The 182,945-nt window shown below is 53.2% G+C and carries 186 protein-coding genes, 1 tRNA gene, 1 other RNA gene, 1 pseudogene and 1 riboswitch; of the genes and pseudogenes, 40 read left to right on the top strand and 149 right to left on the bottom strand.

Features of this window, described 5'->3' with window-relative positions:
* Window positions 1-150: 150 nt before the first annotated feature.
* Both KNP77_RS06110 and secA2 read right to left on the bottom strand, forming a co-directional pair.
* Complete coding sequence (locus KNP77_RS06110) at window positions 151-960, bottom strand: SLAP domain-containing protein (RefSeq protein WP_214889247.1); 810 nt, start codon at window positions 958-960, stop codon at window positions 151-153.
* A 1-nt stretch (window position 961) separates the two neighbouring features.
* Entirely contained in the window at window positions 962-3,325 is a 2,364-nt protein-coding gene (secA2, locus tag KNP77_RS06115; protein WP_214889249.1) for an accessory Sec system translocase SecA2, read from the bottom strand.
* A gap of 254 nt (window positions 3,326-3,579) precedes the next feature.
* Between secA2 and KNP77_RS06120 the strand changes: the two genes are divergently transcribed.
* Window positions 3,580-4,875 carry a Y-family DNA polymerase gene (locus KNP77_RS06120; RefSeq protein ID WP_214889252.1) on the top strand — a complete coding sequence of 432 codons (1,296 nt, stop codon included), beginning with the start codon at window positions 3,580-3,582 and terminating at the stop codon, window positions 4,873-4,875.
* Window positions 4,872-5,201, top strand: coding sequence for a YolD-like family protein (locus tag KNP77_RS06125; protein WP_070328717.1), 330 nt, complete (start codon window positions 4,872-4,874; stop codon window positions 5,199-5,201). Before KNP77_RS06120 ends, KNP77_RS06125 begins: the two co-directional genes overlap by 4 nt.
* On the opposite strand, the gene KNP77_RS06130 is transcribed toward KNP77_RS06125, so the two are convergent.
* A complete protein-coding gene (locus tag KNP77_RS06130) occupies window positions 5,198-6,754 on the bottom strand; it encodes a SulP family inorganic anion transporter (protein ID WP_214889255.1) in 1,557 nt (518 codons plus the stop codon). The two genes, KNP77_RS06125 and KNP77_RS06130, sit on opposite strands and share 4 nt — an antisense overlap.
* 219 nt (window positions 6,755-6,973) lie before the next feature.
* Between KNP77_RS06130 and KNP77_RS06135 the strand changes: the two genes are divergently transcribed.
* The gene (locus KNP77_RS06135) at window positions 6,974-7,627 is read left to right on the top strand and encodes a hypothetical protein (RefSeq protein WP_214889257.1); all 654 of its coding nucleotides are present in this window, start codon (window positions 6,974-6,976) and stop codon (window positions 7,625-7,627) included.
* A gap of 129 nt (window positions 7,628-7,756) precedes the next feature.
* Here KNP77_RS06135 and KNP77_RS06140 read toward each other — a convergent pair whose 3' ends face one another.
* Window positions 7,757-9,166, bottom strand: coding sequence for an NAD-dependent epimerase/dehydratase family protein (locus tag KNP77_RS06140; protein WP_214889260.1), 1,410 nt, complete (start codon window positions 9,164-9,166; stop codon window positions 7,757-7,759).
* A gap of 139 nt (window positions 9,167-9,305) precedes the next feature.
* Here KNP77_RS06140 and KNP77_RS06145 point away from each other — a divergent pair, with 139 nt between their 5' ends.
* A complete protein-coding gene (locus KNP77_RS06145) occupies window positions 9,306-9,494 on the top strand; it encodes a hypothetical protein (RefSeq protein WP_214889261.1) in 189 nt (62 codons plus the stop codon).
* An 83-nt stretch (window positions 9,495-9,577) separates the two neighbouring features.
* Here the strand turns inward: KNP77_RS06145 and KNP77_RS06150 are convergent, their stop codons facing one another.
* The 23 genes from KNP77_RS06150 to KNP77_RS06260 form a co-directional block, all read right to left on the bottom strand.
* A complete protein-coding gene (locus KNP77_RS06150; RefSeq protein WP_214889265.1) occupies window positions 9,578-10,639 on the bottom strand; it encodes a hypothetical protein in 1,062 nt (353 codons plus the stop codon).
* Between the two features lie 69 nt (window positions 10,640-10,708).
* Window positions 10,709-11,356 (bottom strand): hypothetical protein, encoded by a 648-nt coding sequence (locus KNP77_RS06155; RefSeq protein WP_131463975.1) that lies wholly within the window; start codon window positions 11,354-11,356, stop codon window positions 10,709-10,711.
* A 28-nt stretch (window positions 11,357-11,384) separates the two neighbouring features.
* Entirely contained in the window at window positions 11,385-11,855 is a 471-nt protein-coding gene (locus tag KNP77_RS06160; protein WP_161566999.1) for a GNAT family N-acetyltransferase, read from the bottom strand.
* A 197-nt stretch (window positions 11,856-12,052) separates the two neighbouring features.
* The gene (locus KNP77_RS06165) at window positions 12,053-13,012 is read right to left on the bottom strand and encodes an HNH endonuclease signature motif containing protein (RefSeq protein ID WP_131463979.1); all 960 of its coding nucleotides are present in this window, start codon (window positions 13,010-13,012) and stop codon (window positions 12,053-12,055) included.
* Window positions 13,013-13,083: 71 nt separating this feature from the next.
* A complete protein-coding gene (locus tag KNP77_RS06170; protein ID WP_214889269.1) occupies window positions 13,084-13,692 on the bottom strand; it encodes a hypothetical protein in 609 nt (202 codons plus the stop codon).
* 203 nt (window positions 13,693-13,895) lie between these two features.
* On the bottom strand, window positions 13,896-14,051 hold the full coding sequence (locus KNP77_RS06175; RefSeq protein ID WP_214889272.1) for an alcohol dehydrogenase: 156 nt from the start codon (window positions 14,049-14,051) through the stop codon (window positions 13,896-13,898).
* A gap of 115 nt (window positions 14,052-14,166) precedes the next feature.
* Window positions 14,167-14,522: a transfer-messenger RNA gene (gene ssrA / locus KNP77_RS06180) on the bottom strand.
* A gap of 49 nt (window positions 14,523-14,571) precedes the next feature.
* Complete coding sequence (smpB, locus tag KNP77_RS06185) at window positions 14,572-15,042, bottom strand: SsrA-binding protein SmpB (protein WP_070328710.1); 471 nt, start codon at window positions 15,040-15,042, stop codon at window positions 14,572-14,574.
* 48 nt (window positions 15,043-15,090) lie between these two features.
* A complete protein-coding gene (gene rnr, locus KNP77_RS06190; protein WP_214889275.1) occupies window positions 15,091-17,505 on the bottom strand; it encodes a ribonuclease R in 2,415 nt (804 codons plus the stop codon).
* Window positions 17,506-17,521: 16 nt separating this feature from the next.
* On the bottom strand, window positions 17,522-18,262 hold the full coding sequence (locus KNP77_RS06195; RefSeq protein ID WP_070328793.1) for an alpha/beta hydrolase: 741 nt from the start codon (window positions 18,260-18,262) through the stop codon (window positions 17,522-17,524).
* A 102-nt stretch (window positions 18,263-18,364) separates the two neighbouring features.
* Window positions 18,365-18,589 carry a preprotein translocase subunit SecG gene (gene secG, locus KNP77_RS06200; RefSeq protein WP_012726902.1) on the bottom strand — a complete coding sequence of 75 codons (225 nt, stop codon included), beginning with the start codon at window positions 18,587-18,589 and terminating at the stop codon, window positions 18,365-18,367.
* 73 nt (window positions 18,590-18,662) lie between these two features.
* Window positions 18,663-19,550 carry a YitT family protein gene (locus KNP77_RS06205; protein WP_167615727.1) on the bottom strand — a complete coding sequence of 296 codons (888 nt, stop codon included), beginning with the start codon at window positions 19,548-19,550 and terminating at the stop codon, window positions 18,663-18,665.
* Between the two features lie 55 nt (window positions 19,551-19,605).
* The gene (locus tag KNP77_RS06210; protein WP_214889278.1) at window positions 19,606-20,943 is read right to left on the bottom strand and encodes a glycosyltransferase; all 1,338 of its coding nucleotides are present in this window, start codon (window positions 20,941-20,943) and stop codon (window positions 19,606-19,608) included.
* The gene (locus KNP77_RS06215; protein WP_236633718.1) at window positions 20,940-22,148 is read right to left on the bottom strand and encodes a glycosyltransferase family 4 protein; all 1,209 of its coding nucleotides are present in this window, start codon (window positions 22,146-22,148) and stop codon (window positions 20,940-20,942) included. The genes KNP77_RS06210 and KNP77_RS06215 overlap by 4 nt, the downstream gene beginning before the upstream one ends.
* Before the next feature lie 21 nt (window positions 22,149-22,169).
* Entirely contained in the window at window positions 22,170-23,051 is an 882-nt protein-coding gene (gene galU / locus KNP77_RS06220) for a UTP--glucose-1-phosphate uridylyltransferase GalU (RefSeq protein ID WP_070328706.1), read from the bottom strand.
* A gap of 603 nt (window positions 23,052-23,654) precedes the next feature.
* A complete protein-coding gene (gene eno, locus KNP77_RS06225; protein WP_131455853.1) occupies window positions 23,655-24,947 on the bottom strand; it encodes a phosphopyruvate hydratase in 1,293 nt (430 codons plus the stop codon).
* Window positions 24,948-24,980: 33 nt separating this feature from the next.
* Window positions 24,981-26,519 (bottom strand): 2,3-bisphosphoglycerate-independent phosphoglycerate mutase, encoded by a 1,539-nt coding sequence (gene gpmI / locus KNP77_RS06230; protein ID WP_131490018.1) that lies wholly within the window; start codon window positions 26,517-26,519, stop codon window positions 24,981-24,983.
* Window positions 26,520-27,272 carry a triose-phosphate isomerase gene (gene tpiA, locus KNP77_RS06235; RefSeq protein WP_070328703.1) on the bottom strand — a complete coding sequence of 251 codons (753 nt, stop codon included), beginning with the start codon at window positions 27,270-27,272 and terminating at the stop codon, window positions 26,520-26,522.
* Between the two features lie 18 nt (window positions 27,273-27,290).
* Entirely contained in the window at window positions 27,291-28,475 is a 1,185-nt protein-coding gene (locus tag KNP77_RS06240; RefSeq protein ID WP_070328702.1) for a phosphoglycerate kinase, read from the bottom strand.
* Window positions 28,476-28,573: 98 nt separating this feature from the next.
* Window positions 28,574-29,581 (bottom strand): type I glyceraldehyde-3-phosphate dehydrogenase, encoded by a 1,008-nt coding sequence (gene gap / locus KNP77_RS06245; protein ID WP_214889281.1) that lies wholly within the window; start codon window positions 29,579-29,581, stop codon window positions 28,574-28,576.
* A gap of 60 nt (window positions 29,582-29,641) precedes the next feature.
* Window positions 29,642-30,667, bottom strand: coding sequence for a sugar-binding transcriptional regulator (locus KNP77_RS06250; protein ID WP_201738329.1), 1,026 nt, complete (start codon window positions 30,665-30,667; stop codon window positions 29,642-29,644).
* 112 nt (window positions 30,668-30,779) lie between these two features.
* Window positions 30,780-31,037 carry a glutaredoxin family protein gene (locus KNP77_RS06255; protein ID WP_214889284.1) on the bottom strand — a complete coding sequence of 86 codons (258 nt, stop codon included), beginning with the start codon at window positions 31,035-31,037 and terminating at the stop codon, window positions 30,780-30,782.
* A 1-nt stretch (window position 31,038) separates the two neighbouring features.
* Window positions 31,039-32,178, bottom strand: coding sequence for an RNA polymerase factor sigma-54 (locus KNP77_RS06260; RefSeq protein ID WP_214889287.1), 1,140 nt, complete (start codon window positions 32,176-32,178; stop codon window positions 31,039-31,041).
* A gap of 124 nt (window positions 32,179-32,302) precedes the next feature.
* On the opposite strand from KNP77_RS06260, the gene KNP77_RS06265 reads away from it, so the two are divergent.
* Window positions 32,303-32,375, top strand: a tRNA-Arg gene (locus KNP77_RS06265).
* A gap of 114 nt (window positions 32,376-32,489) precedes the next feature.
* Entirely contained in the window at window positions 32,490-33,104 is a 615-nt protein-coding gene (gene clpP, locus KNP77_RS06270) for an ATP-dependent Clp endopeptidase proteolytic subunit ClpP (protein ID WP_255417547.1), read from the top strand.
* Between the two features lie 40 nt (window positions 33,105-33,144).
* Here clpP and KNP77_RS06275 read toward each other — a convergent pair whose 3' ends face one another.
* From KNP77_RS06275 to hprK, 13 genes are all read right to left on the bottom strand, one after another.
* A complete protein-coding gene (locus KNP77_RS06275) occupies window positions 33,145-33,840 on the bottom strand; it encodes a MerR family transcriptional regulator (RefSeq protein ID WP_131463993.1) in 696 nt (231 codons plus the stop codon).
* A gap of 57 nt (window positions 33,841-33,897) precedes the next feature.
* Window positions 33,898-34,338 (bottom strand): hypothetical protein, encoded by a 441-nt coding sequence (locus tag KNP77_RS06280; protein WP_131463995.1) that lies wholly within the window; start codon window positions 34,336-34,338, stop codon window positions 33,898-33,900.
* 60 nt (window positions 34,339-34,398) lie between these two features.
* Window positions 34,399-34,923 (bottom strand): DUF2179 domain-containing protein, encoded by a 525-nt coding sequence (locus tag KNP77_RS06285; RefSeq protein ID WP_236633352.1) that lies wholly within the window; start codon window positions 34,921-34,923, stop codon window positions 34,399-34,401.
* A 93-nt stretch (window positions 34,924-35,016) separates the two neighbouring features.
* Window positions 35,017-35,253, bottom strand: coding sequence for a hypothetical protein (locus KNP77_RS06290; RefSeq protein WP_016508644.1), 237 nt, complete (start codon window positions 35,251-35,253; stop codon window positions 35,017-35,019).
* Window positions 35,254-35,339: 86 nt separating this feature from the next.
* Window positions 35,340-36,293, bottom strand: a complete 954-nt coding sequence (gene whiA, locus KNP77_RS06295) for a DNA-binding protein WhiA (RefSeq protein WP_131455835.1) — start codon at window positions 36,291-36,293, stop codon at window positions 35,340-35,342.
* Between the two features lie 25 nt (window positions 36,294-36,318).
* Window positions 36,319-37,314, bottom strand: coding sequence for a gluconeogenesis factor YvcK family protein (locus tag KNP77_RS06300; RefSeq protein ID WP_131455833.1), 996 nt, complete (start codon window positions 37,312-37,314; stop codon window positions 36,319-36,321).
* 1 nt (window position 37,315) lies between these two features.
* A complete protein-coding gene (gene rapZ, locus KNP77_RS06305; protein ID WP_214889291.1) occupies window positions 37,316-38,188 on the bottom strand; it encodes an RNase adapter RapZ in 873 nt (290 codons plus the stop codon).
* 124 nt (window positions 38,189-38,312) lie between these two features.
* Window positions 38,313-39,266, bottom strand: coding sequence for a thioredoxin-disulfide reductase (gene trxB, locus KNP77_RS06310; RefSeq protein WP_070328693.1), 954 nt, complete (start codon window positions 39,264-39,266; stop codon window positions 38,313-38,315).
* A gap of 68 nt (window positions 39,267-39,334) precedes the next feature.
* Window positions 39,335-40,807, bottom strand: a complete 1,473-nt coding sequence (locus tag KNP77_RS06315; RefSeq protein WP_251138962.1) for a tetratricopeptide repeat protein — start codon at window positions 40,805-40,807, stop codon at window positions 39,335-39,337.
* Between the two features lie 296 nt (window positions 40,808-41,103).
* Complete coding sequence (locus KNP77_RS06320) at window positions 41,104-41,586, bottom strand: acyltransferase (protein ID WP_131443170.1); 483 nt, start codon at window positions 41,584-41,586, stop codon at window positions 41,104-41,106.
* Window positions 41,579-42,229 (bottom strand): pyrophosphatase PpaX, encoded by a 651-nt coding sequence (ppaX, locus tag KNP77_RS06325; protein ID WP_214889294.1) that lies wholly within the window; start codon window positions 42,227-42,229, stop codon window positions 41,579-41,581. Before ppaX ends, KNP77_RS06320 begins: the two co-directional genes overlap by 8 nt.
* Window positions 42,229-43,050, bottom strand: a complete 822-nt coding sequence (gene lgt / locus KNP77_RS06330) for a prolipoprotein diacylglyceryl transferase (RefSeq protein ID WP_070328688.1) — start codon at window positions 43,048-43,050, stop codon at window positions 42,229-42,231. The genes ppaX and lgt overlap by 1 nt, the downstream gene beginning before the upstream one ends.
* Window positions 43,047-43,985: an HPr(Ser) kinase/phosphatase gene (hprK, locus tag KNP77_RS06335; protein WP_070328687.1), complete on the bottom strand. Its 939-nt coding sequence runs from the start codon at window positions 43,983-43,985 to the stop codon at window positions 43,047-43,049. The genes lgt and hprK overlap by 4 nt, the downstream gene beginning before the upstream one ends.
* A gap of 156 nt (window positions 43,986-44,141) precedes the next feature.
* Here hprK and KNP77_RS06340 point away from each other — a divergent pair, with 156 nt between their 5' ends.
* A complete protein-coding gene (locus KNP77_RS06340) occupies window positions 44,142-44,498 on the top strand; it encodes a hypothetical protein (protein ID WP_070328686.1) in 357 nt (118 codons plus the stop codon).
* Window positions 44,499-44,591: 93 nt separating this feature from the next.
* Here KNP77_RS06340 and KNP77_RS06345 read toward each other — a convergent pair whose 3' ends face one another.
* From KNP77_RS06345 to uvrB, 3 genes are all read right to left on the bottom strand, one after another.
* The gene (locus KNP77_RS06345) at window positions 44,592-45,770 is read right to left on the bottom strand and encodes a DUF4097 family beta strand repeat-containing protein (protein WP_214889296.1); all 1,179 of its coding nucleotides are present in this window, start codon (window positions 45,768-45,770) and stop codon (window positions 44,592-44,594) included.
* A gap of 64 nt (window positions 45,771-45,834) precedes the next feature.
* On the bottom strand, window positions 45,835-48,708 hold the full coding sequence (gene uvrA / locus KNP77_RS06350) for an excinuclease ABC subunit UvrA (protein WP_214889298.1): 2,874 nt from the start codon (window positions 48,706-48,708) through the stop codon (window positions 45,835-45,837).
* Window positions 48,709-50,685 carry an excinuclease ABC subunit UvrB gene (uvrB, locus tag KNP77_RS06355; protein ID WP_251138963.1) on the bottom strand — a complete coding sequence of 659 codons (1,977 nt, stop codon included), beginning with the start codon at window positions 50,683-50,685 and terminating at the stop codon, window positions 48,709-48,711.
* Window positions 50,686-50,828: 143 nt separating this feature from the next.
* Here uvrB and KNP77_RS06360 point away from each other — a divergent pair, with 143 nt between their 5' ends.
* The 3 genes from KNP77_RS06360 to glpK all read left to right on the top strand — a co-directional run bounded on the left by KNP77_RS06360 (window position 50,829) and on the right by glpK (window position 54,041).
* Window positions 50,829-51,686 carry a sulfite exporter TauE/SafE family protein gene (locus KNP77_RS06360; protein ID WP_214889300.1) on the top strand — a complete coding sequence of 286 codons (858 nt, stop codon included), beginning with the start codon at window positions 50,829-50,831 and terminating at the stop codon, window positions 51,684-51,686.
* Window positions 51,687-51,785: 99 nt separating this feature from the next.
* Window positions 51,786-52,493, top strand: coding sequence for an MIP/aquaporin family protein (locus KNP77_RS06365; RefSeq protein ID WP_214889302.1), 708 nt, complete (start codon window positions 51,786-51,788; stop codon window positions 52,491-52,493).
* Window positions 52,494-52,523: 30 nt separating this feature from the next.
* Window positions 52,524-54,041 (top strand): glycerol kinase GlpK, encoded by a 1,518-nt coding sequence (gene glpK, locus KNP77_RS06370; protein ID WP_214889304.1) that lies wholly within the window; start codon window positions 52,524-52,526, stop codon window positions 54,039-54,041.
* Between the two features lie 37 nt (window positions 54,042-54,078).
* Here glpK and KNP77_RS06375 read toward each other — a convergent pair whose 3' ends face one another.
* The 12 genes and pseudogenes from KNP77_RS06375 to cspD all read right to left on the bottom strand — a co-directional run bounded on the left by KNP77_RS06375 (window position 54,079) and on the right by cspD (window position 68,045).
* Window positions 54,079-55,215: a PDZ domain-containing protein gene (locus KNP77_RS06375; protein ID WP_214889306.1), complete on the bottom strand. Its 1,137-nt coding sequence runs from the start codon at window positions 55,213-55,215 to the stop codon at window positions 54,079-54,081.
* Between the two features lie 40 nt (window positions 55,216-55,255).
* Complete coding sequence (locus KNP77_RS06380; RefSeq protein ID WP_214889309.1) at window positions 55,256-56,659, bottom strand: S41 family peptidase; 1,404 nt, start codon at window positions 56,657-56,659, stop codon at window positions 55,256-55,258.
* Window positions 56,660-56,757: 98 nt separating this feature from the next.
* Window positions 56,758-58,110, bottom strand: coding sequence for a murein hydrolase activator EnvC family protein (locus KNP77_RS06385; RefSeq protein ID WP_214889312.1), 1,353 nt, complete (start codon window positions 58,108-58,110; stop codon window positions 56,758-56,760).
* A 25-nt stretch (window positions 58,111-58,135) separates the two neighbouring features.
* The gene (gene ftsX, locus KNP77_RS06390) at window positions 58,136-59,038 is read right to left on the bottom strand and encodes a permease-like cell division protein FtsX (protein ID WP_131464015.1); all 903 of its coding nucleotides are present in this window, start codon (window positions 59,036-59,038) and stop codon (window positions 58,136-58,138) included.
* Window positions 59,028-59,714: a cell division ATP-binding protein FtsE gene (gene ftsE, locus KNP77_RS06395; protein ID WP_071397982.1), complete on the bottom strand. Its 687-nt coding sequence runs from the start codon at window positions 59,712-59,714 to the stop codon at window positions 59,028-59,030. Before ftsE ends, ftsX begins: the two co-directional genes overlap by 11 nt.
* Before the next feature lie 337 nt (window positions 59,715-60,051).
* Window positions 60,052-61,676: pseudogene (locus tag KNP77_RS06400) on the bottom strand (BCCT family transporter).
* Window positions 61,677-61,780: 104 nt separating this feature from the next.
* The gene (gene cccB, locus KNP77_RS06405; RefSeq protein WP_214889315.1) at window positions 61,781-62,116 is read right to left on the bottom strand and encodes a cytochrome c551; all 336 of its coding nucleotides are present in this window, start codon (window positions 62,114-62,116) and stop codon (window positions 61,781-61,783) included.
* Between the two features lie 107 nt (window positions 62,117-62,223).
* Window positions 62,224-63,081, bottom strand: a complete 858-nt coding sequence (locus KNP77_RS06410) for a YitT family protein (RefSeq protein WP_214889318.1) — start codon at window positions 63,079-63,081, stop codon at window positions 62,224-62,226.
* 61 nt (window positions 63,082-63,142) lie between these two features.
* On the bottom strand, window positions 63,143-64,243 hold the full coding sequence (prfB, locus tag KNP77_RS06415) for a peptide chain release factor 2 (protein WP_214889321.1): 1,101 nt from the start codon (window positions 64,241-64,243) through the stop codon (window positions 63,143-63,145).
* A gap of 54 nt (window positions 64,244-64,297) precedes the next feature.
* The gene (gene secA, locus KNP77_RS06420) at window positions 64,298-66,820 is read right to left on the bottom strand and encodes a preprotein translocase subunit SecA (RefSeq protein ID WP_214889324.1); all 2,523 of its coding nucleotides are present in this window, start codon (window positions 66,818-66,820) and stop codon (window positions 64,298-64,300) included.
* Window positions 66,821-66,961: 141 nt separating this feature from the next.
* Window positions 66,962-67,522 carry a ribosome hibernation-promoting factor, HPF/YfiA family gene (gene hpf, locus KNP77_RS06425; protein ID WP_016508657.1) on the bottom strand — a complete coding sequence of 187 codons (561 nt, stop codon included), beginning with the start codon at window positions 67,520-67,522 and terminating at the stop codon, window positions 66,962-66,964.
* 325 nt (window positions 67,523-67,847) lie between these two features.
* Window positions 67,848-68,045 carry a cold-shock protein CspD gene (gene cspD, locus KNP77_RS06430; RefSeq protein WP_035386012.1) on the bottom strand — a complete coding sequence of 66 codons (198 nt, stop codon included), beginning with the start codon at window positions 68,043-68,045 and terminating at the stop codon, window positions 67,848-67,850.
* Between the two features lie 261 nt (window positions 68,046-68,306).
* Here cspD and KNP77_RS06435 point away from each other — a divergent pair, with 261 nt between their 5' ends.
* The 8 genes from KNP77_RS06435 to KNP77_RS06470 all read left to right on the top strand — a co-directional run bounded on the left by KNP77_RS06435 (window position 68,307) and on the right by KNP77_RS06470 (window position 73,820).
* Window positions 68,307-68,813: a competence protein ComK gene (locus KNP77_RS06435; protein ID WP_236633350.1), complete on the top strand. Its 507-nt coding sequence runs from the start codon at window positions 68,307-68,309 to the stop codon at window positions 68,811-68,813.
* A gap of 91 nt (window positions 68,814-68,904) precedes the next feature.
* A complete protein-coding gene (locus tag KNP77_RS06440) occupies window positions 68,905-70,620 on the top strand; it encodes a hypothetical protein (RefSeq protein ID WP_251138964.1) in 1,716 nt (571 codons plus the stop codon).
* A 9-nt stretch (window positions 70,621-70,629) separates the two neighbouring features.
* On the top strand, window positions 70,630-70,920 hold the full coding sequence (locus KNP77_RS06445) for an EscU/YscU/HrcU family type III secretion system export apparatus switch protein (protein ID WP_071397988.1): 291 nt from the start codon (window positions 70,630-70,632) through the stop codon (window positions 70,918-70,920).
* The gene (locus KNP77_RS06450; protein WP_214889330.1) at window positions 70,917-71,294 is read left to right on the top strand and encodes a flagellar export chaperone FliS; all 378 of its coding nucleotides are present in this window, start codon (window positions 70,917-70,919) and stop codon (window positions 71,292-71,294) included. Before KNP77_RS06445 ends, KNP77_RS06450 begins: the two co-directional genes overlap by 4 nt.
* Complete coding sequence (locus KNP77_RS06455) at window positions 71,281-72,105, top strand: flagellin N-terminal helical domain-containing protein (RefSeq protein WP_214889335.1); 825 nt, start codon at window positions 71,281-71,283, stop codon at window positions 72,103-72,105. Before KNP77_RS06450 ends, KNP77_RS06455 begins: the two co-directional genes overlap by 14 nt.
* Before the next feature lie 22 nt (window positions 72,106-72,127).
* Complete coding sequence (locus KNP77_RS06460) at window positions 72,128-72,571, top strand: YaaR family protein (protein ID WP_016508634.1); 444 nt, start codon at window positions 72,128-72,130, stop codon at window positions 72,569-72,571.
* Between the two features lie 8 nt (window positions 72,572-72,579).
* On the top strand, window positions 72,580-73,245 hold the full coding sequence (locus tag KNP77_RS06465; protein ID WP_214889337.1) for a DUF2225 domain-containing protein: 666 nt from the start codon (window positions 72,580-72,582) through the stop codon (window positions 73,243-73,245).
* A gap of 74 nt (window positions 73,246-73,319) precedes the next feature.
* Entirely contained in the window at window positions 73,320-73,820 is a 501-nt protein-coding gene (locus KNP77_RS06470; protein WP_214889340.1) for a DUF1572 family protein, read from the top strand.
* A 31-nt stretch (window positions 73,821-73,851) separates the two neighbouring features.
* Here KNP77_RS06470 and KNP77_RS06475 read toward each other — a convergent pair whose 3' ends face one another.
* From KNP77_RS06475 to KNP77_RS06485, 3 genes are all read right to left on the bottom strand, one after another.
* Window positions 73,852-74,496, bottom strand: coding sequence for a DUF4352 domain-containing protein (locus KNP77_RS06475; protein WP_251138965.1), 645 nt, complete (start codon window positions 74,494-74,496; stop codon window positions 73,852-73,854).
* A gap of 161 nt (window positions 74,497-74,657) precedes the next feature.
* Window positions 74,658-75,299: a DUF4352 domain-containing protein gene (locus KNP77_RS06480; protein ID WP_214889343.1), complete on the bottom strand. Its 642-nt coding sequence runs from the start codon at window positions 75,297-75,299 to the stop codon at window positions 74,658-74,660.
* A gap of 152 nt (window positions 75,300-75,451) precedes the next feature.
* Window positions 75,452-75,634 carry a hypothetical protein gene (locus tag KNP77_RS06485; RefSeq protein ID WP_131464039.1) on the bottom strand — a complete coding sequence of 61 codons (183 nt, stop codon included), beginning with the start codon at window positions 75,632-75,634 and terminating at the stop codon, window positions 75,452-75,454.
* Between the two features lie 158 nt (window positions 75,635-75,792).
* Here KNP77_RS06485 and KNP77_RS06490 point away from each other — a divergent pair, with 158 nt between their 5' ends.
* On the top strand, window positions 75,793-76,176 hold the full coding sequence (locus KNP77_RS06490) for a DUF3021 family protein (protein ID WP_214889345.1): 384 nt from the start codon (window positions 75,793-75,795) through the stop codon (window positions 76,174-76,176).
* 34 nt (window positions 76,177-76,210) lie between these two features.
* On the opposite strand, the gene KNP77_RS06495 is transcribed toward KNP77_RS06490, so the two are convergent.
* Genes KNP77_RS06495 through KNP77_RS06515 form a run of 5 tightly spaced genes read right to left on the bottom strand, consistent with a single transcriptional unit; the run spans window position 76,211 to window position 79,307 of the window.
* The gene (locus tag KNP77_RS06495) at window positions 76,211-76,564 is read right to left on the bottom strand and encodes a flagellar protein FliT (RefSeq protein ID WP_070328660.1); all 354 of its coding nucleotides are present in this window, start codon (window positions 76,562-76,564) and stop codon (window positions 76,211-76,213) included.
* The gene (fliS, locus tag KNP77_RS06500) at window positions 76,561-76,935 is read right to left on the bottom strand and encodes a flagellar export chaperone FliS (RefSeq protein WP_214889347.1); all 375 of its coding nucleotides are present in this window, start codon (window positions 76,933-76,935) and stop codon (window positions 76,561-76,563) included. The genes KNP77_RS06495 and fliS overlap by 4 nt, the downstream gene beginning before the upstream one ends.
* Window positions 76,936-76,949: 14 nt before the next feature.
* On the bottom strand, window positions 76,950-78,656 hold the full coding sequence (gene fliD / locus KNP77_RS06505; protein WP_214889349.1) for a flagellar filament capping protein FliD: 1,707 nt from the start codon (window positions 78,654-78,656) through the stop codon (window positions 76,950-76,952).
* A 12-nt stretch (window positions 78,657-78,668) separates the two neighbouring features.
* Window positions 78,669-79,025: a flagellar protein FlaG gene (locus KNP77_RS06510; protein ID WP_131464045.1), complete on the bottom strand. Its 357-nt coding sequence runs from the start codon at window positions 79,023-79,025 to the stop codon at window positions 78,669-78,671.
* 54 nt (window positions 79,026-79,079) lie between these two features.
* Window positions 79,080-79,307, bottom strand: coding sequence for a hypothetical protein (locus KNP77_RS06515; protein WP_131469846.1), 228 nt, complete (start codon window positions 79,305-79,307; stop codon window positions 79,080-79,082).
* A gap of 139 nt (window positions 79,308-79,446) precedes the next feature.
* Here KNP77_RS06515 and KNP77_RS06520 point away from each other — a divergent pair, with 139 nt between their 5' ends.
* Window positions 79,447-80,283 (top strand): endonuclease, encoded by an 837-nt coding sequence (locus KNP77_RS06520; protein WP_214889350.1) that lies wholly within the window; start codon window positions 79,447-79,449, stop codon window positions 80,281-80,283.
* A 439-nt stretch (window positions 80,284-80,722) separates the two neighbouring features.
* Here KNP77_RS06520 and KNP77_RS16060 read toward each other — a convergent pair whose 3' ends face one another.
* The 13 genes from KNP77_RS16060 to KNP77_RS06585 form a co-directional block, all read right to left on the bottom strand.
* Window positions 80,723-82,369 (bottom strand): flagellin N-terminal helical domain-containing protein, encoded by a 1,647-nt coding sequence (locus KNP77_RS16060; protein WP_285801009.1) that lies wholly within the window; start codon window positions 82,367-82,369, stop codon window positions 80,723-80,725.
* A gap of 114 nt (window positions 82,370-82,483) precedes the next feature.
* Window positions 82,484-83,422, bottom strand: a complete 939-nt coding sequence (gene arcC / locus KNP77_RS06530; RefSeq protein ID WP_214889352.1) for a carbamate kinase — start codon at window positions 83,420-83,422, stop codon at window positions 82,484-82,486.
* Window positions 83,415-84,818, bottom strand: coding sequence for a YlbE family protein (locus KNP77_RS06535; RefSeq protein WP_214889355.1), 1,404 nt, complete (start codon window positions 84,816-84,818; stop codon window positions 83,415-83,417). Before KNP77_RS06535 ends, arcC begins: the two co-directional genes overlap by 8 nt.
* Window positions 84,811-86,364: an acyl-CoA synthetase FdrA gene (fdrA, locus tag KNP77_RS06540; protein WP_214889367.1), complete on the bottom strand. Its 1,554-nt coding sequence runs from the start codon at window positions 86,362-86,364 to the stop codon at window positions 84,811-84,813. Before fdrA ends, KNP77_RS06535 begins: the two co-directional genes overlap by 8 nt.
* A complete protein-coding gene (locus KNP77_RS06545) occupies window positions 86,324-87,178 on the bottom strand; it encodes an oxamate carbamoyltransferase subunit AllH family protein (RefSeq protein ID WP_214889370.1) in 855 nt (284 codons plus the stop codon). The genes fdrA and KNP77_RS06545 overlap by 41 nt, the downstream gene beginning before the upstream one ends.
* The gene (locus KNP77_RS06550) at window positions 87,178-88,722 is read right to left on the bottom strand and encodes a SulP family inorganic anion transporter (protein ID WP_214889373.1); all 1,545 of its coding nucleotides are present in this window, start codon (window positions 88,720-88,722) and stop codon (window positions 87,178-87,180) included. Before KNP77_RS06550 ends, KNP77_RS06545 begins: the two co-directional genes overlap by 1 nt.
* Window positions 88,715-89,410, bottom strand: a complete 696-nt coding sequence (locus KNP77_RS06555) for a cysteine hydrolase family protein (protein ID WP_251138966.1) — start codon at window positions 89,408-89,410, stop codon at window positions 88,715-88,717. Before KNP77_RS06555 ends, KNP77_RS06550 begins: the two co-directional genes overlap by 8 nt.
* Entirely contained in the window at window positions 89,376-90,938 is a 1,563-nt protein-coding gene (locus KNP77_RS06560) for a xanthine permease (RefSeq protein ID WP_201739980.1), read from the bottom strand. The genes KNP77_RS06555 and KNP77_RS06560 overlap by 35 nt, the downstream gene beginning before the upstream one ends.
* A 249-nt stretch (window positions 90,939-91,187) precedes the next feature.
* Complete coding sequence (locus KNP77_RS06565; RefSeq protein ID WP_214889377.1) at window positions 91,188-92,726, bottom strand: PucR family transcriptional regulator; 1,539 nt, start codon at window positions 92,724-92,726, stop codon at window positions 91,188-91,190.
* 62 nt (window positions 92,727-92,788) lie between these two features.
* Window positions 92,789-94,078 (bottom strand): methyl-accepting chemotaxis protein, encoded by a 1,290-nt coding sequence (locus tag KNP77_RS06570; protein ID WP_214889379.1) that lies wholly within the window; start codon window positions 94,076-94,078, stop codon window positions 92,789-92,791.
* Between the two features lie 122 nt (window positions 94,079-94,200).
* On the bottom strand, window positions 94,201-94,524 hold the full coding sequence (locus KNP77_RS06575; protein ID WP_251138968.1) for a hypothetical protein: 324 nt from the start codon (window positions 94,522-94,524) through the stop codon (window positions 94,201-94,203).
* A 10-nt stretch (window positions 94,525-94,534) separates the two neighbouring features.
* Window positions 94,535-95,362, bottom strand: a complete 828-nt coding sequence (locus tag KNP77_RS06580; RefSeq protein ID WP_214889384.1) for a GNAT family N-acetyltransferase — start codon at window positions 95,360-95,362, stop codon at window positions 94,535-94,537.
* A 58-nt stretch (window positions 95,363-95,420) separates the two neighbouring features.
* The gene (locus tag KNP77_RS06585) at window positions 95,421-95,906 is read right to left on the bottom strand and encodes a hypothetical protein (RefSeq protein ID WP_251138969.1); all 486 of its coding nucleotides are present in this window, start codon (window positions 95,904-95,906) and stop codon (window positions 95,421-95,423) included.
* A gap of 158 nt (window positions 95,907-96,064) precedes the next feature.
* Between KNP77_RS06585 and KNP77_RS06590 the strand changes: the two genes are divergently transcribed.
* A complete protein-coding gene (locus tag KNP77_RS06590) occupies window positions 96,065-96,559 on the top strand; it encodes a hypothetical protein (protein WP_016509305.1) in 495 nt (164 codons plus the stop codon).
* Between the two features lie 33 nt (window positions 96,560-96,592).
* On the opposite strand, the gene KNP77_RS06595 is transcribed toward KNP77_RS06590, so the two are convergent.
* Entirely contained in the window at window positions 96,593-96,889 is a 297-nt protein-coding gene (locus KNP77_RS06595) for a putative quinol monooxygenase (protein WP_214889388.1), read from the bottom strand.
* Between the two features lie 120 nt (window positions 96,890-97,009).
* Between KNP77_RS06595 and KNP77_RS06600 the strand changes: the two genes are divergently transcribed.
* Window positions 97,010-97,924: a YitT family protein gene (locus KNP77_RS06600; RefSeq protein ID WP_035386207.1), complete on the top strand. Its 915-nt coding sequence runs from the start codon at window positions 97,010-97,012 to the stop codon at window positions 97,922-97,924.
* Window positions 97,925-97,954: 30 nt separating this feature from the next.
* On the opposite strand, the gene KNP77_RS06605 is transcribed toward KNP77_RS06600, so the two are convergent.
* From KNP77_RS06605 to KNP77_RS06655, 11 genes are all read right to left on the bottom strand, one after another.
* Complete coding sequence (locus tag KNP77_RS06605; RefSeq protein WP_251138970.1) at window positions 97,955-99,013, bottom strand: GGDEF domain-containing protein; 1,059 nt, start codon at window positions 99,011-99,013, stop codon at window positions 97,955-97,957.
* Window positions 99,014-99,112: 99 nt separating this feature from the next.
* A complete protein-coding gene (gene csrA, locus KNP77_RS06610; RefSeq protein WP_016509303.1) occupies window positions 99,113-99,340 on the bottom strand; it encodes a carbon storage regulator CsrA in 228 nt (75 codons plus the stop codon).
* Window positions 99,340-99,777, bottom strand: a complete 438-nt coding sequence (gene fliW, locus KNP77_RS06615; RefSeq protein ID WP_131456634.1) for a flagellar assembly protein FliW — start codon at window positions 99,775-99,777, stop codon at window positions 99,340-99,342. Before fliW ends, csrA begins: the two co-directional genes overlap by 1 nt.
* 15 nt (window positions 99,778-99,792) lie before the next feature.
* Window positions 99,793-100,368 carry a DUF6470 family protein gene (locus KNP77_RS06620; protein WP_214889390.1) on the bottom strand — a complete coding sequence of 192 codons (576 nt, stop codon included), beginning with the start codon at window positions 100,366-100,368 and terminating at the stop codon, window positions 99,793-99,795.
* Window positions 100,369-100,374: 6 nt separating this feature from the next.
* Entirely contained in the window at window positions 100,375-101,325 is a 951-nt protein-coding gene (gene flgL, locus KNP77_RS06625; protein WP_070328645.1) for a flagellar hook-associated protein FlgL, read from the bottom strand.
* Between the two features lie 6 nt (window positions 101,326-101,331).
* Window positions 101,332-102,834 carry a flagellar hook-associated protein FlgK gene (flgK, locus tag KNP77_RS06630; protein ID WP_214889393.1) on the bottom strand — a complete coding sequence of 501 codons (1,503 nt, stop codon included), beginning with the start codon at window positions 102,832-102,834 and terminating at the stop codon, window positions 101,332-101,334.
* Between the two features lie 12 nt (window positions 102,835-102,846).
* Window positions 102,847-103,203, bottom strand: coding sequence for a flagellar export chaperone FlgN (flgN, locus tag KNP77_RS06635; protein ID WP_214889398.1), 357 nt, complete (start codon window positions 103,201-103,203; stop codon window positions 102,847-102,849).
* 110 nt (window positions 103,204-103,313) lie between these two features.
* Entirely contained in the window at window positions 103,314-103,565 is a 252-nt protein-coding gene (locus KNP77_RS06640; RefSeq protein WP_016509310.1) for a flagellar biosynthesis anti-sigma factor FlgM, read from the bottom strand.
* A 24-nt stretch (window positions 103,566-103,589) separates the two neighbouring features.
* Window positions 103,590-103,934 (bottom strand): flagellar protein, encoded by a 345-nt coding sequence (locus KNP77_RS06645; RefSeq protein WP_070328642.1) that lies wholly within the window; start codon window positions 103,932-103,934, stop codon window positions 103,590-103,592.
* Window positions 103,935-103,992: 58 nt separating this feature from the next.
* Window positions 103,993-104,661: a ComFC family protein gene (locus KNP77_RS06650; protein WP_214889401.1), complete on the bottom strand. Its 669-nt coding sequence runs from the start codon at window positions 104,659-104,661 to the stop codon at window positions 103,993-103,995.
* Window positions 104,658-105,812, bottom strand: coding sequence for a DEAD/DEAH box helicase family protein (locus KNP77_RS06655; protein WP_214889411.1), 1,155 nt, complete (start codon window positions 105,810-105,812; stop codon window positions 104,658-104,660). Before KNP77_RS06655 ends, KNP77_RS06650 begins: the two co-directional genes overlap by 4 nt.
* 182 nt (window positions 105,813-105,994) lie before the next feature.
* Here KNP77_RS06655 and KNP77_RS06660 point away from each other — a divergent pair, with 182 nt between their 5' ends.
* Complete coding sequence (locus KNP77_RS06660; protein WP_214889413.1) at window positions 105,995-106,432, top strand: hypothetical protein; 438 nt, start codon at window positions 105,995-105,997, stop codon at window positions 106,430-106,432.
* Here the strand turns inward: KNP77_RS06660 and treC are convergent.
* From treC to KNP77_RS16130, 6 genes are all read right to left on the bottom strand, one after another.
* Window positions 106,414-108,051: an alpha,alpha-phosphotrehalase gene (gene treC / locus KNP77_RS06665; protein ID WP_214889415.1), complete on the bottom strand. Its 1,638-nt coding sequence runs from the start codon at window positions 108,049-108,051 to the stop codon at window positions 106,414-106,416. The two genes, KNP77_RS06660 and treC, sit on opposite strands and share 19 nt — an antisense overlap.
* A gap of 84 nt (window positions 108,052-108,135) precedes the next feature.
* On the bottom strand, window positions 108,136-109,584 hold the full coding sequence (gene treP, locus KNP77_RS06670) for a PTS system trehalose-specific EIIBC component (RefSeq protein WP_214889426.1): 1,449 nt from the start codon (window positions 109,582-109,584) through the stop codon (window positions 108,136-108,138).
* A gap of 204 nt (window positions 109,585-109,788) precedes the next feature.
* Window positions 109,789-110,532, bottom strand: coding sequence for a trehalose operon repressor (treR, locus tag KNP77_RS06675; protein WP_131464096.1), 744 nt, complete (start codon window positions 110,530-110,532; stop codon window positions 109,789-109,791).
* A gap of 15 nt (window positions 110,533-110,547) precedes the next feature.
* A complete protein-coding gene (locus tag KNP77_RS06680; RefSeq protein ID WP_214889430.1) occupies window positions 110,548-111,396 on the bottom strand; it encodes a DegV family protein in 849 nt (282 codons plus the stop codon).
* Between the two features lie 95 nt (window positions 111,397-111,491).
* The gene (locus KNP77_RS06685; protein ID WP_131438756.1) at window positions 111,492-112,187 is read right to left on the bottom strand and encodes a response regulator transcription factor; all 696 of its coding nucleotides are present in this window, start codon (window positions 112,185-112,187) and stop codon (window positions 111,492-111,494) included.
* A 22-nt stretch (window positions 112,188-112,209) separates the two neighbouring features.
* Window positions 112,210-113,334: a sensor histidine kinase gene (locus KNP77_RS16130; RefSeq protein WP_174545515.1), complete on the bottom strand. Its 1,125-nt coding sequence runs from the start codon at window positions 113,332-113,334 to the stop codon at window positions 112,210-112,212.
* Between the two features lie 174 nt (window positions 113,335-113,508).
* On the opposite strand from KNP77_RS16130, the gene KNP77_RS06695 reads away from it, so the two are divergent.
* Together KNP77_RS06695 and KNP77_RS06700 are read left to right on the top strand one after the other, a co-directional pair.
* Window positions 113,509-114,150 carry a YigZ family protein gene (locus tag KNP77_RS06695; protein WP_214889442.1) on the top strand — a complete coding sequence of 214 codons (642 nt, stop codon included), beginning with the start codon at window positions 113,509-113,511 and terminating at the stop codon, window positions 114,148-114,150.
* A 41-nt stretch (window positions 114,151-114,191) separates the two neighbouring features.
* Window positions 114,192-115,193, top strand: coding sequence for an LCP family protein (locus KNP77_RS06700; protein ID WP_214889444.1), 1,002 nt, complete (start codon window positions 114,192-114,194; stop codon window positions 115,191-115,193).
* Between the two features lie 57 nt (window positions 115,194-115,250).
* On the opposite strand, the gene KNP77_RS06705 is transcribed toward KNP77_RS06700, so the two are convergent.
* The 6 genes from KNP77_RS06705 to KNP77_RS06730 all read right to left on the bottom strand — a co-directional run bounded on the left by KNP77_RS06705 (window position 115,251) and on the right by KNP77_RS06730 (window position 119,970).
* A complete protein-coding gene (locus tag KNP77_RS06705; protein WP_131456606.1) occupies window positions 115,251-116,303 on the bottom strand; it encodes a glycosyltransferase family 4 protein in 1,053 nt (350 codons plus the stop codon).
* Window positions 116,304-116,415: 112 nt separating this feature from the next.
* Window positions 116,416-116,829, bottom strand: a complete 414-nt coding sequence (locus tag KNP77_RS06710; RefSeq protein ID WP_214889447.1) for a Rok-like winged helix domain-containing protein — start codon at window positions 116,827-116,829, stop codon at window positions 116,416-116,418.
* Window positions 116,830-117,051: 222 nt separating this feature from the next.
* Window positions 117,052-117,717: a beta-phosphoglucomutase gene (pgmB, locus tag KNP77_RS06715; RefSeq protein ID WP_016509311.1), complete on the bottom strand. Its 666-nt coding sequence runs from the start codon at window positions 117,715-117,717 to the stop codon at window positions 117,052-117,054.
* A gap of 202 nt (window positions 117,718-117,919) precedes the next feature.
* Window positions 117,920-118,237, bottom strand: a complete 318-nt coding sequence (locus KNP77_RS06720) for an Asp23/Gls24 family envelope stress response protein (RefSeq protein WP_236633343.1) — start codon at window positions 118,235-118,237, stop codon at window positions 117,920-117,922.
* 90 nt (window positions 118,238-118,327) lie between these two features.
* On the bottom strand, window positions 118,328-119,383 hold the full coding sequence (locus KNP77_RS06725) for an acyltransferase family protein (protein ID WP_214889450.1): 1,056 nt from the start codon (window positions 119,381-119,383) through the stop codon (window positions 118,328-118,330).
* Between the two features lie 35 nt (window positions 119,384-119,418).
* A complete protein-coding gene (locus KNP77_RS06730) occupies window positions 119,419-119,970 on the bottom strand; it encodes a hypothetical protein (RefSeq protein ID WP_131507489.1) in 552 nt (183 codons plus the stop codon).
* Between the two features lie 250 nt (window positions 119,971-120,220).
* Here KNP77_RS06730 and KNP77_RS06735 point away from each other — a divergent pair, with 250 nt between their 5' ends.
* Window positions 120,221-120,709: a restriction endonuclease subunit S domain-containing protein gene (locus KNP77_RS06735; protein ID WP_131507491.1), complete on the top strand. Its 489-nt coding sequence runs from the start codon at window positions 120,221-120,223 to the stop codon at window positions 120,707-120,709.
* A gap of 5 nt (window positions 120,710-120,714) precedes the next feature.
* On the opposite strand, the gene KNP77_RS06740 is transcribed toward KNP77_RS06735, so the two are convergent.
* Window positions 120,715-121,314 carry an alpha/beta hydrolase gene (locus KNP77_RS06740; RefSeq protein ID WP_070328624.1) on the bottom strand — a complete coding sequence of 200 codons (600 nt, stop codon included), beginning with the start codon at window positions 121,312-121,314 and terminating at the stop codon, window positions 120,715-120,717.
* Window positions 121,311-122,255: a VOC family protein gene (locus KNP77_RS06745; RefSeq protein ID WP_214889453.1), complete on the bottom strand. Its 945-nt coding sequence runs from the start codon at window positions 122,253-122,255 to the stop codon at window positions 121,311-121,313. Before KNP77_RS06745 ends, KNP77_RS06740 begins: the two co-directional genes overlap by 4 nt.
* 119 nt (window positions 122,256-122,374) lie before the next feature.
* On the opposite strand from KNP77_RS06745, the gene KNP77_RS06750 reads away from it, so the two are divergent.
* The 3 genes from KNP77_RS06750 (at window position 122,375) to KNP77_RS06760 (ending at window position 124,937) form a co-directional block, all read left to right on the top strand.
* A complete protein-coding gene (locus KNP77_RS06750; RefSeq protein ID WP_214889458.1) occupies window positions 122,375-123,265 on the top strand; it encodes an ABC transporter ATP-binding protein in 891 nt (296 codons plus the stop codon).
* Complete coding sequence (locus KNP77_RS06755; RefSeq protein WP_214889462.1) at window positions 123,255-124,448, top strand: ABC transporter permease; 1,194 nt, start codon at window positions 123,255-123,257, stop codon at window positions 124,446-124,448. The genes KNP77_RS06750 and KNP77_RS06755 overlap by 11 nt, the downstream gene beginning before the upstream one ends.
* Window positions 124,449-124,511: 63 nt before the next feature.
* A complete protein-coding gene (locus tag KNP77_RS06760) occupies window positions 124,512-124,937 on the top strand; it encodes a hypothetical protein (RefSeq protein ID WP_070328620.1) in 426 nt (141 codons plus the stop codon).
* Window positions 124,938-124,980: 43 nt separating this feature from the next.
* On the opposite strand, the gene KNP77_RS06765 is transcribed toward KNP77_RS06760, so the two are convergent.
* Window positions 124,981-125,580 carry a helix-turn-helix domain-containing protein gene (locus tag KNP77_RS06765; protein WP_016509316.1) on the bottom strand — a complete coding sequence of 200 codons (600 nt, stop codon included), beginning with the start codon at window positions 125,578-125,580 and terminating at the stop codon, window positions 124,981-124,983.
* A gap of 89 nt (window positions 125,581-125,669) precedes the next feature.
* Entirely contained in the window at window positions 125,670-126,170 is a 501-nt protein-coding gene (locus tag KNP77_RS06770) for a PTS sugar transporter subunit IIA (protein ID WP_070328619.1), read from the bottom strand.
* A gap of 206 nt (window positions 126,171-126,376) precedes the next feature.
* Here KNP77_RS06770 and KNP77_RS06775 point away from each other — a divergent pair, with 206 nt between their 5' ends.
* Window positions 126,377-128,071 carry a M3 family oligoendopeptidase gene (locus tag KNP77_RS06775; protein WP_214889465.1) on the top strand — a complete coding sequence of 565 codons (1,695 nt, stop codon included), beginning with the start codon at window positions 126,377-126,379 and terminating at the stop codon, window positions 128,069-128,071.
* A 44-nt stretch (window positions 128,072-128,115) separates the two neighbouring features.
* On the opposite strand, the gene KNP77_RS06780 is transcribed toward KNP77_RS06775, so the two are convergent.
* The 12 genes from KNP77_RS06780 to KNP77_RS06835 all read right to left on the bottom strand — a co-directional run bounded on the left by KNP77_RS06780 (window position 128,116) and on the right by KNP77_RS06835 (window position 136,807).
* Window positions 128,116-129,006: an aldo/keto reductase gene (locus KNP77_RS06780; protein ID WP_131464108.1), complete on the bottom strand. Its 891-nt coding sequence runs from the start codon at window positions 129,004-129,006 to the stop codon at window positions 128,116-128,118.
* On the bottom strand, window positions 129,003-129,506 hold the full coding sequence (locus KNP77_RS06785; RefSeq protein WP_070328616.1) for a cupin domain-containing protein: 504 nt from the start codon (window positions 129,504-129,506) through the stop codon (window positions 129,003-129,005). Before KNP77_RS06785 ends, KNP77_RS06780 begins: the two co-directional genes overlap by 4 nt.
* Window positions 129,507-129,605: 99 nt before the next feature.
* Window positions 129,606-130,034 carry a CBS domain-containing protein gene (locus KNP77_RS06790; RefSeq protein WP_016510664.1) on the bottom strand — a complete coding sequence of 143 codons (429 nt, stop codon included), beginning with the start codon at window positions 130,032-130,034 and terminating at the stop codon, window positions 129,606-129,608.
* A gap of 272 nt (window positions 130,035-130,306) precedes the next feature.
* Window positions 130,307-131,107: an alpha/beta fold hydrolase gene (locus KNP77_RS06795; RefSeq protein WP_070328615.1), complete on the bottom strand. Its 801-nt coding sequence runs from the start codon at window positions 131,105-131,107 to the stop codon at window positions 130,307-130,309.
* 91 nt (window positions 131,108-131,198) lie between these two features.
* The gene (locus KNP77_RS06800; RefSeq protein WP_214889467.1) at window positions 131,199-132,311 is read right to left on the bottom strand and encodes a M14 family metallopeptidase; all 1,113 of its coding nucleotides are present in this window, start codon (window positions 132,309-132,311) and stop codon (window positions 131,199-131,201) included.
* Window positions 132,312-132,393: 82 nt separating this feature from the next.
* On the bottom strand, window positions 132,394-132,795 hold the full coding sequence (locus KNP77_RS06805) for a hypothetical protein (protein WP_070328613.1): 402 nt from the start codon (window positions 132,793-132,795) through the stop codon (window positions 132,394-132,396).
* 112 nt (window positions 132,796-132,907) lie between these two features.
* A complete protein-coding gene (locus KNP77_RS06810; protein ID WP_070328611.1) occupies window positions 132,908-133,378 on the bottom strand; it encodes a flavodoxin family protein in 471 nt (156 codons plus the stop codon).
* Between the two features lie 135 nt (window positions 133,379-133,513).
* Entirely contained in the window at window positions 133,514-133,933 is a 420-nt protein-coding gene (locus KNP77_RS06815; protein WP_214889469.1) for a hypothetical protein, read from the bottom strand.
* The gene (locus KNP77_RS06820; protein WP_214889480.1) at window positions 133,930-134,580 is read right to left on the bottom strand and encodes an SIMPL domain-containing protein; all 651 of its coding nucleotides are present in this window, start codon (window positions 134,578-134,580) and stop codon (window positions 133,930-133,932) included. Before KNP77_RS06820 ends, KNP77_RS06815 begins: the two co-directional genes overlap by 4 nt.
* 35 nt (window positions 134,581-134,615) lie before the next feature.
* Entirely contained in the window at window positions 134,616-135,506 is an 891-nt protein-coding gene (locus tag KNP77_RS16135; RefSeq protein ID WP_214889482.1) for a GNAT family N-acetyltransferase, read from the bottom strand.
* A 293-nt stretch (window positions 135,507-135,799) separates the two neighbouring features.
* Window positions 135,800-136,015: a hypothetical protein gene (locus KNP77_RS06830; RefSeq protein ID WP_214889485.1), complete on the bottom strand. Its 216-nt coding sequence runs from the start codon at window positions 136,013-136,015 to the stop codon at window positions 135,800-135,802.
* Between the two features lie 24 nt (window positions 136,016-136,039).
* Entirely contained in the window at window positions 136,040-136,807 is a 768-nt protein-coding gene (locus KNP77_RS06835) for a hypothetical protein (RefSeq protein ID WP_214889488.1), read from the bottom strand.
* A gap of 398 nt (window positions 136,808-137,205) precedes the next feature.
* On the opposite strand from KNP77_RS06835, the gene KNP77_RS06840 reads away from it, so the two are divergent.
* Window positions 137,206-140,703, top strand: coding sequence for a tetratricopeptide repeat protein (locus tag KNP77_RS06840; protein ID WP_214889491.1), 3,498 nt, complete (start codon window positions 137,206-137,208; stop codon window positions 140,701-140,703).
* Between the two features lie 510 nt (window positions 140,704-141,213).
* Here KNP77_RS06840 and KNP77_RS06845 read toward each other — a convergent pair.
* The 10 genes from KNP77_RS06845 to KNP77_RS06890 all read right to left on the bottom strand — a co-directional run bounded on the left by KNP77_RS06845 (window position 141,214) and on the right by KNP77_RS06890 (window position 149,496).
* The gene (locus KNP77_RS06845; protein WP_214889494.1) at window positions 141,214-141,450 is read right to left on the bottom strand and encodes a hypothetical protein; all 237 of its coding nucleotides are present in this window, start codon (window positions 141,448-141,450) and stop codon (window positions 141,214-141,216) included.
* Window positions 141,451-141,458: 8 nt separating this feature from the next.
* Window positions 141,459-141,617 (bottom strand): hypothetical protein, encoded by a 159-nt coding sequence (locus KNP77_RS06850; RefSeq protein ID WP_214889497.1) that lies wholly within the window; start codon window positions 141,615-141,617, stop codon window positions 141,459-141,461.
* 221 nt (window positions 141,618-141,838) lie between these two features.
* Window positions 141,839-144,406 carry an ABC transporter permease gene (locus KNP77_RS06855; protein WP_214889500.1) on the bottom strand — a complete coding sequence of 856 codons (2,568 nt, stop codon included), beginning with the start codon at window positions 144,404-144,406 and terminating at the stop codon, window positions 141,839-141,841.
* Window positions 144,403-145,086, bottom strand: coding sequence for an ABC transporter ATP-binding protein (locus KNP77_RS06860; RefSeq protein ID WP_214889503.1), 684 nt, complete (start codon window positions 145,084-145,086; stop codon window positions 144,403-144,405). The genes KNP77_RS06855 and KNP77_RS06860 overlap by 4 nt, the downstream gene beginning before the upstream one ends.
* Window positions 145,087-145,179: 93 nt before the next feature.
* A complete protein-coding gene (locus KNP77_RS06865; protein ID WP_214889506.1) occupies window positions 145,180-146,181 on the bottom strand; it encodes a sensor histidine kinase in 1,002 nt (333 codons plus the stop codon).
* Between the two features lies 1 nt (window position 146,182).
* Entirely contained in the window at window positions 146,183-146,863 is a 681-nt protein-coding gene (locus KNP77_RS06870) for a response regulator transcription factor (protein WP_214889510.1), read from the bottom strand.
* A gap of 97 nt (window positions 146,864-146,960) precedes the next feature.
* On the bottom strand, window positions 146,961-147,452 hold the full coding sequence (locus KNP77_RS06875; protein WP_214889514.1) for a hypothetical protein: 492 nt from the start codon (window positions 147,450-147,452) through the stop codon (window positions 146,961-146,963).
* Window positions 147,453-147,484: 32 nt separating this feature from the next.
* Entirely contained in the window at window positions 147,485-147,655 is a 171-nt protein-coding gene (locus KNP77_RS06880) for a hypothetical protein (protein WP_214889516.1), read from the bottom strand.
* 133 nt (window positions 147,656-147,788) lie between these two features.
* Window positions 147,789-148,796, bottom strand: a complete 1,008-nt coding sequence (locus tag KNP77_RS06885; RefSeq protein ID WP_214889519.1) for a tRNA dihydrouridine synthase — start codon at window positions 148,794-148,796, stop codon at window positions 147,789-147,791.
* 97 nt (window positions 148,797-148,893) lie between these two features.
* Window positions 148,894-149,496: a TetR/AcrR family transcriptional regulator gene (locus tag KNP77_RS06890; RefSeq protein WP_214889523.1), complete on the bottom strand. Its 603-nt coding sequence runs from the start codon at window positions 149,494-149,496 to the stop codon at window positions 148,894-148,896.
* Between the two features lie 219 nt (window positions 149,497-149,715).
* Here KNP77_RS06890 and KNP77_RS06895 point away from each other — a divergent pair, with 219 nt between their 5' ends.
* From KNP77_RS06895 to KNP77_RS06905, 3 genes are all read left to right on the top strand, one after another.
* Complete coding sequence (locus tag KNP77_RS06895) at window positions 149,716-150,675, top strand: DUF5692 family protein (RefSeq protein ID WP_214889525.1); 960 nt, start codon at window positions 149,716-149,718, stop codon at window positions 150,673-150,675.
* Between the two features lie 146 nt (window positions 150,676-150,821).
* Entirely contained in the window at window positions 150,822-151,010 is a 189-nt protein-coding gene (locus tag KNP77_RS16075) for an antitoxin VbhA family protein (protein ID WP_035386432.1), read from the top strand.
* Complete coding sequence (locus tag KNP77_RS06905) at window positions 151,010-151,729, top strand: Fic/DOC family protein (RefSeq protein ID WP_070328602.1); 720 nt, start codon at window positions 151,010-151,012, stop codon at window positions 151,727-151,729. The genes KNP77_RS16075 and KNP77_RS06905 overlap by 1 nt, the downstream gene beginning before the upstream one ends.
* 103 nt (window positions 151,730-151,832) lie before the next feature.
* Here the strand turns inward: KNP77_RS06905 and KNP77_RS06910 are convergent, their stop codons facing one another.
* The 7 genes from KNP77_RS06910 to gatC all read right to left on the bottom strand — a co-directional run bounded on the left by KNP77_RS06910 (window position 151,833) and on the right by gatC (window position 158,740).
* A complete protein-coding gene (locus KNP77_RS06910) occupies window positions 151,833-152,309 on the bottom strand; it encodes a DM13 domain-containing protein (protein ID WP_251138971.1) in 477 nt (158 codons plus the stop codon).
* A gap of 115 nt (window positions 152,310-152,424) precedes the next feature.
* Window positions 152,425-152,961: a GNAT family N-acetyltransferase gene (locus tag KNP77_RS06915; RefSeq protein WP_035386431.1), complete on the bottom strand. Its 537-nt coding sequence runs from the start codon at window positions 152,959-152,961 to the stop codon at window positions 152,425-152,427.
* Window positions 152,962-153,032: 71 nt separating this feature from the next.
* The gene (gene rlmD / locus KNP77_RS06920; RefSeq protein WP_214889541.1) at window positions 153,033-154,394 is read right to left on the bottom strand and encodes a 23S rRNA (uracil(1939)-C(5))-methyltransferase RlmD; all 1,362 of its coding nucleotides are present in this window, start codon (window positions 154,392-154,394) and stop codon (window positions 153,033-153,035) included.
* Window positions 154,395-154,489: 95 nt separating this feature from the next.
* Window positions 154,490-155,491 (bottom strand): diacylglycerol kinase, encoded by a 1,002-nt coding sequence (locus KNP77_RS06925; protein ID WP_131464130.1) that lies wholly within the window; start codon window positions 155,489-155,491, stop codon window positions 154,490-154,492.
* A gap of 62 nt (window positions 155,492-155,553) precedes the next feature.
* Entirely contained in the window at window positions 155,554-156,984 is a 1,431-nt protein-coding gene (gatB, locus tag KNP77_RS06930; RefSeq protein WP_070328598.1) for an Asp-tRNA(Asn)/Glu-tRNA(Gln) amidotransferase subunit GatB, read from the bottom strand.
* Between the two features lie 11 nt (window positions 156,985-156,995).
* The gene (gene gatA / locus KNP77_RS06935; RefSeq protein WP_214889556.1) at window positions 156,996-158,438 is read right to left on the bottom strand and encodes an Asp-tRNA(Asn)/Glu-tRNA(Gln) amidotransferase subunit GatA; all 1,443 of its coding nucleotides are present in this window, start codon (window positions 158,436-158,438) and stop codon (window positions 156,996-156,998) included.
* An 11-nt stretch (window positions 158,439-158,449) separates the two neighbouring features.
* Window positions 158,450-158,740: an Asp-tRNA(Asn)/Glu-tRNA(Gln) amidotransferase subunit GatC gene (gene gatC / locus KNP77_RS06940; RefSeq protein ID WP_016509877.1), complete on the bottom strand. Its 291-nt coding sequence runs from the start codon at window positions 158,738-158,740 to the stop codon at window positions 158,450-158,452.
* A gap of 215 nt (window positions 158,741-158,955) precedes the next feature.
* Between gatC and KNP77_RS06945 the strand changes: the two genes are divergently transcribed.
* On the top strand, window positions 158,956-160,659 hold the full coding sequence (locus tag KNP77_RS06945) for a methyl-accepting chemotaxis protein (RefSeq protein WP_214889559.1): 1,704 nt from the start codon (window positions 158,956-158,958) through the stop codon (window positions 160,657-160,659).
* A 36-nt stretch (window positions 160,660-160,695) separates the two neighbouring features.
* Here KNP77_RS06945 and KNP77_RS06950 read toward each other — a convergent pair whose 3' ends face one another.
* The 3 genes from KNP77_RS06950 to KNP77_RS06960 form a co-directional block, all read right to left on the bottom strand.
* Entirely contained in the window at window positions 160,696-162,072 is a 1,377-nt protein-coding gene (locus tag KNP77_RS06950) for an alanine/glycine:cation symporter family protein (protein ID WP_214889561.1), read from the bottom strand.
* A 240-nt stretch (window positions 162,073-162,312) separates the two neighbouring features.
* Entirely contained in the window at window positions 162,313-162,750 is a 438-nt protein-coding gene (bcp, locus tag KNP77_RS06955; protein WP_070328593.1) for a thioredoxin-dependent thiol peroxidase, read from the bottom strand.
* 12 nt (window positions 162,751-162,762) lie between these two features.
* The gene (locus tag KNP77_RS06960; RefSeq protein WP_214889563.1) at window positions 162,763-163,566 is read right to left on the bottom strand and encodes a hypothetical protein; all 804 of its coding nucleotides are present in this window, start codon (window positions 163,564-163,566) and stop codon (window positions 162,763-162,765) included.
* Between the two features lie 170 nt (window positions 163,567-163,736).
* On the opposite strand from KNP77_RS06960, the gene pruA reads away from it, so the two are divergent.
* Window positions 163,737-165,281 carry an L-glutamate gamma-semialdehyde dehydrogenase gene (gene pruA / locus KNP77_RS06965; RefSeq protein ID WP_214889565.1) on the top strand — a complete coding sequence of 515 codons (1,545 nt, stop codon included), beginning with the start codon at window positions 163,737-163,739 and terminating at the stop codon, window positions 165,279-165,281.
* Window positions 165,282-165,332: 51 nt separating this feature from the next.
* On the opposite strand, the gene KNP77_RS06970 is transcribed toward pruA, so the two are convergent.
* The 6 genes from KNP77_RS06970 to KNP77_RS06995 all read right to left on the bottom strand — a co-directional run bounded on the left by KNP77_RS06970 (window position 165,333) and on the right by KNP77_RS06995 (window position 170,824).
* Window positions 165,333-166,148, bottom strand: a complete 816-nt coding sequence (locus KNP77_RS06970) for a ZIP family metal transporter (protein ID WP_214889567.1) — start codon at window positions 166,146-166,148, stop codon at window positions 165,333-165,335.
* Window positions 166,149-166,276: 128 nt separating this feature from the next.
* Entirely contained in the window at window positions 166,277-166,741 is a 465-nt protein-coding gene (gene ribH, locus KNP77_RS06975) for a 6,7-dimethyl-8-ribityllumazine synthase (protein ID WP_070328590.1), read from the bottom strand.
* Entirely contained in the window at window positions 166,741-167,922 is a 1,182-nt protein-coding gene (ribB, locus tag KNP77_RS06980; protein WP_214889569.1) for a 3,4-dihydroxy-2-butanone-4-phosphate synthase, read from the bottom strand. Before ribB ends, ribH begins: the two co-directional genes overlap by 1 nt.
* Entirely contained in the window at window positions 167,922-168,563 is a 642-nt protein-coding gene (gene ribE, locus KNP77_RS06985; RefSeq protein WP_214889571.1) for a riboflavin synthase, read from the bottom strand. Before ribE ends, ribB begins: the two co-directional genes overlap by 1 nt.
* Window positions 168,544-169,626, bottom strand: coding sequence for a bifunctional diaminohydroxyphosphoribosylaminopyrimidine deaminase/5-amino-6-(5-phosphoribosylamino)uracil reductase RibD (gene ribD, locus KNP77_RS06990; protein ID WP_214889574.1), 1,083 nt, complete (start codon window positions 169,624-169,626; stop codon window positions 168,544-168,546). Before ribD ends, ribE begins: the two co-directional genes overlap by 20 nt.
* 150 nt (window positions 169,627-169,776) lie before the next feature.
* Window positions 169,777-169,919, bottom strand: a riboswitch (FMN riboswitch).
* A 92-nt stretch (window positions 169,920-170,011) separates the two neighbouring features.
* Complete coding sequence (locus KNP77_RS06995; protein ID WP_214889577.1) at window positions 170,012-170,824, bottom strand: undecaprenyl-diphosphate phosphatase; 813 nt, start codon at window positions 170,822-170,824, stop codon at window positions 170,012-170,014.
* A 450-nt stretch (window positions 170,825-171,274) separates the two neighbouring features.
* Between KNP77_RS06995 and KNP77_RS07000 the strand changes: the two genes are divergently transcribed.
* Entirely contained in the window at window positions 171,275-171,916 is a 642-nt protein-coding gene (locus KNP77_RS07000) for a homing endonuclease associated repeat-containing protein (RefSeq protein ID WP_070328585.1), read from the top strand.
* A gap of 44 nt (window positions 171,917-171,960) precedes the next feature.
* On the opposite strand, the gene KNP77_RS07005 is transcribed toward KNP77_RS07000, so the two are convergent.
* Both KNP77_RS07005 and KNP77_RS07010 read right to left on the bottom strand, forming a co-directional pair.
* Window positions 171,961-173,643: a GGDEF domain-containing protein gene (locus tag KNP77_RS07005; RefSeq protein ID WP_214889592.1), complete on the bottom strand. Its 1,683-nt coding sequence runs from the start codon at window positions 173,641-173,643 to the stop codon at window positions 171,961-171,963.
* Between the two features lie 120 nt (window positions 173,644-173,763).
* Window positions 173,764-174,594: a DegV family protein gene (locus tag KNP77_RS07010; protein WP_070328583.1), complete on the bottom strand. Its 831-nt coding sequence runs from the start codon at window positions 174,592-174,594 to the stop codon at window positions 173,764-173,766.
* Between the two features lie 177 nt (window positions 174,595-174,771).
* Here KNP77_RS07010 and KNP77_RS07015 point away from each other — a divergent pair, with 177 nt between their 5' ends.
* The 3 genes from KNP77_RS07015 to KNP77_RS07025 all read left to right on the top strand — a co-directional run bounded on the left by KNP77_RS07015 (window position 174,772) and on the right by KNP77_RS07025 (window position 178,618).
* Window positions 174,772-175,470: an ABC transporter ATP-binding protein gene (locus KNP77_RS07015; RefSeq protein WP_070328582.1), complete on the top strand. Its 699-nt coding sequence runs from the start codon at window positions 174,772-174,774 to the stop codon at window positions 175,468-175,470.
* A 12-nt stretch (window positions 175,471-175,482) separates the two neighbouring features.
* Window positions 175,483-177,807, top strand: coding sequence for an ABC transporter permease (locus KNP77_RS07020; RefSeq protein ID WP_214889593.1), 2,325 nt, complete (start codon window positions 175,483-175,485; stop codon window positions 177,805-177,807).
* A gap of 85 nt (window positions 177,808-177,892) precedes the next feature.
* Window positions 177,893-178,618 (top strand): DUF4261 domain-containing protein, encoded by a 726-nt coding sequence (locus KNP77_RS07025; protein WP_236633341.1) that lies wholly within the window; start codon window positions 177,893-177,895, stop codon window positions 178,616-178,618.
* Between the two features lie 309 nt (window positions 178,619-178,927).
* On the opposite strand, the gene KNP77_RS07030 is transcribed toward KNP77_RS07025, so the two are convergent.
* From KNP77_RS07030 to KNP77_RS07050, 5 genes are all read right to left on the bottom strand, one after another.
* Window positions 178,928-179,833, bottom strand: coding sequence for a DUF5996 family protein (locus KNP77_RS07030; RefSeq protein ID WP_214889595.1), 906 nt, complete (start codon window positions 179,831-179,833; stop codon window positions 178,928-178,930).
* Between the two features lie 106 nt (window positions 179,834-179,939).
* Window positions 179,940-180,263 carry a thioredoxin family protein gene (locus KNP77_RS07035; protein ID WP_131438813.1) on the bottom strand — a complete coding sequence of 108 codons (324 nt, stop codon included), beginning with the start codon at window positions 180,261-180,263 and terminating at the stop codon, window positions 179,940-179,942.
* A 19-nt stretch (window positions 180,264-180,282) separates the two neighbouring features.
* Window positions 180,283-181,134, bottom strand: a complete 852-nt coding sequence (locus KNP77_RS07040) for a DegV family protein (RefSeq protein WP_070328565.1) — start codon at window positions 181,132-181,134, stop codon at window positions 180,283-180,285.
* A gap of 114 nt (window positions 181,135-181,248) precedes the next feature.
* A complete protein-coding gene (locus KNP77_RS07045; protein ID WP_236633340.1) occupies window positions 181,249-181,665 on the bottom strand; it encodes an RDD family protein in 417 nt (138 codons plus the stop codon).
* A gap of 19 nt (window positions 181,666-181,684) precedes the next feature.
* Window positions 181,685-182,761, bottom strand: coding sequence for a nitric oxide synthase oxygenase (locus tag KNP77_RS07050; protein ID WP_214889597.1), 1,077 nt, complete (start codon window positions 182,759-182,761; stop codon window positions 181,685-181,687).
* Window positions 182,762-182,945: the final 184 nt, after the last annotated feature.

The following is a 182,945-nucleotide window of genomic DNA, read 5'->3' on the forward strand; positions in this document are numbered from 1 at the left end:
AAGATGATTTTACTCATGATTGTTTCTCCCGTCTGAATGAATAGGTTCATTATAGCGATTCGTACGCACACGAAAAACCCCGAGTGAGGCACTTTTTCAAGTGTCCATCATTCGGGGTTCAGTTCAGTTTTAGAGAACCTGGGCTTTTCCTTATTGTTTGATGCGGACCGTGAACGGACCGTCCGCGGTGACGTCTGCGAAGACGACCGAGACCGGATAGGCATGTTTGCCTTGGACCGGCTCACTTAAGCGAATCGTCGTGTTCGCGATCGCCTCGTCCCCGCTCACGAGTTCGAGCGGTAACTGTTCGACGTTCAGTTCATGCTCGTAGCCGTTACGGAGAAGCAATGTCGCCGTGACGTTCGTCTCACTTGTTTCGACCGAGACGAGCATCAAATTGAACTCATTCTCGCCGACGGGCGGTGTCGACACGTTCGTGCGACGGAGCTGTTGCCACGCCGTGTTCGAAAATTGTTCGACTTCCTCATCTAGAAGCATCTGTAACGGATCGATCGGATTCATTTGGAAGACGAGTCGCATCGACGTCAGTTCTTCCGCTTCAAACTCGCCGAACAGTTCATCTGCAAAAAAGTCCAAATAGACCGGTTTGCTCGTCCACGGCTCGAAGCTCGGAAGGTCGACGCGGCTCAATACTTTCCGCCCGAGCGGAACGTTGTCTTTGTTCAAGAGGAGAACCGGCAATTCATTGACTTCGAACGAGCTCGGGAGCGTGTTCCGGAACAAGGCGACGAGCGACAATCCGCCCATCAAGTTTTCAGCGTGCAACAGTTCGATCGACAGTTGATTGTCGAGAAGTGCTGGTAGCCGCTTCGCATGATAGCGGAACATATACTCGTCTTCTTTTGGAATCCCCATGTCGCTATCGATCACGAGCGTCAATTGACGGCCTGTCTCGGTCTTCCCTGTATCGATCTGTTTACGTTTACGAAACCCTAACATATTACTCCTCCTCCAATTGCGTGACGAAATAGCGGTCGAGCTGACATACTTCCGTCGTCACTTCACGGGCAATATTGACATACGTCTGTTCGAAGATTTCAAATCCTTCTTTACCGAACTGACGACTCGGGTCTTCCTGCCCATAACTGCGGAGTCCGATGCCTTCTTTTAATCCGCTCATCGTCGTGAGGTGGTCCGTCCATTTTCCGTCCAACGCCCGTAACAGTGATTCTTTGACGAACGTCACGACTTCCTCGGCTTGAAGACGGGCCTCGGCCGTTTTGACGATGTCGTCGATCCACGGCGCAAGCTCTGCCTTCAATTCCAACGAGTCGGCGATCTCATCTGACCAGACCGGCTCGCGTGTCGTCAAGTAGACGAGGTCTGTCTTCAACTCGTCGAGCGGCCACTCTTCTGGGACGAGCTCGTCCGAGACGTGCATGTCGATACTGTTCGCTAAAGCGAGATGCATCATGCCGAGCACGTTGTTCGTGATTGCCGCAGCGTCGGCGTTGACCGCCTGATCGCGGATCGTGTAGATGATTTTCCGTTGTTCGTTCAAGACGTCGTCGAGCTTGAACAAGTAGTCCCGAATCGAGACGCCGAGTCCTTCGATCGTCGTCTGGGCGTACTCGATGACGTCAGCCGCGTCTTTTGCGGACACTTCGCCACGTTCGTCCGGCTTCAGTTTCTTCTCGATCCGCTCCAGTTTTTGGATCGCGTAACGTTTGACGATCTCATCTTCGAGCGAGACGAAGAACTGCGTCGCACCGGGATCGCCTTGACGTCCTGAACGGCCACGGAGCTGGTTGTCGACACGTTGCGACTCATGGCGTTCCGTCCCGATGACGAACAAGCCGCCCACTTCTTTCGATTTCGCGTCAAGCATGATATCGGTCCCGCGACCGGCCATGTTCGTCGCGATTGTCACTTTGCCGAAGCGTCCGGCGTCAGCGATGATGTCCGCTTCTTGCGTGACCGTCTTCGCGTTCAACACCTCATGCTGAATCCGCTGTTTCGACAAGTGCTTACTGATGGCCTCGGACTGGGCGATCGACGTCGTGCCGATCAACACCGGGCGTCCCATCTCATGCAGCTCGACGACTTTGTCGGTCACGGCCGCATACTTTTGGTCGACCGTCATGAAGATACGGTCCGGGTGGTCTTCGCGCAAACGCGGCCGGTTCGTCGGCACTTGGACGACGTCCATGTTGTACGTCTTCAAAAACTCTTGGCGAGACGTCTGGGCCGTCCCGGTCATACCGCCGATGAGCGGATACATCCGGAAATAATGCTGAATCGTGATCTCGGCCGTCGTCTTGTTCTCCTCGGTGATCGTGACGCCTTCTTTTGCCTCGAGCGCCTGATGGAGCCCTTCCGACAGACTGCGTCCTTCCATGATCCGTCCCGTGAACAAGTCGATGAGCTCGATCTTGTCTTCTTTGACGATATAGTCGACGTCTAGTTCGAACAAGACGTTCGCCCGGAGCGCTTGGACGAGGTAGTGATAGAGCACTTGATGCTCGGCGCTGAACAAGTTATCGACCGCGAACATGTCTTCGATTTTCAAGATCCCGGAGTCAGTGAGCGCCGTCGATTTCGATTCGAGGTCGACTTCGTAGTCCGCCTCGTCGAGCTCGGTGACGACACGTTGCGCCAACTCCTTCAAGCGGATGTGCGAGCGGTCTTTTTGGGCGATGATGAGCGGCGTCTTCGCCTCGTCGATCAAGATGCTGTCGACTTCATCGATGATGGCGAAGTGGAACGGGCGCTGGACGCGCTCTTCCGGTGACCCGACCAAGTGATCGCGCAAGTAGTCGAACCCGAACTCGGTCCCGACGCCGTATGTAATGTCGGCCTGGTAAGCAGCGTGCTTGTCGCTCTGTTCCATCTCAGGAACGTTCAACCCGACCGAGAGACCAAGAAAATCGTGGATCTGCCCGATTTGGTTCGCGTCACGCGTCGCGAGATATTCGTTGACGGTGATGACGTGGACGCCTTTGCCTTCGAGTGCTATGACGTAACTCGGGAGCGCGGCGACGAGCGTTTTCCCTTCTCCGGTCGGCATCTCGGAAATGTTCCCTTCGAGGAGGGCGAACCCGCCGATGAGCTGGACGTCATAGTGACGCATGCCTAAGACACGCACCGCCGCCTCACGGACGAGGGCGAACGCTTCTTCGGCGACATCATCGACTTTGGCGCCGTCGATGATTTTTGCTTTCAATGTTTCGGTATATGTGCGCATCTCGTCGTCCGAGAGCGCCTGCATCGTTGTCTCTAATTGGTTGATCCGGTCGACGCGTCGCTGATAGCCTTTCAAGCGTCGGCTCTGGTCATTCGTCAATTGCTTTACAAACTGAATCACGTTGTAGCCTCCATTTAGTTCACAGTCATTGTCAAATCCATACCCGTCTATTATAGCGAAATTTTGCTCATTTCGGAGACTTTTTTACGAAAACTTCCTAAAAGATGGTTTTTAAATTGTGAAATTCCTATAAAAATTGGGTAAATTTCAAAATATATTTACAAGTTTATTTTCATTTTTCTATTTGAGACGGTTTGAGACCGTGATACGATAAGAAAAACAGAACATTTGTTCGTAAAAAAGGAGATGGGATCATGCGCCGGCGGATCTTCTGTGTCGACAGCGTCTCATTTTATGCCAGCTGCGAGTGCGCGGCCCGTAACTTGAACCCGTACAAGACGAAGCTCGTCGTCTTATCGAACTTACAGGACAGCGGCGCCCTCGTCCTCGCCGCGACCCCCCCGCTGAAACGGCTCGGCATCAAGACCGGCTCCCGGCGCTTTCACATCGACCGCCTGCCTTGGCATGAACGACGGCACGTCCTCTACGCCGAGGCCCGGATGAGCCACTACTTGAACGTATCGGTGCAAATCGTCCACATCCTGCACCAGTTCGCACCGCCTGAGGCGATCCGCGTCTACTCGGTCGATGAGACGCTCGTCGACTTGACGGGGACGGAGCGCTTGTTCGGGAACGATGACCACGTCGCCCGCCTCATCCGCTCGACCGTCTTCCGCTACACCGGCGTCCCGGTCACAATCGGGATCGGACCGAACAACGTCCTCGCCAAACTCGTCCTCGACTTGCATGGCAAAACGACCGGTGTCGCCAGTTGTGCCCTCCACGACGTCGAACGATTGATCCATCCGGCCCCGATCGAGAAGATGTGGGGCGTCGGTGCGAAGATGGCGGTCCATCTCCATCGGCTCGGCATCGACACGATCGGCGACCTGGCCCGTTATCCGCTCGACGTGTTGCACGATAAGTTCGGTGTCATCGGCGCCGAGCTGTGGCACCACGCCTGGGGCATCGACGAGTCGCCGACGATCCTGCCAACGAATTCGTTGTTCGGGGCGAAACGCCAACGGCCCCGGACGATTGGCCACGGCATCACGCTCATGAAAGACTATACGACGGAAAGTTCGATCCGACTCGTCTTGCAGGCGATCGCCGTCGAGGTCGGGATGCGGACGCGGCAGTCCGGACTCGTCGGCGGCAGCATCCATCTCGGTGTTCGCTACACTCGGACGAGCGAGCGGCGCGGCTTCAGCAAACAAAAAAAGCTCGCCCGCTTCACAGCGGACGAGCTTGAGTTTTTGCCGGTCCTGTTCCAACTGTTTCTTGAGGCGTGGGACGAGACCGAGGCGGTCCGTTACGTCTCGGTCGCCCTCGGCAAGCTCGAGCCCCGGAGCGGCCACGTCCAGCTGTCGTTGTTCGAGGACGAATGGGCCCGGGCCCGTCGGTTCGACTTTTTAGACCTCGTCGATCAATTGAACGTCCGCTTCGGCCGCGGCACGATCCGTCCGGCCTCGAGTCTACTGAAAGACAGTCCGCTCCGCACGCGGCAACGCCTGATCGGCGGACATAAACAAGGAGGTGAACCGTCATGAGCCAGACCCGCTACAAAGACCGCGGTGAATTGAAGTGGATCCCGTTTCTCATGCCCGAACACGTGGCGCTGCTCAAAAAATATTACGCCCACGTCCAAAAGATCGAGCTGCCCGACATCGACGAGCAACTCCTTTATCTGTGGCAGACCGAGCTCGAACGGGCCATCCGGGAAGGCGACCAAGTCGAACTGACGTTGTTCGAGGATGGTCTCGCCCGCTCCGTGCGTGGCTACGTCCATGCCATCTATTACGCCGAACGCGAAGTCGAACTGTTCGACACGGACGTGCGCCGCATCCCGTTCAGCCACATCCTGTCGGTCCGTTAAGACGCGTCAATCGCGTCTTGCGTCGTCTCGAACGTCACAATCCCGTCGAGGACGCCATAGTGATCGAGCGTCTGCCGCACGGGTTCTGATAAGTGGGCGAAAACGACACGTCGATCCGCCGCTTTCAGTTCCCGGACGACCCGGCGGACTTCTTCGACCGCCGTCACATCGATGACCGGACAGCGATGGAAGTTGAAGATGAACACGTCGGGCTCATTATGGATCTGTTGCAGGACGTGCTCGAACATCTCGATCGCCCCAAAGAAGAGCGGCCCTTCGACGCTGAAGACGACTTGGCCGTCGCGCGTCACGTAACGTTCCGTCTGTTCGCGGACGTCGATCGTATCGGCCATCCGTTTCGCGAACAAGGCGAGCGCACAGATGACCCCGACCTCGACGGCGACGACGAGGTCGACGAAGACGGTCAGGCCGAGTGTGACGAGCAAGACGAGTGACTCGGCCGACCGATGCTTGAGCATCTCAAAGACGTGGTGCCGCTCCGACATGTTCCAAGCGACGCGCATCAAGATCGGCGCGAGTGCGGCGAGCGGGACGTAGCTCGCGAGTGGCGCCAAGACGAGTACGGCGAGAAGCACCGTCAACCCGTGGATGACACCGGAGCGACGGCTGACGGCTCCGGCTTGGATGTTCGTCGCCGTCCGGGCGATCGCACCTGTCGCCGGGATGCCGCCGAAGAACGGGACGACGACGTTGGCGAGCCCTTGCCCGAACAGTTCCTTGTCCGGGTTCATCTTCGTGCCGGCCATGCCGTCCGCGACCGCACCTGACAACAGCGATTCGAGCGCCCCGAGGAAGGCGATGGCGAACGCCGATGGGAGCAGCGTCGCGATCAAATCGAGGTCGATCGTGAGCCAGTTGAAGTCAGGCAGTCCGCTCGGGATGCCACCGTAGGCGCTACCGATCGTCGCGACTTCGCCAGAGATGACGAGGCTGACGAACGTCGGCACGAGCATCGCCATCAAGAGGAGCGGCAATTTTACGGGCAGTTTCGGCACGAGCCAGAGCGTCAGAAAACCGATGGCGGCAATGAAAACGGGCCAAAGACTCGCCTTCGGCAATGACGTCACGAGCTGAAGGAAGTTCTCATGGAAGTGCGGCTCCTTCTCGAACGTGATGCCGAACAGTTCATCGAGCTGGTCGACGAAGATGACGACGGCGATCCCCGCTGTAAAGCCGATTGTGACGGCGCGCGGCATGAAGCGGATGAGCCGGCCGACGCGGAGCACACTCATAAGGAACAGCAAGATCCCGGCGAGAAATGTCGTCACGAGCAGCCCTTCGTAGCCATGCGCCAGCATGACGCCCGAGACGATCGGGATGAAAGCGCCGGTCGGTCCGGCGATTTGGAACGTCGAGCCCCCGAACAGGCTGACGAGGATGCCGGCGATGATGGCCGTATAGAGTCCATACACCGGTCCGACGCCCGAGGCGATCGCGAACGCCATCGCGAGCGGAACGGCGACGACCCCGACGGTGATCCCTGCCGAGATGTCTTTTTGCCACGCCTCGCGCTTACTTATTAAATTTTCCATCTTACATTCCTTCTTTCCATTAGTTCGAAAACAAGTTCAGTGTACGCCTGTCACCACTTCTTGTAAACGTCACAGAAGAAACGTTTACATAATCGACAAACCAAAAAGATATAATAGTCTCACTTTTGATCAAACCGTATAGAACTGCACTGAGATACAATGATAAAAAGACGGTTCGGTCATTTAGCCAGTAATATTAGTTAAGAGAGGGATCTGCCTATGGAAGACCAGTTAAATATCCTAAAAGACCTTTCAAAATACCGTTCTCCAAGTGAAATGGACAGTTACTTCAACGAAATAATTGCAACTCTAAAACGTGATCGGCTGGCTTTAAAAGTCTCTAGGTTACGTAAAGGCTGGTTTAAAGAGTTTCAAGAAGAGTTTGTTCCAGCGTACGTGTTTTCACTTTCTCCTTATTTTCCGAAAGATGCGAAAGTCAAAATCATTATAGGTAATCAAAATTACGATTTCGTAGTTTTAAACCCTGACGGTGCAGAGGAAAAGTACGAAGTAAGTTCTTATATAGATGGAGAACAAGAGGTGGCAATCGCTAAAGCCTTAAATAAAGATGGGGTTTGGAGTTCACGCTTAAGAAGTTATGAGCATTTAGAAGAGAAAACTGCAACTTACATGGAGAAAACGAAGAATAATATTAAAAAGAAATCCATGAAAGATTATACAGACATTTCTTTAATTTTCAGTGTGACTACTTTTCAGTTCGCACCTGTATTAAATACTAGACCAGAGTTCTCAATCGAGAACTTGGTTAATTTCATACAGGCGACCCCGTTTAGAGCAAAACATATTTATTTGATTGTCGAAGACGGTAAAGATAGCCATACAGTGGGTTCGAAAATCATTAAAGTAAAATAAGCACTTATGATGGTTTGAACCAAGAAAAAATCGAGTCGACTTTATACTCTGTTCTCTTATACCTAATTCTTCTGAGGAAAGTTCGAAGAAACAAAAAGACGTATCCATCACGTGATGGACACGTCTTCGTTAATTCGTCGGTGCTTCGACGACTTGATCACCCTCGTCCGCCTCTTCCCCAAGCAAACGGACGTGGCGGCCGAATAGCCACATGACGACGAGGTGGGCTTTCGCCTGCGTCTTCGTATAGAACCACCACGGCATGGCCGGCACGAACTCGTGGATGGCGATAAGCCCCTCGTTCGAGTCCGGGAGCCGTCTAAACTCGAGGCGGCCGGTTTTATCGTCCTCGGTCAGCTTCGCGAACAGTCCTCCGTCGATCTCGAATGATGCCATGTCGTCTGTCGCCGCATCTTCAAGCGACAGATGGAGTGCGACGAGTGATGGGCGCAAAAGCGCGATCTCCCAATCATCCTGTTCTTTCGTCGTCTGGATGAGCGGATACGCGACCCGCCCGAGCCATTCGAAATATTCGTCGGCCATCCAGGCAGCCGATTTATCGTCCGGCAGACCGAAGCGTTGAATCGAACGGACCGTATACTGTTGCGGCGCTTTTTTCTTCTTGCCGGCCGACTTCTGCTTCTCTTCTTCCTCGAGCGCGTACTCGACCGCTTCCTTGAACGGGATCTCGCCTTGTTTGACACCGGTCGTATCTTTCGCGACCATGGCGTGATCCATGCTCTCGACGAGCGGATAGACGGTGTCTTTCGGCTCACCGGTGACAGCCATGACCCAAAGCCGTGACAGCTTGATCGTCGGGAACGGGAAGTCGATCATGACGCGACGCTTGCCCATGACGTCAGCCGTATCTTCGATCATCTTTCGATACGTCATCACTTCCGGACCGCCGATGTCGATATGATGGTCGTACAGCGACTCGGCCCCGACGACCGAGATGAGCGCTTGGACCGCTTCACGCAGGTCGATCGGATGCGTCTCCGTCTTCGTCCAGTTCGGGAGGACCATGACCGGGAGTCGTTTGACGAGTTTCGCGAGAATCGGAAACGACGACCCTTCCGGACCGATGATGAGTCCGGCCCGGATCGTCGTCACCGGAACGCCTTGGCCACCGAGGATGCGTTCGACTTCAAGGCGGCTCTTCAAGTGCCGTGACAACGTCTTCGACTCTTTTGGAATGATGCCGCTCAAATAGACGATCTGCTCGATATCGTTCGCGCTCACTGCCCGGGCGAAGTTATCAGCGATGAGCGCGTCCATATCCTCAAACGTCGCCTGCGTTAGCCCACCGTCCGGGATCATCGAGTGGACGAGGAACATGGCGTAGTCCGCCCCTTCGCACGCCTCGCGCGTCTGCTCATATGAGAACAAGTCGCACGACCGCCACGTGATATGGGCCTCGTCTTCCTTGTTCTTCGTCGAGCGGGACAAGGCGATAATGTCGTACTCTTCTTTTAAATGTTCCATCACGTTCGAGCCGATATAGCCGCTCGCCCCCGCGATGACGATGGTTTTCCGCATAGTGGTCACTCTCCCCTTCATTTGCACATAGAGGTTATGTACCCGTCTTGGACTGAGATTAAATCAGTCGCGAACCCTACAGTGTGCATTGGAAAATTTATGTAAACTAGAATCAATTACAGGAAGAGGAGGAATGGTTATGGGATTTTGGTATTTCTTGATGCTGTTGATTGGTGGCTGGCTCGTAATTCGTGCCCTATTCAAAAAGAACACGAACGGCCTCCTGCGGATTGGCACACTTGTCGTCGGTGGTCTGTTGATCGCACTCGGATTGTTCATGTTTCAAGATGGAAGTGCTGAAATCGTAGCTGATTTACTAAACTTGTAACCACGGATCGCATGCGAGGTAGTAAATCTACGTATTAAACTTTTAACATGAACCTTTATGCCATCGGCCCAAGGTTCATGTTTTTATTTTATTTGAGACGCAGCAAACCGTTTCAGCTCCTCGCATAATACAAATAAGCGAGCTTCAATTGCTTGCCTGTCCCCGTAACGAATGATGTCTTCGGGGGTTATATCTTTTAAGAGTAACTGATGGTGAACAAAAGCTGTTTCAAGCAGCTGGAGTAATTGCTCGCCTCTCACCTCACGGATCACTGCTTTATTCCCTTCACTGTACCCGGCAAGAAACCCTTCAGCCATTCCTTTTAATTGTTGCTCACATAAATCGAACCGATGCTTTTTATATCGCTCTGTCTGCGAAAGAACAAGAAAGAATGTCTCATACAGGTTCATAAAATTACCCGCCATTCCTCTTGGAGCATATAAACTCGGATAGGGATCGATCAAACAGACCTGGTCGTCCCGCAACAAAATGTTTTCTGGAGAAGCGTCTTGATTGACGAGACTTATATTCACGACTTGCTGATTTCGTAGCTCCGTCGCTGCTATTAAAGCTTGTGGGACTTTTTCATCCTGAAACTGTGGATATACAGTACATAACGTCTCATAATCCGCTATATGTTCCGCACTTTCTTCTTGGATGAAGGCGTGGAGTTCCCCCTCTAACACACCGTGCAACCCTTTTTCTTCTGTCCACGTCAAGTAACCCATTCCGCTGATTTCTTGAGAAACTTGATCTGTCTTCCGGTAAATTCCCCCTATTTGTTTACCAATCTGCAGTACTTGTTCCTTTGTCATCGTATGCAAGTCAATCTGATCTCCCCCATACGACTCTAACGTATAGGTGAGATCAGCTGATACATAGAACTCGTAAAAGTCTGGTGCGGCTCCGTTTACTGCTTGATTGACAGACTGGTAGTACAATTTCGTAGCGGCGTATTCTGCGGTTAGTTCCTCTTCGTTAAACGAGATAGACTTTCCGTAGGCAATGTCTTTTGGGATGCGCAAGACAAGCTCGCGATTCTCTTTCACTACTTTCCACGCATCATGCCATGCCCCTGAACCGAGAAAGGCTGGATCACTTACATCGGCATGCTGGAGCACCCGTTTTAACCTTGCTTTATTCATATTTACACCCGATTTCCTGAATGCTTTATCTTCGATATCTCTGAGTCCTATTCTGAACCGAAGTCCTATTTAAAATTCTTTATTCCATCCATAGTTTTCTTCCAACAGCTCGCCATTTTCCGCAATATAGTCTACCATCACATACCCATGCTGTAGTTTATCTTCAGTTTTTAAATACGATATAAAATCATTAAATAGGGCTTCATCATCATCTTGTTTTTTTCTACGGAGTGTAATTCCAATCGTAGGTACAGCGTCATGTTCTTTATAGCTCCCTGGATTAGACGGTTCAAGACCTAGCTTGTTACCTATCTCTTCGTCATAAAGAGCGAAAACATCAGTAGTGTCCCCAAAATTCTGTTTTACGTAAGGTGTGATTTCTTTCTCTAATTCATCTGCCCATTTATCAGCAGCATACGTATCTATCATTTGTCTTGTCGTCTCATCATAATAAACAAAGAATCTCGTTTGATTTCTTTTATCTACAACTTCGGCTGCATAGTCGAAATTAAAATTACCCATGTTATCAAAATACACATCATATATTTCAAACTGATCATCGAAATGTTCTTCTAAATAGATTTCTGCTTGCTGTTTCACTTTTTCTTCTTCATCCTTGTCTGGCTTCATGGATTGAACAAACGAGAATGCAAGGACAGAAATTCCTAGCACAATTACCCCGACAATAATCAATGTCACTTTTAAAAATTTTCCCATGTAGATTCCCCCTGATAGAACGCCTAATCTACAGCTTTTTGTCCATCGCAATCGACGAAACCGAATAACCCATCTTTTTGTATAACTCACACGCGTGTTCATTAGATCCAAACACACTGAGTCCGACTGAATGTGCACCTAAATCTTTCACTACACTGTCTTCTACCATTTTTAGTGTGGCTGTACCGTATCCATTTTTTCGATGAGATTCGTTTATGTAAATGTGGTAGATGAAAGCTTTATTGGTCTCTTTTTGAAAACTGTACCAGATCACTCCCACTCTCTCATTTTCTTCGTGACAGAAAACATGAAATACATACTGTCCTTCGGTTGCTTGTTTTTCTGGAAATAAATTCGTTATCAGTTCACGAGAATCGTCCATCGCTTTTTCTAACGGAATCATAAAATTTTTCGCGAAATCTGAACCATAGTCAGGTATTAAAAACTCTAAATAAGTATCAAACTCTGATTCGTTCATTTGTTGAAAACTAATCGTCATCACATAACCTCCATGAATTAAAAAGTTAAATCCATCCATTTTTATAATTTACTTATTATACCATATTTAACTTTTATCTTTTAGCAGAAAGTCATCCTTGAACGACTGTACTGTCTCCCTTCACCATAACGAAGCGATCACACGTGGAAGTATAACGAAAGACAAGTCGAATCTCATTAATCAAGATTCGACTTGTCTCATGTCTTAGGTACCCAGTTGGCTTCAAACCCATTTTGCACAGCATAGTCGTACAGGTGAATCAATTTCGCCTCTTTATACGTGTTCATCTGCTCGGACACTCGCAACTCCTGATTGCGTTCCACAAGCGTATAAAGATAATCAATCTTCGCCATTCGATTGTTCTTGCTCGTATTACAAGTCGGACAAGCGAGGACAAAATTCCATAAGACATCATTCTGTATATACGACCACGGAATAAAGTGATCAACATGAATCTGTTTGAGCGGCTTCATACAATAAAAACAGATGGCGTGACCGTGACTCAGTAAAATCTGTTTAAACTCGTCGAGCGATTGCCGGGCCGAGACGAACTCGATTTTACTCAAAATCTGCTCCATCGCTTCTCGTGTATTGTATTTTTCTAAGAAGACAGCGAGTTGATAGTTCGTGACGTTCATCAATACCCGCTTGTACTTTTCGAAAAAGACGATATAGCTCGGCACAAGTTTGACCCACTCTTCTTTTCGATTGAACGAATAAATGGTCCCATCGAACGAAGCATAGAACGAGCCGTACACGTATTTCTTATAGAACCGATTCACGTTCCGAGTCAATTGTTGTTGCTGCTCATCCGGCAGGCGGTCAAAGTTCCAAGTGTACGGAATCTCATGCGTCGCTTGAAATGTGAGCATCGTTTTCTCTACCGAGCTCAATTTCCCAATTTGATTCACTTGTCGCAACCCGTTCGTCACAATCAAATTCCAATACATCTTCGTCACGTGTTTCGAGATTTGCTGGAACGTCAGTACACCCGAATCATTCAATTCGGTCGTACATTCGAGCAGCGCCTTCATGAGCATATGCTTGTATGTCGTCGTATGTGTCGCGTTCATTAAAAACTGTTGCGTGAAGCGCCACAAATCCGTTTCTGTTAAGTACTCACTTTTCGCTTCAGCGACTTCTAAATTCCAGCCCAATGACCTCACCCCCACTCATTCGTTACATCATCGATTATAACGAATGAGGAACAAGAGCGGATCAAGGTAAATCAAACAGGAGCCGAAAAATCTTTTTTGATTTGTTCTATATCGATATTTGTTTTTTCATGAATATAACGGACTAACGTATCATACTGTTCGACAGTATTTAGCTTTTTAAATTTCTCAACATCTCCTTCAAAGTCTTTAAAGTACTCGCTTTGATATTCAGGATTGTTAAAGAACTTTAGATATTCCATATAATCTTTCACGGTCATCTGGCTCACGATTTGAGAGAGAACTGCATCCCACTCTTTTATCCGACTCTCATGAATCTGTTTTTTGATGACGATGTCCTGCGCCTTCTCAAATTTAATTTGTTGAATGCATTGCTCCACTTCTAACTTATATTGGAACAACTCGTCTCGATTTCGAGTATCTACTGTAGGGATTACCTCTGTTAAATAATATTGATATCTCTTCTTTCGAGGATGCATGATTTTGTCTTTTGCTTTTTTAGGATTTGATTCTTTATTCGTACGCTTTCTAAGTTGTTCCGTTACACCAAGTGCACCAAATGCTCCAACAATTTCATTTTTATGAACAAGTGCAAACTTCCCTACTGCCGGACCATACTTTTTGACTCCGTTCATAATTAATTCCGTAGATTTTTTTGACATGAGGATTCCTCCTATGATGGTTATGTATATTCTCGTGACGATTTTTTAAAACGGCTCATAGTTTATATTCAACAAAGCAATATTCAATCCTTTTATCCCGTTCAAAAACCCAAATAATGGTGTCGTCCATTCAAGTTGTCCATTCACAAAGAAAGGATTATTGAGCAAACACTCAATAATCCTTTCGCAATAATGCTTTCTTATCATTCACCAGATGGTTTTTTATCTGTTTGCTTCTGCAAATATGCTTCTCGAATCTGATTAAGCTTCTCTTTTTTATTCGAAACAGCTGGTTTTTTACCGTCTTGATACTTGGCAGCAGCCACTTTACTTTTATGATCTAATTGATATTTTCCCATTCTTTTCACCTGCTTTAATTTAATAGCTCCATTAAAATCAAAGACCTTCTAATCTCAATGAAATTAGAAGGTCTTCATTAAAAATCATTGATTGCAGTCAATGTAGACTGCTAAAAAATGGAGACGGCGGGAGTCGAACCCGCGTCCGAAGGCATCGTAACGCATGCTTCTACGTGTGTAGTTTATCTATTGGATCTCAATGTGACACTGCCGATAAACAGGCGTTGTCGCATCCAGTCTGATTCATCTCTTCTTCGCGCCCTCAGACGGCGAGGTTGAAGCGTAGCTTGCTTAGTTTGAGACCCTGATAATCATCCACACAAGCGATGGATGTCAGGATCCGCAGGGCACTTAGGCTGCTGCGAGTTGTGTGTTAGTTTTGCCAGTTATAGGCGTTTGCGTTTTAACGAGGCCGACCCCTCGACACGCCACATACGACCGACCTACCCCCGTCGAATCCATAACGTCCCCGAGGTGGTAATTGGTACTATCACTACTATACCACAATCAGGTCTCGCTGTCAGTATTTTTGCCGGTCCCGGAGTGCCCGGTCGACGTCACGCTTCGCGTCTTTCTTCTTCAAGTCATCGCGCTTGTCATACTTCTTCTTCCCGCGCCCGATGCCGAGGAGACATTTAGCGAAGCCGTTCTTGAGATACACTTTGAGCGGGATGATCGTATACCCGTCCCGGCCTTGTGCGCCGATGAGCTGGTTGATTTGTTTTTTATGCAACAATAGCTTTCGGATACGGAGCGGCTCGTGATTGAACCGGTTCCCTTGCTCGAACGGGCTGATATGACAGTTGTGAAGCGTTGCCTCGCCACCGTCAAAGCGGACATACGCGTCGGCGATGTTGATCTTCGACTGGCGCACCGATTTAATCTCGGTCCCGGTCAACACCATGCCGGCTTCAATCGTATCTTCGATCGCATAATCGAAGGACGCTTTTCGGTTTTGCGCGAGCGCGTTCGAATCTTTCTTCTTGGCCATATTACTCAGTCCTTTATATCAAATTACGGAAGGGGTCTCCCCCTCCCGTCAGCGACGTTTCTTCGCTCCGCGTTTCGCGTCGCCTGTTCGTTTTTGACCGTCTTGTTTCTTCAGATCGAGCGCCGAACGTCCTTGTGACGATTTCGGCTTCTCGCCTGGCTTACTCGGCTTGCTCGCTTGGCCCGGTTTTCCCGGTTGTCCAGGCTTGCCTGGCTTACCGCGTTTCGGACGTTTGTCGTCACGCCCGCGTCCACCGCGCTTATCGTCTTTCTTCGGACGACCTTCCGTCGCTTTGATCGTCGTCGGTTGACGACGACGTGTCTGTTCCCGTTTCGGCATGCCGACGACCGTGAAGTCGATCGTGCGCTCGTCTAGGTTGACGGCGTCGACTTTGACCCGGACCGAGTCACCGATCCGGAACTGACGTTTCGTCCGCTCACCGAGCAACATGAGCTGTGACTCGTCGAAGTGGTAGTAGTCATCCATCGTTTGAAGACGGACGAGCCCTTCGATCGTGTTCGGGAGCTCGATGAACATCCCGAAGTTCGTGATGCCGCTGACGACACCGTCGAACTCTTCACCGAGACGTGACTCCATGTACTCGGCTTTCTTGAGCGCTTGCGTCTCCCGTTCAGCGTCGACCGAGCGACGTTCGCGTCTCGACGTCTGTTCAGCGATTGAGCTGAGACGTTCCTCGTACTTGGCGATCGTCTTGTCCGACAAGTCCTGGTTGAAGGCGTACGTCCGCATGAGACGGTGGACGATCAAGTCAGGGTAACGACGGATCGGCGACGTGAAGTGCGTATAGAAGTCGGTCGCAAGACCGAAGTGGCCGAGCGAGACATCGTCATACTTCGCTTGTTGCATCGAGCGCAACATGATCGTGCTGATAACAGGCTCTTCCGGCTGCCCTTCGATCGCTTTCAAGATCTTCTGAAGCGTCTTCGGTTCGACTTTTTGACCTTTGAAGCGTTCGATATGCACGCCAAAGTTGGCGACGAAGTCGAAGAAGAAATCGAGCTTGTCTGATTTCGGGTTATCGTGCACACGATAGATGAACGGGACGTCCATCTTGTGGAAGTGTTCGGCGACCGTCTCGTTGGCCGCGAGCATGAACTCCTCGATCAACTTCTCGGCGACCGAGCGTGGGCGCAAGACGATATCGGCTGCTTTCCCTTCCGTATCGACGATGACTTTCGCCTCGGCGAAGTCGAAGTTGATGGCACCGCGCGAGTTGCGGCGCGAACGGAGCACTTCGGCGAGTTCGGCCATGAGGTCGAATTCACCGATGTACGGCTCGTAGCGCGCGAGCGTCTCCTCGTCGTCACGTTCGATGATCTCACGGACGCTCGTATACGTCATCCGCTCCGTCGTCTTGATGACACTCGGGAACAGCTCATGGCTGACGACTTTCCCGTTTTGCGGCGAGATCTCCATGACACAGCTGAGCGTCAGGCGGTTGACGTGCGGGTTGAGCGAACAGATCCCGTTCGACAAGCGGTACGGCAACATCGGGATGACGCGGTCGACGAGATACACACTCGTCCCGCGCTCGAACGCCTCGACGTCGAGCGGTGAGCCTTCCTTGACGTAGTGCGACACGTCGGCGATGTGGACACCGAGTTCATAGTTGCCGTTGTTCAGTTTCTTGACGTGGACGGCATCGTCCAAGTCTTTGGCGTCTTCGCCGTCGATCGTGAAAATCGTCTCGTTACGCAGGTCGACACGGCCGATGAAGTCTTTCTCGTCCGCCTCTTCCGGCACAGCGTTCGCCTGGTCGATGACGTCTTCCGGGAACTCCGTCGGGATGCCGTGCTTGTAGACGATCGACAAGATGTCGACGCCAGGGTCGTTCTTATGTCCGATGATACGGACGACGTCACACGCTCCGGCGAAACGTCCATCCGGATACTTCGTGATGCGGACGACGACTTTGTGTCCTTCGACGGCACCGAGCGATTTATCTGTGTTGACGATCGGCCAGAAGTTGATGCGTTTGTCGTCCGGTTCAATGAAGGCGAACTGGTCGAGGCGACCGCTCGGGAGCGTGTACGTCCCGACGAATTCAGATAGGCCGCGCTTCAAGACTTTGAGCAACACGCCTTCCGTCTTGCCGCGGTTGTCCTCGCGTTTTTTGACGAGGATCGTATCGCCGTGATAGACGTCTTTCAATTGATCCGGTGGCAAGAACACGTCTTCTGTCTCGCCTTCGACCGACAAGAAGCCGAAGCCGCGTTGGTGGATCGAGATGATCCCGGCCGCTTGGCCGAGCACGGCGAGCGTGCCGTAACGGTTCGTCCGCGTCCGGCCGATCAAGCCTTCCGCTTCAAGTTCGTTCAAAGTGCGGATGAGCTCTTTAAAGGCATCCGTCGACTCGAGCGCAAGACGCTCGGTCAATTGGTCTACAGTCAGCGCTTTGTCGCTTGCCTGGATGATTTCTAGTAGTTGGTCACGTAAATTCAACGTGACACCTCCTTTTTCACACTGACCAGTCTAACGTTTCGAGAAAATCGAGCACGTCCTGGTGCAGTTTCTCTTTTTCTTTGTCGAGGGTGATCACGTGTCCCGAATGCTCGTACATGAGCAGTTCTTTTTGGAACGCGTTGATCGCCTCGTAGATCTCGTGTGCAGATTGAGGATCGACCATGCGGTCTTTCGCTCCTTGGATGACGAGCGCCGGTACGAAGATATCTTCGAGCCGAGACGTCGTCTCCTCGACGAACGCACGTAAATCGGTGAGTGTCGGCATCGGTTTGAAGTCCGCCATCTCCCGTTCGATTTGTTCGGTCGATTTGTCTTCCCTTGATTTATATTCTCGGGCGTACGCCTGGACTCCTTTATACAATCGGTCCTCGGCATCGATTTCAGTCGGTGCGCACATCGGCACGACACCTTTGACACTCGCTTCTGAAGCGAGACGGAGCGACATGACGCCGCCGAGCGATAGGCCACAGACGACGATTTCGTCGTAGCCTTTGTCTTTCAACGCTTGGTAGGCGTCTTGGACGTCTTGCCACCAGTCGTTCGGTCCAAATTCGAGCAACTCTTCTGGTGGGACGCCATGTCCCCGGTACTGGGGTCCCATGCACGTGTAGCCTTCTTTTTGTAGGAAACGACCGAGCATGCGGACGTCCGCGCTCGATCCTGTAAAGCCATGTAACATTAACACGGCACGTGGTCCGCCTTCGAAGAAGAACGGTTTCGGTGCACTCACTTTCATCGTCCAAGTCAACTCCTCATACATTCCATTATTCCCAAAAAATAATGCAAAAAAACAAAAGCTGACCGCCTCACGTAAAAACCGAGAACGATCAGCCTTTCATCATAGTGATGCGACTAGTAATCCTAAAATGAAAAACAATGTGCCTAGTACAGCTGCAGTTCGGTTCAAAACAGCGTCAAAGCCGCGTGCTTTCTGGCGGCCGAACAACTGCTCCGCGCCACCTGCAATCGCCCCAAGACCTTGCGACCGACCTGACATGAGCAGTACGACGACAATCAATAAAACAGCCACAACGAGCAGGCTGATTGTAGCGATCGTTTGCATAATAGTCAGTTCCTCCTTCTTTTTACACGCCTCTTATTATATAGAAGTTGTGATGAAAACGCCAGCTTTCAAATTATCGGGACGGGTAGCTGAACCCTTCCCCGATCACTTCTTTCACTTGGTGGATGACGACGAACGCACGCGGGTCGGTCACTTCGACGATTTTCTTGAGCGGACCGACTTGGCGCTTATCGACGATCATGTACAACATGTTCTTATCTTGCTTCGAATAATGGCCGTGACCGTGGATGATCGTCGCTGAGCGGCCGAGCGTCTCCGTCAAGACGGCGGCGAGCTCTTCGTGCTTGTCGCTGATGATCGTGACGGCTTTCCGGATGTTCAACCCTTCGGCGACGAGGTCGATGACCCACGAGCCGATGATGATGGCGATGAGCGTATAAAGCACGACTTGTTCCCCGAGGAAAAAGCCCGACGCCCCGACGACGATGACGTCGATGATGAACATCGAGACGGCGACGCTCATGTGGAGATAGCGTTCCATGAGCCGGGCGATGATGACCCCGCCCCCGGTCGTTCCGCCGACGCGGAGCACCATGCCGATGCCGACACCGATCAAGATCCCGGCATAAATCGCCGCGAGCAGTTTATCCTCGGCCGGGCTGCCCCAGTTATGGGTCAAGCTGAGGAAGAACGACGTCGCGACGACGGCGACGACCGAATAGACCATCGTCCGGCGGTCGAGCAACTTATAGCCGACGATAAACAACAGGCCGTTCCCGATGATCGACGTGATACCGAGGTCCCAACCGAACAAGTAGTACAAGATGATCGTGACCCCGAGCAGGCCGCCTTCCGAGAAGGCGTTCGGGACGGTGAAGTAGTTGACCCCGAAGGCGAGGATGAACGACCCGGCGATGATCCAGGCGATGTCCTTCAATGAGATCGATTGGAGTTTTTGCCAAACTTGTTGACGCAAAAGATGTTGTTGCTGACGTTTCATAAAAAATCCCCTTTCCATTTTGCATATAAAAAAGACCGCGGCAAAAGCCGCAGTCTTAACGTTGTACTGGCTTTGGCGCACCGTCTTTCATAATCGGCAACTTGCGGTCTGCGACGTTTTCGTAGACGTTCAAGAGTGCCTCTTTTTCCAAATCCCAGTTATATTTCTCACGCGCCGTCTTCGTGTTCTCTTTGACACGGGCGTAAAGTTCTTGATCTTCGAGCAGGCGGTTGACGCCTGCCGCAATCGATTGTGGATCGTGTGAGTCGACGACGACGCCGACGTCGTTGCCGGCGACGACACGTTCGATCTCAGGGAAGTCACACGACACGACCGGCACTTCGGCCATCAAGTATTCGAACAACTTGTTCGATGACGCCGAGTAGTGATTGAAGCAGACGTTGTTCAACACTTGGAAACCGAGATATGCGTTCATCGTGTAGTACGGTAACGCCTCGACCGGTACTTTATCAATTATCTTGACGCGGTCACTGACGCCTTCGTCCTCGATCATCTGTTTGATGACCGGCTTCAGTTTCCCATCGCCGATCATGACGAGCGTGCCTTCTTTAAAGTCTTTCGCTGCCAAGACGAGTTGTTCGAGACCGCGTCCCGCTTGGACGCCGCCTTGATAGAGCAATATCTTCTCGTCTTTTGGCAAATCGAGCAAGGCGTGCAAGTCTTTCCGGAGCGAGAAGTCGAGCGGACGGTAGAACGGATAGTTATGGAGCACGTACGGATAGAAACCGTACAACTCTTCGTTGTGCGCCGCACGCGTATGGTTCTCGACCATCATCGAATCGACGTATGGCAACAACCAGCCCTCAAGGTTACTTTGGATGTAGCCGTAACCGGTCCGGTCGGTCTGGACCTCATGCGAGTCGTAGACGATCTTGCCTTTATTGACGAGTTTGCCGGCGATCAACGCCTGCGGGAGCGTGTTCAAGTCGTTCGCGTGATAGAAGTCGTACGACTTCTTCGTCGAGGCGAACACCATCTCGAGCATCGCGCTCGCGTTGACGATGTTTTTACGGACCGGCGGGAGCAAAATCGCACCCGCTGCCGCGCCGAGACCGAGCATCGTCAGTGGCGCGAGGATGACTAATCCCGCCCCGACGAGTCCAGCCCCGAGTTGGCGCGTCTTCTTCTCCGACACCCACGTCCGGACTGATTTCAACGCCTTCATCCCGTTGACGAGAATCGACGGTTGACGTTTCACACGGATGACGCGGAAACCTTCTGGGCGCATCTCTTCGGCCGGAAGCTCTTTGTTTTTAGGGTCTTGCAAGGCGATCAAATCGACCTCGTACCCCGCCTCGGCGAGCGCCGAGCATTCGCGAAGGACACGGGCGTCATTCGTAAAGTGGTTCCAAACAAACATACATACCTTCATCGTTGTTCCTCCATCAATAACTTTTCGATCACGTCGTCGAGGACGTGTATATTGTTTTCCCAGCACAGGTTGTCTTTCACGTAACGGATGCCGTTCGCCCCGAACTTGTCGCGCAGATCCGGGCGATCGAGCAATGTCCGGAGTGACTGTTCAATCTCGTCGATGTCACGCTTCCGTGACACGTAGCCGACTTCCGCCGCTTCGATGACATTCGCCGCATGGCCTGACACCGCAGCGACGATCGGTTTGCCGACCGCCATATAATCGATTAGTTTACCCGGGATGACCGTGTCGAACACGTCTTGGTCGATCAGGCTGACGAACGCGACGTCGGCATTTTTGATCGCTTGGAACGCCTCCGTCCGTGGCATCGCCTCGAGGAAGAGGAAGTTCTTGAATCCGCGGGCTTTAATCGTTGCTTTCAATTCGTTCTTCCGATAACCGTAACCGATCAGCTTGAAGTGGACGCGTGGCTCGTCGCGGAACCGCTCCGCAAGTTCAAGCAACAGCGACACGTCTTGGGCGAGCCCCATGTTGCCGGCGTATAAAATCTCCATCCGGTCGTCTTCGGGAACGGTCCGCTCCAAGTTTCGCTCGCTCACACGGATCGAGTTCGGCATATAGTGGATCATGCCGTTGTCGACGCCACGCTGGCGCAAATAGCTACGGAAGCCTTCCGAGTTGATGATGATCGCATCGGCCGACTTGTAGAGCCGCTTCTCGAACCAAAACGCGGGCGTGAGCATCCAGTCGTACTTGAACACACCGACACCTTTGACCGACTCCGGCCACAGGTCACGGACGTCAAGTACGAACGGGACGCCATGTTTTCGCTTCGCATACACCCCGACGAACGCCATAAAAAAAGACGGGGTCGTCGCGAAGACGACATCCGGTTTCGTATCGAGTGCTCTGACGGCGGCGACACCTTTGATCATCTGTTCGAGGAACAAGGCGAGCCGGCTCAACATGTTCGACGTATGCTTGCGCTGTTTCGTGATCAACCGCTTGATGAACGGTTGGTTGTTCAGCTCCGTGTCGTTCCAGAACCGGTCATCTTTATACAAGTTGAAGTTCGGATACGACGGGGCGGCCGTGATGACCTCGACCTCGTAGCCGCGTTCTTTCATGAGATGCGTAATATTTTGCATCCGGTTGCCGGCGCTGCCGATCTCCGGATAATAGTTTTGACACACCATTAACATTGTTTTCAAAAATAACACACCTTACTGTTGTTCGAGTTCGTCCACGAACCGTTTCAAGAGCTTATGGACGTTGGTTTTTAAATCTGGGTCGCATAACGCATAGGCAATCGTCGCCTCGATAAAGCCGATCGGTTCCCCGACGTCAAAGCGACGTCCGTCAAATTCGTAGGCGAACACCGTCTGCGCCTCGTTCAAGCGCGCGATGGCGTCCGTCAATTGAATCTCGCCCCCGGTACCGATTTCTTGGGCCGATAACGCCTCAAAGACGTCAGGCGTCAAAATGTAGCGGCCGAGGATGGCGAGGTTCGAGGGCGCTTCCCCGGCGGGCGGTTTCTCAACGAACGTCCGCACCGGGATGAGCTTCCCTTCGACGGCAAGCGGGTCAATTATACCATATCGATTCGTCATTTCATACGGGACACGCTGAACCCCGATGATCGAGCGTTCATGTATCTCGTACTGCTCGATGAGCTGGCGTGTCGCCGGCACTTCCGCCTCGATAATATCATCGCCCAAAAGGACGGCGAACGGTTCGTCGCCGATGAACTTGCGGGCACACCAAATCGCATGGCCGAGTCCTTTCGGCTCCTGTTGGCGTATGTAGTGGATGTTGGCGAGGTTCGACGAGTGGCGGACCGACTCGAGCAGCTCCGTCTTCCCTTTCGACTCGAGGTTCTGTTCGAGCTCGATGGCGCGGTCAAAATGGTCCTCGATGGCACGTTTGTTCTTCCCGGTCACGATGATGATGTCCTCGATCCCTGAGGCGACCGCCTCCTCGACGATGAACTGGATCGTCGGCTTGTTGACGATCGGGAGCATCTCTTTTGGCATCGCCTTCGTCGCCGGCAAGAAGCGGGTGCCGAGCCCGGCGGCTGGGATGATGGCTTTGCGTACACGTTTCATGAACGTATCTCCTTTTTTCATTATGTAGATGATTATACCCAAAAATTCGACTTTCACGCACGTAAAAAACGGCCGTGACATGCGTCACGACCATTTCCGATCGTCCATATACTTATACAGGAACCACCCGCCGACACCGAGCGCAATGAGAAGAAGGAGAAAGCCGCTGATCATCATGACGAACGCCTCCTTTTACCTACACTAGTCTATTCCCGGAAATGCGAAGGGATATGCGCTCCGTCTTGGCGGCACCGATGCTTTCTGCAGGCAATCCACGGAGCCTCCTCGCGCTTACGCGCTTGCGGGGTCTCCGCGCGATTGCTTTCCTGCAAGAGTCACGGTGCCGCTCGGACGGTGTCACTTGGAACATAGATTCGTCTCGTTGTCACTCGCATCCAACGCTTAAATAACCGGTCCGAGTTGACGTCAACGGAATCAGACGGTGGGCGACTCCTTGGGGAGAGTGATGCAAGGATGACCCCGTAAAGCGCGAAGGCGCTGCGGAGGCATCCGCATCACCCCAGGAAAGCGTCCCACCGTCGGATGAAGTGTCGACAACAAAAAACAGGCCCGCCATAAGGCGGACCTGAAACAATCAATCAATTATTTTTTGAGGTTGTAGAACGACTTGATGCCGTCGTATTTCGCTACATCGCCGAGCATGTCTTCGATGCGGAGAAGTTGGTTGTACTTCGCGATACGGTCTGTACGCGAGAGTGAACCTGTTTTGATTTGACCAGCGTTTGTCGCAACTGCGATATCAGCGATTGTCGCATCTTCTGTTTCACCAGAACGGTGCGAGATAACTGCTGTGTAGCCAGCTTTTTTAGCCATTTCGATCGCGTCGAATGTTTCTGTGAGCGTACCGATTTGGTTAACTTTGATGAGGATCGAGTTCGAGATGCCTTTTTCGATACCTTCAGCAAGTTTCTCAGTGTTCGTTACGAAGAGGTCATCCCCAACGAGCTGAACTTTGTGACCGATTTTATCAGTGAGCAATTTGAAGCCGTCCCAGTCGTTTTCGTCGCAACCGTCTTCGATTGAGATGATTGGGTACTTGTCAACGAGCTCAGCGTAGAAGTCTACGAGCTCAGCAGTTGTCATTGACTTGCCTTCGCCAGCGAGTTCGTACTTGCCAGTCGACTTGTCGTAGAACTCAGACGATGCAACGTCCATTGCGAGGTAGATGTCTTCGCCAGCTTTGTAACCAGCTTTTTCGATCGCTTCAAGGATAACTGTGATCGCTTCTTCGTTCGACTTAAGGTTTGGTGCGAAACCACCTTCGTCACCGACAGCTGTGTTAAGACCCATACCAGAAAGAACTGATTTGAGAGCGTGGAATACTTCTGCACCCATGCGGAGCGCTTCGCGGAACGTTGGCGCACCTACAGGCATGATCATGAACTCTTGGAAGTCAACGTTGTTGTCAGCGTGCGAACCACCGTTGATGATGTTCATCATTGGAGTTGGAAGCGTCTTCGCGTTGAATCCACCGAGGTACGTGTAAAGTGGAAGGCCGAGCTCGTCTGCTGCTGCGTGTGCTGCTGCCATTGAGACACCGAGGATCGCGTTTGCGCCGAGTTTACCTTTGTTTTTCGTACCGTCGAGCTCGATCATTTTCGCATCGAGTGCGTTTTGGTCGAAGACATCGTAGCCGATGAGTTCAGGTGCGATTGTGTCGTTTACGTTAGCAACGGCTTTGAGTACGCCTTTACCAAGGTAACGTGACTTGTCGCCATCGCGAAGCTCTACTGCTTCGTGCTCACCAGTTGATGCGCCTGATGGGACGAGGGCACGACCGAAGCCGCCGTCTTCTGTGAATACTTCTACTTCGATTGTTGGGTTACCGCGTGAATCCAAAATTTCGCGTGCGTAAATTTCTGTGATCATTGACATAAAAATCGCTCCTTTTTGTTTGGAAAATGTAGTTTACTTCTTAACGATTGACGTACCGGTCATTTCAGCCGGTTGCTCTCCTCCGAGGAGGTGTAAGAGCGTCGGCGCGAGGTCGCAAAGCGAACCTTTCATAACTGGTTTCAGTTCAACGCCTGGCTTCGTGACGATACACGGTACAGGTTCTGTCGTATGGGCCGTCATCGGTGAGCCGTCCGGGTTCGTGACAAGGTCAGCGTTCCCGTGGTCCGCCGTGATGATCGCCGCGCCGCCTTTGGCGAGTAGTGCGTCCACTACTTTACCGAGGCATTCGTCGACGACTTCGACCGCTTTTTTCGTCGGTTCAAGCATACCGGAATGGCCGACCATGTCCGGGTTCGCGTAGTTGATGATGTACGCGTCGTACGTGTCTGATTCGATTCGCTCGAGAAGACCTTCTGTGAGCTCGTATGCGCTCATTTCCGGTTTCAAGTCGTACGTCGCTACTTTCGGCGACGGGACGAGGAAGCGATCTTCACCTTCGAACGGTGTTTCTTGTTGTCCGTTCAAGAAGAACGTGACGTGCGGGTATTTCTCAGTTTCCGCGGCGCGGAGCTGTTTGTACCCTTGCGCGGCGAGCGTTTCGCCGAGCGTGTTTTTCAAATCTTCCGGCGGGAAGACGATATCCGTATCGATCTCATCCGAGAATTTCGTCATCGAGACGAGCAAGACGTTCTCCGGATGCGCGCTCGAGAGCTCGAACCCTTTGAAGCCTGTCTTCTCTTTGAACACTTTCGCGAGTTCGATCGCCCGGTCCGGACGGAAGTTGAAGAACATGATTGCGTCGTTGTCTTTGATCGTCGCGACCGGTTGACCGTCTTTCTCGATGACCGTCGGCAAGACGAACTCATCTGTCAAACCGTCTGCGTACGACTTGTTGAGCACGTCGACCGCATTCGTTCCGACTTCGCCTTTTGCGTTGACGAGGACGTCGTAAACTTTTACGACGCGTTCCCAGCGGTTGTCGCGGTCCATGGCATAGTAACGTCCAGACACACTAGCGACTTGACCGACACCGAGTTCAGCGAGCTTCGCTTCCGTCTGTTCGAGGAAGCTTGCACCTGATTTCGGATCACAGTCACGGCCGTCCGTGAAAGCGTGAATGAATACTTTTTCAATGCCGTGGAGTTTCGCGAACTCGACGATGGCGAACATGTGCTGGATGTGGGAATGGATCCCACCGTCTGAGACGAGCCCCATGATGTGGAGGCTTGAATCATACTTCTTCACATGTCCCGCCAAATGGTTCATCGCTTGACGGTCGAAGAGCGACCGGTCTTTGATGGAGTTGTTGACGCGTGAAAGTGACTGATAGACGACCCGGCCGGCACCGATGTTCAAGTGACCGACTTCCGAGTTGCCCATCTGACCTTCCGGGAGACCGACGTACTCACCTTGCGCGTTTAACAGCGTGTGTGGATACGTCTCCCAGTAACGGTCGAAGTTCGGTTTGTTCGCCGCAGCGACCGCATTACCGAACGTTTCGTTCCGCATACCGAAACCATCTAAGATGATAAGGGCGACAGGTCTTGCCATTTAAATCGCCTCCAACAACTTGAGGAACGAAGCAGCTTCGAGTGAAGCACCGCCGACGAGTGCGCCGTCGATGTCTTCTTGAGCCATATACTCCTTGATGTTCTCAGGTTTGACTGAACCGCCGTATTGGATGCGAACCGCAGCCGCCACGTCTTCACCGTAAAGGCCTTTTACAACGTCGCGAACGTATTTGCATGAGCTTTGCGCGTCTGCTTCGTCCGCTGATTTGCCAGTACCGATTGCCCAAACTGGCTCGTACGCGATGACGAGTTGTTTGACTTGGTCAGCTGAAAGATCGGCGAGGCCACCTTCGACTTGCGTCTTGATGACTTCTTCGAACTTGCCGCCTTCGCGCTCGTCAAGTGTTTCACCGACACAAACGATTGGCGTAAGACCGTGTTCGAACGCTTTTTTCGTTTTGCTGTTGATGAACGCATCTGACTCGCCGAAGTATTCACGGCGCTCTGAGTGTCCAAGGATGACGTAAGTGACGCCGAGGTTGGCGATCATCGCCGGGCTCGTTTCACCTGTGTATGCCCCGCTGTCTTTGTCGTACATGTTTTGCGCACTAAGCTTTAAGTTCGATCCTTTAGCCGCTTCTACCATTGGGGCTAAGAATACTGCTGGTGCACCAATCGCCGCGTCAACTTTGTCCGTTGACGGGATATTGTTTTTAACTTCCTCTACGAAAGCGACCGCTTCCGAGAGTGTTTTATTCATTTTCCAGTTACCTGCAATAATCGGTTTACGCATCGATAATCCTCCTCAGTTTTACTTGTCGTTCAACGCTTCGACGCCTGGAAGTTTCTTGCCTTCCATGAATTCGAGTGAAGCGCCGCCACCAGTTGAGATGTGACTCATCTTGTCAGCAAGGCCGAACTTGGCTGCTGCCGCGGCTGAGTCGCCACCACCGATGATTGAATACGCGTCGCTGTCTGCGAGTGCTTGAGCGACACCTTTCGTTCCGTTAGCGTATTTATCGAGTTCGAATACGCCCATCGGTCCGTTCCAAACGACAAGTTTCGATTCGCGAATCGCTTCCGCGTAAATTTCGACCGTCTTCGGTCCGATGTCGAGACCCATGTGATCCGCAGGGATCGAGTCGATATCGACTGGTCCGACGTAAGTTTCTTCGCCGAATTCTTTCGCAATCACAGCGTCGACTGGCAACAAGAACTTCACGCCTTTGTCTTCTGCTTTTTTCATGAACTCACGAGCGAGGTCGAGCTTGTCTTCTTCAAGAAGTGACGTTCCGACTTCGTTCCCGAGTGCTTTCGAGAACGTGTACGAGAGTCCGCCACCGATGATGAGCGTGTCAACGATGTCGAGAAGGTGGTCGATGACCCCGATCTTGTCAGCAACTTTCGAACCGCCGATGATAGCCGTGAACGGGCGATCCGGGTTCGAGAGCGCTTTGCCGAGCACTTCAAGTTCTTTCTCCATCAATAAACCAGCAACCGCCGTGTCGACGTTTTGCGCGATCCCTTCCGTCGAGGCATGGGCACGGTGAGCCGCACCGAACGCGTCGTTGACGAAGACGTCAGCGAGCGCCGCAAAGCCTTTAGCGAGTTCTGGATCATTTTTCGTTTCACCAGGGTAGAAACGGACGTTTTCGAGAACGACGACGTCACCTTCACCAAGTTTTGAAACGGCTTCTTCTGCAACTGGACCGTACGCTTCTTCAGCGAGCGGGACGTCTTTGCCGAGTAGTTCACCTAGACGTTTTGCAACCGGTGCGAGCGAGTATTTTTCGTTCTTCTCGCCGCCTGGACGGCCGAGGTGGCTCGCCAAAATGACTTTCGCGCCGCCGTCGATCAAATGCTTGATCGTCGGAATAGCTGCTTGGATCCGCGTCTCGTCTTGAATGACGCCATCTTTAGTTGGAACGTTGAAGTCAACGCGGCAAAAGACGCGCTTCCCTTTTACATCGATGTCACGAATAGACTTTTTGTTCATAAACTTCGCCTCCATATGTCGTGCGTTTAAATTTCATAAATAGAGCGGAGAACAATCTCTTGTTTCCGCTCCTATTTGGTTCTATTTAGTTCACGAACTTACTTCGCGATTTCAGCAAAGTGCTTGAGTGTGCGAACCAATTGTGCAGTGTATGACATTTCGTTGTCGTACCAAGAAACTGTTTTAACGAGTTGCTTGTCGCCGACTGTCATGACTTTCGTTTGTGTCGCATCGAAGAGTGAACCGTAAGTGATTCCGACGATGTCAGAAGATACGATTTCGTCTTCAGTGTAACCGAATGACTCGTTCGAAGCTTGTTTCATTGCTGCGTTGATTTCGTCAACAGAAACTTTTTTGTCAAGGACTGTTACGAGCTCAGTCAATGAACCAGTTGCGACTGGTACACGTTGTGCTGAACCGTCAAGTTTACCTTTGAGTGCTGGAAGAACAAGACCGATCGCTTTAGCCGCACCAGTTGTGTTCGGTACGATGTTCACTGCTGCCGCACGTGCACGACGGAAGTCGCCTTTAGGGTGTGGAGCGTCGAGCGTGTTTTGGTCGCCAGTGTAAGCGTGGATCGTCGTCATGAGGCCTTCAACGATACCGTATTTGTCGTTAAGAACTTGTGCCATTGGCGCCAAGCAGTTCGTTGTACATGAAGCACAAGATACGACTGTTTCTGAACCGTCAAGAATGTCGTGGTTAACGTTGTAAACGACTGTCTTCATGTCGCCTGTACCTGGTGCCGAGATGACAACTTTTTTCGCGCCAGCTTTTAAGTGAAGCTCCGCTTTTTCTTTGTCTGTGAAGAATCCAGTACATTCGAGGACGATGTCAACACCGAGCTCGCCCCATGGAAGTTCTTCTGGGTTACGGTTAGCAAGTGTAACGACTTTCTCGCCGTTTACGAGGAAGTGACCGTCGTGTACTTCAACTTCTCCGTCGAAACGACCTTGTGTCGTGTCATATTTGAGAAGGTGAGCAAGCATCTTCGTGTCAGTCAAGTCGTTGATTGCAACAACCTCGACGCCTTCACTCTTCAAGATCTCGCGGAATGCCAAGCGACCAATACGTCCAAAACCGTTAATACCAACTTTTACTGTCATAATTAATTTCCTCCTTATGGTAGAAGCTTATTTATTGAAGAGCCAACGGGGGTCAACTCTTTAATAACGAGTTAATAATTCTGTGGCCGCACCTTCGTCTGTGACGAGGATGATGTTCGGCCTATGTTTCGCATATGCGGCAATCGCTTGTGCCTTCGACTTTCCTCCGGCGACGGCGATGACGGTGTCCATGTCGTCGAGCTCCTCTAATTGGATGCCGACCGTCTTGACCCGATGAACGATTTCACCTTCTGCGTTGAAATAATATCCGAACGCTTCGGCGACGGCTTCGTGCCGTTCGATCATCCGCAAATGCTCCGGTGTGGCGTGACGACGTTTTGCCATCGTTTCGGCCTCACCAATTCCATGTACCACTATTCGAGCCGCTCTAATCATTTCCAGCACATTTTTTATGCTTGGTTCCTCCACCATCCGTTCAAACGTCTTTTGTGAAACCTCGTCTGGAATGTGGAGTAAATGATAGTCGGCGTGGGCCCGGTCCGCCATTCGAGAACAGACGGTGTTCGCCTGTAACTCGAGCGTTTCGCCGAGTCCGCCGCGTGCCGGCACGAAATGCATCGGTCGTTCTTTTTTATCGGGCGACATCATTGCCGCAACCGATGCCATCGTCGTCCCGCCTGTGACCGCGATGATATTGTCGTCAGGTGCCAGTCGCGCTTTTAGTTGCGTGACGGCGGCCCGACCGATATCTCGCTGGACCCAGAACGTCTCGTCCGAATCTCCCGGTACGATGACGACTTGGCGAACGCCTAGTTTTTGCTCGAGAACTCGTGCGATTTGTGAAATCCCTAGGATTTCTCCCATGACCTCGTGCAAGTCTCTGAGAACGTTTCGGCCCGATTCTGTAAGTGAGATCCCTTGGGTCGCGACTGTGAGAAGACCTTGGTCTTTCAAAAAGTCGACTTCTCGTCTTAAGATTCGTTCCGTCAGCCCGAGGCTTGTGGCCAACGTCCGGCGGCCGATTGGCTGCATGAGCCGGACATAATGTAAGATGTCATAACGATGTCGGAGCGTGTCGAGCAGGTCAGGGACGATTTGCTTCTGAACTTGAATCAGTTGCTGGATCATGCTCATTCCCCCTCGACTTAAAGTGTGGACAAAATTTGTCCCACTTTTATTTTTACGTCCCACCGCTACGAGTTCATCTTACCAATCACCTTACCGTCTGGCAACCCCTTCAAACGTTTTTTTTCGATGTAAGCGTATACTTAACAAATTCTTCAACTTTCTCGTCATCGTATCGCCCTTGACTGATAAGGATTCCTTCATGTAGAACGACGGGAATCTCAAATAAATATTTTTCTTCAAGCAACGCGTCGCCCGTGATGTCGATTTGCTCGAGCTCGAACGGATAATCTTCCTGTAGCCATTCGAGCATGACGAGCGCCTCCTCACAAAGCGAGCAGTTCTCCCGGCGATATAACGTCAGTACCATGTCATGTCTCCCCTTTCCATAACTGTCGTTCCCGCTCCCGCGAATTGCCAAAACCTAGCGCCTCGCGATAATTCGCGACCGTTCGCCGCGTCACGGTGTAACCGATCCGGGCCAGCTCCTCGGTGAGCGCCTGGTCGCTCAAAGGCGCCGTCTCTTGTTGGATCAGCTCGGCGAGCGCCCGTTTAATCATGAACGGGGCTTGGCCGTGGTATGTGGCGCGGACGAAGAAGTGACGCCACTCCATCACGCCGCCCGCGGTCTTGGCGTACTTGCCTTGAATCGCGCGGCCGACCGTCGACTCATGCTTGCCGATCTCGATGGCGACTTCTTTTCGTGTGAGCGGATGCAGGACGAGTTGGCCGCGGAGCCAGTCCGCCTGGCGTCGCTCGATGACGGCCCACACAGAGCGGAGCGTCTCTGCGCGCATCGCGAGCGTCTCTTGCCACCACTTCGCCTCCCGGTCCGAACCGACGTCTAAGGCAATCATCGGGCTGAACCACGTCGTGATGAGTTCCCCGTCTTGAACGACGACCTCGAGTTCGGGCAGAATATGCTCGGTTTCTTCATATAATATCGGTGTCCTCGGGAGCGTGGCAACGATTCGGCTGATTCGCTCGTATTCTTCGGTCGTCATCCCGAGCTTGTCCGCTATATGCTCGACCTTTGCGTCAAGCGCCTCGAACACGTCGAGCACGTGTGGATCGTCATGCTCGATCGCGTGACGGTATTGGCAGTCATGTTCTGAAGTCGCACCGATCCCGGTCGGCTCTAAAAATAACAGTGCGCGCCGGGCCAGATCGACGTCCGCCATCTCGACACCGAATCGCTTTGCGAGGACGGCATCGGTCTCCGGCAGTAGCCCGCGATGGTCGAGCGTCATGACGAGTTGCTTTTGAAGCTGCTTTTGGGCCTCGGTCCCGCTTCCTTCGTCAATCTGTTCAAATAGCCGTGCTTCAAAACCGCCCGCCGCGTCCGCAATCCATTCGACCGTACCGCCCGTTGTGACGTGCGTGTTTCGTTTAGCCAACCGGGCGAGCTGCCACTCGAGCGCGACCCGGTCCGCCTCAAGAACCGGCAGACGCCGGACCATGTCTTGTGTCAGCTGAAGCTTCTGAAGTTGACGCTGTTCTTGCCGTTGCATCGGTCACACCCCTCTCACTTCTAATTGTAACGAATGGTCGCCAAACGCGCTTGCAAAAAAAGACATAACAACAGGATTGCTTTTTCAAAAAAACAATTGTATAATAAATCGTGTCAGAGAACATGCACCCGTAGCTCAGGGGATAGAGCACTGGTTTCCGGTGCCAGGTGTCGGGAGTTCAAATCTCTCCGGGTGTATCAAATCAAGAGGTCAGGCAGATGCCTGGCCTCTTTTGTCGTTTATAATTGGGCGAACGGTGGAATATGTGAGAAACAAAGACTATCGTTTGACCAACATTGACTATAGCGGTTATGATAGGTTTACACGATACATACAAGGAGGCAAATTCAATGTTAATTCCAACAGTTATCGAACAAACAGGTCGCGGGGAACGCGCGTACGACATTTACTCACGCTTGCTTAAAGACCGGATCATCCTTCTCGGAAGCGCGATCGACGACAACGTCGCCAACTCGATCGTCGCCCAGCTTCTTTTCCTTGCAGCTGAGGACCCAGATAAGGACATCTCACTCTACATCAACAGCCCGGGTGGCTCGATCACTTCCGGAATGGCGATTTACGACACGATGAACTTCATCAAGCCGAACGTATCGACAATCTGTATCGGAATGGCCGCATCGATGGGTGCCTTCTTGCTCCAAGCCGGTGAAAAAGGTAAACGCTTCGCGCTTCCAAACGCGGAGATCATGATTCACCAACCGCTCGGCGGAACACAAGGTCAAGCGTCGGACATTAAAATCCACGCCGAACGGATCATCAAGATGCGTGAGAAGTTGAACCAAATCATGTCCGACAACACAGGACAGCCGCTTGAAGTCATCGAGCGCGACACAGAGCGCGACTACTTCATGTCAGCTGATGAGGCGAGCAACTACGGTCTCATCGATAAAGTCATGACACGTTAAACCACAGGCGCCTTTCCCAGCTTCGGGAAAGGCGCTTTTTTTATTGGGTCGGTAACCAAATCTCAATCAAATCATCGGCCCCATCTTGCCCATGGATATAGCGCTCAAAATCGACTGCATCACGCAACGTCACATCCGGCAAAGCCAAAAGTTGATCGTACGTCGATGGAATGGCCGGGATCCCCCCTTCGACCGTTGCGACCAGGTAACGTCCTGCCGACAATTCGACTTGTCGGGCACCCTTCCCATGTACGGGTTCGGTCATGCCGGCCAGATAAGCTTCTTCTTTCGGCAAACAGACACCATACGATTCGTTTGTCGTCAGCTCTGGATTTAGTTTTTCCCATACGACCGAGATTGCTGTGAGTTCGGATACGTACCCGTTCACAACTTTAGGTTGCTCCCACGTCTCATAGCGAACATTCATTTGATTCCCTCCTGTTTGCATCCATTCGATTTGTTGCTCGATTTGTCGCAACGCCTCGATTTCACGTTGGACTTCATCAAGCCTGCCTTCAAGTAACTCGCTCACACTTCCTGCGGTCTGAATCTGTTCGAGCGAAATGCCTATTTGCCGCAATAACTTGATTTCGTTCAAGCGTCTTATTTCTTCTATTCCGTATAACCGATACTGATTGTCTAAACGAGTCGGCTGGACGAGCCCTTTCGCTTCATACCACTTTATCGCTTTAATTGACAACCCCGTTAGATGGACAACTTTTCCGATTTGAATCATTGGCGTTCCCCCTTCTCGTTTATGTTAAAGCCGTCCGTAACGGACAGGTCAACTCTTTTATTCCTCGACCTTGACGCCGAACACGTAACGGCTGTCGCCTTGTGCCCAGTCCCCGCCCGTCTCGAACAAATAGACGCCCGGTTCATCGGGAACGACTTGCTCGGACGGGACGAGTTCCCCGTCGACAATCTGATTGAATGAAAAGTTCGAAGGCTCGGCGTGGAACGTCACGTCGATTTCAGCACCTGGTTTGACCGGGACGAGCTGCAGGTCGTCCGCTCCCGGTAACCCGTGGTCTTCACATACCCCTTGTCCCTGATCGGACCAACAAAACGTCGACTGTCTCACTTCGGCGGTCACTGAACCGACCCGGACCGTCGGCAGTGGCGGGCGTAGCGACGATTCTGTTTTCCAAAAGGACATCGCGAGCAATCCTCCCCCGACTACCAGTAACCCGATCACCAACACCCATCGCCCTTTTCGCTTCAACGCACTCATCTCCTTTCCCTGTCTATTCCCCACTCCACAAAAAAGGACCCACTTTCGTGAGTCTTCCGTTCATTTCGGGCGTCGTAGCCCTTTCAACATATATCCACCTTTGAAATCGACCGGGTCGAACGCGACGAGGAACGCCTTCGGTTCATACTCCTCGACCAGTCGGCGCAATTCTTTCATCCGCGTCCGAGCCGCCAAGACATCAAGACGATAACGCGTTCCATCACGGCCTTGGCCTTGATAGTGCGTCACACCATATCCGCTGTCGCGCATCTTTTGAATGAGCTCAGCCGGAAACTCTTGCGTGTGGACTTGGATCATGTTGTAGCCGATCGCAAGTTTCCGCTCGACGAAACCGCCGAGAAGAATACCGAGCCCGAACCCGACCGCATACACGATCATCCCGAGCGTCGTCAAATCTTGAAAGACGATACCGAGCGCAAAGATATAGATGAGCGTCTCGAGCGTCCCGAACATGGCCGCAATCACCGTTTTCCCTTTGACGAGCATGATCGTCCGAAGCGTGAGCACCGGTACAAATAGTAATTGTAATAATAAAATGAGCAAGAGTTGGCTCGCTTGTCCCATAGGATCGACCTCCATTCCAATTCAGTAACTCCACTATTCCAAATTTCCGTGACGGATGCAACCAAAAAAGGCTGACCGCGGTCAGCCCTTTTCTCATTTGCTTAAATTATCAACGCTCGTGAGCAGTTCATAGTCTTTACGGATAACTTGGTAAATCGCGTTCGTATCGCCCGACAACATCTCTTCAGCACGCAACTGGTTGAGGAAGAGGCTTGTCGCGAATGTCACGAGCGCACTTTTCGGAATCCCGATTTCTTTGGCCCGGTCCGTGATGACCCGGTCTAGCTCAGCGTCAATCGTGAGCGAGAGTCTTTTTTTTGCATTCGACATAATGTTGAAGCTCCTTTAGTTTACATTTCAAATTCCTATACACAATTGCTAATTATATAGGAAGAATGCTTTTGGCGCAACCGGTGTCAGGATGACCCGATTTCTTCGCCGCTGCGAACTTTCTCCGCAATCTGGTCGATTTTGCGAAGCCGGTGGTTGATGCCCGACTTCGAGATCGGTCCCGTCTCGAGCATCTCCCCGAGTTCTTGGAGCGACACGTCTTGATGGGTGACCCGAAGCTCGGCGATCTCGCGGAGCTTGACCGGTAAAATTTCAAGCCCGACCGTCCGTTCGAGATACTTGATATTCTCGACTTGCCGGAGCGCCGCCCCGACCGTCTTGTTCAAGTTCGCCGTCTCACAGTTGACGAGCCGATTGACCGAGTTGCGCATGTCTTTGATGATGCGGGCGTCCTCAAAATCGAGCATACCGCGCGTCGCCCCGATCAGTTTAAGGAAGTCGGAGATCTTCTCGCTCTCTTTGATGTAGAGGATATGCCCTTTTTTCCGCTCGAGCGTCTTTGCGTTCAAGCCGAAGCGGTTGGCGAGGTCACGGAGCGCCTGGTTATGGTTCTCATACAGACTGTACACCTCTAGATGATACGACGACGTCTTCGGATGGTTGATCGATCCCCCGGCGAGGAACGCACCACGCAAGTAAGCGCGGGCCAGGTTCTGGTTGCGCGTCATATCCGAGTTGAGTGTCCGAATCATCTCATAGTTCTCCCCGAGGATCTCTAGGTCACGGAGCATCGTCTCAGCACGTTGCGAGACACGGACGATGTAGACGTTGTTCTTCTTCAACCGCATTTTCTTCCGGACGAACAGATCCAAGTGATGGTCGTACAGACGTTTCATGAGGGAGTAGATGCGGCGCGCGATCGCGGCGTTCTCGGTCGAGACGTCAAGCGTCATCCCCCGTCCTAAAGCGAGCGAGATGACACCGTTCATGCGGACGAGCGCGGACAGTTCCGCTTTCGCCTCGGCATCGGTGACGTCGAGTTGCGTCAGTTCTTTTTTCACTTCTGAGGCAAAGCTCATCTCGGTCCCCTCCTTTCCATTCCTGCTATTTCAGTTCAAGCTCCTGGTACGAGCGTGGTTTCTTGATCCGCAGCACGCGTTGCATGACGAGCCCGGCAATCGCGTCCGAATCGTGACGGATATAGTCACGGTTATAGTCGACGATGTCCCCGGCGAGCACGTTCGTGCCATAGTTGCGGAGTTTCTTCCGATCGAACCGGACTTCTTCCGATCCGTCTTCGAGGTAGCGCTCTAAATAAATATCTTCAATCGGTTCGTTGTTGACGACGATCGTATCGACCGTCGACTTCCCGAGGTACGCCTCGACCGACTTCAAATGCCGCATCGCGTCGTAGCCTTGCGTCTCACCCGGTTGCGTCATGACGTTACAAATATAGACGATCGGGACGCCGGCCCGGACGATGGCGTCGCGCACTTCCGGGATCAACAAGTTCGGAATGATGCTCGTATACAGGCTTCCCGGACCAAGGACGATCACATCCGCCTGTTCAATCGCCTCGACGACACCCGGTGCTGCTTTGATGCCTTCTTCTAGCAAGAATAGGCGCTTGATCGCTTTTCCGACGAGCGGGATCTTTGATTCGCCTTTGACGATCGTCCCGTCCTCAAATTCAGCGGCGAGCGTCATGAGCGTCTCCGTGACAGGCAAGACCTTCCCTTGGGCGTTCAACAGCTGCGACAGCACGTCGATCGCCTTGACGAACGACCCTTCACAAATATGTGTCGCCGCCGTCAACATCAAGTTGCCGAGCGAATGACCCTCGAGCCCGTAGCCACTATCGAACCGATACTGTAAGATGCGGTCCATGAGCGGCTCGACTTCAGACAACGCCAAGATGACGTTACGGATATCCCCGGGCGGGAGCATATGGAACTCGTCGCGGAGCCGTCCCGAGCTGCCGCCGTCATCCCCGACCGTGACAATCGCCGTGATCGCGAGCGGATAATGCTTGAGACCACGGACGAGCGTCGATAGCCCTGTCCCGCCACCGATGGCGACAACTTTTCTCTCGCGTCTCATCTTACTTCTCCTTCGTCGCGTGGACGAGGTCGCGATGGACGGTCTTGACGTTGTAGCGTTCGGCGAAATGGGCCGATACTTTTTCAGCGAACGTGATCGAGCGGTGTTTCCCGCCCGTGCAACCGAAAGCGACGACGACTTGCGCTTTCCCTTCCCGCTTGTATTGCGGCAACAGGAACTCGAGCATATCGATCACTTTTTTATAAAACGACCGCGCCTCAGGATGCGACATGACGTAATTTTGAACTTCTTCCGTCTGCCCAGTGAGCGGCCGTAGTTCCGGGATGTAAAACGGGTTCGTGATGAAGCGGACATCGAACAGTAAATCGATGTCGAGCGGTACGCCGTGCTTAAAGCCGAACGACATGAAGTTGACGGTGAACGGGATCCGCTCCTCGTTGAACTGGAGCAAAATCCGGTCTTTGAGCATTTGTGGCTTCAAGTCGCTCGTATCGTAGAGCGTGTGGGCCCGGTCACGGAACCCTTCGAGCAGCGAGCGCTCCATCTTGATGCCGACGAGCGGTGCGTCTTCCGGGGCGAGCGGATGCGACCGGCGCGTCTCTTTATAACGACGGACGAGCACGTCGTCCCGTGTGTCGAGATAGAGCAGATGCGGGTGCACGTTCTTTTGTTCGAGATCATCGATGACGATGAACAAGCTATCGATGAAGTCCGGCGTGCGCGTGTCGATCGCGACCGCGATCTTCGGACGGACCGAACTGATGACATCGATCAGCTGCGGCAACAGTACTGGCGGCAAGTTATCGACGCAAAAATAGCCGAGGTCCTCAAAGCTATTCATTGCGACCGATTTCCCGGCCCCGCTCATCCCGCTGATGATGATCAATTCTTCTAATCCTTTAAAGTCTTCCATGTCGCTGACGCCCCCTTAAATTTGACAACCGAGCCGTGTGTTCGGCTCTCTTTTATCCTCAGTATAACGAACGCCCGAAAAAAAGAGAAGGGATTGCGGTTGCCCGCAATCCCTTCTGCCTTGGTCACGCGTTTTGTTCTTGTAATTTCTCGAGGAGACCCTCGATGAAATGTTGCGCGTTTTGAGCGGCGATCGATCCGTCGTTCGTCGCTGTGACGACTTGACGGAGCGTCTTGTCGCGAACGTCTCCGGCGGCGAAGATCCCAGGGATCGTCGTCTCCATCGCTTCGTTCGTGACGATATAGCCTTGCTCGTTCAAGATGCCGAGGTCTTTGACGAATCCAGTGATCGGGTTCATCCCGATGTAGATGAATACGCCATCAATCTCATGCTCCGACTCCGTGCCGTCGATCGTGCTGACGAGACGGGCCCCGCCGACTTTACCGTCTGCTTCCACGATCTCTTTCAACGTATGGTTCCAGATGAAGTCGACTTTCGGGTTGTCGAACGCACGTTTTTGCAGGATCTTCTGCGCCCGTAGCTCATCGCGACGGTGGACGATCGTCACTTTGTCCGCGAAGCGCGTCAAGAACACGCCTTCTTCGACAGCAGAGTCGCCGCCGCCGATGACGAACAAGTTTTTCCCTTTAAAGAACGCACCGTCACAGACTGCACAGTAGGATACACCGCGACCGCCGAGCTCTTCTTCACCCGGTACGCCGATTTTTTTATACTGCGCCCCTGAAGCAAGGATGATGGCGCGTGCCTTGTAGTCACGGTTGTGGGCGTGGACGACTTTATATTCGGTTTCGTCCGAGATGCTTTGGACATCGCCATACGCGTACTCCGCACCGAACGCTTTCGAGTGGTCAAACATTTTTTGAGATAGGTCTGGACCGAGAATGCTGTCGTAACCTGGATAGTTTTCGATATCTTCCGTGTTCGCCATCTGCCCACCTGGGATACCTCGTTCAATCATAAGTGTCGACAAATTAGCACGCGACGCGTAAAGTGCCGCCGTCATTCCGGCTGGGCCGGCCCCGATGATAATGACGTCATAGATTTTTTCTTCTGTCATAGTGATTCCACCTCTGCATGAAATTGATTGACTTCAGTATAAGAAACCTAGGGAGGTATCGTCTATCTTTATGCTTGCTCGAGTGTCCGCTTGAACGCTTTGATCGTCCCGGTGAGCGTGTCGACCGAGACGTCGAACGTATCGGCGCATTCCTCAAGCAGGAGTGATTCGCGTTTCGCGTAAAACATCCAGACGAGCGCCGCGGCCGATGCCGTGACGTCTTCGAACGTTTCTCCCGCTAGCAGCAGTCGCGAGAAGCGCTCATAGAAATCGCCGTCGAGGCTCATCTGTTCTGCTTCCGTCACTTCTGTTTCGGCAAGGACGAGGGCGGCGTATCCTCGTTCGATCCGGGCGTCGCCCGTGAACGGAGAACCGCAAATTTCAGCGCGACACTTTTCGGCGAACGAGATCACCGTCTCGTTATCGGTCAATCCGTTCGTCAAGGCGAGCGCCTCGAACGCTTCGTCATCGGCGAGCTTGGAGATGATCCGAATGATCTCGATGCGGGCCGTGTCTTCCTCTTGGCGCAGACCTTGGACGAGCGCCGAGCGGAACTCGAGGTTGTCGCGGATATCGAACGGATTTTTCTCTTCAAACTGTTTCAACTCGTCACTGTTCAAATAGGTAGCCGCTTCTTCAGAACGTCCTGTCTTGTAGGCGGATACGCTGAGCCAATGCCCGAACAGTGAGTCGCCACGGAAGCCACGTTCTTTCAATAGACGCAGTTCTTCGTAGGCATGGTCGTACTGGCCGACGAGAGCTAGCGTCGTAGCGAGCTTGTAGCGCAATTCAAATTGGATCGGACGGACGCGTGTGAGCGGGACCGACAGTTGCTGCGCTGCTTCCGACTGTCCGGCCTCATGTAATAGAAGAATCGTGTTCAAGATCGCATGCAAGTTGCCCGGATTTTGGTCGAGGACGTACTCGAGCGTCTCGAACGCCGATTCGTCGTTGCCGAGGTAAAAGTGGACGATGGCCAAATTGTTGAACGCCGGCCAAAACGACGGATATTGATCGATCAAGCGCTCGAGCGTCGACTTGGCGGCGAAGAGCCGACCTTTGTCGATGTGTTGCTGCGCCTCGGTGTGCCACGTGATCAACTCGTCCTCTTCTTCGTCCTCGAGCTCTTGTTCAAGCTCGATCAGTTCGAGAAGGGATTGGACCGATTCCGCGTAACGACCGTGCGCTTCCTGTTCAAGATAGCGGCTCGCATACGTGGCCGCTTCTTCGTACTGTGAGATATAGGCGCAGTTGCTCGCGAGGTGATAAAGTGCCTCTGTCGCCGTTTGGTCGAGTTCTAATACCCGTTTCCACACATCGTTGGCGTGGTAGACCTCCCCTACTTCGAATAACAGTTCAGCGTACTGTTTGTGGTAATCGACGCGATGGACTGCCGCAGCAGTTGCTTCAGCCATGAAAAAAGTCGCTTCATCTAGGCGACCTTCTCGTAACGCTCGACGACCTCTATAGTAGTGGAGCTCCGCAGCAAGCGGAGATTCTGGTTCGGGTAGCGTCATTAGTGCTTCATAGTTCGCTTCCATATTCTAAATCCTCCACATCGTCTCTAGTATCTTTTTTTAGTTGCAGGATTAAGAATACCGCACTCAATCCATGAGGGCAACCGAAAAAGTTTAAAAAAATCGGGACTATATTCCTTCTATAATGAATATATTTTACTAGGTCTGACAATTGTTTTTCGACAAAAATATACATAACGGCTCACCTCGCGACACGACACAAAAAAACGGCATCACCTTCAAATAAAGTGATACCGCTCAAGTATTTTTCACACGAAGACCAATCGAACAGCTTGAAATGATTTCGCACTAAATTGTGTCTATTTCGTGTCGATGGTTTGCAATTTGGCGCCGACGACGCGTTCGCCGGGCAAGACGTCGCGATGTACGACGGCTCCGGCTCCGACGACCGCCTTGTCCCCGATCGTGATGCCCGGCAAGATCGTCACGTTCGCCCCGATCAAGACGTCGTCACCGATCCGGACGTCACCGATCCGATACTCGTCGACGAGGTATTCGTGACAAAGGATCGTCGTGTTGAAGCCGATGACCGTGTTGCGTCCGATCGTGATCCGCTCCGGGAACATGACGTCAGGCGTCACCATGAGGGCGAGGGCGCTATACTCCCCGATCTTCATCCCGAGGAAGTTCCGGTACAGCCAACGCTTCGCCTTGACGGACGGGAAGTAACGCCCGACGAGGACGACCGTTGTATTTTTGAAGACGCGCAAGAAGCGGATCGTCCGATACATCTGCCAGAGCGGGTTGGGCCCGTCCAGATGATACCGTTCCGTCTTACGCATTGACCGTGACCTCGTCGAGCCACGTCTCGAAGTGCTCCATCGACTCGATGATGACGTCAGGCTCGAGCGTCTCTAAGAACGCCTGGCCCTTCAAGGCCCAACCGACGGCGACCGTCTTCGTGCCGGCGTTTTTGCCGCTGAAGATGTCCGTATCGTTGTCCCCGACCATGACGGCCCGCTCCGGTGTCGAACCGAGCGCGCGCAGCGCCTGCTCGACCGGCTCGGCGTGCGGTTTCTCGTTTTCGACGTCGTCAGCCGTGACGACGACGCCAAACAAGTGGTCGATGTTGAACAAGCGAAGTCCGTGTTCGACGACCGGCCGGCCTTTCGATGTGACGATGCCCATCTTATAGCCTTTGGCGTGCAGACGATGCAGTCCTTCGATCACGCCAGGATATTCGGCGACGAGCGCGTCGTGCATGGCGATGTTGAAGCTGCGATAGAACGCCTGCATCTCTTTCCATTCCGATTCATTGAGCGCTTTGAACGACTTCTCGAGCGTCGGTCCGATGAACGGGAAAATATCTTCGTCCCGATACGTCTCGTTCGGGAAGTAATACCCGAGCGTATGCCGAAAACTCGCAAGGATGAGCGGGTTCGTGTCGAGCAACGTACCGTCTAAATCAAATAAAATCGTATCCATCAATCAAACAGTCCTTTCTCAGAAGGGTCATCGTACCGCTTCGCTTTCCGGCGCAACACCATCATGACGATCCCGAACACGATCATCGCGATCGAGACGAGCTGTGCCGTCCGTAGATCACCGGCCATGAGGCTGTCCGTACGGAGTCCCTCGATATAGAAGCGACCGATCGAGTACCAGACGAGGTACGACAAGAAGATATAGCCGCGCGGCGGATTACCGACCATGCGCCAAACGACGAGCAAGATGACGCCGAGGATGTTCCAGACGCTCTCGAACAAGAACGTCGGCAAGTAGTACGCCCCGTCGATATACATCTGGTTGACGATCCAGTCCGGTAACAACAACGTCTCTTTCAAAAACCGGCTCGTCGTCTCAGACCCGTGCGCCTCTTGGTTCATGAAGTTGCCCCACCGCCCGATCGCTTGACCGAGCAAGAGCGACGGCGCGAGGATGTCGGTCACTTTCCAGAACGACATCGATTTACGCATCGAGTAGATGATGACGACGAGCAAGGCGCCGAAGATGGCCCCGTGAATCGCGATCCCGCCTTGGCGGATATCGATGATCTGCCCGAGGTTTTGGCTGTAATAATCCCATTGGAACACGACATAGTAAATCCGGGCGAAGACGATACTGATCGGGATCGCCCAGATGATGACGTCGACGACCCGCTCCGAATCATAATTAAGTCGCTTCGCCTCGAACAAGGCGAGGACGAGACCGAGCATCGCTCCGAAGGCGATGATCATGCCGTACCAATAGATCGGGAGCGATCCGATCTCGAACGCTACGCGGTCAAACGTCGGCTCCACCATCATTCCATGTCACCTTCGTTATCGTGGATCGCGTTGGCGAGTCGTTCGGCGAACTCTTCCGCCGTGTTGATGCCCATGTTTTGCAGGCGATAGTTCATCGCCGCGACTTCGACGATGACGGCCAAGTTACGTCCCGGACGGACCGGAATCGTGAGTAGCGGCACTTCACTGTCGATGATCTTCATCGTGTTATGGTCGAGCCCAACGCGGTCATACACTTTGCCGGCGTCCCAGTTCTCGAGGTTGATGATCAAGCTGATCTTTTTGTGCGAACGGACGGCGCCCGCTCCGAACAACGTCATCACGTCGATGATGCCGATCCCGCGAATCTCGAGCAAGTGGCGGATCAGCTTTGGTGCCGACCCGACTAGCAGCTGGTCGCCCGTCTGCCGGATCTCGACCGAGTCGTCGGCTACGAGACGGTGGCCCCGCTTGACGAGCTCGAGCGCGGTCTCGGATTTACCGACGCCGCTCTGTCCTTTGATGAGGACGCCGACACCGTAAATGTCGACGAGGACGCCGTGCATCGCCGTCATCGGTGCGAGTTCCATCTCGAGGAAGTTCGTGATCTGTGACTCGATCGACGTCGTCACCGCGTTTGTACGCATGAGCGGAACGTTCGCCGCCTCGGCCTCTTCCTCGATCTCGATTGGGATGTCGAAGCCGCGCGTGATGAGAATGCCCGGTGTCGACTCCGTGCAAAGAATTTTGGCACGCTCGCGGCGGCTTTCTTCAGACAGGCTCGCGTAAAACGTGAGCTCCGTCTTGCCGAGCACTTGAAGACGGTTCTTCGCATAGTGTGTATAGTAGCCGGCGAGGACGAGTCCTGGTCGACTGAGGTCCGGTGTGGCGACAGGACGGTGAAGCCCTTCTTCCCCGGAAATGACTTGAAGCTTGAAGCGCTCAACGAGTTGAGCCGTGCGTACGATATTTTGCATAAGTATCTGCCCCTTTCACGCTCATTATTGTATCATAGCTCCTTAGCAGAAGCGTTAATGAAAAGTGAGGCAGAACTTGTCAATTCAAAAGGAATGAAACTAATTTGTGGCAATTGCGTAGAACGGGTATAGAAGTTTATAAGGAGGTGAAACAAAATGGACGCACTCTTTTGGATTGCCATCGTCTTTATTTTCATCGTCGGGATCGCGGCGCTCGTCTATCTGATCAAGTCACTCATCGACATGTGGCGCGAATATGCGACGACGAAGAACGAGACGGTGCTCTTGTTGTTCATCCTGAACATCGTCGGTGTCTTCTTGTCTGGCTCGTTACTTTCGATGATCGTCGCCATCATCTTCTACTGGAACCGCTCGAAAAAAATGCGGAACCTCGGGATCTTCCTACTCATCGCTGGACCGATTCTGTTTATCCTCTTTATCATCGGCTCGTTCACGTTGTATGACGCCCCGATGATGGAATGGGAACAGTTCGAGAACGAAATGAATTTATGACGTGACAAAGCCCGGAGGCAATCGCCTTCGGGCTTCTTATGATTCACGCTGTACAAAAAGAACCCCGAAGGCGCTCGCCTTCGGGGTTGATCGTCATTGTTGATGGAACGGGTTGTTCAAGTCGGCCGGGTTGACCGGGTCGACCGGATCATTCGGTTCCGTCGGTTCGTGCTTGTCTTCTTCGAGGAACGTCGACGGCGTGTGGAGTGAACCGTGCTCGAGGTCGATCGTACCCGTACGTGTACCGGCTTCGACTTCGATGCGCGGCGTCTGGCCACGGCCTGATAAGAATTCGAGACGACGCTGGGCGACGTCTTTACGGTCGCGGACGATCTCGAGGTCGTCCAAGTCGCAGTGGAGACCACCGAAGTTCGTCTCGAGGTCACCTTCGACTTCGACGCCGTGCGGCAAGACGAGTCGGATGTTCCCGGCGAGCGAAGCGAGTTCGAACTTGGCCGGACGCGCCGTCGCGAGTTCGGCGCGGATGTTGCCGTTGCCGGTCTTGAGCGAGGCCTTGTCATACTTCCCGTTCACGATGACAGAACCGTTACCGGTCCGGACGTGGACGAGCTCAGACTCGGTCGCTTCGACCTCGACCGTACCGTTGCCCGTGTTGACGAGGATTTCTGAAGCGTGCACCTCGTGAAGCACGACGCGGCCGTTCGCCGTCTGGACGCGGAAGCTCTCGACGTCGATCCCGTCGGCACGGACTTCACCGTTCAACGTTTGGACGTTCAAGTGGTCGAAATGATGATGCGGGACGTACAGTTCGACGTGGGCCCGGACGAGCTTGTCACGAAGTGAGATGACGAGACGGTCGCCGATGACCGAATGTTTGACGGCCGACTGGAGCTGTTCGAGCGCTTTGTCCGCGTCTTGCTGACGGAGCGGACGACCGGTGACGATCAGTTCACACTCATCGTTGTCCGACGAGACGATCGTCGCCGAGGCGTTGAACAAGTCGAGCAGGATATCTTTCCCGGTGAACGGGAACGATTTCGAGTACGTCACTTCCGGTCCGAAGTTCGAGCTGAACGAGAAGTCGCTGTCGCGAAGCTTCGTCACGAGTCCATCGACCGCTGACGTCAGTTTCGTCGTGAGCGATTCGACCGAGTAGGCATCGACCTTCTCCGTCTCTTGATGCTCTTCAAGCGCTTGGATACGCTCCGGCTCCAACTTCTCGAGCCGTTCGAGTTGGGTCATCCCTTCCTCGATCGTCAGTTTGCCATCTTTCACTTGCTGGAGAATCAGTTCACGCATTTCTTGTTTCACGTTCGTTTCCCCCTTCGATTTGGTTACACGTCAATCATGTTCCCGTTTCTAAACATTTCTATACTTATTTCTTTTTTCCTGCTTTCGGTTTGGCCCGGGCCGCATCGCGTTCGAGCACCGGTTTCAAATACTTGCCGGTGTACGACGCCGTGACTTCGGCGACTTCTTCCGGCGTCCCGGTCGCGACGATCATACCGCCGCCGTCCCCGCCTTCCGGTCCGAGGTCGATCAAGTAGTCGGCCGATTTGATGACGTCTAAGTTATGCTCGATGACGAGCACCGTGTCCCCGTTCTCGACGAGGCGCTGCAATACGATTAACAACCGGGCGATATCGTCGACGTGAAGACCGGTCGTCGGCTCGTCCAAGATGTAGATCGTCTTGCCGGTCGAACGTTTGTGCAGCTCAGACGCGAGCTTGACGCGTTGCGCTTCCCCGCCCGACAGTTCGGTCGCCGGTTGTCCGAGCTTCATGTAGCCGAGGCCGACGTCAGAAATCGTCTGGATCTTCCGCTTGATTTTCGGAATCTTGTCAAAGAAGTCGAGCCCTTCCTCGATCGTCATGTCGAGCACGTCGGCGATCGTCTTCCCTTTATACTTCACTTCGAGCGTCTCCCGGTTGTAGCGTTTGCCGTGACAGATCTCACACGGGACATAAACGTCTGGAAGGAAGTGCATCTCGATCTTGATGATCCCGTCCCCGCGGCACGCCTCACAGCGTCCGCCTTTGACGTTGAAACTGAAGCGGCCTTTCTTGTAACCGCGCATCTTCGCCTCGTTCGTCGACGCGAACACGTCACGGATGTCATCGAACACACCCGTATACGTCGCCGGGTTCGACCGCGGCGTCCGTCCGATCGGCGACTGGTCGATATCGATGACTTTATCGATCTGGTCAAGCCCTTCGATCGTCTTATGCTTCCCTGGCTTCGCTTTGGCGCGGTTAATATGGTGCGCGAGCGACTTGTACAGGATCTCGTTGATGAGCGTCGACTTCCCGGAGCCGGAGACACCGGTGACGGCGATGAACATACCGAGCGGGATCGATACGTCGACCTCTTTCAAGTTGTTCTCTGCTGCTTTGACGATCCTGATGAAACGCTCGTCCGGCACTTTGCGCTCGGCCGGCAGCGGGATGAACCGTTTCCCGGACAAGTATTGCCCGGTGAGCGACTTTCGGTTCTTCATAATCTGTTTCGGTGTGCCGGCGGCGATGACTTCTCCGCCGTGCTCTCCGGCGCCAGGTCCGATGTCGATCAAGTAGTCGGCCGCCATCATCGTGTCCTCGTCATGCTCGACGACGATGAGCGTATTGCCGATGTCGCGCATCTGTTTGAGCGTCGCGATCAAGCGGTCGTTGTCACGCTGGTGCAACCCGATCGACGGCTCGTCCAAGACGTACAAGACGCCGGTCAGCCGCGACCCGATCTGCGTGGCTAGACGGATCCGCTGCGCTTCCCCGCCCGATAACGTCCCGGCCGCCCGCGACAACGTCAAGTAGTCGAGACCGACGTTGTTCAGGAAGCTGAGCCGTTCTTTGATTTCTTGCAAGATGAGCCGGGCGATGGCGATATCTTTTTCGCTCAGTTCGTCCATGAGCGAATCGAACAAGGCGAGCGCATGCTCGACCGAAAGTGTCGTCACTTCCCCGATGTGGCGGTCGGTGATCTTGACGGCGAGCGTCTCTTCTTTCAACCGATAGCCGTCACACGTCGGGCAGGCGTGTGTCGCCATATACGTCTCCATCTGTTCCCGGATGTAATCCGACGTCGTCTCTTTATAGCGGCGCTCGATGTTGCGGAGCACCCCTTCAAAAAAGATCGTGTTCGTCCGGACTTGGCCGAAATCGTTCTCGTAGCGGAACAAGAACGATTCTTCTTCCGTCCCGTGCAAGACGAGGTCTTGGTCACGTTTTGACAGCCGTTCGAACGGTACGTCCATATCGATGTCGAAATGCTGGCACATCGAGGCGAGCAGTTGCGGATAATATTGCGAGCTCGTCGGCTGCCATGCGACGACCGCGCCTTCTTTCAACGTCTTCGCCGGGTCTGGGATGACGAGTTCCGGGTCGACGTCTAGTTTCGTACCGAGACCGTCACACGTCGGGCAGGCCCCGAACGGTGAGTTGAACGAGAACATGCGCGGCTCGAGCTCACCGATCGAGAAGCCACAGATCGGGCAGGCGTGGTGCTCGCTAAACAACAGCTCGGTCCCGTCCATCTTGTCGATGATGGCGCGGCCGTCCGCGAGGCGGAGTGCCGTCTCGAGTGAATCAGCGAGGCGGCCTTCGACGTCAGCACGGACGACGAGCCGGTCGACGACGACCTCGATCGAATGTTTCTTGTTCTTGTCGAGCTCGATGTCATCGGTCAGTTCGACCGTCTCCCCGTTGACGCGGACACGGACGAACCCTTCTTTTTTGAGCGAGTCGAACACTTTGACGTGCGTGCCTTTCCGTCCCGACACGATCGGCGCCAAGATTTGCAGGCGCGTCTTCTCCGGGAGCTCCATCACTTGGTCGACCATCTGTGAGATCGTCTGGCTTGAGATCTCGATGCCGTGGCGTGGGCAGACCGGTTTCCCGATGCGGGCGAACAAGAGTCGTAAGTAGTCATAGATCTCCGTCACCGTCCCGACGGTCGAGCGCGGGTTACGGCTCGTCGTCTTCTGGTCGATCGAGATGGCCGGGCTCAACCCTTCGATCGTATCGACGTCCGGCTTGTCCATCTGTCCGAGGAACTGACGGGCGTATGCCGACAGGCTCTCGACGTAACGGCGCTGCCCTTCGGCGTAGATCGTATCGAATGCGAGCGATGACTTCCCTGATCCCGACAGACCCGTCAAGACGACGAGCTGGTCACGGGGGATATCGATATCAATGTTTTTCAAGTTGTTGACGCGCGCCCCTTTGATGACGATCGCATTTTTCTTTTCAGCCATTTAATTCCCTACCTTCAACTCCAAGATTAAGTCACGCAATTCGGCCGCCCGCTCGAACTGAAGATCGCGGGCCGCTTGTTTCATTTCTTCTTCTAGTTTGCCGATTGCCGCCTCGCGCTCGTCTTGATTCATCGAGCTGAGCGACTCGAGCACTTCTTCTTCGGCAGCGACGGTCGCGCGGATGACACCGCGCACTTCTTTGCGGATCGTCTGCGGCGTGACGCCGTGCTCTTCATTGTATTCTTGCTGGATCGTCCGACGGCGGTCGGTCTCCCCGATCGCCCGTTTCATTGAATCGGTCATCTTGTCGGCGAACAGGATGACGTGGCCGTTCGAGTTACGCGCTGCCCGTCCGATCGTCTGGATGAGTGACCGGTCAGAACGAAGGAACCCTTCCTTGTCGGCGTCGAGGATCGTGACGAGACTCACTTCCGGGATATCGAGCCCTTCTCGCAGCAAGTTGATCCCGACGAGGACGTCGTATTTACCGAGTCGCAAGTCTCGGATGATCTCGATCCGTTCGAGCGTCTTGATCTCGGAGTGCATATAGTTGACCTTGATGCCCGCTTCACGGAGATAGTCCGACAAGTCTTCGGCCATCTTCTTCGTGAGCGTCGTCACGAGGACGCGTTCGTCCTGTTTGATGCGGTCGCGGATCTGGTCCATCAAGTAGTCGATCTGTCCTTTGATCGGGTGGATCTCGATCGTCGGGTCGAGTAGTCCCGTCGGCCGGATGATCTGCTCGATCATGTTTGGTGTATGCTCGAGCTCGTACGGGCCCGGTGTCGCCGAGATGAAAATCGCTTGCGACAACTTCTTCTCGAACTCCTCGAACTTGAGTGGACGGTTATCCTTGGCTGAAGGCAGACGAAAGCCGTGGTCGACGAGCATTTGTTTACGCGCCTGGTCGCCGTTGAACATCCCGCGGACTTGCGGTAGCGTCACGTGTGACTCGTCGGCGATGAGCAAGAAGTCTTTCGGGAAGTAGTCGATGAGCGTGTACGGCGTCGCCCCTTCCTCCGTCAAGTTCAGATGGCGTGAATAGTTCTCGATGCCTGAACAGTAGCCCATCTCGCGCATCATCTCGAGGTCGTAGTTCGTCCGCTGCTCGAGACGTTGCGCTTCGAGCAATTTGCCTTCTTCGCGGAACTTCTCAAGCTGTTGCTCGAGCTCGGCCTCGATGTTGATGATCGCCTTCTGCAGCTTCTCGTCGCGGGTGACGAAGTGGGATGCCGGGAAGATCGAGACGTGTTCACGGTCGGCGATGATCTCGCCGGTGAGCGGGTTCATCTCGCGGATGCGGTCGATCTCGTCACCGAAAAATTCGACGCGCAAGCACTGCTCGTCGCGTGACGCCGGGAAGATCTCGACGACGTCGCCGCGGACACGGAAGCGCCCGCGCTGGAAATCGATGTCGTTCCGTTCATATTGGATGTCGATCAGTTTGCGGAGCATCTGGTCGCGCCCCATCTCTTTGCCGACGCGGAGGCTCAAGACGAGACTGTTGTATTCTTCCGGGTTACCGAGACCGTATATACACGATACGGATGCGACGATGATGACGTCATCCCGCTCGAACAAGGACGACGTCGCCGAGTGACGGAGCTTGTCGATCTCGTCGTTGATCGAGGCGTCTTTCTCGATGAACGTGTCGGTCGACGGCACGTACGCCTCCGGTTGATAGTAGTCATAGTAACTGACGAAATATTCGACGGCGTTGTTCGGGAAAAACTCTTTGAACTCGGAATAGAGCTGGCCGGCGAGCGTCTTGTTGTGGGCTAAGACGAGCGTCGGCTTCTTCACTTCCTGGATGACGTTCGACACGGTGAACGTCTTCCCGGTACCGGTCGCACCGAGCAGCGTCTGGTAACGGTCGCCGCGATTGACGCCTTCGATGAGTTGGCGGATCGCCTCCGGCTGGTCGCCGGCCGGACTGTATTCCGAATGTAATTCGAACGGAAGCTTGATCTTGTCCATGTATATTCCTCGCTTTCTGTCCCTTGCATATTGACTTGATTATAGCACATACACGAACAAATATTCGCTTCTGAGACGCTTCCCAAACCGCTCCCCGATTCGCTATAGTAAGGTGGAATCTAAACAGAAATGGGTGGGTCGTCATGTGGTCACTTCTCTTTATCCCGCTCGGCGCGGTCGTCGGCGCCTTGTCCGGTTTCTTCGGTATCGGGGGCGGTGTCATCATCGTCCCGGTGCTCTTGTTCAACGGATATTCGGCGGCCGAGGCGGTCGCGACGTCACTTTTGTTCGTCGTCGGGACGAGCCTGGCCGGGGCGAAGAAGCACTCGTCGCTCGGCAACGTGGCTTGGTCGACCGGCCTCACGGTCGGTCTGGCCGGCGCCATTACCGCGCAGCTGTCGAGCCGGCTCGTGCTCTCGATCTCCGGGACGTATGATTGGTTGCTGAATGTGTTCTATTTGCTTATCCTTTCTTATTTTGCCGTTACGCTTCTAAAGAAAACATCGAAGCCGCCGAAACGGAAAAAATCCGGATTGGCCGCAAGTTTCTTCATCGGAGCGATCGCCGGACTCTTGTCGGCGCTCCTCGGCATCGGCGGCGGTTTTATCATCGTCCCGCTACTCGTGAGTTGGCTCGGGTTTTCGACGCACCGCGCCGTCGGGACGAGCCTTGCCGCCGTCCTGTTCATCTCGCTCGGCGGGCTCATCGGTTACTTGCCGTCGCTGTCGCTCGATTACGTTGCCCCGCTCGCCTTGGTGACGGGTGCTTTCATCGGTGCCCCATTCGGCGCAGCGCTCACGAATCGTTATCGGGACCACGAGATTTCAAGACGGCTCGCTTGGCTCTACTTGGCTGTCATCGCCTCGATCGTGCTCGACCTCGGGGCGACATGGTGGACACCGTTGTCTTATGCGAGCTTGAGTATCCTTGCTGTCTTTCTCGTCGGCATCAGCATCGATTTTTCCAAACGATTTTCCAGTCCGAACCACTTTTCTCGTTGAGAAGTGGTTTTTTTCAATATCTTGGTTTCGAAGCGCTTTCATTTAGGGGATATAGAAAAGTGGTAAGCCAAATCTAATATGGAAGGAAGGGAGTATCACATGTCAGCATTTGTCAGCGAAATTATCGGTACGATGCTACTCATCTTACTCGGTAACGGTGTCGTCGCCGGCGTCGTCCTCCGCCACTCGAAAGCCGAGAACGGCGGCTGGATCGTCATCACGTTCGGTTGGGGCTTTGGCGTTATGGTCGGGGTGTACGCTGCAGGTATTTACGGAGGCGCGCACATCAACCCGGCCGTCACGATCGGACTCGCCACGAGCGGGGCATTCCCTTGGGAAGATGTGCCACTGTACATCCTTGCCCAGTTCATCGGGGCGTTCATTGGGGCATGTCTCGTGTACGTGCACTACAAACCGCACTACGACGTGACCGAAGACCAGGGCGCGAAGCTTGCGACGTTCTCGACCATACCAGCGATCCGGAACCTCCCGTTCAACTTGATCTCGGAGATCATCGGGACGTTCGTCCTCGTCTTCGCTATACTCTCGTTCGGCGCCAACTCGTTCGCCGACGGATTGACCCCGCTCATCGTCGCGCTCCTTGTCGTCTCGATCGGTCTCTCGCTCGGTGGCACGACCGGTTATGCGATCAACCCGGCCCGTGACCTCGGACCGCGGATCGCGCATGCGATACTCCCGATCAAAAATAAAGGGACGTCCGACTGGTCCTATTCATGGGTCCCAGTCGTCGGCCCGATCATCGGCGCCGTCATCGCCGCGCTGCTCTATGGTATCCTCGTCCCATAATCACCCTAACTTCTAAGGAGGCACATTCATATGGACAAAGAAAAACGGTATATTTTAGCAATCGACCAAGGTACGACCAGTTCACGGGTCATCATCTTCGACCACGACGGCAAGATCGTCACGACCGCTCAGCGCGAGTTCAAGCAGTACTTCCCGAAACCAGGCTGGGTCGAGCATAACGCCAACGAGATCTGGGGTTCGGTCCTCGCCGTCATGGCCGAGGCGTTCGGTTCGGCCGACATCGACCCGAAAGAGATCGCGGCCATCGGCATCACGAACCAACGGGAGACGACGGTCGTTTGGGAGAAGTCGACCGGCAGACCTGTCTACAACGCCGTCGTCTGGCAATCGCGTCAGACAGCCGGCATCTGTGACGAATTGAAAGAAGCGGGCCATGCGGACTTGTTCCGCGACAAAACCGGCCTCTTGATCGACGCTTATTTCTCGGGAACGAAAGTGAAATGGATCCTCGACAACGTCGAAGGCGCCCGTGAGAAAGCGGAAGCCGGGGAATTGTTGTTCGGAACAATCGACACATGGCTCATCTGGAAGCTCTCGGGCGGTCACGCGCACGTCACCGACTACTCGAACGCGTCGCGGACGCTCATGTACAACATCTACGAGCAGAAGTGGGACGATGAGTTGCTCGACATCCTCACCGTGCCGAAGTCGATGCTGCCTGAAGTCAAGCCATCGAGTGAAGTATACGCCCACACGATCCCGTACCACTTCTTCGGATTCGAAGTCCCGATCGCCGGCGCGGCCGGTGACCAACAGGCCGCCTTGTTCGGCCAAGCCTGCTTCGAGTCAGGCGAAGGGAAGAACACATACGGAACGGGTTGCTTCATGCTTATGAACACGGGAGAAGAAGCCGTCAAGTCGGACCACGGTCTGTTGACGACGATCGCCTGGGGCTATAACGGAAAAGTCGAGTACGCGCTCGAAGGATCGATCTTTGTCGCCGGATCGGCCATCCAGTGGCTCCGTGACGGGATGCGTATGCTCAAGTCGGCGAAAGATACGGAACAGTATGCGAACCGTGTCGACACGACCGACGGGGTCTACGTCGTCCCGGCCTTCGTCGGACTCGGTGCCCCGTATTGGGACTCGGACGTCCGCGGCGCCATCTTCGGGCTCACCCGTGGTACGGAAAAAGAACACTTCGTCCGGGCGACGCTCGAGTCGCTCGCCTATCAGACACGCGACGTCTTGACGGCGATGGAGCAAGATTCCGGCATCGCATTGAAGACGCTCCGCGTCGACGGTGGTGCGGTCAACAACGACTTCCTCATGCAGTTCCAAGCGGACATCTTGAACGTACCGGTCGAACGTCCGGAAGTGAGTGAGACGACGGCGCTCGGCGCCGCCTATCTCGCCGGACTCGCCGTCGGGTTCTGGAAAGACCAGAACGAGATCAAGCAGCAATGGAAACTCGATCATCAGTTCGAACCGAACATGGACGAAGCGCATCGTGAAGCGCTCTACAAAGGCTGGCAACACGCCGTCGAAGCGACGATGGGCTTCAAACCATCAAAACTTGAAGTATAAGCATACGAAAAGGAGCATCCGCGACGGATGCTCCTTTTTATAATTTCCGTAAGCGCAAGCGCGGGCTCATCGGTTCCCCGACGAACAAGATCCCGAGCTCGTGCGGGTCGGCCTCATACATCGCCCGTTGCACGAAGCGGATATCCCCGTTCAAGTTGAGCACTTCGAGCTTGATGTACGGCTTATGAAGTTGAAGCGCCTCATAAAAGCTACTCCCTCCGGTGATGACCGTACCGTTCACTTTGTAGATCGACTCACCTGGTATGAGTTGCATCGTCTCCCCCGGCGAACCCGGAAGCGTATCGATGATGACCGCCCCGCGGTTCCCGTTCAAGAAGACCGGTGTCGTGCCGCGGTTCTCCCGTTTGATGAGCTGCAAGGCAAGCTCGTACAAGACGAACAGACCGATCAACACATAAGCGACGTAAGGGACGTCTAGGACGTACGACCCGGCGAACAAGCCGAGCGCGACCACCGCGAGCAAACCGCGATACAGGCTCAAGCGGCCGAGCAGCGTTCCCGGCAGTGCCCCGGTCGACAGCAGGCTGACCCCGATCGGGATCGGCAAGATGACCGGCACCGAGAAGTCGAGCCCGAACGACGGCGGTAAAAAGACGACGAGCGGAAAGAACCAAACCCGCTTGACGACGTGTCCGCCGATGAACTGGCCACGCTTCGACAAGATGAGCGTCGGTGACGTCTCTTTGATCCCGTTCCAACGTAGGAGGATCGCTTCGGCGAGCGTGACGATGCCGAACACGAGCGCATACACCGGCCACTCGACGTCGGCGAGCCGGTCGACCCAATTCGTGAGCCCGGCTAGCGGGACAACGTCGCGCAGACCGATGACCACGAGCATGATCAGGAACGGAAACGCCGGACTCATGAAGCGCGGGTGCATCGTCAAGACGATCAGGGCGTAGAGGACGGTGAACGTGACGACCCACTCAAAGTTGACCGTCGTCTCGAGCAAGACGGTCGCTACAGTTCCGAGGACCGCGAGCAACAGACTCGGCCACACAAAGTGGCGCCAATCTGACTTCGGCGAGCGTCGGCGCGACCGGAACATGCTTCGCTCCCGTTTAACGCGCGTCATGGATATGTAAGCGAGGGCGACGAAAGTCGCCCAGAGCAGCGGACTACCTAACAAGGTCAACAAAGCGGTAAAACTCATTCGTAGAACGTCCACACTTGTCCAATCCTTTCCCTAATCCTTATTTTGCGGCTTCTTCAAGTGCCCGGTTCAACTGGGCATCGTTCGCCTCGTCTTGGATGACTTCAAGCAACCGTGACTCGAGCGCGGACGCCGTCGCTTCATTGACGACCCCGTCCTCCGCCAAGTTGTTGTCAGCTTGGAAGTCCGAGACCGCCTGTGCCATCGTGTCACCGAAGTAACCCGCCTGACCGCCCGGCTCATAACCGATCCCGGTCAACACCGTATGCAGGTTCGACACCGTCTCGCCGTAGTCCCCGACTTTGAGCGCATCCTCTTCCGCGAGGATGCGGTTGACCCCGAAGTAATCCGGTTGATCGACCTCAACGTCAGGCTCGATACCCGTCTCGTTGACCCAATTGCCATCCGGTGTGAGCCACTTGCTCGTCGTCAGCTTCAAGTTGCTACCGTCTTCCAAGTCGAACGCCGTCTGGACGACGCCTTTCCCGAACGTCGCATTGCCGACAATCGTCGCACCGGCGCCTTCCTTGAGCGCACCGGCCAAAATCTCGGACGCAGAGGCCGAGCCTTCGTTCGTCAAGACGAACAGCTTGTACGGCTTCGCCTCACGGGCGCGTCCGTTTTGGGCCTCGCGTTCCCCGTCGGCGTTCTCGATTTGAACGACCGGCTTATCCGTCGGGACGAACCCTTCGGTCATCGCGATGACGGCCGGCAAGAGACCACCCGGGTTGCCCCGGACGTCGATGATCAAGCTATCGATATTTTGGCTCTCGAGCGTCTCGAGCTGCTCTAAAAACTCATCGGCCGTCGGCTCTGAGAACTGGGTCACTTCGAGATAGCCGATCTTTTTGCCGTTCTGCTCTTTCACTTCCGAGTAGACCGTCTCGATCGGGATCGTATCCCTTGTGATCTCATAATCGGCCTCTTGTCCGCCGCGACGGATCGTCAGCGTGACAACAGTTCCCTTTTCGCCACGGATGAGCTGGACCGCCTCTTCGACAGCCATCCCTTCGATCGACTCACCGTCGACCGCTGTGATGATATCCCCTGGGCGAAGACCTGCCGCTTCAGCTGGTGCGCCTTTGATCGGAGCGACGATCAAGATGTCTTCTCCTTTCTTCTCCAAAGTCGCGCCGATTCCTTCAAAGCTCGACTCGATCGAGTCGGTGAACTGTGACGTTTCTTCCGCGTCGAGGAAGTCAGAGTACGGGTCATCGAGCGCTGCCGTCATGCCGTCAAGGGCGCCGGTCAACAAATCTTCTTCCGAGATGTCCTTTAGCGAGTGCGTCTCGATCAAGCTGCGGACTTGTTCGACCTTGTCCCAACCTTCTGCTTTCGGTTGGATCGGTAACCTCGTATCGGTGAACGCCATCGTCGCCAGGCCTGCACCGGCCCCTGCCACGAACGTCGCGCCGGCGAGTAGTCCTGCGGTTGTGTTTTTCACGGGTAAGTCCCTCATTTCTTTTTGTCGGTCTTTCATCCAGTATAGCAAAAACTTCAGAAAAACGGACGCGTTCCACATATTTGGGACGCGTCCGTCTGTCAGTAGCCGATATAAGGGCCCGGGTCGACCGCATTTGGTTGCCCGGGTGCCCATTCCCCACGGTGGAGCTCGAAGTGGAGATGCGGTCCCGTCGACCAGCCCGTGTTGCCGAGCGTACCGACCGTCTGGCCCGCCCCGATCGACTGGCCGGCCGCTACCGTGATCGAATCTAAATGACCGTAAACGGTCGTCCAGACTTGCCCGCTCACGACGTGCGAGACGAAGACGACGTTGCCGTAACCGGTCGCTTCAGCCGCCTTGATAACGATGCCTGGGGCGGCCGAGACGATCGGTGTGCCGGTCGCGTTGACGATATCGATGCCGCGGTGTGATTCCGGTGCCCCGGTGAGCGGGTTCTCACGCGGTCCGAACCGGCTCGACACGTAACCCGACACCGGGCGCAAGAACGTACTGACCGGAGCCGTGACGGTTTTCGGTTCCGCTGCTGGCGGTGCCTGTGGTGTCACGGTTTCTTGATTCGCTTCGGCTCGTTCGGTGGCTTCGGCTCGTGCCGCTGCTTCGGCCCGTGCTCGCGCTTCTGCGGCGGCTTTTGCCTCGGCCTCTTGTTTCGCGCGGGCCTCGGCTTCCGCTTGTTCCCGTTCAGCCGTCGCGATCGCGTCGAGCTGACTGGCGATGATGCGGCGCTGTTCGTTCATGAGCGCCTGTTCTTCGTCACGGGTCATCTGTTCGAGCTCGAGCAGTTCGACCTGCTCGTTCAGTTCCGAGAGGAGCGCATGTTTCTCTGTGGCCGCTTGATCGAGCGCTTGTTTCGTGACGACGAGCTCGCGCTCTTTTTGTTTGACGAACGACAGCTGTGTCCGTTGCGTCGCCTCGAGTGTCTCGAGGCGCTCGACTTCATGCATATAGCTATGTATGAGGTCCCGGTCTTGCTCCGCGATCGTCTGTGCGGTCATGAGCCGCGTCACGAAATCCCCGAACGAGCGGGATTCGAATACGACTTGGAGATAAGACCGGTCCTCATGGATTTGAAGCACACGAAGACGCTCACTAAGGAGCGCCTTCTGGCCTTCAAGATACTGCCCTTGGGCAGCGAGTTGTTGGCGGGTCGCCTCGAGCTCTGAGCGCGCCGCGTCCGCTTCGACTTGCTGGACGGCGATCTGTTCACTTAAGCCCTCGAGACGTTCATTGACGGCGCGGATCTCGGTTGAGACCGCGTCGCGCTGTGCCTCGGTGACTTCGAGCTCGGCGTCCGTCTCGACTTGCGCTTTTTTAGACTGCTCCAATTGATTGGATAGACGATCTTGTCGTTCTTTCAACGTCTCTTTCTCCGTCGCCATGACCGGCGCGGCGAGCAGCGTCAAACTTAATCCAAGCGCAAGCGAACGTTTCATCCGCCAATTCCTCCCCATATTTAAATTAAACTTTTAAGAATCGACCGAGCGATGTCGTCGATCCCCAGATCCCGATGAACGCACCGAGCGCAAGCAAGACGAGCGAGACTTGCGTCGTGAGTACCGATGGATCGATCAATTTAAATATATCACTATTCAGTTGATCTAGCGATGGTTGTAAAGCACCATATGCGACGTCATACCCGAAATAAATGACCGCGATCGGGATGAGCGCGCCGAGCACACCGAGCAGAAGCCCCTCGATGAAGAACGGCCAGCGGATAAAGCTGTTTTTCGCTCCGACGAGACGCATGATCTCGATTTCGCGACGGCGTGAGAAGATCGTCATCTTGATCGTGTTCGAGATGAGGAACATCGCCATGAGCGTGAGTCCGACGATCAACACGAGTCCACCGATGCGGATCCCGTTGAAGAAGGCGAACATCTTATCGATATAGTCCTGACCGTACGTGACCTTATCGACGTTTTCAAGTGACTGGACCGCGTCCGCGACCGTCTCCGTGTTGAGCGGGTCTGCCGCTTTGACGATATAGCGGTCATGGAGCGGGTTGTCTTTCTCGACCGTACCGTACGCGTTGGCGTCTTCCCCGAGCTGGTTGCGGAAGTTTTCGAGTTCATCCTCTTTCGAGCTGAACGTCACCGAGGCGACGCCCGGGATTTGTTCTAAGTTCTCGCCTAGTTTCTCGACGTTCGCTTCCTCCGCCGTCCGTGTGACGAACACTTGGATCTCGACGTCGTTCTCGACGTTTTCTGAGATCTCGTTGACGTTGAACATGACGAGGGCGAAGACGCCGACGAGTAACAAGGTGATGGTGACGGCACTGATGGCCGCAAACGACATCCAACCGTTGCGAAGCGTCCCTTTGAACCCTTCGCGTAAATGGCGTAGCCCACTTTTAAATATCATAGCCATATGCTCCTTTCTCTTCATCGCGGACGACTTTGCCGTTTTCGATCGCGATGACGCGATGACGGATCTTATCGACGATGTCACGGTTATGTGTCGCCATGACGATCGTCGCCCCGCGGCGATGGATCTCTTGGAATACTTCCATGATGCCCCATGCCGTATCCGGGTCTAAGTTACCGGTCGGCTCGTCGGCGATGATGAGCTTCGGCTTGTTGACGATGGCGCGGGCGATCGAGACACGTTGCTGTTCGCCACCTGACAGTTCGTCCGGATAGTTACGTGCCTTATGTTTCAATCCGACGAGGTTCAAGACGTCCATGACTTGCTTACGCATCGTATTCGTGTCGGCCTGAACGACTTCAAGTGCGAACGCGACGTTCTCATACACTGTTAATGAAGGGAGCAGCTTATAATCTTGGAAGATGACGCCGAGCTGGCGGCGTAGTTTCGGGACGTGGCGGTTTTTTAATTTCCCGACGTCGATCCCGTCGATCAACAGTTGACCGTTCGACGGCTTCTCCTCCCGATAAATCATTTTCATGAACGTCGATTTCCCGGCGCCGGATGGTCCGACGACGTATAAAAATTCGCCGTCTTCGATCTTCAAATCGAGGTCGTCGACTGCGACGACACCGTTTGGATATACTTTACTAACTTTTTGCATCGAGATCATAACGTATTCCCTACCCTTTTTATAAATTTTTCATGCATCTATGACGAGTGTGTGATTGTTTAGTAAGTGAATATTTTCGCCTAGCCTCAGTTCTACACGATAACTAGTGATTCTGTCAAGGCACCGTCCAAGTTTCTGAGCGGGCCAAGGTTTATCCGGTTCAGTAGTAGGAGCGCCTACAATTATAACAACCAGAATTTTAAATAACCATTACAGGATTGTTTCAGTTCGATTGAGTTCGGTGTGAAATTGTTGAACTGAACGTCCGTTTCACGTCGCGGTCACATTTGGTGAAACTCACATTCAAATAGGCACTCGCCGGGGCGAGTGCCTATGTTCAATCGTTCCGTTTATCGGTCGGACGCTTTTTCAACGCGTCGAACGGTGAACGTTTCCGTTTCCGGTATTTGATGTGGATCGTCGGTGACTCATACTCTTCCGACGCCCGGATGTCTTTGCTTGAGACGCGCATGAACGACCAGGCGAGGAGCACCATGATGAAGATGAGCGGGAATCCGCCGACGATGCTCGCCGTCTGCAACGTGTCAAGCCCACCGAGGAACATGAGCGTCAGCGGCATGATACAGAGAGCGAACGCCCAAAACAGGCGGTTCCAGACGAGCGGCTCTTCTTCGACATGCTTTTGCGTGACCGATGCCAAGATGTAGGAAGACGAGTCGAACGTCGTCGCGAGGAAGATGATCGCGAGGAGCGTGAACACGGCGACGACGACTTTACCGAACGGCAGCTGGCCGATAATGGCGATGATCGTTGCCGGCGGTCCGTACATGTCCATATACGAGATGACGTCGAACGCACCGGTCAAGTGGAGGTAGAGCCCGTAATTGCCGAGTATCCCAAAGAACAGGATACAGCCGAACGTCCCGTACACCATCGTCCCGATGACCATCCCGCGGATCGTGCGCCCCCGCGAGATCCGGGCGACGAACAGGCCGACGAACGGTGCGTAAACGAGCCACCACGCCCAGTAGAACACCGTCCACGATTCCGGGAAGCCCGTCTCTTCGAAGCCACCGAGGTTGCCGAACGGCTCCATCCACGTCGCCATCAAGAAGAAGTTGTCGAGCATCGTGCCGACCCCGTTGAACGTCGTCTCCAAGATGAACCGGGTCGGACCGAAGGCGAAGACGAACGTCAGGATAATGATGGCGAGCCAAATGTTCAAATCACTCAGCACTTTGATGCCCCGTTTCAAGCCGACGTACGAGCTGATGGCGAAGATGACGGTACAGATGAGCATGATGACCGCCTGCATGCCGAGCGTGACCGGGATGCCGGTGATCTCGTTCACCCCTTCGGCGATCATCGGTGTCCCGAGTGCGAGCGTCGTGCCGGCCCCGCCGAGAAGACCGAAGATGAACAAGATGTCGATGACTTTACCGACCGGTCCGTCCGCCCATTTGCCGATGACGGGCCGGGCCGGACCGCCTCGCTCACTTTCAACACCGATTTGCGGCGTACATAATAGAAGTAAGCGATCGGCAACGCCGGTAGCGTATAGATCGCCCAAGCGATCGGCCCCCAGTGGAACATGCCGTAGGCGGTCGCCCATTGGATCGCCTCGGTCGACTCCGGTGTGACATCGAACGGCGGTCCTTGATAGTAGTACACCCATTCGATGACCGACCAATACAAAATACTTGAGCCGATCCCGGCGGCGAACAACATCGCCGCCCAAGAGAACGTGCTGAACTCGGGTTCCTCATCTTCAGCGCCTAACTTGACGTGCCCATTTTCACTGAAAGCGACGAAGATCAAAAATCCGAACGCGCCGAGCCCCATCGCTAAATACAACATGCCAAAGTTCGTCGTCATGAACGTGTTGGCGGCGCCGACCCATGCCTTCCCCGTCTCCGGGAAAAAGACGAGCGGCAACGTCACCGTCAGCAACAGGACGAACGCACCGATGAACGTCGGCCAATCAATCAGTTTTGTCTTCACATCATATCCACTCCGTTTCAATGTCTTTATCGTTCCTTACCAAAATTCGATCAATCCAAAACGCGGAATGCAAAAAAACCACGGTTATCCCGTGGTCCTGATGATCACTTCTTCTCGGCGAGCCAAGCTGCGACCGCTGTGATTTCTTCGTCCTTCTCAATCACGTTCGCTGGCATCGCGCCTTGTCCGTTTCGAATAATGTTCTCGATGTCTTCAGCCGAGAGGCGTGCACCGACGTCCGTCAATGCCGGACCGCTCATGCCTTCCAAGTTCGCGCCGTGGCAGGCCGCACAGTTCTGTGCGTATACCGCTTCCGCGTCGACTGAAGCCGTGTTCGAGCCCGTATCTCCATTGCTTGTCGTTTCTTCTTCATCGCCGCCGCCGCACGCACCGAGCGTGAGCATGGCGCCGAGGCCGATGGCCATCATCCACTTCTTCATATAGGGTTCCCCTCCTAAGTTGTAGAAATTGCCTACATTATCCATTATAACCGTTTTGACAAGCCCTTTAACCTAATCTCACGAAAAGTACACAAAGATTCCACATCTCACGGGACGTTGCTATACCGTTTGTCCGAGGTGAAACCTTGGCCCATCACCTCGTGCGCCTCGCTGAAGATGAGGAACGCGTCGGGGTCGATGCGGCGGATCAGGTCTTTCAACCGACTCACCTCGTTCTGACGGACGACGACGAGCAACATCGGGCGGTCGAGACGCGAATAGGCGCCGATCGCCTGGATCTCGGTCGCGCCCCGGTCGAGCTCGTCGAAGACGGCGCGCGTGATGACGTCACGCTTGTCCGAGATGACATACGCCATCTTGTCTTGCGTGAAGCCGAGCTGCACGAAGTCGATCATCTTGATCGTGATGTACAAGGCGATCAGCGCGTACAGTCCCGTCGTGAACGAGAACGTGACGGCTGCGACGATCACGACGGTACCGTCGAGGATGGCGATACAGAGATAGAGCGGGATGTGGGTGAACTTATGTAGGATCTGGGCGAGTAAGTCCATCCCACCGGTCGAGGCCCGGCCGCGGAAGATGAGCCCGAGGCCGATCCCGACACCGACGCCGCCGAACACAGCCGCGAGCAACGTATCCTCGACCGCCGCGCCCGCACCGATCGCTTCATAAAACAAGATCACACCTGGTAAGAAGATCGAGCCGACGAGCGATTTGACGCCGAAGCCGAGCCCGAGGATCATCCAGCCGACGAGGAGGAGCAACACGTTCGAGACGAGCTGGAACGCCCCCGGCGAGATGCCGAACAGCTCGTACGTGATGATCGAGATCCCACTGACGCCGCCCGAGGCGATGTTGTTCGGGAACAGGAACAGACTGAACGCCGAGGCGACGAACACGGAACCGGTCAATAAGTAAATATAGTCTTTGACGATTTGCTTCATTAAAGAAATTCTCCTCTACATACAACGTGGCCCAAAGACGGACGTCTTTGAGCCACATGCATCACATATTTGTCTTACGGAGGTAAGCGTCGATGAAGCCCATGATGTCTCCATCCATGACGCCGCTCGTGTTCCCGACTTCGTAACTCGTGCGGTGGTCTTTGACCATCGCATACGGGTGGAAGACGTATGAACGGATCTGGCTGCCCCAGCCGATGTCTGTCTTCTCACCGCGGATCTCGTCGAGCTTGCGTTGCTGCTCATCGAGTTCGCGCTGGTACAGTTTCGCCTTGAGCATCTTCATCGCCGCTTCACGGTTCTTGATCTGTGAACGCTCGGCCTGACATGCGACGACGACACCCGTCGGCACGTGCGTGATCCGGACGGCCGAGTCGGTCGTGTTGATGTGCTGACCGCCGGCGCCCGACGCGCGGTACGTGTCGATGCGGAGGTCTTCGGTCTTCACGTCGATCTCGATATCGTCATTGAATTCCGGCATGACGTCGCACGAGACGAACGACGTATGACGGCGGCCCGACGAGTCGAACGGCGAGATCCGGACCAAGCGGTGGATCCCTTTCTCCGCTTTCAAGTAGCCGTAGGCGTTATGCCCGACGATGCGGAGCGTGACCGACTTGACGCCGGCCTCCTCGCCCGCGAGATAGTCGACCGTCTCGACTTTCCAACCTTGTTTGTCCGCGAAACGCTGATACATGCGGAGGAGCATCGAGGCCCAGTCTTGCGACTCGGTACCGCCCGCACCCGGATGCAGCTCGAGGATGGCGTTGTTCGTGTCATACGGTCCGTTCAAGAGGATCTCGAGTTCGAATGCGTCGAAGTCGGCCTTGAGCGCCATGACCATCTCTGAGAGATCACCTTGCATCTCGACGTCAGGTTCTTCCTTGATGAGTTCGAGCGTGACTTCGCCGTCCTCGTGACCGTCCGCGAGCTCTTGATACTTGTCGACCATCGCTTTGAGCGCGTTCGACTCGTCGATGACTTTTTGTGCCTTCTCTTGGCTGTCCCAGAAGTCCGGGTACGTCATCTCGTTTTCGAGCTCGGCGATGCGCGCCTGTTTCTCTGATAAGTTAAGCGATTGTCTGTAATTTTCGAGGCGTTTTGCCATCGCCTCGAGTTCGTTCCGAATATCTGAAATTTCCATAGTGAGATTCACCTTTCCGTAGGAAAGAGGCGAGCAGGCTCGCCTCTTTAAAAATTAAGCTTGTTGTTTGCCGTGACAGTTTTTAAACTTCTTGCCTGAACCACACCAGCACGGGTCGTTGCGCCCGAGGCGTTGGTCTTCTGAACGGCGGACCGGTTTTTTCTTCACCGGCGCGTCGTCCTTGCCAGACACCGCCACTTCCTCCTCGACGACTTTCTCGCGTCGGAGGTTGTCGCCGACTTCGGCACGGAGCACGAAGCCGGTCACTTCTTCCGAGATGGCCGCGTTCATCGCGTCAAACATGCTGACGCCTTCCGCCTGATACTCACGGAGCGGGTCGTTCTGTCCGTAAGCACGCAAGTGGATGCCTTGACGAAGCTGGTCCATATGGTCGATGTGCGCCATCCAGTGTGAATCGACGGCACGGAGCACGATGATCTTCTCGAACTCGTTGAACCGGTCCGGTGGTGCGAGTTGACGTTTCGCCTCGTACTGGGCGTTCGTCCGTTCAAGCAACAGTTCCGTGATCTCCTCACGTTCTTTGCCGTAGAAGTCTTTCCCGGCGACCGCGTTCTCGAGGGCGAGCGTCTGGTTGGCCCAGTGCGCCAGCTCGTCGATGTTCCATTCTTCCGGCACGAGTTCGAGCGGCGTGTATTGCGCGACGCCCATCTCGACCGTCTCACGGATCATCGAGCGGACGATATCGGTGACCGATTCGTTCTCGAGGATGCTGGCCCGGTCTTTATACATGACTTTCCGTTGGTCGGCCATGACGTTGTCGTAACCGAGCAACTGTTTACGGGCATCATAGTTATTGCCTTCGACACGTTTTTGGGCCGACTCGACCGCTTTCGAGACCATGCGGCTCTCGATCGGTTGCGTGTCGTCCATGCCGAGGCGCTCCATCATGCTCTGGAGGCTGTCGGTCCCGAAGCGGCGCATGAGCTCATCTTCGAGTGACAAGTAGAACTGCGATTTACCCGGGTCGCCTTGACGCCCGGCCCGACCGCGGAGCTGGTTGTCGATCCGGCGCGACTCGTGGCGCTCGGTACCGACGATGTAAAGACCGCCGAGCCCGATGACACCTTCGCCGAGCTTGATGTCGGTTCCGCGTCCGGCCATGTTCGTCGCGATCGTGACCGAACCTTTTTGTCCGGCGTTCTCGACGATTTCGGCTTCACGGGCGTGGTTTTTCGCGTTCAAGACTTCGTGCTTGATTTTCTTCTTCGTGAGCAGCTTGCTCAAATACTCAGACGTCTCGACCGCGACCGTACCGACGAGGACCGGTTGTCCGGTCGCGTGCGCCGAAGCGATCTCTTCGACGACGGCTTTGAACTTGCCTTCCATCGACTTGAAGATGAGGTCGGAACCGTCTTCACGGACGATCGGTTTGTTCGTCGGGATCGTGACGACTTGCATGTTGTAGATGTTACGGAACTCTTCTTCCTCCGTCTTCGCCGTACCGGTCATCCCGGCCAGCTTCTCATACATCCGGAAGTAGTTTTGGTACGTGATCGTCGCGAGCGTCATCGATTCCCGTTGAATCTCGACGCCTTCTTTCGCCTCGATCGCCTGGTGCAGACCTTCCGAGTAGCGGCGTCCGTCCATGACCCGACCTGTGAACTGGTCGATGATCATGACTTGGCCGTCGCGGATCATATAGTCGACGTCATGATGCATGACGGCGTTCGCACGCAATGCGAGCCCGACGTGGTGGTTGACCGAGACGTGCTCGATCGCGAACAAGTTGTCGATGCCAAAGAACTTCTCGGCGAGGTCGACCCCTTTGTCCGTGAGTAACACCGACTTCGTCTTCACATCGACCGTGTAGTCGTCTTCGAGCTTGAGCGTCCGGACGAACGCGTCGGCACGTGTGTACAATTCAGTTGATTTTTGGGCCGACCCTGAGATGATGAGCGGGGTCCGCGCCTCATCGACGAGGATCGAGTCGACTTCATCGACGATCGTGTAGTAGAGCTCACGCTGAACACGGTCTTCCTTATAAAGGACCATGTTGTCACGCAAATAATCGAACCCGAGTTCATTGTTTGTCGAGTACGTGATGTCACAGTTGTACGCCGCCTGCTTCTCGACGCGGTCCATGTTCGAGACGTTCAGTCCGACCGAGAGGCCGAGCGCGAAGTAGAGCGGTTCCATGAGTTCTTTGTCACGTTTCGCCAAATATTCGTTGACCGTCACGACGTGTACGCCACGGCCAGTCAGGGCGTTCAAGTAAACCGGGAGCGTCGCGACGAGCGTCTTCCCTTCACCGGTCTTCATCTCGGCGATGTCGCCGTTATGGAGCACGTAGCCCCCGATGAGCTGGACGCGGTAGTGACGCATGCCGAGCACGCGTTCTGACGCCTCGCGACAGACCGCGAACGCTTCCGGAAGGATATCGTCAAGCGTTTCCCCTTTATCCAGACGCTCACGGAATTCGACAGACTTCGCCTGAAGTGCTTCGTCAGACAACGCCTTGACCGGCTCAGCGAATGACTCGACTAAGTCGGCCGCTTTTTCTGCTTTTTTCAATACTCGTTTCTGTGGAGCAAATAAATCTTTCAAAAAGTTCGCCATACGTTTTATCTCCTCTGCACTCAGTCAAAAATGCATGTTTTTTCCCTAATGTACAGTTTAACCGAAGTGACCCACGCTTTCAAGGAAAGGCAAAACGAAACGGCCCTCCAAGTCGGAGGGCCGTGTGAATTCAAAGTTAGATTATTCAGGTTCGATCAAGCCGTATTTACCGTCTTTCCGACGATAGACGACGTTCGTGTTCCCGGTCTCCGCGTCTGAGAAGACGAAGAAACTGTGACCGAGCATGTCCATTTGAAGGATCGCTTCTTCCGTGTCCATCGGCTTGAGCGTGAACCGCTTCGTCCGCACGAGTTCGAGTTCTGCCTCGTCCTCGTCGTAAGCAGGAATGTCTTCAGAACCTTCGAGTGATTTGAAATACTCGCCGATCCCGCCTTCTTTGGCGCGTCCTTTACGGTTGAGCTTTGTTTTGTGTTTACGGATTTGACGTTCCAATTTGTCGACGACGAGGTCGATTGCCGCGTACATATCGAGGTTGGTTTCCTCAGCGCGAAGCAATAAGTTCGTCATCGGGATCGTCACTTCTACTTTTTGCTTTTCGTTGTACACTTTCAAGTTGACGTAAGCCGTCTGTGCATCCGTAGGAGTTGTGAAATACCGAGTCAACTTCTCCAGCTTTTTCTCGACATAGTCTTTGATGGCTGGTGTGACTTCAATGTTTTCGCCGCGAATGTTATAAATCATCTTAACTCCTCCTTAAAATAACCGCTTGAACCAATGATTCGTCATTTTGGACCGAATCTCCTGCCTCATCGCTTAAAAAGATCTTAAAAAGAAAGCGGAAGCGGGTGGCTCATATATAGTATACCCCGTATTCAGTTTATTTGAAAACGTTATCATCAGAAAATAATGACAATTTTGTTCCGATGCTCACGCCTGCAATCGAATCGGTTGTATAAAAAGAAGTTACCCGTTATCGCCGTTTTTAAACTCGTTTTCTTAAGAGAAAAATACTATGTAAACAAAACAAAAAACCGACTTCACGAGGAAGCCGGTTCACGGTTTGAAATTATAATTTTACAACGTTAGCCGCTTGTGGGCCGCGTTCGCCATCTACGATTTCAAACTCAACTTCTTGACCTTCGTCAAGAGCTTTGTAGCCGTCAGTTTGGATTGCTGAGAAGTGTACGAAAACGTCTTTGCCGCCTTCTACCTCGATGAAACCAAAACCTTTTTCTGAGTTAAACCATTTTACTTTACCTACCATGTGCAAATCCATTCCTTTCACCATTGAAGAATACAGAGGCTTTCCCTCTAATTGCTATATTACCACCTTATCGGTCACGATACAAACATTTTCTGCTTTTTTGTAAATGAATCGTCTTTTGGCTTACATTGGAATTATATTTCCCTACTTTTCATATTGGCTTATTGAATTTACATTTTTTGTGATATATCATGGAAGGGATGATTTAGGTTTGTGCTTTTTTTGAATATCGGCCGATCCTGAAAATCTAATACGAGGAGGATGGTGCAGCGTATGCGCCCCTACTATTCCGAGGAAAAATATCGCATCACGAAGCGAACCGTGGCGATCTTGCCTTGCTTTGACATGATGAAGCAATCGCGGATCATTCTCGAGGACGGCAGCGAGATTTCGACCCCGCTCCGGCCGTACCAGTTGCTGCAGCTCTCTTGCCGCCAGTACAACAGCTCGATCGAGGAACGGATCTTCGTCGCCAAACGCGTCGCCGGGGTCAAAGGCAAAGTGCCGGTCGTCATCGAACCGACGACGGGACTCGTCTTCTTCCCGACGAAATCGCCGAAACGTGAAGATTGCGAATGGTACGCCTGGTCCCACATTCGGGACATCGTGACTGTCGAGGGTGCCCCGAACGGCGTGATCGTCACGAAAGACGGTCACCGCATCCAGACGAACGCGACCGCGTACGTCTTAAAAAACCAGATCAAAGCGACCGGCGAATTGGTCGCCCGGTTCCAACAACTGAACATGAGCCCTGCGCTCGAATCTTGACCTGCCTTCCGTCGTTTGACGGGAGGTTTTTTATGGGGATTTTGCTTCACTTTTTGAAAAAGAGGTCGATATATTGGTCGAGGTGACAACAATGCAAATCCAAGCGCAACTCGCTACAACCGTAGCCGCGAAAGCGGGTGTCCAGATGAACCGCGTCTATAAAGCTGAAATCGTCAAGCAGACCGGTCCTGACACGGCCATCGTCAAGGTCGGCGGCGAACAAGTCGAGGTCACGTTCAAAGACGGGCTGCCGAAGACGAACCCGTTCCAACTAACGCTCGTCGAAGAGGACGGGGTGTTGCTCGGGACCGTCGTCGTCAAACCGGAAACGGAGACGGCGGACGCACCGGCGCCAGGGACAAAACCCGACACGAAAGTCGATACGAAAATCCAAGCGTTGCTCGCATCGCTCCCGCCTGAAGTGCGGAGCGCCGTCAGCCGCTTGATCCAATCGGGACGCCTGCCTATGAACGAGGACACGGTCCGCTTGCTCGAGACCGTCTTCAAAGGCGACATGCGCGACGCCGTCTTATTCTTGCGCACGATGGAAGCGCCCGTCGTCAAACCCGACGTCGCCAAAGACATCGCGGTCGCTTCACTAGATGAAGCGAAACGTCAACTGAAGGTGCCGCCACCGGACGCGCCGTACCCGCAAAAAGAGCGTTACGTCGAACTCGTGAACTTGTCGCGACCGGCCACAGAACGCGTCACACCGACACCGGAGACGGTCGACCGGCTGATCAAAGAACTCCCGGCCGCACCACCCGCCCGTCCCGAACCGAAGGAAGCCTTGCCACCCGTCAATGGACGTCAAGTCATGGTCAAGGAAGTGACGACGCATCTCGCTGCCGTGACGAACACGTTCCGCTCAGAACAGGCGACCGTGACGAAACAGCTCGGACAAGTCGCGGCGCTCGTCGAATCGAAGCCGCATTTGGCCCGCCCTGCCTTAGAGACGGTCGGGACGCGTCTGACGCAACTCATCCAAAAGACGGACGCCCTGTTACATACCGACGCTCGGCAAGAGAAAGCGCTCGTCGCGATGACGGCGAAGCTCGACGTCGCCTTGTCACTGTTGTCGACGAAGCCTGCCGAGAGTGCCGCCCTCATTAAAGACGTGCGCACGGCGTTGAACGAGTTCCGTTACGTGCCGAATCAGGTCCGCGTCGAATACATCCCGCATGGCGCCACTCGTGCCGGTGAGGTCCACGTGACACCGCTCCGCCTTGACGCCAACCTGTCAGGCCGCCACGTCCAAGAGACGGCGCAGCGCGTCCAGACCGCTTCACAACAGGCGCAAGCGCAAACGTCACAAGCCGTTCAGGCATCGGCCTTGTCGGTTCGTTCCGAAGCGGCGTCACCGGAAGCGGCACGCCTCGCCTCGTTCTTCCAAGTCCAACAGACGATCAACCGGCTCGACGGCGGGCAGCTCCATCAGCTCCTGCTCGCCCTGCCGGCGAAGGTCCAGGAGATCGACACCGGCATCCACGTCCACATCCAAAACCGGGAAGCCGGCGACGTCGTCGATTGGGAGAACAGTGTCCTCTACATCCGGCTCGAGACACCTCGCTTAGGCGAGATCGGCGTGAAAGTCGAAGCACTCGACCGCAACCTCCGGCTCACGCTCGAACATGATGACCCGACGGTCGAACGGATCGCGCGACCGCTGCTCGGAAAGATCGAGACGACGCTCGAAGCGATCGGCTACCGGAGCGTGACGACCCAGTTCCGCCCGCTGACGAAAGCCGAGAAAGTCGAAGTCGAACCAGAGCGCACGCAGACGACCGGCTATGACTTTAGAATCTAGGAGGCCCTTATGTATCAACGCATGGATTTGACGAAACGTAAGACGGCCGCCGTCGTCCGTTATGACGAGACGACCGACCGGGCCCCGATCATCGTCGCGCGCGGCACAGGTGCCGTCGCCGACAAGATTTTGGAAGAGGCACGCTCGCGCGGTGTGGCCATCGAGCACGACCATTCGCTCCTCGGCCACCTGCTCGACCTTGACCTCGGCGATGCCATCCCACCGGAACTATATGACGTCATGGCCGAAGTGTTGCTTTTAATAGAAGAACTTGACTCGATCAAAGGAGAACAATCATGAATTCGAACCGATTATATGAAATGAGCCCGGAGGAGCTGACGCAAGCGATGCTCCACGCGCTCACCTACCATTACGAGACCGCGCTGACCGCGACGATTGCCGAGCGCAACCGTCATCTGCGCCAAGCGCGCGAACTGCTCGCCAAACTGTACCAAGGACTTCATGACAGCGGCGGCATCATCTCGGCCCAGCTCGAGGAATTGTACTTGTACATGGCGAAAGGCAGCCTCGAGGCGCTGATCGAACAAGATATGGATAAGATCAAAGAGCTCCATGCGCTCGCGACCGATTTAGAGACGACGTGGGACGAGGCGGTTTTGAACGCTCAGCTCCAACCCGCACACGTAGGAGGAAACCGTTATGAAAATTACTAATAACATTCAAGCGTTGAAAGCCTATACGTCACTGTCACTCAACCAGACGACGATGAAGAAGACGATGGACCGCCTCTCGAGCGGCGTCCGCATCAACAAGGCGTCGGACGACGCGGCCGGCCTCGCCATCTCCGAGAAGATGCGGATGCGCCTCGACTCGTTGTCGATGGCCGAGCGCAACACGCTCGACGGCATCTCGCTCACGCAGACGCTCGAAGGCGGCATGAACGAGACGCACTCGCTCCTGCAGCGCATGCGCGAACTGTCGGTCCAAGCGGCGAACGGGACGTTGAGCCCGGACGATACGAAAGCGATCCAAGAAGAGATCAACGCGCTCACAGAAGAAGTGAGCCGGATCGCCGAGACGACCGAGTTCAACTCGAAGAAGATCATGAACGGTGACTATGTCGCCGGGAACGAGACACTCTTCTTCCAACTCGGGGCCGGCAGCGGTGAAGGCGTGCTCTTGAACGTCGCCGACATGCGCGCGGAAGCGCTCGGCATCGACGGGCTCGACGTCACGACGCAAACTGGTGCAAACGACGCCATCGCCAAGTTTGATAAGGCGATCAACGACGTCTCGCTCGAACGCTCGAAGCTCGGTGCCATTCAAAACCGGTTAGAAGCGAACGTCGGTGTCGTCACGATCGGTTCAGAGAACTTGACCGCGTCTGAGTCACGCATCCGCGACGCCGACATGGCCCGCGAGATGATGGACTTCGCCCGCCTCAACATCTTGAACCAGTCCGGCATGGCGATGATCGCCCAGTCGAACGCGTTGCCGCAAGGCGTGTTACAATTATTGAACTAACTTACAGAAAGGACGAGGCCTGATGGACATTCGTCGAATTATGGAGACCCAGTCGCTTCACGGAGCGGGCAAAGCCAAGCGGCCTGACGCGGAACCAGGCGTCTCGTTCCAGAACGTGATCGGACAAAAACGCGAGGACCGCGAATACGAGCGCTTCCAGCGCCAGATCGCGGCCATCCATGATCAAGGTGAGCTTCTCGCCGAGAGCCAGACGGTCGAGTCGCTCACCGAATATAAACGATTGATCAAAGACTTTATGAAAGACGCCGTTGACGCGGCGCTCAGCCTCGAAGACAAACGCGGGTTCAACCGCCGGGGCCGAGCCAAGATCTATAAGATCGTCGAGCAGGTCGACCAGAAACTGCTCGCACTGACGGACCAGGTCATCTCAGGAGAAGCGTCACGTCTGTCGCTCCTCGACCAAGTCGGTGAGATCCGCGGACTTCTCGTCAACGTCTACGTATGAGGTGACGTATGGCTGAACATTTGTTTTCGAAGAAAGTGAAATGCCCGTACTGCTTGAAAGAAAGTGTGACACCGCGCATCTTATCGCGCCATATCCGGCCGCAAGAAGTCGCGAAGGACGGCTACACGACATACGACGGTGAGAACCCGTACTTGTATGAGCCAGCCGTCTGCAGCCATTGCCACCTCGTCTTCCACGACTCGTTCGATAAAGTCCGCAAAAACAACCGTGAGGCGCTCGAGACGAACTATTTGTCACGGATCAACCCGGAGACGCTCCAAGGCGACCGCACGCCCGAGCACGTCATCCAACTGTACAAGTTCGCCGTCATGACGGCGCAGCTGAGCGGACAGAAGCCGTCCGTCGTCGCCATGCTCGGGATGCGGCTCGTCTGGGTGAATCGCTTGATCGAGAACGAGACGGCCGAGAAGGAATGGATGCAGCGGACGCTCGACAAGTACAACGAGGTGCAGGAAGTGTATACCGACCAGATTCGGACCGGCCTGCCGTACGATCAGCTCATGTTGCGGATCGCCGACTTGTCGGCCGCCCTCGGATTGTATGAGGACGCCCGACGTTGGTACGGGATTTTGCTCGGCAGTAAGGAAGTCTCAGAACGGATCCGGACGCAGGCCCGTGATCATTGGGAAGAGTTTCGGACCGAGCACGCCTAGACGGACAGGACATCCTGTTCGTCTTTTCTTGATTTCGGGTATGGGAGAAAGACACTACACAAGGGGGAAATGACATGTTTGAACAACGATACGTGACAGAAGTACGCAGCATCTTCCAAGAACAGAAACAGCTCGCAGAAAGCGCGCTCAATCAAGTGAGCGACGACGATTTGCATCGCGTGCTCGCACCGGACACGCTCTCGCTCGCCGTCATCGTGCAACATATCTCGAACAATATGTTATCACGTTGGACCGACTTCTTGACGACGGACGGGGAGAAACCGGACCGGAACCGTGACGCCGAGTTCGAGGACCAACAGTTGTCCCGCACCGAGCTCATGGCGACGTGGGACGAGCGTTGGCAGCTGCTCGACGACGTCTTGGCGAGCCTGACTCCTGAAGACCTTGGCAAGGCCGTCTTCATTCGCGGTGAAGAGAAGAGCGTCATCTGGGCGATTGAGAAGCAAGTGTCGCACTACAGCTATCACGTCGGTCAAATCGTCTACTTGGCAAAGGTTTTCGCCGGAGAGAACTGGAACGTGTTGACGATTCCGCTCCCGCATCAACGTAAATAAGAAAAAGCGCATCGCCATGATGCGCTTTTTCTTATTTGGTGACATCGATTGTGTATTCATATCGGTCTTCGGCGATAGTGCTGAAGCTGTCGTCGTAAGGTCCTTCAACAACGAAACGGACCTCTGTCAATTCTTCAGGCATTGATTCAACATGGAACAGTACTCCACCTTCCTTTTTTACTTTTCCTAGAAACTCTCCACCCACGTCTTCCGAAATAATGATGTCCGCGTCGACTTGTTCTCCTGTGTTCGTGACAAGTCTAGCTTGGTTCGGATGAAAACTGACGGTCTCGTCGCTCGTATTTTCAACAATGACATTGAACGAAACGATAGTCACTTCTTCTTGCTCATCAAATAAAAACCGATAATCAGAGGCGACTTCAAGTCGAACTGTTTGAACTTTGTCGATTTGAAAAATAATCGGACCTATCGTTTCTTCTATTCCAAGTTCTCGATTTTTCATATAAATTTGACTTCGTCCAATCTCATCTTCCTGCACTTCAAATTCTTCTTCGTGAACCACTTCAGAGTCGGGCGTCACTTCTTCTTCGCTGTCTGTCGAAGGAGCATTTTCGTTTTGAGTGGTTGGTTCGGCAGGAGTTGGCAAAGTCTCGCCGTCCCCGCATCCGACTAGAAACATAAGGAGAATGGCAAAAATAAATCCATACGATTTCAACCCAATCCTCTCCTTTACATCTAAACTTTTCCAACTTATATAAAACTTATTCCCCATTATTATGAATGTCATTCGAAGAGGCGACTGAATAAATTGAAAAATATTCTCTCACAGCACTGCTACATAAAAAGGTCGCACCAGTCTTCTAGTGCGACCATTCATCATTTCTCAACGTTGATCGTATACTCGTAACGATCTTCTCCGATTGAATTATAATCGACGTCGAACGGTCCATCGACGACAAGTTTCAATTCGGTCAACTCTTCCGGCAGCGCCTTGACGAAGAAGAGGATGTTTCCTTCTTTTTTCACTTTGCCGAGGAACTCGCCACCGACGTCATCCGAGAACCACATGTCGGCCGTCACTTGCTCCCCTGTGTTCGTGACGAGCGTCGCTTGGTTCGGATGGAAACTGACTGTATCGTCGACCGTGTTTTCAACGATGGCGTTGACGGCGACGACCGTCACTTCTTCTTGGCCGTCGAACGAATCACGATACGCTTCTGCGACTTGGAGCCGTGACGTCTGCACTTTATCGATGGTAAACGTCAGTGAAGCGATCGTCTCTTGAATGTCGAGCGCTTTGTTCTTCATGTAGATCGTGTTCGTCCCGAGCTCGCTGTCTTGGACTTCCGTCTCCTCTTTCGTTTCCACTTCTTCTTGTGGAGCGGTGTCTGTTGCTTCTTCCGCTACCGCGACTTCTTCCGTATCGGTTGCTGTCGTTTTCAATTCGTCCGCCTCCCCGCAGCCAACGAGTAGCGCGAGTGGTAAGGCAAATAGGAATCCGTATCGTTTCATGTTCATTCAAAATCTCTCCTTTTAAGTTGACGAGTGGTGGTTGATACAACGAGCATAACGGATTCATCCACCTGACCTTGTCAATAAAAAGTGATAGGTCTATACCCCTAGAAAATAAAAAACAAGGCTCACAATTGAGCCTTGTTCGGTCTTGACATTTATCCGCGAGCTTTTAAGTCTTCTTCTTCATAAGGGTCGGGGTTATCTTCGATTGGTGCGTCGTCCTCGACGTACGCCTCAAGTTTCGGGTCCCGTTCCACGTATTCATCGTACGCCCCTTCTGGACCGTAGACGAAGTAACGACGATCTTTCACGTTAGGTTTTACCTTTTTCTCACTCATCTCGTTTCCCTCCTCTTTCCAGAACAGAAGCAACGGGTATAGTGGTATTTACCCGATATTACAACAAAACAGACGTGTTTGCATCCTCGTCATTCGTTGAAACGTTTATGCGACTTTTTCTGTATAAAGAGAAACAATAAAACGAAGGGGCTGGACGTATGTTATTCAAAATAGTATTGAGTCGAGGCAGTGTACTGCTTGCAGGCTTTCTCACCCTTGTCCTATGGCAGAACTTGAACGGTGACGACAGTGCGGCTCGCAGTTTTCTATTTTATGGGGTCATCGCCTTTTTCCTCGGACTGACGAGTGTCATCTACCAAATCCAAGATTGGCGCTTCTCGAAACAGATTCTCGCCCATTATGGTGCGATGCATGTGACCGTATTACCGACTGTCTTGTTGAGCGGCTTCTATCCGTCGAACTCACTTCAAGATTTATTTCACGTCTACATACAGTTTAATTTGATAGGGCTTATCTTATTTGCCGCCACGTTCTTCATCTCAAAATTGCTAAGGTACCGAAAGCCAGCCAAAATAGACTAAACACAAAACGAGCTTGGGGATGCCCCAAGCTCGTTTATGTCTGTTGGTCAAATAGTCCAGAGAAGTTCGAGTCGACGTCTTCGTACGGGTCGACGTACGATTTGACTGTCTTCCGTTCTTGCCGCGTCGTCCCGAGCGTCATCCCGAGCCGTTGATGCTCGGCTTCGATCAAGCGGGCAATCTTTTGACTGTCGTCGACGAGCTGACGGATGACCGTCTGATCGGCCGCTTCTAAGTCGGGGCCGTGCGCCGACAGCAGCTGTTCGCGGTCGTCGAGCAGTTCATGGATCTGGTCCATCCACGTGTCATACGTCGGCTCTTCTGGCACTTGCGCCAGCAAGTCTTTCAGCCGTTGCGTTTTGAGAATGATCTCATCAATCGGTCTCATCCTTGTTTTGCGAGTTTCATCGCTTCCTTCCACGTATCGCGGAGTTCGGTCGTGAAGTCGAGCACCTCATCGAGGATGGTCGTGTCGTTCTTAACGTTCGCATCGACGAGACGGCGCCACAAGTACTCGTAGAGTGAGTCCAAGTTCGCCGAGATGGCGATGTCTTTATTGAGCGTCAGACGTAGCTCTTGGAAGATGGCTTGCGTCTTTTGGATGTTCGTGTTCTTCAAGTCAGGATTTCCTTGCTCGAGCGCGAGCTTGGCGAGACGCGTGAACTTGAGCGCCCCGTCATACAGCATGAGCGTGAGTTCCTGTGGGTTCGCGGTCGTGACCGCGTTGTTTTGATATACTGCGTATGGGTTGGCTACCATTTAAATTCCTCCTCTTAAGCGCCTCCGCCTAGAAACTGTTGCAGTGATGCCGCTTGCGAGTTTGCTTGGTTCATTGCTGTCTCCATCGCTGTGAAGCGACGGTAGTAGGCATTCTCTTTACTGATTAGTAAGTCGTTCAATCGTTCAATACGTGTGTCGATTTGAGCCATTTCCCGGCCCATAGCATATGTCGGAGCTCCAGCACCATCAGCTCCAGCGATACGAGTGATGGTCGCTCGTGAACTCACAGCGGCGTCACGAATTTGTGGAAGTAGTCCGTTCGTTTCGTTCGTGAACAATTGATACACTTGCTCAGGATCTTTTTCGATGGCAGCTTTGAGCTTCTCTTCGTTCAACTCAATCTTTCCACCGTTCGTGAAGTCGGACCCAGTGGCAAGACCGATTTGGAACAACTGCTTCATCGTATCGTCATTCGATGAAGACGACGTACTAGACCACTTACTACGCATTGTATCCATCGCACCGCGGACAATTGTATCACCGCGTAGCATTCCACTCATTGCTTTCTCTTCCCATTTCTTGATTTCGTCTTCCGACAGTTCATCACGCTGCGCTTTCGTGAGCGGTGCAAAATCACGGAATTTATCCTCTTTAACCTTTTTATTCATTAAATCAATTGTCTCGTTATATTTATCGACGAAACCTTTAATATTGTCGAATATTTTTTGTGTGTCAGTTGCAGCGGAGAGAGTAACTGGTCCAGCAGTCGGATTATCTGGTGTCGGAAATCTTGATTTCAGCGTGAGTGTCATATTGTCGATAGTGACAGTGTTTGAAGCTCGTTCCACATCGATTCCGTTCACTTTGAACTGAGCATTTTGACCAATCGGATTTGTCGAGCCTACCGAGAATGCTGTTTTAAAGCTCGAATCGAAGTCAATTGTCGCATTTGCACCAGTTTCTTTTGTAGAAAGCGAGATTTTACCAGTCGACGATTCAAAGAATGCCGATAATCCTGTATCTTTCTCATTCAACTTACTCATCAATTCTTGTAAAGTTGCATCCGCACTCAGCTCAATTTTCTTGTAAGTGCCTGTCTCGGTCGATTTATATTGAATCTCGAAACCTGTTCCTGAGGTATACTCAGCAGCAACTCCTTTAGGAATAACCCCACCTGGATACATTGTCATATTCGTAGCCGTTAATTTTCCAGTTGTCGCATCATAAGTAAAATCAGCTTTATTTAATGGAGCTCCTGCAGAATCTTTAAATGTCATTGTCGCAAAATCCAAATCTTTCGGTAGCGTCAGTTCAGTTCCAGCTGTCTCTTGAATGACACGTTTTTGACCAGAAACAAACCCATTCATATCTGAAAGTTTTGTTGCACTTGTCAATTTTGCGCCATTCCGATCCGTCGCGTCTAAAATTGTCGTTGCTGACGTCGCAAGTTGTGTCACCGAGTCAATGCGAATAGCACTATTCCCGCTCGATGGTCCTGCTACGACCGATACGCGTGACTCATCAGATGAGCTAGATGTCTTCGCATAGAAGTTTCTGCTGAACGTTAAGTCAACCGCACTGTTACGAAGTGTCATAAGCGAGCGGTTAATCTCACGGTATGCGTCGCGTTTCCACTCAGTCGTCTGTTTTTTTTGTTCGAGCTTGTCGACCGGTGCCCGTTCGACTTGCATCAATTGTTTAATAATTGTATCTGTATCAATTCCACTGGCGAGTCCGCCAAATCGGATTGGTGATGTCATAGTTAGCCTCCTTTAGACACGTTCATCGAATAAATGATTAAACTCCATGAACGCCGCGAAGAAGTCGAGTGACTTCTTGCTTGGAATCTCGCGGATGACTTCGTTGTTCGTATCCACGATTTGAATATAATAATCGTTCAATTTTTCATGTTTCATAAACTTTAAGCCAGTACGTTGTTGTTCTAAAACTTGATTCGCCTTCTCGACGGCCGCCTCTAACTTGGTGACGTGTTGGGGGGTCGGTAAAATAACGATGCCTTCGTCGGCGAGACGAGCATGGTTCGCTTCGACGAACACGTTTTTCGTTTGTTCGTACGGCAGTACAGAAGATGGTAGGTGAAGCCGGACTTCAGAGATGGTCGGGTTCATAAGCTTCTGCTCCTCTTATAATTGTTCTCATGGACTATATCGGTTCATTCACCATCAGTTTGCAGTATTTTGCTGAAATGGCTCCTGCTTTTCACGTTCTAAATAGACCAGGTGTGCTTGTAGTTCCTGAAATTGCTCATTCAATTGTAGTCGTCTCTTATCCTCACATTGTGTCGCCTCAATCGCGATTGAACGCATCGTCCGTAAGACGTCCTCAACTTCCGTCAATCGTTCTTGTTCAATCTGAATTGCATGTAGTTGCTTCTGTAATTCGTTAATCATCTGTACACCTTCTCTCAGTGTATGTATCGACTTGTCAATCAAAAAGTTGATTCAAGCTAGTCCATTATTGAAACCGGTCCGCTGTTCAAAACGGGAATAAATAAACTGAAGCTACTATTTCGTAAAGGAGAGAAAAGCGATGGACTGGGACGGACTTTCTGAGGAGCAAGTCGCTATATTAGTCGCTAGTATTTTAGGGGACGGAGAAATCACAAAATGCTACGTGTATGATCGACGCGTGAATAATAGCTACCGCGAACATTTCAGCATGGGACAACTAAGCTACCGAGAGTGGAAGCAACGAAAGCTTCCAGATTTATTGTATTTACGCGGCAACAACCTTGTGTCACGTTCGATTCCACTCATGACGAGACTGTTTCCATTATTCTATCCAAACAATAAAAAACTGATTCCGTTCGAATTGCTCGAAGACATTCGTCACCCTTCATTTCTGCTTACGCTCTATCTTGATGACGGTTCCCTACTATTGAGCAAACGGTTCAACAATAACAAAAAAGAAATTCAATTCACACCACACATCGCCTTGTACTTACAAGCGTTCTCTAAAGAACAGTTAGAGCGATTGGCAGTTTTCTTATTTGAACGATTTAACATCAACGTCCGGACGTCAGGTACGCCAAGCGGGACAGGCTATTATCTTAAAACAACTAAAGTCACAGATACATTTCAAATTCTTGATGTGTTGAAACCTTATCTGACTGAGTTGCCAGACTTTGCTTATAAATTGGATTGGGAGACGCGCCTTGCTTCAGACATCGCTCAACACAAAACCTCACATCCCGATTATACAGTTCGGGTGTCAATCCCAGCCCGTCCGTATTCAAATGAAGAAATCGCTTCGTTGATTGAATGGAAACATCAAGGAGTCACAGACCGTGAGATTGCCCGACGCTTAAATCGAACCTATTGGTCGGTCGTCTATAAATGGCAAGACGTGAAAAACCGTGAAGCATAAGCTCCACGGTTTTTAGTATAACTTTTAAATAGTCAATTGCTATATTAACGGAGCAATTGAAGTACAGCTTGCGGCTGTTGGTTTGCTTGCAGATACCCATATCTTTCAATATGGTCCAGACTATATCTTCACCCTTTTACAATACTAATATAAGAACATAAATTATTGTAAAATAGGGGCTGGGCACTTCCCTCGCCGTTTACGAGGTACGGATCTCATAACCATGGACCATAAGTCGTTAGGTCGTTCATCCTAGTCGTTGAACCTTCATCACAGTTTCCTGACAGATGCTTGGCTGCTGATTGTCCAATCCCTTCCTTTTTTCAAAACGTTCACGCTCACCGTTTCCAGTCACGTTGTCGTAAGGAGGGCTCTAAGGAGTCCCAGCAATTCACCCAGTTGTACTCTTATCCGTTACCAGATAAGACGCCCGTAAATCTTACCGAAGAAGTTGAAGGACTGCTTCTGGTTGAGATTTCGATTGAGCCATCATTGCTTGCGCAGCTTGGTTGAGGATGTTGTTCTTCGTGAAGTTCATCATCTCTTTCGCCATGTCTACGTCACGGATACGTGATTCAGCTGCTTGAAGGTTTTCAGCCGAAGTGCTTAAGTTGTTGATTGTGTGTTCAAGGCGGTTTTGAACAGCTCCTAATTTAGAACGTTCAGAAGATACTTTTTCAATTGCATCATTAATGGTTTTTACCGCTTCACTCGCTTTATCTTGTTTTGATACATTGATACCAGCATCTGCTACAGCGCCTTTAGTAAGTTCATTATTAACAAATTCTGCAGCCTTCGCTTCAGTTTGTACAACTGAAATAGTACCAGCCACAGAAGATGCTGCTGTAGTGGCAGAACCTGGAGTAGCGTTTGTCGTTAAGTCCCCACCAGAGAAATTGACTGTGATTCCTTTGTACCCAGCTCCTGAGAAAGTAGCTTTCGTTGCATCAGATTGAACCTTAACAGTTTCTGTTGTAGTTCCATTTGTGATTGCGATGGATACTGTGTCTTTTGCACCACTTCCAATAGCCGCAGAACCATTTCCAGTTGTTAAACCATTATCTCCAGTAGCAACAAACACCTGTGAGCCACCGGTGGCTGTATTTAATGCTCCCTGAATAGCAGCTGCTGTTTTACTATCGTCAAAAACATTGACGCTAATAGTACGTGCTGTATTATCGATTGTGGCACTAGCTGAACCACTTGCCCCACCATGGTTAATAGTTACTGTGTAACCATTGTAGGCATCTGTATTTTCTGCAGTTGTAATAGTTGTTCCAGAAATTGCAGTTGTTGTTCCTACAACTCCACGATCAGCCACTTCTACAGTTGCTGAAATTGTAAGGTTTGACTTATCAATCACACTTGTACCAACGTCTGCTTTATCAAATTCGATACTGCTAATTTTCGTGGCGTTAGCAAGATTTCCAGTTGTTAAATCTCTAGCTACACCTAATGAAGAAGCATCCATTGCTTTAATTGACAATGAAATATTTTGCCCGTTATTTGCACCAATGTGGAATTTCAAATCACCTTTTCCTTCAGATGTGATTCCGCCATTTAATAGACTTTGCTGGTTAAACTCTGTATTGTTTGCGATTCTTGTTATTTCTTGAGCTAATTGGTCAACTTCTTTTTGAATTTCAGTACGATCTGTATCATTATTCGTATCGTTTGAAGACTGAACCGCTAACTCACGCATCCGTTGTAAAATATCATGAGTTTCATTCAATGCACCTTCAGCTGTTTGAATCAATGAAATGCCGTCTTGTGAGTTACGTGTCGCTTGGTCTAAACCGCGAATCTGTCCGCGCATTTTTTCAGAAATCGCAAGACCAGCTGCGTCATCGCCAGCACGGTTGATACGAAGACCTGAAGATAATTTTTCCATCGCTTTACCAGTTTGAGTCGTGTTGAACGACATGTTACGGTGTGCGTTCATTGCGTTCATGTTATTGTTAATAATCATTTTAATTTCCCTCCATAGGTTTGAGTTTTTCCGCTCTTCCAAATCCATTTGTCCGAGCATACAAGGTTTAGGCCGGCCCTCGCCTTGTATTAGTTGGCAACGTTTTTGCGTTTCCATACTCTATATCGGAGTCATCTCGATTCTGTTTAGTCTTTTCAAAAAAAAGTTACACGTTTTGATTATTATTTTTAAATTAAACAGAAAAGCGACCCATCTCTGGGCCGCTCCTCCTCACTTCACAGCTGTTCTAGCTTCATCCACAAACTTTGTCCCCGTCTTCCCATGAATCGCCTCACCCGCTCGCTCGAGCGACGTGATGATCGCTTCGCGTCCGAAACGAGATGTCACGAAAGCGAGTGCCGCTTCCACTTTCGGTAACATGCTGCCCTCTGGGAACTGTCCGTCCTCGATATACATTTGGGCTTCCGCCACCGATATCCGGTCCAACCCACGCTGCGTCGGCTTCCCAAAGTCGACGGCGACTTGATCGACGGCCGTCAGGATGAATAAGATGTCGACGTCGAGCTCGCGTGCGAGCAGCTCGCTCACCCGGTCTTTATCGATGACCGCATCGACCCCGACGAGTCGTCCCTCTTGTTCAATGACGGGAATGCCACCTCCACCGCCAGCGATGACGATATGACCAGCCGTAACGAGCGTCCGAATCACTTCGATTTCCACAACCTCCATCGGTTCAGGCGATGGGATGACGCGTCGGTACCCACGTCCAGCATCCTCGACAAAGACCATTCCTCGTTTCTCAAACCGACCTGCTTCATCTTTCGAATAAAACTGCCCGATCGGCTTCGTTGGATTGGAGAAAGCGGGATCATCTGCGGCGACGACGGTCTGCGTCACAATCGAGGCGACCGCTTTGTCGATATTTCGCTGACGCAACTCTTCGCGAAGCGCTTGCTGCAAATGATATCCGATATACCCTTGGCTCATCGCCACGGCTTCCGCCATCGGGACGTCAGGAAGCTGGTCGGCTTCGTCGAACGCCTGATGGATCATTCCGACTTGAGGACCGTTCCCGTGCGCGACGATGACCCCGTGCCCCGCTTCAATTAAATCGACGATCGAGCGCGCCGCTTCCCGGACCAGTTCGAGCTGCTCGGCCGGGTTGTTACCGAGCGCGTTCCCACCTAATGCAATCAGTACGTTAGACATGGCTGACCTCCTCTGAATAGGCTTTCAACGCTTTTATGAAACAATCGAGCGGCGGATGGACGATGCCGGCCCCGACTTGACCGATTCCAGCCTCACGGTGTGCCATCCCCGTATTGATGACCGGGAGGACTCCCGTCTCGATGACTTTTCGAACGTCGATCCCGAGCGGTGTGCCACGGAAATCGAGTGTCGGGATCGAGTACGTGTTGTTCTCGTCCTCTGTGATCGTATACATCGACCGCGAATAATCGAGCGCGTCCTCGACGGCCCCGCCGACGAACTGGACGATGGCCGGTGCCCCGCCCATGGCAAACCCGCCAATCCCGAGCGTCTCGGTGATTGCACTGTCGCCAAGGTCCGGTGCCGCATCTTCGACTGTATAACCTGGGAACAGCAGTCCTTCGACATAGTTCGCCTTTGCCGTGAACCAACCGTCAAGCCCGCTCACACGAATGCCGAAATCAACGCCGTTCCGGGCCATCGCCGTGACAATCGTCGATCCTTTGATGCCGTGCCCGGTCTCAAGCGACGCCTTGGCTGCCGGCATCGACAAGTTGAGGAAATAATGCTCGTTCTTTTGAATGAACGCGAGCGCTTGTTTCCGGACGTCGTCCGTCATGTCCGCTGCAAGGAATGCCGGTAACATGTCCCGTAAGAACAAGCTCGTCGCCGCCTTGTTGCGGTTATGGCACTCGTCTCCCATATGGAGCGCTTGGGCGATCAAGGCACGAAGATCGACCGCTCCCGAGACATCGAGCGCTTTTTGCAACGCTGGCATATATACTTTCTCGATCCAGCGCAATCGCTCGAGCACATCATTCGAGAACGCCCCGAAGCGGAGCACTTTACCAAGCCCTTCGTTGACCGTGCAGTAGGCCCGGTTGCCATCGGTAACATTTTCAATGATGTGAACCGGCATCGACGGCGAGATAACCCCGGCCATCGGTCCAACGGCGTCATGCTCGTGACACGGCGCGAATTCTATGTCACCAGACGCCGCGAGTTCGCGTGCCTCGGCTTCTGTCGTCGCTAGACCTTCATATAAGAGGGCCCCGATGACCGCACCTTGCATCGGTCCGCACATATCACGCCATTCGACGGGCGGCCCGGCGTGCAAGATGAGACGCGCGTGCATCCCTGGGATCTCATAGCGGGCATGATTGATGCCGACGAGCATCGGATGCGCCGCTTTGATCTTCGCGACGGCCTCGGCGTTCTTTTCTTCTGTCTCGCTTGTGTTCAGTTGATCGAGGACGGCAAGCAGCGACATGTCCCCACCGGCAGGCGGTGACCAGTCATATTGAACGACATCCGTCCCTTGACGATCGATGTCTTTTGAGAACGTAGACGCACCGATATTAATTGCGTGTAACGTTGAATCAAACAAGTTAGCCATGGATTTCCACTCCTTTTTTGACAATGGTACAAGCGATTTCGACCGCCTCAGCGTTACTTCGAGCGACGTACGCGCCAATCTGTTCAAGACGGTGCTTCTGATCGGCATACCCTTGTTTATCTGTCTCCGTGCCGCAAATATACGTCACAATCGGTAGGATGCGTCCGTCACGTTTCGCGATGTCCTGTGCTGCTTTCAACGTTTCAAGCGTCTCGCCGACCGGATCGTCGTGTGATCCATAACCGAGCTCGAAATCGAGCAAGAGTACCCCACACGTCGGATCAGCCGCCTCTTGTAAGATACGACCGTTCCGGAGCGCCGGTTCAATCATCGGGTGAGGCTTACCGACCGTGAACGCGTCGTCCCCGAGGTCGACGAGCGTATGGCCCGCGCTCATGAAGATGTCTGGCATTTTTTCTTCTGTCCGTTTCGCGACGTTACTCGTGAGCGGGCTGACCCGGTACCGTAAAATCGACAGCGCCTCGGCCGTGAGTGTCCCTCCACAGAACAGACCGCGAATGAACCGCTCTGTCCCTTGTGTCCGGTGTACGACACGGCTCCATGTCAATGCCTCGTCTGAGACGAGCTCCACTTCAAGATTCGAGTCATACGTCCGGGCTGCGGCGAGCGCCGCCTCGAACAACGTCGTCGTGAACGTCACATGTTTTGGCAGATCAGCGGGCGCTTTCCCGTCGAGGAGACAGAGCACGACCGGTTTCGTCGCACGAGCGACCCGCTCAAGAATCATCTGTTCGACTTCTGGCGCAGGTGGTTTCGAAATGACGACGAGCACGTCCGTCGACTCGTCCGCGAGCAATGCGTCGATACCTTGCCGCATCATGATGCCACCAATCGCACTCGACAAGTCACGTCCCCCCGTCCCGATTGCTTGCGACACACCATAACCGAGACGGTCGACTTGGACCATCACTTCTTGGAGTCCCGTGCCAGAGGCAGCAACCATCCCGATGCCGCCCCGCTTCACGTCATTGGCGAAACAGAGTCCGGTTCCGTTGATCATCGCCGTGCCACAGTCCGGTCCCATGACGAACAGCCCTTTTTCCGCGGCGTATGTCTTCAAGTCACGCTCGTCTTCGACCGAGACGTTGTCACTGAACAACATGACGTGGAGCCCTTGTTCGAGCGCCCGTCGCGTTTCACGTGCTGCGAACTCACCGGGTACCGAGATGACCGCGAGGTTCGCGTCCGGACTCATGTCGAGCGCCGCGCCGAAAGTCGTCACACTCGTTTTCCCGTTTCGTTTCGTCGCTGTCTTTTTAGCACCAAGCGCCTCGTCGACTTCTGCGAGGATCGATGGCAGAACGTCCGCCTCAGCCCGGCACGCGATGATCAAGTCGGCGTCCGTCGCCGTGCTCGCCTCTTCTGTCATGAGTCCAACGTTTTCAAGCAATTCTTTGTTCATCGGGGTCGCCATCGAAACGATGACTTCCTCGACCCCGTCTTGCTTCTTCAATTTACCTGCGAGTGACATGAGCGTCACCGAATCATGATATGTTCTCTTCTTTATGATCGTTTGATGATCCAAGTTTCCCACTCCTTTGTTCGATGAGTGCGGCGTGGACGCCCGATAAAAAATCGGTACCTGACGTGGAGCCGATTTCAAGTACACGTTTTGCCGCTTCCTGCATGGCTGTATCTGTCAATTGTTCAAAAAAAGCGAGCACTGCTTCGTTCGTCCGTCCATGATAGGCGTGACGCAACATTTGGTAACTGACACGCGTCGTCTTATCACGACTCTCAAGCAGCGCGCCCCATCCAAGTTCAGGTACTCTCCCGAGTATCTGGTCTCCGAGTATTTTACCGCTCACGAAATCGTCACCTGCGGGCGTGAGGCCAGGCCCGAGCCCAATCAATCGTTCGAGACGGCCTTCCTGCATAACCTGATCGATGAATCGTTCTTCCGCGTTCCAGTGGCCGGTCGCCGTACCCTCCATCATTTTCTGATAAGGACGGAGCATTCCGCCTGCTCTCCCATACGTCACGAGAAACGTGTAGAGTCTATCGATTGAGGCATCGTCGAACTCGCAAGTCTTGACGAGAAGGTTGACAGGTGTCGCCTCAAGCGACACCTGTATTCCGTTCTCAAAGGCGAGGACTTCTCCAAAGGTGACCCGGTTGCCGATATCAGGTGCGACAGTTCGAAAATCAATCATCTGATTCAGTTGAATCATGTCTGGCGCGAGTGGACGCCGTGGCGTAGAGATGGCAATCAAGCGATCGCCCTCGAACAACTCGATGTTCAACACGTTTTGAAAGACACTGTGTACATAGCCGACTTGACCGTTCAACTGAACGATATCAAGCGCTTCATCTCGACGACCCCCCTCGAGCCGCAACATTATGACACCTTCTCTTGCTCTACAACTTGGTCCTCACTAGCCCGATAGTAACTGAGTCCGACGAGACCCGCTGCTGCGACGAGGTAGCCGATGGTCACATCCATCCCGACGCCAATCCCAATTTCAGCACTATGGATGATGCCGAAGAAGGAAAGGAGTGCGGCAATCCCTGCGTAGACCGCGGCGAGGCGGAACTTCTTATCGATGATATAGATGACGATCGTCGCGAGGAGCATCGATACCAAAATGTCTGCTGAGCCGAGCGTCCGCCATCCGAGATAAGGGATGCCGTTCGCGGCGAGTGTCGCATAGCCGACTTCTTGAGCCGATGTGCCGATGGCGCCGAGCGTATTGTTGATTTGGGTGATAATATAGCTGGCGATGAACGGCATGAGTGCGATAATGAGCGCCGGGATGTGCCGTTTCTCCGTCTCCCCGAACGCTTGTGCCCCGATGACCATCGCGATGTAAACGAGAATCGGTAGCAATGCGACGAGCGGAATGACAGACAAGACGAGCGGGAGCAATCCGAGGAAGGCGAGGATCATGACTCCGACCCCGGTCGCGAGCGAATACCCGACGCGTGCCCCGGCTTTTTTCCAGCCTGGATGTCCGATGTAGATGATCATCGGGTAGACGCTTCCGAGTACGGCGCCGACGAGTGTGAGCAACCCTGGAACGAGCATCGTTACGGTCGTCGGATAATGGTCCCCGTCCGCCGAGGCACTTTCGATATTGTCTAGGCTCTCTAGGAAGTCATAAATCGCGAGCGGGATCGCAGCCGGCAAGAACGGTGCGAGCAAGGCGAATCCTTCTGCGAGCAAATCAAATCCGAAAATGGACGGGAATGCGACCGAGAACCCGGCTGCGGCTGTGCGGACCTCATTGAAGTCCATGTATCCGGTCGCCCAAGCGAGCACCATCCCGACCGCGATCGCCATGAGACCAGCCGGCATATTTCCCGGGAGCCGCTTGTGGGCGAGCCATCCGGCGAGGACGATGACGAGTGTCAACAGACCGATGTAAGGTGTCGTGTACACTTGGCCGAGCGGGTTCATCGCGATGTAGGTGAGCGCGATCCCCGCGAGCGACGCAAGCATCGCCGAGCGCGGAATATACTTTTGAATGAACGGTCCGATGAACGCACCGAGTGTCATGATGAGTCCTTGGACGATATTCCAGGCGACCCCGACCGCCCAGGCGATCATCCAGTCATTCGTTTGAACGTAGACCGGCAACATGACGGCGAAGGCGACGACAAAATAGTGTGGGACACTGATCCCGTATGGCATCGCCGTGACGTTGTCACGGCCTTCCCGTTGCGATAGGCGACGAGCCTGGATAGCGAGGATGATCCCACCGAGACCGACCGCGACAGCCGTCGCCGGTACGATTTTTCCGTAGACGATATCGCCCGGCATGTTGATGGCGAACACGAGTAACCCGATCGCCGCCAACAAGTTCGTGAGCACGTTACTGAATAAACCGAAGAAGCCGTTCAAATCCCCTTTCACGAACCATGGGGTGACGTGTCGGTCATTCATGGTCTTCTCCTCCGATCGCGTTCAAGAATTCACTAGACGGTGCCGTCCAGCCGAAGATGCCCCCTTGTTGGTGAATCATCCGAATCGAGTCCTCGTGGTCTTTCGGGTCAAACGCTGCCGAACAGTCTTCAAGCAACAGACACTCGTAACCCCGGTCGTTCGCTTCCCGGATGGTCGTCTGTACACACACATGCGTCGTCACACCCCCGACGAGGAGATGGGTGATCCCTTTTTGCTTCAACACGTCGTCAAGTTCTGTATTGTAGAAAGCACCTTTTCCGGGTTTGTCGATGATCGTCTCTCCATCTAGTGGTTTCAACTCATCGACGATATCATGCCCGTATTCGCCGCGGACGAGGATACGTCCCATCGGACCTTCATCACCGATGCCAGCGCCTTGCTTTTTCCCGCGATTCAATTTGCTTGGCGGGCAGTCCGACAAGTCCGGCACATGTCCTTCACGCGTATGGATGACGGTCATGCCGGCGGCACGTGCCGCCTCGAGGACACGCTTCGTCTGTGGAATGATCGATTGGGTGAGGGTGATATCGTTTCCGAGTTTTTCACCGAATCCACCCGGTGCACAAAAATCGCGTTGCATATCAATCAAGACGAGTGCCGTCGACTCAGAGCGGAACGTAAATTCATAGGGTTTAGCTTGCATGATCATTTCGGTTGTCGTATTCATTGTTAAGTCCTCCTAGTTGATGGGTTGATTTATTTTTTCCGACGATGTAAAACAGCACTCCGATGATGACATAACTGAGGGCCATTCCGTTGTTGACAGCGAAGCCGACCGTTTCCTCATGGATGATCCCGAAGAAGGCAAGGATTGCCGCGATGAGGCTCGTGAATGCAGCCTTCGCGAAATCTCGGTCGATGATAAAGACGAGGATACTTGCCCACAGCACGCTGACAAGAATCGCACCCGCACCGAGTGCCGCCATTCCTTCATAGTTGAGACCAGCCGCGAGAATCGAAGCGTAACCGACGGTCGACGCATCTGTTCCGGCCGCATTCAACGACGTATTGACGATGTTGTGCCCCCAGTTCGCCACCCAAGGAATGATGGCCAAAATGATGGCCGGGGCGTAGCGTGGGCTCGTCTCCTGGAACGCCTGGGCACCGATGATAAGACCGATATAGATTAGGATCGGTAAAATCGCGACGACTGGGATGATGGCGTATAACACGGAAACGATGCCAAACCAGGTCAAGACGAGCATCGTCACACCAGTCATCCACGAATAGCCAAGCCGTGCCCCCGCTTCTTTCCATCCGGCGTGGCCGATATAAACCGCAATCGGAAACGGGCTTCCAAACGAGCTCGCAACGAGTGTCGACGTGGCGTCGAACACGAGTGCTTGCCGCGTCGGGTATTTGTCACCAGCGACTTCCGCGCTCTCAAGATTATCGATCGTTTCCATGAAGTTATAGATACCAAGCGGCACAGCCGAGGCGAGAAACGGAAGGGCGACCGACCATCCATCGAGAAGACGCGTGAGCGAAAAGGTCGGTGCCGACAAATTGACCGCTGCGAGCGACTCGCTCACCTCGCGCACATCCATCACCCCGCTCACCCAACCAATCAACGTACCGACAACGATGGCGACGAGTCCGACCGGAAGGCGGAACGGCATCTTCACTTTCCCGAACCAACCGAGCAGGATGATGCTAAGTGACACGAGTCCGATATACGGTACATCCCACGTATCCATCGCGGGTGCCATCGCGATAAAGGTGAGCGACACCCCGGTCAGTGTCCCGAGCATCGCAGGACGAGGTAGCCATTCCCGAATCTTCGGGCCAATCAGCGAACCACTCATTGCGATCAGGCCGTTAACGAAGCACCAGACGAGACCGGTCGTCCAGGCGAGGTACGGGTCTTGTGTCTTCCAGTACACGGGACCCATGATCAAAAAGACGATCAAGAACATGTGCGGGACGCTGACGCCGGTCGGTAGCGCTGTGACATCCGTCCGCTGTTCCGCCTTGGCCAGACGAACGGCCATATACGTATAAAATAGACTGCTGACAAAAATGGACAATCCGACAGCGGGCAATATTTTACCGTATACGAGGGCGACCGGCAGACCGATGGCAAGATGAAGCAACCCCGCCATCACGAGTAGATTTGTTAAATTGTTGGTGAATAGGCCGAAGTATCCGTCCACATCTCCCCTTGTCCAATATTTGATACGAAATGGTGAGTCCATAGGCATGACCTCATTTCTTAATGATGACTGCAAATTCGCGAATTATTGGTACACCCTTAAAGTAACACCGACGCTTTTATCAATCATTGTCAACAAAACACGAATGAAACGCTTTCATTTTATCAACTATTGATAATAGCCTTTGAAATGGCTCAACCATGCTTGTTTACCTACTTACCACTTGATTGCTGTCACACATTGTACAAACAAAAAGACGAATCGTCGCCATGAAATGGCCAACCATTCGTCTCAAAGACGGCTTTTCAGCAAGTGATGGGCTTGATAGGCCACATAATACTCGCTCATTTTTTCCCCGTCGTTTAATTCCAACCCTAAATCTTTCAACCGCTCGATACGGTAACGCAACGTATTGTAGTGTATGAATAAGTGTTGGGATGCTTTTTGAACGTTCATTTGGCATCTAATCAGCATAAGCAACGTCCGCAACAACTCTTCTTCACCTAAAATCGGACCGATCCGACTCTCCACAAATTCTTGAAGCGACGTCTCATCCTGGAGCTCGAACAGAATCGAGTAGACGCCGAGCGCATCATAGGATTGCACAGGCTCGGTATCGATCGAACGCATAATTCGTAACGCTTGACGCAATCGCTCATACTCGTTCGCTACGTCTCGTAAATGGTCGACCATTCGCGAATAGGTGATGATCACATCGTACCCTGCTCGTTCAGCTTGGTCGTAAATGTAGTTCCCGATTTCTGCAAGCGATTTTTTCTCCGGTTTGTTTAAGAAACAAATCAAACTGTCCTCATAATAAATCACTTTATGTACGAAATCTCGCTCGGCAAACCGTCCTGATAACCAGCGTTCGAACCGCTCAATCGTTTCATTTTCCGAGAATGCGAGCGAAGATTTTCGCTCGACGGCAATCATACCGAGAGGCAACGTCAATTCCCAATTGAATGTATTGGCGCGTCGGATGACTTCCTCTTCGCTCCGGAACCTTCCGTTTAAAATATCTCGTAAAAAAGCATCTAAATAATTACGTTCTTGCTGAACGATGGCACGTTCTCGTTGAAAATCGAGTGCGAGTAAAATCGACGCCTGCTCCATCGCGACGTGAATATTCGAATTTCGCTTTTCTGCGACATCTAAAGCAATCAATTCCCCGAGCTGTTCCTCACCGACCCGAATCGGTTGCCGGATGACTTCGTCGAGACCGAATGTCCGGTTCCCTAACGTCATCGTGGTCTCATCCCGTTCGAACGGTTCATCTGAAACCGAATGGGCGAGCAGTTCCCCATATCCCGAAAATAAAAAAACAGGCATTTGAATCATACCGGACAATACGGTGACAAACGTATTGATATGGGCCCCGTTCAGTAGTAATCGCATCAGCTGTTGATGAATCTCATCTCGAAACTTCAGAATCGAGTTCTGTTTTTCTAACAAGACTTCGAGGACGGCGTTGCTCAATTCAGACAAATTCGCATCTTCCGTCAGCACGATGAGCGGAAAGTCGTTCCGGTCGGCCGCCTCAATCATGACTTCCGGGATTTCCGTGACGTATCGGCCAACTTTCACCGCAAGACCAGCCAGTCCTTTTTCAGCCAATCGCGGAACTAGTTGTTGCATCGCCACTTCGTTACCCGCAATCGGATAAAACGTAGTCAGCAATAAATTCCCTTTTGAGACGTATGGCAAAATATCAGGCACTTCCATGAATGAGACGTTGTTCACGCCCCGGTTCATCCCGTTTCGACCGGCGATGACGGTCGCCCCAGCATACGCCGGGAGTGACAGGACTGCTTCCACATCAATTTTCACGAGACATCCCTCCACCTGTAGTGTAGCAAAAAAGCGCATGCATTTCGCATACGCTTTAAGAATTACGCTTCCGTCTTCATTTGCTCCGTCTCGTTCTGCAAACTCTCCGCGACACGGACAAGTTCCGTCATCGCACCGTTCACTTCGCCGAGGCTCGCCGCCTGTTGGCTCGCCGCCGACGTGACTTCCGTCGCGTAGCGTGACGCTTCTTCAACCATCCCGACGATACCAGCCGAGTTCGTCACGACCGAATCGATCTGTCCACGTGACTCATCCAACAGTGCATCGACCGAATGGACGTGGCTGTACACTTCGTTCGCCGAACTGTGGATTGTCGCGAACGCACCGCCCGCTTTCTCGACGAGCCCGACACCCGTCTCGACTTCTGCTTTCACGTTCGCCATCGATGACGACGTGTCGCCAACCAAACGTTTGACGTCGACAATCAAATCTGTGATTTCTTGCGTCGAGTTCGCCGTCTGTTCAGCGAGCTTTTTGACTTCCGCTGCGACGACCGCGAAACCGCGTCCGTGCTCACCGGCCCGCGCTGCTTCAATCGATGCGTTCAAGGCAAGCAAGTTCGTCTGCGCCGAGATGTCGCTGATGACGTCTGTGATGCGTGAGATCTCACCTGTCTTCTCCGTCAATTGACTATTGAGTGTCGACGACTGTTCGACTTTCCCAGCGATCGCATGCATCGCGTCGACCGACGACGAGGCCAAACCTTTCCCGCTCTCGGCTTCTTGCTGCATCTCGCTCGCCGATTCGAGCGCCGAGCCCATCTCTTTACGGATGTTCTCCATCGTCCGGGCGACGGCACCGAGCAGGTCCATCGAGCTGTATGTCGCGTTGACATTGTCTTCAAGCATCTTGTTCAAGGCGTTCATCGCCGAGCGGATGCTTTCGCCGGCCGTGTTGCCTTCTTGGACCGCTGCCGCAATCTCTTGCGCGGAACCCGTCAATTGGTCCGCCGTATAGCGCATGTTCGTCCCTTGTTCCCGCAAGTGTTCGACCATGTTGTCCATCGACAGAAGCAGACGTCCCATCTCCGAGCGGTCGCTCGTCGTCTCGCTCGCGAACACGACCGTCAAGTCGCCGTTGCCGACCTCGACCGCCTTGTCTGACGCTAACTCGATCGCTTTAAGCGGGCGACGGGCGATCAAGTAAATGACGACCCCACCTAGTACTGAAATGAGCAGGGCCACAGCTGTCCCGACGAGCATGACCTGACCTTTAGCTAGTTCGAGCTCAGTTAATTGAAGCGTGATGAACCCGACCGCTCCGCCTGTAATGAAGGACGTAACCAAAATCCAGGCAAGCAGTTGAGTCGTAAAGTTTTTAAATACTTTCACTATGAGTTCCTCCTCTGTGCAATTCATCACCTTCTATATCGTCCACTTGGAAGCTTTTGTATAGCGTTTCCACTTGAATTTTTGGTCAATGAAAAAAACGCCCTCGACTTCGAGAGCGTCCGTTAAAACCGGTCGTTTTCTTTTGTCACACGTGCCCGTTCACGGGTCGTCGTGAGCGCATCGATCGCAAGAGCGATCGCCGCCACCCAGTGCAACATCATGCCAACGAACGGGATAAAGCCGAGCACCGACGCCGTGATCCCAACAATCGGGCCGAACGAGACTTTGTTCAGCCGCGATACCGACAGGATCAACACGACGATGTGAAACACGAGCATGAATCCGAGCGGTGAATAACCCATACTGATGATGAACAGCCCACCGAGCACCGGGATGCCGAGCAATGCCTCGAACGCGGCACCTAACCATTTCAAATTGCGAACCATCGTCTCCACCTCACAGTTCTAATAAGTAAAACTCATAGCCGCCGTTCTCCGCGAATCCGGCCCGCTTGTAGATCTCGAGCGCGGCCTTGTTTTCGGTCTCGACGTCGAGTTCTAGCTTCGTGCGTCCCATTCGGAACAGTTGTTGGACCATCTGCTTCAACATCTTCGTGCCGTAGCCCTGACCTTGATCACTCGCCCGCACACCGAACGCGTGGATGCTCGCGGCATCGTCACCTGACAATAGCGCGCGGATGACACCGACGGGACGGCCTTCGACCTCACCGATGTATGTCACCCGGTCCGGCGTGTCGATTTGGCTGTAGATGTTCTCGGTCACGTCGACCGGGTCACCGAACGCCTCACTGAGCGTCTCGATGATGACAGGGCGGTCGGCGTCGGTCGCCTCACGGAGCGACACTTCGTTCGGTTTCAAGAACAGCTCGGCCTTCTTCAAGACGAGGTTGTACTCCGAGAACTGATACGCCGCTTGAATGTGGTCGACGACCGCCTTACCCGACTTCGACTTGCGGTCGATGACGAACGTGAACGCCTCGCAACCGTTCTCTTTCGCGTCGCGTTTCGCTGCATCTAGGAGCGCCGTGAAGACGCCTTGCTTGCGGTAGTCCGGATGGACGAGCGCGTTGACCTCATACTCGTTCGGGAGATACGGGAACAACATCAAATAACCGATCAACTGTTCACCGTCATAGACGGCGTAGTCGTTCTGTCCGACCGCGACGTGACCGATTTTCACGTCGATCGCGTCATGCGCGTTGACCGCTCCTTCGAGCGCTGTTACATGTTCTGCCTGTCTTGCTTCTTCTACTGTCCAATTCATACGAATCACCTCAACTGTATTGTAGCATAATCGAAAAAGCCCGCCGAAGCGGGCTGACTCATAACGTGCGGAACTCGAGCTCCGGGAGCGTCTCGAGCAGCTCCGCGATCTCGTCCGTATGTGCCTCGGCACCTGGGACGGCCTCGGTCGGCTCGACCCAGAAGAACGTCTTGTCGCTCGCGCCGAGATAGTTGCCGTAACCGATTTCGGTCGCGAACGCCTCTTCTGAGAGTTCACGGTCGATCAAGTCAAGGTGGAACAACAGTTGGTCGTCCCCCTCCTCGACATTATAGTAGAGGTCGAACGTGCCGTAGCTATTTTTATCGCCGACATCGACGACGTCTTGTGCTTTCTCGATATAGACGTCACCGCGCTCGATCGCCTCGGCGATCTTCGACGGGAGAATGATCTCGTAGCCGAGGTCGCGGTCACGGATCGTCTGTGACGTATCATCGGTCCGTCCGCGTGACGAGACGACGCCGACCGTTGCGACGAGGGCACCTGTCACGCCGAGCGCGACGGCCCATTTTACTGTTTTATTCATGTTGAACTCACTCCTCTTTGATGACTGCCATGAGACGATTATCGCACAAAACATCACCAAATCATTAAATATTCTGAAAAAACTTTTTAGGATGCGTTGACGCCCGTCCGCCAATCCCATACGATAAAGATATCGTATTACAGAAAAGAGGAACTGACATGTCAAACGAATCCCAATTGTCGCGCGCACAGCTCGACGCGCTCTTGAAAAACGTCTTCGCCCTGCAAATCCCGGTCATCGAAAAGTTCATGACGGATCTGTTTAAAAAATACGTCTCGACGGCGTCCACGTTCAAGCAAGACATGGACACGATGAAAGCGAGCGAGTGGCACCAACAATTCTTCGGTCAGAAGGCGATGCCGCACTTGTTCATCGAGAACCTCGGCTTCGGCGCCTCGTTCCGTCACCAGGAACAAGAAAAAGTCGTCAAGATCCCGGACAACATGACGGTCGTCAAACCAGACTCGGACAACCAGATCGAAGAGATTCTCCAAAACCTCGACAAGACGCTCGCGTCGATGGAAGTCAAAAACAAAGGACTCGTCAAAAAGTTCTATAAAGAGACGCTCGAACTCATCTGTCAGCTCGGCAGCCGTACCGGCATGATGGACGAGTTTTATGAGCAGGTCAAAGGCAGTTTGACGAAATCTTGATAAAACATCCACGTCCGCGGACGTGGATGTTTTTCAATGCCCGCCTCTAGGCTCGAACACGGCCAAGCGCTCGACTTTGGCCAAGACCGATCGCGCCCGCTCGATCAGCGTCTTCGTCGTCTCAAGCGAGAGCGACTGCTGATGGGCGTCTACACTTTCCCACACCTCGTAGACGAGAATCGAGTCGTCATCGAGTGAGACGTTCACCCGGTACATAGCGCACGTTGACTCCTGTTTCATCGCCTCGGCCGCCTCGAGCAAGATCGCGAGCAACGTGTCGCGCTCACCCGGGACGGCGGTCAACTTGCCGAACAATCCATATGGACGCATACAATCTCTCCTTCCTGAATCTCGACTTGTTCCACAATTTGTGTCAGATTTCCTGCCTCGACCGTAAAATCCGCTGTGAGGTTTGCTATACTAAAACAAAAAGGAAAGGGGCGATACGCGATGCAGCGTCCACCGATGCCTTCCCCGACCCCGGAGGAAGTGCTCCGCTTAAAGCGGGAACATAATCCAATCAAACCGACCGAGCTCTTCGCGAAAGCGCTGCTCCTCTTGATCGGCTCCTTCATTTTCGCCATCGGGCTCGAGGCGTTCCTCGTCCCGAACCAGATTATCGACGGCGGCATCGTCGGCGTCTCGATCATTGTCTCTTATCTGACCGAAACAAAAATCGCCATCTGGCTCGTCCTGTTCAACTTGCCGTTCATTTACTTCGGCTACCGTCAGATCGGGAAGACGTTCGCCGTCGTCACGCTCGTCGCCATCTTACTCATGTCGGGCTTCACGATCCTGTTTCACTCGATCGAACCGTTCACGGACGATCTGCTCCTCTCGACCGTGTTCGGTGGTTTCTTGCTCGGCGCCGGGATCGGGCTCGTCATTCGGGCCGGCGGTTCGCTCGACGGGACCGAGATTTTGGCCGTGTCGTTCACGGACCGGCTCCCGTTCTCCGTCGGCGAGATCGTCATGTTCTTCAACATCTTCATCCTTGGCACGGCCGGCTTCGTCTTCAGTTGGGACCGGGCCATGTACTCGCTCATCACTTATTTCGTCGCCTTCAAGACGATCGACATCGTGTTAGAAGGGATCGACCAATCGAAATCGGCATGGATTATCACGACCGAACCAGATGAGATCGGTCAGGCGATCATGGACCGGCTCGGCCGCGGCGTGACGTACCTTCACGGCGAAGGGGCGTACACGGGCGACGGCAAGAAAGTCATCTTCACCGTCATCAGCCGCTTAGAGGAGACGAAACTGAAAGACATCCTCGACGACTATGACGAGAAGGCGTTCCTCGCCATCGGCAACATTTACGACGTCCGGGGCGGACAGTTCAAAAAGAAAAATATCCACTAAAAAGGTCGGCCTCAGGGCCGACCTTTCGCGTTATCCTAATCGTGCCTGATCGCGTCCGCTCATCTTCGCCGCATAAAGCGCCGCATCGGCCCGCTCGAACACAAGCATGCTCGGTTCGGCGTCGGCGACCGACGCCCCGATCGAGATCGTCATCGGGATCGTTTCCCCTTCGAACGTGAACGGTGTCTCACGGACGACATCGACGACCGCGTCGGCAAGCGCCACGACGGCCTCTCCTGAACCTTCGACGACCATCAAAAATTCTTCACCGCCGTACCGACCGACAAATCCCCCGTCCGGGCAGTTCAGGCGTAACGTCTCACCGATTTGACGCAACGCCTCGTCGCCGGCACGATGGCCATATGTATCGTTCAATTGCTTGAAATGGTCGACATCGATGACGAAGAGTGCCCACGGCCGACCCGACAGTTCCACCTCGCTCAACCGTTCGAGCGTCATGTAGCGGTTCGGGAGTCCCGTCAACTCGTCGACCGTCGCCCGATGGGTATGCAGACGGAACATCCAAAGGTGGGTCTCCAACTTCTTGGCACCCCAGTAGCACATCCAAGCCCCGAGCGATGTCATCAGGAAATACGGGATGAACACGTCGATAAACGTATCGAGCGAGACGTTGCCGACGACGCGGACGAGGACGAGCGCCATGCCGATCGCGATGTACACCGCGAACGAATGACCTCGGCGCACCGATTGGCGACCGAGCCCGACGGCAATCACCCAAAAAATGCCGATCATGACGAAGGCGTTCATGATGATCATACTGAATCCCTCTGTCATCAACCTGGCCGCGACAGATGTGATGATGGCGACGGTCACCCCGACCGGACCGGCGAATGCCGCCGCGAGTGCGAACGGGATGATCCGCAGGTCGATTTTGGCACCGTCGACTATGATTGAGTTGATCGTCAGCAACACAGCGATCAGTCCGTTCGACAGTCCGAACCCGATGCGGATGGCGAGCGGTGACGACACTTGAATCGGCAAAACGTCACGCATCACATAAAACGTCAACGAAATGAGCAAATAGATGATGCTGATATTGATGAAAAAAATATTTACAACCTGACCCAATCGACCCAATCCTTTCCCAATTCTTCCTGTCTATCCTATCGTACCCGTGCGACACGTGTCAGCCTATCTAAAAATTCAGCCAGCCAAAAAGTCGAAAGCTCATGCTTCCGACTTGTTTTTAAGCATTTGTTTCATCAAATTGGCACTATCGCGGGCCGATTCATTCTCGGTTTGCATCTGGACATACACCTCGTGGCGATGGATGTCGATGTGACGCGGGGCGTCGATGCCGAGCTTGACTTGGTCGCCTTCGATGGCGAGCACGGTGAGCGTCACATCGTCGCCGATATGGATCGCCTCACCTTGTTTTCGTTTCAATACGAGCATCAGCGCACCTCTGCTTTCTGGCCGCCGAGCGGGTAGCGGGCCGAGTAGGCATCGTCTAAGATGACTTGCTTGCCACGGCGCTCTTTCGTCTCGATGACGATCGGTGCCTTCAAGTTGAGCGTCGAGGCGTCGAACGGTTCGCGAAGCGTGACGATGGCGTATACCGAGACGTGCTCGGCCTCACCGATCGCGAGCTGCTCCTTGGCACCGTCCGTCAGTTCGAACGCATAATCCGCCTTATGCCAAAACGGGTTCGTCACGACGAACGCACAAGCCGCATCTTCGATCGACTGCAACGACCAGAACGGGAGGTCGTCCCCGTACGGGATGAGGACGAACGTCTTCGAGTCCGGAAAACCGGGCACCTCGCTGACGAACGAAATCGTCTCTTCATCATTCACTTCAATCTTGCCAAAATAATCTGTCTCAATGAACATGGTTTGTCCTCACTTTCAACGCGTCTCATCATACATGCCACCGATTGGCCACATCTCGAGCGACGCCTCTTGGCGAAGCGAGATGTCCGTCGTCCATGGTGTGAACGAAATCTCGGCCGGGGTAAGCGATACATCTATTTGTGCCGGCGTCAGGTTCCATTCGATTTTGACATCCGCCGGCGTATACGTCAACTTGACGCGGTCGATCGACTTCGGCATATAGCCCATGTCGACGATCGGGTACGGGTCGTTCACTTTGCTCGCAGCGATGCTCGGGATCGGGTTACCGTTCTCGATCCGCATGAGTTGATCGCCTTCTTGTGCCGTCTGGCTCGTCGCCTCGCGCACACCTTGTTCGCCGAGCTGGCCGAAGTAGCGGCCGAGTTCGAGCGCGCTTTTCAAATTGCTCTCACTGCGTGCGACCGATGAGTCGACTTCGAGCGTGCCTTGTCTCGTCTGTTGCGTCATCTCGACCTTGCCTTGCGTCATCGACACGTCGGCCCGCCCTTGTCTCATCTCGAGCACGGGGCGGTTCGACGTCATCTGGATCGCGGCCTGTGTCTGCCGCATCTCAAGTCTCGCCAGGTTCATCCGCGCTTACCGGAGGAAGTCGAGGAGCGTCGGTTGGATGATGCGGGCCCCGGCTGAGAGTGCGGCCCGGTGTACCGTCTCATGTGACTTGAGCTCCATGATGACTTTCTCGATATCGATATCTTCATTGTTCGACATGATCGTCTTGGCGATGATCTCGTGGTCTTGCAGACGATTATCGACGAGTTCGAGCCGGTTGGCGCGAGCCCCGAGTTCGGCCCGCTCCGTAATCAAGCTTTGACCGAGCGTGTCGAGCGTCGCCAGTTCGGCTGATAATTCGGCCCCGCCTGTCGTCGCTGCGCCAAGCAAGCCACTTAACTTTTGAAGTCCCTCAAACAGCTTTTGTCCAAAGACTGTCTCCGGTTGCATGTTCACTTGCATCTTGATCCCTTTCGAGACTTCGAACTCGATTTTGCCGCTCGGGTCAGGATCACCCGGTATTTCGTTTGCTGTATAAATTTCAGCAATCGTGACCGGATTTAAAGGATCGTTCTTTAAATAGCCCTTTAACTTGTCCATATCGATAAGCGGCTGATCCGTCTTCGTCCCGTTATAAATATACTTCTCGCCGGCTTTCGAGTTCGCGAGCGAACCGATATGTTCGACGAGTTGGTCGATCTCACTCTTGATGATCTCGCGTTGTGACGACTCGTACGTGTCGTTCGCCGCTTGCGTCGTCAGTTCACGGATCCGTTTGACGGCTTCCGTCACTTCGTTCAACGTCGAGTCGGTCAAGTCCATCCAGCTCGTTGCCTCGCTGACGTTACGGCGGAACTGATCGACTTCGCGCACTTCGGTCCGGTAACGGATGCCTTGCATCGCGACGACCGGGTCCTCGGACGCTTTTTGGATCCGTTTCCCGCTGATCAGTTGTTCTTGGACGCGGGCGAGCGTGTTATAGCTGCTCGATAAATGTTTTAAGTTCGTCTGTGTGAGCATCGTCTGTGTGACACGCATTACTCATTACCTCCCTACGACACCCATGCCGTTAATGATTTTGTCGAGCATCTCGTCGACCGCCGTGATGTTCCGTGCCGCCGCATTATAGGCGTGCTGATACTGGATCATCATCGTCATCTCTTCGTCGAGCGAGACCGCGCTCACCGATTGACGGCGTTGGTCCGAGCTCGCCATGAGCGCGAACGTGCTCTTGGCGAGGCTTCCGCTCTGGCTCGCCGAGACGGCCATGTTGCCGATGACGTTTTGATAATACTTCCCGATCGACGAATTGGTCGTGACCGAGCCTCCCGTAAACGCCAACGCTTGGTTTTTCAAGTCGGCAAGCGCCAACGCCCCGCTGCCGTCGCCGATGTTGCCGTCTTTTGAAGCGGCGATCAAATCGAGGTTCTTCATAATGTCATCGCCGACGGTTATATCCGCCGCACTCGTCACGTTCACAAAGAATTGATCTGTGCCGGCGACACCTGTCGCATCGATATTGCCACTATGTGCGGTGTTGAAGGCAGTCGCGAATTGATTGGCCATCTCATCCAAATCTTTCAGCATGACGGTAAATGCCCCGTCAATCCCTTCGCTCGCACCCTCACCATACATTTCGACGAGTGCTTTCAACTTCCCGTTCGGAATCTCGGCGTGGGTGAGCGGCGTGACTGCGCCTGCCGCATCCGTCAATTCGAGGCCGTCAAATTTCCCGACCCCTCCTCCGATGGCGTCAACGAGTGTCACGTTGTTCGGTGCGGCTTTCGTTCCGAGGTTGACGACAATATCGATCCGCCCCTCGGCCATCCGCTGCGAGTTACCGCGCGTCTCGCCGTTCAAGTAGTCGACCGGTTTGCGCTCGAACTCGACGTATTGCGCGAGCTCGTCCATGTAGCGGTCACGTGCGTCATACAGTTCGTTTGGGAGCGCGCCGAGCGGTTCCGCGTCCCCGATTTGGCGGTTGACGTCGCTGATCTTCGTCAACAGGTCGTTCACTTTCTTGATGACGACGTCGGCTTCTGACTTCAAATCGTCTTGGACTTTCGTGAGCGAGGACGACATATAGTTGAACGTCTCGGCGAGCGTCATCGCCCGTTGACGAACGACGCTGCGGGCGCCGGTGTCGTCCGGGTTGACCGACAAATCTTGGAGCGATCCCCAGAACAAGTCGAGCGATTTGGCGAGACCATTCTCAGAAGGTTCGTTGATGATATCTTCCATCCGGCCGAACGCCGCTTCTTTCGTCGCGTAAAACGAGTTTTTGACCGTCTCGTCACGGTACTGTTGGTCGATCATCAAGTCACGGATGCGGGCGAGCGTCTCCCCGCGTACGCCCGTCCCGAACTGTCCGGCCTTCGTCCCGCCGAAGTTGACACTCAGCTGTTCGGTCATGCCAATTGACAGTCGTTGACGCGAGTAGCCCGGGTTCGAGGCGTTGGCGACGTTGTTCCCCGTCGCCTGCAGCGCCCACTGGTGCGTCGTCAAACTGCGTCGCGCCGTCTCTAATCCCATAAATGTTGAGCCCATGAATGTTCCTCCTTATACGTCACGGCTGAACGAGCGTGTCTCGAACGCCTGTTGCCCGTATGTGAAATCGTCTGCTTCTGGCATGAGCATGTCCAAATGCCAATTGATATACCGGAGCGACTGTTCGAGCAACGTCGCGTTCAGTTCATTCTGTCGCTTCAGTTCGAACAGCACCGGTCGTAGCGCTTCCTTCTCTTCATCGTCCAAAACGAGCAAACCTTGAAGTCGTTCCGTCTCTTTTTGTCCGATTTGTCGGACAATCGTCGCTTCTTCTTTGACGAGCGCGCTGAAAGCGGGCATATCGCCTTTGATGAGTTGTTGTTCTTTTGCGTAAGCGAGTTCGAGTAAACGTGTATGTAATGTGAGCATAATGGTCTCCTTTTTCCAAAAAAAGAGCCGACTAAAAAGGGATTCCCTTGTCTAGTCAGCTTCCGTGCCGTGTTATAAGTGCGAAGGCCTCAAGCGGACCTCGCTTCCATTCATCCTTGTAGAAAGCGTTTGGCGATGTCGCGCGCGTCCCGTGTATACGTCCCTGCGTTGATCTCCGCCTTCAAGGCGCTGATCTTCTCAAGACGGTCCGGATTTTTCACCGGTTCTTCAAACCGGGCGCGGGCTTCAGCCGATATCGATATTCGGTCCGTTTGGCGTGTTAGCTCGGGCTTCGTCTCGGCTAGCGTTTTCTTCTCGTAAGTGTTCGGTAAATGTACCCACTTTGCAGAATCGATGCGCATGCGTGTCCCCCCTCTTCTAAGTTGTTAGTCCAAACGATAAGCGCGAGCGCTCGTCTTGTTTACACTTGCTTGTAAACCTTGTAGTTCTTGCTGCATCTCCGCCTGACAAGCCGAACAAACTTTTCCTGCGTTCGTCGCCTTGCCGCAGCGCACACAAGCGATGCTCATTGCTGGGTTGTCCTTGATGATCAAGCGTCCTTCATGGATATATCGCGTGATATCAAGTTCGGAGACACCTGTCGCTTCGACTAAGGCCCCGATCGTTGTCTGTTTGTTGGCTGGTTCCCGAATGAAGTCCCGAACTTTCAAGAAGTTTTGGAAATCGACTTCACTGCATGACGGACAGTACGGCGAGCGGCTTTGTTTCATAAACAAACGCCCACACATCTGACAAGTTGCTGCTTCCAATGTCATTCACCTCTGCCTTTTATATCGGACGCATTTTTGATTTGTTTAGCGCCCGGAACAGGCAAACCGCAGAAACTTCTGCATAGCCGGCTTTCTTCAATGTGTACGCTGCTTGGTGGAGCGTCGTGCCGGTCGTATAGACGTCGTCGACGAGCACGATTTTCCCATATGTAGTCGCAGCTTGTACAGCAAACGGGTTTGGACGGTGCCGCCTTTCTCCTTTCCCAAATTCACGCTGACTTGAAACCTCTTCTTTTTGAAGGAGTTGTTTTGTCGGTCCGATCAATCGGGCGAGCACGTCTGCCTGGTTGAAGCGACGCGTCAAAAGCCGCTCCTCCCCGAGCGGGATCGGCACGTAGATGGCACCCGGTTCGCGCGTCCGTTTGAGCACGTCTGACACGTGACCGACGAGCGCGACGTCCCCGCCGAACTTGAAGCGATGGAGCCAAGTCGCACCGGCCTCGTCGTAGGCGTAGAGACAACGGACCGTCAAATCGAGACCGAGCGCGAGCCAGCGGATGCAGTCCGGACACGTCTTCCCGTCTGGGCTAGGGTGACCGCAGCGTGGACAGCCCGCTTCGAGCGGGGTCAACATCGCTTCACAGTCCGGACAGACCCAGTCGCGTTTCAATAGCGTCGCCGGACTCCACGGCACCGTCATCGGTTGGTGGCAGACGAGGCAGTTCATCGCCGATTCGCCTCCTCGATCGCGCGGATGGTCTGGTCTTGCCGGAACGTCCGCTCGGTATAGAACAAGACGACGTCCCCGGTCGGCGCGTCAGGCTTACGTCCGGCCCGGCCCGCCATCTGGATGAGGGCGCGCGTCGAGAACAGACGATGTTCACTATCGAGAATGGCGATCTGGACGCCGCGGACGGTCATGCCGCGCTCCCAAATCGACGTCGCGAGCACGATGCCGTTCGTTTCTTCTAGCCAGACGAGCGTATCCGTCCGCGCATCAGTGTCGGCCGAGACAGCCCGGTAGTCGAGCCCGGCCGTCTCAAGCAGTTTTCCATAACGGACAAGGTCCGGTTTCGTCGGGACGAACAACAGGCGCGGCGCCTCATGGCTCCGGCAAAAGTCGAGAATGGCTGACTCGGTCTGTTTGACGAGCCGCGGCATCGGCAAGTCGTGGTCGTGGTAGCGGCGCGACAAGTGGGTGGTTGGAAACTGACGTTGCCACAGCGTCGGTGTCGCCGTGACGAACAAGAAGACACCTTTCCCGGCACGATAGAGCGTCCACCAGAGCGAGAAGTCGAAGGCGAACGGGAACGCGTCCGACTCGTCGACGAGGACATAATCGAACACGTCGCGCAAATTCACAAGAAGCGGGGCCGTCGCGACGGTGATCATCCCGATCGATTCCTTGTCCCCGCCCCCGTAGCGCCTTGTGATCGGGACGGTGAAGCTTGCCTCGAGCCGGTCTGCCCACTCGATGGCGACGTCACGCCGTGGCGAGACGACGAGAACGCGCTTCCCTTCATTGACGATGCGGGCAATGACCGGGAACGCCATCTCGGTCTTGCCGGCGCCGCAGACGGCGTGGACGAGACCGGTCTTCCGTTTCTCCCACCACGTGAGCAGTTGCTCGCTGACACGCTGTTGCGCGTCTGCGAGCTCGAACGGCATGACGAGTTCAGTCGGTTCGACCGGCGTCGTGACGTCGATCTCTGCTAAAAAGTCACAGCGGCATACCCGCCCGAGGTGCAAGCAATTGCGGCAGTACTGACAGGCGCCGTGATGACAGGTGAACGTGCGGATATCGGTGCTCAGACAGCGCTGACAGACGCCGAAGCGAATGGCGCGTTGCCCGTGTGGATGGATGACAAGTTGTCCCATGAAATCAGTCCTTTTTCTCTGACGCTAGCATATAACCGTTAAATCCACATGTCATGCTCGTTGATGGAACAGGAACGGTTAATGCTAATACATCAAGTCATATCATGCGACAGACGGAGGTGAAAAATAAAGTTACCGACTATACTACGAGTAGACCATTAATTGGAAATGAGGAGGATTTCATGTTTAAACGACCTATCCATAACGTACTAACCGGCTTAGGAATGATTGCTGTGTTTTGCCTCGGTTGGTGGATTTGGTATGTGTTGAACGGTAGCGACGCGGCCGAGCAACGAGCCGTCCGAGCAGCCGAAACCTATGTCGATATGACGTATCCCGAGCTGGAACTTAACGTGATTGGTGTGACATACTTATCTCTGTACGATGCGAAATATTACGTGTTGTACGCGTCCCCGTCCCATGTCGACACTGAATTGTGGGTGCGCGTCACTCGAGCGGGGGAAGTCGTGGACGACAATTTCGGAGATGCCGCGAGCGCCTCGTCGGACGTTTCCCTGTCATTGGACCGACGTGATGCCTTACCATGTAATCAGAAAAACTCGTCAGACGAAGTCGTCTGGCGAGTTTTTCTGATTATGCTTTATGCGTTACGTTTATAGAACATGATCGCCTCGTACGCCCGGAGCGACAACGTCGTTCCGTCGAGCTGCGGCACGTCGTAGTTGTGGCTGACGACGTCGGCGCATGTGAACCGTTCCGGGATCTCATACGTCGTCTCCGGCCCATAGAAGTTGGCGACGACGAGTACTTCTTCTTCGTCCGTCTTCCGCGTGTACGCCCAGACGTCTAGGTCCTGTTTCGTCAACAGCGTATAGTCCCCGTCCGTCAACACGTCGAGCTCTTTGCGGAGCGAGATCAAGTTCTTGTAGTGGTAGAACACCGAATCCGGGTCGTCGAGCGCCGTCTCGACGTTCACTTCCGTGTAGTTCGGCGCCACGTTGATCCACGGTGTACCGCTCGTGAAACCGGCGTGCGGCATCGCGTCCCACTGCATCGGTGTCCGTGAGTTGTCGCGTGACTTCTGTTTGATGGCGGCCATCATGTCCTCGTGCGACACGCCCTCGTCGCGCTTCAACTTGTAGATGTTGAGCGTCTCGATGTCGCGGTACTCGTCGAGCGAGTCAAACCCCGGGTTCGTCATGCCGATCTCTTCGCCTTGATAGATGTACGGTGTCCCTTGTAGGCCGTGGAGCACGGTCGCGAGCATCTTGGCGCTCTCGACGCGGTGGTCGGTGTCGTTGCCGAAGCGGCTGACGACGCGCGGCTGGTCGTGGTTGCACCAGAAGATGGCGTTCCAGCCCTTGCCGTGCATCCCTTCCTGCCACGTCGACATGATGTCTTTCAACTGCACGAAATCGAACGGTGCGGCGACGAACTTCTCGCCGTTCGGGTAATCGACTTTCAAGTGGTGGAAGCTGAACGTCATGCTGAGCTCACGCTCGTCCGGGCTCGAGTAGCGGACGCAATGGTCGAGCGTCGTCGACGACATTTCGCCGACCGTGATGACGTCATGCCCCTCGAACACTTCGCGGTTCATCTCTTTCAAGAACTCATGGATGCGCGGCCCGTCCGTATAAAACTTGCGGCCGTCCGACTCGTCCTCCGGGAAGTCCTGTTGCTTCGAGATCAAGTTGATGACGTCGAGGCGGAACCCTTTGATGCCTTTCTCGCGCCAGAACCGCATCATCTCGTAGACGTCCTCGCGCATCTGTTCGTTCTCCCAGTTCAAGTCGGCCTGCGTCTCGTCGAACAAGTGGAGGAAGTACTGGCCGCTCTTGTCGTCATACTTCCAGGCGTTGCCCCCGAACTTCGACTCCCAGTTCGTCGGTTCGTCGCGCCAAATGTAATAGTCCCGGTACCGTTCGTCGCCGGCGAGCGATTTTTGGAACCACTCATGCTCGGTCGACGAGTGGTTGACGACGATGTCCATCATCAGTCCGATCCCGCGCGCCTCGGCCTCACGGACGAGCTCGTCAAGGTCTTCCATCGTCCCGTACGACGGGTCGATCGCGTAATAGTCGCTCACGTCGTACCCGTTATCGTTTTGCGGCGACTTGTACACCGGTGTCATCCAAATATATTCGATGCCGAGATCGGCCAGATAATCGAGTTTCGACGTCACTCCTTTGATCGAGCCGGTGGCGTTGCCTTCCGGGCTGTAAAAGCTTTTTGGATAGATTTGATAGACGACTGATTTGCGCCAGTTTGTTTGTGTCATGAACGACAGCTCCTTTTGTAAGAGTTTTCATTTTGATAGGAAAAGGGGAAGAACCTCCGTCCCTCCCCTTGATGAATCCTCATATTATGCGACTTTGTCTACTTTCAGCTCGCCTTTTTTCATGTAGCGTTTCGACAAGGCGAACGTGAGCACGAACGGGACGACGATCGCGATGATCATCCCGACGATGAAGAGCAAGATCTTGTCCGTGAAGATCGACAAGAAGCCAGGGAGTCCCCCGACGCCGATGCCGATGGCCTGGACGTCGTTCAGCGTGATGAAGACGGCGGCAATCGCCGACCCGATCATCGCCGAGTAGAACGGGAACTTGTTCGGCAAGTTCACCCCGAACATGGCCGGCTCAGTGATCCCGAAGTAAGCCGAGATCGCTGACGTCGACGCCATACTCTTTTGTTTGGCGTTGTGCTTGTAGACGAAGAACATAGCGAACGCCGCCGAACCTTGGGCGATGTTCGACAGAGCGAGCATCGGCCAGATGAACGTGCCGCCCGTCTCCGCGATGAGTTGCAAGTCAATCGCGATGAACAAGTGGTGCATCCCCGTGACGACAAGCGGTGCATAGAACAAACCGAACAATAGCGCACCGACAATCGGTACCGCTTCGAACACGTTGACGAGGCTCGTCGCGATGACGTTACCGATTCCACGTGTGACCGGTCCGACGATCGCAAGGGCGAGGAAACCTGTGACGACGATTGTCGTGATCGGCACGACGAGTAGCTGAATCGCGTTCGGAACATGTTTTTTCAAGAACATTTCAATATGGCTCAAAATGAAGGCCGCGGCCAAAATCGGCAAGATTTGACCTTGATAGCCGACTTTCTCGATTTCGAACAGCCCGAGGATGTCGAACGTCGGGATATCGCCTTCAAGCGCCGCTTGCCCGTAACCCCATGCGTTCAACAAGTCCGGGTGGACGAGCAGTAGACCCATGACGATACCGAGCACTTCGCTGCCGCCGAAACGCTTCGTTGCCGACCAACCGACGAGGGCCGGCAGGAAGACGAACGCCGTGTTCGCCATCATGTTGATGAGGTCCCATAAACCTTGCAAGTTCGGATACGCCTCGATGAGCGTCGCGTCGTCGACGAACAGTCCTTCCGACGCGAGCAAGTTGTTGATCCCCATCAAGAGACCGGCGACGATGATGGCCGGGATGATCGGCATGAACACGTCCGAGAACACTTTGACGAGTTTTTGGAGCGGGTTCATCTTCTTGCCGCCTGACGATTTGACTTCAGCGACCGTTGCCGCCTCGAGCCCGGCGAGTTTGATGAACTCGGCGTAGACGCGCTCGACGTCACCGGCACCGATGACGACTTGGTACACGCCCGAGTTCTCGAACGCCCCTTTGACGAGATCGGCTTCTTTTACTTTTGCCTCATTGACGAGCGACTGGTCTTTCAGTGAGAGACGGAGTCGCGTGACACAGTGCGCCGCTTTATCGACGTTATCCTTGCCTCCGATGGCTTCTAGGATATCCGCGGCGATTTGACGATAATCTGCCTTCATAAGATAGGCCTCCTTTGTGTGAAAGCGTTTGTTGAGAACGGTTACATATGATTACAAACAAAGTTTAACTTATATAGACGAGTTCTGTCAACAACTTATCTATATAAGTTTATCGTGACGAATGTGTGACAAGCGTTCACTAATTTTGTTCCCTCTCCTCTCGATTCAAAACGACAAAAAAGACCCCTTCTTGAAGAAGGAGCCTTATCGACGCGCCACATCGCTGAACTGAAACTTGTCGAGCCGGTGACGGGACTCGGTATATTCGAACTGTCGCCCCTCGTACAAAAACGTGTCGTTCGTGATGACGATGACATATTCATAATCGTGAAGATCGAGGCGTGACCGGTCAAGCTCGGTCACGTCCTCGGCCGCGATTTTCCGCTTCGCGTAGCTGATCTGTTGCCCGAGCTCGCGCTCGACGTATTGATAGATCGAGTGCTCGGCAATCTGTTTTGTCAGACCGGGGACGAGGTCTTTGACGAAATAGTTCACGTCTAAAATGACGTTCTCCCCGTCGAAGTTGCGGACCCGTTCGATCCGGTAGACGAGCGTGGCGGGCTCAAGACCCATCCGCTCGGCGAGCCAACTCGGTGCCTCGATCTCCTCGAACGAAGCGACGCTCGTCTCGATCGAACGGCCGAGCATACTGGCGTATATTTCCGAGAAGCTGACGATACCGTTGAACTGGAACTCGATCTGGTCGCGGCGCAGCACGAACACGCCTTTACCATGATGTTTGCGGACGTAGCCGTGCTCTTGGAGCAGATCGAGTGCCTTACGGACCGTGCCTCGGCTCGCCTCGTATTCATGCATGAGTTCTGTCTCTGACGGCAGTTTCGACTCTGCCTCGTACTCACCCGTTTTCATCCGCTCGGCGAGCCGTTCATAGATTTGACGATACTTGGCCACAAGCCCACTCCTTTCTTCATCGAAAAAGACGACCATGCGGCCGTCTTCTGTTTATCGTTCGCGGTGATACCACGTGATGCCGATCGCGCCAGGTCCAAGGTGTGTCCCGATGACCGGTCCGAAATGACCGCCCGTGACTTGCGCTTGCGGAAACTTCTGTTTCATCGAGGCGATCTCTTCGGCCTGACGTTCCGGGCAGTTGGCGTGGATAATGCCGATGCAATATCCCGCGCCGTCACCGACGATCGATTGGTCCATCATCTCTTCGATGCGACGGACCGCCTTCTTGTACGTCCGGATCTTCTCGAACGGGACGATCTGTCTATCCTGAAAATGAAGGACCGGCTTGATCTGCAGGAACGAGCCGACGAGCGCTTGCGCCGCGCTGAGCCGTCCGCCCCGTTGGAGGTGGTCGAGGTCATCGACGACGAAATAAGCACGGATCCGTTCACGCGTCTTCTCGAGATGCTGCATGATTTCCTCGGCCGAGGCACCATTGTCACGCATATGGACGGCCTCTTCGACGAGAAATGCCTGAGGCATGCACGAGATTTCAGAGTCGAACGCGTGCACGTTGACATCGACCATGTTGTTCAAGGCGATCATCGATTGATACGTACCGCTGATCCCGCTCGAGAGCGTGATAGCGATGACGTCGGTCACTTCAGCCGGAAGGCTGTCGATCAGTTCGACCGTCTCCCCGATGATCGGTTGCGATGTCGTCGGCAAATTCCCCGCCTCGATCCGTTCATAGAACGCCTCCGTCGTGATATCGACGGCCTCACGGAACGATTCTCTGCCAAAAATCACGCTTAGCGGTGCGACGTGGACGTCGTGTCGCTCACAAAATCCGGCCGGCAAATAGGCGGTACTGTCGGTCAAAATCGCTATGTTTCCCATACTATATCCTCACTTTACATCGTTTCGTTTTTCCAATTGAATTAAGATTCCATTCCATATTGTAGCACAAAAGCGATGTATTGCATCGGTCTAGGTCAAATCTCGACCCACCCGCGGCGGATCGCATCGACGACGGCTTGCGTCCGGTCGTTTACTTCCATTTTGCGCAGGACCGACGAGACGTGGTTCTTGACCGTCTTCTCACTGATGAACAGCATGTCGCTAATATCGCGGTTCGAGCGGCCATCGGCGAGCAAGTGGAGCACCTCGACCTCACGGCGCGACAGCAACCGATAGACGGGATCGTCCGTCCGGTTCACGACGTTCCGTTCGGCTTGTTCTCCTTTGAACTGGAGCAGGCGCCGGTAATCCTTCAACACGTTCGTCGTCACTTTCGGATGCAAGTACGCCCCGTCTTTCGCGACCGAACGAACGGCCGAGATGAGTTCGCTTGAAGCTACTTCTTTCAACAAGAAACCTGATGCTCCCGCTTCAAGCGCATGTGTTATGTAAGATTCGTCATCATGGATCGACAGGATGAGGACGCGCGTGTCCGACGATGCCGCGGTCAACTGTTTCGTCGCCTCGATCCCGTTCAAGTCCGGCATGTTGATGTCGAGGATCATGATTTCCGGTTTCTCCTCTTTGGCGATGCGAATCGCATCAGCACCCGTCCGCCCTTCAGCGATGACGGTGAACTCGTCTTCTAAATCAAAGATCCGCTTCAAGCCCTCTCGAAACAGCTCATGGTCATCGACGATTGCGATGCGGATTGTATTTGTCATTTCCATCGTACACTCCCCTTTATCTGTATTACAAAATCGGGATCGACATGCGGACGACCGTCCCTTTGCCGATTTCCGAATCAATGTTGATACTGCCGTTCACAAGCTCGATCCGTTCGCGCATACCAACGATACCGAACGACTCTTGCCCGATCATACTCGGCACGAAGCCGACCCCGTGATCGCGCACATGAATGTGAATCACGTCTAGCGCTTGCTCGACGTTGACGATGATTTCCGTCGTCTTCGAATGCTTGATCGCATTTTGGACCGCCTCTTGGACGAGCCGGAAGACGTTGATCTCGAGTTTTTCCGAGAGACGTGTCCGGTTGCCGCGATAGTTGAGCCGCGTCTTGATCGCCGTGTACTCTTCCGTCTGATGTAAATAACGCTCGAGCGTCGGCAAGAAGCCAAGGTCGTCAAGCGACATCGGCCGCAGGTCGTAAATCAAGCGTCGTACGTCGACGAGCGCCCCGCGAATCAGCCGTTTCAGCTCGTGCAGTTCGGCGAACGCCTCGTCCTTGCCTCTTCGGTCGAACGTCTTCTCGATCAAGTCGGCCCGAATCAAAATATGGGCAAGCGATTGCGCGGGGCCGTCATGCATTTCCCGGGCCAGGTGGCGCCGCTCACGCTCAGCCGCCTCGAAGACGCTGATTGCCATCTCTTGCTTCTTCATCATGTCCGAATACTCTTGCTGCAGGTCGTCGCGTAAAAAGTTGAGGACGACCGAGACGCGGCTGACTAACCGGTCCGCCCGCTCCATCGTATCCTGAAGGACGAGCAACCGCCGCTCGAGGTCGTTTCGGCGCTGCTGGCTCACCATCTCCTCTTTTTGGATGAGGAACCGCTCGAGCTGCATCTGGTTGGCGAGTTCATACGCCTCGCGAATCTCTTGCTCACTATGTATATGGAACTTCTTACTCACTTGAACGAGTTTATTCTTCGCCGCTTTCACTAATAGATCGAGGCGCTCGGACTCTTTAATGTGAAACTCGATCTTTTGCGTCAATTCTTTTAGCTCCGTTTGGATCGACGAATACTCATTAGCTGAATTTTCAGTTATACGGACGATCTCCTCTTTACTCTCCGTCACCGTATCAATCATATTTGTTATGATATGCTCTAATGCTGTACGATCGGTAATATGATTCACGATGCCATCCCCTAATAGTTCGGTAGTAAGTCCTCATTTATTTCTATTATCGACTGCATAAGCGTTCGTTTCCAGTAAGAATCAGAGGCTATCTTCACAATTCGCCACTTAATCTACAGACGCCTACTCGATTTCAAAAAAAATACATGAAAATAGAAAGGAGAATTTTCAGAAATGTCTACTGAACAAAATTATACTATAAAACAAGACGGAGAATACGAGGTCGTCATACAAAAATCAAAATTTATCGCTCACTTTAAACGCGTCACGACCGAAGCGGAAGCCCAGACGTTCATCCAAAAGATCAAAAAAGCGCATTGGAGCGCCAATCATAATTGTTCAGCCTACATCATCGGAGCCCGGAACGAATTCCAAAAAGCGAACGATGACGGCGAGCCGAGCGGGACGGCCGGCCTGCCGATGCTCGAAGTGCTCCGTAAACGCAATTTGAAAGACACGGTCGTCGTCGTCACCCGCTACTTCGGCGGCATCAAGCTCGGCGGCGGCGGACTCATCCGTGCCTACGGCGGGACGGTGAGCGAAGGGCTCGATGCGGTCGGGATCGTCGAACGGTTGCCGATGCAACGTCTCACGCTCGCGGTCGACTACGGATGGATCGGGAAAGTCGAGAACGAGCTCCGCCAGTCCGCTTATTTGCTTGACGAGATTGTCTATGCCGACACCGTCACGTTCCACATCTCGGTACCGGTCGAAGCGACCGAGGAAGCGCTCGCCTGGCTCGTCGATTTGACGAACGGTCAAGGCCGACTCGAGACCCAGGACGTCCGTATCATCGAACGTGATTTTGTGCGCTAGGTCCCGTATACTAAAAGAAATGACTGAAATGAGGAGACGACATGGAACAAGACTCCCGCAAGAAACGCTCCGTGTGGAAAATCGGTCTGCTCGTGCTTGGCCTCGTCCTGCTGATTGGCGGTTCGGCCTTCGGCTACTTCGTTTTCAAGGCGAACGAGACGGCAGAGACCACGAACAGCGAACTGACGCGTGGCGACAAATCGGAACGTCGCGACGACACGATCGATTTGACGAAAAATCACTTCTCCGTCCTGCTCGCCGGCGTCGATGGCGGTGCCTCGCTCGAAGAGGGACGGACCGACTCACTGATGGTGGCGACGTTCAACAAGGAATCTCGCCAAGTGACGCTCGTCAGTATCCCCCGCGACGCGTACGTCGATATCGTCACGGAGGACGGCGAGTTCAAGGACAAGATCAACCATGCGTATGCGTACGGCGGCATCGACACGACGATCACCACGGTCGAGACGCTGTTTGACATCCCGATCGATTATTACGCGACGATCAACTTTGACGGCATCGAAGACCTCGTCGACGCGGTCGGCGGCGTCGAAGTCGACGTATTGATCCCGATCTCAGGACGCGCCACCGGCAACGTCGAGCTCGAACCGGGCGTCCAGATGCTAGACGGCAAGGAAGCACTCGCCTATGCCCGCATGCGGAAAGACGACCCTGAAGGCGACATCGGCCGGGCCAAGCGCCAACAACAAGTGCTCGAGGCCATCATCAACGAGGCGACGACGATCAATTCGTTCACGAAGCTCAACCGGATCATGACTGCGGTCGGCAATAATATCCGAACGAACATGTCGCTCTCCGAGGCGTCCCAGCTCCAGCCGTATACGAAATCGCTCCGCTCGTTCAACCAAGAGACGCTAGAAGGCGGCGACTTGACGATCGGCGGCGTCTACTATTATGAGTTGGACCAGGCGGATTTGAACGATAAGCGGGCACTGTTGAAAACAGAGCTCGGTCTTCCGGTGACGGCCGAAGACAGTGAACCTGACTCAAGCGACGGTTTTAGCGAGACGACGACGTACTGACCTAAAAAAACGACCAAGGACATGGCGTCCTTGGTCATTTCTATGTGTATATCCAAGTCACGTCTTCGCCCGGCCGAGCAGGCGGCGTGATGTCTGGATGATCGGTTTGTAGTTCGGGTGGATCAACTCCGTCGACTCGACGATCAGTTCGATGACGATCAAGACGATGACGAACGTGATGACGGCACCGACCATCGTCGTCTTCGCGAACAGAATCGAGGCGATCCCGAAGAAGAACGTCATCCCGTACATGAGAAGCACCGCTTGGCGCGTCGTGAACCCCATATCGATCAACTGGTGGTGCATGTGTGACTTGTCAGGCGACATCGGCGGGCGCCCTTGGACGAGCCGGCGGACGATCGCGAAGATCGTGTCCGAAATCGGCAGTCCGAGCAAGAGGACCGGCACGACGAGCGAGAACAGTGTCACGTTCTTGAAGCCGATCAGCGAGAATACGGCGAGCATGTAGCCGAGGAAGAGCGCACCCGTGTCCCCCATGAATATCTTCGCCGGGTAGAAGTTGTGGACGAGGAACCCGAGCGTGCTCGCGAGCAGCAAGAGCGCCATCATCGTCAAATAGACGTTCCCTTGAATGATGGCTAGGAGCGCGATCGTCCCGAGCGCGATGCTCGAGACCCCGGCGGCGAGACCGTCGAGGCCGTCGATCAAGTTGATCGCATTCGTGATCCCGATCAACCAGAGACACGTCACCGGGATGCTCCAAGCGCCGAGATAGAGCTGTTGGTCGAACGGCAAGTTGATGAGTTCGATCCGCATCCCGGCGTTCAAGACGACGACCGTCGCGATCATCTGCCCCATCAACTTGATGCGGGCGTTCAACTGGAACCGATCGTCGATCAGGCCGGTCAAGATGATGATGACCGCTCCGATCAAGATGGCCTCGTTATAACGACTCGTCGGCAACAACAAGGCGTAGCCGATCAGGAAGGCGATGAAGATGGCGAGGCCGCCGATTCGCGGCATCGTCCGTAAATGTACTTTTCGGGCGTTCGGGTGATCGACCGCTCCGATCAGAAAAGCGAACCGGCGAACGAGCGGCGTGATCAAGATGGCCATCACAAAACTGACCAACATGGCAATCCATAACATGGCCAACGTTCCTCTCTCAAAAAAATAGACTCTGGCGAATTATAGCATATTTCCCGTCACCAAAATCGTATCAGAAATGTTACAGCAAAAAACCGACGAACGTTCTCGTCGGTCAAGCGTGTGCTGGTTCAGTCGTGACTTCTTCAGCTGATGCATATGTATATAGTCCGCGCCCGACTTTCTTGATTTCCGGATTGACCGATTCGATCTTGACCATTAATTGGTAGATGTTGCTAATATGATGACGGTAGCGAAGCTCGAGCTCCATCTGGATGTCACGCACACTCATCGTCTTCCGTTCTTTCAAAAGGTCTGTGACCTGATGGACGTAAACCTCGAGCGGATAACGTTGATTGACGCGACGCGGACGCAGCCGCTTTGATGGATCTGTCGACAGCTCTTCTTCCCGTTTGTCCCGGCTCAGTTCAGAAATTAAGTATTCGGCCCGGCGCTGTAATTGACGATACGACTCCTCGATCTCCATCAGTTCGCGATAGATATGTTCGTTGATGTTCGTAGATTCCATACACAATTCCCCTTCTACATCCAATTGAACTTCTCGATTACCTATTTTAAATCAAGATTTTCTAATTATTACTTGTTATCTTCTAAAAGTGTAACGGAGGTGTAATGTGTTTGTCATCTGTTTTTGGGCGTTTTGGACTTTTTAGGACTTTTGGACCAAAAAAAAAAAAAGATGACGACTGTTCGGGGCAGTCGTCATCTCACGGAAGATGAACGTAGTCTGTTACGCGCCGACGCGTTCGAGGATGCGTCGGAGCGAGAGTTCATCGGTCGAAGCGACGATGAGGTCTGCATGACCAAGCATCGACTCTTCCCCGACGGCGACAGCAAACATGTTTGCCGCTTTGATTGCAGTCACGCCTGCGGCTGCGTCTTCAACGCCGATGGCATGTTCGGGTTTCACGCCAAGGGCAGAGGCAGCCTTCAAAAACACTTCGGGATGTGGTTTTGAGTCGGCGACAGTTGCTGCATCGACAATGTGATCGAAGTAATGGCGGACACCAAGTGCGTCAACGACCGCGAATGCGTTCTTTGAAGCAGATGCCATTCCGATTTTGAGACCGGCCTCTTTAATTTCATCGAGAAATGAAACGATGCCAGGAAGCAAATCGGCCGAAGAGATGTGCTGAATGAGTTCAACGTAGTGCTCGTTCTTCTTCTGGGCGAGTTCCGCCTTTTCATCCGGTGTGAAATCGTCCTGTCTTCCGCCGAGCGCAAGGATGCGTTCGAGCGAGTCAGTCCGGCTCACCCCTTTGAGCGTCTCATTGAACTCGCGGTCAAATGGAATGTCGAGCTCTTCTCCGAGTTGTTTCCAAGCGAGGTAATGGTACTCCGCGGTGTCAGTGATGACACCGTCCAAATCAAAAATGACTGCTTCAATCGTCGACATACATGCTTTCCGCCTTTCCTTCAAATGTTTGTGTCCTCAGACTACATTTAGGGAACTTGACAAGTACCCGTTGCACGATTGGTCAATGATGCAAACGGTTGCACTTGTTCGATTTCTATTATATCGGATAACGCCTCATCTATGCAACCGCTTTCGCAGAAAAATTAAAAAATAGGAAGAGCGTTTCGCTCCTCCTACCATTTTACAATTGAATGCCGACGACTTTCACGTTCACCGCTAGCGGTGTCATCGCGAGCATCGTGTCCATGTCTTGGGTGATGCGCTCTTGGACGGCCGTCACCGTCTTGACGATTGATTGACCGTAAGCGATGTAGAGCGACAAGTTGATGATGACGCCTTCCGACGACTCATCGACTTTGACGTGCTTCATGAGCGCACGTTCTGAGAGTTTCGTGTCTTCTTGTGTGAACGACACGTGTTTCGTTTCTTTGACGACGACCGCGGCGATCATCTCGACGACGTGGCGTGAGACGTTGACGTCTCCTTCTGTACTGTTCATTCCATTTTCATATGGCATGCTGTCACTTCCTTAGCTCTAGTTTCGGTTCCCATCTAAAGTGTAGCGGAAAACCGCCGTTTAGAAAAGGGTTTACGATTTTGGGTCTTTCACGTCCTGCGCGCGGCGGACGTCGATCTCGACGAGCGGCCTCAACATCCGGAGGGCCGGCGGGCTGATGATGAGCAGGACGATGAGGCAGGCGACACCGAACAAGACGAGCAACTGTTGCCATGACGTCGGCATGAATCCGACCGGCACGAACGCCTTCCAGGCGACGATTAAAAACACATGGACCAAGTAGACGTATAGACTATACTTCCCCGCCCGCGTGAACACGGGCAACTCACGCCCCGGCACGATGAGCGCGAAGCTGACGGCCATGAGCGTCGACACCGTATAGACGATCAAGAAAGCGAACGGGCCGCTCCAAATCGCCTCCGGCACCGCCGTCTCGTAAGCGAATCGGAATTTGAACAAGTTGCCGACGTGGTAGAACGTGTCTTCTTTTTGGAAGCTCATCGAGGCGAGCAGTCCGAGCGTGAGTGCGGTGAAGACGACCGCCCCACCGACCCGGTAACGGTTCCGTTGCTCGGCCCGCTTCGGCAACTCGAAGAAGTTCATCGTGTTGCGCTCACTCATCCAGTTACCGATCAAGAAGAACGGATAGAACATGATGACTTTCCGGAGCGCGAAGAATCCGGTCGATTCTTCTTGGAAACCGAACAACAGGGCGAACAACAGCGCATAGAGCACATACCCTCTCAACTGGGTCACGTACGGCGTGATGACGTACCAGATGACGATGGCCATCAAATACCAGAGCGCCCAGTACGGCTTGAGCACGTTCAGTCCCGGGTTCTCGAGCGACAAGAGCGGGACCCCTTCCGTGAAGGCGAACCACGAGCCGAGAATGACTTGCCAGATCACGTAGACGACGAACAGCTGGATGACACGCAAATAACGGTTCTCCCGAAAGAAGTAACCGCTCAGCATAATGAATAACGGCATATGAAACGTATATAAGAACAAATAAACCCACTTCGGCAGTAAGTCGTCGTATGCACCGCGCACATCGGTCAGCAAGTGACCGAAGACGACGAGCAAGACGAGCACGCCTTTAATATTGTCGTACCAATGATTTCGCATAATTCTTCCTCGCATCTTGCAATTTTCTAAGGTGATCACGTATGGTCGAGTGACCGTTTTTTCTGTTCCCACCAGTTAAGCAAACCTTCTTTGTCTTCGGTCGGGACATGTACCATCAAGAAATCGATTTCCTCACTAAATTCAAAAACGACGTGTTCCGGTTCTGTCTGAATCGTTTTAATCAAACGCTCGAACTCGCTAAAGAACGCTTTCAATTCCCCTGGAGAGACAGAATAGATGACATCGGCCTGCCGCTCCACGTACTCGACGAAATAATGCAAGTAAAAAACACGGACGTAATTTCGCAAGATCGGGTCTGTAAACGCGTTTGCATCTTTGACAAGTTTGGCACCTTCTCGTAATCGGTCAAACTGAAACATGGTTCTCGGAGTAGGCGTGCCAATTTTCTGGATGGCTTCGGTCAATCGTACCGCTTCCTCTTTTTCAAACCCTTCGGTGAAATAACGGTTCAAGGCCGTCTTCACTTCTGCATGTTGTTTATACAGGCCAACGACGAGTTCAATCAATTCGTTTTGGTCGAATTGTTTGAGCTCGTTTCGCAACTCGCCCACCTTCATCTTTTTCATTCAATTCCCTCACTTCAATTTTTGCTTCACTATCATAGCCGATTTTTTGACCCGGTGAAATTACGATTCAACAAAAAAATGATGACGTCATTGTCATCATTCCCCGTATCTGCCGCTTGCAAGCCGAATCGTCGACAAATCTTCATGCGCGAGCAGGTTTTGCGCGTATTCAAATGGACGAGAGTGGGTAGAGTATAGTATAGTTGTTTTACTAAATAATCAGAATATTCTAATAAAGGAGGTGTGGAGAATGGCTTCTGTCATCCGTAACCGTCATCACGTGGTCCATGACCCGAAACGTTCGTTCTCTAACTTTGGATTTTGGTGGAGTATCGGCGCGCTCTCGATCGGTTTATTCATCATCGCTTTCGAACCGCTCCGTGAACGGTTCAGCGCCTTACATCCGGTCGCTTCAGTCTTGTTCCTGATTGGCATCTCGTTCGTGGTCGGTGTCGTCATGAAGCTCGCCCGTGACGTCTGGTGGCTCAACTACCTGCTCGAGCGCACGTCGAACCGGTACATGTATATCGGGGCGGACACACTCCGGAGCTGGCAATACACGCTCGACTCGATCTGGTTGTTGACCCGCACCTCACAAAAAAAGCTCGGCCGATTGTACATCCAAATCGACCGAACCGTTCGTGCTGAAGAAGCGAAACGCATGTTCGCTGCCTATTTGATTGATCGTGGCGTCCTCGTCGTCTACTCGAGATCGTCCAAACCGAAGAAAATGGCCTGACCGTTTCAATCGATTAACGGCACAACCCATGCTCGAGCTGCTTCGACTTCCTCCATTCGCAGCTCGTGCCCGCCTCCGTGATAGAAGAGCTCGACGTCCGCTCCGGCTTCCCGTAGCGTCGACGTCAGCTCTTCTGTTTCTTGTTTCGGACAAATCGGGTCACGCTCGCCGGCCGAGATGAACACGGTCGCACCCGTCAAGTCAGGGAGCGTGAGCGAGCGGTCCGGTACCATCGGATGGAACAAGAGCGACGCCTTGAACGCGTTGTCCCGGTATAAGGCCGATCCGATCAAGTTGGCACCGTTCGAGTAGCCGAGCGGGATCATCTTGTCGCGGGCAACACCGTATTTAGCTGCCGCCTCGTCAAGAAACGTGAGGAAGCGCTCCGTCTGTTTCTTCAAATCTTCAAGGTCTAACACGCCTTCCGCATGACGGCGGAAGAAACGGGACATACCGTTCTCGAGGACGTCGCCCCGGAGCGTGAGAATGTTCACTTCAGTTGAGAGTTCACGGGCGAGCGGGATCAAGTCCTGCTCCGTCCCGCCTGTACCGTGCAACAAGACGAGCGTCGTCTCGGTCGTGCCTTTAATGAATTGATGAATCATATTCTGTCTCCTCTCGGGATTGTGATGGTTGGTAGCGTTCGTGTGATCTTGTCGCGGTCGACTTCGAGCCAGTCCGGCAGCTTCAGCGCGCTACCGAGTTCGTCGATCGTTTCATCAACGAGGAACCCGGGTGCGTCGGTCGCGAGCTCGTGCAAGATGCGTCCTTCGTCATGGAAGTAGACCGAGCGGAAGTAGTGCCGCTCTCTCACCTCGGTCGGACGGAGGCCGCGGTCAAAGATCGCGTCTTGCCACGTCGTATACTCGTCACCGTCCGCGATACGCCAGGCGATATGGTGGACCGTCCCCGCACCGGGCACGCCGTTCGGGAGGACGGCTTTTTTGACATCGATGACGTTGCCGTAATCGGCCTCGCCCTCAAGTCGGACCCATTCCGAATCTTCCCCCGTCTTCGTGAAGCCAAACAGTTCGGTCAATAGCCGCACCGTCGCCTCCGGGTCTTTCGACAGGAGCGTCGCCCCGGCGAACCCGGTGATCGCTTGTTGTTTCGTGATACCTGGCACGAGCCAGTCCGTCTGTTTCGCGCTCGCCCGCGCGACGAGCTCGACGACGAGTCCGTCCGGGTCTTCGAACAACAACGACGGCTCGCCGAACCGTTCGGTCGCGACCGTCGCGACACCGTGGGCTTGCAGGCGACTCTCCCAAAACAAGAGGCTGCCAACTGGTACGAGATACGCGGTGACGCCGACCTGCCCGCTGCCGACGCTGCCTTTCCCGATACCCGGGATCGGGAAGAACGTGATGACCGTCCCCGGCGTCCCGGTTTCATCGCCAAAGTATAAATGGTACGTACCCGGGTCGTCGAAGTTGACCGTCTGCTTGATGAAGCGGATACCGAGGACGTTGCCGTAAAAGTCTAATGTGCGTTGCGGGTCTTTCACCATCGCCGAGATGTGATGGATACCTGCTGAGTGCGTCGTCATGACGTGTCCCCCTTTTTCATTATCTTGATTTCAAGATAAATCATTTCCGATGAAAAGTGAAACTTTTTGCTCACAATGCCGTACGCTAGGAGTAGACACCTAATAAGGAGGACTTACATATGACTTTACAAATTGACCGTGTCTCGAAGCAGTTCGGGGAGTTCACGGCCGTCGACGACTTGAGCTTTCACGTCCCCAGTGGCGAGATGTACGGCCTGCTCGGGGCGAACGGTGCCGGCAAGACGACGACGTTCCGGATGATCTTAGACATTTTAAAGCCGACCGACGGCACGATTCTCTGGGACGGACGCAACGTCGACCACCGCATCGTCGGCTATTTGCCGGAAGAGCGCGGCCTGTATCCGAAGTCGCCCGTCCGCGACCAGCTCGTCTTTCTCGCCAGCCTGAAAGGCATGAAGTCGGCTGAGGCGAAACGTGCCGTCAAGTCGTGGCTCGAACGGCTCGAGATCCCGCAGTACGAAACGATGCGTGTTGAACAGCTGTCAAAAGGAAACCAGCAAAAGATTCAGTTGATCGCGGCGCTGCTCCACAACCCGGAACTGCTCATTTTGGATGAGCCGTTCAGCGGTCTCGATCCCGTCAACGTCGAGATCTTGAAGCATGAAGTGCTCGCCCTGCGCGACGAAGGGACGACGATCGTCTTCTCGAGTCACCGGATGGAGCACGTCGAAGAGCTGTGCCAACATATCGGCATCTTGAAAGGCGGCCGCGCCGTCGTCAGCGGCGACGTCCCGACGATCAAGTCGCGTTACGCCGAGCCGGTGCTCTTCATCGAGACCGATCGCGTCGACGTCCTCACGGCACTCCCGATCGTCAAAGCGGTCGAACCTCATCGCGACGGTCACCTCGTCCGGCTCGACTCGTTCGAAGGCAGCGACGCGGTGCTCGGCGCCCTCGTGCAAGCAGGTGCTTCCGTCAAGACGTTCATGCGCCAACCCGTCTCGCTCAACGACATCTTCATCAAGGAGGTAGGCAGCCATGTTTCATAACTTCAAACCATTGTACGCGTTCACGCTACGCTCGAAACTGCGGTCGAAGGCGTTCCTCATCTCGACGATCTTGACGATCGTGTTCATCCTCGGCTTCACGAACATCGACCGCCTGCTCGCGAACTTCGAGGACACCGATCAAGGCCAGGCGCTCCTCGTCACGCAAAATGCCGAACTGACTGAAATCATGCAGTCGCTCGGTTACGAAGGGGTCGAATCGGCCGACATCACCGAGACCGAGGCGCGCGCGGGACTCGAAAATGGGGATTACGAGATCGTCGCCTTCATCGACGGCGCTTCGGCCCGTGTCTTGTCCGACCGTCCGGAGCCCGATTTCACGACACTCCTGCAGACGGCGCTCCGCGAAGTCCGCAACGCCGAGCTGATCGAGACGTCGAACATCGACCCGGCCGTCCTCGCCGCTTTGAACGAGCCGGTCCCGATCGAGGAGTCTTACCTCGGCCGTGGCGGCGAGAACTCAGAGGAGCTGTTCTCGTCATTCGCGTTCGTCTACATCATGCTCATGCTGCTTTACGTATCGATCATCACGTACGGTTCGATGATCTCGACCGAAGTGACGACCGAGAAGTCGTCGCGCGTCATGGAACTGATCATCTCGACGACGCATCCGGTGACGCACATGCTCGCCAAGATCTCAGCGATCGGTACGCTCGCCCTGTTACAGATCGGCATCTTCCTCGGGTTCGGTTACTTCAGCGCCCGCAGCAATGAGATGGCCCAATCGGTCATCGACAACGCCGGCAACGCCCGGGCCGTCATCTACTTATTGACGTTCTTCACGCTCGGCTATCTGCTCTATGCGGCCATGTTCGCCGTCCTCGGCTCGCTCGTCAGCCGTGTCGAAGAGTCGCAGCAGATGACGATGCCGGTCATCATGCTCCTCGTCGCCGGTTTCCTCGCCGCGATGTTCGGGTTGAACAATCCGGAAGCGCAGATCGTCACGATTTTGTCGTTCGTTCCGTTCTTCACGCCGATGCTCATGTTCCTCCGCGTCATGCTCGTCGACGTACCGGTCTGGGAAGTCGCCTTGTCGATCGGCATCATGCTCGGCTCGATCGGTGTCATTCTCTGGATCGGTTCGAAGTTCTATCGCGGCGGCGTCCTGTTCTACGGGAACAACGCGATTAAACAATGGCGTCAAATATTACAAAATCGTCAATAACGTTTACAGCATTTTCGTTTTCGTATACTCTAAAGAATGTGCAAAATGAGGAGGAAACGAACTATGCGATCACGATTACTCGCAGCCTTGATCTTTACATTCATGACGACGCTCACGACGTTCATCTGTTATACCGTCTTCTTAGAGGCCGACGCGTTGTGGCAAATCTTGCTCGCATACGCGGGCAGCACGTTCCTCGGAACGCTCGCGTTTTGGTATCCGGTCAGTCGACGTTCTGAGACGTCAAGGTTCGGCGGCGCGTGGATCGGGATTTTGATCACGCTGACGACACTCGTCGGATTCACGATCATCCGCTTCACCGTTCGCGGTGATGCCGCTTCCTTACTCGACTGGCAGACGATGCTCGCGAGCCTCGCCTATACGTTCGGTTACATCGGCTGGGTGCTCACGATTCTCAACATCGTGCTCGGCTTCCTGCTTGCCGGGACGAAACCGAAAGTGCGTTATGAAGCAAGACCAATGCGTTAAATCAAAAGCAGCCGTTCTGCTCAGAACGGCTGCTTTTTTGTGCTCACTGCAACTTATACGACTTATCGACGATGCCAAACTCCGTATATTGGAACGAGTTATCGACGAACTGCTCCGGGACGAGCTGATCGACGTAGCGGGCAAACGGGACGATGCGATGTGTCGCCTCATGCGTCCGTCCGAGGTCGAGCACGGCATCGACCAACGCTTCTAACGCGTGGTGCGACGTCGGTTCCTCGTCCTCTTCAAAGATGCGGCGCAGTTCCTCTTCGTGCATCAAGTCGAAGATGCGCATGCGCGTCTCGAGCTGATGCTGCATATCTTCCGTCGACTTCCCGTGCATCGCTTCTTCATAGGCGAGCTTCATCTGTTCGAGTTCAGGGGCTTTGCCTTTCATGAGCACCTTCAAGGACTCCCCCGTCCAAATGTGCCGTGCCAAGTAGTTCGCGTCAATCTTCAGCGCCTCGGCGAGCGCCTCTATGTAAGGCATCGTCGGGTACACTTCACTGAGCTCGGTCCGGCGAATAAAGTACGGAGCGACACCGATCTGTTCGGCGAGTGCCTCGATCGAGATACCCGTCCGCTCACGCAAGATTCGGATTCGGTCCCCATAACCCCGGTACGGTGCATTTTTACCATCCATTGAATTCTACCCCCTCTTTTCCATTATAGTTCCCGAATCCACAAAAAAATACTCGGAAGCGCATGCTTCCGAGCAAGTGGTCGAATTAATTATTTTTTCGTCAACTCGACGACTTCAGATGAACCGGCTGTGACGTTGTCGCCTTCAGCAACAAGTTTGTTCACAGCGAAGCTGTCATGGTTCGTGATGATGATTGGTGTGATCGTCGACGGTGCGTTCGCTTTGATGAAGTCAAGGTCGAACGTGACGAGCGGGTCGCCTGCTTTGACGGCTTGGCCTTCCGTGACGTGCGTCTCGAAGCCTTCACCTTTAAGGTTGACCGTGTCGAGACCGATGTGGATCAAGTACTCCGCACCGTTGTCCGCGTTGATGCCGATCGCGTGTTTCGTCGGGAAGACCGTCGCGATTGTCCCGTTGACCGGTGACACGACTTTTCCGTCTGTCGGTTCGATGGCGATGCCATCACCCATCATTTTTTGTGAGAACACTTGGTCAGGCACGTTCGTAATATCGATGACTTTCCCTGTAAGTGGTGACACCGCGTTCAGTTGCTCGTCTTTACCACCAAAAAGTTTTTTAAAGAATCCCATAGCTTAATCCCTCCAACATGTTCTGTTAATCAAAGTCTTAGCTTTTATACCCGAAAAGCTATTACTTCAATCCCTACCCTATTCACGGTATAGTTGTATTAAGGTAGTGCGAATTCGTTTACACATCGTAAGAATACGAGTGTGCAATCGCTTTTGCAAGCCCTTTTTACACTTTATAAAAATTTCACATGATGGAGGCGCTTACAATGACGACTTTCACAAAATTGTCATACGAACGGCCCGACGTGGACGCTTTAAACAGCCGATTGTCGGACTATTCAGTCGAATTGCAGCAAGCGAGCACACTCGAAGAGGCGAACGAATTGATTCGCCAAATCAACCAGGAACGGAACGCGTTCGAGACGCAAAGTCAGCTCGTCGCGATCCGCCACTCGATCGATACGCGCGATGCGTTCTACGAAGCCGAGCAGACGTTCTTTGACGACGCGTTGCCGGTCTACGAGAAAGAAGTCCAGGCGTACTATCGCGTCTTGACGGAGCACGACCTTCGAAGTGCGCTCGAAGCGGAATGGGGCAGCCAATTGTTCGAACTCGCGGAACGGGCACTCAAAACGTTCGACGAATCGCTCATCCCGAAACTGCAAGAAGAGAACCGACTCGCGACGAGCTATCAAAAAGTGATGTCGGCCGCACAGATCGAGTTCGATGGCAAGACGCTCAACTTGTCACAGTTCGGCCCATACTTACAGTCACCCGACCGGTCGGTACGAAAAGCGGCGTCCGAGGCGCGTTATACATACCTCGCCGACAACGGTCTAGAACTCGACCGCATCTATGGCGAACTCGTCCGCGTCCGGACCGAGATCGCGCACGCGCTCGACTTCCCGTCGTTCGTCGAACTCGGCTACGCCCGGATGCAACGCGTCGGCTATGATGAGTCGATGGTCGACAACTTCCGTAAACAAGTGCGTGACGTCATCGTCCCGCTCGCGACGACGTTAAAAGACAAGCAGGCGAAACGCATCGCTGTCGATACGCTCCGCTACTATGACGAATCGTTCGTCTTCCCGGACGGCAACGCGACACCGCAAGGCGACGAGTCGTTCATCATCGAGGGCGGCAATAAGATGTACCGTGAGCTCTCGGGCGAGACGGACGAGTTCTTCCAGTACATGCAAGAGCGCGGCGCCCTCGATCTTACGGCGAAGCCCGGCAAAGCCGGCGGCGGTTACTGCACGTACTTACCGTCTGAAGGTCTCCCGTTCATCTTCTCGAACTTCAACGGTACGGCCGGCGACATCGACGTGCTCACGCACGAGGTCGGTCATGCCTTCCAAGTATATGAGAGCCGTCATTTGACGACACCGGAATACGCGTTCCCGACGTACGAGGCGTGTGAGATCCACTCGATGTCGATGGAGTTCTTCTGCTGGCCGTGGATGGAGCTGTTCTTCGGCGACCAGGTCGACAAGTACAAGTTCAACCACTTGGCCGGAAGCGTCACGTTCCTCCCATACGGCGTCCTCGTCGACGAGTTCCAGCACATCGTCTACCGGAAGCCCGACATGACGGCAGAAGAACGTCGTCAGGCGTGGCGTGACCTTGAGAAGGTGTACTTGCCGCACCGCGACTACGAGACGAACGATTACCTCGAGTCGGGCGCATGGTGGCACCAACAAGGTCACATCTTCCAGAGCCCGTTCTATTATATCGACTACACGCTCGCCCAAGTTTGTGCCTTCCAGTTCTGGGTGCGCATGCATGAGGACCGCGAGTCGGCATGGAGCGATTACCTCACGCTCTGTCAGGCCGGCGGTAGCCGCTCGTTCCTCGAGCTCGTTGAACTGGCCGGACTGAAGTCGCCGTTTGAAGACGGTGTGTTAAAAGACACGATCGGACAGATTGAAGACTATCTATTGAAGCACCCGTTAGCGAACTGAAGATAGAAAAAGGGTGAGTCCGCATGGGCTCACCCTTTTTGTCCTCAAATCACATCTAACGGTTCTTTCCCGCTCGGCGGCGGGAACGCCTCGTCGAGCGCTTTGAAATCTTCTTCAGTCAGATTGAGGAGCAGCGCCGCCCCGTTCTCTTCGACGTGCGCTTTCTGCCCTGCTTTCGGGATGGCGATGACGTTGCCGCTCCGGACCGTCCACGCGAGCAGGATTTGGGCCACCGACGCATGATACGCCTCGGCGATTTGTTTCACCGTCTCATCGTTAAAGATCTTCTCTTTCACGTCGCTGCCTTCGGCGAGCGGCGAATAGGCCATCACCGGGATGCGCTGCTCTTCTAGGAACGGCAACAAGTCGTGCTCGATGCCGCGGCTGCCGAGATGGTACAGCACTTGGTTGACCGCGCAATGCTTCCCGTTCGGCAAGGCAAGCAGTTCTTTCATGTCGTCGACGTCAAAGTTTGAGACGCCCCACGCCCGGATCTTCCCGTCTGCTTTCAGCTGTTCGAGGCCATCAACCGTCTCCTTGAGCGGGATGTTGCCGCGCCAATGCAACAAGTAAAGGTCGAGATAGTCGGTGCCGAGCCGCTCGAGCGTCGCGTCGCACGCCTGTACGAGCTTGTCGCCCCCGGCGTTATGTGGATACACTTTCGAGACAAGAAAGACGTCCTCGCGCCGGTCTTGGATCGCTTCCCCGACGAGTGTCTCCGACTTGCCTTCCCCGTACATCTCGGCCGTGTCGATGACGTGTAATCCGCAGTCGAGACCTGTCTGTAACGCCTCGATCTCCGCGTCATGTTTTGATGCGTCATCGCCCATGCGCCACGTGCCTTGACCGAGGGCACGCATCTCGCGCCCGTCCGGCAATTTGACCACGTGTTGTTTCAGTGCCGCCAAAATCAGTGTGTGTGGAATTCGATTCATGTTGTTTCCTCCTTGATCCATTGATCGTGCAACGGCCCTGTCGTCCCGAAGACGGGATCGGTCGCCGGTTTGTCGACGCGTTCGATTCGATGGACGTTGTCCGGGCGTTCTTCAGGCTTGCCCGTCAACGTGTCATAGTCGCGTCCTTCCGGATACGCCCCAACGATTTCGAAGTCATCGCTCGCCTCGAGTCGACGGTGTCCCGTCCCTGCCGGCAGGATCAACACGTCACCCGCATTCAACGAGACGAGATCGCCGGTCGCGCCGCCGAGTTGAACGGTCGCACGGCCTGACCTCACCCCGAGCACCTCGTGCGTGTTGCTGTGATAGTGGTGATAGTCGAACACGCCGTTCACCCAACTGTTGCCCCAACCGTTATGCTCGAACGTCGCCTGGATGCCGTCCGCCTCGTCGAACACGCGTCGGTATAACAGCACCGGGAAATACGGGTTGTTCGGGATCGAGCCGTCATCTTTAAACCGATATGTGGACATGTCCATGTGATCGCCTCCTTGTCTCTGACACTGTACCCGACTTATAGAGGATATAATCGACACAAAAAAATGACCCGACCCTTTAATAAGGGCCGAGCCACTGAGTTAGCGTACTTCGCTCTCGAGCTGTTTCAACTTCGTCGAGTAGTACTCGATAATGTCACGGCGTCGGATGATGCCGATGAAATACTTGCCGTCATCGACGACCGGCACGAAGTTTTGATCGGTGATCGCATCGACGAGCTCCTCGATTTGCGCCGTGATCGATACCGGTTTATAGCGTATGCGTTGTTTGATGTCTTTCAGGCGAGTCCGGAGCACTTTCTCGTAATCTTCTTCCCCGCGAAGTTGTTCAGCGAGTGCCCACAGTAAGTCTCCTTCCGTCATCGTTCCGGCGTAAAAGCCGTTCTCGGATACGAGCGGCACCGAGGTGAAGCGATGATGCTTCATCTTCTCGAGCGCTTGCCGCACCGTCGACTCCGGGTCTAAATATTTGACGTCTTCTTTCGGATATAAAAAGAAAGCGATATTCATATATAATCTCTCCTCAATCTGTTAATCCACCACGCTATTGTACCATGAATCGTAGGGTTGACCGCAATAATTGACCGCACCCCACAATTGTTTCACCCTCCCTTCATTAGTTGCTGTCACAGAAAAAAGTCCTTTACAAGAACAGGACCGGCGTGACACGTCATCAACAGAAAACTGGAAAGTAACTCCAATTATTTATACCCTGTACGCATCGATTCTACCCGTCCGAGTCCATAAAAAAAGACGCCTTTCGATCAAGGCGTCTCGTCTAATCAGATAAAATGTAACATCGTTTGATTGAACTTCTCCATCTCGTCGAGCACGGTACCGTGACCGCTCTCCTCGAAACGCTCGATGCGCGCGTTCGGGATGCCTTTTTCCATCTCTAGGGCAAACTCGAACGGACAGACTTTGTCGTGGACGCCATGGATGATCAGCGTCTCGACGCCGACTTTCGGCAAGTCTTCACGAAGGTCCTCGTCGCGGAGCGCTTTCGCCGAGGCGATCGTCCCATGGCTCGAGGCGATGAGCGACAAGCTGTGGAACCAGTTTTGGAGCGGCTCTGGATGCTTCTTCTCAAAGAAGATCTCGCCGAATCCGGTCAACATCGAGGCACGGTCTCGTTTCGTATCTTCGATCAAGGCGTCGACTTCTTCTTTTGTCATCCCGTACGGATAGTCCGGGCGTTGCGTGAACACCGGTGCCGCCGCGCCGGCGAGGATGAGTTTTTTCAAACCGCCGTCCGGATAATCGACCGCATAGCGGATCGCGATCGCCCCACCCATCGAGAAACCGACGAGTGTGAAATCTTTGACACCGAGGCCGTTGACGACCATGTTCACGTCAGACGCCATCGTCTCGTAGTCATAGCCCGTAGCCGGTGCGTCCGACTTCCCGTAACCGCGGTAATCGATGCCGACGTAGCGGTAGCCCGCATCCAAGAGCGCGTTCTTCTGATACTCGAACATGTTGTTGTTCGCCGGCCAGCCGTGCAAGAAGACGACCGCGTCGCCCGTTCCGACGTCCTCGACAAAAATAGACGTCCCGTCATGTGCTGTAATGTAATTCCCCATCATTCAAAACCCCCAATCGTATTGTTGAGCGTTGTGCGCCGTACGTTTGCCCACAACCCATCTGTTCCCGTTTGAGCGAACTGAAAACCTGTCAACCGTCGCGCCAGAGCGATTCGGCCTTCAAGATATGCTCGACCGCTTGCGCGCCTTCTCGTAACACGGACGTCTTCCACGTCTCGTCTTCCGGGTAGAACATGGCCATGAATTCTTTTTTGATGCCGTTCCGTGCCTCCGGGTCTTTCGTGCCTTCGAAATAGAGACGATTCTCTAAAATGATCGTCAAAAATTCACGGATCAGCGCTTTCGTCGACGTGCCGAACGTCCCGAATTCGAACAAGGCCGAGACGAGCTGCTTGTCCGGATGCTGCGTGTCGCGGACGTAATAGAAATGGTTCGTCGAGTCGCCGAGCACGTCATCCGGATTGTACGTCTTGATGTTCTTCAACCCGTATGTCTGTTTTAACTGCTCGGCGCTGCGTCCGTCCCGCTCGCTGACGAGCATCGTCACTTCGTTCGTCGGCCCGAGCGCGGTGTGCCAGTCCATATGGACGACCCGGTCGTAACGGTCGAGAAGATCGTGCTGGATCTCTTTCATGAAGACAGCGGACGGTTCGTCGGCGTCTCCGCCATAATAGACGCCTTTCGGGAATTGGTACTGGCCCATCCCTTTCGCCTCGGTCATCGCGTCGAACCCGTCGAGCTTGATGCCAGAGCCGAGGAACGAATAAATGTGTTCGCGCGCCTCGTGATAGTCGTCGATGACACCGTCCGGGACGAACAAGTGGCGCATCACCTCGTACTCTTTATTGACATTTCGCGGCACCGATTCCCGGTCGACGACGTAGTTTCGGTTCAAATCGACGTTATGTTCGTTGACGCGCCGGAAATGTTTCATCCCCCATGGGTTGACCGCATGGATGAAGCAGACGCCTGTCACGTCATGGCGAACGTTGCCGAGCTGTGTCTCGATAAATTGCTGCGTCACGGCCGCACCGGCGTAGCCTTCGATCCCATGCTCGCCGATCGTCATGAGCAGCATCGCCTCACGTGACCCGGCCGGTTCGCCGATGATCACGTCGATCGTATCTTCCCCGATCGAATGCGACATCGTCCGCGCGCTCGGGTAGTATTGTTTGACGGTGTCGAGCAAATCGAGAAACCTCTCGCGCGACTCGTCGTAAGATGATGAAAAATAAGTACTCATATGATTCCCTCCATTCATGTCTTCTGTACCCCTTTCCCATTTCGAGGCAAGCTAAAAACGCCTCCCGAGGAAGGCGTTTCGATTAATGGGCTCCGGCTTTTGTGCCGCGGTCTTGCCGGCGGAACGCAAACAAGTAGACGAGCGGGGCGAGCAAGACGGCACCGAACAGCCAATACGCACCAGGGCTTGCGAACAACGGTTCGAACGCGCGGAAGAACAAGGCGACAAGTGAAAACCCGACGACGAGCTCGGCTGTCCAAATGACGGCGCGTCGGACGGCAAGGGTAATCGTGTTCGTTTTTTGGAAGAGTGCTGCGATAAACGCGATCAAAAAAGCCGGGAAGCTACTGAACCAGAGCATCCGATTCAACGTCGATTCGGCAAAATAGGTGTTGCCGAGCGACACGGTGATCGCGTAATGGGCGATTAACACAAGCAAGACGACGATCCACCCGACAAGTACATCTCGTTCCCATTTTTTCATCCTTCTCCCTCCATTCTTTAGAAAAAGAGCTACACTTGTATTTACCCGTTTCTCGTGCTGTTCGGTCATACGACACAACAAAAAACGCATCCCATCAGGAACGCGTCTTCGTTCACTTATCGAACAGATGGCTCGCCCAGTCACGGGCCCGCTCGAGCTCTCCCTCTTTGAGCGGTCCTTCTTTGTCGAGGACGAGGAATGATTCTTGAAGCACCGGCTCTGCTCCTTTTTCCGTAAGCGCCCGTTCAATCCGGGTCGCGGCGTGGCCGAACCACTTGACGATCTTTCCGACGAAAAAGCCTTGGTCTTCTTCGGCCATGCTCGTATCGAACGCTGCGGCCCGCACTCCGCGGAGCGCATGATCCGACAGTCCGTCGAGAAACGTCTTCACGTCCTCGGTTTCGCGTCCGCCGTGTGTCGGTGATCCGACGACGAGCAAATCGAGGTTGGCGAGATCCCCGTAGCCGATATGACTGATGTGAACCGCCTCGACTTGATGAAGCTCGCCGAATCCGTCTTTGATGGCGTGGGCGACTTTTTCTGTGCATCCGTACATCGAGTCAAAAGTGATGAGGATTTTCATGACGTATCCCTCCATTAAGCGAAAGCTCTCTCGGTCTACATGGGACTATTCCCTTAATGGTGGACCGCTCATCATGTATCCATTCTTTTTTCTATAATCCGATTCGAAATCTGTCCTCAAAGTCATATAAGTTCATCAACGTTTCCTCAGCCTAGTGCCCAAAAATACGGCGATCCCCAAGCCGATGGCGGCATAGGCGATTGCGTCTACATGATTTCGGCTGTCAAACGGCGCCTCATGGACGAATTCGGCCCGCTTCCACTCCGTCTCATCCTCAACCGCGAGCACGTCTTCGACCGACTCCCCTTCCACTTGACGATATTCTGTGCCGATCGGATACATGTTCGAGGCGTCCCCATAATAGTCGCCGGTCATATCGTCAGCCAACGTCTCGACCTCGCCGACGACGTCGCCAAGATCAGCCTCCAAGACCATAATGTCCGTCACTTCATACACCCGTCCGTCCAAGACGACGAACGCATACGCCCAGGACAAGGCATGGACCGCCGTCGAGACGGACAGCAGCAACACCACCATCCAGACGACTCGTTTCATTCGATCGCCCAGACGAACGTCGCCGTATCGCTCAAATCGATATCGTCCGGCTGAAGCTCTGGCATCGACGCCTGCGAATGGAACACCTCTTCATGGAATACCAAATTCGTTGGCGAGTAAAGATGGAGCTCGGCCCACGTATAGTCAATCCGTTTCAATTCCCCAAGCTTCGCACCGGCCGCTTTCGTCAACAGTCCTGCCCGATGCAACGCACTCTCCGCCGCGCTGGCGAGGAGTGCATCGCTAACCACATCTGAATCTTTAATTGTGAACTTGATGGACAGTTTCGGATCTGCCATTGAATTTGTGACGCTTTGGATGACGTCAGACAAGCGTTTCGTGTCGAGGTCAAACTCAAGTTTTGTTCGTTGCTCACACACATAGCCACGGAAACGAGATTTATAATTTCCGTCCTCGTCACGGTAACTTTCATAGTCTGTATCGATCGAGAAGTCCGTCGTCTTTAGAGCGGTCTTATCGAAGCCGGCCTGTCCAAGCGCCTTTTGCAGACGCGCCACGGCCGTCGCCGCCTCGTTCATCGTCTCCTCGTAACGCACGGCCTTCGAGGTCAACTCCATTTTCGCGACAATCAAGTCTGGCTTGGCCGATACTTTTCCCGTTCCTTTGACTGTGATGGTGCGTTCCATGTTTCATTCTCCCCTTTCTCTCTATCCTAAGTCGCTTAATTGTGCAATTGCCATTGCGTCATCGTCCGAAACGGAACGAAGCCGATGCTGTAATAAAACATCTGGTCTGAAGCGACAATCGCCTGTTCTGCCCCTAGTTTCCCGCTCCGTATGATTGCCTCATAGACGACCGACTTTCCGAAGCCTTTCCCCCGGTACGTCGGGTCTGTCACGACCGGTTCGACGTAACTATAGCGGTCACCCGGGCGATACCAGACACCACAATGTGCCACATACTTCCCCTCAGGTGAGGCAATGGCAACGATCAGTTCGGGTAGAATCGCAGGACTCGACAACATTTTTTTCCGTCCGGCGATGGTCGCGGCATCATCCGGCGCATTCCCGTCATGGTCAAAGCCACGCCACATCACTTGGTTGTATTGTCGCCAATCCCATTCATCCGCGAGAGATACGTAGGAGAACCCGTGCGGCAACGACTCCTTACTTATCCGGGAAACATGGATTTTCGCGAACCGCTCGATGTGTCTCGTCGGTCGAAATCCTGTCTCTAAGGTGGCAAGCTGCAGACACTCATCCTCATCCGGTAACAATAGTCGCAAATCACCGTGATTATGCAACCGCTCGACCGCATAGGCAACGAGTTCAGGCTTCAATGCGTCGTACCCTTCCTCTGCGACCAAAATCGCTTCCCCTAAATTGAGCTCATACGTCGCCAGGGCGACAAGGCGCCCCTCATCTTCCCACATGCCAATCCGATGCACATGTTCTTGATCACGAAGCGCATGGTTCACCGCCCAGTCCCACGCCCCCCATAAAAGACGTGGTGCCTGCAGCTCCGTCGCATTGATTCTGATGAGAAAGTCTCTTACTTTTACAGCATCCTCCGACACATAAGGCTCATGTGAATACGGTCGAAATGAGATCACTGTGCCATCCTCCTCTATAAAGCTTTCACTGAACAGCATCCAGTCCCTGCCAATACGTGATGTTGCTACAATTCGCCAGAGACTTCGAAACCTCCTTCACGGTGGCATCACACTAGCCGCCCACTTGACGTCGGTCAGTTCGTACAAGCAATGAAAAGAGTGAGCAACCGAATAATCGTGTCCCCATTCCCGCTCCAACCATTCTCTTGTTATGTAGCAGTTTTTTTCAAGAGGAGACAAAAAACCGAACATGATACCACGTCCGGAAAATCTACAAGCATTTTACGAAAATGTCACGATTTCACGCCATGGAGACACTCTGGCCGCTCAAACCCGGCATCACCTAAAAATCGCAACTCATCAATCGTCAACTCGTCGAGCGTGATCGAACGAACGCTCGGCTCACTCTGTTCATCGACCCAGACTTTCCAAATCTCGACTTCGGCCCCCGTCAAAGACGGATAAGCGTCTCGATTGAAGACGAGACCTTGTTCCGTGTTCAAGAACATGTATCGCTCACCATCCGGAAAACCCTAATCACTCACATCCGTCAATTGAAGCGTGGCCCCATTTTGTGCCCAGATGTGTGACGCGTCGTACCGAATTGGCATGAAAATCCCTTCCATACCGAGCCGAAGCTCGGAGACGACGTCCGCATCCGACTGAAACACCTCCAATCCAACGCCCGCGGCGGTAAGTACTTGGATTGCACTTCCCGGCTCGATGTCTCCCCGATAGACGTCCATCACGTCAATCGTCACGAGCGACCGGTATTCCTCTTGTCTGCCGAAGTCGAGCTCGAGGTGAGCGATTTGTTTCACGACATTTCGGATTAAAGCCGGCTCCCACTGTGTAAAGAGCTGCTCTTCTGTCATCGAGACGAGATTCGGCTGCGCGTCGTGAACACGAATGTCCGATTGACCGACGTACGCGACCGACATGTTCGATGAGTTCTCAGACAGCGGGATCGTCTTTCTCCATCCGTCCCATGTGAAGACGAGCAGCATGAGGGCAGCGGCCATCACAAAACCACCCGTCCATTTCCAACGCCGCCGCTTCCTCCTTCCAACCTCCATCGATTCCTCGACGAAGCGGTCATCAACTTTCCCGATTAAACGCGTGAGTCGATCTCCGTTCATAGCGCCAGCCCTTCCGTTGCCAACTTGTCCCTCAGCTCGTTTCGTGTCCTCATGAGAACCATCTTCACTTTGCTGTCGCGCTTTCGCAATTTCTTTGATTGATTGAAATTGAAAATAACGGTCCATGAAGATCTGTCTCGTCTCGCGCGGCAATTGTTCCAAAAAATCGTTTAACAAGTCGACCACTGCGTATCATCGGTCATCGACATTGTAGGAGATTGTGTGGAAATACGCCCCATATTTCTCCGTCGTCGCCGCAATCGTCCGCTCGTAACGGGCAAAATATAAATCGATGATTGCTTGATCGTCCACATAAACCCCTCCTTTTCACCTTCACTTCTATAGACCGAAAAAAAGGATCTATGTCATTTAAAAACGTAATCTCCATTTTAAAGAGTTATTAATCTCGAGGTTATAATTGTTGAATAGCGTCAAAAAAAATCTTTATTTCCTCTCGACACCTCTATTATTAAGTTCAATATAAATTTATAATTTAGAAACAACCTTAATTATTAATTTTTACCATTAAAAATAATTATTTTGAAATGGAGGTCATATTATTGTCAAATTTTTATGGAAGAAATGAAGAGATTGCTGCCTTTACTGACTTATTTGATAGGGTGAAAAATAATAACCCACACTTTTTAACTTTATTTGGTGATACAGGGCTTGGGAAAACAAGACTTATTCAAGAGTTTTATCATCATTTGAACAAAATCGATGATGATAATGAATATTGGCCAAATCATTTACGTGATACAGAAAACACCATGTCTCTTGTACCAGATTTTACAGAACTATATTCATCTCGGAGTAATTTAATGCCTTGGATGTGGGTTGCTCTTAGATGTCCAAACGAAAATGAACGCAACAGTACCTCAAATAGTGGTGAGGCATTGAATCAAGCACGGAATCAAATTAGATTGCATTTACATGGATTGTTTGAAGCTAAGAAAAGAACTGCTTCGAATATTGAGTTAGCTAAAAGTGCGCTAAGCATGATATCTTCTTATGCATTTCCCGGTGGAGGACCTTTAATAGTCCAGACCGTTGGGGAAATTTTTGGACAGGCTAATCAAAGTGTAGACACTTTTGATGCCATTAAGAATCTATTTAATAGTTGGAATATGAAAAAACGTGACCCAGATTATGTAAATGTTCTAGCCCAACAAAACTACACTTCTTTAGTGGAACAATCTTTAGAGGCTTTTGAATCAATTTTTAATTCTCATGACAAGCGCTTGCCGACAATTCCACTTGTATTAATTGTTGATGATGCCCAATGGATGGATCCACTGACGTATGAATTTATTAATCAGTTATTCGAAAATGCCATAATTAATAGTTGGCCGCTTTTTATAATAGTCACATGTTGGGAATCTTCATTCAAATTACAAAACGAGGCCTTTAATTCTAGAAATGGTTTGGACGAAAGAAAATTAGCTAAACTATTAAACAAATATTCGTCTGTCATTCAAAACGAGAATACCTCAGTGATAAACCTTTTACCACTTGAAGAGTCGCATTTGTTTAATATTATTGATTCAAAATTGCCGACTTTGACGTTAGAAATGAAGAAAGAACTAGTTGACCATTGTAGTGGTGATATAGAATTATTAATTGATCATTTATCAACATTAAAATCAAGGCCTGGTTTTTTTACACCTTCTGGTGAATTATTTTCACCCTCTACTCCCCTTAATTTGAAGTCGAGTAATAAAAAAGAAATTGCGAGAAAAAATATTGAGGATTTGGGGATAGAACTTTCAATTTTAATAATGGTTGGTAGCGCACAAGGTATGCAATTTTCTAAATCTTTTATTGAGCAATGTGAAGATTTACTTAAAGACAACAGCTTTACATTTGTTAATTTTAATAGGTCTGAGGATCCTTACAATTTAACTCAGTTATCGCCACATCTCTTATTTGACCAAGTCGCTAAATTTAAACGCAGATTGTATTACGAAATAGCTAGAGATTGGCTAGAAGACTTCCCTTTAAAACAGAAAATAATAAATATTTTAAAACAATTTTACAAAGAAACTATAGTCTCCCCGGAATTTATAAAGTTCGAACAAAATGACAGGGTATGGGTAATCGAAGAGTACCTTTCTCTTGCAATGAAAGATTCAGAACTTAGTGTATTAGACGTAAAGGAGCTCGCTCAACTATCAATACAATTACTGGAGCATTATTTAGTATTAGGGGATTTTGATCGATGTTACAAAATTGGTGAAGACATTATAAAATACCATAAGAAATTGAGCGGTGAAGAGTTCAATCAAATTTTGAGTGGATTAGTAGAGGCTTCGTACGGTGAAGGTGATATTAGCAAAGAAGAACAATATATAAATGATTGGAAAAAGCATAAATCCTCGGAATACGCGAATTACCCATACTATTATTATTATCAATCCAAGTACCAATTAAGAACGAATAATGCAAAGAAGGCTCTAGAGTCGGCTCAAAAAGCAACCTCACTCTGCTCTCAAACTGATATAGAGTTTAGATTTAATATTCGACTCCAAGAAGTAGTATCTAATTTTTATTCTGGTGATTCAATAAACGGTCTTAAACTTATTAGCGAGATTGAAAATGAGTATTCAAATTTACTAAAAACTAATGAGCACCTTAATATAAGACTTAATCACACCTTATACCTCTTGTTCCATAATTTAGATATGAATATTCAGTCTATCGAGAGATGCCTTTTTTCGAAAGAAGGTTATCTGAAAATTAATGATTACTATAACTATTTAATAAGTTGTGTTAACCTTTCAGATTCTTATCTAGCGAGTGGTTCATACGATAGTGCTTATGCAGAAATAAAACTTGCATACGATTTATCAAAACAATCAAGTTGGAAACATGCTCAAAACATAGCAGCTATCTGCTACGGAAACGTACTGTTACAATCAGGGAGATTATCCGAAGCTTTAAATTATTATGAAGAAGGTATCTTTTTGTCTGAAGAAATACAACATTATTGGGATATGTTGTATGGGCAAATATGGCGCGCTTTGGCTCTTTCAGAATTTGGCGACACAAGCTCATTCGCAAAACTATTGTCTTATATAGAAGAGAGTCGCACTAGAGGTTATGATTATTTGGTCTCCTTAGGATCTTGTTTTGCCCTTCAGTGTGCAGCAAACTTAGGTGCCAGACTAACAATTTCTTCAACACAAATAAAGGACCTCGCATCGAACATTACCGCCTCGGAACCTGGTTTAAAGGTTTCTTCTCTAGCTTCAGTCAGTGTGATAGAGCCAAAATTAATAAATGATACAGAAATCAATGAATTCTTGAACTATATTCAAGAATGTGAAGGTTTACATGGAAATCCTATCTATGTAGAATCTTTCTTCAAAATATTTATCGAACGTAACCCTAAGTATCTTTCACAAACCAAGCAGGTTCAATTGTGGATTCAAAAATATGTAGAACCTATTAAGACATACACAGAGAAGAAGCAAATTGAATTTAAACAAGACTTTTCACCTATTCCTAAACTCAGTTTTCACTGTTCATCTTGTGAAGCCTTTTGCTGTTATGACGGTGTCTATGTTTCTCATGAAGAAGAAGAAAACATAAAAGAGTTCGTAGAAGGCCACAAAGAAAAATTTCATCAATTGCCGAAAGAGCTTATAGTGGATGGTAATTGGAATTCGGTTATGGAAGGTAGAAAAACAGCTACCACATCTCACAGTTATGAACGGAATGACTATCCCGTTCACTTTGAGGCAACTAGATGCATCTTTGTAGCAAAAAATAATGAATGTTCTTTGCAGAGAGTGGCTACTGATTTAGGTTATCATCCCTGGAAAATTAAGCCCAAAGCCTGTTGGATGTTTCCGCTCAATTATAGTGATGATAATAAAATACTTCCTCCACCAACCACAAAGGAAAAAGATGAATTAAATTTAGGTGATCATTATCCGGGCTATATATCTCATCTACCCTGTGGGAAAGAAAATTCAGAAGGAATCGAATGGTATACTCTTTTGAAACAAGAGATTTTATTTGAGAGATCATCAAGTGAATTAAAAAAAGACAATTAAAATTCAATTTTGTGGTGTACCCATATACGCGAAGATGTTTAAGTCACTAAGAACACATTAAATGGGCATCTACCTTGACGATACGCCTGTTGAAAGCTTCTTCATTGTACTCAATTGTGAGTTATTGCACGCCCTGACTTGAGTCACTTCAAACATGAGCTACTATGTTGAGCTTACTACTACAATGGCAAGTAGACAGTGGAGATAATAAAAATTGTCTAGACGGCTTCAGCCTCGAACTTTGAGGAACTGAGGTCGTTTGGTCGTTCTCGGAATCGGCGGGATGGCATGCCACGCTTTCATATACGTATCATTAACGCACTCGTCCGCTTCTTCCCGACTGTGCAGGATATTGTAGGAGATCGTGTGGCAATACGCCCCGTATTTCTCCGCCGTCTCCACAATCGCCTGCTCGGAACGGGCAAAATATAAATCGATGATCGCTTGATCGTCTACATGAACCCCTCCTTTTCACCTTCACTCGTACAGACCGAAAACAAGATGCATCGGTCACAATTTCTGCAACAGTTTTTTACAGCGGCTCTTCACGGTCGGACTCCCCGTCTCGAGTTTTGCTTTGAGCAGGGTGATTACGGCGTCACGGAATCGTGGATGCACGGCGCTCAAGTCGAAGATTGCTTGAAGCGCGTTGACGATGACGGTATTGCTCGTTTCAATGTCAATCCAACCGGTGAGCACACGGAAGATATCGGCTGCCTCTTCCTCCATCCACGTCAGCCGTGGCATCAACTAGGTTAAGTACACCTCACTTCTTGTTCGGTGGCGAGATACAGTTTCTGGAACAAGGTCGCTTGGTGCGGTCGAAGCAACTCTGGATGACGGCGTGTCACTTTCTCCATCGTATCTGTGCTCCGCATCCGGACGACAGGACGTTCATCGATCAAACCGATCATCAATTCATTGAATCGCTCCGGATCATCCCCAACGAGTCGACGACCGCTTCAACTTGGCCAAGCGAGCGCAAATCCTCGCCATACCATAATTCTCGATTGTCCATTCCCCCACCCCTTCCTCTATCTCATTTCACAAAAAAAGGAACCCAGTAGACACCGAATCCCTTTCTTTCGATTTCACTTTTTTGATGATGAACTTCTAAGGCATTGCGGGTCGATCATCAATTGTTCTCTTGTCTCAAGCGGTCGATAATGTTATCCGACTTCACTTTCGAAATCGCATACACCATCGAAGAACCGATGATGAGGAAAATCACGGCCGTGACAAACAAGATGTCACTCCAAGGCAACGTGAACGGTACTTCGAACGTATTGATCTGGGCTCGGTAGATGAAGTACATGATGAGAATACTGATTGGAAGTCCATACGCTAGTGCTTTCAATCCGTAAAAGATGCTTTCATAGTACACCATCTTGTTAAATCCTTTTGGTGTCATCCCGACCGATCGCAACATCGCAAATTCGCGACGCCGTAACGAGACGCTCGTCGAGATCGTGTTGAAAATATTCGCCACCGAGATGAGCGAGATCAACACGATGAACCCATAGATGAAAATCGACATCAACAACAACATCTGCTCTTGTTGTTCGCGTCGTTCCGACACGTTAGTCACATAGATATCCATGTTTTGTTCCGCTTCAATCACCTCTTGCGTCGCGTCAGGATTTGTCGTATTCAATGCGATGAAAGAACTTTGTAAGTTAAGCGCTTCACTAATATCGCCTTCTTCGAACGTTCCTTCCCGTACAATTAAATCGAGCCAGCCGAGAGAACTCGATGTCATCCCGTTCGGAATGATGTCCGTCATGGCCGCTACTTTCACCGTATCGGACGGAATCGCATTTTCCGTCGCATTTTCTTCGTATAAATCAATTGTGTCACCGATTTCGGCTTCAATCGTTTTCGTCATAACAAATTTTTTCTTATCTGCATCTTGATACGAGACTTCATCAATCAACACAGCGCCAGGAACCTCTCCATCGCTAACGTCACTAGAAGATGCCCCAATCTGTTTCAAGTACGCATCGAAACTTTTGTTATCGAGTTGATAGAGTGACACATAGTAACCATATTTCCCATCAACGACTGAAGCTGCCAAATCTTCTCGTTCCATAATCGTTTGTGGCAGTCGATTTACTTCGACGAACGCTCGGACCGTGGCATTTTCTAAATAGGTACCGCTCGTCACATCTTCAATCGCCTCGTAGCGACGCAAGTCTTCTTGATCGAGATCTATACCTGACACGAGAATATCGTACGTATAGTCTCCTTGCGACATTTCAAAAGACTGTTCAAGTTGGGTCGTAAAGTAACTGACGACTAAAAAGAGAATGATACTGATGACAAGTGAGAAGACGGTCGCCAAATAGCGCTTCCGGTTCCGTTTCGTATTTTTCAAACCGATTTCCGCTTCCAATCCAAAGGTTCGACGGACAAGTTTAGACGTCTTCACGTTTTTGTGTGTCAACCGAACGTCTTGTGTCTGACGAATCGCGTCGATTGCTGAAATTTTTGAGGCGCGACGTGCCGGTAGGTAACACGAAATGAAAATCGTCAAACTCGAGATGAGAATCGTCAACAGTAGCGTGAGCGGCGTGACAACGACTTTGAACTTCTCAGTCACGTTGAGCGCCTCTCCGACGAAGGAGTCAATAAATAGGAACGTGAATCCGATTCCCGTGATCCCCGCAACGATACCAATCGGGATACTGATCCCGCCGATAATCAACCCTTCAAAGAAGACCGAGTTCCGCTTTTGTCGTTTCGTCGCCCCGACACTCGCGAGCATACCAAGGTAACGTGAGCGTTCAGATACGCTGATGGCGAAAGCGTTGTAGATGAGCGAAATCGAACCAATGACGATGACCGCCATGATGATGCTGGCGAAGCCATATAGCGTTTTGCGTAGCCCGCCATCGTCCGTCACCCCGTAATAGCGAAGAAGCGATGAGTTATAGGCGACTCCCTCAATCCCTTGTTCTTTCATCAACTGATCCGTTTCTTCATAAATCGAGTTGCTGACATCGTTCAAAGCGACGAACGTATCGACAGTCGCCCCGTTCAAGTCCTTGTCGTCAACGTATCCGACGACCGTATAGCCTGGGGACCAAGTCGGCTCCCATGCCGGGCGAGCCATCGTACCGACGACGGTCAACGTCACCGTGTCCTCTACTTTCAATTGCTCAAGGACATCTTCCCCTTCACGCATCAAGCCATCGTTTTGCGTCAACACGCGACCTGATTCGTCCATGCGCGCGCCGACATCGAGCGTCACCTGATCACCGATGTTGTACGTGACTTGCGCATTTTGACGGATTGCCTCGGAAATGACGACTTCTCCTTCTTGTGTCGGCAAGCGTCCCTCGGTCAGGTCGATCGGGAAGTTCTTGAGCCCCGACGTGTTGTAGTTCCGAATGTACACATACGGTTTATACACATTTTGTGAACCTTCTAGTTCCGCATAGCCATCACTTGATAGAATGACGTCTTTTGTCGCCGCGTCGTCACGAATTGCCTCGACTTGCTGTTCATTTGTATTCATATATTGGACGTGCCATTCTCCGTTGTCCGCGATATCTTGACGAATCATCAAGTCAAGGAAAGAAGAACCGAGTGTCGTCACAGCCGTGATCATCGCCACCGAGATGATGACACCGATAATCGTGACGAGCGAGCGCCGCTTGTTCTCGCGCAAATGCCGAATCGTCATTTTTTGGATGATGTTCATGAGCGGACGACCTCGTTCTTCGCAATCTTCCCATCCTCAATCGAGATGATTCGATCGGCCTGTAAGGCGATCCGTTCGTCATGGGTGATGATGATGAGCGTCTGATTGAACTTCTTGTTGAAAAGTTTCAACAGACTCATAATCTCTTCACTATTTTGACTATCCAAGTTCCCCGTCGGCTCATCGGCCAAGATGATAGCCGGATTACTGATGAGCGCTCGTCCAATCGAGACACGTTGTTGTTGCCCGCCGGACAGTTGATTCGGTAAATGCGTTAACCGGTTCGACAGTCCAAGGATCCCGATGATACGCTCTAAATGGGCAGGGTCAACTTTTTGTTCATCCAACAACATCGGAAGCGTGATGTTCTCTTCCACCGTCAAAATCGGAATCAAGTTATAAAATTGATAAATCAACCCGATTTGGCGACGGCGGAAGATGGCGAGTTGTGTCTCGTCTAACTTGTAAATATCCGTGTCATCGATGAGCACGTTCCCGCTCGTCGGCACATCGACACCGCCAAGCAAGTGTAACAACGTCGACTTCCCTGAGCCCGACGGTCCGACGATACAGACGAACTCGCCTTTTTTCACCGTGAACGAGACGTCATCGAGCGCCCGCACTTCCATCTCGTCTTTCCCGTACACTTTTGATAAGTTTTTCACTTCTAAAATATTCATAGTTGCACCCTCCAGTACTTAATCTACTTTGAGTGTACCGAGCGAGTGTGACGCGTCCGTGACTCGAAAGTGACAGTTTAGTCACTTACCACGTCAGACGACCGCTTTGTAGAATCGAATCTGAAACGCGGTCCCGACTCCGAGTTCACTGCGGACAGACAATTCACCTTGCTGGCTCGTGATGATACTGTGTGCCATCGCGAGCCCGATGCCGACGCTGTCGTCGCTCGCATTCGCCCCTTTATAGAAGCGCTGGAAAATATACGGGACGTCTTGTTTAGCAATCCCGCTCCCTGTGTCGCGGATAAGGATTTCCGTGTACAGTGTATTTTCACCGAAATCGATGAACAGGTCACCGTGTTCCGGTGTATGTTCGACGCAATTCTTCAAGATGTTGATGAGCGCCTCGGTCGTCCATTTCACGTCCCCTTCGAATGTGACGCCGCGGTCTCCCGTAACGTGAAGTTGTTGCATTTTGATATCGATCGGGACGAGCAGCGGTTCTGTCGCGGCTTGAATCAATGCTTGGGCAGACACCGGTTCGCGTTTAAAATGAATCGTCCCGGCATCGATTTTGGACAACTTAAGGAGAGACGATACGAGCCACTCCATCCGCTCGAGTTGGACTTGCACGTTATGAATAAATTCGTTGCGTTTTTCGTCAGACAAACGCGGGTCACTGAGCAAATCTGCCATGACGGTCATCGAGGTGAGCGGCGTCTTCAGCTGGTGTGAAATGTCGGAGATCGCATCCGTCAGCTTCTGCTTGTCTTCCTCGAGATGAGTCCCTTGCTCGGATAGCATTTTCGTGACTTTATAGATTTGACTCTTCAACAAGCTAAGTTCGCCTTCACGGTTATCACGGACGTCGAGTTTGTAGTTGCCGTTGCTGATCTCTTGAAGGTAACTCGAGAGTTGGTCGATTTCCCGATAGCGCCACGCCGTGAAGCGATATGTCACCGCAATGAATGCAATCGATAAGACAGCGACGAGGAGGGTTGCCTCAAACGAGATGAACAGCGCCGCACCAACAGCTAAGCTGACTAACACAAAAAGACTCAGCAAATAAATACGGATTTCTCGATTCCGTAGCATATCAAGTTTCCACCTTATAGCCGATGCCACGCACGGTCTTGATCAAGGTCGGGCGTTGCGGGTCGTCCTCTAGCTTCTCGCGCAACCGTTTGATGTAGACAGTCAACGTATTGTCATTGACGAAATCTCCGCCCATGTCCCACATCTGGTCGAGCAGTTGAGCACGCGTCAGCACTTGTCCCGTATGTCTCCCGAAGATGAGCAGTAAACGATACTCGAGCGCCGTCAACAAGATGTCTTCCCCACCCTTTTTGACTTTAGCGTCTTGCGTGTTGATTTCGATTGACCCGATTGTCAAGATGGGCGAACCACCTTGTTTATTGTAGCGGCGCAATACCGAATGGATTCGGGAGATGAGCTCTCGGACCCGGAACGGTTTCGTGATGTAGTCGTCCGCTCCCATATCGAGCCCCATGACGACGTTCACTTCATCATCGAACGCCGTCAAAAAGATGACCGGCGTATCTTGTTTTTGTTTCACGAGCCGGCACAAGTCGTAGCCGCTCCCGTCCGGCAACGACAAATCGAACAAGCAAAGGTCGATTGTATGTAGCTGTTGCTCGAGGATTCGTGTTGCATCTGTCACGTTATGGCAAAGCACCGTCGTGAATTGTTCTTGTTCGAGCGAATATTGAAGACCGGAGGCAATCGTCCGGTCGTCTTCTACGATTAGAATGTGCATGGTATTCCCTCCTGACTGTTCTCCTCATAATATAGCAGTCTTTTTTCAAAGGAGGAGACAAAACAAAAAACCGAACGAAAAATCTCGTCCGGTCAGATTATGCTTTTGTCACCCGAAGACATTCCGGTCGCTCGAATCCGATGTCACCTAAAAACCGCAACGTATCAATCGTCAACTCGTCGCGCGTGATTGTCTTGACGCTTGGTTCCGTCTGTTCATCGACCCATACTTTCCAAATCTCGACTTCGTCCGCCGTCTTCAGGTGGTCGGTGATGTAGTCAACGAGTTGCTGGGCTCTCGTTTCGGTGTAGCGCCAACGCAATTCAGCGACGTGCGGTTTTTTCGAGTACGCCTCGACGTTTTCCTCTGCATAATAAAGTTCTCGTTTGACCTCAATCTCGTCGAGTTGCTCTTCTGACTCGACGTGCATCAAAATCTTTTCGTCACGATCGAGTTCTTCATCATCCGTGAGCATTTCAGGCAACACGACACCTTTTTTAATGGCTTCATTGATTGATAAGTATTCAATGTATGGATTTTCGACTTCTTGTAACGGTTGATTACTCGCTATAAATTGAAATTCACTCATGTTGAACCCTCCTAATTATGTGAAAGTACCACTTATCGTTTCATTGCGCTAATGGATATAACAAGTCCAATCAAATATCCAACTATCGAGCCGACAACAATCCCGTATGCAACCGTAAAACCGAATAATAGAGAGATGAGCATCCCGGCAGCCGTTCCGAAAATAAGGCCAAGTCCGACCGCTGATTCACGCCATTCGTTCATTTTCACCTTCCCCTTCCTTCAATTTACTTCATACGAATCAACCTGATCAAACGTTTCATTTCCTACATTCCATTTCCTTTTGCTGTTTTGCATACAAGAAAGGGACCCAGCATACACTGAATCCCTTCAAAAATCATTCTACTGTCGACGCCGCCTCGGCGAGCGCCGCTTCTTCTTTGTGATAGTTTTCGACGAACGCATCGAGCAACGCTCGCACTTCATCCGTCGATTTCGTATCCATCAACTTCACACGGAGGTCGCTCGCCCCGCGGAAACCTTTCACGTAAATCTTGAAGAACCGGTGCAAGTTCGAGATCGAACGCGGCACGTCTTCTTGGAACTTGTCTTGCAGGTCGAGCTGGAGACGAAGCAGATCGAGGTGCTCTTCCATCGAGTGCTCACGCGGCTCCTTCTCGAACGCGAACGGATTTTTGAAGATTCCGCGGCCAATCATGACGCCGTCGACGCCATACTTCTCGACGAGCTCGAGTCCCATCTGGCGGTCGAGAATATCGCCGTTGATCGTGATGAGCGTATCCGGTGCAATCTCATCACGCAATTTCATGATATCCGGAATCATCTCCCAGTGCGCGTCGACTTTACTCATCTCGGAGCGCGTGCGCAAGTGGATCGACAAGTTGGCGATGTCTTGCTTCAAGATGTGCGTCAACCAGTCGCGCCACTCATCGAGCTTCGAAAAGCCAAGACGCGTCTTGACGCTGACCGGGATGCCTCCGGCTTTCGCCGCTTGGATGAGTTCGGCCGCGACGTCGGGACGCAAGATGAGGCCGCTCCCTTTTCCACGCTTGGCGACGTTCGGCACCGGGCAACCCATGTTGATGTCGATGCCCTTATAACCCATCTCGGCCATACCGATACTCATCTGGCGGAAGTAGTCCGGGTTATCGCCCCAAATGTGGGCGACCATCGGCTGTTCGTCCTCGGTGAACGTCAAGCGTCCGCGCAGGCTGCCTTTCCCTTCCGGATGGCAGTAGCTGTCCGAGTTGGCGAATTCGGTGAAGAAAACGTCCGGTCGGCCGGCGTGGGCGACGACGTGACGGAAGACGACGTCAGTCACGTCTTCCATCGGGGCAAGTATAAAGAATGGACGCGGTAGGTCGCGCCAGAAGTTTTCGTTCATATAGAATCATTCCCTTTCGTTTCTGGTCCAATAAAATCACTTTATCCATTCTATTATGGACGGGGGAATGTATCAACTGACAATACTTTCGAAATTCTTAACGCTCCTCATTCTCAATAATTTTGAAGAAGTGCGTGAACCCGTCGTGCAGCAAGTACTCCAATACACGATTCATATGTTCCGGCTCGACAACATTTGTCTGCAGCAACGTTTGGAGCACCATCCCATCGATCGCTGCCATCGTCCACGCGGCGACCGCTCGCGTCGAAGGACCTCGCTCGACACCGTACGCTCGTACGAAGATGGCTTCCACCCGGTCGATCCAATCCTCGTACTTTTCTCGAAACTTGTTCTGTAACTCCTCGTTCCCGAGCATCGCTTCATGGGCCAAGTAAAACTGCAGTCGACTCTCCGCATCTTTTTTTAAGCGGTCTTGCATCCCGTCGAAAATCTCTTGAATAATGTCACGGGCTTCTTTCTTGTCTTCGATCGACACGGTCGCGATTCGGCGAATCTCGCCCAATCCCTCGTCCATCACATCATAAAGAATGGCCTCTTTGGAATTGTAATAGTGATAGATGGCGCCCGTGCTAAGCCCCGCCTTCTTCGCGATGCCACGAAGCGTCGTGCCTTGGATCCCGTTCTCGATGATCGTCGCTCGCGCCGCCTCTACTATCTTTTGTTTCCCTTCGTTCATCATATGCTCCGACGCTCCTCACGTAATAATGGCTAATTATATCATAATGATTTGACGGTTCTATGACACATACCTGTGACGTCCTAAACTCCATTGACAACGATTTCAATAATTTGTTACACTTTTCACATAAACATAACGAACGTTCGGTATGTTTATTGACATCATATTTTTCATTGTTGTTTCGTTACCAATACTTTAGAAATGAAAGGGGCGTTATTTATGTTCTTCTTTGAATCCATTCCTTGGTACAATGTCGCCATGTGGTTCGTCGTATTCGGCTTGTTGATCGGATTAAATGAAATCGTCCGGTCCAGCAAAAAAGCCAGCATTCTCATGTTCATGGCGGTTCCGATCGTGTTGACCCCGATTTGGTTCTTCACCGCCGACCCTGAAATCACATCATGGTTTCACTGGGTGAAAGTGTATTCCGCTCTCGCCGGAAGCTTGATTTACATGGTCATCCGCTTCACCGATTATCACAAAAAACATCCATGGTACTTGATACTCGTGCCGGGTATCTTGGCCCTCAATATCGCCGAGGCCGTCGTTCGAGAATTCCAAGTCGGCATTCTGGGATTTGAAGGCATGGTCGACGGGATGAATTACATCTCGGGTGGTTGGAACTACGTGAACGCCGTTGCCGGGATCCTGAACTTGCTACTCATCTGCGGCTGGGTCGGCATCTTCGCGACATCCGGTAAGAAAAAAGACATGCTCTGGCCAGACCAGACGAAGCTATGGATTGTTGCTTACGGCATCTGGAATATCGCCTACGTCTATTCATGTGCACCGGGTAACGCGTTCTATTCAGGGTTCGCCTTGAACATCGCCGCGACGGTTCCTGTCCTGCTCTGGGCGAAAGGGACGTGGATGCAAAACCGTGCCCAGACACTCACGTTTTGGATGATGTGGGTCATGACGTTCCCTTACTTCTTCGCCGTCGGCAGCACGTTCAACGTGAGCGTGTCGTATAATCCGGCAGCGAACTGGACGATCGCGCTGCTCAGCCTTGCGCTGAACGTCGTCCTCGCCGTCTGGCAAGTGACGCGCATCGTCAAATACAAACTCAATCCGTTGAAAGACGAGTTGTGGAAAGATACGAACGAATACAAAGAAATCAACGCGTTGCGTGAAGATGCAGTTCCTGAACGGGAAACCGCGATCGGTAAAGCGTTGTAAGCAAAAGACGGGCTACGAGGCCCGTCTTTTGCTACGTAAATTTAGATAGCTCTGAGAGCAGCTCAAAATAAGTTGCTCTTCAAAAAATTTTTTACGTGTATGATATAATTGTAAATAAGTTGATCAAAGTGAAAAGGGTGATAAAAGTGGATAAGAACTCATATATCGAACGTCAAAGGCAAGTAAAATTTGCAGTTGGTATGGCTGCAATCGACGGGGGAAAACCAAGTCCCTTCACACAGAAATTGCTGAATCGATATGAAAACGGTGAGATCACTTCAGCCCAATTTAAGCAAGCCATTATGGAGCAGTATACGAAAGCACATCAATCCTAATGGATCCTTATGTTTACCCACATACAAATGTACTCATTAATAAACTTGGGATAACTGACGAACAACAACTGATTAATGTTGAAGCACAACTCATCATTGCAAACATATTAGAGATCGAGTCACTCATTTCGGAAGTGGATTTCGATAGTTATCATTCTCTGCAACAAATCCATCGACATCTATTCAACGAACTATATGAATGGGCCGGCGAATTTCGCTCAATCAATATCTATAAAAATGAGCGAATTTTGGGTGGCTTATCTGTGGTTTACAGTGATTCTTTGCAGATTCAAACGAACTTAGCATCTATCTTTGATTGGAAACAAGAAATCACATGGACCCATAAAAATATACGACTGCCCGTCTATTTCGCTAAGCTAATGACAGATTTGTGGCGGGTTCATCCTTTTCGTGAAGGAAATACCCGTACCGTTTCTGTTTTCATGAAACTTTTCGCTCAACATCATAATTTGCCTTTTAATGCAGAACTGCTTTCTAATAACGCCGGTTACCTTAGAAATGCACTCGTCATGGCCGCTATCAATGATGCGCCAGATCCGACCTATTTACACAAAATCATAAATGATGCTTTATCTATCGACGTCTCTACTAGCTTGTCAGATAGTGACGCTTCTTCTGAAAAATATCGCACAATTGGTTCGTATAACGTTTCTAGTTATGAAGAAAAGCCATTCTCTACAGACCATCATGAATCATAATTCAAAAAACAGACAACCTTAGAGAAACCGCTCACCGGCCTCTCTAAGGTTGTGTATTTTTAAATATAATTAAACGACGACCTAAATTTTGAATGCATGATCATTATTGGGGATTCAACTCTCCCGTACCAAAAGTTGCATCGAACGCCCGGCACCAGATCACGACCGTTGTATATTGCGTGAGCTCGACGTCTTCAGGGACTAAATAGTTTTGGTTCCCAGTATTTCCTTTTAACGAACCTAGGCTGATCCCTTCTGTCGTCTCCATCCCCGGCTGAATCAAATAGACGAACAAGTCGGGACCATTTGTCGTTTGGAAATCTTCGAAACGCAGGTACACGCCATCTTCTGCACGAATCGTTTGAATGTTGCCTGACGTCTCATAATTTTTTTCACCATCCATGAACACCCCTGCCAAGTCGGTAAACTCCGTAGCGGCTCCATCATCCTCAGAAGCCGGAGGTTCCGTCGCCTCCTCAGCTTCTCCTTCTTCTACAGTTGTATCAAGTGAAGTCGGTGGAAGTCCTTCATCAACCGTCTCTTCCAAGAACAGCGGAGAAATGAGCCACCAACCAATCAAAAGTACAGCTACTCCTACTATACCTAGGATCACTTTTGTCACGGTTCGCATCATCTTCGCTCCATTTCATGAGAAAATCTCTAACCCTTCACCATCCTATGATGGCTGCGAGCACTCAGTACAAATAACCCAACAGATCCAATCGACCATCCGTCCACGCCTTCGTACCTACGGGGCGAATCATCAATTCATCAAACGATTCTTCCCCAATCCCGCGTATCATCTGCCGTTCATCGTCTATTTGGAGCCACGAACAAGCGTTGTCAACATGGCTGAATCCCGCTCGTAAATAAAGATCGGGTCGGTCCGCAAACAATAAGAGAAAATCGACCTGTTTCGTCTCTCCTATACTAATAACCTCGTTCAATAACGCTTCACCAATCCCGTTACCACGCACATCTTCCTGTACACATAAATCAATCACACCAAGAACTTGAATCGGATGCCCGTTCAAATTCATCACCCGATAGTCTAACCCGACATGACCCACAACCTGACCTCGGTCTCCAAAAACAAGGAGACGAAGATGAGGTAATTGCTTGAAATATCGGCGTTTTGGATAGAGGGGTTCAAATGACGCCACTAACAAATCACTTAACTCATTGTTCAATTTCTCGTCAATGTCTAATTCCATATACCGCTGAATTTCCATTCGCACTTTCCTCCCCAACGTGATACTAAAAAACCTCCGATTTTAACAAATCGAAGGTCATTTTTTTCAGTTTATTCTATTTTTTCAAGCCACGCCACCGTCTCGACATGCGCCGTATGCGGGAACATGTCGACTGGTGTCACTTCGACTAATTCGTAGCCGCGGTCGGCGAGGTAACGCATATCGCGCGCCTGCGTCGCGACGTTACACGATACGTAGACAATCCGTTTCGGCGCCATCTCGACCATCGTCTCGAGGAACGACTCGGCACAGCCTTTACGCGGTGGGTCGACGACGATGACGTCAGGATCGATGCCGTCTTGCTTCCACTTCGGAAGGACATCTTCGGCCGCTCCACAGGCGTACGTCACGTTATCGATCTCGTTGACGAGCGCGTTCTGTTTCGCGTCCTCGATCGCTTCCGGCACGACTTCGACTCCGTACACGTGCGCCGCTTTCCGGGCGAGGAACAGGCTGATCGTCCCGATGCCACAATAAGCGTCGACGACTTGTTCCGTGCCGGTCAACTGCGCATATTCGAGCGCCTTGCCGTACAGCTTCTCCGTCTGGACAGGGTTGACTTGGAAGAACGAGTGCGGTGAGATCGTGAACGTCAGTCCACCGATCTTATCCTCAATCGTCTCGTGGCCATAGAGCAGCTTGTTCGTCGCTCCCAAGATGACGTTCGTCTTGTCTGGGTTGACGTTTTGCATGATCGACGTCACGTCAGGCAGACGTTTCAAGATGTCGGCGACGATCTCGTTCACGCCTTTGATTTTCGTCGTCTTCGTGATGAGGACGATCATCAGTTCACCGGAGTGATAGCCGTAACGGGCCATGACGTGGCGGATGACGCCGCGTCCTGTCTTCTCGTCATACGCCGGCACACCGTGCGCCGCGAGCACGTCGCGGACGACTTGGACAGCCTCATCGTTCCGTTCGTCTTGGATGAGACATTCCTTCATCTCGACGATGTCGTGCGAGCGTGGGCGGTAGAACCCGGCGACGAGACGATCTCCTTCTTGCTTGAACGGCACTTGCGCCTTGTTGCGGTAACGCCATGGTTCTGGCATCCCGATCGTCTCGTGGACCGGGACGTCGAACTGGCCGAGCCGCTGGAGCGCCTCGACGACGCGGTCCCGTTTTTGGCGGAGCTGGCCGTCATAGCTGAAGTGTTGGAGCTGGCAGCCCCCACACTGATAAAAGATCGGGCACGGCGGTTCGACCCGGTCCGTGCTCGCTTGTTTCACTTCGATCAACCGAGCGAAGCCGTACTGTTTATTTGTCTTCGTCACGATGATTTCGACCGTCTCACCCGGGAGCGCGTTCGGCACGAACAACGTATACCCGTCGACGCGTGCCACGCCTGCCCCTTCGTGTGTGAGGTCATGGATGTGGACGTCGAGACGGTCGTTTTTAGTTACTGGTAGCATGAGTCTCTCCTTTCCCGATTCGAGAAGTACGTATTGGTTCATTACCCGTTCAGAGGCCAACGAAAAGCTCGGCGTGAGCGCCACGCCGAGCCGACTTATTCTGCTTTCTCATTCGACACGTTGAACAATTGCTTGATCATCTGTTCGCGTTCGTACTGAGCGTTCAACTCTTCCATCTCGCGGATGCGCGCGTTCGGTGCGAGCACCGTCAAGTGACGGAACAAGTTCCGCATCTCACCTGTGCATTCGCCGCCGTACTCGCCGTCGATGTTGAGGCTCATCCGCTCCGTCGTCGTCTTCATCTTGACGTGGCCCGTCTTGACGTGCTCGACGAGCGGGCTCGACAAGTGCTCACCCCGGAGCAACAAGCGAACGACGTGGATGAACTCGAACAAGTTACATTTCCGTAAGATGAACAAGTCGAACAAGCCGTCATTGAGTGACGCGTGCGGTGAGATCTTCTCAAAGCCGCCGACCGAGTTCGAGTTCGACGTGAGGAAGATCATCACTTCTCCGCTGAACGTCCCTTCGTCATGCTCGAGCTCGATATACGTCGGCTTGATGAGCGGTAGCTTCTCCATCCCTTTGACGTAATAGGCGAGCTGTCCGAGCGCCGTCTTCAACTTCGATGGCACTTCGTACGACAACTCGGTCATGATGCCGCCGCCGGCGATATTGATGAAGTAATGGATATCTCCCGCCTCGCCTTCGATCTCCCCGAGGTCGACCGGCATCTCGAAGCCGTCACAGATGACGTCGAGGGCACCGACGACGTTTAAAGGAATCCGCATCGCCCGAGCGAAATCGTTCGTCGTTCCGACCGGAATGAGTCCGATCGTCGGACGTTCATCGAGTGGAGCGAGTCCCGAGATGACCTCGTTCAACGTCCCGTCCCCGCCGGCCGCGACGATCAAGTCGAACTCGGCCGCCGCGGCCCGCTCGGCTTCGAGTGTCGCGTCACCGATCGCTTTCGTCGCGTACGTCGACGTCTCATAACCCGCATCCTCGAGGCGGTTCAAGATATACGGGAGCTCCCGTTTGATCACTTCTTTTCCAGATGTCGGGTTATAGATGACCCGTGCGCGTTTTCGTTGCATATCGTTTCTCTCCCCTATGCTCATTTCGAGCGAAAAGCGAGACACAAGTGCCTCGCTGCTGCTTAACGTTTCGCGATCTCTTCGTGGAACAAGCCATCGAGGAGCGCCGGGTTCGCCATCCCTTTCGTCTGCTTCATGATCTGCCCGATGATGAAGCCTTTGGCACGGTCTTTCCCGTTCTTAAAGTCTTCGATCATCTGCGGATGCGCTTCGAACAAGTCGAGGATGTAGCCGCGTAGCAAGTTCTCGTCCGAGATTTGGGCGAGACCGTTCGCTTCGACGTACGCCTTCGGTTCGGCGCCTTCCTCGATCATGGCCGTGAACACGCGTTTCGCGATCTTCGAAGAAATTGTACCTTCTCCAATCAAACGAATCAACTCCGCGAGCGAGCTCGGCGTCAATTTCATCGTCTCGACCGTCTCGTTCGACTTGTTCAAGTGGCCGAGCACTTCGCCCATGAGCCAGTTCGCGGCAGCTTTCGGTTCGGCACCGGCCGCTGTCGTCGCTTCAAAGAAGTCCGAGAACTCGCGCGTCGACGTGAGCGCCTTGGCGTCATAAGCCGACAGGCCATAGTTGTTCATGTAACGCTCGCGGCGTTCGACCGGAAGTTCAGGCAGCGTCTTGCGAATGCGCTCTTTCCACTCCTCGTCGATCTCGAGACGGACGAGGTCCGGCTCTGGGAAGTAGCGGTAATCGGCCGCCCCTTCCTTGACGCGCATGAGGATCGTCTTCTTCGCCGCCTCATCGAAACGGAGCGTCTCTTGACGCATGACGCCGCCCGTGATGAGGAGTTTACGATGACGCTCTTCCTCATAATCGAGCGCCTTCAAGACGTTCGAGAACGAGTTCAAGTTTTTGAGCTCCGTCTTCGTGCCGAACGGCTCTTGGCCGAACGGACGGACCGAGATGTTACAGTCGCAACGGAGCGATCCTTCTTCCATCTTGACGTCCGAGACGCCCGCGAACGAGAGCACTTCTTTCAAGCGTTCGAGGTAAGCGACCGCGTCTTTCGGTGACCGCATGTCGGCCTCACTGACGATCTCGATGAGTGGTGAGCCGGTCCGGTTGAAGTCGACGACCGAATGTTTCTCGCCCGTATGGTTCATCTTCCCAGCATCTTCCTCGAGATGGACCCGCTCGATACGGAACCGTTTCATCTCGCCGTCGACTTCGACATCGACGTGGCCGTTAAAGCCGATCGGTTGGTCGAACTGCGAGATCTGGTACGCTTTCGGCGTATCCGGATAGAAGTAGTTCTTGCGGTCGAACTTCGTATCGGTCGCGATTTCACAGTTGAGTGCCATCGCGGCCTTGATGGCGAGGTTGACCGCCTCTTCGTTCAATTTAGGCAGAACGCCCGGGTGTCCGAGACAGATCGGACACGTTTGCGTATTCGTTTCGGCACCGTACGTGCGCGAGCAGCCACACCAAATCTTCGACTTCGTGCTCAGCTCGGCGTGCACCTCGATCCCGATGATCGTTTCAAAGTTCATCGTTGTCCTCCTTAAAGCTGTGGCATCTTAAAACCGCCGTTTGCTTGTTCAAAAGCATGGGCCACGCGGTAGAGTGTTGGTTCGCTGAAGTGGTTCCCGATGATCTGTAGACCGACCGGGAGGCCGTCTGAGAGACCGGCCGGCACCGAGATGGCTGGTACACCAGCCAAGTTGACCGGGATTGTCATAATGTCGTTGGCGTACATTGTGAGCGGATCTTCGAGTTGTTCGCCGAGCTTGAACGCCGTCGTCGGCGCAGTCGGCCCGATGATCGCGTCATAGTTCTCGAACACGCGCGCGAAGTCTTGCTTCATGAGTGTGCGCACCTGTTGCGACTTCTTGTAGAACGCATCGTAATAACCAGAGCTTAACGCGTACGTCCCGAGCATGATGCGGCGTTTCACTTCTTCGCCGAACCCTTGCTCGCGTGAATACGTGAACACTTCTTCGAGCGCATCGGCCTCGGCGCGACGTCCGTAACGGATGCCGTCAAAACGAGCGAGGTTCGAAGACGCCTCAGATGAAGCGAGTAAGTAGTACGTCGGGAGCGCATATTTCACAGTCGGGAGCGATACCGTCTCAACGGTCGCACCGAGCGACTTGAGCGTCTCGACCGCTTGTTCGATTTGTTTACGGACACCGTCTGACACGCCTTCTGCCATGAACTCTTGCGGCAGGGCGAACTTCATGCCTTTAATGTCGCCATGAAGTGACGTCGTATAGTCCGGAAGGTCGACTGTCGCCGACGTCGAGTCCATGTCGCAATGACCTGAGATGACGTTCAACAAATAGGCGTTGTCTTCGACCGATCGCGTCAGCGGACCGATCTGGTCGAGTGACGAGGCGAAGGCGACGAGGCCGTAACGTGAGACGAGACCGTACGTCGGTTTCATGCCGACGACGCCACAGTAAGCCGCCGGTTGGCGAATCGAGCCACCCGTATCCGAACCGAGGCTGAACAGCACTTGTCCGGCTGCGACCGTCGCGGCCGAACCGCCTGACGAACCGCCTGGTACATACGCAGTATTCCACGGGTTGCGGACGACTTTGAACGCCGAGTTCTCGTTCGATGAACCCATCGCGAATTCGTCCATGTTCATTTTCCCGATCGTGACGGCACCGGCGTCGTGAAGACGCTCGACGACCGTCGCGTCATGGGCCGGGACGAAGTTCTCGAGGAACTTCGAGGCACACGTCGTGCGTGTCCCTTTCGTGACGATGTTGTCTTTGACGCCGATCGGCAACCCGAAGAGCGGGTTGTCCGCTGTCTTGGCGAGGTCGTCCATCCGTTTCGCTTGCTCGAACGCGTCCTCGTTCAACGTGAGGAAAGCACCGATTTTGTCATCGGTCGCTTCGATGCGGTCAAATGATTCTTTGACGAGGTCCGTTACCGTGACCTCACCTTCTTTTAATAAGGTATGTAGCTTGGCTACACCGTGATCGAATAGTGTCATGAAGGGCCTCCTTACTCAAAGACGGCTGGGACGCGGACTTGGCCGTTCTCCCAATCAGGCGCCATCCGTTCGACTTCCTCGCGAGGAAGTGACGGGCGGACCTCGTCTTTGCGCATTACGTTTTTCAAATCTAGGGCATGGGTCGTCGGGATGACGCCCGTTGTATCGAGTTCATCGAGTTGCTCGGCGAACTCGAGGATTTTTGTCAATTGCTCCGTGAAGTGCGTCACTTCATCTTCCGTGATCGCAAGTCGGGCGAGTCCGGCGACGTGCCGAACTTCAGCTTCAGTGATTCGAGCCAAAGGTTCCACCTCCAACAGTTTTCAATACATCGTTCATTATCATACCACTTTTCCATAAGACAAAAAAGAAAATCCAATCCGGTCAAAGATGATCATTTTTTGAAAGTTAGGGAATCGCGCTAGAATATTGACTCGTTTCAAAAAACGGCTATACGGTACACGGGCAATTCTCATTATGCTAAGAGAGTAGCAAACATTTCCCGAGGAGGATCACTATGTCAATCCGTAACAAATTGATCGTTGCCTTCACCGTCCTGTTAGTCTTATTACTCGGTGTGAGCGGCTATTCATTCTATGCGTTGAATGCCTCGAAGGCAGCCCAACAAGACATGAACGTCTCTTGGGTGCCCGGCATGGACCAAATTCATCAAGTCGACAAGCAGTTGCTCGAGATTCGCCAGCATATGATGCGTCACGCACTAGTCGAGGATGAGGTCACAAAGCAAAATGTCGAAATCAGCATTGAGACCGGCATCACGATTTTAAAACAACAGCTGACCGGCTATGAGTCGACGATCATCAACAAGACCGACCGTGAACTGTTCGATCAGACGACGGCACAATGGACCACGTTCCAGTCAAACATTGAGGAATTGATTCGCATCTCGAATGAAGAAGGACAAGCCGCGGCCGACGCCTACATCCGGGACACGGCCACGCCGAGCGCAGACGCCCTGTCGAATACGCTCGGTCTCCTCATCAACTTGAACCGTGATGGGATTCGTTCTGACACCGAGGCTGGTGAAGCGTTGTTTGCACAAGTCCAACTCACGCTCATCGTCATCATGATCGCCGCCATCGTCTTCACCGTACTCATGATGGTGTTCATCTTCCGCTCGATTTTCGAACCATTGAACGAGTTCAAAGTGAAAATGCGCGAACTCGCCACGAGCCAAGGCGATTTGACGACGTCGATCCCGGTGAAGCGACGTGATGAGTTCTCTGGGCTCGCGCGCGACTTCAACCAATTCATCGCCAACCTGCGCCAGCTCATTTTGCAAGTGAACGGCGTCTCACGCGGGGTGACCGAGCAATCCACTCGCATGTACGACGAATTGAAAGCGCTTAATACGTATATGACGACGACCGCCGCAACGACCGAGGACTTGACGGCCGGCATGCAACAGACCGCGGCGAGTGCCCAGGAAATGAACGCCTCCGCGTCGGATATGGAACGAACGCTTCACAACATCGTGACGATGGCGGCTGAACGAAAAGTCGAGGCGGAGCAAGTCGACGCCCGAGCCATGGCGCTCCGCAGCCACGCCGTCGAAGCGAAGGCGTCAGCGATCGACGTCTTGTCCTCGACACGGCACAATCTCGAACGGGCCATGCATGACGCCAAAGCCGTCCGCGAGATCGCGACGCTCACGAACGATATTTTAGACATCGCGGCGCAGACGAACCTGTTATCGCTCAACGCCTCGATCGAAGCGGCACGAGCCGGTGAGGCGGGACGCGGGTTCGCCGTCGTCGCCGACGAGATCCGTAAACTGGCCGAGACGAGCCGGACGACCGTCGAACGGATCCAAGCGATCTCGACGACCGTGCTCCATTCGGTCGACCATTTGAACGAGACGTCGAGCGAGATGCTCGGTTTCCTCGATACGAACGTATTGAAAGATTACGACCAGCTCGAAGAAGCCGCCGAACGCTACAGCGAAGACGCCGGGCGCTTTGAGGCGACCGCCTCTGAATTCGCCGAAGCGGCCACCGAACTCGAACAATTGACGTCCGGGATGATCGGCGTCATTCAAGACGTCGCCGTGACGGTCAATAACGGGGCGCTCGGGACGCAAGACATCGCCGAGAAAGTGACGCTGTCGGTCGACCGGTTCAGTGAGTTGAACCGTGTCACCGAAGAGTCGCAACGGAAGATGGACGAGTTGAGCGAGTTGATCGGCCAATTTAAAGTGTAAATAAAAGGACGCACTCCCTCGGGAATGCGTCCTTTGTCATGCGGCCGACTGTTGCCGCTCTTTCCGTATCTCAAGTTCGAACCGCTTCGTCTCGGCGACGACGACACCCGACAAGAACAACAGCCCAATCAAGTTCGGAATCGCCATCAGACCGTTGAAGACGTCGGAGACGGCCCAAATCAAGTTCAAGTTCGTCGTCATCGCACCGAGTCCGGCGACAACAATGTACACCATCCGGTACGGGACGATCGCCCGCTCCCCGAGCAGGTAATGGACCGAGCGTTCCCCGTAATAACACCAGCCGATCACGGTCGAGAAGGCGAAGAAGACGAGCGAGATCGTGACGATGAGTTCACCGATCGGGCCGAGGAAGTAAGCGAACGACGCTTGCGTCAGCTCGATGCCTTGTAGCCCTTCCGTATACTGACCACCCATGACGATCGTCAACCCGGTGATCGAACAGACGATGAGCGTGTCGATCAACACTTGTGTCATCGAGACGAGCGCTTGCCGTCCCGGGAAATCCGTCTTCGCGGCCGCGGCCGCGATCGGTGCCGACCCTAGCCCAGCCTCGTTCGAGAACACGCCGCGCGCGACACCGTAACGGATCGCGGCACCGAGTGCCCCGCCGCCGATTGCTTCGGCACTGAACGTACTCGAGAAGATCGTCGCGAATGCGGACGGGATCAAGTCAAAGTTCATGACTAAAATGGCGAGCCCGGCCCCGACGTAAGCGAAAATCATGACCGGGACGAAAATCCCGACGACTTTCCCGATCGATTTGACGCCACCGAGGATGACGAACCCCGTCAGGACCATCATGATGATACCGGTCGCAACCATCGGGACACCGAACGACGTGTTCAGCGCTAAACTGATCGAGTTCGTCTGGACGCCATTGCCGATACCGAACGCGGCGATCGAGGCGAACAAGGCGAACGTCATGCCGAGCCAACGTTTTTTAAGCCCGTGTTCTAAATAGTACATCGGGCCGCCGGCAACCTCGCCCCGTTCATCGACGGTACGATACTTGACGGCAAGGATCGCCTCGGCGTATTTTGTCGCCATGCCGATGAAGCCACTCAGCCACATCCAGACGATCGCACCCGGTCCTCCGAGGACGATCGCGGTCGCGACCCCGACCATGTTGCCGGTACCGACCGTCGCCGCGAGCGCCGTCATGAGCGCTTGGAAGTGGGAGATGTCCCCACGTTGCCGTTTTCGTTTTTCGGCTTCCACGCCTGTCTTTTGCTTCGGGATGAACGCTTCTTTCAAGCCGAACCCGAGCCGTGTCACTTGGATGAATCCGAGCCGGAACGTCAAGAAGATGCCCGTCCCGATTAATAATATGAGCAAGTGTGGTCCCCAGACGAGGTTCGATAGACTCGTCACCCAACTTTCAAACTGCTTCACGTGATGTTCCCCCTATGTATGTATTCGCTTGACTGCTGGTTTATATTTTTCAGAACATTCACAACTTCGTCAAGTTGACGCGGGGTGAAATCATACCGATTCCGCGTAATGTTTTTGTAATATATCTGTTCAACGCTCGGTTTTATCCTGTTTCCGACTTTAGTATTTGAAATAAAAATGTAACGATTCACTTCATCAAAAAAACCGACCTCCCCTATTGGGAAATCGGTTGGGTCCAACTTATTTGGCGAGCGCCGCGACGACCTCGTCGACGTGACCGTTCACTTTGACGCCGCGCCACTCCTCTTCGATATAGCCGTCCTCGTTGATGAGGAACGTCGAGCGGACGATGCCGTAATATTCCTTGCCGTAATTCTTCTTCAACTGCCAGACGCCGTATAGCTCTGACACTTCATGCGTGTCGTCGACGAGCAAGTCGAACGGCAAATCGTTCTTCTCAATAAAGTTTTGATGCTTCTTCTGGCTGTCGGCCGAGATGCCGATGACGACGGCCCCGCTCATCTTCGGTGCGGCATCACGGAAATCGCACGCCTCGGTCGTACAGCCCGGCGTCGCGTCTCTCGGGTAGAAATAGAGGACGACTTTCTGGCCACGATAATCTTCGAGTGCGACCATGTCCCCATTTTGGTTCGGTAGTGTAAATGTTGGTGCTAACATCTGATTTCCTCCTTATCCGAACGACGGGTCGACGAGCTGTTCGTCATATCCGTCGATCGCTTGTTCTAGTTTTTGTTTGAGCGGGTCGAGTGCTTCGAGATAGTCGACCGGGTCTTCCGTCGCGGCCGCATCGCGAAGCGCGGCTTCATTATCGATATACCACGTCTGATACGCTTTAAAGTAATCGGTCATGATCACTTGGTTTTCCGGGACGGTGAGCGTCTCTGACATGAGCAAGAAGACGTTATTGTCCGCCTCGAGCGCGACATAGTCCGTCTGGGCGTTGACCCGGTCGTAAATCGGTCCGGCCTCATCTTCCGGCACGTCGGCGAGACGGGCGTTCGCTTCAGCGTTCACCCCGTACTCGCTCGCTTCGATCCCCGTCAACAACTCCCCGACCTCACCGATCACGTCAGCCGGGACCAAAGCCGGTGTGACGACGAGCGACCAATCGTCGCCTTCCTTGATCGCGACTTTGGCGAGCCGGTTCGGCAGTTCGTTCCCGTCACCATCCTCCATCTCATGGACGATATAGGCGACGTCCTCGTCCTCGTTCACCCAACTCTCGACGATGTCACCCGGCGTCAAGTCACGCGTCACGGCACCCGTCGCCGGGATGTCGGTCCGGGCAGCAGCGTAGTCGATGTCTGCGAGCGCCTCGGCGTCCCCGTCACGGAGCGCTTGTTGATACGATTCATACACCGTCTCGACCTCGTCCGGGAGCGGTCGTTTCGTCTCTTCGACCGGTGCTGCCTCTTCATTCCCGCAAGCGCCGAGCATGAGTGTGAGCGCCAGCGGCAACATCCATTTTCTCATCCAATCATTCCTTCCTCGATCGATCTCTTTTCACCATCCTACCACGACTGAATTTAGAGCGGAAACGACACGCTTTTCCGGAAAATTGTTTCACTAGGATTTCATGAAGAATTCCGATACAATACAGACGTAAGCGCTTAACTGCATAATCACTTTAAGGGGGAACGAGAATGATTCCATACAAACATGAACCATTCACAGACTTTACAAACAAAGAGAACGCTGGCTTGATTCAAGCGGCGATCGAGAAAGTGAACGGGGAGCTTGGTCAGGACTATCCGCTCGTGATCGGTGGGGAAAAAGTGACGACGGAAGGTAAGATCACGTCTTACAACCCGGCCAATAAAGACGAAGTCATCGGACACGTCTCGAAAGCGAACCAAGAACTCGCGGAACGTGCGATGCAAGAAGCGCTCAAAGCGTTCGACACGTGGCGTCACGTCGACCCGTCAGTCCGTGCCGACGTCTTGTTCAAAGCGGCGAACATCGTCCGTAAACGGAAGCATGAGTTCTCGGCCTACCTCGTCAAAGAAGCGGGCAAGCCTTGGAACGAAGCGGACGCGGACACGGCGGAAGCGATCGACTTCATGGAGTACTATGCGCGTCAAATGCTCGAACTTAAACCCGGTAAGAAAGTCGAGAGTCGCCCGGGCGAGTACAACCGCTATGACTACATCCCACTCGGGGTCGGGATCGTCATCAGCCCATGGAACTTCCCGTTCGCGATCATGGCAGGGACGGCCGTCGCGGCCATCGTCGCCGGTAACACGATCCTCTTGAAGCCAGCTTCGACGACACCGATCGTCGCGGCGAAATTCGTCGAGGTCATGGAAGAAGCGGGTCTCCCGAAAGGCGTCCTCAACTTCATCCCGGGACCGGGCGCTGAAGTCGGCGACTACCTCGTCGACCATCCGAAGACTCGCTTCATCAGCTTCACTGGTTCACGCGACGTGGGTCTGCGCATCAACGAGCGCGCCTCGAAGTTGAACGATGGCCAAATCTGGCTCAAACGCGTCATCGCCGAGATGGGCGGAAAAGACACGATCGTCGTCGACGAATCAGCGGACCTCGAACTCGCGGCCCAGTCGATCGTCAAATCGTCGTTCGGTTTCTCCGGACAAAAATGTTCAGCTTGTTCACGCGCCGTCATCGTCGATAGCGTGTATGACACGGTGCTCGACCGCGTCATCGAATTGACGAACGAACTGTCAGTCGGAAACACCGAGCAGAACGAGCACTTCATGGGACCGGTCATCGATGCGGCCGCGTTCAAGAAGGTCACGTCGTACTTCGACATCGCGAAAGAAGAAGGACGCATCGTCACGGGCGGTAAAGCGGACGACTCGACCGGCTACTTCGTCGAGCCGACGGTCGTCGCCGACGTGGCACCGAAAGCACGTCTCATGCAAGAAGAGATCTTCGGGCCGATCGTCGCCTTCACGAAAGCGAAAGACTTCAAAGAAGCGATCGACATCGCCAACAACACCGAGTACGGCTTGACGGGCGCTGTGCTGACGCGTGACCGCTCGAACCAAGAATACGCACGCCAAAACTTCCACGTTGGCAACTTGTACTTCAACCGTGGTTGCACAGGCGCGATCGTCGGCTATCAGCCGTTCGGCGGCTTCAACATGTCAGGGACCGATTCAAAAGCAGGCGGGCCGGATTACATCCAGCTCCACATGCAAGCGAAAACGACGTCAGAGACGTTTTAATCCAGGAAGGTACGACGGGACATCCCGTCGTGCCTTTTTTCTGTGTCGGCCTCACCCTAACGCCACGTCTAAAATCATCATGACGGTAAATCCAAGCATCAAGGCGATCGATGCCAAGTCCTTATGGCCATTCTCTTGCGACCCCGGGATGACTTCTTCGACGACGACAAAAATCATGGCCCCCGCGGCAAAGCTCAATGCGAACGGCAGTAGCGGCTCCATGACAAACACCGCCCAAACGCCGAATAAGGCGGCGACCGGCTCGACGACGGCCGACAGCTGTCCGTAGAAAAAACTCTTTCGTCGTGACATCCCGTCCCTCCTTAACGGCAGCGCCACCGCCACGCCTTCTGGAAAGTTTTGAATCCCGATCCCGATCGCTAGCGCGATGGCACCCGTCAACGAGGCCGATGGAAAGTCAGCCGCGACCGCCCCGAACGCGACCCCGATCGCTAGCCCTTCCGGTATGTTGTGCAACGTGATGGCTAAGACGAGCAACGTGCTGCGCTTTCGTTTGAACGGGCCGATCCCTTCCGCCTCACTGAGCGGGGAAGTCGGATGAAGGTGCGGAATCAGTTGATCGATGCCCCATAAAAAGAATCCGCCCATTAAAAAGCCGACCGCGGCCGGGAACCAGGCCGGCCAAGCGTCCTGTCCTGCCATCTCGATCGCCGGCGCGAGCAGCGACCAAAAACTGGCGGCAATCATCACCCCGCCGGCAAATCCGAGCATCCCGTCCATCAGCCGTTGATTGATCGATTTCGTTGTGAACACGACAGCCGCCCCGAGCGCCGTCATGCCCCATGTGAACAACGTCCCGAGCAAGGCTTGCACGGCCGGGCTCAGTTGAGCCACCCCGTCCCACATCGCCATCGCCTCCCCTTAAGCTTTGTATGCGCGCCCTATTCTTTTCCCGTCGTCCCTGCGTCGCTAATCCCGATTTGAACAATCAAAAAAGAGGAGAGCGACGTCGCTCTCCTCCGTTACAATTCTATTTAAAACGTGCGCATCAAGTTCGCCATCTCAATCGCCGCTGTCGCTGCTTCCCAGCCTTTGTTCCCGGCTTTCGTGCCGGCCCGCTCGATCGCTTGTTCGATCGTCTCGGTCGTCAAGACGCCGAAGATGACCGGCACTTCCGACTGATAGCTCGCTTGGGCGACACCTTTCGCCGCTTCGCTGCAGACGTAGTCGAAGTGCGGCGTCGCCCCGCGGATGACCGCGCCGAGCGTGATGACAGCGTCATACTTCTTGCTCATCGCCATTTTTTTGGCGACGAGTGGGAGTTCGAACGCACCCGGGACGAACGCGATCTCGACGTCGTCTTGCTCGATGCCGTGGCGCTTCAACGCATCCTTCGCCCCGTCGAGCAAGCGCATCGTAATCAAATCGTTGAACCGTCCGACGACGATCCCGATTTTCAAGCCTTTACCAACCAAGTTACCTTCAAATGTATGCAACATTATTCTTCTCCTCCAAAATGATTCATTTTTTGTTGTTTCGTCAAGCGATAGCGTTCATTCTCGGCGTGCTCCCCGACGATGATCGGGACGCGTTCGACGACGGTGATGCCGCACGCCTCCAAGGCATCGACTTTCTCTGGGTTGTTCGTCATGAGCCGCACGTTCGTGACGCCAAGGTCACGCAACATGCCCGCGCTCACCCGGTAGTCACGCAAGTCGGTATGCAACCCGAGCGCGACGTTCGCCTCGACCGTGTCGAGCCCTTGCTCCTGCAGTTCATACGCCTTCAATTTATTCAGTAAGCCGATGCCGCGCCCTTCTTGGCGCATGTAGAGCACGACGCCGCCCTCTTCTTCAATTTTAGCGAGTGACGCATCAAGTTGCGGACCGCAGTCGCAGCGGTAAGAGCCGAACACGTCACCGGTCAGACATTCCGAATGGATGCGGACGAGCGGTGCATGTTCAAGTTCGCCTTTGATGAGCGCGACGTGCTCTTCGCGGTCAAGGACGTTTCGATAACCGATCAGGCGAAACTCACCCTTCGCCGAGGGGAGATTGACGTCCGCCTCTCGTTCGACGAGGTCCGTCTCCATATAGCGGACGAGCTCCTCGATCGTGATGAATTTCAAATCGTGCCGTTCCGCGACGTGGACCAGGTCCGGTACTCGAGCCATCTCGCCGTCATGACGGATGATTTCGCAAATGACGGCGACCGGCTCACTCCCTGACAGTCGAGCCAAATCGACCGACGCTTCGGTGTGGCCGCGCCGCACCGAGACGCCGCCTTTTTTCGCGATGAGCGGGAAGATGTGTCCCGGCCGTTGAAAATCGGCCGGACGCGCGTTCGCATTGGCCAGCTCGCGGACCGTGTGGGCCCGTTCGCTCGCCGAGATGCCCGTCGTCGAGTCGACATGGTCGACACTGACGGTGAACGCCGTCCCGTGTGGATCGGTGCTGTTGTCAACCATCGGCGACAAGTCGAGCCGGACGGCGACTTCTTCCGCCAGGGCGGCACAGACGAGCCCTTTCCCTTCCGTGATGAGGAAGTTCATCGTCTCGGCCGTCATCTTATCGGCGAGGACGACGAAGTCACCTTCGTTCTCCCGGTCCTCGTCATCGACGACGATGATCGGACGCCCCATCTTCAAATCTTCGATTGCTTGTTCGGTTGTGTGAAACATCACCATCCCGCCTTTCCGTATCCCATCGACGCAAGTGATTCGAGCGTCATGTCTTTTTGATTCACTAGCTTTTCCATATATTTAGCCAACATATCGCATTCCAAATTGACCTTATCCCCTGCCTGCTTCATCCCGAGCACCGTCTCACTATACGTGTGCGGGATGAGCGACAGCGTGAAGCCGCGTTCAGTGACCTCGTACACCGTCAAGCTCGTCCCGTCGACCGAGATCGAACCTTTAGGGACGATGAAACGGAGTAGCGACGGCTCGCAACTAATATCGATGTAGACCGCGTTCGCGAGCGGACGCTTCTTGACGATGCGACCGACCCCGTCGACGTGTCCCGAGACGAAGTGACCGCCAAAGCGACCGTTCGCCGGCATCGCCCGCTCGAGGTTGACGTCCGTTCCAGGGCGGACCCCGTCTAGACTTGACGCTTTGAGCGTCTCCGGCATGACGTCGACGGCAAAACTCGTTTGATCAAACGCCGTCACGGTCAGGCAAATCCCGTTCACCGAGATGCTATCGCCGAGCTTCACGCCTTCTAACACGATCTTGCCCGCGAGCGTGAGCCGTAGCGACGGCCCGTTCCGCTTCACTGCTTTCACACTGCCGATTTCTTCAACGATTCCCGTGAACATCGGACTCCCCCTTTCTCATGACGAGCTTGATGTCGGTACCGACCGTCTCGACCGAGCCGATCGCGAAGCGCTCGATCGCATCTAACGGTCCGGCTTGGCTCGAGCGATAGACGCCTCGGTTCCCACCGAACACGCGCGGTGACTGATACATGACCCATTCGTCGACGTATCGTCCGTCAAAGAGTGACGTCACGAGCGTCGGTCCCGCCTCGATGAGCAAACGGCCGACGCCGCGACCATGCAAGTCACGAAGGACGTTGTCGAGTGTCGAATAGTCGGCAAGCTCGACACCGTTTTGAGCGAGCTCGGTCCGTTTCACTTCATCATCGGACAGCGTATAGACGAGCACCGGCACGTCTTTCGCGCTCCGGACGAGCTGACTCGAGAGCGGTAAGCGGAGCTCGCGGTCGAGGACGACCCGAAGCGGCTGACGTGTCGGCGTGTCGAGCCGGACGGTCAAGGCAGGGTCGTCGGCGAGCACGGTCCCGATTCCAGTCAAGACGGCATCGACCGTCGCCCGTAGTTCGTGGACGTCACGTCTCGCTTCAGTCCCGGTCACCCACTGGCTCTCACCCGTGTCGAGCGCGACTTTCCCGTCTAGGCTCGTCGCCGTCTTCAATACGACGTACGGCCGTTTCGTCTCAAGCGAACGTAGGAACGCCGGATTGAGCGCACGGGCCTCGTCTTCGAGCAGACCGACTTCGACGTCGATCCCCGCCGCCTTCAAACGGGCGACACCTTTCCCTGCGACGAGCGGGTTCGGGTCTTCCATCGCGATGACGGCGCGCTTGATGCCCGACTCGACGATCAAGTCGGCACATGGCGGCGTTTTCCCGTAGTGCGAGCACGGCTCGAGCGTGACGTAAATCGTCGCGCCGTATGCGGACGCACCGGCCATGCGAATGGCGTGCACTTCGGCGTGCGGTTCACCGGCCTTCAAATGGGCACCGAATCCGACGACGCGACCGTCTTTGACGACGACGGCCCCGACGAGCGGGTTCACACCGGTCTGTCCGGCAGCGGACTTGGCCAATTGGATTGCTTGTTGCATGTACTGTTGCATCGTTCTCCCTCCTTGTTTCGTACAGACAAAAAGACCCTAAGGATGTCCTTAGGGTCTCGGCGGGAGGTCTCAGTCGTCATTGGGCGAGCCAAATAAACGTTTTCTTTACAGAAAAACGTACGACGAAGCGCAGGTCACGAGGACCTGTCTTTTTTCCTTCTCCCATCCAGACTATACTGTCGGCTCTAGAATCGCACTAGATCCACCGTTCGCACACGTGCGCCCGGGTCACGGACTTAAGGCTTGCGCCCATCACCGCCGGTTGGGAATTGCACCCGACCCCGAAGGAATATTTGTTTGTACTCCTTTACTTTAGCGCAAAAAAGAATCGAAGGCAAAAATAAAAGCGCAAAAAAAGCGCCACTCCGATGAGCAGCGCTTCCAATCAAGCCAAGAACAAGACGACGAGCAAACCGACGATCCAACAATAGAACGAGAAGTACTTGAGCTCACCCTTCGCCATGATGTGCTGGAACCATTTGAGCGAGATGGCCGTCAGCGCGTACGAGGCGATGAACGCCAAGACGAGCGGACCGAACAGATCGCGCGTCGCCGGGTCGGTGAAGAGTGCCGGCCCGTCCAAGATCATCGTCCCGAGACTGACCGGGATGAACAAGAAGAACGAGAACCGGAGCGCCGACTCTTGTTTAATGCCGAGCAACATCGCCATGACGATCGTGGCACCCGAGCGGCTGATCCCGGGGATGAGCGCGACCGCTTGGGCGAGACCGATCAAGATGGCGTCACGTAACGTGATGCCGCCGTCGCCTTTATTCCCGCGCATGTTGCGGATGAACCAAAGTGCGACCCCGGTCAAAATCAATGTGTAGCCGACCGTCGCGACGCCGCTGAGCGTCTCACCGATCCAATCGCCGAATAACACGCCGAGCACGCCGGCCGGTACGGTCGCGACGAGCAAGAGACCGATGAATTTGACGTCGATCATCGTATCCTCGTTGCGGTCTTTCTTAAATAAGAACGTCCACAGACTGACGACGAGGCGGACGACATCTTGGCGATAAATCGTCAAAACGGCAAGGAGCGACGCAAAGTTGACGAAAATCTCGAACGACAGTCCCGGTAATTCGATGTTGAACAGCTCTTGGAAGATGACCAAGTGACCGCTCGACGAGATCGGGATCGGCTCCGTAAACCCTTGGACGAGACCAAGCAGCAAGTAAAATAACCATATTGTCATATCATAATATCCTCTTTTCTCAAATTCGCTCAATGCGGCTATTTTAGCAGAATCTCAGTTTCATTGACCACCCTTAAAAAAAATTCGTATATTTTGAAAACTTTTATTGATTAGTCTGAAAATTAAATTTATTATAGAAGAGTACTCAACTGGACAACGGTGATGACCCCATTGTCCAGCTGGGTACATTTTTGTATGGAATTCATATAATTTACCAAATATAAAACTTTTTGTTTACAAATGAACCCATATAATATTAAATTTGTAATGTACCTGTTACCTTTTTTTTCAATCTTTCATCCGACTTTAGACCTATCACGTCCCATTTTTAACATAAAAAACTTACAAAAGCGCTTATAAATCGTAAAAACTATCCGATAGTATGATTGTAGAAGCACTTTCGTCATCATTGTCGGTTCAGATATGAGTCCATGGAAGGAGGAACCATCATTGAGTCAAACGCTATCCACTAATACTCATCACTTATCAACCGAACAGCAACGCATGATTCACTGTATTCGTTTGCTCGGGGATTTATTAAAGGAACGTCCTCGTCGCTCTGTCTATCGTCGTTTCGCGATGGAGCAAAACTGGCCGTCTCCCGAATCGATCATTCGACAGTTCGGATCATGGGCCGAGGCACTCGCCATCGCCGGCTATGAATGGCATGGGGAAATCGCCGTTGATTTACCCGATAAAATGCCAAAATATACACGCGATGATATCGTCGAGACGCTTGCCCTCTATTCACGGGACATGGGTTCGATCATCACGCTGAAGAAATATCAAGAATGGCGGAAACTACATCCGAAAGCACCGAGCCATTACCACATCGTCAAGACGTTCGGTTCGTGGCATGATGCCTGCGCCGAAGCCGGTCTGGAGGCGAGCGTGACTTACTCGAAGTCAGAGTTGTCGAACGCTCTTCGAGAAGCGATTCATGAGATGGGCTTCTCTCTTTCATTCGAGGCGTACCGAGAATGGGCGAAACGCAACAACAAGCCATCTACGAAAGCGATCTTGCATCGTTACGGGTCTTGGTCCGCTGCCATCCATGCGGTCGAGTCCGACATGTTCAGCCAGAAATCATAATCATTCATTCAAAAAGGAGAACCGTTTAACGGTCCTCCTTTTTTTCATTGAATTCGTTCGGTCGACGTGTCCCGGTAATGGGCGACACGGTCGCGACCGTTAAACTTCGCCCCGACGTACATCGCCCGGTCGGCATGTCGCAACACCGTATCGAGCTCTTCGTATTCATGAATCGTCTCGATGCCGATGCTCGCCGTCACTTGGACCCGGATCCCTTCCGTCCCGAACGGGTGTGACCGGAGCGCTTGCCGAATCTTCTCACCGGTCACAATCCCCGCCGCCTCGTTCGTCCTCGGGAACACGAAGACGAACTCTTCGCCGCCGTAACGCGTGACGAGGTCACTGCTCCGGACGAGCCGGTTGAACAGGACCCCCGCTTCAATCAACACTTCGTCACCGAACGCATGGCCGTACGTATCGTTAATCGATTTAAAATGGTCGAGGTCGATCAAAAAGACCGACAACGGATACGACGCGACGTCGTTCAATCGCTCTTTCGTCCAACGTTTCAACGCCCGTTGGTTCGGCAACCCGGTCAACGGATCGGTCAGACTCTCGTGCTGGAGCCGATCCCGTTCATCGATCCGCTCCAGCGACCACGACAGCGTCTTGAGCAAGCGGTGAATCTCGACCGCGAGCGCCTCATCATAGGCCCCGTTCGCCGTCGTCGAGATCATACAGCTGACCGCGTTCGTCGTGCTCGTCACCGGTTGAATGACGAGCGCGGAATGATGTAGTTCGCTTTGGTTCACCTGAAGCTCCGGGTGCCACTCGTGGAGCGAATCGTACAGAAAGTATGGCTCACTCGCGTCACGGTGCTGTTCGAGCGTATACGCATCAGTGACCGCTTCCGCTTTCCGCCCCCGCACATCATAAAACGTCTGGTCCCCGTCTCGATTGATTTGAAGCCAACCACGTTCGACCTCGACGACTTCCCGTAAGCCGTTCCAAAATTTTTCAATTAACAGCGCTTCGCTGTCGACGCGATAGAGCTGTTCTTTCAACCGCTCGACTTGATCGATCTTCGATTGCGTCTCTTCTGTCTGTGTCGCTTTCGACAACCCCATCTTCAAGATCGACAAGAGCAGGAACGTCGCCATCAACCCGACATACCCGAACAGTTGGAACGCCTCGAGCGCGACCATCGTGAACAACAGCTCGAGCGAGATGACGAGCCAATCGAACCGTAACAGCCGCCACATGATCGGTAGCGGGATCCGCTCCCCGATCAAGAACCGCGACATGACGAAGCTAAAGCCGAGGACGAGATAAAGCACTCCGAAGAAACCAATCAGTGCCACTCCTTGCTCGAGCAAGTGGACGGTCGACCCGATCTCACCGCCGAGCGAAAAGTAGACGAGACCCGGGATGACGAGAATCATGGCCTCGATCAACGTGTTGAGCGGATAAAAGTGTAAGAAGCGCCGGCGGCCGACTTTCCTGTTGAACGCCCGCGCCTGAAACGTCAACAACAGCAATTGTCCCATTAAAAGTGCCGGGACGAGCCCGTACAAGAAGAACGTCATGAAGACGAACAACTCGTGGAATGTGAAGTGCAGGTGCCGCCGCTTTAACGGGTTCATGACGAACAAGGCACCGAGCGTGTAGATGAACCAGAAGAACGCCCAATCGAACGTTTCCAGATCGGTCCACGTGTAATAGACGATCCCGATGAAGACGAGCGACCACGAGAGCCAGCTCCTTATAAGATACTTCCGAAACCGCATCGTCTCACCCCTTTTCTTGTAACATTCTTTAATAGTATGAAGGGTTTTGGGGAAACATTCCAGTCGTTGTTTGAAAGTTGTGACAATGAAAAAACCGTGGCGCACGCCACGGTCTGTCCGTTATTTCGCTTTCAAATAAGAAATACCGATCGAGCCGGACCCGGTATGGGCCCCGAGCAGCGGCGCGAGCGTGTCGACGCGGATCGGCACCTTGTCGCCGAGTTCCCGTTTCCACGACTCCGCAAGCTCCGGCACATTCCCGTGGAAGATCGAGACGTCCGTGCATTCGCCTGACTCGATCGCCGCCCGGATGACCTCGAACAAGTGGGCTTGCGCCTTTTTATACGTCCGTACGGTCTGATACGGGACGATGAGCCCGTCCTCGAAGCGGAGCACCGGCTTCAGCTGCAGCATGTTGCCGATGAGCGCTTTTGATTTCGAGATGCGTCCACCTTTTTGCATTTGCGTCAAATTCTGAATCGTCAGTTCGATCCGGACGTCCTCGACGCGCTGTTTCATGTACGCCTCGACGTCATCAAGGGCGTCTCCGCGCTCGACGCGCTCGATCAGTTCCTCGAGCAACAGACCCATCGTATAAATACCCGACCGTGAATCGATGGCGAGCAGCTTGAACTCGGCGATCTCGGCCCCTTGGATCGACGCAGAGTACGTGCCGCTCAAGTCAGACGACAGGTGGACGGCGATGCCCATGTCATACTTTGGCTTCAACTCTTCATACAACGTTGCGAAATCCCCGATTGCCGGTTGGCTCGTCGAGACGCGCTCGCCGGCATCGATCCAGTCGTACACCGTCTCGGCGTCGACTTCGATGCCGTCTTTATAAGGTTGATCGCCCTTGACGACGTAAAGCGGGACGATATGGATGTCTGGGTGGTGTTTGATCGAATCTGGCAGGACGACCGTGCTGTCCGTGATGTAGGCAATTTTCATGTGAGCCTCTCCTTTAAAATCGTAATTAGTACCTGGTAGTATGATTTTATCACAGGTGAAACGGTTTCACTAATTTTTCAAAAAATGTACCCGTCTTCGTCAAACGTTCAAACCTCCCAGGTCCACAATCTGCCCGAAACGGGTAAAAGATAACATGGACAAAGGAGGCGTTTTTTTATGATTCGAATCGAGAACGTCAATAAAATTTACAAGACCGGTGACATCGAGACGGCCGCCTTGAAAGACGTCGACTTGACGATCAACGATGGGGCGTTCGTCGTCATCCTCGGACCGAGCGGCAGCGGCAAAAGTACACTCTTGAACGTCATCAGCGGGCTTGATACGGTCACGTCCGGGAACATCACGTTCGATGACACCGTCTTGACCGACCTGTCCCCGGAACAGATGACGGCGTTTCGGCGCGACCATCTCGGCTTCATCTTCCAACAATACAATTTGCTCCAAAACTTGACCGTCTACGAAAATATCCAGATCGGGGCCGACCTGTCGACGCAACCGCTCGGTATCGACGAGCTGTTAGAGCAGGTCGGGCTGTCGCCTGCGCGCGACAAGTACCCGTACCAACTGTCCGGCGGTGAGCAGCAGCGCGTCTCGGTCGCCCGGAGTCTCGCCAAAAACCCGTCGATCATCTTTTGCGATGAACCGACCGGCTCGCTCGACGAGGACAACTCGAAGAAAGTGCTCGAGCTGCTCGAACGATTGAACACGACGTACGGCAAGACCGTCGTCGTCATCACCCACAACACCGGCATCAGCGCCATGGCCGACGACGTCATCAAGATGAACTCGGGACGCATCGTCGAACTGACGCACAACCCGGTCCGACAAGCCGCGCGCGATATCGCTTGGGGTTAGGAGGTTTCGACCATGCTGTATAAAAACGTTTTGAAGACGCTCGTCGGCAAATGGATGCAGCTCGTCGCCATCGCCGTCATCATCGTCATGAGCTCGCTCACCTATACGATGATGTTCTACGGCATCAGCGGGATCGAGGTCCCGACCGAGGACTACTTGGCGTCGTCGAACCAAGAGGACTTCGCCGTCGAGATGCTCAACCGCGTCACCGCAGACGAAGCGAACGATCCCGAAATCGCCTCCCTCGTCGCCTCGGGCACGTATACGCTCGCCGACTTGAAACAGGTCGACCCGGAACGCTTCGACGACTTGATCGGCGCCCGGATCGACGCGGTCGAGTCCGTCATGCCCGAGGCGACACTCGAACTTCGCGAATCCAAACTGATCACTTATCCATTCGCGGGCAGTGAACATCGGGGGCTCGTCTTAAAAGAAACAATGACGATCAATCAATCTTACCTCGAAGCAGGATCGCGTCCGACGACCGACGACGAGGTCGCGCTCAACGCCAAATACGCCGAGAAGAACGGGATCGAGGTCGGTGACACGATCGACCTCGGCACGCCGTTCACGGTGAGCGGCTTCGTCTTGTTTCCGGATTATACGCTCCCGCTGTTCGATGAGAACTTCTTCAATCTCGACGCCGGGACGCAGACACTCCTGCTCATGACGGACGAGGCGTATGAAGCGATCGTCGGCACGGAGTCGTTCCGGCTCTCAGGCGTCACGGACGGCGCGATCGACACCGTCGAGCTCCCATTCGTCGTCTCGGTCATGGAGACGGAGAATATTATGCGCAGCGGGGCCATCTATAGTGAGATCTCGTCCGGGAAAGCGATGGCGCTCGGACTTAGCCTATTCATCGTCTCGATCGCCGTCATCATCGTCGCCATTCTCATCTCGAACATGCTCGAGGCCGAACGCGGTCAGATCGGGCTGTTGAAAGCGATCGGCTACAACCGGCGCCAGATTTCAATCCCCTACTTGGTGCTGATCTTGGTGTTCGCGACGCTCATGCTCGTCATCGGGTACTTCCTCGGCCTCTACTTCGCCGACCCGCTCAAAAACCTGTACCTCGACTTCTATCTGTTGCCATCGATCACGATCGCTCAAAACCCACTCGTCTTTTTGACCGCCGTGCTCGTCCCGCTCGTCTTCTTCGGCATCGTCGCCGGTGCCGTCATCTACAAGCTTATGGGCGAGAGCGCGCTCGCACTGTTATCACCGCGCGACAACATATCACTCAATCGGCTCAGCCGGCTCGTCAGCCGAATGCTAAGCCGGGCCAGCGGGAAAACGAAGTTCAAATATTTATACGCCGTCAAAAGCACGGGCAGCTTCATCATCTTCTTCCTCGGTATCTTGTTCTCGACATTGTTGATCGTGTTCGCACTCATGATGAACGGGGCCGTCGACCGGATGACGGTCGGCGGATTGAACGACGTCGACTATGCGTATGAGGCGTACGCGAACACGGAATCGCCGCCAATGCTCGCCGACGGTCAGGAACCGTTCCTCGCCTATCCGTTCGCGTTCGTCGAGGATCAACTCGTCACCCTTAAAGGCTTGAGCGACGACAACACGCTCTACCGGCTGCGAGACCGGGACGGGAACGAATTGACCCCTGCAACCGATGGCGTCATCGTCACCGAACCGCTCGCCTTAAAACAAAGCTTTGACGTCGGCGACACGATCGACCTCGAGCTCGACGGGGAGACGTTATCGTACCCGATCCTCGGCATCGCCGACGACTTCACGGGTGACGTCGTCTATTTACCGATTGAAATGCTCAGCAACGAGCTGACAGACGGCGCCTCGAGCGACTTGTTCAACGGCGTCTACGCCAGTGAACGGCCGGACGAGTCGGTGTATCCGACGATTCTGTCGCGCGACGGCTTGATTGAACAGTCCGAGTCGATCAACGAGTATATGAATTTGATGATGAACGTCATGATCGGCGGCTCCGCCTTGATCGCCTTCAGCATCTTGTTCGTCTTGACCGCGCTCACGGTCGAGAAAAACTATTACGTCATCTCGCTCCTCAAAGTGATGGGGTATAATCGACGTGAGGTCCGCTCGATGATCCTCGACAGCTACTTCGTCTACGCGCTCATCTCGGCACTCCTGAGCATCCCGATCGCCCTCGTCGTCCTCCGGATCATCATCGTCGTCTTCGCCGAGGACTACGGGCTCGTCTTGCCGCTCGAGTTTGAATGGATCTACGTGCTCTATACGGTCGGGGCCGTCACGATCTTGTTCTTCGTCAGCACGTTCGTCAGCCGGCGCAAGATCGATCAAATCCCGCTCCAAGAAGTGTTGAAGACGTATCAAGAATAATTTTTCTCGAAATAGGGCATAATAAGAGAAGAGACTAGGCCTCTCGCTTGAGGGGCCTAACTATTTGCAGAAGAGGATGATTCTAATGAACCGTACACAAGTGTTGCTCGCTATCCCAGGAAACTGGCCATCGGCCGAGGCAGTGAGCGAAAAGATTAGTATACATAGCGAAGGCTACACAATGGCCGGCCTGTTGCTGTTAGAAGACGAAACCGGAAAAGCGTTCACCGTCGAAGTCGTCGAACGCGACCCAGCGCTCGCCGAGGCGATGATTCACGCCAGCACGAGCGGCTTCACACCGAAAATCGCCAAAGGACTTACGCGTCACACACATATCGTCTATTTGATCGGCGACGTCAATGATGTGACAGACATCGCCGCGGCCCGTCGCGGGGCGAACGCCCTGTTGAACGCCGGCGGACTCGGTGTCATGGTCGAGACGGCAGGCGTCGCTTATTCGAAAGACGAATGGCAAGCGTCGAAAGAAGAAGACCTCGCCCTCGACTACTCGCTCCTCACCGCCATCACGGAAGAAGAGACGGCGTACGTGTCGTGGGGCATGAAAGCGTTCGGCCATGCCGACGTCGCCGTACCAGAAACGCTCGAGATCGAAGACGCGATCCACGTCATCCATTCGTTTAACTTCCATTTGATCGCAGGCGGATCAATGTTCGGTGACGGCGACAGCTTCACGTTCGAGGACGGCAAGACGTTCACGGTCGAGATGGGCGAAGACGAGCGCACGTCAATCGACAACTTGCTCCATAACCCGTTCGGCTTGATCTACCTCGTACCACAAATTGCAGAATAACATGTCAATCGATTAATTTGGACCCACATCCAAATTGATCGATTTTTTGATATCGCTCGTCCTTCCGGCGCCCACGCTTTCCGCAGGCAATCCCGGAGCCGCATCGCGACTCGCGTCGCTGCTGGGTCTCCGTCGGATTGCTTTCCTGCAGGAGTCGGGGCGCCATCGGACGAGCAACAAAAAGGTACTGTACGAAAACTAATCGAACAGCTAATAGCCGAACAGCTAATAGCCGAACGGAAAATCATCCGTGTCGGAAATGGGCCATCTACTCGCTACCAGCCCCTAAAGTAAACAAGAGCTCACAGATCATTCGTCTGTGAGCTCTTGTTGTTTCGGCATGTCGAGCGGCATAAAGTAATGGTCGCACCCTTCCCATTCGAGCTGTTCGCTCAAAATATCGAACGACGTCCGGAAGAATGCCTGCACGTATCTCGTTTCCCCTACGTTCTCAAGAGATAAAAAGAACTCGCTCTTGCCGGCATCATAATAGGCGTCTTGCGGTTTGAGCCGCTCCGTCCCGATCTCCGTGTACTGGAACGGGTAAGGCAAGATGAAGAACGTCGGAATATCGACCGCTTCATCACCGAGCCAAAACCCGAACTCGACCATGTGCTCGTCAAACGCCGCCTTCTCGATGACTTTATCTTCCGGGAACGGCTCAGGCCGTCCATAGACGATGAGCGACGACACGTCAAACGTTCCCCAAAACAGGCCTGGCTTCACTTTCCGACAGCGGAGCGGTGCGAGAAATGCCGTTTGCTCCCGCGCGGCGTATTGAAACAGACGGATGCCTCGTTGCGCCGCCATAGCGTCATAGGCGAGCGGTGTCTCGTCCCGGTCCAGATAACGTAACTCCCGCATCTCTTGCGTTCTCGGATTGAGGGCGACCGAGACGCCGTTTGCGCGCAGGGCACCCATGATTTCTTCATAGTACGTACTGATCGACTTGCCTGCTTCGAGCGGGAATACCGACGTGTCGGCACCGACTTGGACTCTGATATGAGATTGAAAGACATCGACGTCGAGTTGTAGCCACGTCTCCCCTTGCACGAGCGGGCCAGTCGAAAAGCCGCTCAGCGCAACGGGCAACGTGACGTGTGTCCATTGTGGCTCTTGCGGAGCCAAAGCCAACTTGATTTTCCCCAAGATTTGCGACAGCAAATGGAGCGTGAGCTTTGTCTCAGCCCATTCCGAGTGGCGTATCATCTCCATCACAGATTCCTCCGTTCCTTCGTTGCAAAAGTGACAGAACCACTTCATTAATTCCCGTTAAATCATCACGACAATCAAAAAAATCCACAGACACATGTCTGTGGATTTACTTTCTCATCTCTTGGAGCCGTTCGAGCTGGTGGGTCAACTCACCGATCGGCACGAACCGGGCCCGGCGGAGCATCTCTTTGCCGTCGATGAAGAACAAGACGACCGGTACGGTGAAAATCGAATAGGCGCCGGCGATATCCGGCACTTCGTCCGAATCGACCGCGACCGCCTCGATGTCGGGAAAATCAACGAGCATCTCCTCGACTTGCGGCTTGAGCGAGTGACAGACGCTGCATCCCGGGTGCGAGACATAGACGAGCAACTGCTCGGCCTCAGCGACCCGTTCATTCAACATCGAAAGTGTGTTCACAGCCTCCATGCTGTCTCCCCCTTTCAACTTAAGCGTCGAGCCAAAGCACACCGACCGTCTCAAAGCCGGCATGGACCGCAATCGACGGACAGAAACGTGTCTTCACGACGTCAACCTCCGGCAATTTCGCTTGGATGAGGGCGACGAGGTTGTCTTGCATCTCTGGAGCGAGCGCCGTCTGGACGAAGACGCGGTTGTTATAAATCCCGTTCGCCGCATGAAGACGTTCGAGTTCGGTGACCATCTCAGCGTACGCTTTTTTGATCGAACGCACTTTCTTGAACGGGATGACTTTCCCGGATTCGTCGAGCGTGATGATCGGTTTGATGTTCAAGATGTTCGCGAGGAACATCTCACCTGATGACACACGTCCGCCCCGGCGCATCGTCTCCATGTTCCCGATGATCATGAAGAAGTTTTTCTTGTCACGCCATGCTTCGAGAAGAGCAACGATTTCCTCGACCGACTTGCCTTCCTTCTCGGCAGCGAGACCGAGACGGACGAGCTCTTGCTGCGCCTCGAGTGCCGCGTGCGAGTCGACCGTATAAACTTTAAACCCAGCCGCCTCAGCCGCTGCGCTCGAGTTTTTGACGGTGCTGCTCAATCCGTTCGAACAGTGGACGGCGATGGCGCAATCGTAACCTTCTTCTTTTAAGCGTTCGTAACGCGAGATGAAGTCACCAAAAATCGGTTGCGACGTCTTCGCTTCTTTCTTTTGGTCGATCATGTAGCGGTGCAATTCCTCAATCGAGAGGTCGACTTCACTGTAGCCGCTCCCGTCGACGATCAATTGGATCGGGACGATCTCGACGCCGAGCTGGGCGGCCTCCTCTTTCGAGAAGTTGGCCATACTATCGGTGATCCATGCAATTTTTGTCATAACAAATAGTCCTCCAGTAGTCGTTCAATTTTTTCCTCTTTCATTATAACCCATTTTCCCCGCCACTTCCCCGAAGAAAAAAGCAGAACGATTGCGGAATCGCCCTGCTCCCGTTCATTTTGTCGAAATCAGCTTCGTGTGGGCGAACTCATCGTGCGGCAGTTCGAGGTCTTTATTCGACTTCATCTGTTGAAGTGCACGAAGAAGTGGTAGACCGAGCGTCGCCGGATAGACGACGTCCTTGTAGAGCGTCCGTTTCATGACTTGCTCGAGCGTTAGCGGTCGGCCATCTTGGCTCACGACTTTAATCCCGACGATTTTGTCGCCGATCGTCTGCCCGTCCCGGTTGAGCAAGAAGTAGGCTTCTCCTGCGATGGAGACGATTGTCGGTAAGTAATAATGCTTCACTTCTTTATCCGGCCAGATTTTTTTACGGATCGTCTTCTCGACGAGTTTCGCGGGTGCTTCTAATAGGATTTTATCGATTCGACTAGCTACAGCGCGTTTCCAGATTGGGACTGCCACGTTCATCATCCTTTCGTTTCGTTTCCTAGCCTTTAGATTCCTCTTTTGGCTTGGCTTGAAACGCTGAAAACGGACAACCTGACCGCGCGAACAAGTTCGGCGTCACAATCTTGTCATCATAGTGTCGATGAAAGACGTGGGTCGAGGCCGGTGACAGCGGCGGGATGAGCCAACTCCACTGTCCGGTCACGTCACGACCGGCGTCCGTCTCATTTTTCTCGAACCGTTTAAACTGTTTCGCCGCTGTATGATGGTCGACAATCGTCACGCCGGCGCGCTCGAACGACTGCAAGACGGCGACGTTCAGCTCGACGAGGGCGCGGTCACGCCAGAGCGTCCGCTCTTTTGACGTATCGAGACCGAGTGATGCCCCGACAAGCGGGAGCAGGTTGTAGCGCTCGACGTCGGCGAGGTTGCGCGCCCCGATCTCTGTCTCCATGTACCACCCGTTGAACGGGACCGATGTGAAGCGGTGTCCACCGATTTCAAGCTCCATGTCAGCGATGGCCGGGACGGCGTGCCACTTGACGTCACGTCCCCCGAACAAATCGACGTCGTCATGGCGAATATCGACCTCGAGCACGGCATCGGCCGGCAGTTCATACATGCGGATCTCGTTCCCGTCTGTAAGCAAGAGCGGTAACAGATCGAAAGCAGTACCGGCCCCGGCCCAACCGAGACGCATCGCTTGTCTCGTCATCGACAGCGATAGCGGGTCACCGACGATGCCGTCTGTCGTCTCGTACGCCGCGTAACGGATGAGTTGCGTGTTCAAAATCCGAAAATGGTTCGGGAGGACGGTCATCGTCGAGCGGATCTTTCCGCCGTTCGTCGCGTAGCGAAGATGGGCGACAATTGCTTCAAACACCTCGTCGAACGTCTCCACGTCACGCGCGTCATGGACGGTGAGTGTCTGCCAAAACAAGCGGCCGATGCAGCGGTTCGAGTTGCGCCATGCGAGTTTTACCCCGGACGCCAATTCGTCTTTCGTGAGCGTGTACGTCCCGGTCCGATCGATTTCGGCTTCGATCTCCCGTAACCGTTCGGTATGCTCCCCTTCAAGTTGTGAGAAAAAGTGGCGGGCTGCCTGTAGTCGATCCATCGTTTCTGTCTCCTCTTCTGATCTGTCCCTTCCATCTTAGAGAAAACTGCGTCCCGTTTCTAGTTTTAGAGCGCACAAAAAGCGAGCCGGCAAATTGATATGCTCCCTCAAAAGTAGACAGGTTAAAAAATATAACCTGTTTTACTTTTGAAGGGAGTTTTTTGTGTGGCTCAAAAACGCTATT

Origin of the sequence: Exiguobacterium sp. s142 (genome assembly GCF_018618455.1) — a bacterium.
Lineage (GTDB): Bacteria > Bacillota > Bacilli > Exiguobacteriales > Exiguobacteriaceae > Exiguobacterium > Exiguobacterium aurantiacum_A.

Coding starts and splice junctions, on each gene's coding strand:
- KNP77_RS06110 (WP_214889247.1), bottom strand. CDS start 960: ATGTTAGGGTTTCGTAAACGTAAACAGATCGATACAGGGAAGACCGAG.
- KNP77_RS06120 (WP_214889252.1), top strand. CDS start 3,580: ATGCGCCGGCGGATCTTCTGTGTCGACAGCGTCTCATTTTATGCCAGC.
- KNP77_RS06125 (WP_070328717.1), top strand. CDS start 4,872: ATGAGCCAGACCCGCTACAAAGACCGCGGTGAATTGAAGTGGATCCCG.
- KNP77_RS06130 (WP_214889255.1), bottom strand. CDS start 6,754: ATGGAAAATTTAATAAGTAAGCGCGAGGCGTGGCAAAAAGACATCTCG.
- KNP77_RS06135 (WP_214889257.1), top strand. CDS start 6,974: ATGGAAGACCAGTTAAATATCCTAAAAGACCTTTCAAAATACCGTTCT.
- KNP77_RS06140 (WP_214889260.1), bottom strand. CDS start 9,166: ATGCGGAAAACCATCGTCATCGCGGGGGCGAGCGGCTATATCGGCTCG.
- KNP77_RS06145 (WP_214889261.1), top strand. CDS start 9,306: ATGGGATTTTGGTATTTCTTGATGCTGTTGATTGGTGGCTGGCTCGTA.
- KNP77_RS06150 (WP_214889265.1), bottom strand. CDS start 10,639: ATGAATAAAGCAAGGTTAAAACGGGTGCTCCAGCATGCCGATGTAAGT.
- KNP77_RS06155 (WP_131463975.1), bottom strand. CDS start 11,356: ATGGGAAAATTTTTAAAAGTGACATTGATTATTGTCGGGGTAATTGTG.
- KNP77_RS06160 (WP_161566999.1), bottom strand. CDS start 11,855: ATGACGATTAGTTTTCAACAAATGAACGAATCAGAGTTTGATACTTAT.
- KNP77_RS06170 (WP_214889269.1), bottom strand. CDS start 13,692: ATGTCAAAAAAATCTACGGAATTAATTATGAACGGAGTCAAAAAGTAT.
- KNP77_RS06175 (WP_214889272.1), bottom strand. CDS start 14,051: ATGGGAAAATATCAATTAGATCATAAAAGTAAAGTGGCTGCTGCCAAG.
- smpB (WP_070328710.1), bottom strand. CDS start 15,042: ATGGCCAAGAAGAAAGATTCGAACGCGCTCGCGCAAAACCGAAAAGCG.
- KNP77_RS06195 (WP_070328793.1), bottom strand. CDS start 18,262: ATGAAAGTGAGTGCACCGAAACCGTTCTTCTTCGAAGGCGGACCACGT.
- secG (WP_012726902.1), bottom strand. CDS start 18,589: ATGCAAACGATCGCTACAATCAGCCTGCTCGTTGTGGCTGTTTTATTG.
- KNP77_RS06205 (WP_167615727.1), bottom strand. CDS start 19,550: ATGAAACGTCAGCAACAACATCTTTTGCGTCAACAAGTTTGGCAAAAA.
- KNP77_RS06210 (WP_214889278.1), bottom strand. CDS start 20,943: ATGAAGGTATGTATGTTTGTTTGGAACCACTTTACGAATGACGCCCGT.
- KNP77_RS06215 (WP_236633718.1), bottom strand. CDS start 22,148: ATGTTAATGGTGTGTCAAAACTATTATCCGGAGATCGGCAGCGCCGGC.
- galU (WP_070328706.1), bottom strand. CDS start 23,051: ATGAAACGTGTACGCAAAGCCATCATCCCAGCCGCCGGGCTCGGCACC.
- eno (WP_131455853.1), bottom strand. CDS start 24,947: ATGTCAATGATCACAGAAATTTACGCACGCGAAATTTTGGATTCACGC.
- gpmI (WP_131490018.1), bottom strand. CDS start 26,519: ATGGCAAGACCTGTCGCCCTTATCATCTTAGATGGTTTCGGTATGCGG.
- tpiA (WP_070328703.1), bottom strand. CDS start 27,272: ATGCGTAAACCGATTATTGCAGGTAACTGGAAAATGAATAAAACACTC.
- KNP77_RS06240 (WP_070328702.1), bottom strand. CDS start 28,475: ATGAACAAAAAGTCTATTCGTGACATCGATGTAAAAGGGAAGCGCGTC.
- gap (WP_214889281.1), bottom strand. CDS start 29,581: ATGACAGTAAAAGTTGGTATTAACGGTTTTGGACGTATTGGTCGCTTG.
- KNP77_RS06255 (WP_214889284.1), bottom strand. CDS start 31,037: ATGGTACTGACGTTATATCGCCGGGAGAACTGCTCGCTTTGTGAGGAG.
- KNP77_RS06260 (WP_214889287.1), bottom strand. CDS start 32,178: ATGCAACGGCAAGAACAGCGTCAACTTCAGAAGCTTCAGCTGACACAA.
- clpP (WP_255417547.1), top strand. CDS start 32,490: ATGATAGGTTTACACGATACATACAAGGAGGCAAATTCAATGTTAATT.
- KNP77_RS06275 (WP_131463993.1), bottom strand. CDS start 33,840: ATGATTCAAATCGGAAAAGTTGTCCATCTAACGGGGTTGTCAATTAAA.
- KNP77_RS06280 (WP_131463995.1), bottom strand. CDS start 34,338: ATGAGTGCGTTGAAGCGAAAAGGGCGATGGGTGTTGGTGATCGGGTTA.
- KNP77_RS06285 (WP_236633352.1), bottom strand. CDS start 34,923: ATGGGACAAGCGAGCCAACTCTTGCTCATTTTATTATTACAATTACTA.
- KNP77_RS06290 (WP_016508644.1), bottom strand. CDS start 35,253: ATGTCGAATGCAAAAAAAAGACTCTCGCTCACGATTGACGCTGAGCTA.
- whiA (WP_131455835.1), bottom strand. CDS start 36,293: ATGAGCTTTGCCTCAGAAGTGAAAAAAGAACTGACGCAACTCGACGTC.
- KNP77_RS06300 (WP_131455833.1), bottom strand. CDS start 37,314: ATGAGACGCGAGAGAAAAGTTGTCGCCATCGGTGGCGGGACAGGGCTA.
- rapZ (WP_214889291.1), bottom strand. CDS start 38,188: ATGGAAGACTTTAAAGGATTAGAAGAATTGATCATCATCAGCGGGATG.
- trxB (WP_070328693.1), bottom strand. CDS start 39,266: ATGACAGAAGAAAAAATCTATGACGTCATTATCATCGGGGCCGGCCCA.
- KNP77_RS06315 (WP_251138962.1), bottom strand. CDS start 40,807: ATGGAAGCGAACTATGAAGCACTAATGACGCTACCCGAACCAGAATCT.
- KNP77_RS06320 (WP_131443170.1), bottom strand. CDS start 41,586: ATGCGTAAGACGGAACGGTATCATCTGGACGGGCCCAACCCGCTCTGG.
- ppaX (WP_214889294.1), bottom strand. CDS start 42,229: ATGGATACGATTTTATTTGATTTAGACGGTACGTTGCTCGACACGAAC.
- lgt (WP_070328688.1), bottom strand. CDS start 43,050: ATGATGGTGGAGCCGACGTTTGACCGCGTAGCGTTCGAGATCGGATCG.
- hprK (WP_070328687.1), bottom strand. CDS start 43,985: ATGCAAAATATCGTACGCACGGCTCAACTCGTTGAGCGCTTCAAGCTT.
- KNP77_RS06340 (WP_070328686.1), top strand. CDS start 44,142: ATGGACGCACTCTTTTGGATTGCCATCGTCTTTATTTTCATCGTCGGG.
- uvrA (WP_214889298.1), bottom strand. CDS start 48,708: ATGGCTGAAAAGAAAAATGCGATCGTCATCAAAGGGGCGCGCGTCAAC.
- uvrB (WP_251138963.1), bottom strand. CDS start 50,685: ATGGACAAGATCAAGCTTCCGTTCGAATTACATTCGGAATACAGTCCG.
- KNP77_RS06360 (WP_214889300.1), top strand. CDS start 50,829: ATGTGGTCACTTCTCTTTATCCCGCTCGGCGCGGTCGTCGGCGCCTTG.
- KNP77_RS06365 (WP_214889302.1), top strand. CDS start 51,786: ATGTCAGCATTTGTCAGCGAAATTATCGGTACGATGCTACTCATCTTA.
- glpK (WP_214889304.1), top strand. CDS start 52,524: ATGGACAAAGAAAAACGGTATATTTTAGCAATCGACCAAGGTACGACC.
- KNP77_RS06375 (WP_214889306.1), bottom strand. CDS start 55,215: ATGAGTTTTACCGCTTTGTTGACCTTGTTAGGTAGTCCGCTGCTCTGG.
- KNP77_RS06385 (WP_214889312.1), bottom strand. CDS start 58,110: ATGAAACGTTCGCTTGCGCTTGGATTAAGTTTGACGCTGCTCGCCGCG.
- ftsX (WP_131464015.1), bottom strand. CDS start 59,038: ATGATATTTAAAAGTGGGCTACGCCATTTACGCGAAGGGTTCAAAGGG.
- ftsE (WP_071397982.1), bottom strand. CDS start 59,714: ATGATCTCGATGCAAAAAGTTAGTAAAGTATATCCAAACGGTGTCGTC.
- cccB (WP_214889315.1), bottom strand. CDS start 62,116: ATGAAGAAGTGGATGATGGCCATCGGCCTCGGCGCCATGCTCACGCTC.
- KNP77_RS06410 (WP_214889318.1), bottom strand. CDS start 63,081: ATGAAGCAAATCGTCAAAGACTATATTTACTTATTGACCGGTTCCGTG.
- prfB (WP_214889321.1), bottom strand. CDS start 64,243: ATGGAAATTTCAGATATTCGGAACGAACTCGAGGCGATGGCAAAACGC.
- secA (WP_214889324.1), bottom strand. CDS start 66,820: ATGGCGAACTTTTTGAAAGATTTATTTGCTCCACAGAAACGAGTATTG.
- hpf (WP_016508657.1), bottom strand. CDS start 67,522: ATGATTTATAACATTCGCGGCGAAAACATTGAAGTCACACCAGCCATC.
- cspD (WP_035386012.1), bottom strand. CDS start 68,045: ATGGTAGGTAAAGTAAAATGGTTTAACTCAGAAAAAGGTTTTGGTTTC.
- KNP77_RS06435 (WP_236633350.1), top strand. CDS start 68,307: ATGGTGCAGCGTATGCGCCCCTACTATTCCGAGGAAAAATATCGCATC.
- KNP77_RS06440 (WP_251138964.1), top strand. CDS start 68,905: ATGCAAATCCAAGCGCAACTCGCTACAACCGTAGCCGCGAAAGCGGGT.
- KNP77_RS06445 (WP_071397988.1), top strand. CDS start 70,630: ATGTATCAACGCATGGATTTGACGAAACGTAAGACGGCCGCCGTCGTC.
- KNP77_RS06450 (WP_214889330.1), top strand. CDS start 70,917: ATGAATTCGAACCGATTATATGAAATGAGCCCGGAGGAGCTGACGCAA.
- KNP77_RS06455 (WP_214889335.1), top strand. CDS start 71,281: ATGAAAATTACTAATAACATTCAAGCGTTGAAAGCCTATACGTCACTG.
- KNP77_RS06460 (WP_016508634.1), top strand. CDS start 72,128: ATGGACATTCGTCGAATTATGGAGACCCAGTCGCTTCACGGAGCGGGC.
- KNP77_RS06465 (WP_214889337.1), top strand. CDS start 72,580: ATGGCTGAACATTTGTTTTCGAAGAAAGTGAAATGCCCGTACTGCTTG.
- KNP77_RS06470 (WP_214889340.1), top strand. CDS start 73,320: ATGTTTGAACAACGATACGTGACAGAAGTACGCAGCATCTTCCAAGAA.
- KNP77_RS06480 (WP_214889343.1), bottom strand. CDS start 75,299: ATGAACATGAAACGATACGGATTCCTATTTGCCTTACCACTCGCGCTA.
- KNP77_RS06485 (WP_131464039.1), bottom strand. CDS start 75,634: ATGAGTGAGAAAAAGGTAAAACCTAACGTGAAAGATCGTCGTTACTTC.
- KNP77_RS06490 (WP_214889345.1), top strand. CDS start 75,793: ATGTTATTCAAAATAGTATTGAGTCGAGGCAGTGTACTGCTTGCAGGC.
- KNP77_RS06495 (WP_070328660.1), bottom strand. CDS start 76,564: ATGAGACCGATTGATGAGATCATTCTCAAAACGCAACGGCTGAAAGAC.
- fliS (WP_214889347.1), bottom strand. CDS start 76,935: ATGGTAGCCAACCCATACGCAGTATATCAAAACAACGCGGTCACGACC.
- fliD (WP_214889349.1), bottom strand. CDS start 78,656: ATGACATCACCAATCCGATTTGGCGGACTCGCCAGTGGAATTGATACA.
- KNP77_RS06510 (WP_131464045.1), bottom strand. CDS start 79,025: ATGAACCCGACCATCTCTGAAGTCCGGCTTCACCTACCATCTTCTGTA.
- KNP77_RS06515 (WP_131469846.1), bottom strand. CDS start 79,307: ATGATTAACGAATTACAGAAGCAACTACATGCAATTCAGATTGAACAA.
- KNP77_RS06520 (WP_214889350.1), top strand. CDS start 79,447: ATGGACTGGGACGGACTTTCTGAGGAGCAAGTCGCTATATTAGTCGCT.
- KNP77_RS16060 (WP_285801009.1), bottom strand. CDS start 82,369: ATGGAAACGCAAAAACGTTGCCAACTAATACAAGGCGAGGGCCGGCCT.
- arcC (WP_214889352.1), bottom strand. CDS start 83,422: ATGTCTAACGTACTGATTGCATTAGGTGGGAACGCGCTCGGTAACAAC.
- KNP77_RS06535 (WP_214889355.1), bottom strand. CDS start 84,818: ATGGCTAACTTGTTTGATTCAACGTTACACGCAATTAATATCGGTGCG.
- KNP77_RS06545 (WP_214889370.1), bottom strand. CDS start 87,178: ATGTTGCGGCTCGAGGGGGGTCGTCGAGATGAAGCGCTTGATATCGTT.
- KNP77_RS06550 (WP_214889373.1), bottom strand. CDS start 88,722: ATGAATGACCGACACGTCACCCCATGGTTCGTGAAAGGGGATTTGAAC.
- KNP77_RS06555 (WP_251138966.1), bottom strand. CDS start 89,410: ATGAATACGACAACCGAAATGATCATGCAAGCTAAACCCTATGAATTT.
- KNP77_RS06560 (WP_201739980.1), bottom strand. CDS start 90,938: ATGGACTCACCATTTCGTATCAAATATTGGACAAGGGGAGATGTGGAC.
- KNP77_RS06575 (WP_251138968.1), bottom strand. CDS start 94,524: ATGGTTCGCAATTTGAAATGGTTAGGTGCCGCGTTCGAGGCATTGCTC.
- KNP77_RS06580 (WP_214889384.1), bottom strand. CDS start 95,362: ATGAATTGGACAGTAGAAGAAGCAAGACAGGCAGAACATGTAACAGCG.
- KNP77_RS06585 (WP_251138969.1), bottom strand. CDS start 95,906: ATGAATAAAACAGTAAAATGGGCCGTCGCGCTCGGCGTGACAGGTGCC.
- KNP77_RS06590 (WP_016509305.1), top strand. CDS start 96,065: ATGTCAAACGAATCCCAATTGTCGCGCGCACAGCTCGACGCGCTCTTG.
- KNP77_RS06595 (WP_214889388.1), bottom strand. CDS start 96,889: ATGCGTCCATATGGATTGTTCGGCAAGTTGACCGCCGTCCCGGGTGAG.
- KNP77_RS06600 (WP_035386207.1), top strand. CDS start 97,010: ATGCAGCGTCCACCGATGCCTTCCCCGACCCCGGAGGAAGTGCTCCGC.
- csrA (WP_016509303.1), bottom strand. CDS start 99,340: ATGCTCGTATTGAAACGAAAACAAGGTGAGGCGATCCATATCGGCGAC.
- fliW (WP_131456634.1), bottom strand. CDS start 99,777: ATGTTCATTGAGACAGATTATTTTGGCAAGATTGAAGTGAATGATGAA.
- KNP77_RS06620 (WP_214889390.1), bottom strand. CDS start 100,368: ATGAACCTGGCGAGACTTGAGATGCGGCAGACACAGGCCGCGATCCAG.
- flgL (WP_070328645.1), bottom strand. CDS start 101,325: ATGCGTGTCACACAGACGATGCTCACACAGACGAACTTAAAACATTTA.
- flgK (WP_214889393.1), bottom strand. CDS start 102,834: ATGGGCTCAACATTTATGGGATTAGAGACGGCGCGACGCAGTTTGACG.
- flgN (WP_214889398.1), bottom strand. CDS start 103,203: ATGCTCACATTACATACACGTTTACTCGAACTCGCTTACGCAAAAGAA.
- KNP77_RS06640 (WP_016509310.1), bottom strand. CDS start 103,565: ATGCGCATCGATTCTGCAAAGTGGGTACATTTACCGAACACTTACGAG.
- KNP77_RS06645 (WP_070328642.1), bottom strand. CDS start 103,934: ATGAAACAAAGCCGCTCGCCGTACTGTCCGTCATGCAGTGAAGTCGAT.
- KNP77_RS06650 (WP_214889401.1), bottom strand. CDS start 104,661: ATGAACTGCCTCGTCTGCCACCAACCGATGACGGTGCCGTGGAGTCCG.
- KNP77_RS06655 (WP_214889411.1), bottom strand. CDS start 105,812: ATGGGACAACTTGTCATCCATCCACACGGGCAACGCGCCATTCGCTTC.
- KNP77_RS06660 (WP_214889413.1), top strand. CDS start 105,995: ATGTTTAAACGACCTATCCATAACGTACTAACCGGCTTAGGAATGATT.
- treC (WP_214889415.1), bottom strand. CDS start 108,051: ATGACACAAACAAACTGGCGCAAATCAGTCGTCTATCAAATCTATCCA.
- treP (WP_214889426.1), bottom strand. CDS start 109,584: ATGAAGGCAGATTATCGTCAAATCGCCGCGGATATCCTAGAAGCCATC.
- treR (WP_131464096.1), bottom strand. CDS start 110,532: ATGGTCGTCTTTTTCGATGAAGAAAGGAGTGGGCTTGTGGCCAAGTAT.
- KNP77_RS06680 (WP_214889430.1), bottom strand. CDS start 111,396: ATGGGAAACATAGCGATTTTGACCGACAGTACCGCCTATTTGCCGGCC.
- KNP77_RS06685 (WP_131438756.1), bottom strand. CDS start 112,187: ATGGAAATGACAAATACAATCCGCATCGCAATCGTCGATGACCATGAG.
- KNP77_RS06695 (WP_214889442.1), top strand. CDS start 113,509: ATGTCTACTGAACAAAATTATACTATAAAACAAGACGGAGAATACGAG.
- KNP77_RS06700 (WP_214889444.1), top strand. CDS start 114,192: ATGGAACAAGACTCCCGCAAGAAACGCTCCGTGTGGAAAATCGGTCTG.
- KNP77_RS06705 (WP_131456606.1), bottom strand. CDS start 116,303: ATGTTATGGATTGCCATGTTGGTCAGTTTTGTGATGGCCATCTTGATC.
- KNP77_RS06710 (WP_214889447.1), bottom strand. CDS start 116,829: ATGGAATCTACGAACATCAACGAACATATCTATCGCGAACTGATGGAG.
- pgmB (WP_016509311.1), bottom strand. CDS start 117,717: ATGTCGACGATTGAAGCAGTCATTTTTGATTTGGACGGTGTCATCACT.
- KNP77_RS06720 (WP_236633343.1), bottom strand. CDS start 118,237: ATGAACAGTACAGAAGGAGACGTCAACGTCTCACGCCACGTCGTCGAG.
- KNP77_RS06725 (WP_214889450.1), bottom strand. CDS start 119,383: ATGCGAAATCATTGGTACGACAATATTAAAGGCGTGCTCGTCTTGCTC.
- KNP77_RS06730 (WP_131507489.1), bottom strand. CDS start 119,970: ATGAAAAAGATGAAGGTGGGCGAGTTGCGAAACGAGCTCAAACAATTC.
- KNP77_RS06735 (WP_131507491.1), top strand. CDS start 120,221: ATGGCTTCTGTCATCCGTAACCGTCATCACGTGGTCCATGACCCGAAA.
- KNP77_RS06740 (WP_070328624.1), bottom strand. CDS start 121,314: ATGATTCATCAATTCATTAAAGGCACGACCGAGACGACGCTCGTCTTG.
- KNP77_RS06745 (WP_214889453.1), bottom strand. CDS start 122,255: ATGACGACGCACTCAGCAGGTATCCATCACATCTCGGCGATGGTGAAA.
- KNP77_RS06750 (WP_214889458.1), top strand. CDS start 122,375: ATGACTTTACAAATTGACCGTGTCTCGAAGCAGTTCGGGGAGTTCACG.
- KNP77_RS06755 (WP_214889462.1), top strand. CDS start 123,255: ATGTTTCATAACTTCAAACCATTGTACGCGTTCACGCTACGCTCGAAA.
- KNP77_RS06760 (WP_070328620.1), top strand. CDS start 124,512: ATGCGATCACGATTACTCGCAGCCTTGATCTTTACATTCATGACGACG.
- KNP77_RS06765 (WP_016509316.1), bottom strand. CDS start 125,580: ATGGATGGTAAAAATGCACCGTACCGGGGTTATGGGGACCGAATCCGA.
- KNP77_RS06770 (WP_070328619.1), bottom strand. CDS start 126,170: ATGGGATTCTTTAAAAAACTTTTTGGTGGTAAAGACGAGCAACTGAAC.
- KNP77_RS06775 (WP_214889465.1), top strand. CDS start 126,377: ATGACGACTTTCACAAAATTGTCATACGAACGGCCCGACGTGGACGCT.
- KNP77_RS06780 (WP_131464108.1), bottom strand. CDS start 129,006: ATGAATCGAATTCCACACACACTGATTTTGGCGGCACTGAAACAACAC.
- KNP77_RS06785 (WP_070328616.1), bottom strand. CDS start 129,506: ATGGACATGTCCACATATCGGTTTAAAGATGACGGCTCGATCCCGAAC.
- KNP77_RS06790 (WP_016510664.1), bottom strand. CDS start 130,034: ATGAATATCGCTTTCTTTTTATATCCGAAAGAAGACGTCAAATATTTA.
- KNP77_RS06795 (WP_070328615.1), bottom strand. CDS start 131,107: ATGGGGAATTACATTACAGCACATGACGGGACGTCTATTTTTGTCGAG.
- KNP77_RS06800 (WP_214889467.1), bottom strand. CDS start 132,311: ATGAGTACTTATTTTTCATCATCTTACGACGAGTCGCGCGAGAGGTTT.
- KNP77_RS06805 (WP_070328613.1), bottom strand. CDS start 132,795: ATGAAAAAATGGGAACGAGATGTACTTGTCGGGTGGATCGTCGTCTTG.
- KNP77_RS06810 (WP_070328611.1), bottom strand. CDS start 133,378: ATGAAAATCCTCATCACTTTTGACTCGATGTACGGATGCACAGAAAAA.
- KNP77_RS06815 (WP_214889469.1), bottom strand. CDS start 133,933: ATGAAACGAGTCGTCTGGATGGTGGTGTTGCTGCTGTCCGTCTCGACG.
- KNP77_RS06820 (WP_214889480.1), bottom strand. CDS start 134,580: ATGGAACGCACCATCACAGTCAAAGGAACGGGAAAAGTATCGGCCAAG.
- KNP77_RS06830 (WP_214889485.1), bottom strand. CDS start 136,015: ATGTTCTTGAACACGGAACAAGGTCTCGTCTTCAATCGAGACGCTTAT.
- KNP77_RS06845 (WP_214889494.1), bottom strand. CDS start 141,450: ATGCCACGGCTGACGTGGATGGAGGAAGAGGCAGCCGATATCTTCCGT.
- KNP77_RS06850 (WP_214889497.1), bottom strand. CDS start 141,617: ATGATCGGTTTGATCGATGAACGTCCTGTCGTCCGGATGCGGAGCACA.
- KNP77_RS06855 (WP_214889500.1), bottom strand. CDS start 144,406: ATGAACATCATCCAAAAAATGACGATTCGGCATTTGCGCGAGAACAAG.
- KNP77_RS06860 (WP_214889503.1), bottom strand. CDS start 145,086: ATGAATATTTTAGAAGTGAAAAACTTATCAAAAGTGTACGGGAAAGAC.
- KNP77_RS06865 (WP_214889506.1), bottom strand. CDS start 146,181: ATGCTACGGAATCGAGAAATCCGTATTTATTTGCTGAGTCTTTTTGTG.
- KNP77_RS06870 (WP_214889510.1), bottom strand. CDS start 146,863: ATGCACATTCTAATCGTAGAAGACGACCGGACGATTGCCTCCGGTCTT.
- KNP77_RS06875 (WP_214889514.1), bottom strand. CDS start 147,452: ATGAGTGAATTTCAATTTATAGCGAGTAATCAACCGTTACAAGAAGTC.
- KNP77_RS06880 (WP_214889516.1), bottom strand. CDS start 147,655: ATGAACGAATGGCGTGAATCAGCGGTCGGACTTGGCCTTATTTTCGGA.
- KNP77_RS06885 (WP_214889519.1), bottom strand. CDS start 148,796: ATGAACGAAAACTTCTGGCGCGACCTACCGCGTCCATTCTTTATACTT.
- KNP77_RS06890 (WP_214889523.1), bottom strand. CDS start 149,496: ATGATGAACGAAGGGAAACAAAAGATAGTAGAGGCGGCGCGAGCGACG.
- KNP77_RS06895 (WP_214889525.1), top strand. CDS start 149,716: ATGTTCTTCTTTGAATCCATTCCTTGGTACAATGTCGCCATGTGGTTC.
- KNP77_RS06905 (WP_070328602.1), top strand. CDS start 151,010: ATGGATCCTTATGTTTACCCACATACAAATGTACTCATTAATAAACTT.
- KNP77_RS06915 (WP_035386431.1), bottom strand. CDS start 152,961: ATGGAAATTCAGCGGTATATGGAATTAGACATTGACGAGAAATTGAAC.
- rlmD (WP_214889541.1), bottom strand. CDS start 154,394: ATGCTACCAGTAACTAAAAACGACCGTCTCGACGTCCACATCCATGAC.
- KNP77_RS06925 (WP_131464130.1), bottom strand. CDS start 155,491: ATGCAACGAAAACGCGCACGGGTCATCTATAACCCGACATCTGGAAAA.
- gatB (WP_070328598.1), bottom strand. CDS start 156,984: ATGAACTTTGAAACGATCATCGGGATCGAGGTGCACGCCGAGCTGAGC.
- gatA (WP_214889556.1), bottom strand. CDS start 158,438: ATGACACTATTCGATCACGGTGTAGCCAAGCTACATACCTTATTAAAA.
- KNP77_RS06945 (WP_214889559.1), top strand. CDS start 158,956: ATGTCAATCCGTAACAAATTGATCGTTGCCTTCACCGTCCTGTTAGTC.
- bcp (WP_070328593.1), bottom strand. CDS start 162,750: ATGTTAGCACCAACATTTACACTACCGAACCAAAATGGGGACATGGTC.
- KNP77_RS06960 (WP_214889563.1), bottom strand. CDS start 163,566: ATGAGAAAATGGATGTTGCCGCTGGCGCTCACACTCATGCTCGGCGCT.
- pruA (WP_214889565.1), top strand. CDS start 163,737: ATGATTCCATACAAACATGAACCATTCACAGACTTTACAAACAAAGAG.
- KNP77_RS06970 (WP_214889567.1), bottom strand. CDS start 166,148: ATGTGGGACGGGGTGGCTCAACTGAGCCCGGCCGTGCAAGCCTTGCTC.
- ribH (WP_070328590.1), bottom strand. CDS start 166,741: ATGTTGCATACATTTGAAGGTAACTTGGTTGGTAAAGGCTTGAAAATC.
- ribB (WP_214889569.1), bottom strand. CDS start 167,922: ATGTTTCACACAACCGAACAAGCAATCGAAGATTTGAAGATGGGGCGT.
- ribE (WP_214889571.1), bottom strand. CDS start 168,563: ATGTTCACGGGAATCGTTGAAGAAATCGGCAGTGTGAAAGCAGTGAAG.
- ribD (WP_214889574.1), bottom strand. CDS start 169,626: ATGCAACAGTACATGCAACAAGCAATCCAATTGGCCAAGTCCGCTGCC.
- KNP77_RS06995 (WP_214889577.1), bottom strand. CDS start 170,824: ATGACAATATGGTTATTTTACTTGCTGCTTGGTCTCGTCCAAGGGTTT.
- KNP77_RS07005 (WP_214889592.1), bottom strand. CDS start 173,643: ATGCGGTTTCGGAAGTATCTTATAAGGAGCTGGCTCTCGTGGTCGCTC.
- KNP77_RS07010 (WP_070328583.1), bottom strand. CDS start 174,594: ATGAAAATTGCCTACATCACGGACAGCACGGTCGTCCTGCCAGATTCG.
- KNP77_RS07015 (WP_070328582.1), top strand. CDS start 174,772: ATGATTCGAATCGAGAACGTCAATAAAATTTACAAGACCGGTGACATC.
- KNP77_RS07020 (WP_214889593.1), top strand. CDS start 175,483: ATGCTGTATAAAAACGTTTTGAAGACGCTCGTCGGCAAATGGATGCAG.
- KNP77_RS07025 (WP_236633341.1), top strand. CDS start 177,893: ATGAACCGTACACAAGTGTTGCTCGCTATCCCAGGAAACTGGCCATCG.
- KNP77_RS07030 (WP_214889595.1), bottom strand. CDS start 179,833: ATGGAGATGATACGCCACTCGGAATGGGCTGAGACAAAGCTCACGCTC.
- KNP77_RS07035 (WP_131438813.1), bottom strand. CDS start 180,263: ATGGAGGCTGTGAACACACTTTCGATGTTGAATGAACGGGTCGCTGAG.
- KNP77_RS07040 (WP_070328565.1), bottom strand. CDS start 181,134: ATGACAAAAATTGCATGGATCACCGATAGTATGGCCAACTTCTCGAAA.
- KNP77_RS07045 (WP_236633340.1), bottom strand. CDS start 181,665: ATGAACGTGGCAGTCCCAATCTGGAAACGCGCTGTAGCTAGTCGAATC.
- KNP77_RS07050 (WP_214889597.1), bottom strand. CDS start 182,761: ATGGATCGACTACAGGCAGCCCGCCACTTTTTCTCACAACTTGAAGGG.